The following is a 230,686-nucleotide window of genomic DNA, read 5'->3' on the forward strand; positions in this document are numbered from 1 at the left end:
TAACATTACTTTTCCTTCCTCCGAATATGAAAAAATGGCTAGTGGCGTATGTCCGCCTTCACCACGAAAAGAAGACGGCCGAACGGCTGACCGCAATGAACATAGAGAACTTCCTGCCTGTACAAGAAGAAATCCGCCAATGGACTTACCGGAAAAAGAAAATAAAACGGGTGGTTATCCCCATGATGATTTTTGTCCATGTAGATGCGGCGGAACGTTCGCAGGTGCTCACGTTGTCGGCCATCAGCCGGTATATGGTGCTGCATGGCGAACATACTCCGGCGGTGATTCCGGACGAACAGATGGAACGGTTCAAATTTATGCTGGATTATTCGGACGAGGCGGTGGAGATGTGTACCGAGCCATTGGCTCCGGGAGAATTGATACGGGTGGTCAAAGGTCCGCTAAAGGGTCTGGAAGGAGAACTGGTGGAAATGGATGGAAAAGCGAAAGTGGTGGTAAGACTGGATTTGCTGGGATGTGCGGGGGTTGATATGCCGGTGGGGTTTGTGGAGAAGATAAAATAAGGATGGCGGACGCTAGGAAATGTGGAGGAGAATTTGTAGCTTTGCGGTAAGAAAGGAGAATAAAGGCATGCGTTTGCAATCTAAAGAAATACAGACCATCATCCAAATAGCCAAAGATATTTATGGCGAAACAGTGCAGGTATATCTCTTCGGTTCCCGTCTGAATGACGAAAAGCGCGGAGGAGATATTGATTTATTAGTCCGCAGCACGGGAGAAAAGAAGGGGGTATTGGCACGCATCCGCATGACCGCACGCTTGAAACTGCATTTGGGCGACCAAAAGATTGACGTCATCGGTGACCATGAGGATTCACCGGTAGTGCAGGAAGCCTTGAAAAACGGAATACAACTGATATGACAGAAAAGAAAAAAGAGATAACAGAACGCCTGGAACGGGAATTTGATGTATGCGACAAGCATATCCTTCGTATAAATGAAGCTCTTGAAGGGTTAGGGGTCAATATTCCCATGTCTGCGGATTGTTATTCCAACCTGACAACAGAACAAGTCCGCTGCATAGACCAATTCATATTTCGCTTTTCCAAATTGCAGGATTCCATGGGAGCAAAAATATTCCGATATATATTGGAATATCTGGATGAAGACATCACCGCACTTCCTATGCGTGACATTCTGAACCGTCTGGAACGTTATCTTATTATTCCAAGTGCTGACGAATGGACTTATATACGTGAGTTGAGAAATGAGATCTCACACGATTATCCCTTGCTTGAAACAGATGTTGCCGCCATTTTGAATGAACTGTTTTCCAAAACAGATATTATATTTAGCATTTACAGTAAATTGAAAAGTGTCTTCAATAATAACAGACACGCTTAAACCGTGATACAGGCTATTCTTTTCTTCCCCGATATTTTTTTCGGAACACAAACTTCGAAACGAAATTATCGAGAAGAAACAAACGCTCAGGAAATTCATGCTGAATGCTGAATGAGATTTTCTCTGTTGTCTACCAATTTTATAAAGAAAGCAATCTTTTAATCCGTAATAGTGATAAGAGAATAAGACTCATATCCTATCTTTGGTCTGAAGTATAGAATTCTATAAGAAATGGTTAGTGTTAAACAAGATTCATTCGTTGGTAAACGGGAATTTTTCCATGCCGTAAAGAGAAATTTAATTGGAAGAAATTTTCTAAATTCATATTGTTGATTGTTAGTTTATTATTTATGGAAGGCAGTGATTTTTCTTGAGAAATGAAAGAAAAAGAAAAGTGTTTTAGATGAATATTTTTAAAGATTCTAAAATACAAAATAAATATTCTTGAACCACTAAGCGATATGTTCTTTCATATAATTCTTTTGAACATTATATAAATTACACAACGAACATTCAATAATTAGTATTATTTTTTATCCGTATAAAAATGAGCAAAAAATTTAAAATTGCAGTAGCAGGTACTGGTTATGTAGGGCTAAGTATTGCTACACTTTTGAGTCAGCACAATCAAGTAACTGCTGTAGATGTTATACCCGAAAAAGTAAATTCTATAAATCAGCGTAAGTCACCTATACAAGATAGCTACATATCAAAATATCTAGCTGAAAAAGAATTAAATTTAACAGCAACATTAGATGGAACCAAAGCCTATAGTGATGCAGACTTTGTCATAATTGCAGCCCCTACTAATTATGATCCTGTAAAAAATTACTTTGACACTAAGCACATTGAGGAAGTAATTACTCTTGTAAAAAGTGTAAATCCCAATGCAATCATGGTTATAAAAAGCACTATCCCTGTCGGCTATACGGAATATATTCGTAAAAAGATGAATACAGAAAATATTATCTTTTCACCTGAATTCCTACGAGAAAGCAAGGCCTTGTATGACAATCTTTATCCTAGCCGTATTATTGTAGGTCGTCCTGAAAATGATGAACGATTAGACAAAGCCGCTCACGATTTTGCAGCCCTTTTACAAGAAGGAGCAATAAAAGAAAATATAAAAACTCTATTCTTAGGTTTAACTGAAGCAGAAGCTGTGAAACTTTTTGCAAATACCTACCTAGCTCTACGTGTTTCCTATTTTAATGAACTAGATACATATGCAGAAATAAAGGGATTAAATACACAAGCAATCATAAACGGAGTCTGCCTTGATCCACGTATTGGGACCCATTATAACAACCCTAGTTTTGGATATGGAGGATATTGTCTTCCAAAAGATACGAAACAATTACTCGCTAATTATGCTAACGTTCCTGAAAATTTGATACAAGCTATTGTTGAAAGCAATCGAACCAGAAAAGATTTCATTGCCGACCGTATACTTGCCAAAGCAGGATACTACGACTATTATAATCATAGTGATTTCAATCCAACAGAAGAAAAACATTGCATCATCGGTGTATTCCGCCTTACGATGAAATCAAATAGCGACAATTTTCGGCATAGTAGCATCCAAGGTGTAATGAAGCGCATCAAAGCTAAGGGTGCGGAAATCATTATTTATGAGCCTTCCATTGAAGATGGAAGCACATTCTTCGGCAGCAAAATAATAAACGATTTATCTATTTTTAAGCAACAAAGTCATGCTATTATTGCTAACCGCTACGACTCTTGTTTGGATGACGTAAAAGAAAAAGTTTATACAAGAGATATATTTAGAAAAGACTAATACAACTATTCAAATTACAAAATTAACCTAGTATAGTTTTTCATTATAAATACTACATTGATTATCTGATTTCACATGGAAGAAATATGCGATAAAGATGTCTGTATGGGATGCTGGGCTTGCTGTAACATATGCTCCAAGAATGCAATATCCATGATTGAAGATAAATTCGGCTTTCTTCATCCACAAATTAATCACAATTTGTGTATTGATTGCGGTGCATGCAGAACAGTTTGTCCCAACAATACCCTTCCAATTTTCCATATAGAAATGTCCACTTATGCAGCTGTATCTAAAAACGATGATATATATAAAAAATCAACTTCAGGTGGAGTAGCAACAACCCTTTCTACATTTATTATAGAAAAAGGCGGAGTAGTTTATGGAGCAGCTTTCGACAATGCTTTTAATTTACTACATTCTCGCATTGATTCAGTTAAAGAACTGCATAAAATACAAGGCACGAAGTATGTACAGAGTTCTATAGGATATAGCTATAAACAAATTAAAAATGATTTAAAATCAAAGACTGTACTTTTTATCGGTACACCTTGCCAAGTTGCAGGACTATTAAATTATATACCTAATTCACTACATAAAAATTTATTTACTGTAAGTTTTATATGTGGAGGCGTTCCTTCAAATAAATTTCTAAAGCAAAATCTAAACTCCTATCTTAAAGATGCAAAAAACATCAAATTCAGAAACGGATGTGATTATGGATTTTGGATTGAATACACAAATAATAAAATAATACACTTACAACGATTCTATAATCAATATTTCCGTGCTTTTGATAATAAAATAAGCCTAAGGTCTTCATGTTACGGCTGCAAATTTTCCCGAAGAGAAAGAATCGGCGACATTACTATTGGGGATTTTTGGGGATTATCAAGTGGTAATTTATTGGATAGAGAAAAGAGTGGTTTAGGGGTTTCAATTATCCTTTGTTCCTCTGAAAAAGGTGTATCTCTAATAAAAAATAGTAGTTCCAATTTTATTATAGAGAAACACGATATTTCAGAAACATTCAAATTTAATCCAAGATTATTATCGCCTGTTATTAAAAACGATTACGTTAAAAAATTTCGACAATCATTTGAAAAAAACGAAGATTTCGACAAATCCGTAGGAAAAATTTTAAACATAAAATATAAAATATACGAAATTAAAGGATTCCTTAAAAAAAATAAAATATTGAGTTCTATAAATGACTCTATTAAAAGTGTTAGAAAATGAAATTGTCTAGATCATACTACGAATCATTACTTTATGACCTCCTTAAACCCTTTGTCAACTTATATGATGAAGCAGAGTCATCTATTATAATCCCTAATGAAATAGAAGTATCCTATGACACACGTACTATGAGATTAGAAAGTTTTTCTCGAAGCCTCTTAGGATGGTCTATGTTGCCTGGACATGAGGATATAAAAAGAGTCATTTTCACAATGATTAAAAACGGAATCAACTCTAAATGTAATAAATATTGGGGAGAAATTTATGATAATGACCAAAAAATAGTTGAAATATTTCCAATTCTTCTTTACTGCATTGAAAATAGAAATTTATTCGAATCCTTATTCGACGAACAAAGTCGTAACAATCTTCAAGAATGGTGTCTACAAATAAATAAAGTTCAAGTTCCGATAAATAATTGGCAATTTTTTATAGTATTAGTAAATACATTTCTCAGAATCCTAGGACTAAAATATTCAAAAAATTCAATAGAGCATGCCTTTGAGAATATAGAAAAAATGTACATCGGCGATGGATGGTATAGCGACGGAAATAGTTTGCAACGTGATTATTATATTCCTTTTGCTCTGCATTATTATTCACTACTTTATGCAAAATATTGTCCAGAAGACAAACGCTCAATTACTTTCATAAAAAGAAGCACAATTTTTTCTAAAAGTTTCATGCTATTTTTTTCAAATTCAGGCAATGCGATACCTTTTGGAAGAAGTTTGACATATAAATTTGCACAAGTAGCTTTTTGGTCTATATATAGCAACTTCATTGAAGATAAAGAAGTTCTGTCTGTAATTAAAGGGATAATTGAAAGAAATATAAAATGGTGGATGTCTCAAAAGATATTTGACTCAAATGGATTTCTAAATATAGGTTATTGTTATACCAACCAATTCATGTCTGAATTTTACAATGCAAAAGGCTCTTCCTATTGGTGTCTCAAATCATTCATATTTCTTCTAAATTCTTCTGATTATTTCTTTAAAATAGACTCTTCTAAACTAGAAAACAAGAATAACACCCGCCGTTACATTCCAGCTATTTTCTCAACGATTATGTTTCACCAGGGGCATTCATACATGTTTATGAATGGTCAAAAATGCAATAACGAATTTGGAAATACAGAAGCAAAATACGAAAAATTTCTATATACAACGCATTGTGCTCCATGTGTTTGCCGTTCAGTATCTGGTATTGAAAATTTAGCATGTGACAACAGCTTAATCATAAAAATAGGGCAATCTTTTATTATTCGTAAAAATTCTCATATATTAGAAAATAATGAACATGTTATGGTTTCAGAATGGAAGCCATTCAATGATGTTTCAATTATTACATATATTTTCCCTAATGTACCATATCACTATCGCATCCACGTTGTGAATACAAAAATATCATTTAAATTATATGATTTTGGAACAGCTGTTTGTAAAAACAACTCATTAATTAAATCAACAAAGGACAATAAAGCTTTTTGTTATAACACTAATCAAATTAGTGGAATATATACTTTATTTGATAATGGATTTTCTAGCATTTGCGATTGCTCTCCCAATGTAAATCTACAATACCCTAAAGTTGTCATTCCATATACTTGTACAAATTTTGAAAAAGGAAAGCATTATATTGTGAATTGTTGCTATAATGGTATAGCAGAAATTGAAAATACAACAAAAATACAAGTGAAAACTGATGGAATATTCTATGAAAATGTATTTTATCCTTTTAAAGAAACTTACTTTCCAAATAACTCTTTGTATTCCAAAGCAATACAAATTGCGAGGAAACTAAAAACTATTATTTCTTACTTTAAATAAACTATAAAAGTATTTTCATTTTACTCATTTTAACATTAGTACCTAAATCAAATTAAAAATATGGGAACAACAGATAGAAGTATAGCCCAAAATACTATCCTCCTCTACATAAGATTAATTGTTGTTATATTTGTCGCTTTCTTTACCCAAAGACTTGTTCTTAAAGCCTTAGGCGTTGAAGATTATGGTATATATAACGTTGTGGGCGGATTAATAGTTGTTATCGGCATCATCAATACTGGTATGATACAAGCATCACAACGTTTTTTTGCTTTTGAAATTGGTCGTGGAAAACAATCTGAACTTAAAAACATTTTTGGAGCAGCACTTACAATACATGCTCTTATTTCTATATTTGTATTACTATTTGCTGAAATTTTAGGAGTATGGTTTCTCAATTCTATTATGACAATCCCTCCAGATAGATTATTAGCAGCAAATTTTGTATTTCAAGCAACTATCTGCTCATTACTAATTACGGTATGGACTGTACCATTTGACGCTTTAATCATAGCAAAAGAAGATTTCAACATATATGCATATATAAGTATAGTCGAATATTTTCTCAAATTAGGTATTGCATATTTTATTTCAACATTCGAACTTTACGACAAGTTAATTATATATAGTTGGTTGCTTGTACTTGTTACAATACTATGTAAACTATGGAGCATCATTTACGGAAAAAGAAAGTATAAAGAATGCCTACTTAAATTTAACAAAGACAGAAACTACATAAAGAAAATGCTATCATTTGCAAGTTTTAGTTTCATTGGAAATATAGGTTTTGTCCTTCGAAACCAAGGAGTGAACTTAGTTCTAAATATATTTTTTGGTCCAGCAATAAACGCTGCTAGGGGGGTTGCATATCAGGTTTCCACTCAAGTTTCTTCTTTTGCAGGAAATTTCCAAATGGCAGCGACTCCTCAAATAACAAAAAACTATGCCAATGGTAATATTGGCAGGATGCAATCTCTTATATATAAATCCTCCAAATATTCTTTTTGTCTACTTTTTATTCTAGCTTTACCTGTAGCAGTTAATCCTCATCCACTTCTTGAGTTATGGTTAATACATCCACCAATATACTCAGATATTTTTTTGCAGTTATCTATTGTTGTTTCTTTAATAGACTGTATGGCAATTCCTTTAGGAAAAGGAATAGATGCAACAGGAAAAATTCGCATATTCCAAACAGGCATATGTCTTATTATGTGTTTAGATATTCCCTTGGCAATATTACTATTCTATTTAGGATTGCCATGTTATGATATTATGTTTGTATCAATTGGTACTTCTCTTATTGGAATTATTTTCAGACTAATATTACTCAGCAAATACATTCCTCAAGTTTCAATAATATCATATACAAAAAATGTTGTAATACCATGCATTTTAATAGTAGCAATCAATGTTATTTTGGCATATTATATAAAAAACTATTTTTCAAATACATTTTTTGCGTATGCACTATACTGCTTTATAGTTTGTTTGTTTTCCGCATTTTTTATTTTCATATTCTGTCTTGATAAGACAGAGAAATCCAAAATTATTAAAATAATACAAAACATCATATGCCGTATATTTTAGCGTATCTTTTAATTTTATTGGATATTTCTATCCTACCGTCTATTTTAGAACCATTTGTAGTTTGGAGCCTTGGGTATCTTATAATAATTAGCAACTTGTATAAAAAAGACCCTTTAGATCCTAGAATTTGGCTTTTTTTGGGAGTAGGAATTCTATTGATAAATGGTTTTTCTGGAATCCTTTATGTTCCGTCGAATATAAATGAACAAAGAATCATCATATATGTTATGCTTACTATTTTTTCCTTTCACTTAGGATTCGGAAAGTTAGAGAATGCTAATTATGCCATATTATTAAGACGAAGACTACGCAATGTGTTTAACTCTTATTCATCTTACAGTAACAAGATCCATGTACTTTTAGGATTATTAGGAATTATTGGTTCATTAATGATCTGCTTTGAAATGTTTGTTTTATTAGGAGTTTCTATGGATGATGGTGGAGAACGACGCAGGCAGTTTCAAGAATTATTTCCTCTTATGGTATTAACCCCCATAGGTACTATTTTATTAGGTGGAAGTTTCCCTAGCATATTTTCTGTTTTTTGTGGGGGCTCAAAAATAAATATTTTATTAGGACTAGTTAATATTTTAGCATTAGCCTTATCATCTATGGCTATCGCCGGCAAACAAGGCATATTATTTGTTACACTTATACTGGCATACATATATTTTTTCCACAAATGTTATCGTATAAAAATTAAGATACCCGTTTATGTCAAATATTGCATTTTTGCATTTATATACTTATTTGTTTTGTACATATCATTTTTGACTATCGGACGTCAAAATGTAACACATGAAGGACAATTATTAGAGAATGGAACTTTCTCAAAAGAATTCGCATATATGGCACAAAAGAATTTACCCTCCAGTATTCAAAATAATTTTGCTGAATTTTTTGGATACTACGGTAACCAATTTCCATATGTAGCAGAAAGATGGAGTATTGAGAATTTCGAAGAAAAATATGGATATTTCCGCCTACCTAGAGTTCTAGGAGCATTTACTTTTGTAGAACGACAAGTAATAAAAATATTTCCTTTTTATAATGTCATTTATCCAGATGACCGTGTAGCCACAATAAAAAACCAATCCAAAGGGTACTTTGGAAACGCCAATTGGGGAACTATTGCATTTCTCAATATTAAATATTTTGGAATTTTAGGTGGATTAATAGCATTCTTTTTTGTAGGAAAAATATCTAGAAAATTTTACAATCACTTTTTTAGAAGTCCTAATTATATCACATTTCAGTTAAACTACATCAATTGTGCTGGAATGTTTTATTTTACAATGTTCTATTTTACCCAAGAAACAGGTCCATTCTTTTACCTTGTAATACTTCTTATTTTTGAATTGTACTTTCAAAAGCAAAATATTTCATTTTATAAAAAGAATCCTCATGGAAAATATAGCTATCGTCACAGTCGCATATAATAGAGTAAAATCATTAAGTCGATTATTGAATTCATTATTATGCGCAGATATTGATAATGCACCTCTCATTATCAGTATTGATAAAAGCAATACTAATGAAGTTGAACGATATGCCAATGATTTTATTTGGCCATATGGTGAAAAAAAAGTTATTACTCACAAAGAAAATTTGGGACTACGTAAACATATACTTTCTATTGGACAATTATTAGATTATTATGATGCCGTTATCGTCTTAGAGGACGATATAATTGTTGCACCTGGTTTTTATAAATTTGCAGTTGCTGCTACCAAATTTTATTGTAATGATAATAATATTGCTGGAATATCTCTATATAACTATCCATTTAACTATCAAACTTTTGAACCTTTTGATGCTTTAAAATCAGAATATGATGTATATTTTATGCAAATAGCTATGTCATGGGGACAAGTTTGGATGAGAGATTCCTGGAGAAGATTTTATAATTGGTACGAACAAACTAAGCATAATAAACTAGCCTGTATAAATAATATATATTGCTTTAAAGAGTGGGGGGAAAAATCTTGGCTCAAATATCATATAGCCTATTGCATAGACCAAAATAAATACTTCGTATATCCATATTCTTCATATAGCACTAATTGTGCAGATAAAGGTACACATGTTACTACAAATTTATTTGTATTCCAATCTCCACTAAAATGGAGTAAGCAAGAAAATACATATCGTTTCCCTACTTTCCCTAACGGGATTAACTACGATTCATATAATGAAAACAGATGCCTATATGAAACTCTTCAAATATCAGAAGCCGATCTTATATTAGATCTTTCTGATAATTTGAAAAAATTCGAGAATAAACGCTACATATTAACTACAAAAAAAATGAATTATCAAATAGTTAAAAAATTTGCATTAGAACTTAGACCAATTGAGCTAAATGTAATTATGAATAATGAAGGTGAAGGAATCTATTTATATGATTCAAGTAATCCCATCAAAAATAATGAACACATATCAAAAATAGATTTACTTTCATATAAGTATAAGATTCATAGTTTACTTGCTATTTTAAACAAAATAGGAATTTACAGTCTGTTTTGTTTATTTATTCGAAGAATAATAAAACGAAAGTAAAAAATTAAACATGAACAATATTCGAATTGATTGGATAGATCTTACTAAAGGCATTGCCATTTTTTTAATGGTATGTGGGCATACAAGTATATTCCACTATCTATAAGCAATTGGATATGGTCTTTCCATATGCCTCTATTTTTTATCATATCAGGAATCTTATTTAATGCAACAAAATATCCCAACTTTAACTTGTTTATAAAGAAAAGAGGGAAAACTCTAATAATACCTTATATTATATTCTCACTTATCACTTTATTAACAATTCACGATCAAACATTAAAAGAATGGTTATATAAAGGTTGGATAAATGAATGTGCATTATGGTTTATCCCTGTATTATTTTTTGCAGAAATTTTTTCTTATTTCATTATTCGTTACATAAATTCAAACTGTTTAATATTATTAACAGCAATTACAATAGGAACAATTGGTTACATGTTATATTTTTTCAATATTCATTTTCCGTATAATATAGATGTATCCTTCTATGCTAGTTTTTTCTATTTAATTGGATATATATCTAAAAATAAAATAATTCACTATCCTCCTAAACATTCTTTAGCTATTTGTCTATTAATAGTAAATATTATTCTATCACAAATACTACCTCGAACAGATATGGCTTGGAATAATTGTGGTTGGTATGGATTGAATGCTATTAATGCTATAGGAGGAACATTTGCTATTATATTAATTACTAAAACTTACTTTGATAATATTTATGCCACACCTATAAAATTATTCTTCAAGTGGGCAGGACATAATACAATAATAATATTAGGACTATCACAGATAATAAGTACATATATAAAATCGGATTTTCATATTTTTCTGTTCCCGAAATTATGAATCCATTTTTAAGACACATGTTTTTATGGATTATACTTTATATATTATCAATCATAATACGAAAATATTTCCCAAGAATAATAGGACAAAAATAAAATATGACTCAAAAAAAACAAATAACAAAAAGAACATTCATTTGTAATATACTCCCTTCCGATTACATAATTAAATCAAAAGCATCACAAGCTGCCATTAATTTTTGTAATCGGCTAGTGGATGGAAAATGTTTTAATGATATTAGATCTATTACACCTATCAGCTATCAACTACCTCCCCAGATAACATACAAAAATATTACATTTTACATAAACAACGGCAAAAACAAAATAAATAAAATAGTCCGATATATTTTATTAAATGTAAAACTAGCTAGGGATACACATACTTCAGATGCTATATGGTTCTACAATTTGACATTTTCTTGCTTATTAGCATATACACTTCTTAAATTTATTTGGCGTAAAAAGATTTATATAATAATGGCAGATTATACTCCATCCTCCAATATATTCTCACTTCAATCCTTTATTGGCTGGTTATTAAGAAAATGTGATGGAATGATATCTTTATCAGCACGTTCATGTTTCAAACACATTAAAAATTTAAAAGTGAAAGCTGGAATAATTGATGAGAACATATTAAATATAAAATCAGAGAAAAAAGATATAAATGACATTATATTTCTTTTTTCTGGCACTTTATCCCCTGTAACAGGTTACGATATGGCATTAAAAGTTTTCTCAAAAATTCCCAATGCACAACTATATATATCAGGGAATGGAGAATTTCCTACTGAATATAAAAAATATACAAATTTACACTTCTTTGGAAATATGAAATACGAAGATTATCTTTGTTTACTTGATTCTGCAACGATTTGTTTGAACTTAAGAAATCCCAATCTTCCCGAAAATAATAATAATTTTCCATCCAAAGTTTTAGACTATTTTTCAAAAGGTAAGATTGTACTTTCCACAATATCGTATCCTGAGATAAAGGGTGCAAACTACATTTTATCTGAATACAATGAAGCAGCCATAACAAAATCTATTCAAGATATCATCAATATGGATATCAATGAACTATTAAAATATTCTGATAATATTTCCTTTTTACGCATGAACTTTACAGTGCAAGCTTGGAAAGAAACAATACATGCTGTAGATTCATTAAATATATAGTAAAATATACCGTTTATGAGAATTGTATTTTGGCAAAATTGTCTTAGCCCACATCAACTACCATATATTGTACATCTTATGGATGATAAACGTGTAGATGAAGTAGTAGTAGTTACAGAAGAAAGTATCAGTGATGAACGTAAAAAAATGGGTTGGGAACTGGGGTGTTATCCCCAAACAGAAAAATGCTCAATTATAATAAGCCCTAATAATGATAAAATTCGTGCTTTATTTAATATGAGAGAGGCAGATAGTTGGCATTTATTCTCAGGTATACATGGTTTTCCATTTATATTCCACTGCTTTAAAATTAGTTTGGTTTATAATATAAAACGCGGTATAGTAACAGAATGCCCATATACATATGCTTTTGGCAGTAATAATGGAAAGCCTTTATGGTTACATAGTATACGTTTCTTCTTACAAGACTATAAATATGCCAAGTATATAGATAAGGTTTTTGCCATGGGTAACCGAGCTACGAAATATTTCAAATCAGTATATAGCAAATGGAACGTATATCCTTTTATGTATTGTACACAACCCAAAGAAAAGAATAACCTTATTGCAAATCAAACAGCCACAACAAAATTTCTTTTTGTTGGTAGTTTATCTTATAGGAAATCTCCTAAAATAATTTCCAGCAGTCTTGTTTCCTGCATAAAAAATAATTCTAAATTTGACTGTCATGTGACTTATGTGGGTGATGGTAACAGACGAATAGATTTAGAAAACTATATAATTAAAAATAATTTAAAAAGCTATGTTACTTTAACTGGCTTTCAACCTCAAACAGAAATACCTACATGGATGTCCAAAAATGATATTCTAATATTACCAAGTATTCATGATGGTTGGGGGGCAGTGGTAAATGAAGCATTACAAACTGGTATGTATGTAATTTGCAGTAATACTTGTGGAGCCGCAGATTTACTAAAGGATGAACGAATTGGAAAAGTCTTTCATGTAAATAATGAACAACAACTTTCTGAAATAATGCAATGGTGTCATGATAATATTGACACAATTCGCCATGACAGATTTTTTCGACAACAATGGGCTGACAAACATATAAGTGGCCGAGTTCTAGCCAAGTATATGATAAACTGTTTGATTGAAAATAAATAATAAGTATTCACATTTGCAGAAAAATCCTCAAGATAAAAAATTAGCAGCTAAACGTATCTATCAGTAGCTGTTATAGCAAATATATCAACAGCTTGTCATACACTGATATCAACCTATTATATGAACAGGTTGTCAGCATTGAATTATTTAAAATAGTTCTTCTGTAAAGTTATAAACATTCGCAGGGATTATAAATTTCTGTTGTAAACAACAATAGAGACCAGTATTTCAATTCTATTCAAATTTGATATATCCAATAAAAAGTATTTTTTCTTTCCAATAAAATGATTATTTATAGTTACCAAGCTTCAAATAATTATACGGATTTAAAAGAAACATCAAAGCAATCATTAACAAAATTTACGCGACAAGAAAAGAAATAAAAAAATGATTTATCTAATAATTTTTACATAAGACAAACTCTATAAAGCGAAAAATGAAAAACAAACAGAATGAATACAAAAACAGAATAACAGACACAAATCATATAACGATGACACCATTCTTATCACAAAAAATCAAACTTTTATCATTGATAAGTATTATACTTGTGTTATATATCCACTCTGGATTCCATGATTACCCTAATGAAATACAGGGAATGCCATTTAATTTCAAGCTACAAGATTTCATTAGTGGAAAAATAGGACGGTGTGCAGTACCCTTATTTTATGCTATAAGTGGATATCTATTCTTCCTTAATTTAAATAACAAAAATATACTTTGGGCCAAAATAAAGAAAAGGATTATGACTTTAGTAGTTCCCTATATTATAGCTGCATTATTTTTTCCCTGTTTTTATATCATAGTAAGTTTAATTCCCAGTACAGCCCGTTTCTTTAATTCAGAAAGTATATCAACCATATTCAACCTACCTGTATGGAATATATTTCAATCTATATTTTATGATCCTTTGGCTTTCCACCTTTGGTTCTTACGAGATTTAATCATCATTGTAGCCTTATCACCTTTTTTATATTATATAAAAAATAGTAGCAAAAAAGGAGAAAAAATCCTACTTATCGCTATATTTTTACTTAACTTATGTAACATAAAATATATTCCTGTATATGCTATGTTTTGGTTTCTAGCTGGAGATATTTTCCTAATAAAACTAGAGAATATAAAAAATATAAGATATTATATTGCATTCCTCTTAATTTCTACCATAGAACTTATATACCCTAGCCCAAGATGGTCGTATTTCCAAATACCAATTATTGCACTCGGTGTAATCAGTATATGGAATATATACAACAGATTAGTAACCAATTCTTTTATATTGAAAAAACATAAATGGTTATATATTGCCTGCCAATTTACATTCTTCATTTATCTTTTCCATGAACCAACCTTAAATATCATTCGTAAATTATTAATTATAATATTGGGACATTCCTCAATAGGATTTGCTGTAAATTATCTAATATCCCCATGGATATTTACCTTGTTATTCATTATTATAGGATTTTATTTTAAAAAAAACCTACCTAAACTATACAGTATTTGTGTAGGGGGAAGATAAATAAAATATCATGAAAATACTACATTACATCCCCAGTATTGATCGCACATCGGGTGGTGTCGGTGCATACATGCAACTGCTAACAACCGAATTGGGAAAATTGGTGGAACTCCACGTTGTAACCCATCGCGAGGCAAATCCGTTGACTTTGGAAAACTGCACCGTTCACTATATACCGAAAAATAACAATCCTTTCTCAAACAAAGGAAAAACGGAATTTTTAACTCTGCTCAATGATATCAAGCCGGACGTGTTTCATGCGAACAGTTGTTGGTTACCATTATCAGCACGCACCACTATATGGGCTAAGAATATCGGATATACTGTAGTATATACTCCACATGGAATGCTTGAACCGTGGATTATGAAACGTCATTATTGGACAAAAAAATTTCCCGCATCACTGCTATTCCAAAAACGAGGAATACAAATAGCAAACGTCATACATGCTACGGCAGAAAGTGAAAAACATAATCTTACGCAGCTAGGATGGAACAATAATATAGAAGTAATTCCTAATTGTGTGGAAATAGATAAGATCACAATGAAGGAGTCATGGATACGGAATAAGAATATCTTATTTTTAAGTCGTGTCCATATCAAAAAGGGTATCAACTTCTTGATAGAAGCTACAGCGAATTTAAAAACGGAATTACAAGGATATACAATCAACATTGCAGGAGAAGGTGAAGAAAGCTATATCAATGAATTAAAGCAATTAGCCTCTAAATTAGGTGTTGAAAATTTAATTCATTTCATAGGAGGTGTATACGGTGATAAAAAGTGGGAACTTTTTAAAAAAGCCGATCTGTTTGTTCTACCTACACATAGTGAAAACTTTGGTATAGTGGTAGCTGAAGCACTTGCATGTGGTACACCTGTCATAACTACCCAAGGAACTCCATGGCAAGAGCTGGAAAGTTATCATTGCGGATGGTGGACAGAAATAGGAACCGAAGCTACGACTAAAGCTCTCAAAGAATTTCTGCAATGTACAGAAACACAACTGGAGCAAATGGGAAAAAATGGAAGAAAATTAATAGAAGAAAAATACTCATCACAAAAAGTTGCTCAAAATATGGTTGAACTATATAAAAAAGTTTGTCTATAAACATGGAACTCAACATAGCAGAAAATCGCAATCACCTAAACTACTCCAAATGGATCTACGTAAAACGTATACTGTGGACATTCGGAAAATTCTTTTTCCGTAATTCTCCCCGTATAGCTTTCGGATATAGAAATACGATACTACGCCTATTCGGAGCTAAAATAGGAAAACATGTCCATATCTACTCCTCCACCGTTATCTGGTTCCCGTGGAATCTGGAAATAGGCGATTGGAGTGCCATTGGAGAAGAAACCCTGATCTATAATTTAGGTAAAGTAACAATAGGAGAAAAAGCTACTGTCAGCCATCGGGTCCATGTATGTGCAGGCACACATGACTATACCGATCCGGCTCTTCCCCTACTGCGTCCCGAAATCCGTATCGGCAATCAGACATGGATTTGCGCTAATACATTCATCGGTCCTGATATAGAGATTGGGGAAGGTGCTGTGATAGGCGCAGGTACAGTAATGGTAAAAGACGCAGAGCCGTGGGGAGTTTATGCAGGAAATCCGGCTAAATATATAAAAAAAAGAATATTAAAGAAATGAATATAGTTAAAAATAATTACATGGGGGGGGGTAAAAACAAAGGTATTATTCTCTTAAAGTTCATTGCTGCCTTTTTAATAACTTATTCACACATGGGAATATTATTTCCTAAATACGGTAGCTTAGTTACCGGTGGGGCAATAGGTGACGGTTTATTCTTTTTCTGTTCCGGTTTTACTCTATTTATGGGAAGACAAGACGGTTTTCCGAATTGGTATAAAAGACGAATTAACAGAATTTATCCCACTATCATAATGTGGGCACTGGTATCGGCAGTAATTTTCAATTGGAATTGGCAAATCACAGACTTAATAACAACCCCTAAATATTGGTTTATACCATGTATTATGGCATATTATGTCATCTTCTATTTCATCCGTATTTATCTATTGAAGTATTTAAATCAAGTCTTTGGCATAGCTTTCCTGCTTGTGGCAATCAGTAGTTTCTGGGTATTAGATTTTAACCATTCGGTAATGTATGCTGCGGTTCCATTTATGAGAATATATTATTTTCTTTTTATGATGCTAGGCGCTATGGTAGCCATCAGAAAATACAAGGTTGTATCTCCTCTCAAGTCCGGAGGTTATGCCTTGGTAAGTCTTATTACATATTATGTACTTATGGGAATTTATAAAATAGATCCGTTCTTCTGTAAATTCCAGTTAATATCACTTATTCCGTTATTGAGTAGTATTTATTGGATATATAGATTTTGTGACACACCTCAGATTTATAAAATATTGGAATACAAATCAGGAGGAAAGTTTATTTATTTTATCTCAACTTTAACTTTGGAAATATATATGGTTCAATATGCCATCTTTACAGATAAACTCAATAACATATTTCCACTGAATATCATCATTATATATATCATCATATTTATTGCTGCATATCTGCTAAAATGCACAGCACATCTTTTTTCACAGGTATTCAGCAATGAGCCTTTCAATAACAAAAATATATATCAAGTATAACGAAAGCTATTATGAATAATTCCATAGCTGCCATCATTCTTACATACAACGAAGAGAAACATATATCCCGTTGTATCAACTCGCTTAAAAATATCTGTGAGGAAATATTCGTCATCGATTCTTTCAGCAAAGACAGAACTGTAGAAATTGCGAAAGAAGCAGGAGCGCAAGTTTACCAAAATCCTTGGAAAAACTATGCGACACAGTTCAACTGGGGGCTGAAGAATTGTCCCATTACAACAGAATGGATATGGCGCATTGACGCTGATGAGTTTTTGGAGGGTAACTTGGGACCTGCCATGAAAAAAGCATTGGCGGAATGTAACAATGAGGTAAATGGAGTATACGTCCGCAAGCGTATAGATTTTATGGGAAAGCCTCTGCTACACGGGGGATGGTATCCTTCTTACCACCTGAAAGTATGGCGAAGAGGACATGGGGAGTGTGAGAACCGATGGATGGATGAACATATCCGCATCTTCAGTGGAACAACAATCACAGTGGAAGAGGGGAATCAAGTGGACGCCAATTTGAATGACCTGACCTGGTGGACAGAAAAGCACAATGGATATGCTACACGGGAAATGGCGGATATGCTGATGATGGAATACGGACTGGACGACAGAGGCAAAGAAGTACAGGCCAAGTTTTGGGGTACAGAGGAACAGCGTAAACGGTGGCTGAAAGTGAAATATATAAAAGCACCGCTATTCTTACGGCCATTTATCAATTTCAATATACGCTACATTCTGAAAGGGGGATTTCTGGATGGAAAAGAGGGCTTTATATGGCACTTTTTACAAGGTTTCTGGTATCGTTTCCTGGTAGATGCCAAAATTTATGAAATAAAAAAACGCTTTGGATGGAATGACAAGAGAATCAAGGCATTCATAAAAGAAACGTATTTAGATAAATAACCACTTACATTATAAAAGCATCAACATTATGAAAGTTTCAATTATCACTTCCTGCTACAACCGGGAAGCCACTATTCGTGGAGCAATAGAAAGTGTGCTGGAACAGGATTATCCCGACATAGAATACATTGTGGTGGACGGAGCGTCGAAAGATAACTCGCTGGCTGTCATCAATGAATATAAAAATGGGATAGATACAATTATTTCCGAGCCGGATAAAGGTATGTATGAAGCGATCAACAAAGGAATACGTGCAGCAACAGGAGATATTATAGGCCTGATTCACTCCGATGATTTCCTGTTCTCATCTCACACCATCTCCGACATAGTGAAAACATTCGAGGAACAAGATGCGGATATGATATACGGCAACGGGGTCTTTGTAGATTATGACGACACCAACCAGATGATACGAAACTGGATAAGCGGACGGTACAGTAAAGAGAATGTGAAAAACGGATGGCTCCCACTCCACCCCACTGTCTATATAAAGAAGGAGTGTATGGATAAATGGGGGCTTTACGACGAAAGTTATAAGATAGCCGCCGACTCGGATTTGCTGGTGCGCTATCTGTACGAAGCCGACCTGAAAGTATATTACCTGAACAAATACATCGTGAAAATGAGAATGGGGGGGCTTTCTACCGATGCGGGAAAAAGCAAACTGAAATGGGCGGAGGACTTGAGAATGTATAAAAGTCACGGCATAAAACCCATCTCGGCACTGAAAGGCAAAATTCTTTCAAAGATTCCACAGTTCATTGAAGCCAGACTGCCGTGGAGTGAAATACCGGAAGCAGAGGAAGAGAGCCTGATACAACCTGACGCCGCAAATAAAAAAGAATAAGAATTATTTATACCGGTCCAAATGCAAGTATGCATGAAGACAGGTCATGGTATAAAACATTTTTTTAATAATAATACAAAATATGAGCAAAAAAGTAGCATTGATTTCAGGTATCACAGGACAGGACGGTTCGTTCCTGGCCGAGTTCCTGATAGAAAAAGGATACGAAGTACATGGTATCCTAAGACGTTCTTCTTCATTCAACACTGCACGTATAGAACATCTGTATCTGGACGAATGGGTACGGGATATGAAGCAGAACCGACTGGTGAACCTGCATTGGGGGGATATGACGGACAGTAGCTCACTGATACGTATCATACAGTCCGTACAACCTGACGAGATTTATAATCTGGCCGCACAAAGCCATGTAAAAGTAAGCTTCGACGTGCCCGAATACACAGCGGAAGCGGATGCGGTAGGTACGCTGCGCATGCTGGAGGCGGTACGTATATTGGGGCTGGAAAAGAAAACCAAGATTTATCAGGCATCTACTTCGGAACTTTTCGGACTGGTGCAGGAAGTTCCTCAGAAAGAGACTACTCCTTTCTATCCCCGTTCTCCATACGGAGTAGCCAAGCAATATGGTTTCTGGATAACCAAGAATTACCGCGAAAGCTATGGCATGTTTGCCGTAAACGGTATTTTGTTCAATCACGAAAGTGAACGCCGGGGCGAAACTTTTGTTACCCGGAAAATTACCCTGGCGGCGGCACGCATCGCACAAGGATTCCAAGATAAACTGTACTTGGGGAATCTGAACTCCCTGCGCGACTGGGGATATGCCAAAGACTATGTGGAATGTATGTGGCTGATTCTGCAACACGATACGCCCGAAGACTTTGTTATAGCCACCGGAGAATATCACACTGTACGCGAATTTGCCACCCTTGCTTTCAAGGAAGCGGGCATCGACTTGCGCTGGGAAGGTGAAGGTGTGAACGAGAAAGGTATTGACACAGCTACAGGCAAGGTGCTGGTAGAGGTGGATCCCAAATATTTCCGCCCGGCAGAGGTGGAACAATTACTGGGAGATCCTACCAAAGCCAAAACGTTACTGGGATGGAATCCCCGCAAGACTTCATTCGAGGAACTGGTGAAAATCATGGTGAAACACGATATGAAATTCGTGAAGAAACTTCATCTCAAAGCAAGCTGTTAAATCATTAGTCAAGAATTTCAATGGAGAAATCAGCCAAAATTTATATAGCAGGGCACCACGGACTCGTGGGCTCCGCTATTTGGCGTAACCTGCAAGAAAAGGGCTACACCAACCTGACCGGCAGAAGCCACAAGGAACTGGACTTGCTGGACGGAGTTGCCGTAAAGGACTTCTTTGACCAAGAAAGACCGGAATATGTAATCCTTGCCGCCGCCCACGTGGGAGGTATCATGGCAAACAGCACATACAGGGCGGACTTTATCTACAAGAACCTGCAAATACAACAGAACGTGATAGGGGAAAGCTTCCGTCACGGAGTGAAGAAATTATTGTTTCTGGGAAGTACCTGCATTTATCCCAGAGATGCACAGCAGCCGATGAAGGAGGATGCTCTCCTCACCTCCCCGCTGGAATATACGAATGAGCCATACGCCATCGCCAAAATAGCGGGGCTGAAAATGTGCGAGAGTTTCAACCTGCAATATGGTACCAACTATATCGCTGTAATGCCTACGAACCTGTATGGCCCCAATGATAATTTCGACCTGGAACGCAGCCATGTACTGCCTGCCATGATCAGGAAAATACATCTTGCCAAATGCCTGAACGAGGGTGACTGGGAGAACATACGCTATGATCTGGATATGCGCCCGGTGGAAGGTATAAACGGGGAGAGCAGAACAGAGGAGATACTGGCTGTCCTGAAAAACTACGGCATCAGCAAGGACGGGGTGGAACTGTGGGGAACAGGCACGCCGCTGCGCGAATTCTTATGGAGTGAGGAGATGGCGGATGCCAGTGTTTTCATCATGGAGCATGTGGACTTTAAAGATACTTACCGTCCCGGCACAAAAGAGATACGCAACTGCCACATCAACATCGGCACGGGAAAAGAAATATCCATCGCCGGCCTGGCTCATCTGATAGTAAAGGAAACGGGATATAAAGGCAGCATTACATTCAATCCGGAGAAACCGGACGGAACCATGCGCAAACTGACCGATGTGACCAAATTGCATGAACTGGGATGGCATCACAAAATAGACATAGAGGAAGGGGTGCACAAGATGTACCAATGGTATCTGGAATATAAAAAGAAATAAAAAGCATACGTGTTATGGAAACTCATATCGTTATCATGGCAGGCGGCATAGGAAGCCGCTTCTGGCCCATGAGTACGCCGGAATGTCCCAAACAGTTCATTGATGTGACGGGATGTGGCAAAAGCCTGATACAACTGACAGTGGAACGCTTTAAAGGGTTGTGCATTCCGGATAATATATGGATAGTGACTTCGGATAAGTATAAGGAGACGGTAAGGAAACAATTGCCATCCGTGCCGCCTCATCATATACTGACGGAGCCGGTTGCACGTAACACGGCACCCTGCATCACATACGCTTGCTGGAAAATCAAGAAACACCACCCGCACGCCAATATCGTAGTGACTCCTGCGGATGCATTGGTTATCAATACGGATGAATTCCGCCGGGTGATAGCCAAGGCACTGCTGATGACAGATCAAAGCAAGGCCATTGTAACCATAGGTATCAGACCTTGCCGCCCGGAAACGGGATACGGATATATAGCCGCGGGAGAAGAGGTGGATCAGGATATACGGAAAGTGGATGAATTCAAAGAGAAACCGGACTTGAAAACGGCACGGCACTATGTGGACGCCGGGAATTATTTCTGGAATGCAGGGATCTTTGTATGGAATGTAAAGACCATAGAAGAGGCTATACGCCGTTATGCACCGGGCATTGCCGAGGTGTTCGACAGGATTTATCCGGAGTTCTATACCGAAAGAGAGAAAGAAACCATAGAAGAGCTGTTCCCTGCTTGTGAAAGTATATCCATAGATTATGCCGTAATGGAAAAAGCGGAACGGATTTATGTATTGCCGGCAGAGTTCGGATGGTCTGATCTGGGTAGCTGGGGCTCATTACATTCCTTGCTGCCCAAAGATGAACGGAACAATGCCGTTGTAGGCGAGAATGTCCGATTGTATGAATGCAATAACTGCATTGTACACACACCGCATTTGAAACAGGCGGTAATACAAGGACTGGACGGGTATATCATAGCCGAGAAAGAGGGAACCCTGCTGATATGCAGACTGGCAGAGGAGCAGCGTATTAAAGAATTTTCGAAAGCATAAGGAATGATTATAGCAGTTGACTTTGACGGCACAATAGTGGAGCATAAATATCCCGAAATAGGCAGGGAACTACCCTTTGCCATAGAAACGCTGAAAAAACTACAACAGGAACGGCACCGCCTTATCCTGTGGAGTGTGCGGGAAGGTGAATTATTACAGGAGGCCGTGGATTTCTGCCGGGAGCGTGGACTGGAGTTTTATGCCGTAAACAGCAATTATGCGGAAGAAACCCTGGAAAGTAATCATTACTCCAGAAAACTGAAGGCGGATTTGTTTATTGATGACCGTAATCTGGGAGGACTGCCCGAATGGGGGATGATTTACAGAATGATCCATGACAAATGGGGATACGAAGATATTTATCAAAGTTCAGGTAATAAAGAAGAGACTAAAAAGCGAAGCTTTTGGAAGATACTTTTTTCCAAGATGTAAAATCTCCGCTTCCTAATGTAGTGATACAGGCGGAAGCCCATAAGAAAACTAATGTTAGATCAGAGGTAAGTACTGTTATCAGCGGATAACGGGAACTTACGAAACAGTGTTGGTGATACCCGCCTGGGAAGGTAGGTATCACCTTTTTTTTGATCTATTCCATTAGTATTTGAAGACTTGTTCTTCTCCGGGTTCTATGGTCATGGCTTTCATTCCTTTCCGGGTTGGAATGTTCAGCACTCCCTTTCCGCCGTCGGACTTGATACGGATCTCTTTCTTATCCATATAGATATGGATATTGCCGTATGGAGTGGGCACGGTTCCTTCCATCCATTTCAAGCCGCCCAGACAAGGGGTGACGGAGTATTCCTCGTAACCGGGTTTGGTGGGTTTTACTCCCAGATAGTATTTGCCCAGCAAATAGATGGGGCTGGCTCCCCATGCATGGCAGAGGCTTTTGCCGTATGGACGTCCGTACATGGCCAGATGCCGGGTACCTGTTTCTTCGGGATTGTATTTCTCCCAGAAACTGGTAGCTCCTTCTTTCAACATACCGCCCCAATAGGCTTTCATTTCTTTCATCACCGATTCTTGTTCGCCCAAGGCGCACAGTGCTTCCAGTTCATAGAAACGCATATAAGGAGTGGTGATTTTCAAAATACTGTCATTCTGCAATACGGAGTGTTTGATGGTCTGCTGTTTATCGGCATCCAGATAATTGAAGAAGACAGAGAACATATTGGCGTAGCGGGTAACGGACTCACTCTGCTTGCCCTGAACGCGGTTGTGTACCATCGCCTGTTTCTGCTCATTCCAGAAAGCGGGTTCCAGCTTGGAACGTAAAGCGGAAGCCAGTTTCTCATACTTGGTTTTGTCTGCCGTATTACCGGCCAGACCGGCACAAAGCGCCATGGTTTCCAAACTTTTGCAGAACAAGACTTGCTCAAAGGAGAGTTCGCCTTTCTTGTCCAGATAACCGTCTGCCCAGTCTACGAATACCCAGTCACCGGTCATACCTTCCACCATACCGTTGGCATTGGTGCGTCCCAATACATAGTCCATCATGCTTTGCATACGCGGATAGAGTTGGGTTACAAAGTCTTTGTCACCGGAGTACATATAGTAATCGTAAATACTGAGGAACCAATAGAAGGTGTAGTCCATAATGGTATTGCTGTGGCTGGTCACAGGGTCTTTTCCGCGAAGCAGCCAGATGGTACGCTTCACGGTTTCATTATCGAAGAACAGATAGTAGTTCATCAGGTAACTCTGGATGGCATCGCCACTCCATACCCAACGGTCGCGCTTGATGCCGTCGATAAAGAATTCACGGGTAGTAAGGTGCATGGTGTATGCTCCTACTTCCCAGATGCGGTTCAGCTCTTCGTCATTGCATTTGAATGAGCCCCGGTACTCTTCGGGCAGGTATTCGTATTGCATGGAAACGTCCTGTATCGTTACTCCCGGATCGCAAGTGACATAGACATAACGGAAGGCCTTGCTGTTGTCCAACGTGTATTCATCGTATAGTTTCCGTGTATTCCGGATGGCCAGATCGGTTATCTGCCCCGGCTCTGCCAGCAATTTGTCCAATGTTTCGCAATATTCCGTATCCAAGGCTTCTTCAGGACTTTCACCGTAATAGATATGGATCGTTCCTTTTCCCTTTACCTCTTTCAGAGTGATATAACCAAAGGTTTCTTTTCCGAAGTCGTACAATACCCCTTCTTTCCGGGGAGTGGAGGAAACTGCTTTCATCGGTTTTCTGGCCAATGAAAACTTGGAAGGCAGTTGGGTGGCTCCGTCAAAGTTCCAACACCCTGCATCCATATAAACGGTGGCAGAAGTATCACTGGCTTTTCCGCTTTCGTCTATCCATTCCTTGTCTTCGTAGGTTACTTTCCAGGTCTTATCCGTATTTACGGTTTTTCCTTTCACATAAATAGTGGGGGGAGTGGACTGATTCCACACTTTGATGTTCAGACTGTGTTTTCCTGCGGGGAGTTTCAAGGTGGAGGGCATACCGAATTGCAGTTTGCCGTCCAATTTCACATTGTATTTTCCTTCGGCGGCAATGAAGATTTCTTCCGGTTCCGCCAGGTCCAATTTCTTGCTGAATTCCACTACCACATAATGGCTGTCCGTTTTCCAGAAGGGAGGGAAAAAAGCACCGCGTTCCGTACGGCGGTTGTTCATCCGGTTGCCCAGCCATATCTCATAATCACCCGGATACCAGATCCAGGTCTGGGCGGAGGCGGCAGCACTCAATGCAAGTGCTCCGACTAAAGTGGCAAGTTTGTTTTTCATAATGGTATCACGTTTTATTTTTCCTTCAAATAGCTATATTCTTTGGGCAGTCCGGCATTTGCCTTGATGCTGTCGTTCACCATCGGACCATTGTTTTCCCATGTATTGCCCGGACCGTTGGCGTTCTTCAGGAACTTCTCTCCTTCCGTCCAGTTGTCCTTGACGGTGATAAATGAAGATCCTTCGTCGGTGTAAAGATAGAACCAATGATTGGGATCATGTGCATAACCGGGTGAAAAAATGTTAGAAACGCAATTTTCCGTAATCCAGCTATGGGGTTGTGAACCTAATGTATAAATACCGGCTACATCATACATGTGCTTGGCATAGTGATGAATCAGATTGGCGTGCACGCGGTTATTGCGCATACAGTTTACTGTACGTGTCCATCCCCATCCCAGACTGATGCCTGAATAGGATACATCACTGATTTCATTGTGCTCGATATTGATATCACTGACATAACCGGCGCAAATACCCAAGGTGCCCCAGTCTTCATTGGTCACATCGTTGATGTAGTTGTTGGAAATAGTCAGTCCGGTACAGACCTCACGACGGTCGGCAGGATCGTATGGAAGATGTGTTTCGTGAGCGGCAGGGCTGAAACTGCCCGCTACAATACCGTTCCCGGCAATATCACGGAACAGACAGCCGTTTATATGTCCTCCATCGGTGGCCCATTCATAATCAATGCCTGTAGAGCCCAAATGCCGGAAACGGCACTTCTCGAAATCAATATCCCAGGCAGCCTTGACTACGACTGCCGATGCCGGACGGCCCAACCAACCTTGATTATCCAGCTTATGATTGTTCTTACGAATCATGGAAGGACGGATTTTATATCCGTCTGTCATGTACATACCTGCCTGAAGAGGAACATGACCTTGCAAAGAGGGACGCATCCAGGTGGTATATTGGAAAGCAATATTGTCAAAACGGATGTGCTTTACCGGACGGTCTATCGTTCCTTCCACCCATACCAACGTTTCGATGCCGGGAACTACGGCTTTGCTTATCTTCTCTCCTTTCCGAGGATAATAATATATTTTACGGCTTTCAATGTCGTGATACCACTCGCCGGGTTCATCCAGCAATTCCATGGCATTGGTCAGATAGAAAGCCGAGTTGTGACCATCCTTGGTCACCATAGGACGCGGCCACGGGTGTTCGAACTGGATGCGGCTTTCAGGATGATGGAAACGCACGGCGGCACTGTCTCCCTGTATTTCGACCGACTTGATACGGAGATTTGCCACACACCACATTTCATGAAGGACCATTTCGGCATATCGGGCCTTCTGTATTTTCTTTACAGCAGCGGCAGGTACCCACAGTATTTCGTTTTGGGGGTCGTTGTTGATGATGCGGTACATCTTTTCAAAGTCTGCCACATCCCTTGCACGAACAGCCTTTTGCCCATTGATCCACAGTTGCCGGAAATCCAGCGGACGCCCGTTAAACATAGGGACATCGGCTACCCACAACTTTCCTTGCTTCTTCCAGTTCCTGATTTCCACCCCACCATTCAGAACGGCATTTCCATCCGAAGTGATGACGGTAGGTGACGCTTCCGTCCCGCTGTCCTCCGGACGGATAAAGACGGGTTCGTACAGATGATAGTCACCTGCCTCCAGATGGATGGTGATGCCACCTTTTACACTTTCATCATTAAGACGACGAAGTTCCCTTGCCTGACGCAATGCGGCTGTAAGGGTGGCTTTCGGAGAGTCTTTGGTACCCGGATTCCGGTCATTGCCTTCCGGAGATACGAACAAATCGGCTGCTGACAGTGTACAAGCTATCAGCAGCGCAGTAGTGGTTATGAATATTTTTTTCATTTGTAACTAATTAGGGGTAAGTGGTTAGTGATTAGTCCGTGCCAAAGGCATCCATACCGTCATTTCAGCCTTTCCGCGGTTTCCCCATGCATAATAAGGAATCAGACGGATATGGACCGGTTTGTCGGCCTTTCCTACCTCGCGGTACAAGGTATCTTTCCATGATACTTCATCGACCAGACGGGCAGTACCATCCAATGCGACAATCGGACTGCCTTCGATGGTTATTTTTTTCGGAGTCAACCGGATATCGGCAGGTATCAGCACATTGTCTATCTTATGCCCGCCTTCTATATCCATACTTTCCAGACAGTAGACCAACGGGCCACGTTTCACCACTACCTGGTTACGGATTTCTTCGGCCAACGGATTTGCTTCCAGCAATTTTACAGGCATATCCATCACCCATTCCACACAGTCCCCTTTCTTCCAGATGCGGTTTACCTCGGCGTATGTATTCGCTTTCCAGGTTCCTTGCACCGGTTCGCCATTTACCTTCAAAGTTGCCTTCTCGCACCAGTCAGGAACACGGAGGAACAAAGAAAACGCTTTCTTCTTTGACGGTTTCGGAGCTTCGGTAACAGTCAGCTTCACAGCACCCTCCCACGGATACTCCGTTTCTTGCACCAGCCCGATCTTTCCCGTTTCCTTCAAAGTTGTAGCCAGTGTATTCGCTCCATACAAATTGCAATATACCGCATTCGGAGTCACCGTATAAGCATAGTTCTGGGCTTGACAAACGGTGCGCAGCGTATTAGGCGGACAACAGAAACAGCTGATATACTCGGTACGTTCTTTAGGCCAGCGAAGTGTGTATGGCAAATCCGCACTGATGCGCAACGGGTTGGTATAGAAATATTTCTTTCCATCCAGACTGACACCACTCAACACACTGTTGTAAAGGGCGGTTTCCACAATATCCGCATATTTGGCATCGCCCGTCACTTCCAGCATACGCCAGTTGAAAAGCATATTGCCGATATTGGCACAGGTCTCGTTATGCGCCGTACTATTAGGCAACTGATAAGGACGGCCATAGCTTTGGTGTACTTTCTGAATGCTGTCCGGCTCATAGCAGGTTCCATCCGGCGAAGTGCCGTCATACAGCGCACCGCACGCTCCTGTAACATACATCTTGCGGGTCACAATGTCTTTCCAGATGCTGGTCAGGTTTTTCATCAGTTGGTCTTCTCCTGTTTCGGCATACACATCGGTCACACCGGCATACAGGTAATTGGAACGCACGGCATGTCCCATCGCATTGTATTGCTGACGGAACGGAATACGGTCCTGATTATCATCGGTGCCGTTTTCCACCATTCCACGGATATCAATCAGATTCTTGGAAAGTTCCAGATAACGGGGATTCCCTGTAGCACGGTACATTTCCACCACACCCATATAATGGGAGGGACAAATGGCATTTCTTGCCAGTTCCGCAGAAGCGGTTTCATAGAAATGACAGAGGAAGTCCGTCGCTTTTACGGCAGCATCGAATAAAGTAGTCTTTCCGGTGGCACGGCGATGAATGATACCTGCCATCATCAGATGCCCCAAATTGTAGGTTTCAAAATTCAGACGATTGGCAAATGCACCTTTCTCGTCCTCACCTCCTACTTTGGTGCCAATTACCGTCTGTTGCTGTTTGTCCGAATGAGTGTCAATCCCCTTATTCTTTTCCTCGATGATGACAGGGGTATGGATGTAACCGTCCGCACGCTGGGCTTTCACCACATGTTCAATGAAGTGATCCATCAGTTTATCCAATTCGGGATCTTTCGTGACGGCATACACGGAAGCCACCCCTTCCATCCATTTATACATATCACCGTCATGAAAGGGAGGTCCCCAATGTTCGCCCTCGCAAACACCGGCAGCTATTTCAAAGTTACGGAAGCCATGCGAAACATCGGGATTGTTCCATGTGTCCCACATACTTTGCAAGGAGGTATGGCTATATACATTGAAACGGTCGCCCCAAAAGCCATCTGTCCAATGCACGGCACCTAATTCCGTATTGGCCATCTTGGCAAAACGACTTTGGCTCATATCCGTCAGCCCGCCCGACTGGGCAAATGCTCCCGTAGTTACTCCGGAAGCCAGTAAAAGTAGTAGTCTAATGCTTTTCATAATAATCTGTCACTTATTCTTTTCTTTATAAAGGGAGGACGATAATAAGAAACGTTTGTACTCTATTTATAATTATTTCATATTCTGTATCTTTAGAAAGAGCTTTCATTGGCGGATAATGGGAGTCTGTTTTCAAAAAAACGGGTATCTGATTTTTATTTCAGACACCCGTTTTTTTCAAATTCTCCAATACTCTCTATCAAAGAATTCCTTTATCCACAATTGTATTATTTCAGTTTGCTCAAATCCAACTCTTTATAAGCCACACGCTGACGGCGCCAGGTATATACGGCATGCAGTTTGCCATCCTTGCCCTGAATGATGGACGGATAAGAATACTGGCTGATGGGGCTGTCTTCCAATGTCATTACATTCTTCCAGTGAATGCCATCATCCGAAACCGCCACACACAACGGTGTACGCGGCCCTTTCGGAGTACCCGGCAATGTGCTGAAATCATTATAAATCAATACATGGCGGCCATCTTTCATGGTTACGGCATCCGTGCCCGAATTATTATTGGGAACATCAAGCAAAGTGACTTTGCTCCATGTTTCACCGTTGTCACTGCTCCATGAAGTGGCAATCTGTGCGTTACGTGTACGGCAAAGTACCTGCAAACGCCCATCCTTATGACGCAAAATGCTGGGCTGGATAGCATAAATAGGCTTCTCGCCTTCTCCTTTTATGGCTTCACCGCCTTCCTGATCGTCTACATTGGCTGCATTTTCCTTACGCAAAGCTGTAGGCACACTCATTTCCGCCTCTACAGGACCTACCATCTTCCAAGTCTTTCCTTTATCATCCGAAATTTCAAAATGGATACGCCATCCTCCATCGCCTTCCGTACTGGAAGGACAAATGATACGGCCATCCACATACTCCGGCTTATTTTTAATAGGACCTAAGAAACCTTTGGGCAACGGTTCACGTTGGCTCCAAGTTTTTCCACCATCTTTAGAACGTACCAGCCAACCACTCCAATCGGCTACTTTCAATCCTATTTTATAGAACAGGATCAGATCTCCGCCGGGGATCTGGAAAAGCACAGGATTCCAACAAGCCTTGCGGCGTGCCCGGGACTTGTCCCCTTTAAACGTAGAAGCCACGGGGCCGGCATCCGCCGGAGTGGATTCTGCCGTAATGCCTGCCAAGACAGCCTGCGGATCATCCAGACTAAACACCCCGTCGGCAGCCAGATAAGGTGCACTCCATTCCGTCGCGCCCTTCGGCTTGCGACATACCCAGATACAACAATCCGGATTACGCTCTTTAGTGCCTCCAAAGAAAGAGGCTACCAGGTCTCCGTTCTTCAATTCCACAATAGTAGCGCCGTGGCATTCGGGAAAAGAAGCTTGTTCGTATAGGAACTGATCTTCCACGATACCTGCACGGTTTTTACCTGAAGAAGGGTCCATGCTAACCGAAAAATGATAGTTCCCCGAAGGAACACTCCATACGGTAGAGTTGCCTTCCCGACGTACAAAGGTAACGTCCTTGTCTTTTACCGCCTTCTCGTCCAACGTTGGAAGATAAACCAATGCAGTGGTATTACAGGGAACCGTGATATCCCATTCCAAATGCGTAAGGGTCTTCTTCCAGTTACTAATCATCTTGCCATATAAAGTGTTGTGCGAAGCCTTGACATGACTCAACTCCTGGATGGAAAAATCAGGTTTAAGGATGATTTGTTTGTAAGCGGGCTGTGCCGGATTAAATCCGGCTAAATCACGGAAATACCAAGTCAATAGATCACCCAATATCATCACATGGTTACAACTGTTCATCCAACGATTGGCGGTATCACCGTTCCACAGTTCCCAAATGGCAGTAGCTCCCTTTTCTATCATATAGCCATAACTGGGATAAGTCTTGTTGCTTGCCAACAGGAAAGCAACATCGCCACGCCCCATACGGGTAAGCTCACGCATCATCCAGTTCATACCTATCACCCCACTGCTGATATGACCTTTATTCCGGGTGATAATGCCTGTTATTACATTTTTCTCCACTTCTTCCCTATAGGCCTCAGGAACCATATCGAAAGCCAGCGGCAGGATATTGGCTGTCACCGTATTGTTACCATAGAATATGCTGTCGGGATAAAGAACATGCGGCGTTTGTACCGGAGAAGTTCCCTTCTTAACCGTAAGGAAACGGGCGTTGAAGCAGTCTTTGATTTTTGCTGCATCCTTCTCGAATCCTTTCGCCTCATCTTCCAAACCTTGCAAACGGGCGAACTTGGCCAGCATTTGCGACACCTTATAATAGTAGGCTGTAGCAATCAGTGCTCCATCCGTCTTGCGGGCAGGGTCCTGACTGTGAATCAGCTCCGGTGATTCGGGAGGCATACACCAGTCACCGTATTTATCGGCGTTAATCACTCCATCCTCTGTGGTGAACTCACTGCGTATATGGTGCATCCATTTCTTGATAGCGGCATAATTCTTACGAATAGGTTCGATGTTGCCGAACTGTTCATAAACCATATCACAGATTACCGGGAATGTGGACGACCATGTCATTTCCGATGTATAATAATTGTAATAAGCCGGACAAATATCAGGAATACAACCGTCTTCACGCTGCGCTTCACGGATATCATCCGCCCATTTGGCATAGGTGTTTCCATTGTTGAACATGAAACTTTCCCCCCACGTTCCCATAGCATGGTCGCCAAGCCAGGGCTGGCGCTCGTCACGCTGCGGACAATCCAAAGGCACTCCTTTATAATTACTGGAAATTCCCCACCAGGCATTCCGATAAACCCGGTTCATGATATCATTGGAACACTCGAAAGTACCGTTATCTTCCAAGTCATCATATACTACTTCAGCAACCAAATCTTCCGCTTTCAGATTTTTATAACCTGTCACTTCTACATATTGGAATCCATGATAAGAAAAACGAGAACTCCAGGAGGTGTTGTTTTCTTTACCGTTGCAGATATAATAATCCGTACTCTGGCTATGGCGGAGATTTTCCACATCCAGTTCCGTACCGTCGTTCTTTACCCGTTCGGCATAACGTATGCAAATCGTATCTCCCGCAGCGGCTTTCGCTATGTTAATACGCACCCATCCTGCCATATTCTGACCGAAATCAATCATATAACGGTCACCATATTGCTTGAAGACAGCCGGCTTCAGCGTTTTCATCACTTTCATGTTGGGAGCGGTATTGCCGCGGAGTGTACCGTACGGCAATGAAACACGTTGCGCCTTCAGCCATTTGGAATCATCATAACCGGGCTGTGTCCAGTTTCCCAATTCCATACGGGCATCGTAAATCTCACCATCGTATTCATTATTGCTACGTATAGGCCCTTGAGCCGTCAAACGCCATTTCTCATCACTGTTGATGCGCTGGATACTGCCGTCGGTATATTCTATAATCAGATTCAGACGCAACTTGGGGTAACCAAAAGTAGGAATCTTATAAGGTTTGTAATTTTGACGCATAGTGTAGAAACGTCCGTTGCCCAGGGTCACTCCGATGGCATTGTCGGCATTTCCTCCGGCAACCTGTTTGGTGACATCAAAAGAATTGTAAAGCACAGTACGACGATAATCACTTGGAGCCGGCGCCAATACCTGATCACCTATCCGCTGGCCGTTAATGAACAGTTCGTACATACCCAAACCGCACAAATGAAGGGTAGCATACTTTATCTCCTTGGCTTGCGTTTTAAATTCCGTGCGTAAATAACGAGAGCTCAAACGGCTGTGTGAATCTTCCCGGTCCCATGCAAACGCAGCGTCCCAACCTATCCATCGTCCTTTCCAATGAATCTCACCTAAAGGTCCCATCCCCCATCGGGCAGGCTCGCTCCATTCTGTCTCACCGCGATTGGTATAGCTTCTCACTTTCCAGTAAACACGCTGATTGCTTTTCAAACGCTTCCCTTGATAGGGAATCCATACGGACGCATCGGATTCCACTTTTCCGGAATCCCACAAATCTCCTTTATCCTGTGCTAAAAGTTCAGGAGAAGACGCAACCAAGATCCGGTAGGCGGTCTGCATCACATTTCTTTGAGAAGATTCCAACCGCCAGCTCATACGGGGAGCAGCAGTATCCAACCCCATGGGATCTACCATCTGCTCGGTACGCAGGCCGGTAACCGAAACATCCGCTGCCTTCAACCACAACGGAAGTGCCAGAAGAATGATTAATAATACTTGTTTTTTCATGATATGCATATTTCTTACTTATTCCATTTCTGTATGGCATCCGGCAAGGCTGTCCAAGCTTTCTGCACATAATCCTTCGCAGAATCCACAACAATCAGAACCTGGTCATTACCGCTCAGATAACCGCTATCATGCTGGAAAGAAGTGACTTTACTGTCAAACTCACCGATATATTCCAACTTACCGTCCTTCGCGCTATACCACCATGCATTCTTTTTCGCACCGCTGATTTTGCTCAAATCGATCTGCATAGGACGTCCTGAGTAATTGTAAACCAGCAAATAGTCATTTCCACGGGTAGCGATGGCACGGTCATAGCGTTCGCCGTTAGTTCCTGCAATGACACTCTGATCAGGCACACGTTCAAAGAAAGGAAAAGTCAGCATCAAGTTCTTCAGATATTTCATCTGATTGAAACCGGGGTCTTCCAAAGCATCCCACCATGCTTTCTTACGTCCGTCGGCACCGAAAGAGGCTCCATATCCGGGACGGATAAATTGCATGATATCATTATGACCGTATGAGTGCCCGAATGATCCGGCAAATACCGACCAATAGGCATAACGACGCACATCGTGCTGATTCCAACGGGTTTCATTGGGATCATGCAGCCCCTGTGGAATGTCTTCATAAATAGGTTCGTCATCAATCACCGGTTTCAACGGAGTCTTTGCCTGACTGGCTTCCACAAAACGCCAGTTATCCTCTTCCGTATTCTCTTCGATAGGATAGTCACCATCACCGTTACGCTGTCCGTAACGACGGTGTCCGCTTTGGAACATATTGAAATCCAGCCATTCGCGGTCATTAAACCAAGTAGCCGACGTGGTACGTCCACGCGGATGGAAAGTCATCAGATGACCTTTGTCTATGCTGCGGATACTGTTTGCCAAGGCATCCCATACCTCCGTCTTATTATCACCGCGGATATCCCCTCCTATCATCCAAATAATATTCGGCTCATCCTTGTAACGTTCTGCAAGAAACTTACCGTATGCCACGGCTTCTTTTTCATTCATCAGCCCTTGTTCCACGGGAGTTCCCCAAATACATACCATCCCTATATAGATGCCCCGTGAAGCGGCACTTTTAATAATATAGTCCATGTGGTCCCAATATCCATAAATCCCTTTGCGGTTGATATCTTTGAAATTAAAACCGTCTGTCATGGAATACTGGCCGTAAATATTCATGGAAGGCACACCGTTCAATACCTGCACCTGCACCATGTTATATCCAGCATCCTTGCACTTATTCAGATAGTAAGAAACCTCGTCACGATTCAAGCGTTGCGGCATCAGCCATCCGGTTTCACCCAACCAGAAGAAAGGTACTCCATTTTCATGCTTCAGGTAGCGTCCCTCCTCGGACACCACCAGTTTGCCGTTCTTCCAGGGAATATACGTTTTCGCTTTCTGCGCCGGCAACGAAGTAGAGCAACATAGCAATAAAGCCAATAAGGAAAGTAATGCGTGTCTGTTCATCATTGTATTTTCAAATTCGTTTATTAATTAATTGACAATCTCCAAACAAGAGCTTTTATCAAAACAACAAGGTGTTTAAAAAAGGTCCTGATGTTTACGGAAAAGATGAAGACCTTTTTGACAAATGTCCTCATCTTTTTCAGATTATTCCTACTGCTTCATTTTCTCATATTCAATAGCTGCCAAAATAAAGGAACCTACTGATTTCGGATCGTTCTCTATCACCGGCTCACCGATGTAATAAGCAAAACTTCCATCCCGGTTTCCTTTACCGCCTAATCCTGCAACAGCACAACAGTTGGTAATAGTGTATGAACCATCAGGCTCTTCTTTAATGAATTGTTTTATCAAACCGTTGAATCCACGCTCTGCGGCCGCTTTATACTCCACAGGAATATATCCTTTGTTTACAGCCTTACACAGAAAATATACAAAAAGCGATGAAGCGGAAGATTCCAGATAATTTCCTTTACGGTTATTCTGGTCAGTCACCTGCCACCATACCCCTGTTTCAAGCTCCTGGTATTTTACAATGTCTTCGGCCAACGTATTTATAATCGTCATAATGCTGTCGCGTCCTTCGAACTGCACCGGCATATAGTCCAATACATCCACCACGGCAGCGGCATACCAGCCTATACTGCGGCTCCAGAAGTTGGGTGAGCACCCGGTTTCCTTATTTGCCCAATTTTGTGTCTTGCTCTCATCCCAGCCATGATAGAACAAACCGGTTTTAGGATCATACGTTTTACGGGCAATCAGCTTTATTTGATTCACAATATCGGCATTGACCGTAGTATCCTTGAATACGTTACCATATTGAGCCAGATAAGGAGAAGCCATGAATATACCATCCAGCCACATCTGGTGCGGATATATCAGTTTGTGCCAGAAACCGCCTTCACTGGTACGGGGCTGTTCGGCCAGTTGTTTGCGAAGAGTATCCATCGCCACCTTATAACGCCCGTCTCCCGTCTTTTCATAAAAATCGAATAAAATCTTTCCGGCATTGATATTATCAATATTAAAAGAAAGATATTTCATGGTCTTTATCTTACCGTCGGTGTCTATCAGACTGTCTGCATATATTTTTGCATAATTATAATAGGCAGTGTCACCGGTATGTTTCCATTCCTCCAACATGGATTTCACCACCAGTCCGTGCGTATAGCCCCAACGAGGCTTTTTCGCTTTTTCTATCATCCAAGGCTCAGGGAAACGTTGCATTTCCGACTGAGCCATACGTTCGCTCCATTTGATTTCTTCGGTCTGTTTAGGAGTGGCAGTACATGCACACATTCCACCTGCCAGCAACAATGAGCAAATAATGTTTAATCCTGTTCTTTTCATATTTCTTCTTTTTACTATTTTTCATCCTTACAATCAATGCAAGAATCATCACTTACCTAAGAATATATACTCTTCACCTGCTTTGGTTTCCAGATCATAAAGATAAGTTTTTTTCAACTCAACTTTATTCAATTTCGCTTCTTTATTTATAATCGGCTGTAAGATTTCGGGTATGGCATACAATTTATTCGGATTCTCTCCTTTCGCCTTTCTCAGCCCTTTGCCTGCCAGCGGATTTAAAGAACGCAAACGACAGTTTCCCCCATTACGGGATTTCACCACCAACCGGCTCACTTTACCATTCTTCCAACTCAAATCCAATTCAAAACCTCCACGGGCTATAATCCCGTTCACGCTTCCCTCTTTCCATTGCGCCGGCAATGCGGGAAGTAAATAAATAAAACCATCGTGGCTCTGCATCAGCATTTCTACGATACCCGCCGTACAACCAAAATTACCGTCAATCTGAAAAGGTGGATGGGCATCAAACAAATTAGGATAAGTTCCTCCTTTTTTCTTCTCGTTACGTACGAGAGTCAACTGATCGGTTATCAGTTTATAAGCATGGTCACCATCCAACAGACGGGCCCACAAACATACCTTCCATCCCATACTCCATCCGGTAGACGGATCGCCACGATGAATCAGCGAAGTACGTGCCGCATCAAACAATTCGGGAGTACGGTAAGGAGAAATCTGATTACTGGGGAACAAACCATAAAGGTGTGACACATGACGGTGCACATCCTGCGGATTGTCCCAATCCATCATCCATTCCTGCAATTGCCCCCAACGTCCTATCTGCATGGGCGCCATTTCCTTTAAACGCTGTTCCAAACGGGTGGCAAATTCAGCATCCGTACCCAACAGACGGGCGGTCGTGATTATCTGATTCCACAAATCGAATATCAGCTGGTTATCCAAAGTACACCCGGCAGCCGTAGTCGCTTTCCCGTTACTGCCTGCATGAGTATTCTCCGGAGAATTGCTCGGACATACCACCAACCAGTTATGCAACGGTTCCTTCACCATGATTTCATCAAAAAACTTACCGGCTTCTTTCATGATAGGGTAAGCCGAGCGGAGAAATTCCATATCGCCTGTATAAAGATAACGTTCCCACAAATGACGGCACAGCCAGGCTCCACCCGTAGGCCATAATCCCGACGGAGCCTTGTCTATAGCTCCGGTAACACGCCATATATCCGTATTGTGATGCAATACCCAGCCATCCGCCCCATACATAATCTTGGCCGACTCACGCCCTGTTTCACTCACTTCACGGATCAGTTGTATCAAAGGCTCGTGCAATTCGCTGAGATTCGTCACTTCGGCCGGCCAATAGTTCATTTCAACATTGATATTACATGTATATTTACTATCCCAGGAAAGAAATAATTTATCATTCCAAATGCCTTGCAAATTAGCAGGCTGCCCACCCGGCTGTGAAGAACAAATCAACAGATAGCGGCCGAAACGGAAATAAGTGGCCACCAGAAAATCATCCTTCGTTTCCTTGAAATTCTGTACACGCATATCAGTGGTTACCCCTGCATATTTGTCTATGCCTAAATCCAAAGAGACACGGTCCATATATTGCTTGAAAAAATCGACGTGTGCCTTACGTGATGTCATATAATCTTTACTTACAGCCCGGCGCAGATAGTTCTTCGCACGCTCCACTTGGTTACCTGTTATATCCTTGTAATTAGTAAAGTTGGTAGCAATGGAAATATAAATCACAGCCTCGTCCGCCCCTTCTATACTCAAGACTCCGTCACGACAAGATCGGGTTCCTCCCTGAGTACGTGCAGTCATACGTCCCTGAAATTCAACCTTCCCTTTGAGTCCTTCATGCCAGGAAGATACGCCCGAAAGGGTAACCTCCTCCCCTTCCGTCGCAACCATCACATCCTGATGCGGAGTAGTAAGATTGGCGTTACAAGTAATCTTTCCGGGTTGGCTGGCAGTAAGACGCACCATAACTACCTGATCGGCAAACGACGTCAGTGTTTCACGCTGATAAGTCACCCCGTCCACCTTATAACGCACGATGGTACGAGCTGAATCCAGGCTCAGTTCCCTATAGTAATCGGAATAACGTGTATGCCCCGGAAAAGAAATATGCAGATCGCCAAACGATTGATAGGGCATACCGCTATTGGTCTTCGCCATTACTTTCTCGGTAGCCAACGTTTGTGCTTCAAGATATTTTCCCTCGAACACCAACCGGCGCACTTTGGGAATATATTCCAACGCATCGGGATTAGCATTATTATTGGGACGTCCTGCCCAAATAGTTTCTTCGTTCAACTGGATATGCTCCACACCGGGATTGCCGAATACCATCGCTCCCAACCGCCCGTTACCCAGCGGAAGCGCTTCAGTCCAAACCTGAGCGGGTTCGTCATACCACAGTTTATATTCCTGTGCGGCAGCCTGCAAGTAAGAACTTGCCCATAACAGCCCCCCCACTATCCATTTTATTTTCATATTGATCTCTAGCTTTTATTAAAGGGAGACGAAAAAAGAAGACGGATGTACTCTGTGGAAAGAAATAAAAAAGTAAATATCATGAAAAAACTTTCCCTGGCACCTCAACAAATCCGGCTTCTCTATTGTTATTAAAATAAAACCATCTTATAAAATTAGAATTATATGAAAATAGCAGAGATTAAAGGAAGAGAGATTTTGGATTCACGTGGTAACCCCACTGTGGAAGTGGATGTGATATTGGAATCAGGGATTATGGGCCGTGCCTCTGTCCCATCGGGTGCGTCAACCGGTGAACATGAGGCATTGGAGCTACGTGACGGTGACAAGACCCGTTACGGGGGCAAAGGCGTATTAAAAGCTGTAGAAAATATAAATACCCTTATCGCTCCGGCATTGAAAGGAATGGACTCTATGGACCAACGTGGCATTGACAAAGCCATGCTTGATCTGGATGGAACCCCAACTAAATCAAAACTGGGCGCAAATGCTATTTTGGGCGTATCCCTGGCTGTGGCAAAAGCTGCCGCCAACTATCTGGATATCCCTCTTTACAGATACATCGGCGGAACAAATACCTATGTCATGCCCGTCCCGATGATGAACATCATTAACGGAGGCTCGCATAGCGACGCTCCTATCGCTTTTCAAGAATTCATGATTCGTCCTGTCGGCGCAAAGACATTCCGTGAGGCCTTACGGATGGGCGCAGAAGTATTCCATGCTTTGAAAGAGGTGCTGAAAAAACGCGGACTAAGCACAGCCGTAGGAGATGAAGGCGGTTTTGCCCCTGCACTGGATGGCACTGAAGATGCTTTGAATTGTATCCTTGCCGCTATTGAAGCTGCCGGATATGAACCGTTTAAACATATCACCATCGGTCTGGATTGTGCTTCTTCCGAATTTTATCATGACGGCATCTATGACTATACCAAGTTTGAAGGCCCCAAAGGGGAAAAGCGCAGTGCCGCCGAACAGGTTGCCTATCTGGAAAAATTGAGTTGGGACTACCCCATTGATTCGATAGAGGATGGTATGGCAGAAAACGACTGGGAAGGATGGCGCATGCTGACCGAGCGTCTGGGCAACCGTTGCCAGCTGGTAGGTGATGACTTGTTCGTTACCAATGTGAAGTTCCTGGAAAAAGGAATCAGTGAAGGTTGTGCAAACTCTATCCTGGTAAAAGTAAACCAGATCGGTTCGCTGACTGAAACTCTGGATGCTATCGAAATGGCCCAACGTAACGGCTACACCACTGTGACCAGCCACCGCTCCGGTGAAACGGAAGATGCTACCATTGCAGATATCGCCGTAGCCACCAATAGCGGACAGATTAAAACCGGTTCACTGAGCCGTAGCGACCGTATGGCAAAATACAACCAGTTGCTCCGCATTGAAGAAGAATTGGGTAACCGTGCCGTATATGGATATAAAAAAATAGCACGCAATTTTAAAGCGTAAGCGGTTTATATCCCCAATTCCATAAATGAAGACTGCCTCAAGAGGGATCGTGATGATTCCGGCTTGAGGCATTACTTTTGCACTATTATTTAATCTCAACTGGGCTACAAGTTTTTTCCTCCCATTCCTCCACCGTCATGGTTTCCGATGAAAAACTGACACCAATAGCCGTGACTTTGCGCGTGTCTGTCTGATAAGGTGTAGCATATCCTTTGTCCTCTATCTGCTGCAAGGCTTCAGCAGCCGTACCATCCAGTTTAAACTCAAATATATATACATAATCCTTTGTCTCCAATACACAGTCCACTCTTCCTCTTGACTGAGTTTTCTCCACATGCAACTGGCAATATACCCCAAGCAAACGGAGAATCAGATAGAAAGTATATTGAAAATGTTTTTCTGTCGCTTCAACCGTCTTTATCGAGCCATGAGAATCATAAGGTATATCCGCAAGGAAAGAAGTTAAAGCTGAACAAAAAGCCGTAGTTTCCCCTTCCTCAAGTAAAATGACGGCATCTACAATCCAGTTGGAAACTTCAAACTCTTGGGGTTTGAAATAATTGGCTGCCACCATGGTCAGAAATCCCTTTTTCACCTCATTATTTGGAAAGTCCAACAGGTAACGGTTTCTCCGGGAGTCGTATTCCTTGATCGTCAGATAGCCGCTTTGATAAATCATAGGCAGCGGTTTTTCCACATCGGCCTTATAATCGACAAACATCGAAGGATCATAGTAACGCCCAGTCAATTCATCCATCTGCTCGTGGTTATGCCGCAGAAGTTTGATCAAATAAGTAGGAGTACCTGATGCAAACCAATAGTCGCGGATATCGTTCATATCAAAAGCATTGAGCAGGCTGAAAGGATTATAGACACCAAGCAAGCCGCTGCCAAAATGATAGCCATCGTATTGCATTTTGAGTACGTCTTTCATTTCCTCCACTGTATAATTGAACTTTTCAGCCAAATTTGCAATAGGTTCTGCAAAATAATGTTCCAATTCCACCTGAGTCACACCACACAATGCTTCATAATGATTATCCATACTTATATCTTTAGGCTGGTTGAACCCGCTGAACACACTGACTTGCGAAAATTTTGTCACTCCCGTAAGCAACACAAACCTCAAGTATTCATCAGCCCCTTTGAAGGTGGAATAGAAAGCTTTCAAGATTTCGCGGTTGGCATCTTCCAGAGGAGTATCCAATGCATCGAGAATAGGCTTGTCATATTCATCTACCAGCACCACGGCACGACGCCCCGTTTGCTGATAGGCTAGAGAAAGTATTTGTTCGAACCGCTTCCCCATAGGAACCTCACGGGGAGTTTCTCCGTAGATTTTCTCCCAGTTGGCAAGATAATATTCTATGGTAGCTTCCAAGTTTCCTTTTTCCGTAAAGTTAACACCGTTGAAATCTATCTTGAACACAGGATACTGATGCCAGTCTTTCTCCAACTTCGCTATCATCAAGCCGTCAAAAAGTTCCTTGCGCCCCTTGAAATAGGCATCCAACGTGCTTACCAACAAGCTCTTCCCAAAACGACGGGGACGGCTAAGAAAACAAGTTTTGGTCGTCGTTACCAAACGATAAACCAAATCGGTCTTATCCACATAGACCCAATTACCTTCTATTATTTGATCAAAACTCTGTATGCCAATGGGATATTTCATCATTCTCTTTTTCTTAAATGGATTGTTAATGCGAAGATAACGACTTCTCTTCGCATTAACAATAAAAGTGGGAAAACAAATTCATTTCAAGTGAATTTTAAAGACAAGTCCTCCTGAGAAATATTTTCCGTTATTCAGTTCCGCCGATTCTTACAAGGCAGGGACAGTGGGGACAGCAGGGACAGCCCCTTTTTTTCTCACACACGTGCGCGCGATATAATAAGGTGGAAAATGAGTTCCCCAATGACACCAACGAGGAAGAACAACTCACCGAAGGCTCCGAACCTTATTTCCCCCTGCCTGCCTTTCCACAGGATGACATATGGCCGGAGCTGCTAGAGAAAATCATCTCTTACAGTAAAAAAACCAAATAACACAACACACTGCTCCTGGGAGGCCCCCTGCATGCAGACCTTCGTATACGCACCGAGGTGAAAAAGGCGATGAAAACCTACCACCAGGAAAAGGCGGCCCAAACGGTTCACCAAGCAAGGGGTCCGATGAGTGTGGACGGTAGGGGGAACGTATCACAAGAGCTGACCCCGGCTTTATACGCGCGCACGTGTGTGTGAGAAAAAAAGGGGCTGTCCCCACTGTCCCCGTGTCCCCGTCGCCAGTTGCAACTAGTCTGCCTCCACTTGGAGAGCCATGATTCCCCCCGCAATCCGCCAAGGGGTCAAAAGGGGTCGGAAAGGGTCACGCCGCACGGACGTAAAGTTATCTTTGCAGTGTCAGAAGGAACCAGCCGCACCCCGGCACAAGATTACAAAAATCCTGGTACAAGATTCCGCGGATCTTGTACCAAGTTTCACCGGACGCCGCAGCAGTGTGCGCCTTGTTCCTTCCTGACACTTTTCTGATAATAACAACCCTTTAAAAACAAAAACGATGATCAATTATCACAACATTGTCTTCCCGTTCCTCCACCGTCATGGTTGCCGACAAGAGGCTGATTCCAACTTCCGTGACTTTGCGCGTACCAACCAAATAAAGAGTAGCATCCGTCAAAGTCGTTCTCTTCGCATTAACAATAAAAGTTGGAAAACAAATTCATTTCAAGTGAATTTTGTCATGAATGCCCATGTTGTCGGCTATCAAGTAGAGGTCGTGTCAAAACGTTGGCACAACCTCATATACTAACGTGAAATCATACAAGGCAAAATTAATTTCGCCAACGAGTTATATTATACAGCCCTTACAGCTGTCATTCCACAACACAAGAATATTTTTCTTTCAATCCCTCCAAACTCATCCCCGTAAAATAATCCTCTATAAACTCCCATCGCTGCTCATCACTTAACTTCGTATTGCCAAAGAACAGCCGGAACAACTCTATCTGTTCCTGGAATATTTTCTCATTATTCTCCAGCACATGGTTCTGATAGTCCCCCGAAGCAGCTTCCTTTTTCAATATCTCCGCATCACGGACACGTACTCCAACAGAAGGAACACCCCCCTCTACGGTAAAGTCCACCACATTGAGCATAGACAGCAAGTTGAGCAGCATATTGAGATCGGAGAACGGAGTGACATAGAACAACAGCCGGTCTCCTTTCTTTCCTGTGATACGCTGGGCACACAACTTCTGGTAACGGGAAAGCAACAAATCAAAACCACGGGTAACGGTAAACATCAGTTTGTCTTCATCTTTCTTCTTGGCACTGGTGATGTAACTCACACTTCTGCCCTCCTCTACCCTGGACTCCAGTAACGAAGTGATAAAACGCTTGGCAGAAGGAACATCCATATCATACGCCGCAAAAATACTACGCAAATCGTCCTCCTCGAACTTTCCTTTATTACCATACAGACTCACCGTCAACAAATCTTTCAAACTCTTCAAGAGACTTGCCAGCTTGGAGCAGATATCCGCCGCACTCTCTTTTAACAAGACATCATGCTTACCCACAGCCGCCGCACGAACTCCCTCAAAGAGATTTCCATTGTATAAATCGCGCTTAAACTCACGGTATCCCATCTCCGAGAAACAATTCTCCCACAAAGATTCAAAAGCCACCTTATAGACTCCTTCAACCCCTTTCACGGGAACCATGTACTGCTTGTATTTTTTACGGAAAGCGGCATCACCCGTCTTTTCCTGCACATAGCCATCGGAAAACAACGTCTGTGAATTGATTTCAACAGGAGAACCGCCATGCCGGAAACTCAAATCCTCTTCTATCCATAACAAAGCCGTTTTGACGACTTGCTCCAAATCCGATTCATATTCCAGCTTGTTCTTTTTACGAGGCAGCTTCACTGCAAATTCAAAATCGGATAAAGACATCTGCATTTCATCACTACAGCCTTTCATCAGATATATTTCCCAAACTTTCTTCAGAATCATCCCCAACTGTTCCTGGGAGATGGCACCCGCAGAATGCAGGCGTTTCATATAATAAAAGTCGCGCTCATTAAAATCCGTCACCGCCACACCCGTAATGTTCTTATCACGGGCAGCACGGCCAATCTCCTGAATATAATCGACAAAGGTGCTGGATGGAGCCACATGATACACACGGTCAATATCACTGATATCCACCCCCATACCGAAAGCTTTCGTAGCAACGATTATCTTTTTCTCACCCTCCTTAAAAGCTTGTATAATTTCGGCTTTTTGCTCTTTATCCTTTTTACCATAATAAGATGCCACCCAATGCCAGTTAGCCGGATACACCCAAGTCTTCAGTTTCATATCTATACCTCCGGCAAAAGGATAATAAATGATAGTCTTATGCCCGTCCAGAAAATCCTCCACCCGGGCGGCAACAGTACGTTGCTTGGCCTTATCGTAGGTTTCCCCCTCCTCTATGGTCATGGCGGTAATGTCAAAGCCGATATTTTCACGCTTCACCGTGCCCACATACAAGGCACACGGAGCAAGATGCAACGACCGGATGGTATCAAAAATCATATCGTTCCCGCCTTCGGGATTCCACACAGCAGTGGCCGTCAATGCAAAAACAGGGAATACATACCCCAACGCATTCTTTAAAGCTTCCAAATGACGCCCTAGAAACCAATAATCCACCCGGAACTCTTTACCCCAAGTGGTCACGGTATGAGCCTCGTCAACCACTACCAGTCCGATGCGGCGTTCACCTACAAAATAACTGATATCATACGCCAACAATAATTCAGGGGAAAGATAAAAAAGATCAACCTCCCCTTCACGGACACGACGATATACTTCGTTCTTTTGTTCAGGTGAAAGATCGGACGAAGCATACGCCACACGTTCATACCCTAGTTCCCGCAACGCCTCAACCTGGTCCACTATCAATGCTTTCAGCGGAGAAACCACAAGAGTAAGAAGCTTATATTCATTACCCAGATAAATGGCAGGGAGCTGAAACAACAATGATTTTCCGGCTCCGGTCGGAGCTGTCAGGAGCAAATTATGAGCAGACGAGTCACCCTTGATCCCTTTTTCGGCTTCCATGATGACCTCCTCAATTAATTGCCCTTGAGACAATTGCAATTTTTCCTTACCTTTGAACAAGTCATCATAAACTTCTAAATTACGGAAATCTTCATATCCGTACACTTCCTGCAAAAGGACCTTTACCGCTTCACGGCATTTAGACGGCAATACTCTTGCCACAATCTGTGACTCTATCATAAAAAAGAACTCTTAAATAACGGTTGTACCAACCTTAAAACTAATATCAGCGCAAATATAATAAAAAAAGCGAGAAGAATGAAGATTTCTTCGTCCTTCTCGCTTTTCCGAGCCTCTTGTCGGATTCGAACCAACGACCCCGAGATTACAAATCACGTGCTCTGGCCAACTGAGCTAAAGAGGCGGGGGTGGGTAAGCTTACTATATCGCGCCGCTACAACCAACTACCTTTGCTGCGATCAAGCCCTGGAGGATTCATCAGGAGCTGGCCGTATAGGACTTACCCATTTTTGTTTTGCGAGTGCAAAGGTAGACATTATTTTCAAAACTACAATACTTTCGAATACTTTTTTTTGATTTTAGCAGAAAAAATACATTTTTCACCCATAACTATAGGACGGATTCCCGTAAAAGAAGTACTTTTGTGCACTTATTAATAAAGAATGACGAATTATAAACCGACTTTGCAGGAATGCGCCATGCGCTATGGTACGGGCATGGGTCTTTTATGGGCCTTCAAATTCATGCTCTTCCCGTTAGGATTGAGAATACCTTTCCTACAATTACTTTTTATAGTCCTGACTATAGGAGTACCCTTTTTAGGATACATATTTGCCAAAAAGTTCAGAGAACGGCATTGTGACGGAAGCATCACTTTTTCACGTGCGTTTCTATTCACTACCTTTATGTATATGTTCGCCTCTCTATTTGTAGCGGTAGTGCATTACATCTACTTCCGCTATATAGATGGCGGATTCGTATTCGAGGCATACCGTTCCATCTTAAACCAGTTCAAAGAAACTGCCGGAGCCGAACTGACAACCTCACTGAACCAATTCGAAGAAGCGATAGATTTACTGTCGGGACTTACCCCGCTGGAAATGACATTTCAACTGATATCACAAAATATGTTTTACGGGATGCTAATGGCCATCCCTACGGCATTGATCGTGATGCGTAAAAAGAAAAATGAATAAAAGATGGATATATCTGTAGTTATTCCTTTGTATAACGAAGAAGAATCTTTGCCGGAACTATTCGCATGGATTCAACGTGTAATGGATGCCAACCACTTCAGCTATGAAGTAATTTTTGTCAATGACGGCAGCACCGACCACTCCTGGCAAGTGATAGAGAAACTACGCTCGGAGTCGGACAACGTAAAAGGTATCAAATTCCGCCGGAACTACGGCAAGTCCCCTGCCTTGTATTGTGGTTTTGAAAAGGCGCAAGGTGATGTGGTGATTACAATGGATGCCGACTTGCAGGACAGCCCGGACGAAATACCGGAATTATACAGAATGATTACAGAAGATGGCTACGACTTAGTATCGGGATACAAGCAAAAACGCTATGACCCGTTATCAAAAACCATTCCGACCAAACTATTCAACGCCACAGCACGTGCCGTTTCAGGCATCAAGAACCTGCACGACTTCAATTGCGGACTAAAAGCTTATCGTCGTGATGTCGTAAAGAACATCGAAGTATACGGTGAAATGCACCGCTATATCCCCTATCTGGCAAAGAATGCAGGTTTTCCTAAGATAGCCGAGAAGGTAGTACACCATCAGGCACGAAAATTCGGTAAAACAAAATTCGGCGGATTAAACCGTTTCTTCAATGGTTATCTAGACCTCATTACTCTGTGGTTTTTATCCAAATTCGGTATCAAGCCGATGCACTTCTTCGGGTTTATGGGATCATTGATGTTTATTCTTGGTTTCATTTCCGTCATTATCATCGGAGCGAACAAACTATATGCCTTGTCACATGGTTTACCTTATATATTAATTACTGATTCTCCTTACTTCTATCTGGCCCTAACTTTGATGATTTTGGGGACCCAACTGTTTCTGGCAGGATTCATAGGAGAATTGATAGCCCGGAATGCTCCTGAACGCAATAATTATAAAATAGAGAAAGAGTTTTAAAATGAAGAAACTACCAGCCATTATCTTATTGCTCCTGATTACCGTAAGCACCTTGATGCAAAGCTGTGGGGAAAGCGATTGTCCGCTTACCACCAATTCCTTTGCCCATTTCGACTTTCTGGATGCAGAGACACACCAAGCTGTAAAATTCAGTCCGGCTTTTGACGTCACTGGATTTATCACTACCGATGTGATTGTACGTGACACACTGGAAGATGGAACTATTAAGGAAACCGTAGTAAAAGACTCATTGATGAATGACACGATATTCAATAAAGCGGAAAGCAGTATGAGCCTGCCTTTGAGTTATACATCAAAAACTACCTACGTATTGCATTATACGGAAAAGATGCGTGACACTATCACACTCATTCACCAAAATATCCCCTACTTGCAGAATATAGAATGTGGCACCATGATGTTTTATAAAGTGGAAGACATTAAATACACCACCTATAACCTAAAATCTATCGAGATTGTAAATTCGGACATCAATAATGAAGAAAAAAAGAATTTCAACATATATTACGTTGTTAACGCTACTGAGTAGTATGCTGTTGTACAGCCCCACACTGGCGGCACAAGAAAAAAAAACAACCATAGAGGAAGAAAAGGTACCCTTCTATCAGGGAACTACTATCGGTGTAGATATATTTGGCCTGGGAAGCAAAATTTTTGGAGGTGACATTACAAGTACAGAAATCAGCGTGGAGGTCAATTTGAAAAACCGTTATGTCCCCGTAGCTGAAATTGGATATGGAACCACCGACACTACTGATGACGGTACCAATATACATTATAAAGCCTCAGCTCCTTATTTCCGCATAGGCATGAACTACAACTTCTTTTTCAAGAAGCCCTATCTGCCTGGTTTTCTATATGGAGGCATACGTTACGGATTCACCTCTTTTTCATACGATGTAGATGCTCCGACAATGAAGGATCCTACATGGGGATTTCCTGAAATTCCTTTCAGTTATGACGGAATTAAGACCACAGTAACCTGGGCAGAACTGCTGGCTGGAATAAAGGTAAATGTGTACAAGAATTTCTACATGGGATGGTCACTACGTTACCGTATACGCATGAACATAAAAAAGGCGGAACACACCGAACCTTGGTATATTCCCGGTTTTGGAAAAAACAACTCGACTAACTTAGGAGTAACATACAGTTTAATATACAAATTACCATTTTAACCAATGACAACTTTAGAAATATGGCTCCTTGCCATCAGTCTTGCTATGGACTGTTTCACAGTTTCCATAACAAGCGGAATTATCATGCGTCGCATTTGCTGGCGCACTTTTTTTATTATGGCATTCTTCTTCGGCCTTTTCCAGGCTGTCATGCCGCTTATCGGCTGGTTTGCCGCCAGCCGATTCAGTCACCTGATAGAGGATTATGACCATTGGATCGCTTTTGGGTTATTGGCCTTTTTGGGAGGGCGTATGATAAAAGAGAGCTTCAGCAATGAAGACAAACGCTGCTTCGACCCCACTAAATTAAAAGTGGTTGTTACGCTGGCTATAGCAACCAGCATTGATGCTTTGGCCATCGGTATATCATTTGCTTTTGTAGGAATAAACTCTTTCACTTCTATTCTTTCTCCTATTGTCATCATCGGCTTTACCTCTTTTGTTATCTCAACATTAGGAAGTCTGATAGGTGTATTTTGCGGCAAGCGTTTCAACCTGCGCATGGAATTATGGGGAGGTTTGGTTTTGATTATTATCGGCGTTAAAATTTTAATAGAACATTTATTTCTTTCTTAACTAAAATACAGGTATGAATAAAAAAAAATTAGCATGGCAATTGCCGTTTCTAGCAATTCTGATAATAGGAACAATTATTATTCTAAAAAAGCAAGCCCCTTTCCGTACGGATGAAGGCTTTGTATTCGGTACAGTATACAAAATCACCTACCAGTCCGAAGATAATCTGAAAGAAGAAATAGAAACTGAACTGAAGAAAGTGGACAACTCCCTCTCTCCTTTCAATCCGAATTCCGTAATCACCCGCGTAAACCACAATGAAAAGACGGAAGTTGACAGTTTTTTCGTACATGTATTCCATCTCTCAAAGAAAATATCCGATGAAACCCATGGAGCCTTTGATATCACCGTCGCACCTTTGGTAAATGCATGGGGATTCGGATTCAAAAAATCTACAGGAGTGGATTCACTGATAGTGGACAGCTTACGCCAAATGATAGGATATCAAAAAATAGATTTACAGAACAACCGGATAATGAAAAAAGACCCTCGTATAATGCTGGATTGCAGCGCTATAGCCAAGGGATTCGGAGTAGATGCAGTAGCAAGGCTATTGGAACGTAAAGGGATAAAAAACTATATGGTAGATATAGGCGGTGAAGTAGTGGTAAGAGGCAAAAATTCCAAAATGAACGCTTGGCGTATCGGCATAAACAAACCTGTAGATGACTCCTTGTCAGTAAACCAGGAGTTACAGACTGTGCTTGCCATTAGTGATGTAGGTATGGCAACATCAGGGAATTATCGTAATTTCTATTACAAAGGTGGAAAGAAATATGCACATACCATAGACCCACGCACCGGATATCCAGTACAACATAGTATCCTGTCATCCACTGTCATTGCAAAAGATTGCGCCAGTGCCGATGCATACGCCACTGCTTTCATGGTGATGGGACTGGACTCAGCCAAAGCATTTTGTGAAGCACATCCTGAACTGGATGCTTATTTTATTTGCTCAGGCGAAGGAGATAAATATGAAACTTATTTTACAGACGGAATGAAGAAATTCATCATCAACGAGAAATAGACACCAAAGGAGCGTATCAAAATATCAAACAGCTACCATTCAAATGGAATGATACCGGAACTCACCACAGATTAATATCCATTCAACACAAAGCAGTTGGTTTCCAATAAAATATCTATGGTGAGTTCCGACATTATTATCTGCAAAAAAACAGCATATTACTGAGCTTTCTGAAACTGCTCTATCAATAAAGTCAGATTAGCAGTAAATAAACGCGCTGATATTGCCAACAAAATGATTCCAAAAAACTTACGAATAACATAAATTCCACCTTTACCCAAGAAACGTTCGATGCGATCTGTCAACTTCAGCACCACATAAACCCAAACCATATTCAATATCAAGGCTACAACAATATTTACAGGAGCATACTCCGAACGTAGGGAAAGCAACGTAGTAAACGCTCCCGCACCAGCCAATAACGGAAAAACCAAGGGGACTAAAGTCGCTTCCTTGATAGGACCTTGATTCTTGAATATCTCAATATCCAGAATCATTTCCAAAGACATGAGAAAAATAACAAAAGCACCCGCCACGGCAAACGAAGCAATATCAACTTGAAATAACTTCAGCATCATATCCCCTGCATAAAAGAAACCTATCAATAAAGCAAAAGAAATGCCGGTAGCTTTATTAGCATTGACATTTCTCCCTTTCTGCTTAAGATTCAATATAATAGGAATAGATCCGATAATATCAATGACAGCAAAAAGCACAATAAACGCACTTAAAAATTCTTGAAAATCAAATGATCCAAACATAAACTCCTCCTTTTTTTGAATGCAAATATATTTATTTTTTATACAGCCCGCAAGTATTCTGCTTTTAAACATTAGGAGACGGTAAGAAACAATAAAAAAAATAAAAGTTCTTCCACCTATAAATAATAAATCTCGTTTTATCGTTACCTTTGTATGTTAAACTATAACTTAACGAACAACAGAACTTATGGAAATTACAATGTATGATACACTTTTACAACTCCCTCTCTTCCAGGGATTATGTAAAAATGACTTCACCAATATCATAGGCAAGGTAAAGCTACATTTTCGTAAATACAACGCCGATGATATCATTGTGGAACAAGGTGCACCTTGCACTCAATTAATCTTTCTCTTAAATGGGGAGATAATCTCCCAAACAACCGATAACCGACATTCATACGCCTTATTTGAAACTTTTGGAAGTCCTTTCGTTATAGAGCCCTATTCATTATTCGGCATGCAAACCAACTATACAGCGACTTACAAAGCACGTACAGATATTAACATAGTTACCATAGACAAGTTATTTGTATTGAATGAACTGAACAACTACGAAATCTTCCGCCTTAACTATCTAAATATTCTGAGTAATAGAGCACAAGTGGCATACGAAAAATTATGGAACAGCCACATAGGTAATACAGAAGAAAAAATACTGAATTTTTTAGTGCTGCGCTCCATGAAGCCCGAAGGAAAAAAAATCCTTAAAATCAAAATGGAGGATTTGGCGAGTTTGATTGATGAGACACGAATCAATGTGTCAAAAGTGCTGAATGATTTACAGGAACAGGGATTGGTACAACTCAGCAGAAAGGAAATCTCCATTCCGGCGTTGGAAAAACTGACTGAAAAGAATAAATAATCAGGTAAAAAACCATAAAAATGAAAAGCATAGGCATTTCTGCTTGTGCTTTTTTATTTTTAACCTAACTATTTAATATACTTTGTTAAATAAGTAAATAGAATGAGGATAGTGATGCTTTTTTTTAGCAAATTTGTAAGTCCAATAAAATAGTGCTATGACTGAAAATAAAAATCCATTTTTAAAACCCTATAACACCCCTCATGACACGGCTCCGTTCCATCTTATCAAGATAGAACATTATGAACCTGCCTTGTTGGAAGGAATGAAAGAACAAAATGAGGAAATTGATGCAATTGTCAATAATCCCGAAGCACCGACTTTCCAAAATACCATTGTTGCTTTGGAAAAATCAGGTGCGTTGCTAGACCGCGTAACTACTGTTTTCGGCAATTTGATGAGTGCCGAGACCAGTGACGAGATGCAGGAATTGGCAGAAAAAATGATGCCCGTACTGTCCGAACACAGCAACAACATCAGTCTGAATGAAAAACTTTTTGCTCGTATAAAAGCCGTATACGAACAAAAAGACCAGTTACAACTGAAAGGTGAAGACGCCCAACTGCTGCAAAAGACATACGATGGTTTTGTAAGAAGCGGTGCCAACCTGACCGGTGAGGCAAAAGAAAAGTTCCGCCAACTGAATACCGAATTAAGCATATTGACCTTACGTTTTTCTCAGAATCTGTTGAAAGAAACAAATAACTACGAATTGGCTTTGACGGAAAAACAATTGGAAGGATTACCCGAAAGTTCATTGGAAAGTTATGCTCAAACAGCAAAGGATAAGGGAAAAGAAGGCAGCATCATTACATTGGATGCTCCCAGTTTTGTTCCTTTCATGAAATATTGTGATGACCGTTCACTGCGCAGAGAAGTCTATATGGCTTATAATACCCAATGTACACACAATAACGAATACAACAATGTGGACATCATCAAGCAATTGGTAAACATTCGCATGGAACTGGCTCATTTACTAGGCTTCTCCACTTTTGCCGAGTATAAACTGAAAAAGCGCATGGCCGAAACGAGTGATGCCGTATACAAACTGCTCAACCAATTACTGGATGCCTATACCCCTGTCGCCCTAAAGGAAGTGGCAGAAGTTGAAGCATTGGCACGCGAAATGGAAGGCAATGATTTCCAGCTGATGCCATGGGATTGGGCCTATTATTCAGAAAAGCTGAAAAATAAGAAATTCAATCTGAATGAAGAAGAGCTGCGTCCTTATTTTGAGCTGAGCCAAGTAGAGAAAGGTGTATTCGGTCTGGCTACCCGTCTGTATGGCATCACATTTAAAGAAAATAAAGAAATTCCGGTCTATCATCCCGATGTAAAAGCTTATGAAGTATTCGACAAAGACGGAAGTTTCCTGGCTGTACTTTATACAGATTTCCACCCCCGTGCCGGAAAACGTTCGGGCGCATGGATGACCAGCTATAAGGAGCAGTGGATAGAAAACGGAGTCAACAGCCGTCCCCACGTATCCGTTACCATGAACTTCACCAAGCCATCGGCTGGGAAACCGGCATTGCTGACTTTCTCAGAAGTAAACACTTTTCTACACGAATTCGGACACGCCTTGCACGGAATGTTTGCCAATACCACCTATTCAACCATGAGTGGTACCAGCGTATATTGGGATTTTGTGGAGCTTCCATCACAAATTATGGAAAATTTCGCCACAGAAAAAGAATTTCTCAATACATTCGCCAGACATTATCAGACGGGAGAACCCATTCCTGCCGAACTGATCCAAAAAATTGTAGATGCATCCAATTTCAATGTGGCCTATGCCTGCCTGCGTCAAGTAAGTTTCGTCTTGCTGGATATGGCATGGTACACCCGCCGGGAAACATTTAACGGAGATGTCCGCGCTTATGAAAAAGAAGCATGGAAAAAAGCGCAAGTACTGCCCGGAGTGGAAGACACCTGCATGTCCGTACAGTTCTCACATATTATGGCGGGGGGATATTCTGCCGGATACTACAGTTATAAATGGGCGGAAGTACTGGATGCGGATGCCTTCTCCTTATTCAAGGAAAAAGGAATCTTCAACCAGGAAGTCGCTGCTTCTTTTCGGGAGAATATTCTCTCGAAAGGAGGAACGGAACATCCGATGACCCTTTACAAACGCTTCCGTGGACAAGAACCCAGTATCCATGCCTTGCTGAAAAGAAATGGAATCATCAACTAAAAAACCAAACAATATGAAACTAAAGTCTATTCTTTATATACTAATGCTACTCCCTTTCTTATGGAGTTGCAACAATGAAGACGATGTAGAGGAAATCTTTGCAAGCGGCACATGGCATGTAGTGGATTTCTATGGTAAAGCAAATTGGGACAAACGGAACGGAGAGCCCAAATACAATGCAATGGCACACAATCCGGATAAGACTATCGCAACCGAAGGAAGAAAAGCCTTGGATATCATTCATGGTTTCAACATCACTTTCAAAGCGGATGGTACTTTTACAGGAAGCATACAAAATGGAACCATTGAAGGCACATGGCAAGCGGACGGAAAAGACCGGACAGTAAACATAAACTTTACCAAGACTCCGCCTTCAACAAGCTATAACAACGAGTTCATAGAAGCATTGAATAATGCAATATTTTATCAAGGTGACAGCAATGTTTTATTGCTAGCTCCCGAAGGGAAAAAAACTTATATTCAATTTGCACATAATAAGCAAGACTGAAATAATGGAAACGAAAGAAGAGAAACAACTCAAACTCGACAAACGATACATCCGCATGGCTAGTATTTGGGCGGAAAATTCATACTGTGAACGCCGTCAAGTAGGAGCATTGATCGTAAAAGACAAGATGATCATCTCCGACGGATATAACGGAACTCCTGCAGGATTCGAAAATGTATGCGAAGATGACAACGGAGTCACCAAGCCTTACGTACTACACGCCGAAGCGAATGCTATCACCAAAATAGCACGAAGCAACAACAGCAGCGACGGAGCAACCATGTACGTCACCGCATCTCCTTGCATAGAATGTGCCAAACTCATCATCCAAGCAGGAATCAAACGTGTAGTTTACTCAGAAAAATACCGTTTGGAAGACGGGCTTGATTTATTGAAACGCGCAAATATTGAAGTAATCTATATCAATCCCAATGAATAATAGCAAATAAAGATATGAGCAAAAATCGAACATCCCGTTTTATGCCGGTAATCGTTGCAGTAAGCATCGTAACCGGAATATTGATTGGAACTTTTTACGCCAACCACTTTTCAGGAAACAAATTAGGTATCATTAATACTTCATCCAACAAACTGAATGCATTGTTGCGTATCATTGACGACCAATATGTAGATACAGTGAACATGGGTGAACTGGTGGAAGATGCTATGCCGCAAATTCTAGGTGAGCTGGACCCCCACTCTTCTTATATTCCGGCAAAAGACCTGGAAGCTGTAAATTCTGATTTAAAAGGAAGTTTCAGCGGAATCGGTATCCAGTTTACCATCCAGCAAGATACCATCCATGTAAACAATGTCATCCAAGGCGGACCATCAGAAAAAGTGGGTCTGATGGCAGGAGACCGCATCATAGAAGTGGATGACAGTGCCTTTGTAGGAAAAATTGTCACCAACTATGAATCCATGAAAAGACTGAAAGGTCCCAAAGGCAGTGAGGTAAAACTTGGCGTTTTTCGTCCGGGAGAAAAAGAAACTTTACATTTCACCATTGTTCGTGGTGACATACCGGTAAAGAGTGTAGATGCCGCCTATATGCTGAATGACAAATTCGGTTACATAAAAGTAAACAAATTCGGTGAAACGACTTATCCCGAATTATTGATTTCATTAGCCAAGCTAAATCAGGCAAACTGCGAAGGAGTGGTCATCGACTTACGCGGTAATACCGGTGGATATATGGGTGCAGCAATTCAGATGGTAAACGAATTCTTACCCAAAAACAGACTCATCGTTTATACACAGGGACGCAAGTCTCCACGCGAGAACTATACATCCAACGGAACCGGAAGCAGCCAGAAAATGCCCATTGTCGTATTGATGGACGAAGGTTCGGCTTCTGCCAGCGAAATTTTTGCCGGAGCTATCCAAGACAATGACCGGGGGACAATCATCGGGCGCCGCTCTTTCGGAAAAGGGCTGGTACAACAACCTATCGACTTCAGCGATGGTTCAGCCATCCGTCTGACAATTGCCCGTTACTATACTCCGTCAGGACGCTGCATACAGAAACCGTATGTAAAAGGTAATGACGCAAATTATGAAATGGATATCCTGACCCGTTACGAACACGGAGAATTTTTCTCACAAGACAGTATCAAGCAGGATCAAAGCCAAATCTTTGAAACTTCTTTAGGCCGTCCTGTATATGGAGGTGGAGGTATTATGCCCGATATCTTTGTACCACAGGATACTACCGGCATGACTTCCTATTATCGCATGGCTGTTAATCGCGGACTGACCATCCAGTTTGCTTTCCAGTATACGGACAACCACCGTGCCGAAATGCAAAAATATGAAACAGAGGAAAGCCTGCTGCAATATTTGAAGCATCAGAATATTTTGGAACAATTCGCCCGTTTCGCTGAGAACAAAGGGCTAAAACGTCGCAACATATTGATGTATAAATCACAGAAACTGTTTGAAACAAATTTATACGGAAACATCATTTATAACATGCTGGGCATGGAAGCTTATATAGAATACTTGAACAAGAGCGACAAGACTGTCCTCAAAGCATTGGAAGTATTGGATAAAGGTGAATCATTTCCCAAAGCTCCCGAACAACCCATAGAACCGAAAGTAAGCGATGAAGGAACTAAAAAAACAACTGCGCAAGCAGATAGCGCAAGAAAAGCGCCGTCACGGCATCACCGAATTAATAACGAAGTCCGCTGCTTTGCTTGAGAAACTGGAACAGCATCCCAAGTTTGCATCGGCCCGTACCGTTTTGCTCTATTATTCATTGGATGATGAAGTACAGACACATGACTTCGTTGAAAAATGGCACCGGCAGAAAACAGTTTTGCTGCCGGTAGTCAAAGGAGATGAGTTGGAACTTCGTATTTATACAGGCAGGCAAAACCTGAAAACCGGTGAGGCTTATCACATAGAGGAACCGACGGGAGAAGCATTTACAGCGTATGAGAAGATAGACCTCGCCATTATACCGGGTGTTTCTTTTGATGCCCGAGGCAACCGGTTGGGAAGAGGAAAAGGATATTATGACAAATTACTGCCTCTTCTTCATTCCTATAATATAGGTATATGTTATAACTTTCAAGTAAACGAAAAGCTGCCTGTCGAACCTTTCGACCGGAGAATGGATGAAGTCTGGACTGAGAATGGAATATTGAAATAGAATCTATCGTGATACGAACTGTTCCATAAGCTACTCTTACACATTACACTTCTTCAAGTGCGGACTTTACGAGAAAGATAAGAAAAATCCGTCAAAATCCGCACCTGACAAGAAGTATTGCAGGAAACTTCGGGGATACCAAAGAAACAGCAGAAGACCATCCTGTCAACGGAAAATAATATTGACTATCACTTGTGCGCCGACCTGCTTATTCAGATTTTTCACCAATAAATCACGCCCCATCATCAACTCTTGACGAAGCACGGATGAAGTGAGATGTACATAAAGAATTTGATTCTTAATATAAAGATTACTCGTATATTTAGTAATGGCAGGTCCCACCACATCTTTCCATGCCTGTATCAGACGATACTCGTTCAGTGGCGCCTCCAAAGCATTCTGCCGGAAGAATTTCCGAATCATTTCCCCTATTTGTTCCGCATCATTACGTTTCATTCAGCCATTTCCTTTCTTTCTGTCACTTCTCCATCTTCTACAGCAAAGACTTTGTATTCTCTTTCTATCTTCTTCAATATTTTATCCAAATGATCCCGATTGGTATCCGTAATGAAAATCTGCCCGAAACGATCTCCGGCTACCAGTTTTACAATCTGTTCCACACGAAAAGCATCCAGTTTATCAAAAATATCATCCAACAACAATAAAGGAGTAGTATTGCCGCCCGTTTTCTTCAAAAAGTCAAACTGAGCTAATTTCAAGGCGATAAGATAAGTTTTGTTTTGTCCTTGTGACCCCTCCCGCTTTATCGGAAAATCCCCCAACTGCATAATCAAGTCATCTTTATGAACTCCCTTCAACGAATATCCCATTACACGGTCGCGCCGACGGCTCTCCTTGATAATATCCAGCAATCCCCCACTCATAGCATGAGATTCATACGCCAGATTCACTTTCTCTTTATCTTGAGAGATATAAGAATAAAAAGACTGGAAAGTAGGTATAAACTCAGCAATAAACTCACTACGCTTCTTAAAGACGACCTCACCCGCAGATGCCATCATCTCCTCCCATACCAGCATTAATTCCTCATCGAATTCCTGTTCCGATTTCAACAAAGCATTACGCTGCGTCAATGCTTTATTATAACGTATCAGCGCATCCAAATATTCCTTATCATATTGCGATATCACCACATCCATAAAACGACGGCGCCCGTCACTACCTCCTGCAATCAGCTCCGCATCAGCAGGAGACACCATTACAAGGGGAATAAAGCCAATATGATCCGATAAACGGTTATATTCCTTTTTATTCCGCTTGAATTGCTTTTTCTGACGACGTTTCAATCCACAATATACCTCTTCCGGCTCACCTTGGTCTGTTTCATAGAAACCCTGAATTACAAAGAATTCTCCTTCATGACGGATATTTTGCGAATCAATAGGATTAGTGGCACTCTTACAAAAAGAAAGATAATAAACCGCATCCAGCAAATTTGTCTTCCCCATACCGTTTTGTCCGATAAAACAATTCATCTTCGGCGAGAATTCCAATTCCGCCTGCTCCAGGTTTTTATAATTCAATATCGAGATGCGTTTCAGTATCATAGAACTTCTATTTAATTGAGGATACAAAATTAGAGATAAAAACGGGAAAAACTAAAAAAATATGCCCGTAAATTTCATTAATACATAGAAATGAACTACTTTTGCTGACCGAAAAAGAATATCCGAAAAATAATAAAAAAGTAAATATAAAAATGGCAGAACAAAAACACACTCAGGACCCATTAGATATGGAAGAAGCACTGAGTACCTCAGAAGCATTCCTTATCAAGTACAAAGGAAGAATCCTTGGAACTATTGCAGCAGTAGTGATTATCATAGCTGGTTTCATGGGATATAAGCATTTTATTTCTGACCCCAATGAAGTAAAAGCATCAGAAGCTTTATTTAAAGGAGAACAATATTTCGGAGCTGATAACTTTGAAACCGCATTGAATGGTGACAGTATCGGTTACAAGGGTTTTCTGAAAGTAGCAGATGAATTCAGTGGAACCGCTGCTGGTAATTTGGCCAATGCTTATGCAGGTATCTGCTATGCACAGTTGGGTAAATATGAAGATGCAGTGAAATATCTGGATAAATTCAGTGCTAAAGACCAGCTGGTGAGCCCTGCCATTTTGGGAACTATCGGTAACTGTTATGCTGAAATGGGACAATTGGACAAAGCTGCAGGAACTTTGCTGAAAGCAGCGGATAAAGCAGACAGCCAGGCATTGAGTCCTATCTATTTGATCCAAGCTGGTCAATTGTTCGAAAAGTTGGGCAAGAATAGTGAAGCTGTTAAAGCATACACTTTGGTGAAAGAAAAATACTTCAATTCTTACCAGTCAATGGACATTGATAAGTACATCGAACGTGCATCCATCAAATAAGAAAAGAATATACCTTAATGATATAAAGAGGTTGTCTGCACCTGTGTACAGATAACCTCTTTCTTTTATTAAACCACTAAAACTAAAAAACAATGGCAACAGCGTATCATAACTTATCTGATTACGATTTCAATTCAGTTCCTAATGCAGAAAATATGCGTTTCGGTATCGTAGTATCCGAATGGAACAATAACATTACCGGCCCCCTATTGGAAGGAGCCATAAGTACCTTGAAGAAACATGGCGCAAAAGATAAAAATATTTTAGTACAAACAGTACCCGGCAGTTTTGAACTGACTTTCGGTTCTGCACAAATGATAAAAAGTGGAAAAGTAGATGCAGTGATTGCAATAGGCTGCGTAGTTCGTGGCGATACTCCGCACTTTGATTATGTATGTGCCGGTACCACTCAAGGTATTGCCCAACTGAATGCCGAAGGAGATATTCCTGTAATCTATGGTTTGATTACTACCAATACTATGCAACAAGCAGAAGACCGTGCCGGTGGGAGATTAGGAAATAAAGGGGATGAATGTGCAATAACTGCCATCAAAATGCTCGATTTTAAAGAGAAATTGCAAAAAACGCAGATTTTTTGAAAAAAAGTTCTTGTATAATTTGCATATTCAAAAAAAAGCCGTACCTTTGCATCGCAATTGAGAAACAAACCTACTCAATGAGAGAATTGAGATAGACTCTTAAAAGCGAATGGGCAAATACCAGAGTGGCCAAATGGGGCAGACTGTAAATCTGCTGTCTTTCGACTTCGGTGGTTCGAATCCATCTTTGCCCACAAAAAATTGCGGAAGTAGCTCAGTTGATAGAGCATTAGCCTTCCAAGCTGAGGGTCGCGGGTTTGAGCCCCGTCTTCCGCTCTATAGAAGAGATGATTTGATCATCTCTTCTTTTATTTTACACCGCCCCGTTTTTTTCATTACTCAACAATGTTCCAAACTTTTCAACTTCTAATTTGTTATATCAATAACAACATTCCAATAGAAAAGACATTAAGTTATGAAGACGATTATTGACAAAGCCAACACGAGAGGTTATTTTAATCATGGATGGCTAAAAACTTACCACACATTCAGCTTCGCAGATTATTATAATCCCAGACGTATACACTTCGGTGCTTTGCGCGTATTGAATGACGATACAGTGGCTCCCGGAGAAGGTTTCGGCATGCACCCGCATAAAAATATGGAAGTAGTATCCATTCCTTTACAAGGATATTTAAGACACGGAGATAATGTACAAAATGAAAGTACCATCACCCCCGGAGAAATTCAAGTAATGAGTACAGGAACAGGTATCTATCACAGTGAATACAATGCCAGTAAAACCGAAGATCTGAAATTCCTGCAAATCTGGGTGATCCCTAATGTAGAGGAAACCAAACCTGAGTACCATAATTATAATATCCGCCCGTTATTGAAACGTAACGAACTGGCAACTTTCATTTCTCCTTCCGGAAACACACCGGCACATCTGTTGCAGGATACCTGGTTTTCAATAGGTACATTTGATGCCGGACATAGTGTAATATACCGTATGCACAAACCTCGCACAGGCGTTTACATTTTTGTTATAGAAGGAGAGATTAATGTAGCAGGCGAAAACCTTTCACGCCGTGACGGTATCGGTATATGGGACATTGAAAGTGTCACTATCGAAGCCACTTCCGAAACACAGATACTGGCTATTGAAGTAGCTATGTAAACCATATTATTCATGGCGCAATCATCCAAACGGGAAATTTGCGCCACAAATACCTCTTTACTTCCTTATCTTAACCCCATTTTTCTACAAATTTTATACGCCACACGGTCTACAGAACAAAATTACACATCTAGCAGACCAACTCTTTCTTCAAACGAAAGTCCTAATACAAACAATTTTTGAAGGTATATACAATAATAAACAGATTATTCCCTCTCCCAATTATAAGACAGCCGGAGCTGTGTTCAAATATCCCTTATCTTTTAGTTTAGCAAAGATTCCGATATTGACAATCTGTACACATATTCTAATCTTTATAATAAAAACAGGGAACAAACGGTATTCCACCATCAAATACTTGAGATATCCTCTACTATAAAAATAAGAACTTCCTTCTGAATGGCCGAACGCAATCCACTTTCCATCCATACACTGGCTTTTTGTAATAAACTCAATTGACACGCAAGCACAATCAATAGAATAATAATTATACCTAACTCTATCTGTACTTTTCATTATAGTTTATTTTTTCAAAGTAAAGATAAACAAGAATCAATAATTTACGGAAGTAAAACAGAGAGAGTCTTTCAACGACACAAACCTCAGATTATCTTTTAATTATAGATAATCTGAGATTCGTGTTGAAACAAAAGCTTTTTCAGAGTGTTTCTTAGAGTTCTATTGTCAATTCTACCGGACAATGATCTGAGCCAAAGATATCCGTATAAATATGTGCACCTTTCAACCTATCTTTCAGTGAATCGGAAGTGAGAAAATAATCAATACGCCAACCTGAATTCTTTTCACGGGCTTTAAAACGATAAGACCACCATGAATAGATTCCTTCCTGCTCTGGATAAAAATAGCGGAACGTATCCGTAAAACCGGACTCAAGCAAAGTGGTAAACTTGGCACGTTCCTCATCAGTGAAACCTGCATTTTTACGGTTTGTCTTAGGATTCTTCAAGTCTATTTCCTTATGCGCCACGTTCAGGTCACCACACACAATGACAGGTTTCTTTTCTTCCAGTTTTTTCAGATAGGCACGGAAATCATCTTCCCATTTCATTCTATAATCCAACCGTCGCAATTCTTCCTGCGAATTGGGAGTATACACAGTAATCAAATAAAACGATTCCAATTCAAGAGTGATTACCCGTCCTTCGTGATCATGCTCTTCTATGCCTAAACCGTATGTCACAGATAACGGTTTGACTTTAGAAAAGATAGCTGTGCCTGAATACCCTTTCTTTTCAGCATAATTCCAATAGGAGTGATAACCTTCAAACTTGGCATCCAGTTGCCCTTCCTGCATCTTTGTTTCCTGCAGGCAGAAAAAGTCTGCTTCTAAACGATGGAAAACATCAACAAAACCTTTATCATAACAGGCTCGCAAGCCATTTACATTCCATGATATGAATTTCAACATGATTCTTTTATTATTTGTAGATTAAAAACATTCCAGAACAAAAGTAAGTACAAAAGCATACTTATCAAAGCAAAAAAACTTAAAACAAAAAAGCGTCCTATTTTCGTAAACGAAACAGGACGCTTATCCTTATTAATTAAGGAAAATGTTTTCTCTATAATTACTGTGCCGAATCACTGGGAGCAGGAGTTTCTGTTGCAGCGTCATTTGTTTGCGGAGCAGCGAAACCTGAAGGTGCATTCAGCGGATTAGTAGCTCCTTCTTTCACTGCCTCTTCCATGATTACAGAAGAATCTGTATGAGCGGCAGGAACAAAATAAGCAGTAAGCACACTACATGCCACCATAAAAGCAGCTAACCCCCATGTTAATTTCTCAATAAAATCTGTAGTCTTGCGAACACCCATTATTTGATTTGAAGAAGCAAAACTAGAAGCCAAGCCTCCACCTTTTGAGTTCTGAATCAGTACGACAAAGCACATCAAAAGAGCTGCAAGCACAATTAATCCAATAAGTAATAAATACATTTTCTTTATTTTGATTTAGTGTTAATAATCAATTTCTCCAAAAATCTTATTTGGTCTGCAAAGTAAGCGTTTTTTTTTGGATATTTCAAATTTAATTTTTTAATAATTTCAAGAGCCTTAGAATATCTTTGCTGTTTAACGTATATTTTAGCCAATGTTTCAGTGAAATAGCTTTCATCCTCCATATCCTCTTCATTATCTTCCGACTCCTCTTCTTCAGAAACTTTATTCTTCACCGGTGCCGCCTCTTTTATTCCTAATTGAGGTAACAAAGGTTCCTCTGCCGACTTTTCAATGAAGTTGTCTATCAAATTCTGTCCTTTCATCTGAGGTATATCATCAGACACATGTTCTTCCTCATGCAATAAAAAAGAAGTATAATCTGTTGTTACATCCATTGGTAATTCCATAACAACGGGCTCTTCAGGCAAAGAAGAGAGAAAAGTATCGATCAATGAAAGAGTACGATCCAAACCAGCCTCTTCCTTAGGTAGGTCTTGTTTTTCAAAGGAAGATACAGTAAAACGCTCCCCCTCTATCAGATAAAAAAGAATCTTGCGGTCAGCTACATACAATGCAGCCTTACGTAGTTCCTCACCAAATGTTATGTCATGCAATAAAAACAGATTCTTCAGATAAAGCAGTCTCACCGTCTGAAAATATGGATAACGCGCAAGCAGCGTCCGCAACTCGTACAAAGTATCCCGATTCAATCGTTCAGGATGCGTTATCCATTCATATAATTGTTGTTGTATCATGACGGAAAATCACTCACTACCAGTTTGCCACTGTAGCATTGAATATTTGCTCTACAATTTCTTTAATCATTTGGTTTACCAACTCATCCTGCACAGCACTTAACTGCTGATTGGAATTATATTCACGACTAGCCGAAAATTGCTGTCCGTTCATATTTTCCGTAGGATTGGAACTATTGACAAAATTCACTCTCACCGTCATACGCAATTCTACCATACTAGAATAGCCATCGGATCCAATTCCTTTATTAAATGCCTCATAATTCGTTATCTCACCAGACAATTGCAGGTCACCACTGCGCTTGACTTGCTTTAAACGAGTTTGTTGCATATAAATATCCTGTAATGCCGTATTGAACATATTCTCCATCGGTCCCCAAACAAAGCCAGCTGAACGGTTTGGGAAATTCTCAAACGAAATAGTCTTTACCTTTGTATAATCTATAGACGATCCGTTAAATTTATATGAAATAGAACAAGCAGTTACGATCCCCGCCAGTACCATCAACACACCAACTACTTTCAATTGTTTAATCCAAACCATATTCTTTTATTTTTCTATAAAGTGTTCGTTCTGAAATATTCAAATCTTTTGCTGCATTCTTACGCTTTCCATGATGACGGTCGAGCGCCTTACGTATCATTTCCTTCTCCACTTCGTCCAATGACAAAGTGGCTTCTTCTACAACCTCCTCCGTATCCTGAATATCATCTACTACAGGATGAGCCGGTTTGGCGGCAGAAATTATGGTAGGCGTAGCAGGCACCACTGTAGCAACTAAATTCCGTTGCGGTTCCTGATAATAAGAAACTGCCGTAGTAGCTGGTGCCGTCGGAACAGATTGCGCGCCACGTTCCGCCATCAGTGTATTGACTAACTTCTTCAAGTCAGTCACATCACGCCGCATATCAAACAACACCTGATACAAAATCTCACGCTCACTTTCAAAAGCCTTCCCTGTATTTGCTTTCACTCCAAACAAAGCAGGCAAACCAGAATTCACATGTTGTTCCGGTAAATAATTTCTCAAAATCTCTGCCGTTATATCCCGGTTAGTTTCAATAATAGATATCTGTTCAGTGATGTTTTTCAACTGGCGCACATTACCGGGCCACGAATAAGCCAGCAACAAAACTTTCGCATCTTCTGTCAACTGGATAGCCGGCATACGATATTTCTCAGCAAAATCTGATGCAAATTTACGGAAAAGTAAAGTTATATCATCTCCACGCTCACGCAAAGGAGGTATTTTAATAGGTACAGTGTTCAAACGATAATACAAATCCTCACGAAAACGACCTTCAGCAATGGCTTCCGTCAGATTCACATTGGTAGCGGCAACAATACGCACATCCGTTTTCTGCACTTTAGATGAACCTACCTTAATGAATTCACCACTTTCAAGTACACGTAACAGACGTGCCTGAGTAGCAAGAGGCAACTCTCCTACTTCATCCAGAAAAATGGTTCCACCATTGGCTTCGGCAAAATAGCCATTACGGTCACTGATAGCGCCCGTAAAAGCACCTTTTTCATGTCCGAAAAGCTCTGAATCTATAGTACCTTCAGGAATAGCCCCACAGTTCACCGCTATATACTGTCCATGTTTACGGCGACTGAACTGATGAATAATCTGTGGGAAATTTTCCTTTCCCACCCCACTTTCACCGGTGATCAACACTGACAAATCAGTGGGTGCCACCTGGATAGCCACGTCTATGGCACGGTTCAACCCTTCGGCATTACCAATAATACCAAATCTGAGCTTTACATTTTGTATTTCTGACCTAACCATATTCACTCTATTATATGACAAAATTACAAATTCTCAGGCAGACAACAAGAAATTATGGCAGAAAAATAAAAAATAAGACGTGGATTTCACGGATAGATACGGTCTTTAAAAGAAAAACCGTGAAAACCCGCGCAATCCACGCCCGAATAAAAAATCCTGTTATAAATTAGTCGATTTCTTGATCGGCCTCATAACCACCCATTTCACGAATGGCATTTTTCAAAATAGCATACTGCTGGAAGAGGTGATTGACAGGAATTTCGTTTTCAGTATAATCATGCATCGGACTCTTCAAGAAGAAACTCAAGAAACGTTGGATACCAAAACGTCCTGCACGTGCAGCCAGGTCACTCAACAATACAAGGTCCAAGCACAGAGGAGCAGCAAGAATTGAATCACGGCAAAGGAAATTAATCTTAATCTGCATTGGATACCCCATCCATCCGAAGATATCAATATTATCCCAACCTTCTTTATTATCATTACGAGGCGGATAGTAATTGATACGTACTTTATGATAGTAGTCTGTATACAAGTCCGGCTGATCTTCCGGAACAAGAATAGATTCCAGTGTAGATAATTTGCTGACCTCCTTCGTGTGGAAGTTAGCCGGCTCATCTAACACCAAACCATCACGATTACCTAAAATGTTTGTAGAGAACCAACCGTCCAAGCCTAAACAACGGGTTCCAATAATCGGTGCGAAACCTGATTTAACCAACGTTTGACCCGTCTTGAAATCCTTGCCGGCAATAGGCATTTTAGTCTTTTCAGCCAACTCCCACATAGCAGGAATATCAACAGTTGTATTAGGTGCTCCCATAATGAAAGGACATCCTTCCGACAGTGCAGCATAAGCATAGCACATAGACGGAGCGATATGAGCCTTATCATCATCTTTCATAGCCTGTTCCAATGCCGCCAATGTTCCGTGTATTTTTTCATCAACAGGAACATAAATCTCTGTAGAAGCAGCCCAAAGAACGACAATACGGTCACAATTGTTAGCCACTTTAAAATTGCGGATATCTTCACGCAACTGTTCCATCATATCCCAACGATTCTTGCAATCTTTCACATTATCACCATCCAGACGACTAGCATAGTTGTGGTCGAAAGCAGCTTTCATTGGAACTATTTTCTCCAATTCATCCTTTACAGGATTAATATCTTTCTCTTTTAAAACCTCAGCATTGACTGCTGATTCGTAAGCATTAGCCGGATAAACATCCCATGCACCAAACACAATGTCATTTAAGTTTGCCAATGGAACAATTTCACCATAATGCAAATACTTTTTATTCTCTCCACGGCCAACACGCATTTTATCATATTGAGTCATAGATCCGACAGGTTTTGCCAATCCCTTACGAGCCATCAGCACACCTGTCATAAAAGTTGAAGTAACAGCGCCCAATCCAACACAAAGAACGCCTAATTTACCGGTTGCCGGTTTCACATTCATTTTTTCCATTCTAATTTCTTTGTTAAAATTGCATCTCATAGCAGAGATTAAGATAATTTGTGCCAAAGTTACACCTTCTTTTGAAAACTTCCATGCTTTTTCTAGTTTTTTTTGTAGCTTTGCGACCGTTTAATATAAATAGGTATGAATGATATTTGTTGCATAGGTCACATTACATTAGATAAAATAGTAACACCCAGAAAAACGACTTATATGCCCGGCGGGACTTCTTATTATTTCTCACACGGAATCAGTCACTTAAAGGATACAAAGCATTATCAGCTGGTCACGGCACTAGCTCCAAGTGAATTTAAAGCTGTTGAAGATATTCGTGCTAAAGGCATCAAAGTTACTGTTATTCCTAGTCACCGGACAGTGTATTTTGAGAATACATACGGTGAGAATCAAGACAACCGCAGCCAGCGGGTATTGGCTAAAGCCGATCCCTTCACCGTAGAACAACTAGAGAACATAAATGCTCATATTTTTCATTTGGGAAGTCTTTTAGCAGATGATTTCTCTTTGGACGTTGTGAAATATCTTTCTACCAAAGGTATATTAGCTGTAGATGCACAAGGGTACTTACGTGAAGTCCGAGGGGAAAAAGTTTATCCGATAGATTGGACAGACAAAGTAGAAGCACTAAAATATATTGACATTCTAAAGGTAAATGAACATGAAATGGAAGTGCTTACCGGTCAGACAGACATAAAACAAGCTGCCCTACAACTTGCAGAATGGGGAGTAAAAGAGGTATTGATTACATTGGGAAGCTTAGGGTCTATAATTTATGCGGAAGGTACATTTCATAAAATCCCTGCCTATCCTCCTAAAGACATAGTAGATGCCACTGGCTGTGGAGATACTTATGCTACCGGATATTTATATATGCGTAATAAAGGGGCTTCCTATGAAGAAGCCGGTTGTTTTGCAGCAGCTATGTCGACACTGAAACTAGAGGCATCCGGTCCTTTCAGCAAAACCGAAGAGGATGTATGGAATATCATCCGAACCAGTTCTTTAAAAGCTGAAAAAATTTAAGAAGAAATGGACAATCCCGATAAAGCCTAACAACTGTATCGGGATTATTCATTTCAGTTTCTTTCCACGTCAGCATACCACGAATAGAATAACACAATACAAAAAGAAACAAATGGTATGATGAATGATAAGGACATGGTACTATTATCTGCCACATAACCCATCAGCACAGGACCAACAGCCCCTCCTACGGGAGACATCATAAGGAAGGAAGAAGCCCGTTTGGTCTTTCCACCCAATCCCTTCAAAGATATGGCAAAAATAGTGGGAAACATGATGGCTTCGAACACGTATACCAAAAACAAGGCTATTAATGAAATCTTTCCTAAATTACAAACGATAAGAAAAGTAGCCATTACCGTCCCCAAAGCACAGCATAGCAGAACTCTCTCCGCACGGATTCGCTGCATGATCCAACTACCGGCAAAACGTCCGCACATAAACAATCCAAGTCCACCGAAAGAAAGTACTACCGCCGCATCCCGAGCATTCATCCACCCGTCATCCACCACATAATTGATAAAAAAACTATTAATAGAAATCTCCGCTATCTCATAACTGAATAGTGCCACTATTCCGAATAAGAATAATTTATGCGACCATAAACTTCTCTTAACCGTTTCTCCGTCAGCCAAATCGTCAACATGAACAATCTCCGGAAGTTTGATACGGGAAAAAATAAATCCCACTGCCAGTACAACCACTCCCATCAACATATAAGGATACGAGATATTTGCTTCTCCCTTCCCCGAGAACAATAACAGTCCTCCTACTAAAGGACCACAAATACATCCTAGCCCATTAAAAGACTGGGCCAGGTTCAACCGACTGGCAGCTGTTTCCCTATCCCCCAGTTCTGTCATATAAGGATTTGCAGCTGTTTCCAAAAAGACCAAACCGCAAGCAATGACAAACAAAGAGAACAGGAAAAATTCAAATGACATCCAATACTCGCCGGGAATAAACATCAAGGACCCGATTCCATAAAGCAACAATCCGAAAACAACTCCCTTACGATATCCATATTTGGTTATAAACAATCCTGCCGGAATAGCCATTATGAAATAGCCTAGATAAAACATCACCTGTACCATTGCCGAATGAGTACGGGTAATATCCATCACCTCTTGAAAATGTTTGTTCAATACATCAAGAATAGCATGTGCGAATCCCCATAAAAAGAACAAAGAGGTTACTAAAACAAAAGGAACTAAATAGTCCCTTTTCACCAATGCGTGTCTTTGTATTTCCATATCCTATTACAATAATGCAAGCAATTGAGCCAAGTCCGTAATAATTACATCAGGAACAGATTCGTCTATAACTTCTCCTCCCCAACCTTCTCCTTTCAACCAGGCAACGCGACAACCTACAGCTTTGGCCGGAACAACATCTTTTGAGAAAGAATCTCCGACCACCAGCACATTCTCTGCCGCAAATCCCATAGCATCTACTCCAAGTCTATAGATAGCAGGATCCGGCTTACGAACACCCACTACAGAGGATTCAATTATCTCATCAAAGAAATCCAAAAGTCCGAAATCCTTTAAAATAGTCTGTATATTGCCATAAAAATTAGAAACCAACACCAACCTATACCTCTTAGCCAACTCCTTCACTACCGGGCGTGTAACCTGCAATATATCCAACACATAGCCATAACAGCTGTCTGCCACTTTCACTGCATAAGATTGCAGTTGCAACTCATCCATAGGCAACTTTCTCTGTTCCGCCAACCATTCCACCTGAAGTTTAGTCTTGATAGAAAGCACATCATGAAAATTATGCCAAGGCTGGACAAAAGGATATTTAGCCAACGCCCTTTCTCCAAAAACGTATGCCTCACGGAAACTTTCCTTATCCACCGGCACCTGATGTTCCATATACTTAGTCCACAACACTTCCGCCCAATGACAGCTGTTCGTATCTATCGTACCGCCATAATCAAATATAACTCCCTGAATATTTTTCAATGTATCCATTATCTTACTTATTAGCAGGTGTACCATTGCCGACTTTCATCAACAACACACCAATTACAATCCAAATCAATTCACGTACACGGGTTATCAATCCGGTATAAACCCCAAAAGCTCCCGGAATAGCCAATCCTCCTACCGCCAAAGCAAAGCCTCCTTCACGTGCGCCCAATTGCATAGGCGAGAAAAAGAACAAATTGGCAAACAAAGAAGTAAATGCCATGATTAAAATACAAGCTGGAAAACTGACATCCGTTGTCAGAATATTCAATATGAAATACACTTCCAGACATCCTATAATCCGAGCCATGAATTCCAGACTTAACGAGGCATAAAACGTAGATCTACGCTGTTTATGCAGTTCAGCTATCTGACTGTCCACACGTTCCAAAGCCTCGCGTTTATTTTCCGAAAAACGTTTAGCCCATTCTTTGACAAAAGGAATATGCTGAAGCAATTTTAAAGTACGGACAGCCATACCATTCTTGTAACCTTTCATAAAAAAATAAATGGCTAAAAGAGAAACCGCCCCCACAACAGCCAATATAGTTCCCATGGCAATATCTACCGGACGTAGAGCCAGATACAAAAAGATAGAAAAAAACCAAAAACAAAAATGCGAGAAAATATGCATCATCACATAAAGAATTACTGATGAAGTTGCCTTACTGGCCCCAACATAAGGAGTCAGCTCCATAATGCGGTAAGGCTCTCCTCCCATCAATCCCACCGGGGTGGCATAATTCAGTGCAAATCCGGAAACTGTCAGTTTATAAACTTTCCAAAATGGAATAGGTGTTCCCTTTTTTCCATCCCGGATGATAATATACCAAGAAAGGGTATTGAACAGATAAATAATAATCCATAACCCTACCACAGCCGGCAACCACATTCCCGCCCGGCGCAAATTAGCCAGTAGTTCATCATACTCCATATCAAAAGAACAAAGCATCACTACGATGGCTGCAATTCCAAACATCAGGAATATATTTCTATACTTACTTTTCACTTCGTTATGTATTTATGATACAATCGTGCGCAAATCGCCTCATGGCAATGACGCATATATACAAACAAAGAGGTCATCACAACAACCTCGAACACAAAATACAACCATGGTTCGCCAATCAACAAACTGATATATAGAGCAATGGCACGTGTATTAAAAGTCAAGATATTGGTATATTTTATCAAAGGTTTGCTAGCCGCACGAAATTCATCCCGTAATTCCTGTGGAATATTGTCTCCATACTTTTCCTTCACCAATGCATAAAACAGTTGGAAATTAGGAGTCATTCTTTCCTGCTGACGTGTATAATTACCATAGAAATACAAGAAAGCTTTCCACCAGAAGTTTCCCTTCCACGGCAGACTGTAGAAGATTTCACGCTGTTGTTTGAAATTATCCAATTCGCTTCCGCTTTTCCCTTTTAAAAAGTATAAATGAATATTACGATAATAATCCGCCAATGTACATTGTTTGCTATGACAAACAGTACCCGAAACAATAGCCAATATCCAAATAAAAATACCCCAATGCATGCCGTCACCAATATGAAACGGCATGGGTTGGTTCATCAGTCTGAGACAAATTGCCGCATAAATGGTAAAGAACCAAATATCACCGGCAAATCCATCCAACATACGCCCCCACTGGGTTTTCTGTCCTGTCAAACGCGCCAATTGTCCATCCGCACTGTCATAATGATTCGCCCACATCAACAAAAGTATACCCAAAAGAGTATGTTTCATATCAGGATAATAAAACATCACACCAGCACCTATACCTAAAATGATAGAAAAAATGGTTACCACATTAGGGTGTACCTTTAGTTTTTTAAAAAATAATGCCCATGCATAACCTATGGGACGGTTGAAATAAATATCCAGGAACTCCTCTGTGTCCATGGATTTGAAAGAAGCCTCTATTCCTTTCTTCTCACTTTCTGTACTCATGTCTTTTTTATTTCATTTGCTTTTTAGCCCGTTTATAAATGCACTCTGCAATTTTACCTCCCGCTTCCTCACGGCAACGGGCAAAGCTGGGCCAGTCGTTAAAATCGATTATTCGCAGTGTGCCATCAGCTGAAATCACACAATCACCTCCGTAAATGGGCACATTCAGCGCCTCGGCAGCTTTATCACTTTGTATTTTCAATTCCTCTACGCTAAAAGGAATTCCTTTAGCTATCCCATTTATTTTCTCCAGGCCAAACTTGCTGTGCGAACAAGGAGAGGGATAAAACCAATAAAAAAAATCGGTTCCATGCACTCCGTAGAATTTTACCAAGTCACCTTGCAAATGTTCGTTTATGACTGCAACAGGAATACCGCGTTTACGGAAATCAGCCAATATATTTTCTACCTCTTCCTTACAGGTGGCGTAGGCAACATCTTCTTTCACCATAGCGTGAGAGTCACCTCGTTTCACCCAACAAGGATAACAATTTTCCAAATACTCATCTGCCGTAGAAATTATAAAACTTTGCGGATGAGGAACCCCGTTCTTTATAAGTAATTCTGTCATTGGCTTACGCACACAATTATCTATACCGTAGGCAGAGTTTATCACCAATGCACCTTCATCCTCCAAAGACCTCAAACGAGCTATCGTTACCTTATCACGGGCCATATCAAAAATAATATCTCCCTTGACACCCTGTTCCACGAAATCTTTCTCCGCATAAACTTTCACCTCACAGCCCAACCGCCGCAATTCCTCCGTCACCTTATAAAATATGGCGGCATCATTGTCTACATGATTGGGGGAATATTCATTTCCACGGCTTACCCCTATTATTGAAATTACATCCATTCCTTCTGTTGTGTTTAAGTTACTCCTCTTTACCGGCTAGAAAATTTTCAGCTTTCACGATATCACCAGCATGATCTACATCCAAAATTTTTGTAAAAGGATAAGCCTTTAATTTCAAGCCGTCGGCTACCAACTGTCGTTGAAAGTTACGCATACGTGACATACCTTTCTCCATACACCCATGCAACGTCTTAACGGCTGCCGGGGTCAGACAATAAATGCCTCCAGATATATAACGGCATTCGGGAGTCGCCTCATCATGGAAACCTGTTATATCCAAAGCACTGTCCGTAGATATATAAAGCGGTTTTTCATCATCTATAAAATCCGTTACCGCCATATACCCATCTGTTTCCGATTGTTTGAACGTTTCAATAAAAGTCGAAAACTCTTCTTCACGGAATATAGTATCCACAGTAGTCAAGCAGAATTTATCATCCTGCAAATAAGGGCTCAGTTCATAAAAACTGTGCATGGAACTGGGGGTAGTTTTCACAACTACTTCCAATGGGATCTCTGCTTCTGCCTGTAGTTTTGCCAAATGCTCTTTTGTCAATGGACTTTCATTATTAATAATGACAACCACCTTATCAGCTCCGTTACGTACAAAAATCTGTATCAAGCGATCAATCATGGCAACTCCGTTCAGTTGCACCAAAGGTTTGGGCAAAGCAACCCCTTCTTGCGAAAGCCGGGAACCTTCACCCGCTGATATAATTGCAAATTTCATTTCTACTTTTTCTTGAAATTATATTTTAAACCGATCGTCCATTAATCTTCATCATCAATGGTGTCCAATTTCAATTTATCGCTATCATCCCGTTTTTCATAATATTGTTTACGCAGCGGATGTGCATGAATCTCTTTCTCGACAACACGGTTACGGAAAACATCCATAGCCACATAAATAGCCTGGCGAAAAGAATCTTCCAAGGCAACCCCTTGCCCGGCAATATCATACGCAGTACCATGTGCCGGAGAAGTACGTACAATGGGAAGTCCCGCAGTGTAATTCACTCCTTCATCCATTGCCAAAGCTTTGAAAGGAGCCAATCCCTGATCATGATACATAGCTAGAATTCCATCAAAATGAGTATAGTTGCCAGATCCCATAAAGCCATCGGCCGGATAAGGTCCGAAACACTGAATGCCTTTGGCAACCATTTCCTTCATTGCCGGAATTATAATATCACTCTCTTCCGTACCAATCAATCCCTCATCACCCGCATGAGGATTTAATGAAAACACAGCTATACGCGGACTGTCGATGCCAAAATCCTCTTTTAAAGAACGATGGAAAACAGCCAATTTTTCCATAATAAGTTCCTTGGTAATATCTTGTGCTATCTCGCGTACAGGAACATGACCAGTCACCAAAGCTACCCGGAAATCATTCTTCAGCAAAATCATTAACGCCTTCTGTCCTTCCCCCACACGCTCTTCAATATATTCCGTATGACCGGGGAAATGAAAACTCTCCGACTGAATGGTATGCTTATTGATAGGAGCAGTTACCAAAACATCAATCATTCCCTCCCGATAATCCTGCAAAGCTCTCTCCAACGCATCCAAAGCTGCTTTACCAGCCTCCGGTGTCGGTTTGGAGAGCTCCACCTTCAATTCGTCTTCCGTACAATTCACGATGCTCAGTTTATCCGGCTGAGCATCATCTGCAGAATTGACAATACTGAAATTTGTTTGAATATCCATTGCTTTACGATGATAAGCAGCCACTTTAGGCGATCCATAAATAATGGGTGTACAAAGTTCCAGCATGGTAGGATCCGAAAAAGTTTTGAGAATTACTTCATATCCTACTCCGTTGATATCCCCATGAGTAATACCAACTCGTATCTTGTAGTTATCTTCCATCTATATTATATATTATATGTCTCTTCTTACTTTACCCGGCTTGTTGTATCTATTTTTTCTTCCGGAATATTACCACTAATTACAATTTCGTCAATCAAGCTTTCATTGGGCAATCTCAATGTATAAAGTGAAGCTTCCATCTGACGCATCAGATTACGTTTCAATTTATCCGGTGAATAGATAAAGGCCTCAACCACAACGACACGGCCGTTAGCACGATCCACCCGTGCATGAGACACAAACGGACCTCCCATCATGTCACCTTCCATTTCCCATAATCCGCGGGCTTCTTGCGCATACTCTCCTTTTACAACAATATCTTCCACATCTACAAACATAGAGTCTGTTGCCATATACATTCCTTCGCGTTCACCCGGAATATTTGCTTTCATTACAGAATCACGTTTATGAATGAAATAATCTTTAGTAAAGGTATCCTTGTCCGTATAAGGATAAGAGTACATTACAAAATTCATATCCGCTGTAGCACGATTAGTAGAAGCCCACAAAAAATCTTTGCCTTCTTTATAGTTAGCCAGTTCTACCGGCACCCAGATATCACAATCAAAAATACTTCCTACCTTAGTGGAAATCACATCGCTATGTTTTTGTTTCAACAAAGTTATCTGACGATTCATCTCAGCTTTCACAAAGAAATCTATAATCACTTTACTGTTCTTTGCTACAAATTCCTCAAATTCGTCTTCATTAGGAGCCTGAATTGTCATAATCATCTGCGGAGACGCATAAACATCACGGGAAAACTTGAGTTTGGGCTGAGTATAAATATCTTGAATATCCACAATGATGATATTACGGAATATTTTCAGCACACGGTCAAAATGCTGAGGGTCCACATTTGATATACGAAACGAACGTTCCGCCTGGGGCAGTCCGGGCACATTGGTATCCAATACATCAAACAATGCACGTCCTGCAGGACGATCCCATACAGGTTTATTTACTACGACCAATACTTCGTAAGGCCTACCGCTGGACGTGGGGGTAAACAAGTTCTTTTGTCCCTTCTTACAAGAAGCCAGTACCAGAACCACCAGCACCAAACTTAAATAAAATGCTATTCGTTTCATAATTATATGGTATTATTGTTGTTATTTACTGTAATGTAACACCTTTCTCCTTCTGTTGTTTAGCCGTTGACAACATTCCACAAGCAGCAAAAATATCTTCTCCTCTTGAAGCACGGATCGTAGCAAATACGCCATGCTGCGTCAAGTAATCACGGAAGGCAACCATTGTTTCCATATCTACCCCTTCCAAATCCACATTAGGAATGGCATGAAACCGGATCAAATTGACACGACATTCAATGCCGCGCAAAAGTTTCACAATCTCTTTAGCGTAAATAAGTGAATCGTTCACCCCTTTGAATACGATATACTCAAAAGACAGACGCCGCTGTTTGCTAAAATCATAATTATGCAATATATCAATAATTTCCGTAATGGAAAAAGCTTTCTCGGCAGGCATTAAATCCCTTCGTTGCGAAGGAATCGGAGTATGCATACTGATAGCCAGATGACAATCACTTTCATTCAGAAAGCGCTCCAGTCCTTTCTTTAAACCCACAGAAGAAACAGTGATGCGTTTCGGGCTCCAACCGTAACCATATTCTGAAGTCAGAATCTCAAGCACTTTCAACACCTCATCCAGATTGTCGAAAGGCTCTCCCATACCCATGAAAACAAGATTAGTCAGCTTTTCCCTTTCAGGAATAGAATAGATCTGGTTTAATATTTGATGGGCACTCAGATTAGCTGTAAAACCTTGCTTCCCGGTCATACAGAACTTACAATTCATCTTGCATCCCACTTGCGAGGAAACGCAAAGAGTAGCCCGGTCCTCATCGGGTATATAAACCGCTTCAATAAAATTATGAGCCGGTGTACGGAAAAGATATTTCACCGTACCGTCTACCGAACGCATTTCTTCCACCGGAGCAGATGCTCCCACCTCATACCCTTCTTTCAATGCTTCGCGATGCTTTAATGACAAATTGGTCATTTCGTCTATCGTTTCCACCTTTTTATCATACAACCAAGACGTAATCTGCTTTGCGGCAAATTTAGGCATTCCCAGATTCCTCACAATCTGTTGAATCTCATCCAATGTCCTGCCAAGTAATGCTGTTTTCGGAGTTTCCATTTATATTTAAAAGACAATTAGCGTACAAAGGTAGAGAAAAAATAAGATATATTACCTATCTTTGCCGTGAGAAATACTTTTTAACAATGAGAAAAACAATTAATTGCTTTATTCCTTATAGGGAAAGCACAGCGGCAGAACAGACAATCCATGCTCTAAAAGAAAGTAGCATAGTCAACAAAATCTATCTGCTGAACATCGAACCCAACAAGACATTATCCACCCCCGAAGGATGCGAAATATTACCTGTTGATTCACTAACCAGTTCTAAGACAATGAAGATGATTGCTGAAAAAGCAGACACACCTTATATATTGCTCTACACCAAGACTTCTGCTTTGGAACTGGCTTACAAGGCACTGGAACGCATGACGGACTTCCTGCAGGACAGAGAATGCGGCATGGTCTATGCCGACCATCATGAATGGAAAAACGGAGAAAAGAAGAAACATCCCGTCAACGACTACCAACCCGGCAGTGTGCGTGATGATTTCGATTTCGGTCCGCTACTGATATTCAACAGAACGGAATTCATCCTCGCCAGCCTCCAAATGACAGAGGAAAGAGAGTATGCCGCCCTTTATGAACTGCGCCTGCTCCTTACCCTCCATTCTCATCTGGTACATATCAACGAATATCTTTATACGGAAACAGAAAGCGACAACCGCCTGTCCGGCGAAAAGCAGTTCGACTACGTAAATCCCCGTAACAGAGAGGTACAGATAGAAATGGAAGAAGCATTCACACGATACTTGAAATCTATCAATGCCCTCCTTGAACCCATATGTGTGGAAACGGATGTAAAGAAAGGAAATTTCGAATATGAAGCCTCCGTCATCATCCCCGTGCGCAATCGCGCCCGTACCATTGACGATGCCATCCGGTCGGCACTCGCACAAGAAACACGCTTTCCATTCAACATCATCGTCGTGGACAATCACTCGACAGACGGAACCACAGAAATCATCGGTCAATACAAGGACAACAAAGCGGTAATCCACCTTCAGCCCCAACGTACCGATCTGGGCATAGGGGGATGCTGGGACCTCGCAATCAACCACCCCCGGTGCGGACGCTTCGCCATACAGCTTGACAGCGATGACCTGTACAGCGACACCCATACCCTGCAAACCATCGTAGACACGTTCTACAAAGAGCAATGCGCCATGGTAATAGGAACTTACCGCATGACGGACTTCCGGCTGAACACCATCGCTCCGGGAGTGATAGACCATAGCGAGTGGACGAAAGAGAACGGACACAATAACGCATTGCGCATCAACGGTCTGGGGGCTCCGCGCGCATTCTTCACACCTATCCTGCGCGAAACAGGCGTGCCCAATGTCAGCTACGGAGAAGATTATGCCCTGGGACTCATTTTCTCGCGCCAATATAAGATAGGAAGAATCTATGATGTACTCTATCTGTGCCGCCGCTGGGAAGGGAACTCGGATGCCGCCCTGAGCATAGAGCAGACCAATGCCAACAATCACTACAAAGACAGCCTGCGCACCCGTGAACTGGGAATCCGCAAAAAATATACAGAAGAGCTGAAGAACCGGAATGAAATCAAGCGATTTATAGACAGCCAACTGGCGTGCTGGCCACTGGCACACCACAACCACGAGGCATTACAGACTGTACAGACCAAGGAACTGTCCATAAACGGCTACACGTTTGTGGTACAGTGCAATGCACAGCGTGCGGTTTCGACTACCGCCAAAGTGGATAAGGACAGCATCCAAGCACGCCCCTGTTTCCTGTGCAAGGAAAACCAGCCTAAGGAGCAGAAAGCACTGGAAACCATCACTGCAAACAGAATATGCGTTAACCCTTATCCCATATTGCCGGATCACCTCACTATCGCCCATAAAGATCACATCCCCCAACTCATGGATGAGAATATTTTCAGTTACGATGACGTCCGTGCATTCGTACAGAAATATCCGGACTACGCCCTATTCTATAATGGAGCACATTGCGGAGCCTCTGCACCGGACCATCTCCATCTTCAAGGAGTCAGAAAAACTGATGTTCCCATCATCCCGAACGTACAACAGCTGATAACCCACGCACAGACAATCGATATACGCAGCATGTATTTTCCCTACCTAGAAGAAGAGGAAGATTATCCACTAGAATGTAGCCGAATTTACCTCAACACCAAGGACTATCCCTGTCCTTTGGTAATCCTCTCAAGCAACACGCATTATGACGACTCCCTGTTATACAGTGCCCTCGCCGCTTTCCCACCGGATGAAGACGGACAAGAAGCGAAGTTCAACCTGCTGTTATGGAAGGAAGGCCATCTATACTATACGGTGGTTTTTCCCCGCAGCAAGCACCGTCCCGACTGCTACTTTGCAAAAGGCAGCGAACAGATGCTCATCAGTCCGGGAGCTTTGGACATGGCTGGCGTAATCGTCACCACCCGTCAGGAAGATTTCGACAAAATAACAGAAGAAAAAGTGGCATCCATCATAAAAGAAGTGGGAATAACAGTAGAAGAAGCCGAGAAGATACCCGGACGTTATTTTGACGAGAAAGCAAAAAGATAGAGAGAACACGAAGAGATGAAGGAATTACAGCAAGCCCAAAAACAAGACGAATAACAATGAAAGAACCCGAAATAAGCGTAGGAATAGTAAACGCACAAGAAATTCATTTTTCACTGAACGGCAATTTTTTCGCTAAAGGAGAAACAGTCTGTGGTGAACAACAAGTAGCCTTCAGCGAAGGAGGTATTCTGTGGAATGGTAATCTTTACCGCGAACTGACCTTCACTCCACAAGACGAACATGCCTCGTTTTCATTATATGACGTAACCATCGGAATTAATTTCCACTGGGAACGGCAAGAAACCCAAAGTTTTATGGGAACACTGAAACTAGTGGTGGACGAAGGCAAAATCACCGCTATCAATATTCTTCCCGCCGAAGACTATCTGATAAGCGTCATCTCCTCGGAGATGAACGCCACTTCCTCTTTGGAGTTTCTGAAAGCCCATGCCGTGGTATCACGCAGCTGGCTGTTTGCCCAAATAGAGAAACGCAAGGCCTTGAGTGACAAAAACGAAGGCTTTTTCTCCTTTATCAAAACCGATACCGAATACATCCGCTGGTACGACCGCGAAGATCATACCATATTCGATGTTTGCGCCGATGACCATTGCCAACGCTACCAAGGAATAACCAAAGCATCCAGTGCCGCCGTGACCGAAGCAGTAAGAGCCACCCGCGGACAATTGCTGATGTATGAACGCGGCATTTGCGATGCCCGTTTCTCCAAATGCTGCGGAGGAGCAAGCGAGGAATTCGGATACTGCTGGGAAGACAAGAATTATCCCTACTTGTCTACAATCCGTGATGCGGAAGAAGAAGAAAACCGCCCGTTACCCGATCTGACCAAAGAAGAAGAGGCAGAGCGTTGGATACGCACTTCTCCTGTTTCGTTCTGTGACACCCACGATAAAAAAGTCATTTCACAAATTCTGAACAACTACGATCAGGAAACTACAGATTTCTATCGTTGGAAAGTACGTTATTCCCAGGCAGAATTATCCGAACTGATCCGTCAAAATACAAAATCGGATTATGGGGACATCATCGACCTGATTCCTATCCAACGCGGCAAATCCGGACGTATCTGCAAACTGAAAATTGTAGGTTCGCTAAAAACATTGACTATCGGAAAGGAACTGGAAATACGCCGCACTCTATCTTCTTCCCACCTGTTCAGCTCAGCCTTTGTAATAGATAAGGGAGAACTGAAAAACGGCGTTCCCGAATGGTTTCTGCTGACCGGCGCCGGCTGGGGACATGGAGTAGGGCTCTGCCAAATCGGGGCTGCCGTAATGGGAGAACGGGGATATACCTACGATGAAATTCTATTGCATTACTATAAAGGTGCGGACATCCGCCGTTTTTATTAACAGGCCCCGCCCACATGGGCGGGGATTCCATTCGGACTCTTTAAAATGAAAGGAACCATGAAAAACAAGCATACCTCGCCATGGGCATGGATACCCACTCTATACTTTGCACAAGGGCTGCCCTATGTGGCAGTAATGACCATTTCGGTCATAATGTATAAAAGATTAGGCATCAGCAATACCGAGTTAGCTTTTTATACCGGCTGGCTCAACCTGCCTTGGGTTATCAAGCCTCTATGGAGCCCTTTCATTGATCTTATCAAGACGAAACGCTGGTGGATTATCACCATGCAACTTTTAATCGGCGCAGGACTGGCGGGCATAGCCTTCACCATCCCCACAGAGCATTTTTTCCAACTCACTTTGGCCGTTTTCTGGTTACTGGCATTCAGCTCCGCCACACACGACATTGCTGCCGACGGCTTTTACATGCTGGCACTGGACTCGCATCGGCAAGCCCTGTTTGTAGGAATCCGCAGTACCTTCTACCGTATTGCAACCATTGCGGGACAAGGATTACTTATCATGCTTGCAGGAAGACTGGAAATAATGACAGATAATATACCATACGCTTGGTCCCTCACCTTTTTTGTATTGGCCGGACTTTTCCTTGGAATATGGATTTATCATAAGTTTGTTCTTCCCTGTCCGGATTCAGATCATACTTCCAAAGAAGTTTCCGCTTCCAATCTGCTCAAAAAGTTCTTTGGTACTTTTGCCAGTTTCTTTCAAAAAAAGCAGGCAGGCATTGCCATTCTTTTCATGTTACTCTACCGTTTGCCCGAAGCTCAACTGGCAAAAATGTGCATTCCTTTCCTTATAGACCCCGTTGAAAAAGGTGGTTTGGGGCTGACAACCGAAGAAATAGGTTTCGTACAAGGTACTGTCGGCATCATCGGACTTACCCTAGGAGGTATTTTAGGAGGAATAGCCGTAGCCCGTAACGGTTTGAAACAATGGCTCTGGCCGATGGTATGGGCCATTTCCTTACCCGATTTAGTCTATGTTTATCTCAGCTATATCCAGCCTGATTCTTTATATCTCATCAATATTTGCATCTTTATAGAGCAATTCGGTTACGGATTCGGTTTCACAGCCTATATGCTCTACCTTATTTATTTTGCAGACGGAGAACATAAAACAGCACATTATGCCATTTGTACCGCATTTATGGCATTAGGCATGATGATTCCGGGAATGGCTGCCGGCTGGCTTCAGGAACAGATGGGATACAACCATTTCTTTATCTGGATTATGATATGCTGCGTTATCACCTTCGGAGTAACGGCTCTGCTAAAAATTGATCCGGAGTTCGGCAAGAAGAAAGGTTGATCCGACCTTTATTTCAGCCTGTCCTCGGAAAGACAGGCGGATTGTGGCTCTCTGGAAGGAATCAGGGAGGGTGTCGCAGATATGTACACGCTGGCCCGCACACAAAAAACATATGGTTCTTTTCAGAGTTCATTCTCAAACATAGCGGCACAGTTGGGAAGGGTCCGTTAGAAATTCTGAAATTATAGGCTCCGCACTTCAGCATTTGTTTTAATTCGTTTTTCCCTTCTCCTTTCATTTACCGTCAAAACACCCTGCCGGTGGGTGTTCCGGTGATGAAGGGACATCCCGTCATTGTCCTTTCATCCTCCTTTCCGCTTACGTTGAAACGGGAGTGAGGGGAAGCGGTTCCATTTTTAACCGCTTGATTGACTGTGTGTTTTAAATAAGATGAAAGGATGAATGGAGAAGGAAGGACATCGGCTTAGTGAGGGAGTAATGTACGCTGAAACATGCTGACCTTTTTTTAAAACATGCTGACCTTTTTTAAAAAGGTGCTGATGTTTTCTAAAAACATGAAGACATATTCAACAACATCAGTAACGTAAGCTTGCAACATACGTTGGCATCGGGCTACATGTACGCAAGCATAAGCCAACACGTACTTATGTACGTGTATCAAGTTCCGCAATATCTTGTTACAAGGTTTACCCAATCTTGCATCAAGTTCCATTGGATTTTGCGCCAAGATTCGCCATACTGTCCTCCCCCTTTTTGACACATTGTACAAAATATAAAGTCATAGAAGCTTTTAATTAAAAAATAAGATAAAGTCCTTTCAACAAAATAATTATTATATTTGTTTCATATCCAAACAATAACATAAAAGATACATATATGAAAAAGATTATTTTATTAGTATTCGTCACCTTGTTTTGCTGCGTAGGCTACTCACAAGCACAAACAACAAAAAAAATGACTCGTCAGGAAAAGAAAGAGGCGCAAAAAGCTATGGAACAAGCCTTGTTCGAAGAAGCCAGACAAGCTATAGAAAATAAAGCGTTCACACTGGAAGCTGACCGGGTTATATTTAAAAGAGGAAGAAATGCCTTTGTTTCTTCTAATACCAATTTTGTAATGGTAGACGGTGATAAATCATCCGTGCAGGTAGCATTCAACATTCCTGCCAGCGGTCCTAACGGATTAGGAGGTGTCACTGTAGACGGCAATGTTTCCGGTTACAAGATCAAAACCGACAAGAAAGGAAGCATATATCTGACAATGAGCGTAATGGGTGTAGGTATATCTGCTCAGGTAAGTATAACATTACCTTATGGAAGCAACAATGCCACCGTAGATATACGCCCCAACTTCAATTCCAACCGTCTGACTTTATCCGGTGAAATACTACCGCTTGACAAGTCAAATATATTTAAAGGAAGGTCTTTCTAATCACTTTATAGTTCATAGAAAATAAGCCCCGGAAATTTTGTTAAAGCAGATTTCCAGGGCTGTTCTTTTCTCATTCATTCCTCTTCACACCTTTAATTTCAGCTCCTCCAAAACACACTTCAGCAACCGGTTTTTCCGTTTCAGTAATAAATTACTACCTGTTTATGACAAAGCTTATTATATTTATACCGGATTTCAATAGGAAAACAACATAAAATAAAAAAGTAGGTATTATGAGAAAAGTTGTAATATTAACATTAGTAACCTTGTTTACCTGCGTAGAATACTCACAGGCACAAACAACAGAAAAGGAAATGACACGTCAGGAAAAAAAAGCGGCTCAGGAAGCTTTGGACAAAATGTTATTTCAGGAAGCCAAAGAGGCAATAGACAACCAAACCTTTGTACTGGAAGCGGACAGAGTTTACTTTAAATACGGAACCTCCGCTTTCGTTTCATCCAACACCAACTTTGTAGGACTGGACGGTGACAAGGCCGTGGTGCAAGTAGCATTCAATGTACCTTTCAGCGGTCCGAACGGACTAGGAGGTATTACCGTAGACGGTAATGCTTCGAACTATAAAGTAAAAACCGACAAAAAAGGTAATATTCATGTCAGTATGAACGTGATGGGAATCGGAATCTCAGCCCAAGTAAACATTGACATACCTTATGGAAGCAACAATGCGACTGTAGATATTCTTCCGAACTTTAATTCCAGCCACATGACTTTATCCGGTCAAATATTGCCATTAAAGAAAGCCAATGTGTTTAAAGGACGCTCACTATAAACTACTTAACTAAAATTATAGGAATATGAAGAAGCTACTATTTCCACTATTCATGCTTGCCATGATAGTTACTTCGTGCGAGAAAGATCCGGATATGAATAAACTGGATAGTGACTACAGCGTTTACACTGATTATGACAACAGTGTACATTTCAATGAGTTTTCCACCTATTACCTGCCAGATAGCATTCTGGTTCCGGACAACAGCCTGAAAGCCAATTATTGGAAAGATGAAAATGCCCAAAACATTATCAGTGCAGTGGCCCATGAAATGGAACAGAAAGGCTATGTACGGACGGAAGATAAAGAAAAAGCCAATGTAGGCATTCAGTTGTCATACGCCCAACAAAGAATACAAATGACCACAGGAGGATGGTATGGCGGCTGGTGGGATGCCGGATTCTGGGGGCCCTACTGGGGAGGAGGATGGTATTATCCTTATCCGGTAACTTACAGCTATGACACAGGAACCCTGATTATGGAGATGGTTGATTTAAGACAACCTGCCGATAAGTCCAACCAGAACAAACTACCTGTCATCTGGCATGCCTATGCGTCAGGACTGCTATACGGAAACTCCCATTTCAATATGCAGTTGACATTAAATGCCGTCAATCAGGCATTTGCACAATCTCCTTATCTGTCAAACAAACAATAAAACCGGAAAATCATGAAAACGAAAATATTAAAACACAGAGTTCCCAAACGTATCCTCATCGGAATGTTACTAGTTCTCTTTTGTTTCACAAGTAAAGCACAGACCTGGGAAAATGTACATTTTAACGTAGACTGGCAGATGAATGTGCCGTTGAACAGCAACTTTGCCGATAAATTCAGCGGGTGGGGAATGAACTTTGAAGGAAAATATGATCTGACGCCCTATTGGGCTATAGGAGCTTTCCTTAATTTTCATACCAATCACCGATATGTGGACCGCCGGACCATCCCCCTCACCCCAACGGCTTCATTGACAACAGACCAGCAACAATCAGCGTTCCAACTACCCTTCGGAATATCTGTATCCTACAAGTTACCGGATAACAGGTATGTAAAACCTTACTTCGGAGTCAAATCGGGTGCCATGTATTCCCAAAACTCCATTTACAACAATCTGGTACAATGGTATGAACGCCCGTGGGGATTCTATGTTTCACCCGAACTGGGAATGGATATTCATCCGGTGCCTTATCAACGTCTGGGATTTCATGTAGCCGTATATTATAGCTACGCAACCAATAAAACCGGTATCCTGACTTATTCTGAAGATGGAAGGAATAGCATGGGTGTACGTGTAGGAGTTTGTTTTTAATCCATACTAAGCGTTTGCTCATAAAAGAGGAGATTTGGAAAGTATTCTATTCTTTTCTGAATTTCCTCTTTTTTTCATATTTTTGTAAAATAACCCAAATCATTTTCAACAGCGGAATGGCTATGCAAAATAAATACAATCAATTCTTCAACTTTTTCCTGTTTTCAGGGCTGGCATGTTTCTCATACCTTTCGCTGGTACTATATACCGACCTTACGCCTCAACATCAGAAAATATTAATCTCCTCTCTGGGATTTATTTCTGTGGTGTTCATATTCAATCTGGTAGGCTTCAGTCTGATAGTCATCAACCGGTGGCTGAAAAAAAGCTCTCTATTCTTTATCAAGAAGAGAAACAAGCTGATTATCAACTGCATTTTGATTGCAGCTATTCTTTTCTTCATGAATTACGCTACTCTGACCATCTGTAAAGTATTGCTGGAACTGCCTTTCCCATTTGTACTGAGCAGTCCGGGTCTGCGCTTGATCATGATTATATGGTTGGTAGAAATTGTGATTGTGAGTTTAAGTATCACGAGCGCTTTTTACAGGCAGCTGGTTATTCTGCATGAAAAAACAACCAAGCTGGAAGAAAGTTCCATCAAAGCGCAATACACGGCTTTACAAAATCAATTAAATCCACATTTCCTGTTCAATAGTTTGAATACTTTAATATCCGAAATAGAATATAATCCGGAAAACGCAGTAGTTTTTACACAAAAGCTATCAGATGTTTACCGTTATATCCTAAAAAGTCAGGAACAAGGACTTGTCACTTTACGTGATGAACTGGAATTTCTGGATTCATATATCTATCTGCATCAAGTGCGTCTGGGAAAATGCATTCAACTGGAAAACAAAATGACCCCCACGTTATTGAACAAGAAAATCCCTTCATTAACCCTACAGTTACTTATCGAAAACGTGATAAAACATAACATCATCAATATGGAAAATCCAATGGTCATCCATTTGGATTATTCTGACAAAGATCAAACTCTTTCCGTAAGAAACAAGATCAAATTAAAAAAGGATGTTGCAAAATCAGGAATGGGACTGAAGAACTTATCTGCCCGCTATCTGCTGATTTGCAACTTGCATATCACAATTATTGACGATTCTGAATATTTCACCGTAAAAATACCTTTACTGAATGAATAAGATAAAAGCCGCTATTATAGAAGATGAAATTCCTGCAGGACGCCTGCTACATAAAATGTTGTCAGGATTAAGGCCAGACTGGGATATAGTTGTATTGCCCGGCAGCATAGAGGGATCTGTTAAATGGTTCCAGGAGCATCCACACCCGGATATAATCTTTCTGGATATCCAACTGACCGACGGCATTTCTTTCGCTTTCATAGAACAGGCCCAACCCGAAAGTATGATTATTTTTACCACCGCTTACGACGAATATGCCATACGTGCTTTTACTGTAAACAGCATAGACTATCTGCTGAAACCAATAAACAGGGAAAGATTGGCCGAAGCCATCGAAAAGTTTGAAAGATTAACTGCCAGATATGGCAATACCACCCTATCGAACCCATCCAATGAATTACTGAACCTACTGAAAAATATAAGTAATCCGGAAAAAAAATACCGTACCCGCTTCCTGATATCAGGAGACGAAAAGCTGTATACCTTGCAAGTAGAAGATATAGCTTATTTCTATTCTGAAAACAAAATTACCTTTGCCGTCACAAAAGAAGGGAAAGAGCATATCATAGATTTATCGCTCGACAAACTGTCCGAACAACTAAACCCCGATATTTTTTTCCGCACCAACCGGCAAACATTGGTCAGTGTACATGCCATACAGAAAATAGAAAACTATTTTTTAGGAAAAATAATAGTACAGGTAAAACCGCCATTTAAAGATAAAATTACTGTAAGCAGAGAAAAGATAGCTGCAATGAAGCTGTGGCTCAATTATTAAAAAAGTCTGTTTATATGAAAAAGCACTAACTTATAAGTAATAGGAACAGAGTTACTAAAATAATATAAGAGCCCGACAAATAAATACGGAAAACAATGGATATCGGATAAATTTATACTATTTTTGTAAGACTAACAATCATCTTATTATCCGATATGATAGTAATAGCAGACAGTGGTTCCACCAAAACAGACTGGTGTCTGGGTAACACCAAGACAAACAGCAGGACAGTTCGAACAGGAGGTATCAACCCCTTCCACCAATCAGTTGATGAAATAAAAGAAGTGATTGCCTCCACACTAATTCCCCAGTTGGGAGACACCACTGAATTTACAACTATTTATTTCTATGGTGCAGGATGTATTCCCGAAAAGACGAATATAGTGAAAACAGCTTTGGCGCAGAACTTCCCCAAAGCGAATATCCTTGTCGAAAGTGACTTGTTAGGTGCCGCCCACGCCCTATGTGGTAAAACGGCAGGAATTGCATGTATTTTAGGAACCGGATCCAACTCTTGCTTTTATGACGGGAAAAAAATAACAGCTAATATTTCTCCGTTAGGGTATATTTTAGGAGATGAAGGTAGCGGAGCCGTATTAGGGAAACGTCTGGTAGGTGATTTACTGAAACACCAACTTCCCGATGACCTTTGCCAAGATTTCCTTAAAGAATACGATTTGACCCCGGCGCTGATTTTAGATAAAGTATACCGACAGCCTTTAGCCAACCGCTTTCTGGCGGGTCTGACTCCTTTTCTTTTCGCCCACAAGCACAGACCAGAGATACGGAATCTATTAATTTCCTGCTTCACTGATTTCTTCACCCGTAATGTTATGCAATACGAATATCATGATATTCTTGTACATTTCACAGGTTCTATTGCATTTTTCTTTCAAGAAGAAGTAAAAGAAGCAGCTCTAAGACTGAATGTGTCCATCGGAAAAGTTTTAAAAAGTCCACTGGAAGGATTAAAGGATTATCATTTCGAAGTATGAATTTTATAAAAATAACCGAACAACCGTCCATACATGAGGATTTGGAACAAAAATCCGTCAGAGAGTTACTGGAAGGTATCAACGAAGAAGACCGGAAAGTAGCCTCAGCCGTTCATGCCTGCATACCACAAATTGAAAAACTAGTAAATGAAATAGTAGAACGTATGCATCAAGGAGGACGCATATTCTATTTGGGAGCCGGAACCAGTGGACGCCTAGGAGTATTGGACGCTTCTGAAATTCCACCCACTTTCGGTATGCCTGATACCTGTGTCATAGGTATTATAGCCGGTGGCGAACAGGCTTTGAGACGTCCCGTAGAAAATGCTGAAGATGATAGTCAAAAAGGCTGGATGGAACTGCAAGACCATCACATCACAAATAAAGACATTCTGATAGGCATAGCGGCATCGGGAACAACTCCTTATGTAATAGGAGCACTGCAAAAAGCAAGAGAACACGGAATATTAACAGCAAGCATCAGCAGCAATCCGGGCTCTCCCCTCTCGAGTGTGGCAGATATACCCATCGAAATGATAGTAGGTCCGGAATTTATCACAGGCAGTTCGCGCATGAAGAGCGGCACAGGGCAAAAAATGATACTGAATATGATAAGTACCACCGTCATGATAAAACTGGGCAGAGTAAAAGGAAACCGGATGGTAAACATGCAACTCAGCAATCGAAAACTAATAGACCGAGGAGTGCAAATGCTGATTGACGAATTACATATTAATAAAGCAGAAGCAAAACAATTACTGCAAGAACAGGGTTCTGTTAAAAAGGCATTGGACGCTTACAAAACAAATAATTGTATCACTAAAAACAACTGAAGTATGAAAAGTTGGAAACTGGAAGCCGTCATCCTTGCTATAGGCATGTTGGTGATGGGGTATTTTATCAAACAGGGATTGGATACTTTCTCTGGTAAAGACAGAGTAGTGAATGTGAAAGGTCTGGCAGAAATGGAGGTGCCGGCCAATAAAGTAACTTGGCCTTTGATGTATAAAGACCTGGGAAATGACCTCCCGACCTTATATAACAAGATAAATGCAACCAACCAAGCAATTGTCGGCTTTTTGAAACAGAAAGGAATCACTGAAAACGAAATCAGTATCAATGCACCGGAAATTATAGATATGCAAGCCGAACGTTATAATAATAATTCAGTTCCCTTCCGCTATAATGTGACCTCTGTCATCACGGTTACTTCAACTAAAGTAGATCTGGTGAGAAAGATGATCAGCGAACAAAGCGAACTCTTAAAGCAAGGTATCGCTATTACGGGTGGAGATTATCGTTACAATGTGCAATATGACTACACCGGTTTAAACGACATCAAGCCTCAAATGATAGAGGAAGCAACTAAAAACGCACGGGCGGCAGCCGTTAAATTCGCCAAGGACTCGGACAGCGAACTTGGTAAGATAAAAAGAGCCTATCAGGGACAATTCAGCATTGAGGATCGTGACGCCAACACTCCTTACATCAAACGCATCCGCGTTGTAACCACCATTGATTACTCTTTGGAAGATTAAATTCCCATTTGGCGGAGCATATCAAACAAAGCTTCTTTGTTCAGAGGCTTGGACAAATAACCGTTAAAGCCTCTGGACATTACTTTCCGCTTATCTTCATCGTATGCAAAAGCAGTCACTGCAACAATAGGTACTTTGGATGACAATTGACGAATTGCTTCCGTTGCCTGATAACCGTCCACCACAGGCATACCTATATCCATCAAAATAACAGCAGGACTATATTCCAAAAACTTAGAAATGGCTTCTTCACCATTTTCAGCTCGTATCAGATTGTATTTCTTCTCCAAATAAATCTTATACAACAAATAATTATCATCCATATCTTCCGCAATTAAAATCGTTTTATGTTCCAAACAACTCTCCGGCTCGGACAAATCTATAAATTGTTCTTTCTCTTCCGACTGTAATGGCAGAAAATCAAAAGGCTTTTCCGGGAGAACAAACCAAAAAGTAGAACCTTCACCATATTTTGAAGTAACACCAATCTCACCACCCATTTTTTTTATTATAGTCCGACTGATAGAAAGCCCCAATCCGGTACCTTGACGCTTGGCATCCAACTTTGTAAAACGTTCAAAGACCTGACTTACTTTATCTTCCGGAATACCGGTACCTGTATCGGACACATAGAAACAGATACCATTTTCACGTATCTCATATCCCATGGTTATACTGCCTTGCACAGTATATTTAAAAGCATTAGACAAGAAATTGGAAATAACCTGTGAAATACGGTTCTTCTCCGTATGAATGAAGCAGACAGGCAGCTTAGGTTCAAAAATGATACGTACAGGAACATCCGCCTCTTCCAAACGCAATCTGAAAATACCTTCCAACTCACGCATAATTTGATTAACATCCACATCGGTATAAATAAATTCCAAAGTACCCGCCTCAATCTTAGACATATCCAAAATATCATTTACCAACTGTAATAACATATTCGTGTTCCCCTTGATAATCTCTACATAAGAAATTCGATCTTGATCCGACGCGGTCCCCAATAATCCGGCAAATCCCACAATAGCATTCAAAGGAGTGCGAATCTCATGACTCATATTTGCCAGAAAAGCTGTTTTCTGTTCTCCTGCCAATTCCGCATTTCGCCTGGCCTCCTCCAATTCATCCAAAATCTTTTTCTGACGAGTCACATCACGAACTGTCAGCAGAACCTTATCATCCTGATCCAGCTGTAAATATGTTCCCGACACGCAAACAATACAATCGACATAATTATCCATCTTTTCAGACATATAAAGTCTCATCGGAGTTTCCAACGGAGAAAAGTGCCCTTTTTCCCGAAAGCACTTTTCAATGGAGTTACGGACAGGACATACTTTACAATTCTCATGAGAACCGCAGGCTCCGGCGTCCAATCCATTTTTACAACGAAGCAATTCCCCGACCCTACGCAGCACCTGTCCTTCAGAAGTATTATTCAAATTATAGTAATTGGTCTTTTCAACCAAAAAATTCCGATCAACCAAAATTATATATGCATCCACATTATACAATATGGTATCCGAAAATTCTTTCACGGAACACACCTCATTTTTCTTCTTAACGAACTCCTGTTCCAAACTTTTCCTCTTTCTTATCTCCCATCCCCATAAAAGACCTAAAAGTAGAACCAAACAAACTAAAATGAACGCTACCATATTTTAATAGGTTAAATTTCTACAAATGTACAAACATAAATTAAAAACAACGATTATATCCCATTTAAATTTTAATCAGCAAGAAATTTCAGTAAACTTGTTTGTGTTTCAGTATTTTGTTGTATCTTTGCGCCCGAAATTAGATAAACAATATAATGTCTAACGTAATTAACTGAGAATTTTAACAATTTTATTAATGGAAAATTTAAAAAACATCACTCCTGTTGAAGATTTCAACTGGGATGCTTATGAAAACGGCGAAGCTGTAACCAGCATGAGCCACGAAGATCTTGAAAAAGCTTATGACGGTACACTGAACAAAGTAAACGACCGCGAGGTTGTAGACGGTACTGTTATTGCAATGAACAAACGCGAAGTAGTTGTCAATATCGGCTACAAATCAGACGGTATCATTCCTTTAAATGAATTCCGTTACAATCCAGATTTGAAAATAGGTGATACTGTAGAAGTATACATTGAAAATCAGGAAGACAAAAAAGGACAGTTAATTCTGTCACACAAAAAAGCACGTGCTACTCGTTCTTGGGACCGCGTAAACGCTGCTCTTGAAAATGAAGAAATTATTAAGGGTTACATCAAGTGCCGCACTAAGGGTGGTATGATTGTGGACGTATTCGGTATCGAAGCATTCTTGCCGGGTTCTCAAATTGATGTGAAACCTATCCGCGACTACGATGTATTTGTAGGTAAGACAATGGAATTCAAAGTGGTTAAAATCAACCAGGAATTCAAAAACGTTGTTGTTTCTCACAAAGCTCTTATCGAAGCTGAACTTGAACAGCAGAAGAAAGAAATCATCGGTAAACTTGAAAAAGGACAAGTACTGGAAGGTACTGTTAAAAATATCACATCATACGGTGTATTCATCGACCTTGGCGGCGTAGACGGTTTGATTCACATCACTGACCTGTCTTGGGGCCGTGTAAGCGATCCGAAAGAAGTTGTAGAACTCGACCAGAAGTTGAACGTTGTTATCCTTGACTTCGATGACGAAAAGAAACGTATCGCTCTTGGTTTGAAACAACTGACTCCGCACCCATGGGATGCTTTGGATGCTAACCTGCAGGTAGGTGACAAGGTGAAAGGTAAAGTAGTCGTTATGGCTGACTACGGTGCATTCATCGAAATCGCTCCGGGCGTAGAAGGTTTGATCCACGTATCTGAAATGTCTTGGTCACAGCACTTGCGTTCTGCTCAGGACTTCATGAAGGTAGGTGACGAAGTAGAAGCTGTTATCCTGACACTTGACCGTGACGAACGTAAGATGTCTTTGGGTATCAAACAGCTGAAACAAGATCCATGGGAAACTATCGAAGAAAAGTATCCTGTAGGTTCCAAGCACACTGCAAAAGTTCGTAACTTCACTAACTTCGGTGTATTCGTAGAAATCGAAGAAGGTGTAGACGGATTGATCCACATCTCTGACCTGTCTTGGACTAAGAAAGTAAAACATCCTTCTGAATTCACTCAGATCGGTGCAGATATCGAAGTTCAAGTATTGGAAATCGACAAAGAAAACCGTCGCTTGAGCCTTGGTCACAAACAGTTGGAAGAAAATCCTTGGGATGTATTCGAAACTGTATTTACTGTAGGTTCTGTACACGAAGGTACTATCATCGAAATGTTGGATAAGGGTGCTGTTGTAGCTCTTCCTTATGGTGTAGAAGGTTTTGCAACTCCGAAACACTTGGTAAAAGAAGATGGCTCTCAAGCCCAATTGGATGAAAAACTGTCATTCAAAGTAATTGAATTCAACAAGGATGCCAAGAGAATCATCCTGTCTCACAGCCGCATTTTCGAAGATGCTGCCAAGGCAGAAGAAAGAGCTGAAAAGAAAGCAGCTTCTAATGCAAAGAAAACAACTAAGAGAGAAGAAGCTCCTGCTATCCAAAATCAGGCAGCCTCTACCACTTTAGGCGATATCGATGCTTTGGCTGCTTTGAAAGAACAGTTGGAAAACAAAAAGAAGTAATCAGTTTACTTTAAGATAAGCCAAAAGGATGCATTTTAATAAATGCATCCTTTTTTTATGCCATTATTTCTTAAAAAGGAAAATATTCTATGGGATATCCGTAATAAAACCGTATCTTTATAGAGTAATAAAATTTCGAGTTAGTATTTCATAACGACTTCTCCCCCGTTTTCTTATTACCTCACTATTAATTCCATACACTTCCCCGTAGCAGGCCGAACTGTATATTACTAATTTAAAAAGAATCAAATGGCGAAACCTATTTCATTTACCAAACGAGATCTAGAAAAGAAAAAACAAGAAAAGCGTTTAGCAAAACAGCAAAAAAAAGAAGAAAGAAAAAGTAACGGCACATCTTCCTTTGAAGATATGATTGCCTATGTAGACGAGAACGGTATGATAACCGATACTCCTCCCACTCCTAATAATAAACCACAAGAAGTGGATATGTCCACCATTGAAGTTTCAACTCCTCGTAGAACTGAAGAACCGATAGAACTAGTACATGAAGGAAGAATAGAACACTTCAATGTATCCAAAGGATATGGATTTGTAAAAGATTTGAAGAATGCAGAGAAATACTTCTTTCATATTAGTGGACTGATAGACAATATCATAGAAAATAACATCGTGACTTTTGAACTAGAAAAAGGGTCACGTGGCATGAATGCTGTGAAAATAAAACTTAAGAAATAGTTCAATCCTATAATGCCGTTTTTACGGCATTTTTTATTTTCCATTCAAAAAAGATAGTATCTTTGTAACGATGGAGAAATTTGAAGTACATATATTAGGATGCGGGTCAGCATTGCCGACCACACGGCATTTTGCGACATCACAAGTCGTAAATATCCGTGAAAAACTATTTATGATAGACTGCGGCGAAGGAGCACAGATGCAATTACGCAAATCAAAACTGAAATTCACCCGGCTAAACCATATATTCATTTCACATTTGCACGGTGATCATTGTTTCGGACTAATGGGACTGATATCAACTTTCGGTATGCTGGGAAGGACAGCCACACTCTATATTCACTGTCACGCAGAATTAGAACGTCTTCTTACTCCGCAACTCGACTTTTTTTGCAAAGGTATGAGTTACAAAGTCGTTTTCCAAACTTTTGATCCGGGCAAAGCTGAAATAATTTATGATGACCGTTCACTAACCATAGAAACAATTCCCTTACGTCATCGGATACCAACATGCGGATTCCTCTTTTCAGAGAAACAGACCCCCGCCCATATTCGTCGCGACATGATTGACTTTTATGAAATCCCCGTATACGAACTCAACCGGATAAAGAATGGCGCCGATTACACATTACCGGACGGAAAAATAGTACCAAACAACAAATTGACTATCCCTTCTGCCCTTCCCCGCCGATATGCCTATTGTTCAGATACTATTTATTTGCCACGTATCATAGAACAAATATACGGAGTGGACCTGTTATTTCATGAAGCCACCTTTGCACAAAGCGAACAAGCCCGTGCGAAAGAAACCTTTCACACAACTGCTTCGCAAGCTGGAGAAATCGCCCGTACCGCAAAAGTAAAACAACTTCTTATAGGACATTTTTCAGCCCGCTACGAAGATGAAAGCATATTGTTACAGGAAGCATCGGATATTTTTCCTAACACTCTACTTGCACGGGAAACATTAAAAATTTCAATAGAATCCATTAAACCATAACATAAACCGGATATCTAATTTAAAAATAGGAACATGAACACTTATAATGAGAAAGAAATAATAGCGTTATTACAGGACCCGGCACGACAAAAAGAAGCCTTCGAATGTATTGTCAACGAATACAGCGAACAGCTATATTGGCAGATACGCCGGATGGTACTTTCTCATGAAGATGCCAATGATCTGTTACAGAATACATTTATCAAAGCATGGACTAATCTAGAGTATTTTCGTGCCGAAGCCAAAATGTCGACCTGGCTTTACCGCATAGCTTTGAATGAATGCTTGACCTTTTTAAATAAACAACGTGCCACCAACCAATTATCCATAGACGACGCTGATGCAGATATGGTGAACAAACTGGAAAGTGATACATATTTTAATGGAGATGAAACTCAAATATTATTTCAAAAAGCATTACTGACGCTCCCTGAAAAGCAGCGTATAGTATTCAATTTAAAATACTTTCAAGAAATGAAATATGAAGACATGTCTGAAATATTAGGAACAAGTATAGGGGCACTGAAAGCCTCCTACCACCATGCAGTGAAAAAAATAGAGAACTTTTTAAAAGAATGCCTTTAAACCTTTTTAAAAGAAATGTATCTAACAAAGAAAGGAGAACCACTATGAAGGAAGAAGATGAACTATTAAAAAAATGCGGGACAAAAAATCCATTCATGGTACCCGAAGGTTATTTCGACAACTTCTCAAAAGAGTTGATGAATAAATTGCCGGAGAAGGAACAAACTTCTACTCCGCAAGAAACAATAACTACTTGGCAACGTATCAAGCCTTGGATATATATGGCAGCTATGTTTTGTGGATTGATGTTCAGCGTCAGAGTTATTGTAGGTCCCCCTAAACAAGACACTCCTATTTTTACAGCAGCGGAAACTGAACAATTCTCAGACGAATATATTGAAACGATTTTAGATCATTCCATGATGGATGATTATACGCTCTATCAATACTTGACAGATGCAAATTCAGATATGTATAATTAAATAATAACCACATGATACAAAGACTGGCAACCTTGCTTATCACTTTATATATAAGCATTTCGCTACAGGCGCAAGACAAAAAGAAACCTGGTTTCACCAAAGAAGAATTCAGAGCTAGACAAGAAGCATATCTCACGCAAAAAGCAGAAATAACGCAAGAAGAGGCCACTAAATTCTTCCCTATCTACTTCGAATTACAAGACCGTAAAAAAACAGTAAATGATAAAGCATGGGAGCAAGCACGCAAAGGCAAAAATCCTAAAACAACCGATGCCGAATACGAACAAATTATAGAAGGTATTGTCAAAGCAAGGATTGAAGCCGATAAATTGGATTTGGAATATCTACAGCGCTTTAAAAAAATCTTATCTCCCAAGAAAATATATAAGTTACAACGTGCAGAGATTAAATTCCACCGTGATATCTTAAAAATTATGCACCAATCTCAAAAAAAATAAAAGCAACAAGAGATATTTCCAACTTTTTCCCCAAATCTATCAATCAACTTAGATTTGGGGATTTTTGTATTTAAAAAGTTCAGCGGAACGACAAAATGATTAAGATGTTTCTTTTATAAAAACAAGTTAATTTTCTTGCTTGTTTAAGTTTTTATTACATTGATTAGAATATACTTTTATTTTTAAACATTTACCATCGAAAATATTTTGATTTATTAGATTTTATTCCTAGGTTTGTACAAACCATAAACTCACAAATCTATTACAAACATTATGAAAAAGACACTATTACTACTATTCGTATGCTTATTCGTAGGAATAAGCCATGCACAAGCACAGGTAACAGTGAAAGGAACCGTTATCTCAAGCGAAAACAACGAACCGGTAATCGGAGCTTCCGTATTGGTAAAAGGAACAACCAATGGAACAATCACCGACATCAATGGTCAGTTCACACTTACAAACATCTCACCTACCAACAAAACAATTATTGTTTCTTTCATTGGAATGGAAACCCAAGAAGTAACCATCAAGCCGGAAATGAAAATTGTTATGACTTCAACAACAGAAGTGATGGAAGAAGTTTTGGTAGTTGCTTATGGTACTGCAAAAAAATCAGCTTTTACAGGATCTGCAAAAATGATTCATACAGAACAAATAACTAAACGTCCGGTTACTAATGTCATAGAAAGTTTATCTGGACAAGTGGCAGGCCTACAAATGACAATGACAAATGGGCAGCCTGGAGAAACTCCAAGCATTCTGATACGTGGCATCAGTTCAATGAGCGCAAAAACAGATCCCCTCATCGTATTAGACGGTATGCCATACGAAGGAGGATGGAATAACATCAATCCAGCAGATGTAGAATCTATTTCTGTACTAAAAGATGCAGCATCCACAGCTCTTTATGGTGCTCGAGGTGCTAACGGTGTCATAATTATAACAACAAAATCAGCCAAAGCAGGCGATGCAAAAATCACAGTAGACGCTAAATGGAGTGCCAATACCCGTGGTGAAATAGAATATGACTACATAAAAGATCCAGGAGAATATTATCAAGCACACTATAAAGCATTATACAATTATTATTTAAATGCCCAAGGACAAACTCCTGACCAAGCATATGTCAGCGCAAATACTAATATGATAGGAACCAACAGTCAAACCGGTGGTTTATCCTACAACGTATATTCATATCCTGAAGGAGAATATCTGATTGGTAAAAACGGTCTTCTTAATCCTAATGCAAAATTAGGACGGATAGTAAACGGTTATTATCTCACTCCCGACAATTGGGTCGATGCTGTATATCATACAGCATTACGCCAAGAATACAACGTCAATATTTCAGGCGGAAGTGATAAAGCACAAATCTATGCTTCTTTTGGATATTTAGATGAAGACGGTATAGCAGAAGGGTCTGATTATAGCCGTATCACCGGTCGTTTGAAAACCACATATCAGGCTAAACCGTGGATGAGATTTGGCGCCAACATCAGTTATACACATTCAATACAGAATTCAGCCGCTGGCGGTTTTAGCCAAGCTTTCAATACAGCTCCCATATATCCACTTTACCTACGTGATACAAATGGTAAGATCATGCAGGATAAAAATGGTGACATGTACGATTTCGGAGTATCCAACCAAGGTCCTCTAAACCGTCCTATCAACCCGAACTCTAACGGAATAAAATTAAGTCAGCTCGATACATATAACACCTCTGCAAATACTTTGAATGGAGACGCATTTATAGATATTAATTTCCTGAAAGACTTCAAATTCACATTCAATGCAGGCACTTCGATACGTGACAGCCGGTACAAAAATGCTTTAAATCCTTTTTATGGAACAGCAAATTCTTTGAATGGAAGCATCAATGTCCAGCATTGGCGTCGAACAACCCTCAACCTACAACAAATATTAAATTATAATCATAGCTTCGGATTACATAACGTTTCATTGATGGCAGGTCATGAAAGCTTTAATAACGTTTATGAAGAATTATACGCAGCCAAAAACAGTATGTTCTCTTTTTTTCAGAATCAAGAATTAAACGGTGCCATCAGTGGTACCAACGATGAGTCATCCTATAAGAGTAAATACAATACTGAAGGATATTTATTCCGAGGTATGTACGACTATGACAGCAAATATTTTTTCCAACTTTCTTACCGGCGCGATGCCTCTTCCCGCTTTCACCCGGATAATCGCTGGGGTAATTTCTACTCTGTGGGAACTGCCTGGATTCTTACCAAAGAAAAATGGTTGGATGACATTAAATGGCTCGATTTATTAAAACTAAAGTTTTCTGTAGGTCAACAGGGTAATGACAGAATAGACGATTTCTTATATGTAGATACTTACAATATCAATAACAGCAATAATGAGTTATCATTAGGTTTTTCCAGAAAAGGAAATAAAAATATTACCTGGGAAACCAATACAAATATAAATTTAGGTATAGAATTCGAACTATTAAAAGGCAGATTAAGTGGTAGCATAGAATATTTCAATCGCAGAACTACTGATATGCTTAACCGTTTTTCTGTACCTTTATCATTAGGGTACTCAGGCTATTATGACAATATTGGTGACATGAATAACAAAGGTGTTGAAATTGATTTAAAATATATACCAGTCAAGACTAGAAACGTAACATGGAATATTGGCTTTAATGCAACACATTATAGAAATAAGATCAGCCGTCTTGCAGAAAGTAAAAAAACAGACATTATAGATGGACATGCCGGTTATGTAAACGGTCTGTATTATTACGGAGAAGGACTTCCAATGTATACTAACTATGTTCAAAAATATGCAGGTGTGTCCGAAGAAGGCAAACCACAATGGTATTATACAGATAAGCAAACCGGTGAGATGAAAACAACAACAACCTATTCTCAAGCTGATCTATACTTATGTGGTGACGCTGTTCCAGACCTATACGGTGGTATCAATACCTCTCTTTCATTTTATGGTTTTGATTTCTCTACACAAATAAACTACAGTATAGGAGGTCAGGCATACGACTATGGTTACCAAGCATTAATGTCACCTCCTACTTCAACTCATTTAGGATACAATGTTCACAAAGATATTTATAAAGCATGGAGCCCGGAGAATACTCAAAGTGATATTCCACAATGGCAATTCAATGACCTGTACAGTGTAAAAACATCCGACAGGTTTCTAACTAATGCATCTTCCATAAGTATTCAAAACATTCAATTAGGATATACTTTCAGCAAAAAAACACTTAGAAGTCTATATCTAACTAATCTGCGCATTTATGTGGCCTGTGACAATGTTTATTATTGGTCAAAAAGAAAAGGTTTCGATTCACGCGTAACATGGAACGGAAATAAAGATTCATCCGGAGAATATTCAGCCGTACGCGCATTCTCTGCCGGTCTAAGTTTACAATTCTAATCAACACATAAACAATCAAGAATATGAAAAAGAAATATATTACCAAACTAATGATTGCTGCATGTCTGTCATCAGCATTAAGCTTAAACAGTTGTATCGAAGAGGTATTTCCAGAAAGTAGCACAGCTACCATAGACCAAATAGGAAAATCTGACCAAGCTATCAGCGCAATGGTAAATTCAGTAGTCGCATTTATTAATGCATTTAGAAGTTACGGTCCACAATTTTATCATGATTTTGGATATAGTGGATATAATTTAATCAGAGAAAGTGCATGCGAAGACTTCTTCTGCCACGAACCCAAATTTGACTTTTTTGATACTTATGGAGTATGTAATGATTTGGGTGATGCCGATGTTGTCAATACCATTTGGTATTATAACTACAAGTTTCTGAATAATGTAAATAATGCACTGAGTGCTTTAGAAAAAGCAGATGATGCACCCGAAAACAAGTATTATAAAGGTATATGCCTATCTTATAGAGCCATGATATACATGGACTTAGTCCGAATGTATGAATATAAAAAAACAGGAGTAGAGAAATTAGATGCAGAAGCAGCCAGTAAAAATTTATATGGCATAACCGTACCTATTATTACCGCTGAAACCACAGAAGAAGAAGGGCGTAATAATCCACGTGCTCCCTTCTATGCCGTATACAAATTCATATTAGATGACCTAGCCTCAGCTGAGGAGCTTTTGAGTGATTATCAACGCCCAACCAAAAACTTGCCCTGTACCCCGGTTGTCCATGGTCTGATGGCACGTATGTGGCTGGAAATGGGATCTCGTTTCGAACTTTACCCTGAAGATCTCAACACCCTAAACAACAATACAGATTTAAACATTGCATCAAAAGAAACTTGTTTCACTAAAGCAGCCGAATACGCACGCAAAGTCATTAACGAAAGCGGAGCAATGCCTCTGACCGAAAAGGAATGGTTTGGTGGAGACAGCTATACTACCGGCTTCAACAGTGTACTAACCAATTCATGGGTATGGGGATCCATCATGACTACCGAGGATGTACATAGCTATTGGCTCAACTTTGCCGGAAGCATGTGTCCTGAACAAACTTTCGGTTACGGTAACCGAAAATGGCAAGGATACAAGCTTATCGGCAAAAAATTGTTCGATCAAATACCAAATGCAGACTGGCGAAAAACAACTTGGATTGCTCCTGAAGATGCACACAAAGCTCCCGGAACTAAATATAGAACTTTGTTGACCGATGATGATTTCGCTGATATGCCTCCATATACAGGTATCAAATTCCGACCTAAAAATGGAGAAATGAACGATTATACAATCGGAGCTGCCGTTGACTATCCGTTAATGCGTATAGAGGAAATGTATTTAATCGAAGCCGAAGCAATAGGAATGAGCCAAGGATTAGCAGCCGGTATTTCTAAATTAGAAGATTTCGTAAATACATTTCGTTATAATACTTCTGTGGGTAGCTATACATGTAAAGCAAATGATCTAAAAGAGTTTCAAAAGAAGGTTGTTGAACAGAAACGTATTGAATTCTGGGGTGAAGGGATCATCTTTTGGGATTACAAACGGTTAGAGTTACAAGTTGTTCGTGGTTATCCGGGTACTAATGCTCCTATCGGATATCGATTTAATTCAATAGAAGGCTACTGTGCGCCCTGGATGAATATCTTTATCAGTCTTTATGAAAATGTATTCAACAAAGGTGCTGTTTTAAATCCTGATCCTTCACAAGCCATCAAAGAATGGGTAGAATAAAATTCATATAAAACTTATTTCATAAAGAATGGGGAGCTGTCATAAAAAAGACAGCCCCTCATTCTTATAGAACACAATTTGATATCACCATACATTAAATTACCTAGAATAAATACAATACCCTTTATTGATTAAAACAGAAAAACAAGCAAGACAAAAATAGCACACATCATAAAAAACAATTCCAACCCTACTATTTTTCTTCCTTTTTAGCCTCATTCCATATAGCATCCATTTCTTCCAAAGTCATATTCTTCAAGTTCTTTCCCTGTTTGATGGTGTGTTCCTCTAAGTAATTGAAACGACGGATAAACTTCTGGTTAGTGAGTTCCAATGCATTATCCGGATTAATCTTGTAAAGGCGGGCCGCGTTTATAAGACTGAACATTACATCACCGAATTCCGCTTCCGCCTTCTCCTTATCCATGTTCTCCACCTCAGCTTCAAACTCGCCGATCTCCTCTTTTACTTTAGTCCAAACCTGCGAACGCTCCTCCCAATCAAATCCCACGTTGCGGGCCTTATCCTGAATGCGGTATGCCTTGATTAGCGAAGGTAAAGCAGAAGGTACTCCACTCAAAACCATTTTGTTACCATCCTTTTCCTTCATCTTCAACTGTTCCCAATTTTCAGTCACCTTCTCGGCAGTCTCGGCTTTCACTTCGCCAAAAACATGAGGATGACGGAAAATCAGCTTCTCACAAAGACAGTCACACACATCCTTGATATCAAAATCTCCTGTTTCACTACCTATCTTTGCATAAAAGGCCACATGCAACAACACATCACCCAACTCTTTACAGATATCCTTCTTGTCATCCTTCATCAAAGCATCACAAAGTTCGTAAGTTTCTTCAATCGTATTAGGACGCAGACTTTCATTCGTCTGTTTCCGATCCCAAGGACACTTCTCTCGCAACTCGTCTAAAATATCGAGGAAGCGGCCAAATGCTTCCATTTGTTCTTTTCTTGTATGCATAATCAGTTTATTAATATCATTTTGTAGTGCAAAAGTACATAATAATCCAACGACTTTTATTAATTTTGCACTCAATTATGCGATAATCAATTAAATAAATAAAATATAAAATGGAATTAGCAAGTAAGTACAATCCCGCTGACGTGGAAGGAAAATGGTATCAGTATTGGCTGGACAACAAACTCTTTAGTTCAAAACCCGACGGACGTGAACCTTACACAGTCGTCATTCCACCACCCAACGTAACCGGAGTACTCCATATGGGACACATGCTAAACAATACCATTCAGGATATATTAGTACGCCGTGCCCGCATGGAAGGCAAGAATGCCTGCTGGGTGCCGGGAACCGACCATGCTTCCATTGCCACAGAAGCCAAAGTGGTGAACAAACTGGCCGGACAAGGTATAAAGAAAACTGACCTTAGCCGTGACGAATTCCTGAAACATGCCTGGGCGTGGACAGAAGAACATGGAGGTATTATCCTGAAACAGCTGCGCAAACTAGGTGCATCCTGCGATTGGGACCGTACAGCATTCACCATGGACGAAGAACGTAGCGAAAGTGTCATCAAAGTATTCGTAGACCTTTACAACAAAGGTTTGATCTATCGCGGTGTACGCATGGTAAACTGGGACCCAAAAGCACTGACAGCTCTCAGTGATGAAGAAGTTATTTATAAGGAAGAACACAGCAAACTGTATTATCTCCGTTACAAAGTAGAAGGTGATGCTGAAGGACGCTATGCGGTAGTTGCTACCACTCGTCCCGAAACAATTATGGGAGATACTGCCATGTGTATCAATCCCAATGACCCGAAAAACCAATGGCTGAAAGGCAAAAAGGTAATTGTACCACTGGTAAACCGTATCATTCCGGTTATCGAAGACGACTACGTAGACATTGAATTTGGTACAGGATGTCTGAAAGTAACACCCGCCCATGATGTGAATGACTATATGCTTGGCGAAAAATATAACTTGCCCAGCATTGATATCTTCAATGATAACGGAACACTGAGCGAAGCTGCCGGACTGTATGTAGGTATGGACCGTTTTGATGTACGTAAACAGATTGAACAAGACTTGCAAGCTGCCGGATTGCTGGAAAAGGTAGAAGCTTATACTAATAAGGTAGGTTTCTCGGAACGTACCAATGTAGCCATCGAACCGAAACTGTCCATGCAGTGGTTCTTGAAGATGCAACATTTTGCAGACATGGCATTGCCTCCTGTAATGAATGATGAACTGAAATTCTATCCTGCCAAATACAAGAACACCTACAAAAACTGGCTGGAAAATATCAAAGACTGGTGTATCAGCCGCCAGCTTTGGTGGGGACATCGCATTCCGGCATACTTTCTGCCCGAAGGCGGTTATGTAGTAGCCGAAACAGCGGAAGAAGCTTTGAAGTTGGCACAAGAAAAAACCGGTAATACCAATCTGAAAATGGAAGATTTACGTCAAGACGATGACTGTCTGGACACTTGGTTCTCTTCATGGCTGTGGCCCATTTCTTTATTTAACGGTATCAATAATCCTAATAATGAAGAAATAAACTACTATTATCCTACTAGTGACTTGGTTACAGGACCGGATATCATTTTCTTCTGGGTGGCACGAATGATTATGGCAGGATATGAATATAAAGGTGATATGCCGTTCAAAAACGTTTATTTCACAGGCATCGTACGCGACAAACTGGGACGTAAGATGTCAAAGTCTTTGGGTAATTCACCCGACCCGTTGGAACTAATTGACAAGTATGGTGCCGATGGCGTGCGAATGGGTATGATGCTTGCCGCTCCCGCAGGAAACGATATTTTATTTGATGATGCGTTATGTGAACAAGGACGTAACTTCAATAACAAAATATGGAATGCATTCCGCTTGGTGAAAGGTTGGGAAGTTGCCGATATTGCACAGCCCGAATATGCAAGACTGGCCACTGAATGGTTTGAATCCATGTTGGCAAAAACAGCTGCAGAAGTAGCTGACTTATTCGGCAAATATCGTTTGAGCGAAGCACTGATGGCTGTATACAAATTATTCTGGGACGAATTCTCAAGCTGGTATCTGGAAATGATCAAGCCGACATACGGACAACCCATTGACAAAGCGACCTATGAAAAAACTTTAGGCTTCTTTGATAACTTGCTGAAGTTGCTGCATCCGTTCATGCCTTTCATTACCGAAGAGTTATGGCAACATATATATGACCGCAAAGAAGGGGAAAGCCTGATGGTCCAGCAATTGAACATTCCGACTGCTTGTAATGAGATTATCGTCAAAGAATTTGAAGTAGTGAAAGAAGTAATCGGTGGTATCCGTACTATTCGTTTACAGAAAAACATTGCACAGAAAGAAACTTTGGAGTTGCAAGTAGTAGGTGTAAATCCAGTAGCTACATTCAATCCTGTTATTACTAAATTGTGTAACCTCTCTTCTATCGAAGCCGTAGAGAATAAAGCTGACGGCTCCGGCTCATTTATGGTAGGTACCACTGAATATGCCATACCATTGGGCAATTTAATCAACACAGAAGAAGAACTGGCAAAACTGGAGGCTGATTTAAAATATCAGGAAGGCTTTTTGCAAAGTGTATTGAAAAAATTAAGCAATGAAAAATTTGTCAGCAAAGCACCAGCCAACGTTATTGATATGGAACGTAAGAAACAGGCTGATGCAGAAAGCAAAATAGCTTCTTTAAAAGAAAGTATTGCTGCTCTGAAAAAATAAAAAAATATACCGCTTTACAGAGATTGCAACATTCTATGTAAAGCGGTCATCACTTCTTTTTTAATAAAGAGATGTGTCAAAAGTAATTCTGCTATTGTCTTGCTGCAAAGCTCGGATAGTTTTGATAATTACTTCAAATTTTGACACATCTCTTTCTTTTTTCTAATTGTCTTTCATTATTCAACGGGTATGATCTTTCCTGTTTTTCTGAGAAATTTTCAATTCTACTATAAAAGCAACTACCAAGCCCAAACCACCAAAAAGCAAGACATTTGCACCATAAATCAATGAAGTTAACTCGCTCATGCGCCAATTACGCTCTGTGAAATAATCGGGAACCGTGGTTGCACAAATAATATAACCAGTCAACAAGCCTAGTCCCATACCCAGCAACAAACAGCCAAATTTCAAGGCCGAGAAAGAAATCGGGGAAGATGACATGAAAGGAGTTCCTACAGGAAGAGGCAGGCTAAGCCTGTTCCCCAACATGGAAGGATCTAACTTGTCTCCCAATTTTTCTATCATAGTAAGACGCTCTTTCTTACCAACAAAAAGTTCAAATAATTTGTAGATTCCTAATGTAATGATACCTACAACAATCCAACCGGTAATGTAACCCATAATTTATTCGTATTTAAGTTATTAATTTTGTTCCTTTGTATTCATTAGACGCTGCGTAGCCAAAGAGGTTACACTTTTGAGAAAGAAAAAAATATTTTCTCTTTTTATGTAACCTCTCTCCCAGCCCTGCGTCTAATAGACAAAATGGAAAACGACGAAACACATATTATTCATAGGATATTAAAAGGAGAAACTTCTCTCTACGAATACTTCTTGGATAAATACAGTCAGCAAGTATTTATCTTGATTATACGCATCGTGGAGAATCAGGAGGATGCGGAAGAGTTGACCCAGGATACGTTCTTGAAAGCCTTTGAACATCTTTCGTCGTTTAAAGCAGAGAGTAGTTTCTCTACATGGATATACCGCATTGCATATAACACCGCCATATCGGCAACCAGAAAAAGAAAACAAGAGTTAATTGTTATGGACAGTGCCATGTTAATGAATATATCCGACCAGCAAATAGACGATGCCCTGAATGATGAAAGCGGGGAACGGGTAGGAAAGCTCAATAAGGCCATCAAGAAACTGGATGCAGAAGAACGCGCCTTGATTTCCCTATTTTATAATGAAGAGAAAACTATCGGTGAAATCGCTCTTATCCTGGGACTGACGGAAAGCAATGCAAAAGTAAAATTGCATCGAATAAGAAAAAAATTATATATACTCATAACAGAAGCAGAATGAACGAGAAACAAAAAGATAAAGGATTAATGAAGGCTGTAAAAGAACAGCCCCAATTCCGGCTGACCTCCAATTTTACTTTCCGCACCATGCAGAAAGTAGAGGAAGCTATACTCTTACGTGAAAAGAAACAGGAGAGAAAGATGTTACTAGCTACTATTGCTGCTTCTCTATTCTTAATAATAAGCGGCAGCATCGGTCTGTATATTTATTTTGGAAAGCACATTAAGGAAACTATGTATCATGCATTTCTTGCTGGCAGTCATGTTTTAAAAATACAAATTCCTCTCATTTATCTGCTATTCATCATAACTATACCCTTATTCATGGTTTTTGACCGATGGATGAGAAAACAATATTTTAAACGCCACTCTTGAAAAAACATTTTCCTCACCTATGATATAAAAAAGCATCGGAAACTTTACTATCCCGATGCTCCTATTATTTTATCTATTTTTCAAGCAAGTCTTTTAAAAATGCATCCAATTCTTCATCCAAACCCTTTAAAAGTTCATCATTCAGCAATAAAGTGTCTTCATCATCTATCAATAAAAGTTCGGTTACAGTTTCCCTATCCTCATCAACCAAAACAAAAGAATAAGGCTTCATTATAGCTAACTTATCCAAAACTCCCGTATCTTTCAATGCGTTGATCTCCCCACGAAGTATACGCTCTACTATTGTATAAAAATCATCTTCACTATAATCCACCCACTCTTCAATTATGGTACGTGACAATTCTTCGTCATCATCATTAAAAATAACTAATTCACCACTGTCCTGCTTAGGCTGCAAATGGATATCGGTGACTACCGTTCTCTCTCCATCCGCTATATATTTATCAACCGCTTCCCGAAGCGAAGACGCAATAGAAGCATGTGACTGTGCACTGAGTTTCATACCAAAATCAATTTTATATATTATTTATATCCAAAAGTACAAAAAAAATCTTTCTCTCAACACTTATTCTCTAAAAATTATCATCAAAACGTTTCATTTGTATTCTCAATTGGGATAGCTTACTCTCTCTTTTCTCTAACTCCAATGAATAAAAGGCTATCAATTGTTCATCCCTGCTGCCTGATTTCACCAAATTCTTCGCTTTACCCAACCATTCCTTGGCCTGTTCTACATTATCCTTTATTTCATAATATAGTGCAATATTAAAAGCCGCTTTCATCTTTTGCTGGCCTTTTCTCTTCTCATAGGCTATCTTCCACTGACTATACGCTTCATCCCAATTGTTCTCACGAAGATATACACCGGCATCGCGCATTTCAATATTCCCGCCATCGTAATAAAAACGAGCCACCTCATCCCAATGTGGCAACAGATGTTCTACTGGAATAGAAGCGGCATATTCCGAAGCTTCTTTTACTATCTTCCGGTCAGAAAGAGCTGGTTCTATTTCCCAGGAAATGGTATCTTGCTTGGCAACTACAAACAAAGGTTTATCACGATTGGGAATATATACTCTAACAATCGGAGATATAATTCCATCTACAGCATCTATAGGCATAGGAAAATCCGGATAGAACAGTACGCCGGGCTTAGTCTGAATATGAATACGATCAAAAGACAATATCATATCCACTCCCAAGTCCTCGCTCAGTTTCCGTACTTCCTCTTTAGTCAGAATGACATTAACCCGTGGCACTTTATCCTGTGCCCGGAATACAGAATCACAGATAATGACCTGATCGAAATAATTCACATTGGCAATATTCTCTGCCAAAGCTTCGGATGCCACTTTACCATCGCCTTCCAACTCACTGCTCAGTATTTCATGATTATCTTTAGTTTTCAGTACAGGCATATTGTTTATCACAGCCACTTTTCTCACAGCATCCGGAAAACTGACATCGGCTGCCTGTAACTGGTCAAAAGATATGGTCTGCAAACTGCTGCAGGAAGCAAAAAGTGTCCCGGCAACTAGAATTATTAATGAGGCGGATCTTTTCATATTATCATTTTTTCTTAGGGAACAAAAATACGCTTATTTATGTAAGAAGTAAGTTAAAAGGAATAAAAAAAACGTCCGGGTAGTAAATTCTACCCGAACGTTTCTATAATAATCGTTATTTATCACGCATTTTGCCCGTGACAGTTCTTATATTTCTTACCGCTTCCGCAAGGACAAGGATCGTTACGACCCACTGTCTTTTCCGCACGAACCGGCTCACGCTTTACCTCGCGGGTGTCATGTTCGGCAGCAGCTTGCTGGTGAGGATCACTTAAATCCTGCTTTTCCTCTCTATACTGTTGACGAGGAGCCTGCGGTTCGGGAGCAGCTTCACGAACTTGTTCCGGTTCTTGAACCGGGATTTGTCCACGCATCAATACAGAAATGGTATTGTTATTGATCTTATTTACCATGTTGTCAAACAAATTGACAGATTCCAACTTAAAGATCAGCAGCGGATCTTTCTGCTCATAGCTAGCATTCTGTACAGAATGTTTCAGTTCATCCAGTTCACGCAGGTTTTCTTTCCATGCATCATCAATAGTATGAAGCAGAATCGCCTTCTCAAATGACTTCACAATCTCCTTGCCTTCTGTTTCATAAGCCGCCTTCAAGTTGACAGAGATATTATACAAGCGTTTGCCATCCGTAATAGGAATCATGATGTTTTCGTACATATGTCCTTGCATCTCATATACCTGTTTGATAACGGGATTGGCAATCTGGGCCATACGGTCTGTCTTGCGCTTGAAGTTGTTCATTGCCGCTTCAAAGGTTTTCTCAGCAAGATCTTCTTTTCTCATCTTGTTGTACTCCTCTTCTGTGAATGGTACTTCCATTGCCAATGTCTGCAATATTTCCATCTTCACATTATCAAAGTCGCCCAATTCTACAGCATAAGCGCAACGATCCCAAATCATATTCACGATATCCATACCGATACGCTCACCCATCAAGGCATGACGACGTTTGGTATAAACAGCCACACGCTGTTTGTTCATCACATCATCATATTCCAGCAAGCGTTTACGAATACCAAAGTTATTTTCTTCCACTTTCTTCTGAGCACGTTCAATGGAATTTGAAATCATCTTGTGCTCAATCATCTCACCTTCTTTGAAGCCAAGTTTATCCATTACACTGGCAATACGATCTGAAGAGAACAAACGCATCAAATCATCTTCCAATGATACAAAGAACACAGATGAACCCGGATCCCCTTGACGACCGGCACGACCACGCAACTGACGGTCCACGCGGCGACTTTCATGACGTTCCGTACCGATAATAGCCAAACCGCCCGCAGCTTTCACTTCCGGACTCAGCTTAATGTCGGTACCACGACCTGCCATGTTGGTAGCAATAGTCACGATACTCTTCTGACCTGCCTGTGCCACAATATCCGCCTCTCTTTGATGCAGTTTCGCATTCAACACATTATGCTCAATCTTGCGCATTGCAAGCATTTTGCTCAACATTTCAGAGATTTCCACCGAAGTGGTACCTACCAGAACAGGACGTCCTTCTTTTACCATTTCTTCAATCTCTTCGATGACAGCTTTATACTTCTCACGTTTTGTCTTATAAACGCGATCATTCATATCTTTACGGGCAATAGGACGATTCGTCGGAATAACAACGACATCCAATTTATAAATATCCCAAAGTTCTCCCGCTTCCGTTTCCGCTGTACCGGTCATACCCGACAATTTATGATACATACGGAAATAGTTCTGTAAAGTGATGGTAGCAAAGGTCTGGGTAGCAGCTTCCACCTTCACGCCTTCTTTGGCCTCAATAGCCTGATGCAAACCGTCAGAATAACGACGGCCTTCCATAATACGTCCTGTCTGTTCGTCAACAATCTTAACCTGTCCGTCGATTACAACATATTCGTCATCCTTTTCGAACATGGCATAAGCCTTCAGCAACTGGTTGATAGTGTGTACGCGTTCAGACTTGATAGCGTAATTTGTCATCAGTTCATCTTTCTTGGCCAGTTTTTCTTCTTCTGTCAAATCTGTCTCATTTTCCAAAGCAGACAATTGGGAAGTAATATCAGGCAAAACGAATAAAGTAGGATCTGCCGCATTTCCTGTAATCAGGTCGATACCTTTATCGGTCAAATCTACGCTGTTTTGCTTTTCATCAATTACGAAATACAATGGATCAGTGGCCTCAGGCATACGCTTGTTATTCTGTTCCATATAAATTTCCTCTGTCTTCAGCATACCTGCCTTAATACCTTGTTCACTTAGGAACTTGATTAACGGCTTATTTTTGGGCAGTGCCTTATGACTACGGAACAATGCCAAAAATCCCTCTTCCTGATCTTTCTTGTCATCCGATGCAATCAAGCGTTTGGCATCGGCCAAATATTGGGTAGCCAACTTTTTCTGAGCTTCAAACAGACGCTCTACCAAAGGACGGAGTTGCTCAAACAACTGATCCTCACCTTTAGGAACAGGACCAGAAATAATCAACGGAGTACGAGCATCGTCAATCAATACAGAGTCCACCTCATCGACAATAGCATAATTATGTTTACGCTGCACCAAGTCTTTTGGACTGACAGCCATATTGTCACGCAAGTAATCGAAACCGAATTCATTATTCGTACCGAAAGTGATATCGGCCATATAAGCTCTGCGGCGTGCATCAGAATTGGGCTGGTGTTTATCAATACAGTCCACACTCAATCCATGGAACTGATACAATGGCCCCATCCATTCCGAGTCACGTTTTGACAAGTAATCATTAACAGTAACTACATGTACGCCATTACCGGTCAGTGCATTCAAAAACACAGGCAAAGTGGCTACCAACGTCTTACCTTCACCAGTAGCCATTTCGGCAATCTTGCCTTTATGTAACACTACACCACCGAATAACTGCACATCGTAATGCACCATGCTCCATACCATGTCATTACCACCAGCAATCCAATGGTTCTGCCAAATCGCCTTATCGCCCTCAATACGCACAAAATCTTTTCCCTGAGCAGCCAGTTCACGGTCAAAATCGGTAGCGGTTACAACCAATTCCGGATTTTCAGAAAAACGGCGTGCAGTGTCTTTTACAATGGCAAAAGCCTGCGGAAGTACATCATCCAGTGCTTTTTCATATTTTTCCAGCACTTCTTTTTCCAGTTTGTCTATCTGCGCGAAGATGCCCTCACGATCTTCCAGTTCTGTAGTTTCGATAGTACCTTTCAATTCTTCTATCTTCTTTTGTTCCTCAGCAGCCGAATCAGAAATGTACTTCTTTAATTCTACTGTTTTTGCACGAAGCTCGTCATTGCTCAATTTGGCAATTTCCGGATAAACAGCCTTTATTTTATCAACCCATGGCTTGATTTCTTTCATGTCACGAGTGGCCTTATTTCCAAACAATTTGCCAATAAATTCATTAAATCCCATTGTATTTTTTGTTTTTATTATTTTCTAATTTGATTACTTTTGAAAGTGCAAAGTTACAATAAAATGCTGATTTATTTGCACTTCTCTCCTTAATATTATTTTCTGATGTCTGTCATTGGTGCCAGAACGGCTGCATTAGGAGCACGAATACGCATGTAATGGGCTACGGTGGGTGCTATATTGCCTATTTTTATAGGCGCATGGATTATTTCCGGTTTCATTCCGTTCCCAATGAAAATCAATGGAGCCGACGCATATGAATAGCGTTGCACCTGCGTATCAAGCGAATGTTCACGGAATACAGTCCAGCCTGGTAAGACTTCTATCCATAAATCTCCGGAACATATCGGGTTATAGTAATTCTTAATTTTATCAATGGTAGGAGTCCACGCTCCCAATTGCAAACGTTGTGAAGAATACACATCTTTCACTCCGCTGAACTGTACCAAGAATTCTGCCGCACGATTTAATATCTCGGATATATTCAGTTGTTTCTGCTCTATCAGCTTATGATTCAAGTATATTTGCTGCTCAAAATGCGCCTCCACCCATTGTCCTTCACCGTAAATAGCTGCCAAATAAAGGTTCAACAGAGCAGAACAACGTTCAATATGGAATTCTCCACCCGGTATTTTATATTGAGGAGAATCAACAGGATCAGCGTCAGCATATCCTGTAGAGGTTATAAAGAATAAAGTATTGTTCAAACCAACCTTCCGGTCTATCAATTCCAATAATTCAGCAATACTGTTGTCCAGACGTACATAGGTATCCTGCATTTCCATCGGGAGTTCTGCAGGAGCCTTATGATCATAATTCCCGGCATAATATGCCAGTGACAAAAAGTCCGGAACAGCATCCTTTCCAATGGAAGTATTACTAAAACAAGCATTAACCAAACGGTTTACCTCATCATTAGCATAAGGGCTTGTTTTCAATTTACGGTATTTATTTTTCCGCTCGTCATCGAAATTATGCTTGAACGTAACTTGTTTGTTCTCGCTAGTCAAATATTTATAGACAGTCACAGGCAAATAAGGCTCCCACGACATATTGCCGATACGGAAATCCAATCCTTCACGGTCATTATAAGTAGTCACCCATGCAGGAAATGTACCATAATATGTACTGCCACTCCATTTTCCTGTTTCATCATTCAACCAGAATGCACCTTTCGAAGCATGACCGGCAGCCAACACCGCCATTTCACGTGTAGGAGCGATAGAATAAACTTCAGCTATTCCTTGTGTGGCTATTACCAACTCATCTGTCAAAGTCGACACCTTCATTTTCTGCGGAGAAGTGGACTCTGAAGTGTAAATACCCATAAAATCAGCATCGTCCACACAATTAAGGACTCGCAGAGTACTGCGGTCCATCCAGTTATCCCCCACGATTCCGTTGGTATAAGGTGTAGTGCCAGAATAAATGGCCGCTACAGCTGATGACTTATCCACATTAATAAAGTCATATTCGGCATTCCGATAAATCCGTCCTTCTCTCCACAACCGCTTGAAACCACGTTCACCGTATAAAGCCGAAAAAGCCTCTATATAATCAGTCCGCAACTGGTCAATAGTCAATCCGACCACCAACCTGGGAACCGCAGGAATGTTCTGTGCCTGCAACCCTGTTAATGCGATAACAGTCAAAAGAGAAGTTAAGATGCGTCCTTTCATTTATTGTTTTGTCTGTAATATAATAAAACGTGGTTTGCAGAACATATCAACAAACACAGTGCCAAAGGTAATACCGTTACATTGAATTTTTGCTGTACAAACGGCATTATCATTATAAAAAGTGTTAAATACACTACATTTATTGTATGATAGAGGTCTTTTTTACCTTTTATAGCTCGACAAACCATGACCGGAAGGTAAAGTAAAGGGATAGGATTCAATAAAAGGATAAGCCAATTGGACCCTACCGTAGGATGAGTAGAAAAAAGGACCAGGAAAGTAATGACACACCCCGCTAACCCTTGTACACCAAAAAGAAGCAAATCCCAAATCCAGATTATTTTCCTGGTTTTAAACTGCAACCATCCTACAAAACAAGTAATTCCTATTAAAATAAAGACACACGCCAGGGGTGACAATGGAAAACCGTCACCAACATTCTCCGGTTCTGCATCCACCACCTTTTTTTCATGCAGAATCAAAGGACGCACGCTGTCACCTACTACTATAGTCGCTTTTTTTGCCGCTTCCAGCAAATAAAAAGGGGCGAACATCTGCTTACGCGCATCAATAGGCTTATCAGCTTCACTGCCCAAACACATATCAATGCCCAGCTCATCCCATTTGTGTCCTTTAGTATATTGATGGACAATATCCCGAAAAGAGAGCCCCTCCTTTCCTTCAGAATAAACAACCTTCCCTTCAATACACCTTTCTATTACATCACGCGCACGGGTAGTGCAATTATCATAGAAAAAGTTATAACGGTAAACCCTATTCTCCGGCAGATAATTCTCTTCCAGCAATCTTCTGAGTTCCTGTTTTTCCGAAATAGTCAAATTCAATGTCTGCTGATAAACCGAGGAACCACGCATAGCATAACTGCCTTCAAAATAAGGATAACGGGTTACGCCCAATTCATAATCAGTTTCTCCTTTGACAAAACGATAGATAAAATGGGGAGCATTAAAGCTGAACATACCATAATTAAACACCCAGTCCTCTCCACGTGCCTTATCCTCATAGCGCAATGCAGTATGCCCGAACAAAGCATATATTTCCGTACCGGGAGCACAAGTCATCAGACTTACCTTTATGTTATCTTCCTGACCTCTAACCGATTGACCCAAGAAAAAGAATAACAATATCAATGCTATAATTAATTTATTCATAAATTCCATTCTCTGTTTACCGATGCAAAAGTACACCTAAATATTAATTAATTCCTCACAAATACCATTTTTTATTGCTATTCCTATTTATTTTTTGCGTTACTTTGCAGCCGAAAAAGCAAAGTTGTGAATTTAATAATCGACATAGGAAACTCAGTAGCCAAATTGGCTATATTCGACAAAGGCGAGTTAGTTGAAGTATTTCGTGGCTCCAATCATTCTTTAGATTGCCTCCCGATGCTTTGCTCCCGATACCCGTTGAAACGAGGTATCATAGCTTCTGTCATAACACTAAGCAATACGATCCGGCACCAACTGGAAAGATTGCCTTTTAACATCATCGAATTAAGTCATGAAACCCCTGTTCCCGTCACTAATTTATATAAAACGCCTCAAACACTGGGCATGGACCGTTTAGCAGCTGTGGTCGCAGCAAACTGGCTGAAGCCTGGACACGATGTGCTGGTTATTGACGCAGGAACCTGTGTCACATACGATTTTATTGACGCTGACGGAGCCTATCATGGAGGCAATATTTCTCCAGGAATGCGTATGCGTTTCAAGGCATTGAACATATTCACCGACAAACTTCCCAAAGTAAGCGCTAAAGGAGAAGTTCCGATGTATGGACAATCTACAGAAACGGCTATCCGGGCAGGAGTCATTCGCGGAATGGAATTTGAAATGAGCGGCTATATCACCCATCTTCAAAAGAATTATCCGGAGCTTTTGGTTTTTTTAACGGGCGGAGATGAATTTTCTTTTGATACAAAATTAAAAAGTATCATCTTTGCAGATAGATTTTTAGTATTGAAAGGTTTAAACAGAATATTAAGCTATAATGATAAATTATAAAAGACTGATTAGTGCGTCAATATTACTCACAGTCACAGGGCTGGCCGTAGCCCAAACAAGCACAAATTCTCCCTATACACGCTACGGCTTTGGTCAGTTAGCTGATCAAAATTTTGGTAACAGTAAAGCAATGGGAGGAATAGCATACGGTTTGCGAAACGGCTACCAAATCAACGCATCTAATCCGGCATCTTATACAGCTATCGATTCATTGACATTCTTGTTCGATGCAGGAATGACTCTTCAAAATGCGAACTTCAAGGATGGTAATGTAAAAACCAATGCTAAAAACTCAAGTTTTGACTATTTGGCCATGCAATTCCGTCTATGGCAAAAAATGGGAATGACAGTTGGTTTTCTTCCATTTTCTACAGTAGGTTACAACATTTCCAAAACACATGATTTTGAGGATGTAGACAATAACGGAAAGTGGGCCGAATCTTATAATGGCGACGGAGGCTTTCACCAGGTTTTTGTAGGATTAGGTTATAAAGTATTTAATAATTTGTCTGTTGGTGCAAATTTTTCATATCTTTATGGAGACATTACCCATCAATCCATGACAGCTATTGGAGCGACAGATACACGTAGTATCAAATTAGACAAATTTTCCATCAGTGATTATAAACTGGATTTTGGTTTACAGTATACTTATAAGTTAAACAAGAAAAACACAATAAATGTAGGTGCCGTTTATACACTGGGACATACCTTGCACGGAGATGCATATAAATATCATCAGACAGGTACGGAAAGTAATGGTTCCATTTATGTACAGTCACAAACTGGCGATACTATTCCCAACCCGTTTAAAATGCCACATACATTTGGTGCAGGTCTTACTTATGTATATGACAACCGCCTGACGATTGGGGTTGACTATACTTTACAAAAATGGAATACAGCCGATCTGACTTGGAGCAAGTTCAACAAAGAAAGTGTGGAAATGAATAACCGCACAAAAATAGCTTTTGGTGCGGAATTCGTACCAAGTTATATCAGCCACAACTATCTGAAGCGTATCCGTTACCGTATGGGAGCTTATTATTCAACTCCTTATAATAAGGTAAGCTATACTGATCCGGACACAGGAGCGACCAGTTTTCAAGACGGTGCACGCGAATATGGCGTCAGTGTAGGTTTCGGACTTCCCATGTTCCAAAGTAAATCTATGCTGAACATTTCCGGACAATACATTAAAGTCAGTCCTAAATTTAAAGGATTAATGGAAGAGAACTATTTGAGAATCAATATCGGGCTCACTTTCAATGAACGTTGGTTCATGAAATGGAAAGTGGATTAATAAATGGAGAGAAGCAAATAAATAACAACAACTAAATTTATATACGATGAAAATGAAGATGGTAACAGCGCTGTTCGTTCTTTCCTTAGGTACAACAGCTTCTTTCGCTCAGACCGGAGCGTCAGACGGATCAAGATTCGGACATGGTGAAGACAGTATCCGATGCTTGAAAAATATCAGTATTTACACTGAGTATGTCAAAACTAACAATTTCAAGGACGCCTATACTCCTTGGATGAGCGTATTTACAGAAGCCCCCAAAGCTCAAGTAAGTACTTATACTAATGGTGCAAAAATTCTTCGTGCTTTAATAGCCGGTGAAAAAGATGCAGCTAAGCAAAAACAATACTTCAATGAACTGATGAAAGTTCACGACCAGCGTATCCAATATCTGGACGATTTGAACAAGTTGGTTAAAAGAGATGCTACAAAGGGTTCAATTATCGGAATGAAGGCACATGACTACTTCACAATGGGTGGACAGGACATGAATGAAGCATACAACATGTTCAAAGAAGCCATTGAACTTGAAAAAGAAAATTCCGACTATTTTGTATTACAAGAATTCATGGATGCTGCTGCCCGTAAAATGAAGAGTGATGAAGCATACAAAGAACAATTCATTCAGGATTACTTGTTTGCATCAGGAGTTGCTGATGGAGCTTTAAAAGCTGCCACAAAGGAAAATGACAAAAAATTATTGAAAGTGGCAAAAGACAATATCGATGCATTTTTCATTAACAGTGGTGTAGCGACTTGCGACAACCTACAAGCTATCTATGCTCCGAAAGTTGAACAAAACAAAACTAATTTGGATTATCTGAAGCAAGTTATTTCTGTAATGCAGATGCTAAACTGTACAGAACAGGAAGCTTACTTTGCTGCATCTGAAGCCGCACATGCCATCGAACCGACTGCCGAAACTGCTGTAGGTTGCGGATACATGTATTACAAGAAAGGTGATATGGACAAATGTATCGACTATTTTGATCAGGCTATCAACTTAGAACAAGACCCATTAAAGAAAGCCGACTATGCATACAAAACCGCTGCTATTTTATTCAGCAAAAAACAGTTGAGCAAGGCAAAACAATATGCGCTGAAGTCAATCTCATTGGATGGAAACAATGGTAAGCCTTACATTTTAATTGCTAATATGTATGCATCAAGCCCTAACTGGAGTGATGAAGCCGCATTGAACAAGTGTACTTATTTTGCTGTTATCGACAAATTACAGAAAGCAAAAAGTGTAGATCCTAGTGTTGCTGAAGAAGCAAATAAACTAATTGGTACTTATGCAGCCCATACTCCTAAAGACGCAGACTTGTTCTTCCTCAGCTTGAAGAAAGGTGACTCTGTTACAATCGGTGGATGGATTGGTGAAACAACAACTATCAGATAATTATGTCGTCTGAAAAAAAACAAGAATCACACTTTATATTTCTAAACATAACAGTTGCCATTTGGGCAACTGTTATGTTTGTTTTATTCCCAGCATGCTCAGGAGGCGAAAAAAATCTGGCGGAAGCCATTACAGAAAGAGATTCATTGCCTAGCATGAAAACATTGGGGGTTACTACCCTTATATCCGATTCCGGTATTACCCGCTACAAAATTATCACAGAAGAATGGGAAATTTATGATAAAAAGAACCCTCCTTATTGGGCTTTTGAAAAAGGAGTTTATCTGGAAAAGTTTGATTCCCTATTCCATATTGATGCCAGCATAAAAGCCGATACAGCCTATTACTACGAGAAAAAGAAACTTTGGGAATTGAGAAGCAATGTGCATATCCGCAGCCAAAGAGGCGACAAATTTGACACAGACCTGCTCTTTTGGGATGAAAAACAGGAAAGGGTCTATTCTGACAAATTTATCCGCATTGAACAAGAAGACAAAATCATTACCGGTTATGGATTTGAATCCAACCAGCAAATGACAGAATATCAAATTTATAATAACACAGGTATTTTCACTGTAGAAGATACAGCACCAGCAGACAGTACAAAAGCTGTTGCAAATAGCACCAGAACTGATTCGATACGCTAATTCACTCACTATTATGGGTATTATTATACAAATTCTTATCACAATGGCTTTTTCCGCTTTTTTCTCCGGCATGGAAATAGCCTTTGTTTCATCCAATAAATTACGTTTTGAAATGGATCGTAACAGCCAAAGCATAAATTCACGTATACTTTCCATCTTCTTTCATAATCCGAACAATTTTATCTCTACCATGTTGGTAGGGAACAACATCGCTTTGGTCATTTACGGTATATTGATGGCACAAGTCATTGAACAAAACTTGCTGGCAGGATTGATAGACAACCACTTTTTATTAGTACTGATCCAAACAATTATTTCCACATTAATCATCTTGGTCACAGGAGAGTTCCTGCCTAAAACCTTATTTAAGATTAATCCCAATTTCACTCTGAATATTTTTGCAGTTCCCACTTACATTTGCTATGTCTTGCTCTATCCCATCAGCAAGTTTGCTTCGGGAATATCCAATATATTACTTTACATTATAGGCATTAAAACAAATAAAGAAGCCAATGAAAAAGCTTTTACCAAAGTCGATCTAGATTACTTTATTCAAAGCAGTATACAAGATGTTCAAAATGAACAAGACATAGACACCGAAGTCAAGATATTCCAAAATGCACTAGATTTTTCGAATATCAGAATTAGGGATTGTATGGTACCCAGAACCGAAATTGTTGCCATAGAATATGGAACTCCCATAGAAGAACTAAAAGCCCGCTTCATTGAAAGCGGAATCAGTAAAATCATTGTCTATAAAGAAAACATTGACAATATTATAGGTTATATCCATTCTTCTGAAATGTTTCGTGAACAGACCGACTGGACTAAGAGTGTCCGCCAACTACCTATTGCTCCCGAAACGATGGGAGCGCATAAGCTGATGAAACTATTCATGCAGCAAAAGAAATCCTTAGCTGTAGTAGTCGATGAATTCGGAGGTACATCCGGCATCGTGGCGCTAGAAGATTTAGTGGAAGAAATTTTCGGTGAAATAGAAGATGAGCATGACACGACTTCTTACATAGCCAAATCTGTCGGTGACAATGAATACATCCTTTCCGGACGTCTGGAAATAGAAAAAGCCAATGAATTGTTCTCACTTGACCTACCGGAAAATGATGATTACCAAACTATCGGTGGACTCATCCTGCACCAATACCAAAGCTTCCCCAAAATACATGAAGAGATCACTTTCGATAAATTCCATTTCAAAATAATTAAAGTAACAGCAACCAAAATTGAATTAGTAAAGTTGAAAGTAACCGAATAATAGATTTTTTTCACAATAAAATAGCTTGTAAGCTGCATTTTTTGTATCTTCGTGCGCTAAATCTATGAAGTATAAAAAAACAATAAACAAAAATAGTAAAATTAAATGGCAACATTACAAACAATCAGAAGTAAAGGCCCTCTGTTGGTCGTTGTAATCGGACTTGCCCTCTTCGCATTCATTGCCGGAGACGCATGGAAGGTTCTCCAACCACATCAGGGTAAACAAGACGTAGGTGAAGTGAATGGAAAAACACTTACAGCACAAGAGTATCAAAAAATGGTAGACGAATACACAGAAGTCATTAAATTGACACAAGGTGTTTCTGCATTAAATGACGACCAACTGACTCAAGTGAAAGACCAAGTATGGCAATCTTACGTAAATAACCAATTAATCGCAGCAGAAGCTGCAAAATTGGGACTGACTGTCAGCAAAGCTGAAGTTCAAGCAATCATTGAGGAGGGTACTAACCCCTTATTAATGCAAACTCCGTTCCGCAATCCGCAAACCGGTGCTTTCGACAAAGATATGCTGAAAAAATTCCTGGTAGATTACGCTCACCTGGATGCAAGCAAAATGCCTGCACAATATGTAGAATACTATCAAAAAATGGGAGCTTTTTGGAATTTTATTGAAAAGACTTTGATCCAATCTACTTTAGCTGAAAAATATCAGAACCTGATTGCAAAATCATTGATCTCAAATCCGGTTGCAGCTGAAGATGCGTTTACATCACGCACTGAACAATCAGACGTTTTACTGGCTGCAATTCCTTATTCTTCTATCAGCGATTCAACTATCACGGTTTCAAACAGCGAAATCAAAGATCTGTATAACAAGAAAAAAAGTTCTTTCGAACAGCCGGTTGAAACTCGTAACATCAAATACATTGATGTATTGGTAACTCCATCTGAAGAAGATCGCAAAGAAGTATTAAATGAAGTAACCGAATATGCCAACCAGCTAGGTACCGCTGCCGACATGAACACATTCATCCGTTCCACCGGCTCTGTTGTTCCTTTTTCTGAAATTGCAATCAACAAGACTGTATATCCTAATGATGTAGTTGCTCGTTTGGACTCTGTAACTATCAACGAAGTATATGGTCCTTACTATAATCAGGCAGATGATTCATATAATGCTTTTAAAATTATTGCCAAGCAGACTGCTCCCGATTCAATCCAATATCGTCAAATTCAGGTATATGCTGAAGATGCTGCTAAAACCGCAACTTTAGCCGATAGTATTTTCAATGCACTGAAAGATGGAGCTGACTTTGCTGATATCGCAAAAAAATATGGTCAGACAGGTGAAGCAACCTGGTTGACTGCACGCAACTATGAAGGTGCTGCATTAGATGCTGACAATGCTAAATACATCAACACATTGATTAACTCTAATGTTAAAGAATTAAGCAATCTTCAGATCGGACAAGCTAACGTTATTCTTCAAGTGTTGGATAAAAAAGCCATGAAAGATAAATATAAAGTTGCAGTGATTAAACGTCCGGTTGAATTCAGCAAAGAAACATACAACAAGGCATACAATGATTTCAGCCAATTCGTAGCGCAGAACACTACAATGGATAAGATTGTTGCCAATGCAGAAGAAAGCGGATACCGCTTGTTAGAACGTGCTGATTTCCGTAGCGCAGAACACCGTGTGGGTGGTGTAAAAGGAACCCGTGAAGCGTTGAAATGGATTTTTGCAGCCAAAGAAGGTGAAGTGTCTCCATTGTATGAATGTGGTGAGAACGATCACCTGATGGTAGTTGCTCTTGAAAAGATTAATCCTGCCGGATATCGTAATATCAACTTGGTTGCCGACATGCTGAAAGCAGAAATCATCAAAGATAAAAAAGCTGAAAAACTGATAGCTGAAATGAAAGGTGCAAACAGCATTGACCAAGTGAAAAATATGGCAAATGCAGTTAGCGATTCTGTAAAACATATCACTTTCTCTGCTCCGGCATATGTTTCAGTAACTCGCGCCAGCGAACCAGCTTTAGGTGCTTATGCAAGCAAAGCTGAAGTAAACAAGTTAACTGGTCCTATCAAGGGTAATGCAGGTGTTTACATGATTCAGGTTTATAACAAAGAAAAAAGTGCAGAAGAATTTGATGCTAAAAACGAAGAAAACAACTTGTCTAATATGGCAGGACGTTATGCTAGCAGTTTCATCAATGACCTCTACAAAAAAGCTGAAGTGAAAGATGACCGTTATCTGTACTTCTAATCTGTAGTATATAATCCTATAAATATAAAAACAGGCTGTATCAAATGATTGGTACAGCCTGTTTTTATATTCTTCCTGTCGTTGGTGACAGGACGTTTTTTTAAAAGATCAAGAGCTTTTAAAAAAAGATAACCGCCTTTTTAAAAAAGAACAAGAGCTTTTTTAAAAACGTCTTGATCTTTTTTACCCCTGCCGAAAATTCCATCGTAAGCCTCATTTCGTAGAAACCCTTCTCATGCATACTTCTTACGATAGAAAAGCCTGAAAATGTCCTACTTTGCATCAAACACAAACAGCCTGTAAAAAATATGCATAACTGACAACAAGCATGTTATGTAAAAAAAACTTCAAAACATAGTGAGGGCATGAGAGTATAAGTGAGAGCAAGAATTTTTACCGTCAATACATAAGTAATTTATAATTAGCCTGTTATACACACAATGAGGGCATGAGGGCATATATGCTCGAAGTTCCTGTATCGAAAAACTGACAGGTCAGAGATACTTCCGAAAGTTGACCGAAGAACAAAATGATCCTTCAAGAACGGTAATCCTCCTTAATGTTACAGGTGGACTCCCAAAACTGTCAAAACATCGAAATCTCAAGTCCAAAGTAGCAATATGTATAAGCTACCAACTAAAAATAATGGGAATGGTGAATTGATTCACATAAAACTCCCGATACCATTTCTTTGAATTGAAATAATACCCCGTACTCCATTTTTCATTCACTAATTGAAGTACCCGCAATGCTTCGGCATCCATTAATGGATCAAGTCCTCTCACCAGCCGAAAATCTTTCATTGAACCATCTATATCCACATTGAAACTATAAATCACCCGTCCCTGCTTTCCCGTAGCTTTCATTTCGGGAGTTATTTTCAGATGAGAATTTATAAATTGCGTCAAAGCAACAGTACCACCGGGATAAGAAGAGTATCTATAAGGCTCCCAAGTGGTCTTTTCCAAATCTTCCTGTGCACATTCCCTATACAATAAATAATGTTCCAGATCCTCTTTCCAAAAACGCATAGTCAAAAAATAATCATATGGCACAGGTTTGCTGTTTTTCATGGCAGGAATCAGCCGGGGAAAATTAGAAAGAATACGTATAGCCTCTTTATCAAAAGCCGGATGAGTGCCTTTTATCACACGGATATTCATAATCTCCCCGTTTTCATTCACCGTAAAACGGCAAATAGCAACGGCTTTATCCACTTTATCATCAGGCCAACCCATATTTCCCATAACAAGACTACGAATATCATCTGGAAAGACAGGCATGGAATCGACAAATTGTCCCCTGCAAGATTCCAGAACTTGCTGCTGCCGCCAAATACGGTCACTGTAAATATCAGGATTAAAAGGAATATGAAAGACTACAGTACTATCTATATCTCTACCCGCTTTCTTTGCAGGCTGCCATTCACGCATCCCCTCAATCACATCTTCGGCCGCCTTGGCAAACAAAGGATGAGTGGCTTCAATATATTTACTACGGACAATACCCAAACTATCAATGCGGAGTGTACACACTGCTTCACCTGCAATATCCGCCTTTAATAAAGAATCCGGATATACAAGCTGCCACACAGCATAATCCGTAATACCTTTTACTGTGGGATAATATGGTGGAAGATTCATATTCTTTTGTGCATAAAAAGATAGAAAGGGAAATATGCACCCTATTAATAAAAGTGATAATCTATTATTCATGTCTAAGTCAAGTTTTCACAAAATTAGCGACTACACATGATATAAACAATACCACTAACATTAATATATATAAAAGAAAGCGGAGATGCCTCATCGCACCCCCGCTTTCTATACTAAATACTAACTATTAATTATTTTCAGGACGAAGTTTACGTACGGTTACAGCCGTCTGCCACATTTCGCTTTCACGCAATGCTTTCAATTCTTCTTCCAATTTTTCACGATAATCGGGTTTAGAGTTAGAATCGATAGAAATCTGAGCCTCGTTGCCAGTCTTCACACTGTGATATAACTTTTCAACTACAGGTTTGATAGCATCATGAAACGGAGTCATCCAATCCAATGCACCGCGCTGAGCAGTAGTAGAGCAGTTAGCATACATCCAGTCCATACCATTCTTAGCAAACAAAGGCATCAATGACTGGGTTAATTCTTCTACAGTTTCATTAAACGCTTCAGAAGGGCTATGTCCGTTTTCACGCAATACTTCATACTGAGCCAACAACAATCCTTGGATAGCCCCCATTAAAGAACCGCGTTCACCAGTCAAGTCAGAAGTTGCTTCACGCTGGAAAGTAGTTTCGAACAAATAGCCTGAACCGATACCAATACCCAATGCAATAGTACGTTCATAAGCCTTGCCGGTTACATCCTGATAGATAGCGTATGAAGAGTTCAAACCACGACCTTCCAAGAACATGGTACGCAGTGAAGTACCCGACCCTTTAGGAGCTACCATGATCACATCAATATCAGCAGGAGGAACTACCCCTGTACGGTCACTCCAAGTAATAGCAAAGCCATGAGAGAAATAAAGTGCCTTGCCTTGAGTCAAGCAAGGTTTGATAGTCGGCCATACAGACATAACAGCTGCATCAGATAACAGACACATTACGATAGTCGCTTTCTGACAAGCCTCTTCAATACCAAACAGAGTTTCACCCGGAACCCATCCGTCAGCAACTGCTTTTTCATATGTTTTTCCCGGACGCTGACCAACGATTACATTGAAACCATTGTCCCGGAGATTCAAAGACTGCCCCGGTCCCTGCACACCATACCCGATCACAGCGATTGTTTCATCTTTCAATACTTCACGTGCTTTTTCCAAAGGAAATTCATCGCGGATAACTACAGTTTCTGTAACGCCGCCAAAATTCAATTGTGCCATTTTAAATTATAAATTAAAAATTAAAAATTAGATTCTAAATAAATATCACCTTACTGCGAACGACAACATCTGTGCCATTCTTCTTCACCTCTATATCATATTCTTTCTCCCCCACTTCCTCGCGGTAGAAACTCAATATATCACCATAATAACTTTCAGCTACATAAGCCATCTCAAAACGTTTAATCCGTTTCTCCTTAAAAAATTCTATAGGAAACAGGTCGAGAATATGTTCTATATACTTAATACTGTTCACATGACCATTGATATCAATATCGCTATATCTGGTCTGGTATTCAGAAACCGGAGTTTTCTCTGTCACCTTAATACGACCGGGCTTGCTTATAGGACATTCCTTATCGCATACATAATCAGTGATACTACCTCCGTGAAGCGTAAGCAAGTCAGCTGGTTTGCGAGTTTCCATACTGATCATCGCCCATACGGAACGGGCGTATCCGACAGCTTTTCCTTCCTTATCCAAAATTGCAAAATTACGGTCTGTAAAAAGGCGATACACGTTCTCCACCCATGTCTGAATACTGAATCCCTCATATTGACAAGGCATATTCTCTAACTCTACAGCTAAACGGGAAAGTACCCATGTATAATGATTCTCATTGAGTGTAGCAATTCCAAATCCCCGGTCGGCAGCATGAAAGCCGGCACAATTCAGCAAATGGTTACCCAGCACACTCATAGTCAACTTTCCACTGAAATCACAGTGAAAGGGTTCTGCCACAAATCTGTATGTTCCTACTTTATTCTCACTCATCATTATTCCGTTTTTTGCTGGCGATACTTTTCCTCGCGTTGGGTCAGATATTCGTTCACACGCTCGAAACAGCTGGTAGTAATCGCCACACGTCCCGAACGTACAAACTGCAACACACATCCCAATCCGCGCAACTCCTCATAAAGAGCAGTAATTTCCTCACTCATTCCATTCTTTTCAACAATAGAGAAAACCGGATTTACTTCTACAATGCGGGCACTATAACGGCGGATAACTTTAGATGCCATAGGATTCTCCTGAAATTCAGGAGTAGAAACCTTGTACAAAGCAATCTCATGCTGATAAATCTCACTATCAGTAAAATAATGTGCCTGCAAAACATCTATTTTCTTCTCAATCTGCTTCACCACCTTTTCTATCACATCCTGAGTAGTCCAGACAGTAATAGTATATTTATGCACTCCCTTGATGGAAGACGCAGAAACATTAAGACTTTCGATATTGATTTGGCGACGAGTAAACACAGCCGTAATCTGATTCAGCAAACCGGCGATATTTTCTGAATGAACGATTAATGTATATAATGTCTTATCCATAATTATTAAATTAGCATTCCAGTAACATCTGATTCACCGAGCTTCCCGGAGGTGTCATCGGCAATACATTTCCCTCTTCTATCACACAAGCCTCCAACAGGAACGGCCCGTCATTAGCCAGCATTTCATGGATAGCATCCTGCAATTCCTCGCGCTTCATGACACGACGGGCAGGAATCTCGTATGCCTCGGCAATCTTCATGTAATCCGGATTCAACATCGGAGTAAATGAATAACGATGACCGAAAAACATAGCTTGCCACTGACGAACATTACCCAAATAGTTATTGTTCAACAAAATAATCTTTACCGGCGCTTTTTGCTCCATGATAGTTCCCAATTCTTGAATATTCATCTGCAAACCGCCATCACCCATAAATACGCATACAGTACGATCCGGGCAACCGAAAGTAGCGCCTATAGCAGCGGGAAGACCGAATCCCATTGTTCCCAATCCACCCGAAGTTACAATGCTACGGTTCTTACTGTATTTAAAATAACGAGCAGCCATCATTTGGTTCTGTCCCACATCTGTCACCAGTACGGCCTCATTATTCGAAGCCTCACTCACCGCACGCACCACTTCACCCATATTCAACGCCCCGTCAACAGGATGAATTTCTTTACTGATAACATGTTCATATTCCGTCTTTTCATATTCAGCAAAGCTATCAATCCATTCGGAGTGTTTATTCTCCCGGATAAGTTGCGTCAGCATAGCTAGCGTATGTTTACAATTACCTAATACGGGTACATCCACTTTTACATTCTTGTCTATTTCAGAATGGTCAATATCCAAATGAATCACCTTTGCCTGTTTAGCATATGTATCTAATTTTCCGGTTACACGGTCGTCAAAACGCATACCTACGGCAATCAACACATCACATTCATTAGTCTTGACATTGGGACCCAGATTTCCATGCATACCTAACATTCCTTTATTTAAAGGATGCGAAGTCGGTATAGCCGAAAGTCCCAGCAAAGTACAGCCACAAGGCATATCGGCTTTTTCTATGAATGCACGTAACTCATCTTGCGCGTTACCCAACTCTACCCCCTGCCCTACCAACACTAATGGCCTTTGGGCATTGTTTATCAATTCGGCAGCCTCCTGAAGAGATTCCTTATCAGGATTAGGTTCCGGATCATAACTACGGATAAAATCAAGCTTCATCGGTTCATAATCCACCATCTCCACTTGTGCATTCTTGGCAAAGTCCAGAACAACAGGACCGGGACGTCCGCTTTTGGCTATATAGAAAGCACGGGCTACAGCCCAAGCTACATCTTCCGCACGGCGAATTTGGTAACTCCATTTGGTAATAGGCTGAGTGATACCCACCAGATCTACTTCCTGAAAAGCATCCGTACCCAAAAAAGAAGCTCCTACCTGTCCGGCAATCACCACAATAGGCGTGCTGTCAATCATAGCATCGGCAATGCCGGTGATGGTATTTGTCGCACCGGGTCCGCTAGTCACCAAACAGACACCAACCTCCCCGGATACGCGGGCAAATCCCTGTGCTGCATGGGCAGCTCCCTGTTCATGACGGACCAATATATGGTTCAATGTATCTTTATGATGATATAAAGCATCAAAAGTAGGCATGATAGAACCTCCGGGATATCCGAAAAGAGTTTTTACTCCTTGATACTCCAAAGAACGCATCATCGCCTCTGCTCCTGTTATCTTTTCTTTTGCCATAATTGTTTAGTTGAGAATTGAGATTCAAAAAAATACGATGCCGGACAACTGGCCGATGACAACGAAACTGTTTTTTATTCTCAATTTTTAATTTCTAATTTAGTCAATGATTCTCACTCCTCCTTTATCTGCAGAACTTACCATACTAGCGTATGCCTTCAAGCTTTTAGGAACTTTACGGTCGCGGGTCACCGGTGCCATCGGTCGGGCGGCCAATTCTTCGTCGCTCAGTTTCACATTGATACTGCGGTTCGGAATATCGATTTCAATTATATCACCATCCACTATTTTTCCGATATTACCACCCGCTGCAGCTTCGGGAGAAATATGCCCGATGCTTAATCCCGAGGTTCCTCCACTAAAACGTCCGTCGGTAATCAGAGCACATTCTTTTCCTAAATGCTTGGATTTGATATAAGAAGTAGGATAAAGCATTTCCTGCATACCGGGACCACCTTTCGGACCTTCATGAGTGATAACAACAACATCTCCGCTGACTACCTTTCCTCCTAGAATACCTTCACAAGCAGCATCCTGCGAATCGAACACCTTGGCAGGTCCCGAGAATTTCCAAATACTTTCATCCACTCCGGCTGTTTTCACTACGCAACCATCCTGTGCAATGTTCCCTTTCAAAACAGCCAAACCTCCGTCCTTACTATAAGCATGTTGCAAATCACGGATACAACCATTGGCACGATCTGTATCCAGTTCTTTATAAACAGCATTCTGAGAACCCAGCTTTATATTGAATTTGTTTCCCGGAGCACTTGAATAGATACGTTTTGCTTCAGTATCCACTTCCTTCTTACATATATTATATTTTTCGACAGCTTCCGCCAATGTCAGACCGTCCACTCGCTTCACATCGGTTTTCAGCAAACCACCCTTAGATAATTCTCCCAATATATTAAGGATACCGCCGGCACGGTTCACATCCTGGATATGATATTTCTGTGTGTTCGGAGCTACTTTACACAAACAAGGCACATGGCGTGAAAGCATATCAATATCATCCATCTTGAAATCTACTTCCGCCTCGTGGGCGATAGCTAAAAGATGGAGCACAGTATTGGTGGAACCACCCATTGCAATATCCAATGTCATGGCATTCAGAAAAGCATCACGAGTAGCAATGCTGCGTGGCAACACGCTGTCATCTCCTTCCTCATAGTATTTATAAGCATTCTTCACTATCAGAGCAGCCGCATCTTTAAACAACTGAGTACGGTTGGCATGAGTTGCCAAAATAGTGCCATTACCCGGAAGTCCCAGACCAATAGCCTCATTAAGACAATTCATGGAATTAGCCGTAAACATACCTGAACAGCAGCCACAGCCGGGACACGCATTATCTTCTATTTGAGCCACATCCTCATCGCTGACCGATGCATCAGCAGATTTAATCATGGCGTCTATCAAATCAAGATGCTGGTTATTCCATTCTCCTGCCTCCATAGGACCACCCGATACAAAAACAGTCGGTATGTTCAGCCGCATGGCAGCCATCAGCATACCCGGAGTGATTTTGTCACAATTACTGATACACACCATTGCATCCGCCTTATGAGCATTCACCATATATTCCACGCTGTCGGCAATGATATCACGACTGGGCAGTGAATATAGCATACCATCGTGTCCCATAGCTATTCCGTCATCAATGGCAATTGTATTGAACTCTGCTGCAAAACATCCCAGTTTTTCGATCTCGGCTTTCACTTGCTGACCTATTTCATGCAGATGGGTATGTCCCGGAACAAACTGTGTAAACGAATTTACTATGGCTATAATGGGCTTGCCCATCATTTCTTTTTTCATGCCGTTAGCTACCCATAAAGCTCTCGCTCCTGCCATACGGCGACCCTGTGTGCTAAACGAACTGCGTAACTGATTCTTCATCTTATTCTAAATCTATAACGTCCTATACTTATTGAAAAAGCCTTCCTCACCATGTGAGAAAGGCTTTCAATTATTTCTTTATATGTACAACTACACATACACAACCTTTCTCACGCTCCCAGTGTGACCACCACGACGCGAATAATATGCAGGACTGCCAGGTTATTTAGAGTAGTAATATTCATATATCTGTTTTCTTTGTTTCTTTAACGACTGCAAAGGTAAAGCGTTTTTTGTAACAAACAAATAAAATGAAGATTTTTTTTCTTATAAATTATCATTCGTAACTAAATCGGGCTTTAAACAATCATTTTATCACAAATATACACTATATCTTCCGACGGATAAATAAAAAAGAGAATACAAACCAATGCACTCTCTTTTCTATTCATTTATTTCATTTTATAAATTTACTTATTCGCCACATCTTCCATATAGGAATCCAACCCTTTGTTTTTCAATGTGACATTCAACAACTGCACATACTTCTTGTACTGCTCATTTGTCAATGTACGTTTCATCAGTTTGAAGTTTCCATATACGGCTTCACGCAATTTTTTACCTTGTTTAGCTTCTTTTGCGTAGCTTGCGCTTTGCACTTTGTCAGCAAAATAATCAGAAATATTAGCAACCTCCTCCATCTGACGTGCATCCAGATTCAAATATTTGCTCAACTTTGCGACGTTAACATCTACCTTCCAATCTTTACCTTCTACTTTTTCTCCTGCAAAACTTGTAGCTGACATTCCTAATGCCACTACAACCAACAATACTAAACGTTTCATAATACCTAAAATTTTAATTTGTTAAACCTAAAAACAATTTACTTAGTACCTAGTACCCAAGAACTAAATAATACCTTTTAAAAACAATCTCGTTATCTCATTCTCTTTACGTTGCAAATATAACAACATGCTTTATAACATGTTGTCATATATCTGTTAATTAAAGCAAACATCTATCAAAACGAGCAGTTAATTGATTTATATCAAGGATTAAACGCCACCGAAAATGCATTTATAGTATCATAATAACAAATTTATGTAATATAAACGTAATAACAAAGGATTAAGGGGAATTAATTCGTATCTTTGCCAACGGAAAACTTACGTAAGTAGTTTATATTACATTATTATAATAAGAAAACATGGAAAATAAGTACATCACCGTAGCATACAAACTTTATGTAATGCAAGACGGCCAGAAAACATTGGTAGAAGAAGCAACTGTAGAACATCCTTTCCAGTTCATATCCGGCTTAGGAACCACACTGGAACGCTTTGAAACAGAAATAACAGCCTTGAAGAAGGGTGATAAATTTGAATTTGTCATTCCTACCGCAGAAGCCTACGGAGAATATATGCCCGAAGGTGTGCGCACTGTATCTAAAGATATGTTCACCATTGATGGTGTTTTTGATGAAGAACGTATCTTCCCGGGGGCTGTCATTCCCTTACAGGACAATGAAGGCCATCACTTCTACGCTACCGTAAGCGAAGTAACCAATGACACTGTTACTGTAGATTTAAACCATCCTCATGCAGGTAAAGATCTCACTTTTGAAGGTGAAGTAGTAGAATCCCGCACAGCCACTAATGAAGAAATTCAGGAAATGGTAAAAATGATGAGTGGAGAAGGATGCGGCTGTGGTTGTGGTGACTGCGGAGGTGGATGCGGTGATGGTTGTAGTGATGAAAACAACTGTGGATGCGGACATTGCCACTAATCCAATTTGAAAAATAATAAAACGAGAAAAGGGCGGATTTTTTGTTCCGCCCTTTTTGTTTCTCTCTATAGGATATCCGGATATTTCTTAATCTTTTCAGAATACTCCTATCGATAATATAAATTCTATCGCAAAATTATCGCTTTATTACTTTTCCACATTCTGTGTAATCGTTCCATTTCCAGGATTAGATACGGCTTCACGCGGAAAAGGCATAATCCATAAATGCGAATCAGACTTTAGAATATACTCTTTTCCTTCAATAGTACGTGGAAAAGTACGGGCATACTCCGGGTCCTTATTCAAACGTCTATAATCACAATATATAACCTGAGTCTGGATATATTCACTCTCTTTATCTCTTATTATTTTTTCCACTGCTTCTTTCGTTGTTGCAGCAGTCCAATCTTGATAAAACTCAGGAAGAATACGTGTTTTTCTCACCTTATTCACCAGTTCCATTGCTTCTCTAATATTAGCTTCTCCCCCTTTACGAGCCAAACATTCGGCCTTTATATAATACATTTCAGGTGAACGCATACCTCCTTTATTCATTTCCAAAGCATAGATACCCGCATAATAAGGAATACCGGAAGATGACACTCTGGATTTCCAATGGGTCAGCAGACGAGTATCCCCCTTTTCAAAACGAGCCGCCCGTTCAGGAGAAATAGCGTAGCTTGTGTTATTCAAACCAGTCCAGCCTGAAGTGGAAGATCCATAACAATAAATATAATTCTCTACATTATCTGTTTCAGGATTACCGGCTACCCCTGATGTATAATTCTTGGGATCATCATAGCGCTCCTTATCCGCCTCATAAAGATCTATCCAGTTAAAAAGCTGGTCATTTTGCTCCAATGCCAATGAAGCGTTCTTCAAAGCATTGTCATAATCCCCCATAGACAAATACACTCGAGCCAACATACCATATCCAAGTGCCCGATTAGGATGAAGAATCGACTCACTATGTACAGGCAGATCTTCAACCGCCTTATTCAAATCATCAAGCATAAACTCATAGATTGTTTGCAAAGTTACCTGCGGCGACGGAGCCTCCACAGAAGCCGAAGTTATCAAAGGAACTGACAGTTTATCCTTAGTAGCCTCATCATACTGGTCAGCATAAAAATTAGCCAAATAAAAATAATGCATGGCTCTAAGAACACGTCCCTGAGCTATTAACTGACGGCGCTGAACCTCCGTACATTCTGTCGCATCCGGTACATCCTCTACGATTAGATTCCACGCAAAAAGTCCCTCATAAGCATTAAAATAAGGGTTCTTATCATTGCCTGTCATTAAGTCTATTCGATTTACAGATTCATCTGCGTAATAATTGGCACGTGTTAACGACGGACTAGTTACGGCAGAAGGAAGTTTAAATATATCTCCTGCTAATACCGCAAGCTGATCGGGATCAAGAAAATGGTAGGAAAAATTATTTCGGATAAAAGCATTATAGTCTTCCCATGTCTTCGGAATCTTCTGCCCTTTCGGCACATCATCCAAATAATCATCACAAGCGGAAAGCATCATAGCCACCATAACAAAAAGCAGACTGCTTATCTTTATCATTTGTTTTTTCATATTATTCATCCTTTAAAAATTCAAATACAATCCCCATACATAATTCGGTTTCACTTTACCGCCTAAATCGTAATTCGCTTTACTATCAAAAGCAAATGTTGCTACATTCTCTACATTGAACTGAAGACGAGCGCCGGAAAGAGAAATTTTCTTGCACCAATGGGCCGGAACTCTGTACGCCAATGAAATATTACTCAAACGAATATTTGATGCATCATACACAAACAAATCCGAATAACGATATAATTCCGTACGGTGTGTATTAAAATTCTCCGTATCATTAGAGAAAAGCAGACGTGGTACGTCCGTTACATCCCCAGGCTGAGTCCAACGGTCCACTATACCCTTAGCAGTAGATGTAATACGTCCGTTCGACATATTAATGCTTGGAATATTGCTTGACCGCAACTTGTGACCTGCATCCAATATCAGCATTGCTGAAAATTCAAAACCTTTATAACGTAATACATTGGTTAACGAAGCATTATGTATAGGAACAGTCGTACCACAATAAACCAATGCATGATAATCACGTGCAGGACCTGAAGTGACATTATTTTCCGCATCATATACCTGTGGATCACCATTCTCATTCAATCCAGCCCACTTATACGCATAAATACCATATAATGGTTTTCCAACCATAGGATAACTGGTAGGCATACTTATACGGCTATCCCACAAACTTGGTTGCACACTGATGTGTTTTACTTTATTACGATTAAATGCATATAACAATGAAGCGTTCCAACTAAAGTCCTTCTGACGGATAATCTCTCCGCTCAAAGTGATTTCCACTCCCCGGTTTACCATTTTTCCATTATTCGTCATCAACGTTGTATAGCCAAACCCTTGTGTAGGACTACCATTTATAGCAGCAAGTAGATCAACACTATATTTATTATAATACTCTATTGTTCCCGACAGACGATGACGGAACAAAGCAAAATCTACACCTACATTCACAGTCGTTGTCTTTTCCCAACGGATATCCTTATTGGGAGGAGTATTCACAGACCCTGCCATACCATCCACAAGGCTGGAATCATAATAGGAAGCTATCAGATAGGGAGCTGTATTACGCCCAATATTACCACCAATACCGTATGAAGCGCGTAATTTCAACATGTCTACAAAATCCGCTTGAAAGAATTTCTCTTTATAGATATTCCAACTTCCCCCGACTGACCATAAAGGTTTATTCTGGTATTTCGAATTAGTTCCCCACAAGTTCGAACGATCCCAACGAATACTTCCAGAAAGTACATATTTATCATCATACGTATACGATGCATTCGAATAGAAGGAAACAAAACGATTAAGCAATTCACGAGACGAAGCAATACTATTCTGATCTAACTGAGCAGATCCTAACAAGCCCGAAAAATAAGCCAAATCTTTCATATTATAATTTTGCCATGTTTTAAGCTCCGGATCATATCCGTATACCGTATTTTCATCAAAATTAATCAATGAATGGCGCACTTCCTGTCCTAATATCCATACTAAATTATGCTTTTCATCAAATGTTTTATCAAGACTCAACTGTTGACGGAAGTTATAACTATGTTTGCTGTTCTTCAACGTATGAAACGAATCTCCATTCGGCAGATTATATACCAAAGAACTGCCATTCGGTGATTTGCTGGTAAAATCATTAATACGCTTACGCATAAAATTTGACTCTTTCTCACCCAATGATTCATAATCCGAATCACTTGTTTCATATTGGAACATCACATTGTAATTCAACCAAGAAGTCAAATCAAACTTCAACTTAGCATAAGCGCGGGTTTCAAAAGTTTTGGTTGTATTAAGAGCATAATTCAACTCATCCATCGGCACGAGATCTTCTGAATACAGCCCATATTGATCTACTAAATCACGACGTGACTTGTCACTTTGTGAAGGTGCCACAAAATAACTTCCATCTGCATTGACCAACGGATCATAAGGCATGACAGAAAAGCCCGGATCAAACAAATCATATGACTGGTTCTTCTCTTTGCCATATTTCAGATAAACGCCTGTATCAAAATGCAACCAATTGGTTAGCTGTAATGAATTAGTAATATTGATACCTAATTTCCAATCACTATGATTTATATCCTCATAATCATTATCCCAATAAGTAGTAGAGAAATTAAAAGAATTACGCTCTGTTGTTTTACCTACCCTCAAATTATACTGCTGGTAAAAAGGGTTACGCTTACCATATTTTTCTGCCTGATCATAATATTGATAACCGTAGGAAGCCAACTGATTCAGAATTTTATCTCCCTCAGCCATACTGATTTTCCCAGTGTACATATCTAACAAAGTATTAACTCCCAAACTAGGATATGGTCCGTTTTCACGCAAATCGGCAGCCTGCATCTCCGCAGCCTCAGGCGTACTCAATGCCATAGTCGCCCATTCACGTTCCATAGCAATAACATCAGCCGCATTAGTCCGATTTTTTTTATAATAAGAATAAGGGTGCACTGTAAAGGTAGAAGAAAAACTTACTTCCGCTTTACCTTCTTTAGCCTTTTTCGTAGTAATCACAATCACGCCATTAGCAGCTCGCGCACCGTAGATAGAAGCAGCAGCAGCATCTTTCAGCACTGTTACGCTTTCAATATCTTCCGGATTTAAATCAGGCATATTTTCAGTTGTCTGCCCTATTCTGTCTAATGTTGTATTTTCTACAGGAAATCCATCAATCACGACCATCGGATTCGCGACAGCATTCATGGTTGTGACACCACGAATCTGTCCATTCACATATCCAGCCACTTGTCCCTCAAGCATAGAAGACAAGTTATCCATACGTTTCAACTCTAACTTTTCAGTAGAAACTTTAGAAAACGCACCCGTAGAACGTTCTTTCGACAAAGTCTGATATCCAGTAACCAACACTTCATCCAACATTTCAGTGTCCGCATCCAACCGAATAAAAAGCTCTTTCTTTCCATCCACAACCGCCACTTCTTTTGATTTCATACCAATATATGAAACCACAAGTGTTTCCCCACTGTTTACCTTCAGATGGAAACGTCCATCCACATCTGTTACGGTACCATTCTGAGTTCCTTTTACCAATACAGTCGCTCCAATCAACGGTTCATCATTAGTATCTGTAACCACTCCCGAAATAGATTTTTTTTCATTCTGCCGTATTTCTGAAACGACAGTACTTTCCTCTGCCAACGCATAAGCTACCGGTCCACACAAACAAATACAAAAAAGAATTCTTGAAAAAAACAGATTTCCCCCTTTGCACCTTCTTGAGTTTACTGATTCTTCACTCATAAAATTAAAAAAATTTATCAATATAAAAGTCAGTTAAGTAATTCATCTAATTTAGCTATTGTTTTGGGATCAGAAGGACGACTCATATCCACCGATATAATTTTTCCTTCCTTATCTAAAAGAATAAAACGGGGAATCCCCTTTATCATGTAGTCATTCATAAATGTATCTCCATTTACAAAATGCAACTGAATACCCTTTAAACCAGCCCTCACTCTATTTTCCCATGCTTTTTTGTTATTATCACATGAGATACTAACAAAATAAATATCTTTTCCATGGTATTTTTCTTCTAACTTTTGCAAATGTGGAATTTCACGTTGGCAAGGACCACACCAAGTAGCCCAAATATCTATATATACATACTTTCCCTTAAAATCAGAAAGAGAAACTTTTTTACCAGACAAATCCGTACAGTTAAAATTTGGAGAAAGAGCTCCTACCGACAATTTGCGCCAACGATTGCACAATGTCTCAAAATTCTTCACCAATAGCGGTGATTTTACATACCGATCGAACACAGCACAATAAGCATCAGCAGAATCAAGTCCATATCTCTCTACATAAGCATATACATTCTTATTTATTAAGAACTCTGCAATACCAGGCTCCTTCACTTCCGATTCCACATATCGGACTACCGCATCCAAAGACTTTGATTCCGGGTATTGTTTTCTTGCCACTCTGCTTACCGCCTCAACCAAAAATGAACGGAATTCGTCATATCGCAACAAAGAAGCATCCATAACCATCAACTCCTGTAACTTACTCCAATATTCTAAAGAAGCTTCATAAGTAGAATCCTTAGCTATACGCATATGGAAATAAGGATAAGAAGGCAATGTAGCACAAGTAAAATATTTCAAACGTATTTTCTCCATTTCATTAATTTCCTCTGATAATCCGGCATGATCCAACTCTTGCAGATTTACATTCAAAATACTATCCATTTTCAAAAAGAACGCTTTTTCTCCTAATGCCATATCATCAATTTTTGCTGCTTTCAAACGTCCGTTATTCAAATAGATATTTACTTGTGAACCTGTGCCTGTAATGGCTACACGTTCTCCAAATTTTTTATTTTCAAAAGAAATTTGTATATCTGTATCAGGTGTAAGCAACAAAGTACGACTTATATAATGATAACCTAATGCCACATAAACAGGCTCCGTAACATCGACTACCAATTCTCCCTTTCCTGAAGCATCTATTGAAATAGGAAGTTCTCTCCCGTCAGGAAAATAAAGCATTGCTGAATGATCTTCTATTTTACCACTTATAGACAAAGAAATCTTTGCCGCATAACTATAAAAAGGGAATAACAAACAGACAAAAAGAAAGACTCTCATTTTTTTCTTAAACCACTCCATAAATATTTTTTTATATTAAACATTAAAAATTAAGTGCGAAATTAACAAATAATTTGCAAACCGCCTTAATTTATATTACATAAACTAATGTTTAAGTAGCATTTTAACATAAAAAAAGCGATGGAATTCATACAGAGTTCATCCACGTTCCAATACCCCATATATTCTCCACAAAGAAGTTAAAAGAATTATAGTCACCACCAATACACACCTGCTTAAAGCAAGCGGGCTTATATTGTAATTAGAAAAAAGGAACAGTATAATCCAACAAAGAAGTTAAAAATTAACGGAGAAAATGCCAAACCGTTTGCCCATTCCAAAGACTATCTGTATTTTTGGCAGAAATATTCTGATTAAATGAATGAGAATGTCCTTGCCAAATTGAAAGTACTAGCAGAATCTGCCAAATATGATGTTTCCTGCTCCAGTAGTGGGACTGTGCGCCGTAACCAATCAGGCACATTGGGAAACACCGTAGGCGGCTGGGGAATATGCCACAGCTTCGCTGAGGACGGTCGTTGCATATCCTTGCTGAAAATTATGCTGACCAATTATTGCATATATGACTGTGCCTATTGTATCAATAGAAGAAGCAATGACATTCCCCGTGCCACACTTTCGGTAAGCGAACTGGTAGACCTCACCATCGAATTCTACCGGCGCAACTATATAGAAGGGCTTTTCCTCAGCTCCGGCGTTGTACGCAATCCGGATTACACCATGGAAAGGTTGGTACGTGTTGCCAAAGACCTGCGGTTAGTACACAAATTCAACGGATATATTCACCTGAAAAGCATCCCCGGAGCCAGTCGCGAACTAGTTAATGAAGCCGGACTCTACGCTGACCGCCTCAGTGTAAACATAGAAATTCCCAAAGAAGAGAATCTGAAATTACTGGCTCCCGAAAAAGATCACAAAAGTGTGTACCAGCCCATGCGCTATATCCAGCAGGGAGTACTTACCAATAAGGAAGACCGGAAAAAATTCCGCCATGTTCCACGCTTCGTTCCTGCCGGACAAAGCACGCAGATGATTGTCGGTGCCACAACCGAATCAGACAAAGACATCCTTTATCTTTCTTCTTCACTCTACCAACACCCCACCATGAGGCGCGTTTACTACTCAGGATATATATCCGTAAATACATACGACAAACGGCTTCCGGCACTGAAACAGCCGCCATTGGTACGGGAGAACCGTTTGTATCAGGCCGACTGGCTGTTACGTTTCTATCAATTTAAAGTAGAAGAAATAGTAGATGACTCCTATCCCGACCTGGATTTGGAAATCGATCCCAAACTAGGTTGGGCATTACGGCATCCCGAACTATTTCCGATAGATATAAATCAGGCAGATTACGAAATGATTCTCAGAGTACCGGGCATCGGAATCAAATCGGCAAGACAAATCATCGCATCACGCCGCTTCTCCAAACTGGGATTCTATGAACTGAAAAAAATAGGTGTAGTGATGAAAAAAGCGCAATACTTCATAACCTGCAACGAACTCCCCACCCGAACTGTTAATGAACTGACCCCGACAGGAGTACGCAGACTGTTAGTACCCAAACCCAAAAAGAAAGTGGACGAACGCCAATTAATACTAAACTTCACTGATAACGAATGATTCTGTTTATCTATGACCATACGTTTGAAGGCTTGCTGACTTGCATTTTCGATGCCTACTTCCGCAAAACCTTTCCAGACTCGCTCTTGATGGAAGGCGAGCCGCTACCCTTATTTTATGATGGAGCCATACACATAGCCACTGATGAAGAGAAAGCCGGACGAGTGTGGCGCGGATTACAGAAAAAAATCTCCAAGCATGCCCTGTTATGCCTGACCTGCTGCTGGTTATCAGAATTACCAAAGGTGGACGAAATGCTTTTCCGCTATATCCGGAAGGCCATAAACTCTCCTCATTCCATCGAAACCAACTTTGCCGATCCTGATGTGCTGGAGCTTGCGAAAATCTATAAAAGAGTAGATGGAGAACGAGTACACCTCATGCAGTTCGTCCGTTTCCAAAAAGCTGCGGACGGAACTTTCTTTGCAGCCGTAGAGCCTCAATTCAACGCACTGCCACTGGCTGTGGATCATTTCAAAGACCGGTTTGCCGACCAGCGTTGGCTCATTTATGATGTGAAGCGACAATATGGATATTACTATAATCTGACGGAGATGGAAGAAGTAACATTTGAAGACCCCCGCCAAGCACATCTGGTCACAGGAATGCTAAATGAAACATTGATGGACAATGATGAGAAATTGTTTCAGAAACTTTGGAAAACATATTTCAAGTCCATTTGCATCAAAGAACGTTGGAATCTCAGAAAACACCGGCAAGATATGCCTGTCAGATATTGGAAATATCTGACGGAGAAACAATAAACAGTTCTTCCGGATATCCCACATCTACCAAAAACAAGGCATGTCCCGGAACAGAACTCCCGGCACTACAACGATCTTTATCCTCTATCACTTTCCTGAACTCATCCACAGTCATTTTACCACGTCCCACTTCTACCAACGTACCTACCACAGCCCTTACCATATTCCGTAAAAAACGGTCAGCTTTAATAGTAAATACCCATTCTGTCCCGCTCACCTGCGTCCATTCAGCATGCATAATCCGGCAATTATTCGTCTTCACATCAGTATGCAATTTACTGAAACTGGTAAAATCAGTATAATCAAACAATACACGGGCAGCCTCATTCATTTTCTCAAAATCCAATGAATTAAAAAGCCTCCAGGCATAGTGACGGTTAAACGGATCTTTCCGGGTAGTCACATAATACTTATAAGTACGATAAGTCGCGTCAAAACGGGCATGCGCATCATCCTTCACCCGCTTTACAGCGTAAACCGCTATATCGGGAGGAAGCAAGCGATTCAATTTCTCCGTTATCTGAACACAATCCAACTCCCGGTCATAATCAAAATGCGCGATCATGAGACGCGCATGCACACCGGCATCAGTACGTCCCGCTCCCACTACCTCTATTTCTTGACGGAGAAAAGTAGAAAGAGCACGCATTAATGTTTCCTGTACACTGTCACCATTGGGCTGAATCTGCCAACCGTGATAATTCGTTCCATCATAAGCCAAATATATGAAATACCGCATCGTAAAGCCTCCGACCAAGTGAAAATTCAATAAATCAGCGGGCTGTTATATGAAAACATCCCTGTTTCAACTCATATTTAATATAGCATTTGTCCGATTTCCGAAGATCACGGAGTACCTCGGCCAATACCAACTTCAGCGTATCCGGACTAACATCCTGCATAGGACGTCCATCCGGGTCTTCCACTTTACAAAACCGACGGTAACTGACATCGAAAGTTGTCCCAAAAGCATGAGCTGAATTGGCAGAAGCATTTCCATTGCGACGACGAAGACGTTTCACATCATCTGCCGTACGAAGTACAGAAGTAACAATGATTTGATTAGGATTCAATCCTTTGCAACTCAATGAATCCAAAAAATTGGCTCCTATTGTATCCAATAACGCACTAGCCTGCGGAATCAGAAAAGGAATGGAGTGAGTCAGCGAATCCATGGCATAACGCTCACAGGGTTTTATCTGAACCAATTTGCCACCCAGCCCCTCTGCTTCCGAACGAGAAACCAACGGACGAATTCCTATTTTCTTCGCCACACTGAGATGAGTATCATTCAAATCACCGAAACTACGTTTATAGCTAATTACACCTTTTATATTATGAGGCTCGTTCATCTTCATGGACATATCTTTTTCCTTGCAACCGGAAGAAACTGTCAAGGAAAACAACAGTGACAATAGCGTGCAACATGCACCTTTCATACAATTCATAATCTAACTATCTTTTCAAATTCCTCGCAAAGATAGATTAAAATCCTTTTTCTGAAAAAGCTTATGCAAATAAATTGCCCGGAAAATAAGAACAATGAAAACCTTTCATTAAATTTGCACCCTATAAACAAGTACATAAAGTACCTAAACTAGTTAAATGATAGAAAAACATATAGTTTTAGAGGATATTGATCCTGTGATATTTTATGGCGTAAACAACGTCAATATGAAAATGATACAAGCTTTGTATCCCAAATTAAAAATTGTGGCACGTGGAAATGTCATCAAAGTATTGGGAGACGAAGAGGAAATGTGTGCTTTTGAAGAGAATATATTGGCATTGGAAAAGCATTGCGCCCAGTATAACTCACTGAAAGAAGAAGTGATTTTAGACATAGTGAAAGGTCGTTCACCCCAAATAGAGAATACAGGGGATACTATTGTATTCAGTGTAACAGGAAAACCGATCGTTCCCCGTAGTGAGAACCAGTTGAAGCTGGTACAAGAATATGAAAAGAACGATATGCTGTTCGCTATCGGTCCCGCAGGTTCAGGAAAGACATACACTGCTATCGCCCTTGCTGTCCGTTCCCTGAAAAACAAAGAAATCAAAAAAATTATTTTGAGCCGTCCGGCTGTGGAGGCAGGAGAAAAACTCGGATTTTTACCCGGTGATATGAAAGATAAGATTGACCCTTATCTACAACCACTGTATGACGCATTACAAGATATGATTCCCGCCGCCAAGCTAAAAGAATATATGGAATTGAATGTGATTCAAATAGCCCCATTGGCATTTATGCGCGGACGCACCTTGAATGATGCTGTAGTGATATTGGACGAGGCTCAAAATACCACCACCCAGCAAATTAAGATGTTCCTCACCCGTATGGGGATGAACACCAAAATGATTGTAACAGGTGACATGACACAGATAGACTTACCATCTTCACAAACTTCGGGGTTGATACAGGCACTAAAAATTCTGAAAGGCGTGAAAGGAATCAGTTTCATCGAACTCAACAAGAAGGACATTGTACGGCACAAACTGGTTACCCGCATTGTGGAAGCATACGAGAAGTTTGAAGAAAAACAGAAAACCTTTCATTCATGTCATTCTGAACGAAGTGAAAAATCTGAAAACATAAAACGAATTTATTGATTTTAATTATAAATAAAGACATGAGTAAAGCATTAACAAGAACAGACTTTAACTTTCCGGGACAGAAAAGTGTGTACCACGGCAAAGTGCGTGATGTATACAACATCAATGACGAAAAGTTAGTAATGGTAGCTACCGACCGTATCTCCGCATTCGACGTAGTTCTGCCTGAAGGTATTCCCTACAAAGGACAAATGCTGAACCAGATTGCAGCCAAATTTCTAGATGCAACTACCGACATCTGCCCCAACTGGAAAATGGCGACTCCAGATCCTATGGTTACCGTAGGAGTTATGTGTCAAGGTTTTCCTGTGGAAATGATTGTCCGTGGTTACCTGTGCGGTAGCGCATGGCGTGCTTACAAAAACGGCGTTCGTGAAATCTGTGGTGTAAAACTTCCCGAAGGAATGAAAGAAAACCAGAAATTTCCCGAACCAATCATTACTCCAACCACTAAAGCCGAAATGGGCCTGCATGACGAAGACATCTCTAAGGAAGAAATTCTGAAACAAGGTCTGGCCACTCCCGAAGAATACGAAATATTGGAAAAGTATACATTGGCTCTGTTCAAACGCGGTACTGAAATCGCTGCAGAACGCGGACTGATCCTGGTAGATACCAAATACGAATTCGGTAAACACAACGGCACTATTTATCTGATGGATGAGATCCACACTCCGGATTCAAGCCGTTATTTCTACTTGGAAGGTTATGAAGAACTCTTTGCAAAAGGCGAACCTCAAAAACAACTTTCTAAAGAATTCGTACGCGAATGGTTGATGGAAAATGGTTTCCAAGGCAAAGAAGGACAACAAGTTCCCGAAATGACCCCGGAAATCGTTAATTCTATCAGCGAACGCTACATGGAACTGTTCGAACACATCACCGGCGAAAAATTTGTGAAAGCAGACACTGAAAATATCGCCGCACGTATAGAAAAGAACGTAACCGAATACTTGAAATAAATAAAAATGAAAAATTAAAGATTAAAAGACAGGTACAGGAATCTATCCTCCATCCTCTCCTTTTAATCTTTAATTTTCAATTTTAATTAAACATGAACTACCCACAAGAAAAAATCAAGCCCTACAACGCTGACGAAAAGAAAAGCGTCCAAGTAGAGAAAATGTTCGACAACATTGCCCCTGCTTACGACCAGTTGAATCATGCCCTTTCATGGAACATTGACAAAAGCTGGCGCCGCAAAGCCATTAACTGGCTGGAACCTTTTCACCCGCAACACATAATGGATGTAGCCACCGGAACGGGCGATTTTGCCATTCAAGCCTGTCAGACACTTCACCCCCAAGAGCTGATAGGTACCGATATATCCGAAGGCATGATGAATGTGGGACGTGAAAAAGTAAAAGCCGCCGGACTGGACAGCCGCATCTCTTTCGCTAAGGAAGACTGTACAGCACTCACCTTTCCCGACAAACGCTTTGACGCTATTACCGTAGCATTCGGTGTACGCAATTTCGAAGACCTTGACAAAGGACTCCGCGAAATGCACCGCGTACTGAAAGACAACGGAAAACTAGTCATTTTGGAACTCTCCGAACCCGACTGGTTCCCCATGAAACAGCTATATGCTGTCTATTCTAAAATAGTCATCCCCACTTTGGGCAAGCTACTCTCTAAAGACCGTAGTGCCTACACTTACCTGCCGCAGTCCATCAAAGCCTTTCCACAAGGCGAAATAATGACAGACATTATCCGTAAAGCCGGATTCAACCAGGTGAGTTTCAAGCGGTTGACACTAGGTATCTGTACGCTTTATTTAGCAACGAAATAATTTAAAGTATAGAGTTTTATGAAAAAATATGGTTTGATAGGTTATCCGTTAGGACACTCGTTCTCAAAGAACTTTTTCAATGAAAAGTTTCATTCGGAAAACATTGATGCCGAATATGTAAACTTCGAAATCCCATCCATCAAAGAACTGCCTTCTGTGCTATTGGCTAATCCTGATTTAGTAGGGCTCAATGTCACTATACCTTATAAAGAACAAGTCATCTCTTATTTGGACGAACTGGATAAAGATGCGGCAGCCATCGGAGCCGTCAATGTAATCAAAATTGTCCGCCAAAAAGGTAAGACCAGGCTGATAGGCTATAATTCCGATGTGATTGGCTTCACTCAATCTATCGAACCCTTGCTGGAACCCCAGCACAAAAAAGCTCTGATCCTAGGAACAGGAGGGGCCTCGAAAGCGATTGCTTACGGACTGAAAAAATTAGGTTTGGAATGCAAATTCGTATCACGGAACCTGCGTGAAGAAATGCTGACTTACGATCAGCTCACTCCCGAAATCATGGATGAGTATAAAGTAGTTGTCAACTGTACTCCTGTAGGTATGTATCCCCGTGCCGATGAATATCCCAATATTCCATACCAATATCTCACACCCAACCATTTGCTTTATGATTTGTTATATAATCCTGACACTACTCTTTTTATGAAAAAGGGGGCAGACAAAGGGGCAATTACCAAAAACGGTTTAGAAATGCTCTTATTACAAGCCTTTGGTGCATGGGATATATGGAACAAATAGTTAAGGTATGAAAAGAAAAAAAATGATTATTGGAACGAGTAGTATATTCGTTCTGCTTATTATAATCCTACTTGGAGGCAGTCAATATATGCTGAACTATTCCTTACGCCCTGAAAACAGAGGAAAGAATTTGGAAAGTTCCTGGCAATATATGTTTAAGACTTACCCCTATCTAAAACCGTGGATAGATAGTCTGAAACAGAACCAAGCACTGAAGGATACCTTTATCTATTCTCCCGACCACGTAAAACTGCATGCTTACTATGTGGCTTCCAGCCGCCCGACAGCCAAAACCGCAGTTATAGTACACGGGTATACAGACAATGCCATCCGCATGATGATGATAGGTTATCTATACAATAAAAAACTGGATTTCAACATCCTCCTACCAGATTTACGCGACACTGGCCTGAGCGGTGGAAATGCCATACAAATGGGATGGTTAGACCGCAAAGATGTAACACAATGGATGGAGGTTGCCAATCGAATTTACGGTGACAGCACCAGCATGGTAGTACATGGAATCTCGATGGGTGCAGCCACCACTATGATGGTTTCGGGCGAACTGCAGCCCGACTATGTGAAATGTTTTGTTGAGGACTGCGGATATACCAGCGTATGGGACCAATTTTCCAAAGAACTGAAAGAACAATTCGGCTTGCCTCAATTCCCGTTAATGTACACCGCCGACTGGTTATGCCAGCTGGAATATGGATGGGGGTTCAAAGAAGCATCCGCATTGAAACAGGTAGCCCGATGCCATCTGCCCATGTTCTTTATCCATGGTGATAAAGATGACTACGTACCCACATGGATGATGTACAAATTGTATGAGGCAAAACCTCAGCCCAAAGCATTATGGATAGTTCCGGAAGCAGACCATGCACATTCCTATCTGTTCAATACTGAAGAATATACCCAAAAAGTAAAAGCATTTGTAGACAAATACATCCAATGAGAAAATTGACATTTTTACTTACTTTTTTCATGCTTCTAGGCTCCGTCCAGCTTCAAGCCAAAGAATATGCCATAAAAGACATACCGATGGTACATTTGCAAAACCGTACCCGCTACGTCAGCAATCCCGACAGTATCCTTTCATCCACCGCTGTCACCACTATGGACAGCATCCTCTACGCTTTAGAGCAAAAAACAGGTATACAGACATTAGTGGTAGCGGTAACAGGCATAGAGGGAGGTGATTGTTTTGATTTTGCCCACCGGCTGGGACAGGAAACGGGCGTAGGACAAAAGGAACGTGACAATGGATTGGTCATCTTGCTTTCCACCGACGAACGGTGTGTGCAATTCGCTACCGGATATGGCCTTGAAGGGATATTGCCGGATGCCATCTGCAAACGGATTCAGAACCGCTATATGCTGCCCTATTTCAAGGACAATAACTGGAACGCCGGAATGGTAGCAGGAATACGGGCTGTAAACGGCTACCTGGACGGTTCCATGGAAAATATCGGCAATGACGAAAGCGAAGATGATCCCTTGGAATTCATTATCATCTTTTTTGTGATTTTTGGAGGATTTATTGGCATCGGATTGTATGCAAACTGGCGTAAAACACGCTGCCCCCATTGCAAAAAACACAAACTGCAACGTCTTTCCTCCAAAGTTATAGACCGAAGTAACGGAACAAAGACTGAAGAAGTAGTATATAAATGCAGAAATTGCGGACATATCCTCAGACGGAAAGAACGGTCGAGAGATGAAAATTACAAAGGCCCCCGAGGAGGAGGGCCGTTCATAGGCGGAATGGGAGGAGGATTTTTTGGTGGCCACGGTGGAAGTGGAGGCGGATTTAGCGGAGGAAGTTTCGGAGGTGGAAGCTTTGGAGGCGGAGGAGCCGGAAGCCGTTTTTAAGAACAAGAATATTCATAATTTTAATAGTATATACATATGAAAAAGTCAACGATTATTGTAATAGTAGTCATTGTATTAATTGCCATTTGGGGAATAACCTCTTATAATGGTATGGTAAAAATGGATGAATCTGTCAGCACAGCGTGGAGCAATGTAGAAAACCAGTACCAACGCCGTTCTGATTTAATACCCAACCTGGTAAATACAGTAAAGGGATACGCCTCACACGAAAAAGAAACTTTTCAAGCCGTAGTAGACGCCCGTAGCAAAGCCACTCAGATGCAGATCAGCGCCGATGACCTGACTCCCGAAAAAATGCAGGCCTATCAAAAGGCACAAGGCGAAGTAGGTAGTGCATTGAGCCGCCTGCTCGCTATCACCGAAGCTTATCCCGACTTGAAAGCCAATGAGAACTTCAAAGAGTTGCAAGCACAATTGGAAGGTACAGAAAACCGGATCAGTGTAGAACGCAAAAGATTCAATGACACAGCACGGGCATATAACACAGCCATCCGTACTTTCCCCCGTAACTTGCTTGCTGGCATGTTCGGATTTAACAAACGCCCATATTTTGAATCTGAGGAAGGAGCCGATAAAGCACCTAAGGTAGAATTCTAACTCGTAAAAGATACCTGTTTCCATCCTTAAGAAACAGTTTCCGGGTACGGATTGTATGAATTTTACAGTTTGGAATAAGAAAAACTGTAAAATTCATACAATCCGTACCCCATTTTTATCCATTCTGCTAATTTTTCAGCAACAATCAAGTATATTATCCCTAAAATCATTATCTTTACGGAAAGAAACTTTTAAAACTACAAGCAATATGTTCAATTCATTTGGTAATATTTTCCGGTTAACCAGTTTCGGTGAATCCCATGGACCGGGAGTAGGCGGCGTCATTGACGGCTTCCCTGCCGGTATTAAGATTGATATGGATTTCGTTCAGCAGGAACTGAACCGCCGCCGTCCCGGACAGTCATTACTTACCACCAGCCGCAAGGAGCCTGATACAGTGGAATTCCTTTCAGGTATATTCGAAGGCAAGTCCACCGGCTGCCCCATCGGATTTGTGGTATGGAACAAGAACCAACATTCAAACGACTACGAGAATATCAAGAATCTGTTCCGCCCTTCACACGCAGATTATACTTATATGCAAAAATACGGAATCCGTGACTACCGTGGCGGGGGACGTTCATCAGCACGAGAAACCATTTCACGTGTAGTAGCAGGAGCTTTAGCCAAATTGGCATTGAAACAACTAGGAATCAGTGTCACAGCTTATACCTCACAGGTAGGACCTGTCAAACTTGATAAAGATTACAAAAGCTATAACCTCGACTTGATAGAAACAAACGATGTGCGTTGTCCCGATCCGGAGAAAGCCAAGGAAATGGCAGAACTTATCTGGAAAATCAAAGGAGAAGGCGATACAATAGGCGGGGTAGTGAGTTGCGTCATCAAAGGATGCCCTATCGGACTAGGGCAACCCGTATTCGGTAAGTTACATGCCGCACTAGGAAATGCCATGTTAAGTATCAATGCCGTAAAAGGTTTCTCTTACGGACAAGGTTTTGACTCCATGGAGCTAAAAGGCAGTGAGCAGAATGATGTATTTTATAATAATAACGGAAGAGTAGAAACAAAAAGTAATTATTCCGGAGGAATACAAGGAGGCATCAGCAACGGGCAAGACATTTACTTCCGTGTGGCATTCAAGCCAGTTGCCACAATTCTGATGGAGCAACATACAGTAAATATCAACGGCACAGACACGACCATGAAAGCCAAAGGGCGTCATGATGCCTGCGTACTGCCGCGTGCCGTCCCCATTGTAGAAGCCATGGCTGCCATGACCATTTTGGATTATTATCTGATAGACAGAACTACACAACTATAAGAATCATTCAATTATGGAAATAAAACAATACATTAAAGAAAATGAAGCGCGCTTCATGGAGGAACTTTTCAGCCTCATCCGTATTCCCAGTATCAGTGCTTTACCCGAACATAAAGACGATATGCTGGCCTGTGCCTTACGTTGGAAAGAACTTTTGTTGGCAGCCGGAGCAGACGAAGCCATGGTAATGCCCTCACAAGGCAATCCATTGGTATTTGCACAAAAGCATGTAAGCAATGATGCTCCTACCCTATTGATTTATGCCCACTATGACGTAATGCCTGCCGAGCCGTTGGACCTGTGGAAAAGCCAGCCTTTTGAACCTGAAATTCGTGACGGACACATTTGGGCACGTGGAGCTGACGATGATAAAGGACAAGCCATGATCCAAGTAAAAGCATTCGAATACGTAGTAAAAAACGGACTGCTGAAACACAATGTGAAATTTATTTTCGAAGGTGAAGAAGAAATAGGTTCTCCCAGTCTGAATACCTTCATCAAAGAACATAAGGAATTGCTGAAAGCCGATGTAATTCTTGTTTCGGATACCAGTATGCTAGGCGCGGATCTTCCCTCTCTGACCACAGGTTTACGAGGACTGGCTTATTGGGAAATAGAAGTGACCGGTCCGAACCGTGACCTTCATTCCGGACACTTCGGCGGAGCGGTAGCCAATCCTATCAATACCCTGTGCAGTATGTTAGCCCAAGTCATTGGCGAAGACGGACACATCACTATCCCCCATTTCTATGACGATGTAGAGGAAGTACCGGCAGCCGAACGTGAGATGATTGCACAAATTCCTTTCGACGAAAAAAAATACATGGAAGCCATCGGTGTAAAAGCACTGAAAGGTGAAAAAGGATATTCTACTTTAGAACGTAACAGCTGCCGTCCCTCTTTTGACATTTGTGGCATCTGGGGCGGATATACAGGCGAAGGTTCAAAAACAGTACTTCCCTCAAAAGCATATGCCAAGGTATCGTGCCGACTGGTTCCACATCAAAACCACGCTGTAATTTCCCAATTGTTTGTGGACTATATCCAGTCTATCGCTCCGGAATATGTACAAGTAAAAGTAACCCCGATGCACGGAGGCGAAGGATATGTATGCCCCATCACCTTGCCCGCTTACCAGGCTGCCGAAAAAGGCTTTGCTAAGGCATTCGGAAAAAAACCACTTGCCGTACGCCGTGGAGGAAGTATTCCTATCATCAGCGATTTTGAACAAATCCTAGGTATAAAGACCGTTCTCATGGGATTCGGATTGGAAAGTGACGCCATCCATTCGCCCAATGAAAACTTCTCTCTGGATATATTCCGCAAAGGAATTGAAGCTGTGGTAGAATTCCATCTCAATTATTAATCAATAATAAAAATGAATGCGGCAACAATCTTTAAAACTCTGACAACTGTTACTCTTTCAATAACATTACTAATTACAGGAGGTTGTAACAATATGGAAGCAAAAAAAGAAGAAACAGGAAAGAACACGGCTATAGAAAATATCTTTGCCCGAAAGAGCGTCCGGACCTATACACCCCAACCGATAGAAAAAGAAAAAGTGGATTTATTAGTAAAAGCTGCCATGGCTGCACCGACAGCAGTAAACAAGCAGCCCTGGGCTTTCGTGGTAGTGGATGACCGTAAAGTATTGGATAAACTGGCCGCCGAACTGCCTTATGCCAAAATGACGGCACAGGCTCCGCTAGCCATCGTGGTTTGTGGTGATTTAAGCAAAGCCCTGAACGGAGAAACAGATAGGTACTGGATGCTGGACTGCTCTGCCGCATCCGAAAATCTGTTGCTGGCAGCAGAATCAATGGGGTTGGGAGCGGTATGGACTGCGGTCTATCCGGAGAACGACCGCATTGCAAAGGTTAGGTCAGTCTTGTCTTTACCAGACCATATCATTCCTTTCAATTTGATTCCGGTAGGTTATCCGCAACATCGGGAAGAAGCTAAAGACAAATTCAAGACCGAAAATATCCATTATAACAAATGGTGAACAAAGGTCTAGAAATATAAATTAAGTCGGCTGGTTTAATATAAATCAGCCGACAATCTCTTTCCATTCATCCATAATCAATTTTTCTCAATCTCTATTAGCCTTATCAAGTTTCTTTTTGGCTTTTTCTATCTTGCTTTTAGCTTTATCCAAGGTTTCCCCAACCTCATCGGCTTTATCCTCAATTTGATCTTTGGCATCATCCACCACATCTTCAACCGATTCTTTGGCTTTTTCTATACGCTCCTCGAATTTATCCTTTCCTTTCTTTTCGCCACAAGATGTAACAGCAAACACCGTCATGCACACTAACACTGTAAATAATTGTCTTTTCATACTTTTTCTATTTGATTATAAACTTGATTTTAAACTATGTTCAAATATAAGCATATAGCCTATTTCTTACAAATTCAACCTGTTCTTTGATACATATAAAATCTAAATCCGACAGGAAAAAAACTTATCCCATCAAAAAAAGCCACCATAGCAAGGTGGCTTTCAATATATTAATAAAACATTCAATTCTATACTACCTGTCAAACTACTTTGTAGCAGGAGCCGTTTTAGCAGGAGCCGTCTTTATATTAATAAGAATACTATTTTCAACCCCTTCCTTGGTTACATATATTATTCTATATGCCTTCACCCCTTCTTCTTTCAGAGAAAGAGAAGCACTTTTAAGAGTTGATTCGGGATATTTTTTGGCTATGGCATCTTTAACAGATTGAGGAACCTCTTTCAGGTCTATGTTTTTAAATCCGTCTTCAACGGCAACTGTATCATTCTTTACTTTCATGGTATCATCAGCCATGACAAAAGTTCCTACACCAAAAAGGAATACAAGTGATAAAAATATCTTTTTCATAATGGTTAAATTTAAATGTTTACCTACCGACAGATATCATAAAAGACAAGAAAAATATACATCATATTCAGTCATTTCCTCCCATTAGAATATCTTCGCCAAGTAAGAATACTAAACTAAGAAAATTATATTGAGAACTAAATTATCAAGAAAAGAAGTACATACCAAATATATAAACTAAAGTTTGTGGAAATAAACATTCTTTAATCCACACCAGCTTATGCTTCCACAGGCTTATTTATTCCGGCTTTCCTGATCATTAAGTAAATAGGCTTCTGTAGAGATAGTTGTACAAACGTTTGGCATAATGCAGCAAAATACGTACTTTTGCGACTCATTTATAAAATACAGTTTGAATGAAAGCATTAAAAGAACGCATTTTACGGGACGGAAAATGTTTCGAAGGAGGAATACTGAAAGTAGACAATTTCATCAATCACCAAATGGATCCTATCCTCATGAAATCCATTGCTGTAGAATTTGTACGCCGTTTCGCCTCTACCAATATCAATAAAGTTATGACCATCGAAGCCAGTGGTATAGCTCCCGCCATCATGGTAGGCTACTTACTGGAACTTCCAGTTGTCTTCGCCAAGAAAAAGAAACCCGTCACAATGGAAAATATGCTCACCACCAGTGTATATTCATTTACTAAAGACCGTTCTTATGATGTATGTGTCAGCAAAGATTTCCTGTCCAAAGGAGACCGTGTTCTTTTTATTGACGACTTTCTCGCCAACGGCAATGCAGCCAAGGGTATCATCGATTTGGTAGAAAAAGCCGGAGCCGAACTGTCCGGAATGGGATTCATCATCGAAAAAGCATTCCAACATGGCGGAGATTATTTGCGTAATGCAGGTATCCGCGTAGAATCATTGGCCATCATTGAAAGTCTGGACAATTGTGAAATCAAAATAAGATAACCCCATGCAGGAATCTCAAACCGCCCAATCCAATACCGGACTGATTTACGGATTGAACGACCGCCCCCCTGTACGAGAGGCCATTTTTGCTGCCATACAGCATTTACTTGCTATTTTTGTAGCCATCATCACTCCGCCTCTTATCATCGCTGGAGCATTAAAACTGGATTTGGAAACCACCAGTTTCCTAGTATCCATGTCTCTCTTTGCCTCAGGTATTTCTACCTTTATCCAATGCAGACGGATAGGAGGCATCGGCACCGGTCTCTTATGTATCCAAGGAACCAGTTTTTCATTTATCGGTCCCATCATCTCGGCAGGTATGCTGGGCGGACTTCCACTGATTTTCGGCACTTGCATCGTGGCATCATCTGTAGAGATGGTCATCAGCCGCATCTTAAAATATACCCGCAAAATAATCACCCCTCTGGTATCGGGCATTGTAGTCACTTTGATTGGAATGAGCCTGATAAAAGTAGGTATCACAGCTTGTGGCGGGGGTGTCTCTGCTCAAAGCAACGGCACTTTCGGAAGTTTTGAGAATCTAGGTCTAGCTCTGCTAGTACTTATCCTCATCATCCTTTTTAATAGAAGTTCCAACCGCTACCTACGCATGAGTTCCATCGTTATCGGTTTGATTATAGGATATTTAGTTGCCTGGGGTCTCGGTAGAATTGATTTCTCGGCAGTACAAAGTTTTGGTGGTTTCAATATTCCCCTCCCATTCAAATACGGACTGGATTTCGACTTCTCCGCATTCATAGCTTTGGGGTTAGTATTTTTGATAACAGCCATAGAAGCCTATGGAGACATTACTGCCAATTCACTGATATCAGGAGAACCTGTAGAAGGAAAAACATTCATCAAACGTGCTTCAGGAGGAATTTTGGCAGACGGATTCAATTCGATGCTGGCAGGTATTCTCAACTCTTTTCCAAACTCCGTTTTCGCGCAAAATAACGGTATGATACAACTGACAGGAGTAGCCAGCCGATATGTAGGCTATTACATTGCAGGTTTTCTTATTCTATTAGGATTATTTCCCAGTGTAGGATTAATTTTCTCCCTAATGCCCGAACCTGTATTGGGAGGCGCTACTTTACTGATGTTCGGAACAGTAGCTTCAGCAGGCATTCGCATTATCGCAGCACAGAAGATCAACAACCGGAAAGCAACATTAGTCATCGCACTTAGTTTCGCTTTAGGTTTAAGTGTAGAAATGGTTCCTGAAATACTATGTCAATTTCCGGAATCAATAAAGAATATTTTCTCATCCGGCATTACAACAGGCGGAGTGACTGCTATCATTTCAAATGCACTGATACGGATGAAAGAGTAAAAACAAGTAATTTTCTCATAATTTGGAACTAAAGCATTAACTTTCTTTGCAAATCAGCCAAGAAAGGGAGAATAATATATATCTTTGTTCCAAAATATGATTATGATTACAGAGGATTTACAGAACCTATATCAAACCTATCTCGGAGAAGTACCCGAAGAGATTGTAGAATTACCCTCATCCGGTTCCAACAGGCGTTATTTCCGGCTGACCGGAACCCAAAAACTGATTGGCGTATACGGCACTTCCAAAGAAGAAAACGAAGCCTTTCTTTATATGGCAGCACACTTCCGCAAGAAAGGTCTTCCTGTTCCAGAAGTATACATCTGTTCTGAAGACAAGAATTGTTATTTGCAAGAAGATTTAGGAGATATCCTGTTGTTCAACGCTATTGAAAAAGGGCGGGCGACCAGCGTCTTCTCCGAAGAGGAGAAAGAAATGCTGCGCAAGACCATCCGCCTACTGCCTTCTATCCAATTTGCCGGAGCAGACGGCTTTGATTTTTCACACTGTTATCCCCAAGCCGAATTCAACCAACGTTCTATCCTTTGGGACTTGAACTATTTTAAATACTGCTTTTTGAAAGCTACCGGCCTGGAGTTTCAAGAAGACAAGCTGGAAGATGACTTTCAAAAAATGAGTGATGTACTGCTACGCAGTTCTTCCGCCACTTTTATGTATCGGGATTTCCAAAGCAGAAACGTGATGATAAAGGATGGAGCACCCTGGTTCATTGATTTCCAGGGAGGACGTAAAGGACCGTTTTTCTATGACGTAGCCTCTTTCTTATGGCAGGCTAAAGCTAAATTTCCCGAAACCCTGCGCAACGAACTGTTGGAAGAATATATAGACGCCCTCTCCAAATACAAACCAGTAGACCGTGATTATTTCTTTAGCCAGTTGCGTCACTTCGTACTCTTCCGCACCTTGCAGGTATTGGGAGCCTACGGTTTCCGTGGCTATTTCGAAAAGAAGCCACATTTCATCCAAAGTGTACCATACGCCATCGAGAACCTGCGACAATTGCTTCATAATGAATACCCCGAATATTCCTACCTGTGTTCCGTACTAAAAGACCTGACCGAACTGAAACAATTTAAAGATGACTTAAAAAAACGGCAACTCACTGTGAAGGTTATGAGTTTTGCCTACAAAAAAGGAATACCCAACGACCCCACAGGCAACGGTGGCGGGTATGTTTTCGACTGCCGTGCCGTAAACAATCCCGGAAAATATGAACGTTACAAACCTTTCACCGGATTAGACGAGCCTGTTATTCGTTTTTTGGAAGAAGACGGGGAAATATTCCCATTTTTAAATGCTGCCTATTCTTTAGTGGATGCTTCAGTAAAAAGATACATGGAACGAGGTTTCAGCAATCTGTCTGTATGTTTCGGCTGTACAGGCGGACAACACCGTTCTGTTTATTCAGCGCAACACATGGCAGAACATATCAATAAAAAATTCGGTGTAAAAGTAGAACTCATACACCGTGAGCAGAATATAGAACAAACATTTGAAAGAACATTATGAAAGCAATGATTTTTGCCGCCGGACTAGGCAGCCGACTTAAACCTATAACAGACACCCGTCCCAAAGCTTTAGTAACGGTAGGTGGAAAAACCATGTTAGAGCACATCATCTTAAAGCTGAAAGCAGCAGGATTTGATGAAATAGTGATCAACGTACACCACTTTTCCAATCAGATTCTTGCTTTTCTGGAAGCTAACCAGAACTTTGGAGTCAACATACAAATCTCGGACGAAACAGACTGCCTGCTTGATACCGGCGGCGGTTTGGAAAAAGCATACCATTTATTATACCATCCTGAGAATATGTTTACCCAAAAAGGCGAAACCCCGTATGAACTGATATTCGAAAATCTGAACAAAGGGATGGATGAGGAAGAGATAATCGAAAAAACCTTAGGAGTTATGCGGAAAGAATGCTACTTGCTCCACAACGTAGATATCCTTTCCAATTGCGATTTTGAAAGTCTGATGTATTATCACCAGCACAGTCCTAACATCAATGCCACCCTTTTAGTCAGCCAGCGCAAGACCTCCCGTTACCTGTTGTTTAATGACGACAATCTGTTATGTGGCTGGGTCAATAAGGACACCATGGAAACCAAACCGGCAGGATTCCGGTATAGAGAAGGGGAATACCAGGAATACGCCTATAGCGGAATACAAGTGACCACCCCTAAAATTTTACATCTCCTTCCCAAAGGAAAATATTCCATTATCGATTTCTATCTCTCCATATGTCACAGGGTCGACATCCAGTGCTATGTAGAAGATGACTTGCAATTGCTTGATATCGGCAAACCCGAAAATCTGGAAAAAGCGGAAGAGTTTCTCAGTAAATTCTAAGCAGTCCTAAAAATATATCCATAACATAAAACAGTATCCCGCCTAAAATAACCCATTATTTCAGGCGGGATACTGTTTTGTTTTGCTAGCAAACAGCTTCTTATTCTTTCGAATAAAATGGGCAGATAAAAAAAGTCGTAATTTTATGAAGTGCCCCCCAAAAGTTTTGTGTTTAACTTTTTTAGGGGGCACTTCTTTATGACCAAAGGTTCAATTTATTTTTCTGAGCTTCTGCCAAAGATACCGTTTTTACCTGCTTGGCACTGTTTTTCAGACGAAGATCCTCATATTCTTTGTTCAGCCTTTCCACAAACTCAAAAGAAGATTCCGGATTCAGCAAACGGGCGGCTACCAAGGCATTCTGTGAAGCATCTTTCATGTGAATGACCGGACCTCCATAAACAGGTGCTATTTTCAAGGCAGTATGCAGCTTGGAAGTAGTGGCTCCTCCAATCATAATGGGAATGTCCAGCCCCGCACGCTTTAACTCTACAGCCACATGCGCCATTTCTTCCAATGATGGAGTAATCAGCCCGCTTAATCCTATTATATCCACCTTTTCCTCTATAGCCTTCCTGACTATCATTTCGGCAGGAACCATCACGCCAAGGTCTATAATTTCATAGTTATTACAAGCCATGACCACTGATACGATATTCTTCCCAATATCATGCACATCCCCTTTTACGGTAGCCATCAATACTTTTCCTGCACTGCGGACACCTTCCTGTTTGTCGGCCTCAATGAGCGGCTGCAAAATCGCTACCGCCTTTTTCATGGTACGGGCAGTCTTCACAACTTGCGGTAAAAACATTTTCCCTGCTCCAAACAATTCTCCGACTTTATTCATACCTTCCATTAGCGGACCCTCAATAATATCCACTGCTTTAGGATACAGTTTAACCGCTTCTGCCAAATCCTCTTCCAAATGATCGCCAATGCCTTTTATCAAGGCATACTGAAGCCGTTTCTCTACCATCGGTTCCTCACGCCACACATCCTGTTTCACCGCTTCTGTTCCGGTCGCCGTATTTTTCAACGCCTCAGCAGTCTCTATCAAACGTTCGGCAGCATCGGGCCTACGGTTTAAGACCACATCCTCTATCCGTTCCAGCACATCAGCAGGAATATCCGTATAGAGCACCGAAGCAGCAGGATTTACAATACCCATATCCATACCTTGACGGATAGCGTGATAAAGAAACACGGCATGCATCGCCTCACGGATATAGTTATTTCCACGGAAGGAGAACGACAGGTTGCTCACGCCACCACTGACGTGTGCACCGGGCAAATTCTTTTTGATCCATCCGGTAGCCTTGATAAAATCCACCGCATAATTATCATGTTCCTCAATACCCGTAGCCACAGCCAGTACATTAGGGTCGAAAATGATATCATGAGGATTAAAATCCACCTGTTCTGTCAATATTTTATAAGCACGGGCACAGACTTCAATCTTACGTTCAAAAGTATCTGCCTGTCCTTTTTCATCGAAAGCCATCACTACAACGGCAGCTCCCAGTTTTTTTATCAGACGGGCATGTTCTATAAATATCTCCTCCCCTTCCTTCAAAGAAATAGAATTGACAATGGACTTTCCTTGCAGGCATTTCAGTCCGGCCTCAATGACTTCCCACTTGGAAGAGTCAATCATAACAGGTACACGGGCTATGTCGGGTTCGGACATGACCAGATTCAAGAAAGTAGTCATCTCCTCCCGGGCATCCAGCAAACCGTCATCCATATTTACATCAATCACCAAAGCACCGTCTTCCACCTGCTTGCGAGCGATACTTAGCGCTTCCTCATATTTCTTTTCATTGATTAAACGGAGGAACTTACGGGATCCGGCCACATTGCACCGTTCGCCTACATTAATAAAATTCATTTCGGGAGTCTGCTCCAACAGCTCCAACCCGGAAAGCCACAGCCTCTCAGGAGTGGTGGCAGGGATATGAGGAGATACCCAGGCAGAACCGGAAACGATCAATTCCTGATATTTTGCAATATATTCCTCCGTTGTACCACAACAACCACCGATAATGTTTACTAATCCTTCATCGATATATTCCTTCACTTCTGAAGCCATTTCCTCCGGAGTCTGGTCATACTGTCCCAAACTGTTAGGAAGTCCGGCATTGGGATAGGCACTTATATAATAAGGTGCCCGTGCAGCCAGCCCTTCCAGAAAAGGTTTCAATTGTTTCGCTCCGAACGAGCAGTTCAGGCCGATAGAAAAAATAGGCGCATGCTGTACGGATGCCAGAAAAGCATCCAATGTTTGCCCCGAAAGAGTACGTCCTGCAATATCCGAAACAGTAACAGAAAGCATAAGAGGAACCTCACGCCCTACCTTCTTCATTGCCGTTTCCGCAGCATAAATGGCCGCTTTGGCATTCAGGGAATCGAAAATGGTTTCTATCAGAAGCGCATCCACTCCTCCTTCCAGCAAAGCTTCCATTTGTTCCTGATAGGCAGCGGCCAGTTCATCGTATGTCAAAGCACGCAAGGCCGGATTATTGACATCCGGACTCATGGAACAAGTTTTGTTGGTAGGACCTACCGAACCTGCTACAAATCTAGGTTTATGAGGGGTCTTCGCGGTATATTCGTCAGCCATTTCGCGAGCAAGTCCGGCAGCGGCCAGATTAATCTCACGGCACAAATCCTGCATATGATAATCTGCCATCGAAACCCGTTGGGCATTGAACGTATTTGTTTCAATAATATCAGCCCCTGCTTCCAGATATTTATGGTGGATATCCTTTATCACATCAGGGCGGGTAAGACAAAGCAAGTCATTATTGCCCTTCATCTGTCCGGGCATCTCAGCAAAACGCTCTCCCCGGAAATCCTGTTCAGACAAATTATACCTTTGTATCATAGTTCCCATTGCACCATCAAGAATGAGAACTCTCTCGTCAATTAGTTGTTTTAATGTAGCCATAAGTCTATTTTTGGGGTACGGATAACACGGATTTCACTTACCTTTTAAACATACGGTCCATTTCGCGACGGTCGTCCTTCTCTTTCAATGACTCGCGCTTATCATATTGTTTCTTACCTTTAGCCAATGCGACAACCAGCTTCGCCAGTCCTTTCTCATTAATAAACAGACGGACAGGAACAATCGTAAAACCGGGGTTCTTTCCGGCTTCTTCCAATTTCCGCAGTTCTTTCTTATTCAACAACAATTTACGTTCGCGACGGGCAGAATGGTTATTGTATGAGCCGTAAAAGTATTCGGCTATGTGCATATTCTTCACCCACAACTCGCCTTGCACAAAATAACAATAGGTATCTACCAGACTGGCTTTGCCCAAACGGATGGACTTTATCTCGGTTCCCGTGAGCACGATACCTGCCGTGTACGTATCGATAAATTCATAATCGAACGATGCACGCTTATTCTTTATATTAATAGGAGTCGGTTTCATTAATTTAAAATAACAGATAACTCATTAAACACAGCGGCAATCAATGCCGGACAAACAATTATAATAACTGAAGCAATCAAGGTGTATCGTGTCAGTTTCTCTTCATTTACCTTCATCAGGGTACGCGCCCCCTCGAACACCACGAATATAGTATAAAATTGCAATATCCAATGGAGAATGGAAATAGAGAACAACCCACTGACAATATCGAGCACAAAAGTCACTACCATAGAATAACCTACAAACTGCTGATTTAGTTCATACTGGTCTTCACGTCCTAACAGTTTCTTGCCCAACTGGTCTATGGCGTATGCCGCCAAAAAATATCCTCCGAACAAGGATACAAATATAGCACAACATCGTGTCATTGCTATCTGGAAAGCAGCGACCCCTGCCGTATTCCCAATGAATGTACCTATAAAAACGGACAATCCGCATAAACCTATCATGGGATAAACAAATGCTCCCAGCACTTTACGCCTATCCTCTTCCTTGCCAATTTCCTCCCATGCTTTTGCCGGAGATGAAATCAGCGATATTACTCGTTTAAATAAATCTTTGTAATTCAATGCCTAATCTATTTACCTCAGTTCAACTTCAATGAAATGCAAAGGTAATTAATTCACTGGAATAAACGAATAAAAAAACGCATACTTCTCTTGGGAGAATCAAAAAAATAAGCCTACTTTTATTATAGATTCAGACTTTCTTTATTTGATTCGAAGATTATTTCATCTCATAATAATACATTTAGAGAAATTCTTCTATACCTTAATCAAAAAGAAAGATAACTTCCGGAGAATATATGCTTATCTTTCGATATATTCAACCAGTGATATTCTAAATTCATTAGGTCAAAATAAAAATTTCGCATCCCAAAACTTTCCCATCGGCACAGCTGTTACAGAAATTATGCACGATGCGAAATTAAAATCAAAGTATTATGGATGACAAAGAAAAAAATGCAGAAGTGGCAAAAGCCATAAAATTACCAGACTTGGCATCTTACATGCAAGTAGTAATCAAACAGTTGGAAATAGACAAAAAATGGTCAGCAGTACATACATATACTTATACACTGAAATCCGTTACGGAGTTTTACGGAGGAAAAGGAACACCTGTGCCAATAGATGAAGCTTTCACATCTGGCAGGTTAAAAGAGTATGAGGAATGGATGAGACTGGAAGGAACAAGAAACAGAAAGACCGACAAGAAAAGGTCAGATAGAAAACATGGAGTACCGAAAGGACTGAGTTTGAATACTATATCAACCTATATGCGAACCCTGAAAGCTGTATATAACCGACTTGCCGATAAAAAAATACTGCCTTATAACCCGAAGCTATTCGATAATGTATACACAAAGGTAGAATCACAGACCAAACGAGCACTGGATACAAAACAAATGAATACACTACTGCACACCGATATAGAAAAATTGCCCAAAGAGATGCAATGTGCATTGGCATATTTCTTACTAATGTTTCTATTCCGGGGAATGCCATTCATTGACCTTGCCCATCTACGAAAACAAGATGTGAAAGGAAAATATATTGTATATAGCCGTCACAAAACAGGACGACAGATAACAGTGCGCATTCCTAAAGAAGCAATGAAACTGATAGAGAAGTTCAAGAATATGAATTATGATTCCATTTATCTATTTCCGATTCTAGACAAAAAAAACGCAGCAAAGGAACAGAGTCAGAAAAATGGAAAAATAAAAAAAGATAAAGAGCTATATATGAACTATCTCCGAGTACTGCGCAACTTCAACTTGAAGCTAGAAAAAATAGCGACATTGTTACTGCCTGATGTAAAGCTCAGTTCATACACGCCGAAACACAATGCTTTTGCTATCTAACTGAAAATTAAATAGTTCTCTTGTTATTTTTATTTAATAGGTAACTATTTAGAAACGAGCGAAATTCAGCGGCTTGTTTCATCTTGCATACATTCAAAGGACGTTTTTGTTATGCAAAAATAAGGTTTTCAAGTGAGAAGAACAAAATATCCTTAGGCTTTATCTCCTAAAAACTACCAATAATGGGGGGCTGGAAAACAATCCTCCTTTTGAAGATATTTCTCTTCTTTTATGTACATATCCGCGTATGCTTTGCGGAACAAATGTCTTTTTCTATTATTAATATTCATCATTTCCTTTTTTGCCAAACGCATCTTACTATCAGGTCTGTCCTTTTTTCTATAGTTGTGTCCCTGGCATAAGACTGTCCTGCCGGGTTACGGGTATGGAAGTGTTCCTCTTCCCCTTTGTCTGGCGGTTGCATCTCAAAGGTTCATCCCGGGCAAGGCAGCCGGTAACACAAGCAGGGCGGTCCGTCGGAGTCCACGTAATAATTTCACATTTTCTGTGTTTCTTTCTGTAAGGCTTCCTTCAGCGTCTGCTTGTCCAGTGTTTTCTGTTTCGACATGAGCAGCTGCAGGGCGCAACGGCGCACCACGTTGGTTATGGAAGGAAAGGTAAAAATAATAAAAGAATTGATTCGCTTCAATAAAAATCCAGTTTTTTTCATATCGGACATTATACCTTTGTTGTTTCGGGTATATTAAAAGGCGTGCCATAAGAAACTTTACAAAAGTATTAGGACACAAAATCAATCTTTTCTATGCAGATATATGCTGAACTGATTAACCCAAAGGTCGGAGAAGATACGGACAAAATTTTCGATAAGATTAGTTTCATATATCGCTTAGCTAATTAGAAATGTATTCTACATAGAGATACACTTGGCACAAAAAACATCGTAAGATATATAACTTGATGCAATCCTTTCCGCACAGCCATGCAAGCGTCGGAACAAACAGGCGGGATATTTGACGTAACTTGTGCACCGCTTATCAACCTGTGGGGATTTGGCTTTACAAAGTTTGACAGCATCACTCCGCAACTCGTAGACAGTATCCGCCACTTTGTAGGCTTCCGAAAAGTGCGTTTACAGGGCAACCGTGTGATGAAAGACGATCCCCGCATCCTGCTCAATTTCTCGGTGCTCGGCGGCGGTACTATCTGTAACATAATCGCGTGTTTGTTCGACCGCAAAGGCATATCGAACTATATGATAGACATCGGCGGCGAAATGATAGCGAAAGGAAAGAACCCGCAAGGGTGGAATTGGTGCATTGGCATTGTCAGACCGAAGGATGACAGTACCGGAACAAACTCCGAGCTTGAACAAATTGTGCAACTGTCGGAACGGCTGGGACTCGCAACTTCCGGCAACTACCGTAATTTCTATCTGAAAGATGGAAGGAAATACGCTCATGCCATCAATCCGATAACAGGATATCCGGTTCAAAAGGATATATTGAGTGCTACAATTATTGCCCATCAGTGCATGCTTGCTGATGCCTATGCAACGGCCTTTATGACGTTGGGGAGCCGCAAAGCCCGTCAGTTGTAGAAAGAGCATCCGGAAATTGACAATTTCATTATCTATACGGACAGTTGCGGAAACTACCGGACAGAGTACTCGCCGCGAATGAAAAGGTATCTGGCAGATTAATGTTTTCTATATTCCTGCGGAGTAGAGCCGGTGAACCGTTTAAAGAATTGGGTGAAGAACGCCGTATTTTCAAATCCCAGCGAATGGGCTATCTCCTTTACGAACATATACGCAATTACTTCGGCGTGAAAGTGACAAAGGGAGTCGCTTTCCAGTTTATGGTGAACAACCTGTTGAGCAAGGAGTGCGGCTATCGTTCGATAACATTCATGGTGAAATTGGATATTACTTTTTAACAGTAGAAGGATAATAACCAGGAGCCGTAATGGAGAGATTACTTTCGTTACGACTCCTTTCGCATGCCGTCTGCATGATTTTAACGTCTCAACTCTCTTATTCACAGTCGTTAGACCATGTGTAGCCATGTGTATCGCATTCCACATCATTGTAGAAAAAATGCCCATCAGACATTTGCATTATGCAATATGAATAATTCATAAGGGTCTGTTTTACAGCAATATGATAAATATCCATTTATTTGGCACGGTGATTGTCTATTCTTTAGCGTAAGACGATAAGATGTTTAACAATTTAATAATTAGCATTATGAAAAAGGTATTGTTTGCAGTAGCACTGGTAATGGGATTAGGTAGTTCAGTAGCATTCGCTAACAACATGGCATCAGATGTTGAAATCGTTGCAATGGTGAACGAGTTTAAACCGATTGATATAAAGGAACTCCCGCAGGCAGTTCAGGACGCCATCAAGAAAGACTATGCTGAATCCACCATTAAGGAAGCAGCCGTAGAAGTGGCAGAAGATGGCGTAAAGACTTATAAAGTAACTTTGGTTGATGCCGTCGGAACCGAAAGCGTTGTGTTTTTCAACGAAAAAGGTGAAATGCTGAAATAATTCTGAATGGTTATTTAGGATAACAGTTACATTTGCACATAAAATAAACAAGGCTGTCTCAAATAAACTTTGGGATGGCCTTTTTTGTGTCTGCAAAAAATCGGGTAAGCCCTAACTTCGCTCAGCCAGAACTTGCCCATCTCCCTAATTTTTTGTATCTTAGGGCATCAAGTAAGATATCCCAAAGATAATGTTTAAAAGTTACACATCCAACGATAATCTGCTTTTACCTCCATGTTTAGGCGATTTTATTCCCCGGAACGATCCGGTCCGGGTTGTTCACCGCATCATTGAACAGATAAACCTTGAAGCACTTTACCGTAAGTATTCCCCTAAAGGCTGTTCTGCGTACCACCCACGCATGATGCTTCAGATTCTTGTCTATGCATTTGCGTAATATCTATTCCAGCCGTCGCATAGAAGAGTTCTGTCGTAATGACATACGCTTCATGTGGCTTACCGGCAATGTAACTCCTGACCATAATACCATCAACCGTTTCCGCAGCAGCCGGCTAAAGGATGTGCTGAAGACGATATTTGCAACCATTGTAAAGTTTCTCGTGGCGGAAGGTTTTGTAAGTCTGGATGTGGCCTGTACTGACGGGACGAAGATGGAGGTGAACGCCAACCGTTATACGTTCGTCTGGGGGGCAAATCTATACATACCCGCATATCCAGAATCGCGGAACAGCTTGAGGAGATATGGCAATACGCCGAGTCCCTCACCAAGCAGGAACTGCGTGATTCCGCTCCGGTTGCCTATCAGGATATCACCCCGGAGAAAGTGGAAAAGGCACTCGGGCAGATAGATGATGCCCTGAATGGAGTGGATGCTGACAAGAAGATGAAAGCGAAGGTAAGACGTGTAAGGAAGTCATGGCCTGAACAGCTCAAGAAATATGAATCGCAGGGAAAGATACTTGACGGACGTAACAGCTACTCAAAGACAGACAATGATGCTACTTTCATGCGCATGAAAGATGACCATATGAAGAACAGACAACTCAAACCCGGATACAATCCCCAGTTCAGTACCAATAAACAGTTCATTCTGAACTATACCATCCATCAGTGTTGGGCGATACCTCCACCTATCCTCTGCATATGGATGATTTCCATTCCCTCTACGGCAGATACCCTGACGTGTCTGTCTGTGATGCCGGATACGGAAGTGAAGAGAACTATCTGTATGCTTTCAGACATGGCATTGAAACCTTTATAAAGTACAATTATTTTCATAACGAAGAAACCGACGGCATGTATTGTCCTACGGGACAGAGAATGGAAAGACTCTCCGATGCAAGGCGGGTAACAAACAACGGTTTTGTGCAGACCATATCAAGATACAAGGCACGTAACTATAAGGACTGCCCGTTAAGATGCCGGTGCTACAGAAGCCGCTCGGAAAGGATTGTACAGGTAAATCACCGTCTGAGGAAAATCAAGGAAAGAGAACGTGAAAAGCTACTCTCTGATGAAGGTCTGAAATATCGCAGTCAGCGACCACAGGATGTGGAAGCCGTATTTGGAAACCTCAAGAACAACAAGCACTTCAAGAGGTTCCATCTTCGTGGATTTAAGAAGGTTGAAATTGAGTTCGCCCTGCTAGCCATAGCATATAATCTTGCAAAAGTAGCCTCTTAGGAGGCTTATGGCAACGAAAAAGCAGTTTGAAAGGATGAAATCTTCAAAAGTAAGTTTGTAAACACCTCTTTTGAGACAGCCTCTCCTTTTTTAGTAAATTTGTATCTGTCTAATTTTTAAGCCCCTATATCCATACTCAATCTAACCAAACATCGCATGAAGTGGTACTGCTTCATCCAAATGCAACTGATAGGCACGTTCGTACATTATTTTGTGCTTGATTGTATCGTTATATCCATTGCAGCCATTATCTGTAGTCCATTTGTATCCATGACCCATTACAGACAGGCGTTGTTCAGTATGACTTATTTTTCCTCCCTGGTGTTTTTTATGGAGTATACATTGTGCATTTTGCGGCACCGGCCAAATATCCGGATAGAGGCATAAACCGTGCACGATGGAAATATATTTTTTCATTCTACGGTTTGTGGGCTCCGTGACCATTTTCCCTTATATGTTAACCTATATGTATTGGGATACGAATATTGTCCATGCCATTATCCTCCTTTACATTTTTATTATTGTCAAATAGATAAGATACTCACGGAAGAGTGGGTTATGGCCTATACTGCCTGCGGCATCATGGTCTGTTTTTCTGCTTGTACTATATAGAGCTTAATGTACAGCTTGAGGATTTCAAAAAAATTGTGACGGGCTTTGGCAGGCAGTAATTCTAAGACTTTTAATGAAGAAAAATTAAGCCACCCCTTAAAAAAGGAGATATTTCCTTTGAAAGAATTCATTTCTTTTATTACATTTGTATTAGTCTTTTAAAAATAGAAGATTTATAGTAAAGCGTTAAGGCATTATCCAAGTTCAGGAAATCCCCAATTTCGAAACAACAATTGGATAATACATTGGACGCTCCACGTACTATTTATATAGATTTTTGTTATATATAGGCGTGGGGCTTTGTGTATTATATGTTGTTGAGTATGGGGATACTTCTGAACGGTAATACCAAAGTTCCCACGCTTAACTTTATATAAACACAACTCCAGGGAACAGGGTTGGCTTATTATAAACATTATGAAAGCAACTTGTTTTAAAAGCGAGACAACTGTCTCCAACGACTTCCCCCCCCTTCGTTTGTTACTGTCTTTTGTGGAATATTCTATCCTTTCATTTCCATCCTGTCTCTTTCGGGACATACCGTTCATTATCATAATCATACAAATTACATGCCAAGACACTTTTCTGCCTTCTCCTTCTATGGTACTAGATAATAGTAACTCCCCCTGTCACACAGAGGAAGAACTTTGGTTGCAGGTACTTTCTCTATCAAGAGAGTTGCAGGACTGTAAAGCTAGTCTGCACCATAATACTTTGGACTGTATTTCCGATAAGATTGAAGGAATAGAAAGAGAACTGGATATCTTATTGGATATTCTGCAAGGAAGACAAGACAAAAAGACACCATAGCACTATTTTTGTGACAATTTGTCTATGCGGATAAGTATCCTATTATTTAAGCCTCGTTTAAGAATTCCGTTTTATGGGTTACCCACAATCGAATGGAATTTTTATATACAGGGAATAACACATAATATTAGTAATGGATTTTCAATATTCAGAGTGATAATGGATAAACGAATAGAAAACGCCATGAATGAGTTGATCAATACAGAAATATGGTCAACCGGTTTATACCTGTCATTGCAGGTCTATTTTGAAGATGAACGGCTTCCAATACTTAGCTCCTGGCTAAACTCCCAAGCACAGGACAATATGAACAAGGTTTATCAGATGATGAATCGGATATGCCATGATGGAGGATGTGTTGCAATCAATGAAATGAAACGGGATACACATGAATGGACAACGCCATTGAATGCCCTGAATGAATTGCTTGAACACGAGCAGTACATATCATGTCAGGTAAACACATTTCTCATATTATGCCGGAATGTGAACATGTCCTTCCATTCTTTCATCAGCGGGCTGTATGCAGACCGTATATATGTAAGTACGGTATTTATGGAATTATTACGTATCCTCGCCAAGGAAAACGAACGGAGACTACCTTATTTTTGACGGTATGGATTTAAGATTGATATTCTGCAAAATTTAATATTGCAGAATGCTATCTGGTATGTTTTTTGCGATATAATAATCGACAATAAAATATATGTCATCATGGATATATTTGTATATATAACATTGTGTTTCACTTCGCTATTCACCTTGATGGACCCGCTTGGAGTGATGCCGGTATTCCTGCAAATGACTGATGGAATGGATACGAAAGAACGCAGATGTATCGCCTTGAAAGCATGTACCATTGCATTTATCATATTAGTCCTTTTTACATTATCGGGCAGGTTCCTGTTTCATTTTTTCGGCATCTCAACAGACGGATTCCGGATTGTGGGAGGTATCATCATCTTTAAAATCGGATATGATATGTTGCAGGCACATTTCACCCATGTGAAACTGAATGAAACTGAACGAAAAGAATATTCCAAAGATATAACCATCACACCTCTTGCCATTCCGATGTTATGCGGTCCGGGAGCGATTTCCAGTGGAATAACATTGATGGAAGATGCTTCGGAATATACTTTCAAAATAGTATTGCTTGGCGTAATCGCTTTGGTCTGCATTCTTTCATTCTTTATTCTGTGCGCGTCCACCCAGCTTTTAAAAATCTTGGGAGAGACGGGAAACAATGTAATGATGAGACTGATGGGACTTATTCTGATGGTGATCGCCGTGGAATGTTTTATCAGCGGGATACGTCCGGTATTAATTGAAATTTTGAAACAAGCCCATGCTTGTTCTTAAAGAAGAGAGATAATTTGGATTTATTATTAACATTAAAAGTTTGATTCGTCATGACTGAAAAATTGCAAAATGCCCTGAATGAGCAAATCACAGCAGAATTATGGTCTGCCAACCTGTATTTATCGATGTCTTTTTATCTGGAAAGAGAGGGCTTTTCCGGAATGGCTCGCTGGATGCAGAAACAATCTGCAGAAGAGATCGGGCATGCATATGCCATTGCTGAGTACATGATTAAGCGTGAGGCAACCCCGAAAGTGGACAAGGTCGATGTGGTTCCACAAGGTTGGGGTAACCCTGTTGAAGTATTCGAACATGCTTTGGAGCATGAAAAACATGTTTCCAAACTGATTGATGAATTGGTACAGGTAGCATCCGAAGAGAAAGACAATGCCACTCAGAACTTCTTGTGGCAATTTGTTCGTGAGCAGGTAGAAGAAGAAGCGAATGTACTCAATATTGTTAGTCGGCTAAGGAAAGCCGGAGACAGTGCTATCCTTTTTATGGATGCAAAACTGGGTGAACGGGAGTCATAAACCAGAATAATCAATAAAAATAAATAAGATGAAAATAGTAGATTTATTGGGAGGACAGGCTGAGTACTACCTGAACCATACATGTAAGACGATAGACAAACAACTTATCCATATTCCGGGACCGGATATGATAGATAAGGTATGGATGAATTCCGACAGGAATATACGCACCTTGGAGAGCCTACAAGCCCTGTACGGGCACGGGCGTTTGGCCAATACCGGGTATGTCTCCATCCTGCCGGTGGATCAGGGGATAGAACATTCTGCAGGAGCGTCTTTCGCCCCCAATCCGCTTTATTTCGATCCCGAAAACATCATAAAGCTGGCCATTGAAGGAGGATGCAACGCCGTGGCATCCACATTCGGAGTTCTGGGAGCTGTGGCACGTAAGTACGCCCATAAGATTCCTTTCATCGTGAAGTTGAACCATAACGAGCTGTTGACTTATCCGAACAGCTACGACCAGGTAATGTTCGGTACGGTAAAAGAGGCATGGAACATGGGTGCTGTAGCTGTCGGCGCTACCATTTATTTCGGTTCGGAACAAAGCCGCCGCCAGATAGTAGAAGTGTCACAGGCTTTTGAATATGCCCACGAACTGGGAATGGCTACTATTTTATGGTGCTATTTGAGAAACAGCAGCTTCAAAAAGGATGAAACCGACTATCATGCCGCTGCCGATTTAACAGGACAAGCCAACCATATCGGGGTTACCATCAAAGCCGATATCGTGAAGCAGAAGCTCCCATCCAATAACGGCGGTTTCAAGGCTATCGGATTCGGAAAGACAAACGAGCGTATGTATTCGGAACTGACCACTGACCATCCGATAGACCTTTGTCGTTATCAGGTGGCGAATGGCTATATGGGACGTGTCGGATTGATCAACTCGGGCGGGGAATCCCATGGGGAATCCGACCTGCATGATGCCGTCGTAACGGCAGTAGTAAACAAGCGTGCAGGTGGTATGGGGCTGATCAGCGGTCGTAAGGCTTTCCAGAAACCGATGAAAGACGGAGTTCAACTTCTGAACACCATTCAGGACGTATATCTGGATTCTTCAATAACCATTGCATAAAGGAGAAGTATCCATGAAAAGAATAGTGTTATTACGTCATGGCGAAAGCCTATGGAACAAAGAAAACCGTTTTACCGGATGGACGGACGTGGATTTAAGCGAGAAAGGAGTCGAAGAAGCCTGCAAGGCAGGCGATGCATTACGGGAGGCCGGATTTTCTTTTGAGGCAGCTTACACTTCTTACTTGAAACGTGCCGTAAAAACGTTGAACTGTGTCCTGGACCGGCTGGATGAAGACTGGATTCCGGTTGAAAAGACCTGGCGGCTGAACGAGAAGCATTACGGCATGCTTCAAGGACTGAATAAGAGTGAGACGACGGTCCAATATGGTGAAGAACAAGTACACATCTGGCGAAGAAGCTATGACGTGGCTCCCGCTCCGGTAGGCAAAGATGATCCCCGTAATCCGGGCATGGATATCCGCTATGCCGGTGTGCCAGATAGGGAACTTCCCCGTACGGAATCCCTGAAAGATGCTATTGGGCGTGTCATGCCTTACTGGGAATGCATCATCTTTCCCGCATTGATGTATAAGGACAGCCTGCTGGTAGTCGCCCATGGCAACAGCCTGCGCGGAATCATCAAGCATCTCAAAGGGATTTCCGATACGGATATTTCCAACCTGAACCTGCCTACGGCGGTTCCTTATGTCTTTGAATTTGACGACAGACTGGTTCTTGTCAAGGACTACTACCTTGGAAACCCGGAAGAGATACGGAAACGGACAAAGGCTGTAGCCGAACAAGGTATGATCAGACGATAAAAGTCAGTCAATCAGACTGGATTGTATTGTCTTTTTGAATATTTTATTTATTAACAATTAAAAAAGGAGGTAAAAATGGTACCTGTAAAAACAAACTCAAACTGGTTGCCGAGTATTTTTAACGATTTCTTCGAGAATGAGTGGCTGGCAAAAACGGGAGTTACGGCTCCTGCCATCAATGTCATTGAGAATGACAAGGACTACAAGGTTGAAATGGCGGCTCCCGGAATGACAAAGGATGATTTCAAGGTGAATGTTGACGAGAACAACAACCTGACAATCTGCATGGAAAAGAAAGAAGAGAAGAAGGAGGAGAAGAAAGACAAGAAGTATCTCCGCCGCGAATTCTCATATTCCAAGTTCCAGCAGACCATCCTGCTGCCTGAAAATGTGGAGAAGGATAAGATCTCCGCAAAAGTCGAACACGGGATTCTGTCCATTGAAATCCCGAAAATGAAGGAGGAAGAAAAACAAAAAACTTTCAAGGCTATCGAGGTTAAATAATTCCAGATCTGGAATGTCGTAAGGTCGGACAGGCTTTTCTTGTTCGGAAAAGCCGTCCGACCTTTAACAGACACTTCCGGAACAGGGAACCGGCACAACCGATGAAGGAATTCAATTTTGAAAAAGAACTACTTGGCGTACAGGACGAACTGTTCCGTTTTGCGTACAAACTGACAGCTAACAGGGAGAAGGCGGAAGACCTGTTGCAGGATACCCTGCTCAAGGCAATGCTTCACAAAGAAAGTTACAACAAGAACACGAATTTCAAAGGGTGGCTGTTTATCATCATGCGCAACACGTTTATCAACGGTTACCGGGCGGAGGTCGGTCATACCCGCCTGTACATATCCTCCGATCCTGCATATTATTCGCGGATCATGGACGAGTCCCGTACAGAGGAGGTGGACAAGAACTATGACCTGGAAAAGATACGTAATGCCATCAAAAGTGTACCGGAGTCACATTTCATACCTTTTGAGATGTACCTGTCAGGATTCAAATACCGTGAGATAGCGGAAAGAACCGGCGTGAGTTTGGGAACTATAAAGAGCCGTATTTTTCACTGCCGGAAAAAACTGAAAGCTATATTGGCAGAATGAAACAAAACAAGAACTGAGATAGATGAAAAAAGATGAATATATAGGAATTCTGACTTCCGGAGGGGACGCTTCCGGAATGAACGCGGCCATCCGTGCCGTGACCCGCGCCGCTATTTTTAACGGATTTAAAGTGAAAGGAATTTATAGAGGTTACGAGGGGCTGATTGCCGGTGAAGTGAAAGAACTCACTACGGAAGACGTAAGCAGCATTATCCAGAGGGGAGGTACCATACTGAAAACAGCCCGCTCCGAGACTTTCATCACTCCCGAAGGACGCAAGAAAGCTTATGAGATCATACAGAAAGAGAACATCAATGCATTGATAATTATCGGTGGAGACGGTTCCCTGACGGGAGCCCGGATCTTTGCGGAGGAGTATGATGTGACGTGCATAGGATTGCCCGGCACCATTGACAATGATCTGTACGGCACCGATTTTACCATAGGATATGATACGGCCCTGAACACCATCGTGGAGTGTGTGGACAAAATCCGGGATACGGCCACCTCGCACGACCGCATTTTCTTTGTCGAGGTGATGGGGCGTGATGCGGGCTTCCTGGCACAAAACAGCGCAATAGCTTCCGGTGCTGAAGCGGCCATCATTCCGGAAGACCGGACGGACGTGGACCAGTTGGAAACATTCATCGGACGTGGATTCAGAAAGACGAAAAACAGCAGCATCGTAATTGTGACCGAAAGTCCTGAAAACAAGAATGGAGGTGCCATGTATTACGCCGACCGGGTAAAGAAGGAATATCCCGGATATGATGTCAGGGTTTCTATCCTGGGCCATCTGCAACGGGGTGGCGCTCCGAGTGCCAATGACCGCATACTGGCAAGCCGGCTGGGTGAAGCCGCAATCCAGGCCTTAATGGAAGGCCAGCGAAATGTTATGATAGGCATACGGAACAACGAGATTGTTTATGTTCCTTTTGTCCAGGCAATCAAAAAGGACAAGCCTATTGACAAAAGCCTGATCCGGGTCCTTAACGAATTATCGATCTAAAATAACCGTTAATATGTCAGAAGTTGCTCCTTTAATATCGGATCTTGCCATAATTCTGATTATTGCCGGTATTGTAACCGTCATTTTCAAGTGGCTGAAGCAACCGGTCATATTGGGCTACATTGTAGCCGGTATTATGGCGGGTCCTTCCGTTTCCCTGGTCCCGACTGTTTCCGATCCTGCCAATATCAAAATATGGGCGGACATCGGTGTCATTTTTCTGCTGTTCGCGATGGGACTGGACTTTTCGTTCAAGAAATTGATAAATGTGGGCATTACGGCTATCGTTGCCACTGTCACTATTGTATGTGGCATGATGTTCATAGGCTATACAGCGGGGAATGCAATGGGGTTCTCCCACATGAGCAGTATTTTTCTGGGTGGAATGTTGTCCATGTCGTCCACGGCCATCGTATTCAAGGCCTTCAATGACATGGGACTTCTCCAACAGAAATTCACCGGCATTGTCTTGGGGATTCTTGTCATCGAAGATCTGGTGGCGGTAGTGATGATGGTTATTCTTTCCACGTTGGCGGTAGGCAAACATTTTGAAGGGAAGGAGATGCTGGAAAGTATATTGAAGCTGGCCGCTTTCCTGATTTTCTGGTCGGCATTGGGTATCTATCTGATACCTACCCTGCTGAAGAAGATACGCCGTTTCACCAGCAACGAGATTTTATTGATAACCTCTCTGGGACTTTGCCTGGGAATGGTGATGATTGCGACAAAAGCGGGATTTTCTGCCGCATTGGGAGCCTTTGTCATGGGGTCCCTGCTGGCAGAGACCGTTGAAGCGGAAAAAATCGCACATATCGTACAGCCGGTAAAAGACCTGTTCGCTTCCATATTTTTCGTGTCGGTGGGAATGATGATCGATCCTGCCATGATGTGGGAATATGCCGTCCCTATTCTTATCCTGACATTGCTGGTACTGTCCGGTCAGGTCCTGTTCGGGAGCTTTGGTGTCCTGCTTTCCGGCCAGCCGTTGAAAATTGCCATACAGTCCGGCTTTTCACTGACACAGGTCGGTGAGTTCGCATTCATCATCGCATCTTTAGGCGTCAGTCTGAATGTCACGGACAAGTATCTCTATCCGGTTATAGTGGCCGTATCTGTCATAACGACTTTTCTTACCCCCTATATGATACGGCTTTCGGAACCGGCATACCGGTTTATAGACATCCACATGCCTGGATTCCTGAAAGATTATCTCGTACACTATACGTCCGGGGCAATGACTGTAAAACACCAGGGCACTTGGCATAAACTGATCCGGTCTATGCTGGTGTCTGTCACACTCTATCTGGTCGTATGCGTTTTTTTCATCACTTTATATTTTTCCTATGTGCATCCTTTGATTAGGAAAAGTCTGCCGGGAATGGAAGGGAACTTGTTGGGCTTCATCATCATCTTTCTTGTCATATCCCCGTTTCTATGGGCCATCATCATGAAAAAGAACAATTCAGCCGAGTTCCGTAAACTCTGGACGGACAACAAGTTCAACAGAGGGCCTTTGGTATCAATCGTACTTGTCAAAATACTGATTTGCACGATTATCATGATGAGTATCATTACCCATCTTTTCAATGTTGCCTTGGGAGCCGGGCTGGTAGTTTCTTCCCTTATCATTGCCGTCATTTATTTCTCCAAGCGGATCAAGAAACGGTCGCTGACTATAGAGAGACAATTTATGGCAAACTTTCAAGGGACGGATGGGAATGGACTTTCTACAGAAAGTGATACAGGCTCCACCCTTGGCAGCAATATCCCGTTCAAGGAATTACATTTGGCGGATTTCACAGTATCCCCTGATTCCATATATGTGGGCAGAACATTAAAAGAAAGCAGCCTGCGCACCTTGTTTCAGATAAATGTGATTTCAATCACCCGTGGAGAAAAACGCCTGGATATACCACAAGGGGAAGAGCATCTCTATCCATATGACAAGGTTACGGTCGTAGGTACGGACCGGCAGTTGGAAAGCTTCCGGACATCCATGGAGCAAAAGAAGGTAGAAAGGAACGGGAACGGAACATCCTCGCAGGATGAGATGGAAATAGGGCAATTTCCTGTCGAAGGAGGTTCACCATTGATCGGAAAGACGATCCGGGAGGCAGACATATCGGATAGCATCATTATCGGAATAGAGAGAAGTACCGTGAATATTATGAATCCAGACCCTGATACAATTTTCAAGGAGAATGATACGGTATGGATTGTCGGTAAACGAAAAATAATAAAAGGATTGAATAAAGATTAGAACTTATTTAATTTAATATAAAATGTCATGGAATATTCAAGTTATAATGTAAATACCCCTCAATGGAGGGAGATTACAGTAGGTTCACATCTTCCTGCAGAACTGCGGAAGCTTGCAGAAATCGCACATAATCTCTGGTGGACATGGAATGATGACGTAAAGAAACTGTATTGTGATTTGGACCCGGGACTTTGGAAAGAGGTGGAACAGAATCCGGTATTGTTTCTGGAGCGGATAAATTATGAAAAGCTGGTAGCGCTGGCACATGATGAGAACTTTGTCTATAAAATGGATGCCGTCTATTCCGCCTTCAAAAAATACATCGATGTGGAACCGGACCACCAGCGCCCGTCAATAGCTTATTTCAGCATGGAATACGGCTTGGATGAAGTTCTTAAGATATATTCCGGTGGTTTGGGAATGTTGGCGGGGGATTACCTGAAAGAGGCGTCGGACAGCAATGTGGACCTTTGTGCCATAGGACTTTTGTACCGTTACGGTTATTTTGACCAGTCGCTTTCCATGGACGGCCAGCAGACAGTCAATTATAAAGCGCAGAATTTCGGGCAGCTCCCGATTGAAAAGGTAATGCAACCGGATGGGAAACAACTGGTAATCCACGTCCCCTATGCCGACAGTTTTGTGGTACATGCCAATGTTTGGAAAGCCAGTGTGGGGCGTATCCCCCTTTATCTGCTGGATACGGACAATGAACTCAACAGCGAGTTTGACCGCCCTATCACTCACCATCTGTATGGAGGTGACTGGGAGAATCGGCTAAAACAGGAAATTCTGCTTGGCATAGGCGGGATGATGACGCTGAAAGCTTTGGGTATAACGAAGGATGTATATCACTGTAATGAGGGGCATGCCGCATTGATCAATATCCAGCGGCTTTGTGATTACATAAATGGCGGCTTGAATTTTGGGCAGGCCATGGAGCTGGTACGTGCTTCCTCACTTTATACCGTACATACTCCCGTACCCGCTGGTCATGATTATTTTGACGAAGGGCTTTTCAATAAATATATGAAGGGATATCCTGGCAAGTTGGGTATAACCTGGGATAACCTGATGGATCTCGGGCGTCACAATCCGGGAGACAAGGAGGAACGTTTCTGCATGTCTGTCTTCGCCTGCAAGACCTGCCAGGAGGTAAACGGCGTCAGCAAGTTACATAAATCGGTATCCCAGCAAATGTTTGCGCCGATCTGGAAGGGATACTTCCCGGAAGAGAACCATGTGGGTTATGTAACCAACGGGGTACATCTGCCTACCTGGTGTGCGGCAGAATGGAAAAAGCTTTTCAAGGACAATTTTGATGAGAACTTTTTCTGTGACCAGTCCAATCAGAAAATCTGGGAGGCTGTCTATGGCATCCCAGATGAAGAGATATGGAATACCCGGTTAAAACAGAAAGCAAAATTGCTGGACTATATCAAAAGCAAATGCAGCAAGGACTGGCTCAGGAGTCAGGTTGATCCGGCATTGAGCGTTTCCATTTTTGAGAGATTCAATCCCGATGCCCTTCTAATAGGTTTCGGACGCCGTTTTGCTACATATAAGAGGGCTCATCTTCTGTTCACGGATATAGACCGACTTGCTAGGATCGTGAATAATCCGAAATATCCGGTACAGTTCATCTTTGCAGGCAAAGCCCATCCCAATGACGGTGCCGGGCAGGGACTGATCAAGCAAATCGTGGAAATATCCCGGCGCCCGGAATTTTTAGGTAAAATCATATTCTTGGAGAATTACGACATGGACCTGGCGCGCCATCTTATCTCGGGTGTGGATATCTGGATGAATACCCCTACGCGGTTGGCAGAAGCTTCGGGTACGTCGGGCGAGAAGGCATTGATGAACGGTGTGCTTAATTTCTCCGTGCTGGACGGTTGGTGGTATGAAGGATACCGCAAGGATGCCGGATGGGCACTGACCGATAAAAGTACTTATCAGAATGAACAGTACCAAAACCAGCTGGATGCCGAAGCCATCTATTATTTGTTGGAGCATGACATCCTGCCACTATATTACGAGCATGGGGGGAAGAACTATTCGGAAAACTGGGTCAAGTATATCAAGAACTCAATCGCACAAATCGCTCCCCATTTTACCATGAAAAGACAGTTGGACGACTACTATGACAGGTTCTATAACAAGCTGTCAGAGCATTTCCATATTCTGGCAGCCGACAACTTTGCGAAGGCGAAAATGATGGCTGACTGGAAAGCAAACGTCCGGAGCAGATGGGATGCCATAGAAATCAAATCCATAGAGGCTGGGAATGGGCTGAATGCCACGGTTGAAGCCGGAAAGGAATATGAGGTGACGGTTGTCGTTGATGAGAAAGGCCTGGATGACGCAATCGGAATAGAATCGGTCATTATCAGGCATGAAGGCGGTCAGGATCACATATATGAGGTAATTCCCCTTTCGTCAGTTTCCAAGAATGGGAATTTATATACCTTTAAGGCGACATCCGGCATTTTCAACGCCGGAAGCTTCAAGCAGGCCTTCCGTATGTATCCCAAGAATGCTTTGTTACCTCACCGGCAAGATTTCTGTTATGTACGATGGTTTTAATGAACAGTAAAAGGATATGCAAAAACAACGTATGAGCGGGCAAAATCAAAAAACAGATAAACGGATAGCATGGCCGATCATCATCATGAACTTCACGGGAGTGTATGACTACGAGGCGTTTGCCCGGAACAATAAGTTTATATGGCTGGACTGTCGTCATCTTTATGGTACAGAGGGCTACTGTGACAGGGATGGTACTTTGGCTTTGAAGCGGATGATTGCTGATTATCCGGCGGAGGGAGTCCATTTCATCGATTCAGGCAATTATCATTATTTGACTAAATTCTGGACAGACAAACTCGAAACTCCGTTTTCGCTGATTGTGTTCGACCACCATCCCGATATGCAGCCACCGTTGTTTGACAACATACTTTCTTGCGGAAGTTGGGTAAAGGATATATTGGACCATAACAACAACTGCAAGAAAGTAATTATCGTAGGTGCTTCAGACAAACTGATACAGGCTGTGCCGAAAGGATATGAAAGACAAGTCCGGTTTTACAGTGAAACTACGCTCATGCACGAAGAGGGTTGGCAGGACTTTTCTTCCGGACATATCAACGGGCCGGTTTACATTTCCATAGACAAGGATGTCTTGAATCCGGCTTCGGCAGCAACAAACTGGGATCAAGGTTCTCTCAGCTTATGGGAATTGGAGAAACTGCTGGCTGTTATTCTTCAGAAAGAACAGGTAGTGGGCATTGACATCTGTGGGGAATGCTCCACAACACTCAATCTTTTTGAAGAAAAACGGGAAACCATCATGGATAGCCGGGCAAACAAAGAATTGCTCAGACTTATCCGGTCATCCTCCGGCCTTCAATAGAATTAGTTTTTTCTTGTTATTATAATTTATCATATAAAAATAATTTAGCTTTATGAAAACAATTGTTCGAAGAATTGGGCTTGTTGCACACGATGCAATGAAAAAAGACATGATAGAGTGGGTTCTCTGGAACTCGGAACGTCTGATAGGACATAAATTCTATTGTACGGGTACAACCGGTACACTAATTAAAAAAGCCCTTGAAGAAAAACATCCTGAAATCAAATGGGATATCACAATCCTGAAATCTGGTCCTTTAGGAGGTGACCAGCAAATTGGTTCGCGGATCGTAGAAGGAGAAATAGACTATCTGTTCTTTTTTACAGATCCGATGACACTACAGCCGCACGATACGGATGTGAAAGCATTGACCAGACTGGCTGGAGTTGAAAATATTGTTTTCTGCTGTAACCGTTCGACTGCGGACCACATTATTACGAGTCCTTTATTCACTGACCCAACTTACGAACGTATTCATCCGGATTATACCAATTACACGCAGCGTTTTGAAAACAAGGGAATCATATCTGAAGCAGTGGAGCAAGTGAAAAAGCGGAGGAATAAAAGTGAGAATAACATTTCCAAATGAACTGTAATAAGTAGTAGCATATTTATAAGGCTATCTAAGAAACAAGTTGTTTACATCTTTCAGAACTGGTATCTACTGAATGGTAATCTGCTTCCACCAACCAGAAGGGTTGGTGGAAAGAAACCACTTATAAAATATTTCGCTTCCTTTATGCATCCCAGTCGAAAAAGGACAAGGGCATTGCGGGTGTACATCACTCCTTTCACCTTCTTGTTTAGTCCTTCCAGCAAAGTCTTGCTACCAGTTTTTTCTGGAACTACCTTGTGAAAAATTATGCGAAAATCGCCTTTCTGTGCCCGGATTCATCCGCAGGATCCCATGCCAAAGGGACATGGAACATGCCGGTAGCTTATCCCCCACGACTCCGGAGCATCAGGGGGTAGGGACGGTTTGGCGGCAGGTTGCCGTTAAACCGTACGATTTTCGTTTAACGAAAACACAACTTGCTGTCCGCAGGGGCGGACCATGTTTCTCCAATAATTATTGTGTATCAGACCATTGTGTGGCTATTTTCCTGTGGTTTGTGGGGCTTTTCCATCAGATATTTGCCGGCTGTTCTCCCCATTAAAGGATAGATATATCTCCATGACCATGTGACTTACGCCCATAATTCGGGGATAAGGAGGCGAATATACGGAAAATCTGCCCTTTACATGCCCTATTGTCCATTAATGGATTGCTACTTCTACACTTCTGCAAATGGAGAATAACAGGTAACCGTATACGCCTTATTGTTTTTTCATCGTCTCCATTAATGGATTGATACTTCTACACATCTGTAAATGGAGAATAACAGGTAGCCGTATACGCCTTATTGTTTTTCTTCATCGTCTCCATTAATGGATTGCTACTTCTACACATCCGCAAATGGAGAATGACAGGTAGTCGTGTGTGACTTATGTTTTTTCTTTATAATCTCCATTAATGGATTGATATTTATACACTTCTGCAAATGGAGATTTTGAGATATCTATATCCGGAAGGATGCGTGCTCCCTTCGCTCCCGGCTATCCCTATTTTGATATCCGGCTATATCGCAATTCTGTGATAGCATTATCCGGATAGCGTATCATACGGCTATATACAAATATGGCTACACTATAATTCATGGTTGTGATGGAGATGGCTTTTCCCATCCGGTAACAGACCATGATGCCACGAGGAAAAAAGCGACAGCCGCAGAGAAAAAACGGATGGCAGGAACCATTATGGAATCTGGTAAATAGAAAATCCGGTACATGCGAATTCAGGCGATCATCCCGGATGGTAACCTGTCAAAGAGGCTTTTGAGACATTTGAAATACCGATAATAAAAAAAACGAGATCAGGTATTTTGGCGGATGGCGGCAGGATTGCCGCCTCCGGCCCTTCCGAGTTTGTACGCGTCCTGCGTGAGGGCAGCTGGTTTGACAGCGGGTGCACCGACGGGGAGTACATGGTGAATTTCTCCGGGCGGTACAGGGAACTGCACGGGGTGACGGTGAGGACCGACACGCCGGAGCATTTCATGGACGACCTGAAAAAGTACGGTTACATCAAGGGCTGAACAGTCCGTTCCTTTATTATTACACTCCCTGCCGGTTTGGGGTCGCTTCACTTCCGGTGGGGATTTTTCTTTTTTCATCGCCGTGACGCACCCGTCCTTCAGGTTTTCCAAAGGGGGTCGTGAAAACCGACCGGCTACGGAGTATTTTTCCCGCGCCATATGACAAAAACCGACTATCCATGACTATTCCTGCCAGTGTACCGGTCGCGCTTGCCTCTCATGGTTTCTTCCCTTATATTCGCACTGACATTTAAACAAGTTGAAATTATGGAAATATGCTACATCGAGGCCGGTGTCCTTGAGAGGATGCTGGCACGCGCCGAGAACCTGTCCGCACATGTGGACAGATTGTATGAGAGAAACCGCCGTAAGGAACCCGGAGAGTGACTGGACGGCCAGGATGTCTGCCTGCGCCTTGACATCTCGCCGCGTACCCTGCAGACCCTCCGCGATACCGGACGGCTGGCGTTCACCCGCCTCCAGCGCAAGTTCTATTACAAGCCCGAAGACGTGGAGAGGCTGATAACCTACGTCGGCATCAGACGCAAGGAGAAGGCTGTGAGAGAGGGAAGAAAGAACGGAAACCTTTAAAGAGCGGAAGAGATGGAAGGCATTATCGACAAGGAGAACGAACGTGCCCGCAGGTTCTTTGCCCTGCTGGACAACATGGAGAAAAAAGTGGAACGTCTTGCCCGTGACAACCGTCCTCCCTTCAACGGGGAACGGTGCCTGACCGACAGGGAGCTTTCCGGGACGTTGAAGATCAGCCGCAGGTGCCTGCAGGATTACAGGGACCAAGGACGGATTCCCTATATCCAGCTTGGCGGGAAGATCCTGTACAGGCAATCGGACATCGAGAAGCTGCTGGAGGAGAACTATCACGCTGCATTGGTATAATATCGTATTCAAGTTTAAGGATTGCCGCCGGAATTGCATTTACGATTCCGACGGCAATTTTTATTTAGCCTGCGGCTTCCTTGCCGGCCGCAGGCTTTCTTCTTTCCATCAGCCGGTCCATGTCCGAGGATATCTTCCGGTCGGTGACCTGGGCGTAGACCTGCGTGCTGTCGATATTCGTATGGCCCATCATCCTGGCGATGCTCTCTATCGGAATGCCCGCGGTCAGTGTCAGGGTCCCGAACGAATGCCGGGCCATGTGGTAGGACAGGTTCTCTTTCATGCCTAATGCCACACCCATTCCATGTACCTCGTACCAGAGGACATCGCGGACCGGCAGCGGGAATACCGGCCTGTCGTCATCCGTGGTGTTGTAAAGATCCAGTATCTGTCCGGCTATGGGATGCAGCGGGATGAACGCCTCCACGTCCGTTTTGGCGCGGCGGATGCGGATATACCTTCTTCCTTCCGAGGTCGTTCCGATGTGACGGGGATGGAGAGCCCTCGTATCCGCGTAGGCCAGACCGGTCAGCGAGGAGAAGATGAACGTCCTGCGCGCCAGCTCCATCATCGGGTCGGGCAGCGGGGTTTCCATCATCCGCTTCAGTTCACTGCGGCTGATATGCCTTAGTTTAGGCGCTTCTTTCCTCTCGTATGCCACGTCCTCTATCGGGTTGGCACGCAATACTTCCCGGTCCACGGCGATGTAGATGAGCCGGTTGAGCCAGCACAGGCAGTGGTTCACGTGTCCGTTCCTGTGTCCCAGCTCTTTCTTGAGAAAGACCTTGAACGATTCGGCGAACTCTTCGGTGATGTCCGAAAAGGCGATGTCCTTCATCCCGCGGGATTCGATGAACTGCCTGAGGTTAAGCTGCGTGGTCTTCGACTGGCGGTAGGTGGAGGTGGAATTGATCTCCTTGGAGCGGACCCTGAGCCGTTCGCGTTCCACCTCTCCGGCCTGCAGGAGGTATTCCGGCACGGAATTGGCACCGGATACGGTGGTCTTGAGCAGCTCTGCCGTGACCACTCCCTGGTTCCTCAGCAGGTTCCCGTACGCCTCTTCCAGCCGGCCTCGGAAGGCGGTAAGGCGGTTGTTCTCCCTGGCTGTTTTGATTTCACACTTCTTGCTGTCCCAGTCTCCGGGTTTGCAATAGATGCCTGTCGTGACAGCCGATTTCTTTCCGTCGATGCTGATCCGGCAGAGGACGGCGGTCGTGCCGTCCGATTTTACCTTGTTACGGTTGATGTAGAATAAAAGCTTAAATGTACTGCGCATGATAATGATTGTTTAATTGTTTAAGGATTAAAGAATAAGTTTCAAATCGCGGGTTGCCTCGACGAACCTGTCCATGTCCTCGAACAGTCGCTTCGGAGTTACACGGGCATATATCTGGGTGGTCTTTATGTTGGAGTGTCCCAGCATTTTGCTGATGGTCTCGATCGGCACTCCCTCCTCGAGCGTGACCAATGAGGCGAAAGAATGCCTTCCCATGTGGTAGACAAGGTCCTGGCTCAGCCCCGCCATCAGGCGCAGGGATTTCATGTTGGCCCTGAGCGTATGGTAGTCCTGCGGCGGGAAGAGGGTGATGCGGGTATCGTCACGATACTTCCCGATCAACGCGAGTGCTTCCGGCAGCAACTTGACGCGTCCGAGGTAGTCGGTCTTCTTCCGCCGGTATTTCAGCCAGAGGCTGCCCTCGTCATCCTGGAAGAGGTTCTCCCGGGTGATGCTTACCGCATCGGCATAGGCGGTGCCGGTGTAACAGGCGAAGAGGAAGAGGTCCCGGGTGATGACATGTGACCTGCGTTTTTCCGGTATCTCCAGATCGCGTAGCTTCTCGAAATTCTCCCGGCTGAGTGCTTTCGGTGTTGTCTCCTTCTGCTTGGGCAGCTTGAAGTGGCAGAAATGGTATTTCTCCGAGTGCCCCTCCTTGTAGGCGATGCGGCAGATCTTTTTCAGGATGGACAGGTAATGGCGCACCGTCTCCATTGCCAGTTTCTTCTTTTCCAGGCAGAAATCCTGATAGTCACGGATGAACTGCTCGTTGAGCTGTCCGAAGGCGAGGTCCGAGACCTTGAATTCCGTTTTGATGAATTCGGCAAGGGTGCGCCGGGTGTACACGTAGGTCGACATTGTCGTCGGTGCACGGTCCACGCCGACACGGGCCTTCATCTCCTCATTGTGCCGGTCGAGAAGTTTGAGCAGGGTCATCTGCATGCCCGCGTTACCCTGGAACATGTCCCTGACCGCGGCGGCATCGAAATCCTTTTTCCTTTCCATGAGGGAATTGAAGGCCGAGTGTACGGCAAGCAGCAGCCTCTCTATTTTTTCATTGGTCTCCACCGCTTCCCGGCTCTTGCCATTCAATCGGCTCTCACGCGCGTTCCATAGCCCGGGGGTACAGGAGAGCTTGCAGCTGAACTGCGCCATCGTGCGGTTGAGGGTGATCCGTCCCATGATCGGGGCCTTGCCGGTCTTGTCCGGCTCGCTCTTTTTCAGGTAGAGCAGCACCTTGAATTTTTCCACTTTCATAACGCTCTTTTTTAGGTTGTAAAAATACTCCTTTGAAAAGCGTCCTTTGGCATGCAAAACATTGATAAACAGTGAATACAAATCTGCTTTGTTCCTATCGGTAAAAATTCGGTTACCTGCCGTTGTTTTCGAAACAGGCGGCTAACAGTCTGGTAACTGAAACGTCGCAATATTTTGTTTTCTTTTGCAGGTCTGTCTGTTCTGCAAATCTTGCAAAATGCTTAATTATAAACGTTTTACGTTTAATTATCGTCATTCTGTTTTTTATTGCATTTCTAAATATTACTTATCCGGCGCGCCATACATGGGCGACATTAGCATTTCATGCAGGAGTAAATATCGGTATTATCTGCAAGGCATTGGGACACTCTTCCATTAAGGTGACAGAAACTTACTTGAAACCATTTGAAAACGAAAAGGTAGATATAGCCAATGACGAACTGATAATCTCGGTAGTAGCACATAATGGAGAAAAGGAAGTGGCATGAGGAATATCATATGACAGCCATTCAAATAAAAGAAGAATTACTTACCAAGTAATGGATGATTACTTTCACAAAGTAGGGAATATTTCCTCATAAATCCAAAGAAAAAGCTTATAAATCTGTATTAATCCACTATATTTTATTCAATTATAGAAAAACACATAAGCACAAGCACAATATTGCATCTGTCAGTACTTTAACTAATTTACAAAATTACACGACACCTCTTTCCATTTTTGACATCTCAAAAACGGAATCATATTTCTTACATCTTTTTCTATCCGACGAAATGTTTTTTCTTATTAAATACAGAATAAGGAAACGCTTTTCCTCACCCTGTGAGAAAAATATAAGCTATTACTTGGTAAGTAATGACTTAACAAAGTAAGTTTATCATGTTATCCGTATATACACGTGCACAAATAGCCATCGCCGTACTGCATGACCTTTCTTCTAGCAAAGTTCTGCAACCGGTCAAATTCCTCCTTCAAAACGAAGAATGGAAAGATTTACTTAATAAGCTGGAAAAAGTACAACTCATCCGCCTTTTACCAAACAAAGAAACAAGAATCCTTTTCTCATATGAATTTAGTCGCCCATTATTGCAAATATCCCTATTGAACGTACTTCAAGCCATAAATATAGCCACTTATCGTTATACATCCGTTTCGAGGAATTACCATACACTGGTATGGCTACTCAAACACAAGGCAAAGAAAGGAGGTGCAAAATGAGAATATCCCCGACATTATATATCCTTTACCTTTTTGTTTTCTTGTTAGTTGCCTGTAACCGACGCGAACTGACTTATTCGCCCGAAGCAACAATAACAATCAGTGCCGATTGGAGTCAGTCAGGACTGAATGAAAAAGAGCAGGATTATGGTGCTACCGCCATATTCTACCCTACCGATGGCAGCACTCCTTTTGTAGCACTGATGGGTGACCGTACATACAAGACCCTATGCTTGAAAGAAGGATGTTACAATGTCGTCCTTTTCAACCGTTCATTCGATGATTTTGGTAACCTCTGTTTCAGAGGAGAAGAAAACTACCAGACGCTAGAAGCCTATGTAAAGAAGATGGAAATAAGGAACGAATCATCCTCTGAAAGAATTATTATGGAAAGTCCTGACGAACTTGCCGCTGATTATATCGAAGGCTTTGAAGTGACTTCTGATATGCCGGAAAACTATTCATCAGCCATCACCCAACAAAGTAACCGAAATTCCACCAGGAACGAAAATAGTTGTCACTTACGCTTCACCCCCAAAAAACTGACTCAAAAAATAACGGTTAAAATCCGTATCAAAGGAATGAACAACATACGAAAAGCTACCTGCACATTAGACGGCATTGCAGAATCCATATTTCTCGTTTCGAGACAAAATTCGGAAAAGACAGTAACACAAGTGCTACGCTTAAGCAATCCCATTTATGATTCCGGCTCGGTAACAGAAGGAACGCTGAGCACTACTATTAGTGTGTTCGGCTTCGATGTAGAGATTCCACACAACCTACATCTGAAAGCAAAGTTAGTAGACGGGAAGACCATATTTGAAGAAAGTTTTAACGATTTGGCAATAAGACGGTTGGATGAAGAAGACGGAACTATGAGCGTTTTTATTGACATGGCATGTGAAAAGACCGTGCCGAATGTAAAAACAGAAGGTAGCTCAGGATTTGACGCTGATGTAGATAAATGGAACGATGAAGTGAACAGCGATATAGATATATGACAGATATGGGTAGTTATAATATTAATTTTAAAAAAAGTAGAAAATGGAAGTGAAAAGTTTATTGATGGTGATGGCAACACTGACTATAGCTGGTTGCTCACAGAATGAAATGACAGAAATGAATCCGGATACGAACCGGACAATCGGGTTGGACGTATATACGGAAGTACAGACCAGAGGAACGGAAACTACAACGTCCACATTGAAAGCAAATGCCGGTTTCGGTATTTTTGCCTATCAGACAAGCAGTGCGGGATGGAATAGTGAAAAAGGAAACACAACACCTAATTTCATGTACAATGAACATGCTACATGGACTTCTGATAGTTGGGGATATACTAATTTACGTTTTTGGCCAATAGATGATAAGAAAATAACATTCTTTGCTTATGCGCCTTATGAATCCAAACCGGAAGTTGGAACAGACCAAAAAATAACCTTATCAGGACAGAATGCCAAAGGCGCTCCGACAATCACCTTTGAGGTAAAGACTTCTAATAACTGGAAAGATATGATAGATTTGGTAACAGACTGCCATACTGCCATACAAGACCAAACTAATGAAAGTAATAAGGGGACGGTTCAGTTCAAGTTTAGTCACGTACTTACCCAAATAGCCAATATCAAGGTGAAGCCAGATGTGAACTTAGGTACTGATACCAAAATTTTTGTAACGGGATTAAAGTTAGATCCAGGAAGTACAACACTTTACAACAAGGCTGTTTATAAATTCGATAACGACACTTGGGAAGCCATATCTCCTGACGCATCTTATTTTTCAACAGAACAAGACCTGAGTGATTTTTTAAATAAAACAACCACCGACCAATGGGGATATAATAAAAGTTCTATCAATGTAAGTGATGACCAGAATGCAACCGCGTTATTCTCAGATACAGAAGCTCTTTACTTTATTCCGGTAAATAACAAAAACGGTACCACCAACGCAGGTGACTTAAAACTGAAAATCAATTATGACATCGTAACCAAAGTGACCGACACAAGTAATCTGACAAGTACCATAACAAACAAAGAAGTTTCACTACCGAAAAATACGTTCAAGAAAGGAACGAAACATACCTACGTATTGACTATCAAGATGAATGCCATTAAGATTACGGTGGAGGATAATATGGAAGGTTGGACTGATGATAGCGACTCTGATATTAATGTAGAGAAATAATTTCCTTTTGCAGCCAAAACATGATACATACTGGCTATGGAAAGAAAACAGACCGGACAGGGTTGAATGTTTCTTCCCTGTCACTACGGTTAAAAAAGCACGGACGTACAATAAAATAGAAAAAGAAGCATGAATCGAAAAACAGAAAGCATAAGGGTGAAACAATTGTATGGCATTTTCCTTGCTGCAACTTTGTTATTGGGAGCTTGTACCCAGGAAGAAGGTACGAACGAATTTCCCCAAGAAAATATCCCTATCAGCTTTTCAGGAAACGTTCCGGTAATGAGATCTGTTAAAGAGTATACCACAACAAGTGATCTTGAAACTATCGGTGTGTTTGCCTACTTCACACACGGAAATTTCAATGAAGATGCCGCAACACCGAATTTCATGTATAACCAGCTTGTTGGTAAACAAACAGACGGCACATGGTCTTATAGTCCGGTCAAGTTCTGGCCGGATAATTCAACAACAGATAAAATCAGTTTCTTTGCTTATGCTCCTTATATAAATGAAACAGCAAGTAGCAACTTTTTCGTTCAAGACAAAGAGAGTTCAAATGGATTTCCGATGTTGAGTTATACCGTTCCCACAGCCGAAAACAAACAGATAGATTTTCTCGCTGCAACTCCGGTAATGAATCAAAACAATGGCAATGTAAGTTTTAAACTGCGCCATACACTAACCAAGATCAATGTTTATGTAAAAAGTAATGATGATACGGAGGGAAAGTCCGTAACCTTTTTCTCCATTACGGGAATAAAAAGCGGAATACTGACCTATCATACTCCTACGACTGATAGCGACAAAGGCTGGCTGTGGGCATTTCCATCACCTGACAAGAAAGAAACTTTTACCGCTGACATAACCAATTTCCCTGTACCGAATACTATTGCGGAAGAAAAGAAATTGTTAGCTACTTTTTTCCTGCTTCCTGCCGGAAAAGGAAGTCAGTTCAGCATCACTTATCAATATGCGGCAAAAGACGGAAATAATAATGCCATTACTCAAGCTATCCGCATAGAAAATCAATCTTTACCTTCTACTGACACTTGGAATCCGGGAGCTTCTGTAAGTTATACCATCGGTATCTCAAGAAAAACTATTTCCGTGATGTCAGAAAATGATATCGCATCATGGGAAGGAGGCACGGATTCTGAAACGGTAAATGGAACAGAAGAGAAACAAATAACGAATTAATGGGACAAATAAAAATCAGCCTTGTACTAAGGTGCTAATTTTAAACAAGATAATAACAAAGAAAAATGAAATCTTTCACCGGCATAATCTTTTGGAGCATCCTCTTGATTTGTAGTGCATGCACCGACGAAAATGAAACAAATAATGGAAAAAGAACGGACTGCTACAATGGAACTCCTCTCACTGTTCGAGCAACAGCAACCGGGTTTGAAAACGTTCCCGGTTCCGAAAAGCCTTCCACACGTGCTTCTGTGACAGATGAACATCTTAAAACAGAATTTGTAGACGGTGATTCTATTGGTATATTCTCCATAAAAGATGGCACAATAGTAGATGACATTAACAATATCCCATTGGTTTATAACCTGTCAAATGATAGTTGGAGTCCGGTTGAAAACAGCAAGACACTCTATTGGTATGATGGAGCGAGTTACATCGCATACTATCCATATAGGAAGAATATCACACTAGATGTTTCAAAGGATACAGATGAAGCTATTGCTTCGTTGACCAGGAATGAGAAACTGCAACCTTCGAAAGACCAATCCACAAAAGAAAAGCATACTGTGAGCGACCTGCTGATTGCTACCGGCGTACCTACTACCGGCAATTCTTCCGGAATAATCCTGAACCTGCAGTTTAAACACCAATTTACATTGCTTGTGCTGCAACCACAAGCATACATAGGTTGTTTTGCACCCGAAAATGCAGGTTTTGTTTACCACAAAGAATCAAGAATTTTAGGAACAGACTCAGCAGCTATCAATGTGAACTTGAATGGCATTACTCCATATCAGATCGATTCTGTAAAATTCTGCGCCATTGTCCCATCACAAAAAAATGCCAGAATTACCGGAAGCTATGTAACCGCCGACGGCAGAAATAATACGAATACAAAGATAAACTATTCGGGCAGTTCCATCACTTTTGCTTCTGGGAAATGCTATACTCTGAAAGTAATCAGCCCTGTACCCGGCAAAGGAAGCACAGAAAGAAAACTTTATCCCGGAGATTTTGTCTTTCAGAATGAAACCGAAAAACGAATAGAGATACATCCCGGAGACGGCATGCTGGAAGAAAACGGGAAAATATATGATTATCAGAATGCTATTGGAATGGTCATTACTTGCGATTCTAAAAAAATGACAGATGTAAAATGCAATGAAAACGGTTGGAATCATGCTTATGTAATGGGGTTTGAAAATTTAGGGACCGGTCGTTGGGGGGGAATGGAACGAATCGAAGAAGGGATTACTCCAATGACAAAAGATGATGAAATTGAGAAGAATATGAACGGTTATTCTGAAACAGAACAAATGTTGAAGAATTATACTGCTAATGTACAGGGTAGTTACAGTGCTTTTGAATCAATAAGAAAATATAGAGACAGTAACAAAATTCCTGATGGACTTAATCGCAGTCCATGGTTCGTACCGAGTATCGGACAATGGTTTGATATGCTGGTGAATATTTGTGGAAAATCTCCAAGAGATTTTCGAAATGAAACCAGTAACGGCCTAAACGACACAGGATGGGGACAAGAAACACTGGATAAATTGACTATACAGTTATCTAAAGTAGGTAATTCGTTACCGCAGTTTAGTGATACCTACAGACTTGGCTTCAGTTGCAGTTCCCAATATGATAAAGACAGATGCTGGATGTTACTTTGGCACATTGATGATCCTGAATATCCTAATTGGGATAGAGTCTGTTTGCAAGGATATGATAAAAAAGCTTATTGGAATGTACGTCCGTTTTTTGCTTTTTAATTATTTATCGTCTTGAAACAGTCTTGTTTCGGAGCAGTAGAAACTTAGTGGAGATTTTTTTCATGCGGTTGTTTGTGATACCCTGTATAAACACTCGTCATTTTTTAGGGATGGTTTGTATGACAGACCAAAATAAGTCTGCCAAAGGGAATTACACCCATTGCGGGAGATGATCAGAGGACGTTTCTTTCATGTTCCTGCAAAGTTTTTGATACATATGCGTAACTTTATAATCAGATTCATCCTTAAAAGATCTTATCCATATCTCTAAACCTTTCCTGCCCTATGGTTAAGGGTTTTCTTCCTGTTTGTTTTATCTCCGCAAGCCTTTGGAGTTAACTCCATAGCCTTGGGAGATAACTCCAAAGCTTATGGAAACAACTCCAAAGGCTATGGAGATAGAATACATCCGTATAAAAAGGCTTAATCAGGGAAGAGAAAAGGCTTATGCAACAGGAACGAATGTGATATGTTGTTATTACGGCAGCAGAAAGATCGAACCGTTTAAAAATTCATGTCAACTCTTTTCACACGCAGGAGGTATATACTGAATCTAAAGAAAGATATGAACAGGAAAATAAGAAGTAGGCCCCGTTAAATTTCTTCCCCCCTTTATCTTATAAATTGAACCACATAGTTCCATTAAATAAAAATCCCCTTCAACCGTAACTGAAGGGGATTTCACTATATAATAAAGTATTATTAATAGCTTCCTCGCATATTCGAAGCACTACATTTCACTGTAGAAACAAGTTCTTTGTCATTTTCTCCCTTTGCAGTCACCTTAACTACAATAGTATCACTCTTAGGTACTACTTTATTGAAAGTTTCGTAAAATTTCATATCATTAAAAGGCATATGGAAACTAATCAAAGCACCTCCTGTCTGATAAGCATCATCAGCCCCTTTGGTCTGTCGAAGTCTTGTCACCAATGTATCCTCCTTGGCTTCTACAGCATATAAATGGAAATCATTCATGTTCAGCTGTTCTTTAGTTTTAAAGGTAAAAGGTACGTTGACATATCCATTTATAGCCCATATCTTATTATTAGAATCCTCCAATGACACTAGTGCATACTCATTTTTCAATGTATCAGCCTGAACATTAAAATCTTTATAATTCAAAATAGCTATTAGGCCAACTTCACTTACCTTATAAGACTTTTTCCCCTCTGTAATCGCTTCTCCTTCCATCAGTTTGATCCCTACCTGCACACGCTTGTAATAACTGCCATCAGATGCCTTAAGACCGGCCAATACACTTGAAGCCACTGGAGTATAAGTATATCCCCATGCATCTCCTTTCAGGACAGGTCCACCAAAAATACTACCATCTTCCACAGTAACGATCTCATAAAGATCATAATTGGGGCCGCTATCACCATCATTCAAACAAGAACTAAAAGTAAACACCGATACTAACCCAGCAAATATTGCTGCCAATTTCATTTTTTTCATTTTCTTCTTTATAATTATTAGGGTTTGCAAAATTAAATAAAAGAATCGGTTTCCAAGAAAGAAACTTAATTCTTTTTATTGTTTTAATGATTAAATGAAAAATTGGCTTAAATACTGCGTCGCCACTTGTCTTTTAACATTATTTTTTATTCATGTTTCATCCTCTGATAAGACTTGCTTTATCTTTTGTTTTAACTATTTTTTTCACCGAAATTCACTTGTAGCCTATCCGCCATTAACCCATTAATAAAAATTAATACATAAAAGAACAAGCAGTTGGGCTATAGTACCACTTTATTTCCTATCTTTGAAACAAAACAACTTAATAACAATAAAACCTAAGATATTACATGATACCTATACATTATTTTTGCCGATAAGATCAATTTCCATTCCTACCGATTCGGTAAAATGAACTATTTATGAACGCTGTATTCTTCAACGAATACATCCAAACAAGCCCTAGATTTATGACCGATTTCACCCCGTGGACACTCTTTGTCGATACAGGCATCATCTCAGTACTGCTACTGCTCGGCAAACTCATGAGAGTAAAAATAAGATTCATCCAAAGGCTGTTCATCCCCCCCAGCCTGTTGGCCGGGTTTATAGGACTGTCCTTGGGACCTCACGGTTTCGGCATCATACCTCTTTCCACCCAAACAGGAACTTATGCCGGCATATTGATAGCCTTCATTTTCGGCGCTCTCCCCCTCATCTCACAAAAGGCAGCCAAAAGAGATGCAGACAATATAGGCAGCATGTGGGCATATTCACAGGCAGGAATGTTGTTGCAATGGGCTTTTGGAGGACTGTTGGGATTGCTTGTCCTGAACCGGATATGGCCCTTGAACCCTGCCTTCGGCATCACTATGCCAAGCGGCTATTGCGGCGGGCACGGTACAGCAGCAGCCATCGGACAGGCTTTCAGCCAGTTCGGATATGACGAAATTCTAACTTTGGCCATGACTGCCGCCACCTTCGGTATCGTAGCGGCAGTCATTATCGGACTGATCATCATAAAATGGGGGACAAAGAAAGGGCACACCTCCTTCCTCGCCAATTACGATGACCTTCCTCACGAATTACAGACAGGCCTGTTGCCCGGCGACAAACGGGAAAGCATGGGTGAAAGTTCTTGCTCTTCCATCTCCATTGACCCGCTGACCTTCAATCTTATCATCGTAGCAGTGATAGCATTAGGCGGATACTGCATCAGCAAAACAGTATCCCACTTTATGCCGGGGTTTGAACTGCCGGTATTCAGTTGTGCATTTGTGGTAGGTATATTCATCAAAAAGATATTCGACAAAACAAGAACCAGTGATTATGTCTGCCCGCAAACCATAGGCCACATCAGCGGAGCCTTTACCGATTTTCTGGTAGCTTTTGGAATTGCTTCCATTAAAATATCTGTTGTAATAGAGTACATCATACCCTTATTAATTCTGTTAGTTTCAGGATTAATCGCAACCCTGATTTATGTTCTGGTCATGGCCCGCAAACTAATGAAAGAATGTTGGTTCGAGAAAGCTATCTTCACATGGGGATGGTTTACAGGAACTATGGCTATGGGCATCGCATTGCTCCGCGTTGCAGACCCCAAAATGCGCAGCCGATGCCTGGATAACTATGCACTGGCTTACTTGTTCATCGCCCCGGTAGAGATTTCTCTGATAACTTTCGCTCCGGTAGCTTTCTTGAACGGTTACGGGCTGGTGTTTACGGGAATCTGCCTGGCGGCAGGACTTGCCGTACTGGCAACCGCTTATATCAAAGGTTGGTTTATCAGGAAACAATAAATGGAATGACACCGGAATAACAAGACAAAAAAAGTAAGTTAACTTGCTTGACCAAGCAACATAGGTTCGTCAGACAACGAACGTATCTTACTTAACTATTGAAGCCAACTTACTTTTTTTATATCAAAACGCATGAGCTTATACCCGACAAAGTACGCAAAAGTCCTTGTCATACAATCTCCGCAAACTCCTCAATATGATTGTCCACATATTCTGCAATCCGGGCAGTTACCGACTCTTCCATATCCATGAACTGCTCTTCCAACTCATCAAAGGCCTCGTATTGCTCATACATTGCCATAAATTCCTCATCATCCCTGTCCTTTTCCAAATCAGCACGGTTCTCATCATATATTTTCTTCGCGCTATAAATCAATTTGGCAAATTCTTTCGCTCCAAACTGCCGCATTGCTTTTGCAAAAGGATTATCAAAGATATAAGGTCCAAAACCATTCTGTATCAATTGTACAAAACCACCTTCATTTATTTCTTCACGCAAGAAATGATACCCCAACAATGAATGCTGGTAACCATTGAGCAAAGGCATTGTTTCCGCATTGACAACACCTCCTGTCACCTCCAGGTATTTATCTATAAACACCTTCAAGAAACCATCCATGCCCTCTTCCGCACCTCGGCGCAAAGCTTCGTCCGTAATTGCTATTTTATTTGCTTCCATTCCTATCATTATAATATAGGTACAAAGATAGAAATTTCATCGGAAAGAAAAAACATTTTGGCAACTCTAGTTTGCAAAATGCTGTCCTGCAATAAATTTATTTTATTTAAAGATAAAAAGTGACGGGCAACAAGTTGCAGAAAAGAATAAAACGACTAACTTTGTAGGCGAAAAGAATAACCAATCTTTTCACGTGGTTACGAATATTTATTTTATTACCAAAAAACGTAAAGAATATGACTTATTCACACGAAGTAGAACACATGTGTGTTGTGAAGAAAGGTCCCAATCACGGACCGGCTCCTATTCCTGAAGAAGGAAAGTGGGTAAAATCAAAAGAAATTAAAGACATCTCTGGTTTGACACACGGTATTGGCTGGTGTGCTCCTCAGCAGGGTGCTTGTAAACTAACCCTTAACGTAAAAGAAGGTATCATCCAGGAAGCATTGGTAGAAACTATCGGTTGCTCAGGTATGACTCACTCGGCTGCCATGGCTGCTGAAATCCTTCCGGGAAAGACTGTATTGGAAGCATTGAACACCGACTTGGTTTGTGACGCTATCAACACAGCAATGCGCGAACTATTCCTTCAAATCGTTTACGGACGTACTCAGTCAGCTTTCTCGGAAGGCGGTCTGATTATCGGTGCCGGTCTGGAAGACTTGGGTAAAGGTCTTCGCAGCCAGGTAGGTACTTTGTATGGTACTTTGGCTAAAGGTCCCCGTTACCTTGAAATGGCTGAAGGTTACATCAAGAACGTATTCCTGGATAAGAACGATGAAATCTGCGGTTACGAATTCGTTCACATGGGTAAGTTCATGGACGAAATCAAGAAGGGTACTGATGCTAACGAAGCGTTGAAGAAAGTTACAGGTACTTACGGACGTGTAACTGAAGAACAGGGAGCTGTTAAGAAAATTGATCCACGTCACGAATAATTATAAGGAGGAAAGAATATGATTAGAGAAGTAAAATTCGAAAGCCAAGACCGTCGTATCAAACAGATCATTGCTGCTTTGAACGAAAACGGCATCAAAGACATCGAAGAAGCTAACGCAATCTGCGAAGCTGCCGGACTTGATCCTTATAAAACTTGTGAAGAAACTCAGCCTATCTGTTTCGAAAATGCCAAGTGGGCTTACGTAGTAGGTTCTGCCATTGCATTGAAGAAAGGTTGCAAAAACGCTGCCGAAGCTGCCGAAGCTATCGGTATCGGTCTGCAGGCATTCTGTATTCCGGGTTCTGTAGCCGACGACCGTAAAGTAGGTATCGGTCACGGTAACCTGGCTGCTATGTTGCTGCGCGAAGAAACTAAATGTTTCGCATTCCTGGCAGGTCACGAATCATTCGCTGCTGCCGAAGGTGCTATCAAAATCGCCGCAAAAGCAGACAAAGTACGTAAAGAACCTCTGCGTTGTATCTTGAACGGTTTGGGCAAAGACGCTGCACAGATCATCTCTCGTATCAACGGATTTACATACGTTCAGACTGAATTCGATTATTTCACAGGTGAACTGAAAGTAGTTCGTGAAATCGCTTATTCTGACGGTCCTCGTGCAAAAGTAAAATGCTACGGAGCCGATGATGTTCGCGAAGGTGTAGCTATCATGTGGAAAGAAGGTGTAGACGTATCTATCACCGGTAACTCTACTAACCCGACTCGTTTCCAACATCCGGTTGCAGGTACTTACAAGAAAGAACGTGTTCTTGCAGGTAAGCCTTATTTCTCAGTTGCATCAGGTGGTGGTACAGGTCGTACTCTTCACCCGGACAACATGGCTGCCGGTCCTGCTTCTTACGGTATGACGGACACTATGGGTCGTATGCACTCAGACGCTCAGTTCGCTGGTTCTTCATCAGTTCCTGCTCACGTAGAAATGATGGGATTCCTAGGTATCGGTAACAACCCGATGGTAGGTTGTACGGTAGCTTGCGCAGTTGACGTTGCTACTGCTTTGAGCAAGTAATATAATACATTGCTAATATATAAATCCCTGTAACCATTGCAGTTATAGGGATTTTTATTTCCAGTAATTTCATTCGTTTAACTGATGACCCACCCCCTCCTATTTTTCAATATCAATCAAAAGTATTGCAAATAATTGTCTAAAATTACGGAATGAAATTGGTTCTTTAAATCATAAATCGGTTATACAATTAAGAGTTGGTTTAGGATAAAAGGAGGTCAAAACGAAGATTATTTATATGCAATCTGGCATTTTTGAAAATTTAAAAACAAGCAAAATTCAACAACCTGTTTTATCCTGCATATACTCAAAGAACGATTATCATAATATAAAATTGACGAGCAAGAAAAACTAGATCAAATCCCTGTATCTTAAATATTATCAAAAAAAGGAAGGCTGTTTTCACGCCCTCCTGTCTGTCCGCACAATTATATAATCCCGTATTTGCAGTATCTCACAGAAGGTAGAGTTAGCTGATGCCTAACATGATAGCCCCTTTACCTAGTTGTTTTCGGTCTGTTCGAACTAATATACATTTTAATATCAGACTTCCCCTGCCAAATTCACATCAAAAACGAGGTTTTACAAATTTGTCATCTGGAGATGTAAAAGACAACCCCGGAACAGAACGGCGGATATCTTTATAGGCATGTTCTTTAATCAGTGAATAATCTGTAGCATCCAAAGCATAGTAATAATCATCTTTATCTGTCGATAACTTTACAGTCCAGTCAAACATATTTCCAAAGATGGTCAACTCATCTTTTGCCGGATCGAAACCGGGGAGAGCTGATTTCACCAAACTTCCATCACTATTGATAATATAAAAATGATGCTTGCTATCTACCATATACCCCAAAGTCCGACGGCTACGGAATTCAGTAATAAACACATATTCCGGCAAGACTCCTTCAGGCAACTGAATAGCTTTCACATACGGACGTCCTTTGGTGCACTTCAGATGGAACAATTTGTGGTTGGCATCTAAAACCAGATATCCCTCATCATAGTCTTTACGAGTAGTTGGATTGCCCGAAGCATAGCATGCAGGAAAAGCAAACCCTTTCTGAACCAGCATATCCGTAAACAATTTGCTTTTCGCCTCATCGATACAATTCGTTTCCATACGAATAAATTCTATACCTTTATCGGTAAAACGGAATGCATCTTCGGGCATTTTCAAATCCACCCGTTTGGACATGGACTCCATCAGAAAATAGAGTCCTGTCTGGGGAGCATTGATGGCTGACGGCACACTCTTGAAAGTAAAGTTTGTCAATTGAATATCTTTCGGACTAACTGCCTTACCACAAATGGTATCAGGGAAACGTTCGTCCGCCGTAAGCTGGCGCACATAGAGAGAAGGCAACAAACTGTCTACCTGCTGTTGTGTATATGTATTGCCTTTCGTATCATAGCGGTGAAGTTGCTTATTCTCATCTAGTTGTGTAATAACAAAATCACCAAGTACGGAACTATACATAGTAAAAGGAGTTTTGACAGGCTTCAGTGTGAGAAAAGCATAACACCAAGGCAACTGCCATACAAGCAGGACAGCTACGGTAATATAAAAAAATATTTTGCTGAATCGAATCATGTTTGTTTGATTTTTTAATAATAAACATTCAATTAGTCTTGCTTACCGGCCTTGAACCGTACCACAGAAATCCACGAAAGAGAAGCGGCAAGCAACGTATAAAGTGTCAGACAGGGCAAGAAACTATTATATGCCTCCGCTCCCGGAGCCAGAAAGTAGACACGGAAAATCAATGCCGCAATAATCAGATTCAAAACCCTGCGCTTCCATGTGGGTTCCAGGCAAATCCATGAAACAAGCAGATAACCGGCAAATCCGGCAAAAAACCATGGAGCCGCAGATAATAAAACACGCTGCACCAACTCACTTGTAAAATGTTGTGGCAGATAAACTCCCATCATAATAAAACTCATAGCAAAACAGGTCACCAGTGCAAGTACGCCATAGGCCAACATTGACATGATCATTTTCTTCTGTGAATAAGGCAAATGCAAAGTAAGCTTCAAACACTTACGTTGCATCTCGGGGAAAAACTGTACGGCAGCAAGCAAGATACCGATAAGTAAAGGGACAAATTGCAACAAATCAATAAATATAGCATCCTTCTGGACCATCACTACCCATAAATGATCGATTCCCTGTATGGCAATGGTACGGCCAATACGAAGCATGGAATATCCTGTGATCCCTATCATAAAAAGAGTTGCCAGCAACCAATACCAACGCGTTTTTATCCACTCTTTATAAAATATGGCTTGTATCATATTTCTTCTATTTAGTTTACATATTAATACTTTCCGGTAAGACCGATAAAGGCATCTTCCAGACTTACATTTTCGTGCTGCAAACCAGTAAAGGGAACTTGACTTTCCTTCAACAGTTTCTCCACATCCACGGGAGGCAAAAAGGAGTACGTTTCCAAGGTTTGACGAATGACAGCCGGATGATAGCAAGTTGCCGGCAACTGAGGCTGATAACCCTCGGGCACAGTACAAGTATATCTTCTCAGCTCTTTCATCAACGTTTCAATAGGCTGTTGAATAAGGATAGAGCCATAATCCATAATAATACAATCATCAATCAACCGCTCCATATCCTGAATAATATGGGAAGTCAGGAAAACAGTCTTGTTCTCGGAACGGGCATAATCACGTAAATAATCCACAAAAAGACGGCGATAGCCCGGATCAAGTCCTAAAGAGAAATCATCCAGAATCAACAACTCCGGATTTTGTGCCAGGATCAGTCCCAATGCCACTTGCGAACGCTGTCCGTTCGACATTCTTGAGATACGTTGCCCCGGAGCTACCTTCAATTTATTCATCAAGTCATAATAAGCCTCCTTTTTCCATTGTCCCGGATAAAAAGAAGCATAAAACTTTTCTATTTGTGTGATATTCATAAACTGATATTGAACATGACCTTCCAGCAATAAACCGATATTCCTGCGTAAAGCAGGATTCATGGTCTGAATGTTCTCACCAAAGATGCGACATTCGCCTGAACGCGGCTGAAGATAACCGCTCAATATATTAATGGTTGTCGTTTTCCCTGTACCATTTTTACCCAACAACCCCAAGATACGCCCTTGAGGAACTTCAAAACTCAAGTTCTCATAAATCTTGCGTTGACCGTAATAATGGGTCAGGTTCTTACATTCTATAATTGCACTCATGCTTTATAAATCATTTTTCGTTTGCTATTAGAAACACGCCAGGAAAAGAATAGGAATCAAGATACCGGCCACCAACTCGATTCCTCCTCTGCCCCACAATCCTTTAGGACCTTTTATCATCACTATACCGCTGACAGTGATAATAATCAGACAGACAGCAAAAGCATCGGCAAACCAAGTCCACCACTTACCCGGATTGAAATGGAGTTGTACCATGGAAGAGATCAGCGGACGGCGCTTCACCCCCTCGTAGACAGCATCTTTTGTCCGGGTGTTAATCACCAGACTTGAGCCTCCTTTCAGAAAAACCTTAATCAGATCCGGTTCCGGGTAATAATATTTAGTAAAATTTCCGGCTTCGCCCAGCGGTTCCAACAAAGTCAAAATCATCTTCTCATTAACTTTGCTCTTGTCCGACAGATCCTCTGTTATTTTATATTCCGTTCGTGTAACTGTATAATGGGGATTTATGCTATCCCTATGGTTCATCACGATACCCGAAATAGCATAAATCAAAATCATTCCCGCAAAGAAGAAAGACAGATCACGATGGATGATCCGGCTCCACTTGCGGAATGCAGTACCTTTATTCTGCGATTTCATAAGAACTGGCTTCCATATAGTAGAATGACAGATAATCTTTTCCGGTAGCAGCTTTTCTTTCTGCTATCTTTGCGCGAAAGTCCGCAATACGGGCTTCAGGGGTGCTGGCTGTTTCACCGCGTGCTTTTTTTTCCGAATCACACCCGGCAGCAGTTTCTCCATGAGATTTTTCAGTCTGTGCTTTCAGTTTAGCCTCCCAGTTTTGCAAGTAAGCTTCATCTACCCGCTGTTCCTTTAACGTTCCGGTCACTGTGACAATAGCGTTGATGCATTTGGTATCAAACGAGCCCAAAGGTCCGGCTTCCACACGAATCGTTTTGGTATCATCACTACCCATCAGGAATATTTTTGTAGCTCCGTGCTTGCAGGTATGTGTGCAGATTCCTTCGATAGTCACCTCCTTGTTGGCCAGTGAATCGGCATGCACCAGCAGATTATCGATGCTCAATGCCGCCGGAGCCGCCTGCTCCGTTTTTTCAGACTGGCTCTGTTTGTTACTGTTTCCACAAGAAGTAGTAGTTACTAAAGCTGCCATTAAGGTTGCAGCGACCATAAACTTAATTTTCATATGCTAACTGTTTTTATTTTTTAAAAAAAGATGCCCAATGAACAAACGGCATACTGGGCCGTTCCGCATTTTTTATAATATGCCGCCTGCCATTGAACAGACAAAGACAGGTTATATTGTTTCATGATGGGATAATCCCCTTGCAGACGAATCCCCACCATACTATAACTATCAGATAAATAGTCAATATTTGCCAATAAAGTCTGGGCGGACGACTTCGCGGTATTCAATCCCGGTAAAGAATATTCAGCCGATAAATTGGCATAATATCCACCGTTAGCTTCTGCGGTCAATCGTAGCAGCCTCTTCTGATACAGCAAACGGGCACGCAAAGAACTCTCCAAAACAGACAAGTGAACAAACCGGGATACGGCGTTGTAATCCGTTTCCAACCGATGGTAGATTATGTTTGGGACAATTGCTCCTCCCCATACACCTTTATCGGTCAAAAGCTTCTCCCACAAACCACTTACGGCAATCCGACTATTCGTGACCTTCATTCCCGGAGATGTACTAATTAATGCTCCATAGGAGCTTCCGCCCGCCTCTCCGTAAATATTCTCCATTCCTTTACGAACTATATAGCCTGCATCCAGTTTCACAGCAAGGTGTTCTGCCTGCTGAAGTTCCCGCATCCAGGTCACGTTTCCTTTCAAATCAGTCGTATTCAATTCCAGCAAAGTGAGATTATTGGCATTGCTCAATTTCTTGTCCATTGACATACGGTCAATTGAAACTGTGGCCGATATCCCCTTTTCCGTATCAACTGGCAGAATGCCTATGCTTCCTCCCCACCGGATGCCTTGATGCTTCGTCCCGGTCTGGTTTCCGGCGAAACGCACATAATCCATGCCCAATCCCAACATATGGTATACCGAAGTAGAGCCTTTATCTGCAAGGAATGAAATCTCACTTTTCTGCTGATAAAGCCGGAAATCTGCGGAAACTCCCAAACGATATGTCCCCAGACGATATCCTGCTCCCAAAGCAAAAGAGAGATCGGAAGCTGTATTACGTGGACGCGGATCTTTATCCCGATAATTATGAGACGCTCTGTAACCACCGGTGATTCCCCATGTCCAGGAACCTGACTCACTGGCGTAACCTCCATTGAAATAATAAGTTTCTCCCTTCAGGAAACCACCAATGGAATCACCAGTCACGTAAGGAGCGATCAATTTCCAGTCTATATTTTCATTCCATAACACATTCTCCTGCTTCTCACTCCTGTATCCTGCTGAACCGAATACACGATCACGTTCCGAAAGAATAACGAAGGAATTGACATCTACCCCGATACGGGTATCCTTATCACCTTCCTGTTTCAAAGATGCTTTTCCTTTATCATGATAAGCTCCATTTACGTCCAGCCTTGTCCATGTATACGGAGTATAGTAATAATAAAGTGCCGGATTCTGCCATATCTCGCCACGAAATCCAGTCGCAAATGAAGCGGTACGGATTACCTTATCGGACAGGGAGAGTGTGTCGGTAGTCTGCCCGAAGGCTTCCTGCCGACTCTCCACAAATAAAGCAATCAGCAACATAATGATAATTCGGATTAGCATCATGAATAATAAAGATTTATATATCAATAAGACGGATTCAATTATTTGTTAAACAGGCTCGGAGTAGCCGCAGGTGTGAAATCAACGGTAGAGTTATTTGTATCCTGCAATACTTCCCGATCACCATCCTTGTAGGCGGCTTTACGCATTACGCACTTTCCGATGTTTTCTGCAACGGTATTGTTCATACCGATATAAGTATGCCCCATATCCAGCCCGGTAGAGGTTACATTCCACTGCCATTCATTGGAAGCACCTACATTTACAGCATCAATCACCCATTCATTGGGGAACTTATATTTGCTTTGCGGTTTACTGACTGTTCCATTTTGCATAATATACGTATAGTTGTATGCATAGTCTGAAATATACTTTTCTTTAGTCATACTTTTGGGTAATCTGCCAATAGCATAAGCGCGATTTCCCTGTTTATTCAACACCCAGATAGTTTTGGAATAACAATAATAAACATCTAGATTGGGAACAGCCGGATTATCCACATCTTGCTTTGATTCAATATACCACTCAAAATTGGCTTTACTTAAATCTATAGAATTCGGATTAGCCTCTTTATGATTGATCGCATTGTCACAAAGGATAAAGGATTCTCCCGGTTGTACCGGATAATCTGTTCCACTGCCCGGTACTGCTACAACAGAGCCTACCGCAATAGCTTCATCCATGATATCCGGATCTACCGATTGATATTTCTGAGTAGTTTGGAATTGTGATTCCATAAATATCAATCCATCCGCATACAAAACTTTATCCGAGTTATTATAGATACGTATATACTGGTCGCCATTATATTGCTTACCTGCTTCATTATAGGTTCCGGGAATAAATATCTCGGCAATCACAAAATCAGGATCACCTGTATTGAGTACATGAACCTTCAGTTCCAGCTTGTACGACCCTCCAGATACGGCCACATTCTGTTGTACTCCCTGTACATCGACTTCCACCGGAGTTCCATTCTGTGAGTAAGTTCCCTTACCAATGAAAGTTACATTATACAACCCGTCCGCCAGTTCAATACTCTGAGCCGGATAGGTAATGTCTGTCTTGACAGATGTATTTACATTTTCAAAAGTATAGGTTCCACCGGTCAGTTGCAGCCCCTCGATAGTTGTATCTACAGTAGTGGTAATACCTACAGTGGATATGCTCACTTTGTCATCATCACTACATGCGGTAAATCCCAGCATTGTCACAAAAAGGACTAACATTGTCAATTGATTCTTTTTCATCTTCATCTCTATTTTATTGTTCATTTACTAAAAGGTTAAGTTCATTTCCATACCGAAATAAGGCGATTCGGACGTTCTCCGTTGCAGTACGCCCCGTAACGTATAATCAGGATAAATACCCAAAAGCCGGTTTACATAAAAAGCCAGATTCAGATACTTACCGATCCGTTTACTCGCCTTCAAATTGATATCCATATAAAAAGGCACGGTAGTACGCTCAAAATAAGTGGCTGAATATTTCTCCACCAGATGCTGTAACTGAATATTGTTTTTATCCTCTTCGCGAAACGGATGCGTTTCACCGGATTGATCTATATAGCTTACTGGCACGCCATTATTCCACAAGTTCCGTCTGTTGGTATACCAAGTGCATTGTGCCGACGTAGAGAAAGTAAGTCCCAAACGCTGTATATAGGTATCAAACATAAAGTTCGTATTGAATGCCTGGCTTTCTGTTCCGTTGTCCCCATTGTACAATCCCACATATTTCAGCTGTTTATTGTCCAACAATATAGAAGAGGCCTTATATTGAGGAGAATCCGAATTATAAATTGTCTTTATCCAGGCTCCATACATAGTGACGCGAGTCTTGAGCGATTCTATTCGTTTGGAAGCGAACTGAAACTCCACTCCTTCTTTACACACCTTCATTACATTACCTTGTGTGGAATACACATCCAGATTATATTCATTTGTATAAGTCAACTGAGAAAGTTCTGGAGGAGCCGTCAATGCTGATCCGTCGATACTAGCAGGATCATATAGTTTATATGCCAATGACCTATAATAAGTGATATCATCAAAAGCATTATTCATCCGTTCGCGGAAATAAGTTATCGACAGGCGGTTTCCCTTATAGCTGACGTCGGCCCGCACTTCCCATTTCATGTTACGTGCTGGTTCCAATTGATAGTTTGTATTATCCCATTTATATGTCATCATATTGATACGGCGATAATCCGGATTGGTATGGTAATAATTCAACTGAATCAAATCTACATACTTAAAATCCGGATATAGCTGTGCGGTGGTCGGCATACGGCTGATCCAGCCCAAACCTCCCGAAAAGGAAACATCCCATCCGTTTGATACCGGTAAACTCCATTGCAAGTCCAGACGAAGATCGGGATATATCTTGCCCTGCATCTTATATTTAGTGTCCAGCCCCAATAAAGACTGCAAACGGATACCAGCCGTAAAAGCCAATTTATGTCTATTTACAGGAAGATTCAACACCTCCTCGGCATAGAAGGCGAAAGGTTGCAGCTCCGGTATATCCTTAAAACGGCGAGGCCGTGTACTCAAACTTTCACTGATGGGCCGTGTCACATCGAATACCTGGCCTTCTCCCAAATTCTTCTGATAATTCCATTCCATCCCCATATTCATCGCATTCTGTAATACCCCCAACGGGAAAGCCAACCGCGTACGGGCGGAAGCCGTAACATATAAAGGTTTACCATCAATATCCATCTGTGCCACATAATTATAAGGTAGATAGATGCCATCAAACTCTCCGGTTTCTGTCTGAGTAGCAATAGCTGCCGGACGATTCAGAGAAACGGACTTTATTTCACGCATCTTCTCCCACTGCTGACTGACAGAAGTAGCCACACCAACCTCACGAATCCATAAATGGGCCGGAAACTTCATGCTCCATTTCCCCGCTATCTTCAGGCTGTTAAAGTCCGATTTATAAGAATCTTCCTTTACTGTCGCATCTTTATCCCTCTTCGCATCATCAAACGAGCCGGTATAATCGGAACTGATATTCCAATGAATATTACGTTCATTCCATAACCATTTGCCATCCAAGCGGGCGGAAGCAGTAAGGCGAGTGTAATTTTTCACACTGTTACGCGGATCTATTTTGGACTCCAAATAGTTTAAATCAGCATTCAACACATAACGCCCGTTCCCATCCAGCCGAATTCCCTTGCCTACAGAAAACAGTTTACTGGTTTTATCAGCCTTAAAACGCGCAGACAAGGGGCTCTCATTCATTTTACGCTGAATGATTACCGCACCGTTTGCCACATTACCATAAGCCACGGAAGGAATGCCACGAATGATTTCCACCTTCTCAATATTATCGGTTGAGATGGTACGCATATCTATCCCTTTTGACATTGTGCTCGTTGCATTCACTGCGGAAGTACTGTTTGGCATATATTGCAGATTCGCATCCGTATTCTGGGAGATACCATCAATATAAAATCCAACTCCCAATGAAGAGATATCCTCCGTCTTACCTGTTTCACGTATCCGGATCAGATTGGCCTGCCCCATCTGAGGATCAGCCGACTTTCCTCCAGGTACTAATTCCATCAAGTCACTGAAACTGCTGGGCTGAAGATGTTTCATGGCTGTACGGTCAACGATAGAAGCGCTGGTAGCGCGTTTTGATTCAGAAGCGGTCACCACTACCTCGTTCAGCGCCATGACCGAAGGTTTTAAATAAAAGATTGCTGAAATATCCCCAATAACCTTCACTTCTTTTTCTGTAGAATCATATCCTAAATAGGATACAATAACCCGATAAGTTCCAGGATGGATATGTAGAAGTTCAAAATGTCCATTCGCATCTGTTATTCCCCCATAAACAATCTGCTTATCCACAAACAATTGAACTGTAGCGTAATCCAACGCTTTATGAGTCTGCTCATCCAGTACAGTTCCCCGAAATACAAATGTCTGCCCCCATAAAAGAGACACATTGCTACAAATTATAAATAAAAAAATATATGCAATCTTACAAATCATTTCATTCTCTATTGGTTTGCAAAATTACAATTCATAAAAGCTCGGCACAATCCCCATTTCTAGGTATATACTAAATTATACATAGATCGGAGATACCTACATGACGGTATACAATTTACAAATAAAATCACTTTCACCTAAACTTTATATTCACATTTTTTTTCAATGATAAGATAAATACATCTACTTTTTACCTATTTCAATGGGGAAAATGCCACGCCATATAAATACAGTTCATTATCAACATATTACCCCATAAGCAATGGTATGAAAGCATAATGGCATACAACTTTATATTACAAATCCATTGGCAGAATATTTATATCCGGCAGTCAAGGCACATCAGGTTTATTAAGTAATATCTATCCTTCAAATATTAAATTAGCAAATGAAGAAAAGCAACTGCAAAAAACACTATATTTGTGAAAATGAATTCAAATTAAACAGTTAGATTATGGGTACTTTAGGTTGCATCAATGACATGATGAGAAGAGATAAAGAAAATCGTGAACTACGAAAGGCAGGAAAGGAACGCTTGAATGAAACTAGAAACCGACTGATTGATTTGAACAAAAAAGGGCACTCCTCCCATCTATCCCTTGAGCAATTAGAAGAGATCAGAATAAAAACGCAAGAAAAAGAAGAAGCGGAAACCCACCAGCTCTTCAAAATAAAATTAATCATGTTAGGCATTGTTCTAATAGCAGGAGTTCTGATATGGATAGGAATTACTTTTCTTTAAAATTCCACTCTCTATTTTTCTTTCTTATTCCTTGAAAAAACCAATAAGAATTCTTATATTTGTGATACCAACTTGGAATAACCTTAAAAACAGATAGATATGAAAAGAATATTATTACTACTGGTTTTATGTTTAAACATAAGTATGGTGCTTGGACAAGAGTATAAAAATTGGGAAAAATATGATATAGAGGGATTCTATATTATTGCCAAATCAAAAGCAGAAGCCAAGATTAGCAAAAATGTATTGAGGGAGGGAGCAGATTATTATATCCTCACCGAAATGGATGACCAAGTATTCCCATCTGGTGTCAGCAAAAAAATAACTCCCAAACTCTATAAATTAAAAGATACTGAAATATACATATTTTTCAGCTTTCCTCCTTTCCTATTTGATGCCGATAATGGAATGATAGAGATTAAAGACAATAAAGGAACTTTTTTCAAAAAGCCAACACAATAAACATCAAGATACTCCATCACCAATATCTTCATCAACCACATTCATTATCCCTAAAGATGAAGAGGGAAAAGTATGCTATAAACATACACCATCCACAAAAGAAATAATATAAATTAAAATACCATGCCTAAAATTACAAACTGGCGGTTATAGCCTCAGCCAAATCTTCATAACTTGCCAACGGGTTATCCGTGAAAACACTACGGATAACCAACTCTTTATCTATGACATAAACACGAGGTATTCCCGATTTAGCAAACTGATAGTATACCGTGCGGTTTTCTTGGGCCGAATAGGGCAAGGTCAAATGATTTTCGTCCCAATAACGGACAATCTCTGCCGAGCTCTCTTCCCTGCTAATACAAACCATCCGGATTCTTCGACCGTAATCCGTATATATTTTTTGCAGCACAGGAAGTTCTTTCCGGCAGTCCGGACACCCCGTATGAAAAAACACAATCAAAGAAACCTCTCCTTTCAGAGTTTCGGAAGTTATTATTTGTCCATCATCCATTACCACAGAGAAAACAGGAATGCTCTCTCCTGTTTGTAAATCAACAGTACCTTCCTCCACATCATCATCAATACACGCCGTACACATTACACAGGTCCAAAGCAGAAAACAGACCGTTTTTATCCAATTCTTCATTTCCATTTTCATTTCCATTTTCATTTCCATTCCCATTTCCATTCCCATTTTTCTTCTTTACAAAGATAACATGATTTTCATGAAATTACTACTTTTGCAGCATGAAACAAGAATTAAAAGAAAACCAAGGACTACCTGCCTCCTTACTTTGGACGCTAGCAATTATTGCGGGAATCTCCGTTGCCAATTTATATTATAACCAACCTTTATTAAACCGCATCAGCCGTGATCTCCAAACATCCGAGTTCACCGCCAACCTGATAGCAATGATTACCCAAATAGGTTATGCCATCGGATTGCTGTTCATTATTCCTTTGGGAGATTTATTTAAAAGGAAAACCATTATTCTAATCAATTTCACAGTCCTGGTCGTTTCATTACTAACCATCGCACTGACTCCCTATATCCATCTCATTTTATTTGCCTCTCTACTGACCGGCATTTGTTCGGTGATGCCACAAATCTTTATCCCCATAGCTGCCCAATTTTCCACTCCCGAAACCAAGGGAAAAAATGTAGGTATGATTGTATCGGGATTGCTGACAGGTATCCTGGCCTCGCGCGTAGTAAGCGGAATTATCGGTGAATATTTAGGATGGCGGTTCATTTTCTTTGTGGCAGCCGGGATGATGGTGATATGTGTCATCATCATCATGCGTGTACTACCCGACATGCCGTGTAATTTCAAAGGCAGATACAGTGATCTGATGAAATCCTTGTTTTCATTGGTTATGGAATACCCCCAGTTGCGTATTTCTTCCTTACGTGCCGGAATTGCTTTCGGCTCATTTCTTGCTCTATGGACTTCATTGGCATTTAAGATGGAACAAGCCCCTTTTTTTGCGGGAAACAACATTGTAGGGTTATTGGGATTATGCGGCATAGCAGGAGCTCTCACCGCCTCGTATATAGGAAACTATGTACAGGTTTTGGGAGTCAAACGACTGAATTACATCGGTTGTGGTTTGATATTTGCAGCGTGGTTCTCGCTTTATTCCGGTCAGAACTCCTATGTGGGAATCATCATCGGAATTTTTATCATAGATATAGGCATGCAATGCATCCAATTGAGTAATCAGACTACGATTTTCTCTCTTAACCCGAAGGCGGCCAACCGTATCAACACCATTTTTATGACGACCTATTTTATTGGCGGTTCCATAGGTACACTTCTTGCCGGAATATTTTGGCACTGGTTTGGATGGCAGGGAGTAGTAGGAACAGGTATCACACTGGCAACCTGTTCCTTTATGATAAATATCTTTTCAAAAAAATAAATCAGGAATCCATATCGCTTAGATGCAATTCCAGCGCCTTGACCGAAATATAAATCTCGCGCACAGAAATCCCCAAAGAAATAATGAGCAGCACAAGCGCCAGTCCAAAAATATATACGGATATAAGGTAGAACTGTATATACATTAAAAACATACTGACCACACAAAGCAACAAACTTCCGATACCTGTCACCTGCATGGCACGTGTCAGATAAAGACGCTTGCGGAGATTAGCAATCTGTGCTGCTGTCACAGCCGAATGATTCTCACGATATTGGTCCTTCAACGTACGCACTAATTGAGCGTATGAAAGAAAACGATTAGTATATGCCAACATAATCAGCGATATGGCAGAAAATAATAAAGCAGGAGTTGTTAAATCTATTTCCATTTTTATAGGTATTTCAAAGTTAGAATATTGCAAAGATAAAGTAAATATCCCGATATTCTCCTTCCTTTTTACAATGAAAGGAATATCTTTGCAATAAAAATAATTCAAATAAACTAATATGCAAACCATAAAATTATACATAAAAGATTGGTTGGCTATCCATCCTTACATCCAACAACAGGCTACAGACAGATATTTTGTCGATCTGGCTAACCGATTATACTCCACTTGTACGATAAGAGAGATTCCCGAATCCATAAAAAAGAAATTATGTCTTTACACCGCTGCCTATTTTGAAGATGTCATTTCAGGTTTAGGTCTATGGCAAGCATTCATCAAAAAACATCTGGAACTATATGATACGTCACTTCCTTTCTATACCATCCGGCCGGATTATATAAAAGATGAGATCAATGAAGAAGATATCCGCTTCATCATTTGGAACACTTTAGAGAAGGCTCCATATAAACATCCGTATATCAATCCGATGGACAGGAATATCGAAGAAACCTCGCATTCATTTTTCCGGATATTGGATGAAGAGTATGAAACGGCTCCCGCCAATGACACGTTACAGGATTTCTTTATGGACTTCAAAGGAAAAGAGAACGCAAACCATAAACTACGCTGGCTGTTCGGACATACTTATCTCACAGAACCATCTGTACAAGAATATATTGCACAGGTTACAGAAACCGACAAATTCATCATTCCATGTGGCCCCCTTGCCCTGTTTCTTCATGAATGGATTGACCTGCTGACCAACGGAGAAACCGAATGTTGGGAAGAGATAGAAGGACTATACCCTGCCATTCCCGAAATATCGGATGAAATGAAGGAAAGGAACCACCATACCTATCAATTGTTCACGCAAGGCACAAACGGTGCCCGTATCGTATATCTGGAAGGATATAAGGAACTACACCGTTTCCTTACCCAAGTATTACAATGGCCGGACGATTCCAATCACACTTTGCCCCAAATGAAGGAACATAAGGATTTCATCATGATGGTGAATTCCGAAAAAGGTATTCTACTGGCGAAAGATATATGCAAATACATCAGTGACCCTCTTAACCCGATGTATGATGCCGCAACGGCTGCCCAAGAGGCATTCAGCCTGCTTACTATCCCGACCAAATGCCCACCGGACCTGATGGAATATGTAATAAACAACCACTATATCCCCGATGCACAATTCCCCGAATTTGGTGAAAGGGAACTGGTTCAAAAGAATGCGGACTTTATAGCCCGCCACTCCTTATTATATTACTACAGGGGAGATTAGACTCTCCCCACCGCTACTTCGTTCACCAAAAATCTACTTTCAGCAAAGTCTTTCACATTTTGCAGAGTAGTATGAGCAATATTCGTCATTGCTTCTTTGGTAAAGAATGCCTGATGAGAAGTCACAATCACATTGTTGAAAGACAAAAGACGGGCTAAAGTGTCATCATCAATAATCTTGTCGGACTTATCTTCATAAAAATAAGGCTCTTCTTCCTCGTATACATCCAGACCGGCATATCCTACCTTTTTAGTCTTCAGTCCCTCTATCAAGGCATTGGTGTGAATCAACTGCCCACGCCCCGTATTGATAATCATCACTCCGTCTTTCATTTTACTGATGGAATAATCATTAATCAGATACTTTGTCTGTTCTGTCAAAGGACAATGCAGGGAGATGATATCCGAACTATGATAAAGTTCATCCAAAGTACAATAAACCACCTGATGTTCACGGGCAAAATTGTAATCGGGATAAAGATCATATGCAAGAACATTCATACCGAATCCACGTAATATCTGAATTAAAATCTTGGCAATCTTACCCGTACCGATAATTCCGGCAGTCTTGCCATGCATATCAAATCCCATAAGCCCGTGCAGGGAGAAGTTCCCGTCACGTGTCCGCATTGTGGCACGGGGAATCTTGCGGTTGAGTGATAACATCAACGCCACTGTAAATTCGGCAACGGCATAAGGTGAATAAGCCGGTACCCGTACCACTTTCATCTTACCTGCCGTTGCCGCTAAATCCACATTATTATAACCTGCGCATCTTAAAGCCAGCAGTTTAACACCATTATCCGCCATTGCCCGGATAACTTCGGCATCAGCCGTATCGTTTACGAAGATACAAACCACATCCACTCCTTTGGTCAACACCACGTTATTCATATTCAAATGGCCTTTGTAATACCTGATATCAAAGCCAAACTTCTCATTAGCCTCCGTAAACGAGCGTTCGTCGTAGGGTTTCGTGTCGTAAAAAGCTATTTTATAAGCCATAATTGTTTTTCCATTTATAGTTCATATAAATAACAAAAACACGGCCCCTACTGTTCACATACTGACTTATAGTTTTTTCAGTTCCGTGTACAGGCGCTGTACAGGAAGCCCCATCACATTGAAGTAACTACCTGAAATACCACGGACACCAATGAAACCTATCCACTCTTGTATACCATAAGAACCAGCCTTATCCATCGGCTTGTAAACCCGGATATAATAATCGATCTCCTCATCGGACAATTCTGCAAACGTTACTTCTGTCACAGCTGAAAAACTTCGCTGAGCCCCGGCGGTAGTCAGACAAACTCCGGTTATCACCTGATGGGTCTTGCCGGAAAGCTTCCACAACATTTGCCGTGCATCATCCTCGTTATGAGGCTTGCCCATGACTACACCATCCAACCATACAATGGTATCGGCAGTAATAATCAATTCGTCCGGATGCATGGTATTCCGGTAAGCAGCCGCCTTCTCGCAAGCTATATACAAAGGGATTTCCTCTGCTTTCAATGTATCCGGATAGGTTTCCTCTATGCCGGGTAGTGTTTTTACTTCATATTTTATACCTAAGCCGGATAACAATTCTTTGCGGCGCGGAGAATTGGAAGCAAGGATTATTTTATATTTTTCTAAATTTTCCAACATAACTTTTCTTTATTTCATTACCACCCGAAGGCCTTTTCATGAGCCATCCATTTTCCTTGAGCCTTCAAGACCTGTTCCACCACGTCACGGCCACATCCATATCCCCCGTTACGATGAGAAATATAAACAGCTGTTTCCTTTATCTCAGGTGCCGCATCAGCAGGACAACAAGGCAGCCCACACAAACGCATCACTTCATAATCGGGAATATCATCGCCCATATAGAGTATCTCCTCATCCTGCAATCCATATTTTTCCTTCAAATGGGCATACTCCCGGGTCTTCACCGCAGCAGCCAGATAGACATCTTTGATACCTAGCCCCTCATAACGCTTACGCACCGCCTCGGTATTTCCACCGGTAATGATGGCAACATGCAGCCCGCATTTCACAGCCAACTGCAATGCATACCCATCCTTGATATTAACCGTACGCATGGGTTCACCATTGGGGTGCAAATAAATAGTTTCCGCACTCAATACCCCATCTACATCAAATACCAATGCCTTTATTTTCTTTAAATCATAGTTTATCATACCACTTATGAGTTCTTTCCCTCTTTATTTGCCTGAATGACAGACAAAGGGAGATTATGAATACTTTTACTTATCTTTTCGTACAATTCCTGCAAAGACTCCTCGTCCGCCAACATCTCCAAATGTTTGCTTATTACGTTTTCATCGTAGCGTACAGCCGGACCTGTCTGCGCCTGTGTGGGAGAAAGTTCATGTACTTTGCCGGCAGTTTCGTCTATCAGCGGAAGCATCACTTCAAAAGGAATCCCCTGCTTTTCCAGTATATGTGAACTTAATGCATACATATGGTTTGCAAAATTACAAGCAAAGACTGCCGCCAGATGCAAATACCTACGTTGCCCGGAAGTCACTTCATACACTTTAGGACTGAGACGAACTGCCACCATACGCAGCAATTCCACTTCTGCCGGAGCAGATGCTTCTATAAAAAAAGGTACAGTATTGAAATCCACTTCACGCTGCTTGCTAAAAGTCTGCATAGGATAAAGTACCCCATAGCGTTTTACCAATCCCTTCCATAAATCCATAGACATACTACCCGCCGTATGTACAAACAAGGCCTGCTCCCTTCCTTTCACCAATACAGGAGCCAATTGTCGCAAAACTGCATCTTTCAGCGCTACAATATACAAATCGGCATCCCGACGTATCTCGTCCGGCACAATTGTGTAGTCTACTGAAAGTCTGGCAGCCAATGCAGAAGCAGATTCCTCTGTACGGCTGTATACCTGCAAGATAAGACACCCCGCCTTTTGTAAAGCAATTCCCAGATGGGTTGCCACATTGCCGGCTCCTATCAGAACTATTTTCATCATCGGGTCGAAACTAAATATAAAATAACTCCCACCAGCAACAAAGCCGCCGGCAACAAATAAGCAGACATCTGTCCCAACAAAGCTATCACCAAACCGATATTCAATATCAGCCATATACCCGCCAATACAATTCCTACTGACTTATCGGCCTTGAACCAAAGGAAAATAACAGCTGCATACAGTAACAGATTGTCTTTCTGCATAACCCATGGCAACCCGTGTGAAGCAAATCCTATAAACTTATCGATCAGATAAAGCATCCCCATCACAATGAGAAACACCGCAGAAGCTTTATACGTATCCTTATGATTGACAGCAGCCACGTTTACTTGCCTCCATATTTATTAATGTGAATTTTCTCCCATTGTAAATGCTCCTCATTAAAAGGCTTGCGTTCCATACTCTTATGTCCTACCGCTATAATGGAAACCACCTGCAACTGCAACGGAATATCAAGCAACGTATGCACGTATTCACCCGAGGGCATCCCGGTAGCGGTAAAACGTTCACGCACCTGTATCCAACAACTTCCCAACCCCAAATCTTCTGCCTGCAACTGGATCATTATGGAAGCAATTGACGCATCTTCAATCCAGACATCACTAGCCAACGGATCAGCCATCACAACTACAGCCATAGCAGCATCCGCTAGGAAAGCCGCCCCCATCTCCTTACAATGGGAAAGTTTTTCCAACATATCCTTATCATCTACCACAATAAACTGCCAGCAATTGCTACGTTTAGAAGACGGAGCCATCAAAGCAGCCTTCAACAAAGCAACTACCTCTTCCTGTGTCAACTCTTGATCCGTGAACTTACGCATGCTGCGTCTGTTCTTTATTAAGTCACTAAATTGTTCCATAATATACCCTGTTAATTTATTTTTCTGCACAAATATACAACTAGAATGTGGATTGATAAACAAAAAACAATAAATTTGCAATTAGAGATGCCTGTCAGATTAAGTACATATCGCAAAGGAAATGCCATTCCCCCTCTGCCGGGAACAAACATTTTCCATTCTACCGAGCTGTTTCATGTCTTTGAAATGACCCGGGGATACGAACCTTTGCTTATCGTTGCCTATATAGGAAACCGTCCTGTAGGCAAACTGCTGGCAGTCATCCGGAAAAGTGTGCGCCTGTTTCCCCCCGCAATCATCAAACGATGCGAAATTTATGGCACAGGCGAGTATTTTGATGAAGAACAGAATAAGGAAGACCTGTTCGGGGAAATATTGGAACATCTCACCAACGAAGTATTATGCAAATCGTTCCTCATCGAGTTCCGCAACTTGGAAAATCCGCTATTCGGATACAAAGCCTTCAGAAGGAACAACTATTTCGCCATTAATTGGCTAAGAGTACGTAATTCACTGCACAGTAAAACTCCTTACGAACGGCTGAGCATGTCTCGCAGAAGACAAATAAACAAAGCTCTGAGAAATGGTGCCATCATGGAAATAGCCGACAATGAGAAAGATATACAAGATTTCTCACGAATGTTGAAAAAAGCCTATTCCTCACAGATAAGAAAACATTTCCCGGACATCGGCTTTTTCCGGTTATTAGCATGGCAGAACCCGGAAAAAGAATTAGCCAAAGTGTTTCTTGTGAAATATAAAGGCAAAATCATCGGTGGTTCTATCTGTCTTTTCTCAAAAGAAAGTGCCTACCTGTGGTTCTCAGGAAGTATGCGGAAAACCTATGCTTTTCTTTACCCCGGTATTCTGTCCGTATGGGCACCTATTACCTATGCTTACGAAAAAGGATATGCACATTTGGAATTCATGGATGCAGGATTACCGTTCAAAAAGCACGGTTACAGGGACTTTGTACTCCGCTTTGGCGGCAAGCAGAGCAGTACACGCCGCTGGTTCCGCTTCAGTTGGAAGTGGCTGAACAAACTCTTGTGCAAATTCTATATTTAACTCATTTTTGTCTTTTTGTCTAAAGTGTTGTGAAGCATCTTGCAAATAAGAAATAAAATTGAAGAAATATTTCTTTATTTAACTCGAAATTACTTTCTTTGTGCAGTTTTATCTGAAAACTTGAGTATAAAACCAAACTATTAAAATTATAAGATCATGAAAATCTCACACATTGAACACCTGGGCATTGCCGTAAAGAGCATTGAAGAGGCCCTGCCGTATTATGAAAACGTATTAGGTCTGAAATGCTACAATATCGAAACAGTAGAGGATCAGAAAGTTAAAACCGCTTTTCTGAAAGTAGGTGATGTTAAAATAGAACTGCTGGAACCTACAAGCCCCGAAAGCACTATCGCAAAGTTCATTGAAAAAAATAATGGCAACGGTGGTATGCATCATTTGGCTTTTGCAGTGGAAGATGGTGTGGCAAATGCGTTAGCCGAAGCTGAAACCACCGGCATCCGTCTCATTGACAAAGCTCCGCGTAAAGGTGCTGAAGGTTTGCAAATTGCTTTTTTACATCCCAAATCAACTTTGGGCGTCCTGACCGAGCTTTGCGAAAAACCATAAAACACGAGATCTGACTATTCACGATTGAAGTCAGTATATTTAGTCTGGTTCAAGCGTAAATAGAATTATTTTTTAATCGTAAATTGTAAAATCATAAGTAAAATGAGCAATCAACTTGAAAAAATAAAAGAGCTTATCGAACGCCGGGCTACAGCACGCATGGGTGGAGGTGATAAAGCAATTGCAAAACAGCATGATAAAGGAAAATATACAGCCCGCGAACGCATAGCCATGCTGCTGGATGAGGGCAGTTTCGAAGAAATGGATATGTTTGTGGAACACAGATGCACCAATTTCGGCATGGAGAAAAAACATTATCCGGGCGACGGTGTAGTAACAGGTTGTGGTACCATAGAAGGACGTTTAGTTTACATCTTTGCACAGGATTTCACTGTTTCTGCCGGTTCTCTTTCAGAAACAATGTCTCTGAAAATATGCAAAGTAATGGATCAAGCTATGAAAATGGGTGCTCCCTGTATCGGTATCAACGACTCGGGTGGCGCACGTATTCAAGAAGGTATCAATGCATTGGCCGGTTATGCTGAAATTTTCCAACGCAATATTCTTGCTTCAGGTGTTATTCCGCAGATCTCAGGTATTTTCGGTCCTTGTGCAGGCGGAGCTGTTTACTCTCCTGCGCTGACAGACTTCACCTTGATGATGGAAGGCACATCATATATGTTCCTTACCGGACCGAAAGTGGTAAAGACTGTTACAGGTGAAGATGTAAGCCAGGAAAACTTAGGTGGTGCAAGCGTTCATTCAACCAAATCCGGTGTTACTCATTTTACTGCCAAGACGGAAGAAGAAGGGTTAGCCATGATCCGCAAATTGTTAAGCTATATTCCTCAGAACAATCTGGAAGAAGCTCCCTATGTAGACTGTACCGATCCTATCGACCGTCTGGAAGACTCTTTGAACGAAATTATCCCCGACAGCCCCAACAAACCATACGATATGTATGAGGTGATCAGCGCCATCGTAGATAATGGTGAGTTTTTGGAAGTCCAACCTCACTACGCTAAAAATATCATCATTGGTTTCGCACGTTTCAACGGCCAGTCTGTAGGTATTGTTGCCAACCAACCCAAATACCTAGCGGGTGTGCTTGACAGCAATGCGTCACGCAAAGGTGCTCGTTTTGTACGTTTCTGCGACGCTTTCAATATACCTCTTGTTTCATTGGTAGATGTTCCGGGATTCCTTCCGGGTACAGGACAAGAATACAACGGTGTAATCCTCCACGGTGCCAAGTTGCTGTATGCTTACGGCGAAGCGACTGTACCCAAAGTGACAATTACCCTGCGTAAATCATACGGCGGATCTCACATTGTAATGAGCTGTAAACAACTTCGCGGTGATATGAATTATGCATGGCCTACTGCCGAAATCGCCGTTATGGGTGGTGCAGGTGCAGTAGAAGTATTATACGCACGCGAAGCCAAAGAACAGGAAAATCCTGCCGCATTCCTAGCCGAAAAAGAAGCTGAATACACCAAGCTGTTCGCCAATCCTTACAATGCTGCCAAATATGGCTACATTGATGATGTGATTGAACCGCGTAATACCCGTTTCCGCATCATCCGTGCATTGCAACAGTTGCAGACTAAGAAATTAACCAATCCGGCTAAGAAGCATGGTAATATTCCTCTTTAATTAAAAATTAAAAATTGAGAATTGAACATGAAGAAATTAAATATAGGAATATTCCTTTCTTTGCTGCTGATGGTGGGGTTATGTTCTTGTGGAGAACAGAAATCGAACACCAAGCTGGTACTGAATGAAGTGCTGATTGAAAATGAAAGCAATTTCCAGGATGACTACGGAGTACACAGCGCATGGATTGAAATATTCAACAGATCATTTGGTAGCGCAGACCTTGCCGGTTGTTTACTGAAGGTGAGCAGCCAGCCTGGAGATACTGCTACTTATTTTATCCCTAAAGGTGATGTATTGACTTTGGTCAAACCTCGCCAGCACGCTTTATTCTGGGCAGACGGCGAACCCAACCGCGGTACTTTCCACACTAATTTCACACTGAATGCCGCAACCGACAATTGGATTGGATTGTATGATTCAGGCAAAAAATTATTGGATCAGATTATTGTTCCGGCAGGCACATTGCAAGCAAACCAATCATACGCACGTGTCAGCGACGCAGCAAATGAATGGGAGGTGAAAGGTTCCAGCGCAGACAAATATGTGACTCCGAGCACCAATAACAAGACTATCAACAGTCATGCAAAGATGGAAAAATTCGAAGAACACGACGGTAGTGGTATCGGTATGGCCATCTCTGCTATGAGCGTTGTATTCTGCGGTCTTCTTTTACTTTTCATTCTCTTCAAATGTGTAGGTAAGATTTCTGTAAACCTGAGCAAGCGCAATGCCATGAAGGTAAAAGGTATTACCGACAAGCAAGAAGCCAAAGAAAAGAAATTGGGTGAAGCTCCGGGCGAAGTATTCGCCGCTATCGCCATGGCCATGCATGAAATGCAAAGCGATGTACATGACGTGGAAGAAACCGTTCTTACCATTACCCGTGTAAAACGTAGTTATTCACCGTGGAGTTCCAAGATTTATACCTTGCGTGAAACTCCCCACAAAAAGTAAGTCACCAATAAAAAGATAAAATGATGAAAGAATATAAATATAAGATCAACGGTAACGTATACAAAGTTGCCATTGGAGATATAGAAGACAATATCGCTCATGTTGAAGTGAACGGTACTCCTTACAAAGTGGAAATGGAAAAAGCTCCGAAAGCTGTAGTGAAACCGGTAGTTCGTCCTGTATCAACCAGCCCTGCTCCGGCACCAGCTACAGTAGTAAAGCCTGCTGCAACTTCTACAGGTAAATCGGGCGTTAAATCTCCGTTGCCGGGGGTAATCCTTGATATCAAGGTAAATGTGGGTGATACCGTAAAAAAGGGGCAAACCATCATTATCCTTGAAGCTATGAAGATGGAAAATAACATCAATGCAGACAAAGACGGCAAGATCACCGCAATCAATGTAAGTAAAGGAGAATCCGTTCTCGAAGGTACTGACCTTGTAATTATTGAATAATATGGGAGAATTTATCAACTTTTTAGGGAATAACCTAGCTGACTTTTGGACATATACGGGTTTTGCCAATGCTACTGTTGGTCATATCGTAATGATCCTGATAGGTTTATTCTTCATATACCTTGCCGTGGCCAAGGAATTTGAGCCGATGTTGCTCATTCCTATCGGTTTCGGTATCTTGATCGGTAATATTCCTTTCAACATGGAAGCCGGACTGAAAGTCGGCATCTATGAGGAAGGTTCTGTTCTTAATATTTTATATCAAGGAGTTACCTCCGGATGGTATCCACCACTTATCTTTTTAGGTATCGGTGCAATGACGGATTTCTCGGCATTGATTTCAAATCCTAAACTGATGTTGATTGGTGCTGCCGCACAGTTTGGTATTTTCGGTGCATACATGATTGCATTGGCAATGGGCTTTGATCCGATGCAGGCTGGTGCTATCGGCATCATCGGTGGTGCGGACGGTCCGACAGCAATCTTCCTTTCATCCAAACTGGCGCCTAACCTGATGGGAGCTATTGCGGTATCTGCCTATTCATACATGGCATTGGTACCGGTTATCCAGCCGCCTATCATGCGTCTGCTCACTACCAAGCACGAACGTTTGATCCGTATGAAACCACCACGCGTCGTTTCTCATACAGAAAAAGTAATGTTCCCTATCATTGGTTTGTTGCTTACTTGTTTTCTGGTTCCGTCGGGTCTGCCTCTATTGGGTATGCTTTTCTTTGGTAACTTATTGAAAGAAAGCGGTGTAACCCGTCGCTTGGCAGAAACTGCCCGCGGTCCGCTGATTGATACCATTACCATCTTATTAGGATTGACAGTAGGTGCTTCCACGCAAGCTTCAGAATTCCTTACCATTGATTCGATTTTGATTTTCGCGCTGGGTGCATTGTCATTCATCATTGCTACCGCTTCGGGAGTTATCTTCGTAAAGATATTCAACTTGGTATTAGGTAAGGATAACAAAATCAATCCGCTTATCGGCAATGCCGGTGTATCTGCTGTTCCTGACTCGGCACGTATCTCTCAGGTTATCGGTCTGGAATATGATCCTACCAACTACTTGCTGATGCATGCCATGGGTCCCAACGTAGCCGGTGTAATCGGTTCTGCCGTAGCTGCCGGTATTTTACTTGGGTTCTTGATGTAATTCATTGAACAACAATAAATAAAATCCTCTTCAACTAATATGTGGAAGAGGATTTTTTATTGATATAGATTAAGAAATGAATGATTTATTATGATTTTTGAACGATTAGTTATATAAGATATGCTGAAAAACATATAAATTTGCCGCCGTAAAACCAAACTAAATTAAACGAAGATGGAAAAGAAAACAGTTAAGTACCATATTCCCCAACACGGAATATATATGTACGCACGTACTAATTCTGGGAAAACTGAACTCATTGTCCTAAACAGCACCGATGCCGAACAAGTGGTGGCAAATGACCACTACCGCATAATGACAAATGATTCAAAAAGCGGTAAAGAACTTATCAGTGGCAAAAAAATTGACCTTACCAAAAATATGACAGTCGGTGCACGTCAATCATTGATTATTGAATTATAATTGTTTTTTTAAGGTAAGAAGGTAAAATGAGAAAGTAAGAATAAAGGCGGCTTTTATTAAAGGGCCGCCTTTATTTATATCTCTGTCCACCTCTTTTATTTACGTGAAACAATTGTCCCTGTAGCTTGATTAGTAGGCATAACCAACATTTCTGCAATCTGCATATATTCCGGTACGGAAGCTGCAAAATAAACCGTTTCCGCAATATCATCTCCCGTCAATGGACGAATGCCTTTATATACATTATCCGCCTTTTCCTTATCTCCCCGGAAACGAACAACTGAAAAATTTGTTTCCACCAGCCCCGGTTTGATATTAGTCACTCTCAATGGAGTATCAACTAAATCTATACGCAGTCCATCCGATAAAGCTTTCACAGCAGCCTTTGTAGCACAATACACACTACCTCCCGGATAAGCAGCATCTCCGGCAATAGAACCAATATTAATAATATGTCCTCGTTTACGTTCCACCATTCCCGGTACGATCAGGCGTGTCATTGCCAGCAAAGCCTTAATATTAGTATCTATGACAATATCCCACTCATCCAGACTGCCTTCCTGTTCTTTATCCGTACCGATAACCAACCCAGCATTATTCACCAATATATCAATGGATTGCCATTCCTTGGGCAATGATTCCAAAGCAGACGTTGCCGCTTTACGGTCGCGCACGTCAAAAGGAAGCAAATATATTTTCGCACCATATTGCTTTTCTAATTCTTCTTTCAATGCACTCAGTTTATTTACGTTACGGGCATTTAAAATCAAACTTGCTCCCTGTGAAGCAAACTTGCGAGCGCATCCGGCACCGATACCGCTGGAAGCTCCTGTGATAAAAACAATCTTATCCATTTTATTATTTCGATTTATTAAAGAACTTACTGAAAAATAGTATTTGATAGTCTATGGCATTATTCCAATACCTGCCTGTATGCCCACCCGGACGGATGATAAAGTCATGATTTATTTTCTTCTTCAACAGTTTTTCGTGTACAGCCTTATTCACTTCCAGAAAAAAATCATCACAACCGCAATCTATTATAACAGCCAAATCACCATTCTTTATCTTATCCAACTGATTAATTACCGTATGTTCGTCCCATCTCTGCTTGTTGCTCGCTTCTTCACCTAATTGCTTCTTCATCTCCCAATTATTGGGAAACGGACGGATATCTAAACCTCCACTCATACTACCTCCTCCTCCAAAGACATCTTTATGACGGATGGATAACCATAAACTTCCATGACCACCCATACTTAACCCGGTGACAGCACGTCCCCCTCTCTCCGCTTTCGTAGTAAAATTCTTATCAATATAGTTCACCAATTCTTTTGACACGAATGTTTCATAACGGTACTCCTTGTTCAAAGGGCTGTCCCAATACCAACTGTTCTTCCCGTCCGGACAAACAAAAATGATTCCTTCCTTATCAGCTATCCGAGGTAATTCCGGTTTTATCCCGAGCCATGTTCCCGCATTGCCCCCATATCCGTGAAGCAGATAAAGTACGGGACATTTTTCACCTGCCATGGCTTTATCCGGACAGATGGTAATTACCTGAACCTCTTTATTCATTGCATCGCTATGTACCGACAAAGTATCCACCTTAGCTGCCTGCATTCCTACAGACAAACAGCAGCTTCCTATCAAAAAAGCCCAATATCGTTTTTTCATGTATATAAAAAATTACCCGATGTAAAGGTACAATATAATTTGCAATTTAGTTGCATCTTCTTTCCGCTATCTTTGTTGTCATAAATAAAAAGAAACAATGAAAAAAATAAAATTAGAATCAGTTTTCAATGAATTCACTTTAATGGGAATAGCTGTATCAGGAGCATTCTATCTAGGAGAATACTGGGAAGGTATTGCCGTTATTCTGTTCTATCTCATAGGTGAATGGTTCCAACACAAAGCTGTACACAAAGCACGCAGCGACATCAAAGCATTATTGGATGTACGTCCCGAAACAGCCACTGTAATATATAACAACACATATAAAATAACAGTACCGGAAAAAGTACAGCCAGGAGAAACCATTGAAGTAAAAGTTGGAGAAAAAGTACCTCTAGACGGATTTTTACTGGAAGATTCCGCTTCATTTAATACGACCGCCCTAACCGGAGAAAGTGTTCCCCGGACTCTATATAAACAAGAAGAAGTTTTAGCAGGAATGATCGCTTCAGATAAAGTGGTACGGATCAAAGTAAACAAACCGTATGATCAAAGTACGTTAGCACGTATCCTCACTTTAGTACAAGATGCAGCAGAAAGAAAAGCCCCTGCCGAATTATTTATCCGCCGTTTTGCACGAATTTATACACCGATAGTGACAGGACTGGCAATACTAGTTGTCATACTCCCCTATTTATACTCTCTGATAAAACCTGAATTCATTTTTGTTTTTGATGATTGGTTCTATCGGGCTTTAGTATTCCTAGTCATATCATGTCCTTGCGCATTAGTGGTCAGCATTCCATTAGGATACTTTGGAGGTATTGGTGCCGCATCTCACAAAGGGATTCTTTTCAAAGGGGGTAATTATCTAGATGCCATAACCCAAATAAACACCGTAGTATTCGATAAAACCGGAACACTCACCCAAGGTGTATTCAGTGTCCAGGCAATATCGGCAGCCGAAGGTGTTTCGCAAAAAGAACTGCTTCAACTTATCGCCTCTATAGAGAGTTTCAGCAATCATCCTATCGCAAAAGCCATTGTCAAATATGCAGAAGAACAAAATATATCCCTTAACTCGTCACTGAAAATAACCGAATTTGCCGGATATGGAATAAAAGCCGTAACAAACGGTAAAGAAGTATATGTAGGAAATGCACGGTTATTATCAAAATACGGCATCTCTTTTCCCTATGAAATCAGCGACATGACAGAAACAATCGTGTTATGTGCAATGGAAAACAAATATTTGGGATATCTTTCATTGGCGGATACACCAAAACCAGATGCTGTACAAGCCATCCGCGAACTGAAAGACTTAAATATTAATAATATTCAAATATTATCGGGAGACAAACAGACAATTGTTTCTAATTTAGCCGAAAAGATAGGTGTCACACAGGCTTTCGGCGATTTGCTACCCGAAGGTAAGGTAGCACATTTAGAACAATTAAAAGCAAATTCTGAAAATCGTGTAGCTTTTGTAGGAGACGGTATCAATGATACTCCCGTACTGGCACTCAGCGATGTTGGGATTGCCATGGGTGGCCTAGGATGTGACGCTGCTATAGAAACTGCGGATGTAGTGATACAAACAGACCAACCCAGTAAAGTGGCGGAAGCTATAAAAATAGGGAAACAGACCCATCGCATCGTATGGCAAAATATATCAATGGCATTCGGAGTGAAATTGTTAGTATTGCTATTGGGAGCCGGCGGAATGGCCACTATGTGGGAAGCCATATTTGCAGATGTAGGCGTAGCTTTACTCGCCATTTTTAATGCAATGAGAATACAGAAATGGAAAGAATAAAATGATTTGACCTATGAATGAAACAATCTATTTAAAAAAACTGGAACAGCGGGAAATCAAACCGACAGCCATACGTCTGCTTATTCTAAAAACCATGATGCAGCACAAAGAAGCATTTTCACTGTTGGATTTGGAAAACGAATTGGATACGGTAGACAAATCAACCATCTACCGCACCATAACCCTTTTTTTAGCCCATCATCTGATTCATGGCATTGATGACGGTACAGGATCGTTAAAATATGCAGTTTGCAGCAATGATTGCAATTGTGAGGTAGACGACCTCCACACTCACTTCTACTGTGAGAACTGTCACCGCACGTTTTGTATGAAAAGTATCCACGTGCCCATCGTGACACTACCTCCCGGATTCACCGTACAAAGTATCAATTATGTCCTGAAAGGTCTATGTTCGGAATGCTCTCATCAGCATATATAACTATTGCCAGAAAAGGAAATCAACCCCAAAGCCCAGTTGATATAATCCAATGCAGGCATCCGAATTTACTGATCGGATGCCATTCATCTAATTGTCTGTTATTCAAAGCTGTAATATTTTCTTATATAGTATCCGCCCTTTTAATGAACATCAATCAAGAAATACAGTATTTTTATTTGGGAGCAAGAAACTTCTTAGTCAGCCATTTTCTCACAGGCTCATCATACAGTTTCAGACACAGGCAAGCCAAAATGACACTCAAAACAAAAACACCCACAGCTACATACCAAGTTTCTCCCAATGTATAAAGTTTATTCTCAATCAACCATGCGTAGAACAAATACATCAACGGATAATGTACTACATAAACCGGATAGGATATATCTCCCAAGAACTTGCATATCTTTGTAGACTGCTTATCCGTAGTAGTACCCGACGCCCCCAGCCACACAAGAAAAGGAAAAACCACAATTACACAAAAAGCTTCATAAATACCATTCATGCAAATCGGCTCCAATCCTTCCAGATAAGGAACCGAGAACAGCGCAATCAGTATAATAGTACATATCCAAAACGCCCCATTCACCTTCATAGGCTTGAAGTTACGCGACATCAACATACCCAATGAAAATGGGAAAAGCATACGCAAAGTTCCACCTAAAAAATTCACTCCGTCGAGTGTCCATCCCACTCCCATATTCCCATAACCAGACACATTGAAAACAGCGAATGACGCTAATGCCATACCCAGCATCACAACCAGCACAGCCAATGCTTTATTAGATAACCGACGAATGAACAACGCATAAAGAATATTACCTATATATTCAAAAAACAGGGACCAGCAAGGTCCGTTCAACGGAAACATCTCACCATTACCACGAACTTCATATCCCACACCCGGCATGGCAGGAATAAAGAATATTGTACAAAGTAAAGACAACATAATCATGGAAATAGCGACATGCGTTCCATCCCATTGCACACAACCCTGAATACAGAACGTAATAGCTCCCAAAACAGCACCCATAATTACCATCGGATGAAGACGGATCAAACGGCGTTTGAAAAAGTCTTTCATAGTGAAATTCTTCCCCCAACGGTCATCATACGCATAACCGATAACAAACCCCGAAAGAATAAAAAAGAAATCCACAGCAAGATACCCGTGGTTGAGAGTTTCGATATTGCCGGCACTAGCAAAAGCAAAACCTTCAAATACATGATACCATATTACCATAAGAGCAGCAACTCCTCTCAATCCATCAAGAAGATCATAATGAGGCTTTGTATCAGTAAATGCTGCAGAAGAGATTTTTTCCATAATAAATTAATAGATTTAATAATTGATTCTTTTTAACTGTTACTAATAATGCTGCAAAGTTACACAACTTAAAGGCTTTTAAATTTGTCCTATGACAAAAAATCAGCAATACATAAATTATTTCTTAGCTCGGAGACGACTAAGTGTGGGAAGTGTTATACCCAAATAAGATGCAATATACCTTAACTTCACCCGTTGGCATATCTGAGGAAACTGTTGTTTAAACTCCTCATATCTTTCCTTTGCTGGCAAAGTCAGCCGTTCTTTGTGAGAACGATGCAAACGCCTGTACTCATTTTGATGAATAATCCTCCCCCAATTAGCCAATTCAATATTAGTCTGAAACAGTCTGGTTAAATCAGCTAATGATATTTTGTAAACAACTACATCTTCAAGCGTTTCCACAAATTCCTCGCTCGGCTTATTATAGTACAACTCGTCCATACTGAAAACAATACCTCCTTCCCATGAAAAGGAGGTTGTTATTTCTTCTCCATTTACAAGCCAGAAAGAACGTGTCATTCCTTTTTCTATGAAATAAGCTGATTTACAAAATGTATTCTCCTTTATTAACTGATATTTCTTAGGGAAACGACATAAAATCATACATTTTTTCAGTTCTTGTATCGTATCTTCAGAAACCGGACACAAAGAGAGCATATTATCTATAATGTTTGTCATAAAACCGTAGTCCATTTAAAATACATATAAACACACCCGATATAAACACGGGATATACCTTTTTTTTCTTTTCAGCCAAAAGTACAAATATATATTGGAAAACGACATCATTTTTCCAAATAATCGGAGTTTCCAAGACCACTCCATACAAGAATGTCCATATACCTCTTTTATTTATTACTTTTTGTTCAAATTACAAAGATAAAGCATTAAAATGCCAACCAGACTTTTAAAACATCCCATCGCTTAATGCACCACTCTAAAAGAATTTCAATAGCCTCCAAATCACTTTTCATATAATCTATCAGAAATTTCATACCAAGAAAACCCCAAAGAAATACCAAAGAATTGAACATTTTTTATGAAAAACAGCCCTTGACAGATTAGCGGATGCAGGCTATTTTTGCATTTTAACAATTATAACCCTTAAAACAAAAAACATTTACTTTGCAGTATGAAGTATTTATTATCGGAAGAATAAATTCTTAATTAATAATCTGCTACTGCTTTAACCAACAAGTCCAATCACATGAAAAAAATTATAACATTACTTTTAATATTGTTGTTTGCCACAAAAAGCACTTTCTCCCAATCGCCAAACAATATAGAGAAGTTCGTCGTAGTCAGTGTAAATGATAAAGATAGTATTTTAAACAAAATAAAAATGTCTGCTCCCCAATTCTACAACATCGGAAAAGGTAAACGTATAGAGGTAAAAGTATGCAATGAAGACAGCATACAAATAAGAAGAGTACGCTGTCTTTTATATTATTCCAACTCCGGCAAGAAAGAATGTATAGGAAAAATATGGATTTCTCCTCTTATTGGCTACGAAACCTGCTATTTTTGCATGAACGTGGATATCCCCCTAACAAAAGATGAATGGCATAAACTAACTTTCCGAATAAAGAGAGGAAAAAATTATAAGGATTACAAATTCTTGAAACAGCAAGTACAAGAATAAAACATTTGATAATAAGAGAGAGATTGACAAGAATAAGAACAAGTAAGAATTGTTTTTATTTTAAGTTTCAGCCTTAAAATAAATCTAGATTTATTTCACACCATTCTGATTATTTGTATATTTGTCTCTTGATAATAAAATTATGCAATTTATTAATTTACAAAAACGATGAGCTATATCCAAAACAATCTACAAGCTGGTGAAGAAATTAAATACAAAGCAGATATTCACTGGTATATATTTGCATATCCGGTAATACTACTATTATTAAGCG

Annotated in this window: 211 protein-coding genes, 3 tRNA genes and 2 pseudogenes (1 of these 216 running past the window's edge); 134 read left to right on the top strand and 82 right to left on the bottom strand. The window is 41.0% G+C overall.

Annotated elements, in window-relative coordinates:
* Window positions 1–26 precede the first annotated feature (26 nt).
* The 22 genes from RE317_RS02035 (at window position 27) to RE317_RS02140 (ending at window position 23,232) form a co-directional block, all read left to right on the top strand.
* On the top strand, window positions 27–527 hold the full coding sequence (locus tag RE317_RS02035; RefSeq protein ID WP_110506271.1) for a UpxY family transcription antiterminator: 501 nt from the start codon (window positions 27–29) through the stop codon (window positions 525–527).
* 67 nt (window positions 528–594) lie between these two features.
* Window positions 595–885 (top strand): nucleotidyltransferase domain-containing protein, encoded by a 291-nt coding sequence (locus tag RE317_RS02040; protein ID WP_005843728.1) that lies wholly within the window; start codon window positions 595–597, stop codon window positions 883–885.
* The gene (locus RE317_RS02045) at window positions 882–1,367 is read left to right on the top strand and encodes a hypothetical protein (protein ID WP_005843726.1); all 486 of its coding nucleotides are present in this window, start codon (window positions 882–884) and stop codon (window positions 1,365–1,367) included. Before RE317_RS02040 ends, RE317_RS02045 begins: the two co-directional genes overlap by 4 nt.
* A 547-nt stretch (window positions 1,368–1,914) precedes the next feature.
* Entirely contained in the window at window positions 1,915–3,165 is a 1,251-nt protein-coding gene (locus RE317_RS02050) for a nucleotide sugar dehydrogenase (RefSeq protein ID WP_005843715.1), read from the top strand.
* A gap of 105 nt (window positions 3,166–3,270) precedes the next feature.
* A complete protein-coding gene (locus RE317_RS02055; protein WP_117720444.1) occupies window positions 3,271–4,404 on the top strand; it encodes a Coenzyme F420 hydrogenase/dehydrogenase, beta subunit C-terminal domain in 1,134 nt (377 codons plus the stop codon).
* Entirely contained in the window at window positions 4,401–6,236 is a 1,836-nt protein-coding gene (locus RE317_RS02060) for a DUF2264 domain-containing protein (RefSeq protein ID WP_005843710.1), read from the top strand. The genes RE317_RS02055 and RE317_RS02060 overlap by 4 nt, the downstream gene beginning before the upstream one ends.
* 60 nt (window positions 6,237–6,296) lie before the next feature.
* Window positions 6,297–7,826 (top strand): lipopolysaccharide biosynthesis protein, encoded by a 1,530-nt coding sequence (locus RE317_RS02065; RefSeq protein ID WP_005843708.1) that lies wholly within the window; start codon window positions 6,297–6,299, stop codon window positions 7,824–7,826.
* A complete protein-coding gene (locus tag RE317_RS02070) occupies window positions 7,811–9,265 on the top strand; it encodes an O-antigen polymerase (RefSeq protein ID WP_008782126.1) in 1,455 nt (484 codons plus the stop codon). The genes RE317_RS02065 and RE317_RS02070 overlap by 16 nt, the downstream gene beginning before the upstream one ends.
* Window positions 9,231–10,385 carry a glycosyltransferase gene (locus RE317_RS02075; protein WP_005843705.1) on the top strand — a complete coding sequence of 385 codons (1,155 nt, stop codon included), beginning with the start codon at window positions 9,231–9,233 and terminating at the stop codon, window positions 10,383–10,385. Before RE317_RS02070 ends, RE317_RS02075 begins: the two co-directional genes overlap by 35 nt.
* A gap of 72 nt (window positions 10,386–10,457) precedes the next feature.
* Window positions 10,458–11,237 (top strand): acyltransferase family protein, encoded by a 780-nt coding sequence (locus RE317_RS02080; protein WP_117889356.1) that lies wholly within the window; start codon window positions 10,458–10,460, stop codon window positions 11,235–11,237.
* A gap of 98 nt (window positions 11,238–11,335) precedes the next feature.
* Entirely contained in the window at window positions 11,336–12,418 is a 1,083-nt protein-coding gene (locus RE317_RS02085) for a glycosyltransferase (RefSeq protein WP_117720441.1), read from the top strand.
* 15 nt (window positions 12,419–12,433) lie between these two features.
* Window positions 12,434–13,546, top strand: a complete 1,113-nt coding sequence (locus tag RE317_RS02090) for a glycosyltransferase (RefSeq protein ID WP_117889358.1) — start codon at window positions 12,434–12,436, stop codon at window positions 13,544–13,546.
* Between the two features lie 436 nt (window positions 13,547–13,982).
* Window positions 13,983–15,071, top strand: coding sequence for an acyltransferase (locus RE317_RS02095; protein ID WP_057250548.1), 1,089 nt, complete (start codon window positions 13,983–13,985; stop codon window positions 15,069–15,071).
* A gap of 10 nt (window positions 15,072–15,081) precedes the next feature.
* Window positions 15,082–16,182: a glycosyltransferase gene (locus RE317_RS02100; RefSeq protein ID WP_117873899.1), complete on the top strand. Its 1,101-nt coding sequence runs from the start codon at window positions 15,082–15,084 to the stop codon at window positions 16,180–16,182.
* A gap of 2 nt (window positions 16,183–16,184) precedes the next feature.
* Complete coding sequence (locus tag RE317_RS02105; protein ID WP_011965674.1) at window positions 16,185–16,733, top strand: putative colanic acid biosynthesis acetyltransferase; 549 nt, start codon at window positions 16,185–16,187, stop codon at window positions 16,731–16,733.
* A complete protein-coding gene (locus tag RE317_RS02110; protein ID WP_227212492.1) occupies window positions 16,730–17,713 on the top strand; it encodes an acyltransferase in 984 nt (327 codons plus the stop codon). The genes RE317_RS02105 and RE317_RS02110 overlap by 4 nt, the downstream gene beginning before the upstream one ends.
* An 11-nt stretch (window positions 17,714–17,724) precedes the next feature.
* Window positions 17,725–18,630: a glycosyltransferase family 2 protein gene (locus RE317_RS02115; RefSeq protein WP_005844785.1), complete on the top strand. Its 906-nt coding sequence runs from the start codon at window positions 17,725–17,727 to the stop codon at window positions 18,628–18,630.
* 28 nt (window positions 18,631–18,658) lie between these two features.
* Window positions 18,659–19,477: a glycosyltransferase family 2 protein gene (locus tag RE317_RS02120; protein ID WP_117873897.1), complete on the top strand. Its 819-nt coding sequence runs from the start codon at window positions 18,659–18,661 to the stop codon at window positions 19,475–19,477.
* An 82-nt stretch (window positions 19,478–19,559) separates the two neighbouring features.
* Window positions 19,560–20,639, top strand: a complete 1,080-nt coding sequence (gmd, locus tag RE317_RS02125) for a GDP-mannose 4,6-dehydratase (RefSeq protein WP_005844781.1) — start codon at window positions 19,560–19,562, stop codon at window positions 20,637–20,639.
* Window positions 20,640–20,659: 20 nt separating this feature from the next.
* Window positions 20,660–21,742, top strand: coding sequence for a GDP-L-fucose synthase (locus RE317_RS02130; protein WP_005844779.1), 1,083 nt, complete (start codon window positions 20,660–20,662; stop codon window positions 21,740–21,742).
* A 14-nt stretch (window positions 21,743–21,756) separates the two neighbouring features.
* Window positions 21,757–22,800: a mannose-1-phosphate guanylyltransferase gene (locus tag RE317_RS02135; RefSeq protein WP_117852042.1), complete on the top strand. Its 1,044-nt coding sequence runs from the start codon at window positions 21,757–21,759 to the stop codon at window positions 22,798–22,800.
* 3 nt (window positions 22,801–22,803) lie between these two features.
* The gene (locus RE317_RS02140; RefSeq protein WP_008670007.1) at window positions 22,804–23,232 is read left to right on the top strand and encodes a BT0820 family HAD-type phosphatase; all 429 of its coding nucleotides are present in this window, start codon (window positions 22,804–22,806) and stop codon (window positions 23,230–23,232) included.
* Window positions 23,233–23,394: 162 nt separating this feature from the next.
* Here the strand turns inward: RE317_RS02140 and RE317_RS02145 are convergent, their stop codons facing one another.
* The 7 genes from RE317_RS02145 to RE317_RS02175 form a co-directional block, all read right to left on the bottom strand.
* Complete coding sequence (locus tag RE317_RS02145; protein ID WP_016270210.1) at window positions 23,395–25,539, bottom strand: alpha-L-rhamnosidase C-terminal domain-containing protein; 2,145 nt, start codon at window positions 25,537–25,539, stop codon at window positions 23,395–23,397.
* Window positions 25,540–25,553: 14 nt separating this feature from the next.
* Window positions 25,554–27,377 (bottom strand): right-handed parallel beta-helix repeat-containing protein, encoded by a 1,824-nt coding sequence (locus RE317_RS02150; protein ID WP_117889360.1) that lies wholly within the window; start codon window positions 27,375–27,377, stop codon window positions 25,554–25,556.
* A 24-nt stretch (window positions 27,378–27,401) separates the two neighbouring features.
* The gene (locus tag RE317_RS02155) at window positions 27,402–29,507 is read right to left on the bottom strand and encodes a glycoside hydrolase family 127 protein (protein ID WP_005844768.1); all 2,106 of its coding nucleotides are present in this window, start codon (window positions 29,505–29,507) and stop codon (window positions 27,402–27,404) included.
* A 227-nt stretch (window positions 29,508–29,734) separates the two neighbouring features.
* Window positions 29,735–33,700 carry a family 78 glycoside hydrolase catalytic domain gene (locus RE317_RS02160; protein ID WP_016270208.1) on the bottom strand — a complete coding sequence of 1,322 codons (3,966 nt, stop codon included), beginning with the start codon at window positions 33,698–33,700 and terminating at the stop codon, window positions 29,735–29,737.
* Between the two features lie 14 nt (window positions 33,701–33,714).
* Window positions 33,715–35,184 (bottom strand): glycoside hydrolase family 140 protein, encoded by a 1,470-nt coding sequence (locus RE317_RS02165; protein ID WP_005848147.1) that lies wholly within the window; start codon window positions 35,182–35,184, stop codon window positions 33,715–33,717.
* A 150-nt stretch (window positions 35,185–35,334) separates the two neighbouring features.
* Window positions 35,335–36,534, bottom strand: a complete 1,200-nt coding sequence (locus tag RE317_RS02170) for a glycoside hydrolase family 105 protein (protein ID WP_117695999.1) — start codon at window positions 36,532–36,534, stop codon at window positions 35,335–35,337.
* Between the two features lie 48 nt (window positions 36,535–36,582).
* Window positions 36,583–39,027: a glycoside hydrolase family 95 protein gene (locus RE317_RS02175; protein WP_303266136.1), complete on the bottom strand. Its 2,445-nt coding sequence runs from the start codon at window positions 39,025–39,027 to the stop codon at window positions 36,583–36,585.
* Between the two features lie 165 nt (window positions 39,028–39,192).
* Between RE317_RS02175 and eno the strand changes: the two genes are divergently transcribed.
* Window positions 39,193–40,488: a phosphopyruvate hydratase gene (gene eno, locus RE317_RS02180; protein ID WP_005844757.1), complete on the top strand. Its 1,296-nt coding sequence runs from the start codon at window positions 39,193–39,195 to the stop codon at window positions 40,486–40,488.
* 85 nt (window positions 40,489–40,573) lie between these two features.
* Here eno and RE317_RS02185 read toward each other — a convergent pair whose 3' ends face one another.
* Window positions 40,574–42,160 (bottom strand): ATP-binding protein, encoded by a 1,587-nt coding sequence (locus RE317_RS02185; protein ID WP_008669994.1) that lies wholly within the window; start codon window positions 42,158–42,160, stop codon window positions 40,574–40,576.
* 888 nt (window positions 42,161–43,048) lie between these two features.
* On the opposite strand from RE317_RS02185, the gene RE317_RS02190 reads away from it, so the two are divergent.
* Entirely contained in the window at window positions 43,049–43,300 is a 252-nt protein-coding gene (locus tag RE317_RS02190) for a hypothetical protein (RefSeq protein WP_237473384.1), read from the top strand.
* 64 nt (window positions 43,301–43,364) lie between these two features.
* Here RE317_RS02190 and RE317_RS02195 read toward each other — a convergent pair whose 3' ends face one another.
* Both RE317_RS02195 and RE317_RS02200 read right to left on the bottom strand, forming a co-directional pair.
* Window positions 43,365–45,782: a helicase-related protein gene (locus tag RE317_RS02195; protein WP_005848154.1), complete on the bottom strand. Its 2,418-nt coding sequence runs from the start codon at window positions 45,780–45,782 to the stop codon at window positions 43,365–43,367.
* A gap of 110 nt (window positions 45,783–45,892) precedes the next feature.
* A tRNA-Thr gene (locus RE317_RS02200) sits at window positions 45,893–45,966 on the bottom strand.
* Window positions 45,967–46,225: 259 nt separating this feature from the next.
* Here RE317_RS02200 and RE317_RS02205 point away from each other — a divergent pair.
* Genes RE317_RS02205 through RE317_RS02230 form a run of 6 tightly spaced genes read left to right on the top strand, consistent with a single transcriptional unit; the run spans window position 46,226 to window position 50,521 of the window.
* Window positions 46,226–46,759: a DUF4199 domain-containing protein gene (locus RE317_RS02205; protein ID WP_005844749.1), complete on the top strand. Its 534-nt coding sequence runs from the start codon at window positions 46,226–46,228 to the stop codon at window positions 46,757–46,759.
* 3 nt (window positions 46,760–46,762) lie between these two features.
* Window positions 46,763–47,716 (top strand): glycosyltransferase family 2 protein, encoded by a 954-nt coding sequence (locus RE317_RS02210; RefSeq protein WP_005844746.1) that lies wholly within the window; start codon window positions 46,763–46,765, stop codon window positions 47,714–47,716.
* Between the two features lies 1 nt (window position 47,717).
* Window positions 47,718–48,266 (top strand): DUF6452 family protein, encoded by a 549-nt coding sequence (locus tag RE317_RS02215; protein WP_005844744.1) that lies wholly within the window; start codon window positions 47,718–47,720, stop codon window positions 48,264–48,266.
* Entirely contained in the window at window positions 48,214–48,915 is a 702-nt protein-coding gene (locus RE317_RS02220; protein WP_008669988.1) for a DUF6048 family protein, read from the top strand. The genes RE317_RS02215 and RE317_RS02220 overlap by 53 nt, the downstream gene beginning before the upstream one ends.
* Before the next feature lie 3 nt (window positions 48,916–48,918).
* Entirely contained in the window at window positions 48,919–49,491 is a 573-nt protein-coding gene (locus tag RE317_RS02225; RefSeq protein WP_005844730.1) for a manganese efflux pump MntP family protein, read from the top strand.
* Window positions 49,492–49,504: 13 nt separating this feature from the next.
* The gene (locus RE317_RS02230; RefSeq protein ID WP_008669987.1) at window positions 49,505–50,521 is read left to right on the top strand and encodes an FAD:protein FMN transferase; all 1,017 of its coding nucleotides are present in this window, start codon (window positions 49,505–49,507) and stop codon (window positions 50,519–50,521) included.
* A 158-nt stretch (window positions 50,522–50,679) separates the two neighbouring features.
* Here the strand turns inward: RE317_RS02230 and RE317_RS02235 are convergent, their stop codons facing one another.
* The gene (locus tag RE317_RS02235) at window positions 50,680–51,282 is read right to left on the bottom strand and encodes a MarC family protein (RefSeq protein ID WP_005844726.1); all 603 of its coding nucleotides are present in this window, start codon (window positions 51,280–51,282) and stop codon (window positions 50,680–50,682) included.
* 187 nt (window positions 51,283–51,469) lie between these two features.
* On the opposite strand from RE317_RS02235, the gene RE317_RS02240 reads away from it, so the two are divergent.
* The 6 genes from RE317_RS02240 to RE317_RS02265 all read left to right on the top strand — a co-directional run bounded on the left by RE317_RS02240 (window position 51,470) and on the right by RE317_RS02265 (window position 57,511).
* A complete protein-coding gene (locus RE317_RS02240; RefSeq protein WP_005844724.1) occupies window positions 51,470–52,147 on the top strand; it encodes a Crp/Fnr family transcriptional regulator in 678 nt (225 codons plus the stop codon).
* A gap of 157 nt (window positions 52,148–52,304) precedes the next feature.
* Window positions 52,305–54,347, top strand: coding sequence for a M3 family metallopeptidase (locus RE317_RS02245; RefSeq protein ID WP_117709518.1), 2,043 nt, complete (start codon window positions 52,305–52,307; stop codon window positions 54,345–54,347).
* A 13-nt stretch (window positions 54,348–54,360) separates the two neighbouring features.
* Window positions 54,361–54,855, top strand: a complete 495-nt coding sequence (locus RE317_RS02250; RefSeq protein WP_005844720.1) for a DUF4847 family protein — start codon at window positions 54,361–54,363, stop codon at window positions 54,853–54,855.
* Window positions 54,856–54,859: 4 nt separating this feature from the next.
* On the top strand, window positions 54,860–55,294 hold the full coding sequence (locus tag RE317_RS02255; RefSeq protein WP_005844718.1) for a dCMP deaminase family protein: 435 nt from the start codon (window positions 54,860–54,862) through the stop codon (window positions 55,292–55,294).
* Between the two features lie 14 nt (window positions 55,295–55,308).
* A complete protein-coding gene (locus tag RE317_RS02260) occupies window positions 55,309–57,057 on the top strand; it encodes a S41 family peptidase (protein WP_005848162.1) in 1,749 nt (582 codons plus the stop codon).
* On the top strand, window positions 57,032–57,511 hold the full coding sequence (locus tag RE317_RS02265) for a 5-formyltetrahydrofolate cyclo-ligase (protein ID WP_032947321.1): 480 nt from the start codon (window positions 57,032–57,034) through the stop codon (window positions 57,509–57,511). The genes RE317_RS02260 and RE317_RS02265 overlap by 26 nt, the downstream gene beginning before the upstream one ends.
* Window positions 57,512–57,676: 165 nt before the next feature.
* Here RE317_RS02265 and RE317_RS02270 read toward each other — a convergent pair whose 3' ends face one another.
* Window positions 57,677–57,967: a DUF721 domain-containing protein gene (locus RE317_RS02270; RefSeq protein ID WP_005847373.1), complete on the bottom strand. Its 291-nt coding sequence runs from the start codon at window positions 57,965–57,967 to the stop codon at window positions 57,677–57,679.
* On the bottom strand, window positions 57,964–59,079 hold the full coding sequence (recF, locus tag RE317_RS02275; protein ID WP_005847371.1) for a DNA replication/repair protein RecF: 1,116 nt from the start codon (window positions 59,077–59,079) through the stop codon (window positions 57,964–57,966). The genes RE317_RS02270 and recF overlap by 4 nt, the downstream gene beginning before the upstream one ends.
* 152 nt (window positions 59,080–59,231) lie before the next feature.
* On the opposite strand from recF, the gene RE317_RS02280 reads away from it, so the two are divergent.
* The 5 genes from RE317_RS02280 to RE317_RS02300 all read left to right on the top strand — a co-directional run bounded on the left by RE317_RS02280 (window position 59,232) and on the right by RE317_RS02300 (window position 61,628).
* Window positions 59,232–59,909 (top strand): tetratricopeptide repeat protein, encoded by a 678-nt coding sequence (locus RE317_RS02280; RefSeq protein WP_005848164.1) that lies wholly within the window; start codon window positions 59,232–59,234, stop codon window positions 59,907–59,909.
* 92 nt (window positions 59,910–60,001) lie between these two features.
* Window positions 60,002–60,508, top strand: coding sequence for a 6,7-dimethyl-8-ribityllumazine synthase (gene ribH / locus RE317_RS02285; RefSeq protein WP_005848165.1), 507 nt, complete (start codon window positions 60,002–60,004; stop codon window positions 60,506–60,508).
* A gap of 111 nt (window positions 60,509–60,619) precedes the next feature.
* Window positions 60,620–60,702, top strand: a tRNA-Tyr gene (locus RE317_RS02290).
* A 9-nt stretch (window positions 60,703–60,711) separates the two neighbouring features.
* Window positions 60,712–60,784 (top strand) — tRNA-Gly (locus RE317_RS02295).
* Between the two features lie 139 nt (window positions 60,785–60,923).
* Entirely contained in the window at window positions 60,924–61,628 is a 705-nt protein-coding gene (locus RE317_RS02300; RefSeq protein WP_005848166.1) for a pirin family protein, read from the top strand.
* 222 nt (window positions 61,629–61,850) lie between these two features.
* Here RE317_RS02300 and RE317_RS02305 read toward each other — a convergent pair whose 3' ends face one another.
* The 7 genes from RE317_RS02305 to RE317_RS02335 all read right to left on the bottom strand — a co-directional run bounded on the left by RE317_RS02305 (window position 61,851) and on the right by RE317_RS02335 (window position 67,611).
* Entirely contained in the window at window positions 61,851–62,057 is a 207-nt protein-coding gene (locus RE317_RS02305) for a hypothetical protein (protein WP_234945071.1), read from the bottom strand.
* Window positions 62,058–62,298: 241 nt separating this feature from the next.
* Complete coding sequence (locus tag RE317_RS02310; RefSeq protein WP_005847361.1) at window positions 62,299–63,057, bottom strand: exodeoxyribonuclease III; 759 nt, start codon at window positions 63,055–63,057, stop codon at window positions 62,299–62,301.
* Window positions 63,058–63,217: 160 nt separating this feature from the next.
* Window positions 63,218–63,583 (bottom strand): preprotein translocase subunit SecG, encoded by a 366-nt coding sequence (gene secG / locus RE317_RS02315; protein WP_005847359.1) that lies wholly within the window; start codon window positions 63,581–63,583, stop codon window positions 63,218–63,220.
* Between the two features lie 5 nt (window positions 63,584–63,588).
* The gene (locus RE317_RS02320) at window positions 63,589–64,341 is read right to left on the bottom strand and encodes a hypothetical protein (protein ID WP_005848169.1); all 753 of its coding nucleotides are present in this window, start codon (window positions 64,339–64,341) and stop codon (window positions 63,589–63,591) included.
* 16 nt (window positions 64,342–64,357) lie between these two features.
* On the bottom strand, window positions 64,358–64,885 hold the full coding sequence (locus tag RE317_RS02325) for an LptE family protein (protein ID WP_005847355.1): 528 nt from the start codon (window positions 64,883–64,885) through the stop codon (window positions 64,358–64,360).
* The gene (locus tag RE317_RS02330) at window positions 64,872–66,137 is read right to left on the bottom strand and encodes a sigma-54-dependent Fis family transcriptional regulator (protein WP_005847353.1); all 1,266 of its coding nucleotides are present in this window, start codon (window positions 66,135–66,137) and stop codon (window positions 64,872–64,874) included. The genes RE317_RS02325 and RE317_RS02330 overlap by 14 nt, the downstream gene beginning before the upstream one ends.
* A 166-nt stretch (window positions 66,138–66,303) precedes the next feature.
* Window positions 66,304–67,611 carry an inositol-3-phosphate synthase gene (locus RE317_RS02335; protein ID WP_005847351.1) on the bottom strand — a complete coding sequence of 436 codons (1,308 nt, stop codon included), beginning with the start codon at window positions 67,609–67,611 and terminating at the stop codon, window positions 66,304–66,306.
* A gap of 135 nt (window positions 67,612–67,746) precedes the next feature.
* On the opposite strand from RE317_RS02335, the gene RE317_RS02340 reads away from it, so the two are divergent.
* A complete protein-coding gene (locus RE317_RS02340; protein ID WP_005848170.1) occupies window positions 67,747–68,643 on the top strand; it encodes a PfkB family carbohydrate kinase in 897 nt (298 codons plus the stop codon).
* A gap of 53 nt (window positions 68,644–68,696) precedes the next feature.
* On the opposite strand, the gene RE317_RS02345 is transcribed toward RE317_RS02340, so the two are convergent.
* From RE317_RS02345 to rlmN, 9 genes are read right to left on the bottom strand one after another with little or no spacing between them, the layout of a single operon-like run.
* Window positions 68,697–69,896, bottom strand: coding sequence for a sugar MFS transporter (locus tag RE317_RS02345; RefSeq protein ID WP_005847347.1), 1,200 nt, complete (start codon window positions 69,894–69,896; stop codon window positions 68,697–68,699).
* Between the two features lie 6 nt (window positions 69,897–69,902).
* Window positions 69,903–70,625, bottom strand: coding sequence for an HAD family hydrolase (locus tag RE317_RS02350; protein WP_005848172.1), 723 nt, complete (start codon window positions 70,623–70,625; stop codon window positions 69,903–69,905).
* A 4-nt stretch (window positions 70,626–70,629) separates the two neighbouring features.
* A complete protein-coding gene (locus tag RE317_RS02355; protein ID WP_008782111.1) occupies window positions 70,630–71,631 on the bottom strand; it encodes a lysylphosphatidylglycerol synthase transmembrane domain-containing protein in 1,002 nt (333 codons plus the stop codon).
* Entirely contained in the window at window positions 71,628–72,578 is a 951-nt protein-coding gene (locus RE317_RS02360) for a CDP-alcohol phosphatidyltransferase family protein (RefSeq protein WP_117873610.1), read from the bottom strand. Before RE317_RS02360 ends, RE317_RS02355 begins: the two co-directional genes overlap by 4 nt.
* Before the next feature lie 7 nt (window positions 72,579–72,585).
* Window positions 72,586–73,437, bottom strand: coding sequence for a hypothetical protein (locus RE317_RS02365; RefSeq protein ID WP_005847337.1), 852 nt, complete (start codon window positions 73,435–73,437; stop codon window positions 72,586–72,588).
* 19 nt (window positions 73,438–73,456) lie between these two features.
* Entirely contained in the window at window positions 73,457–74,167 is a 711-nt protein-coding gene (locus RE317_RS02370) for a sugar phosphate nucleotidyltransferase (protein WP_005847335.1), read from the bottom strand.
* 41 nt (window positions 74,168–74,208) lie between these two features.
* Window positions 74,209–75,309 carry a 4-hydroxythreonine-4-phosphate dehydrogenase PdxA gene (pdxA, locus tag RE317_RS02375; RefSeq protein WP_005848175.1) on the bottom strand — a complete coding sequence of 367 codons (1,101 nt, stop codon included), beginning with the start codon at window positions 75,307–75,309 and terminating at the stop codon, window positions 74,209–74,211.
* A 26-nt stretch (window positions 75,310–75,335) separates the two neighbouring features.
* Window positions 75,336–76,400 carry a DUF4837 family protein gene (locus RE317_RS02380; RefSeq protein WP_005847331.1) on the bottom strand — a complete coding sequence of 355 codons (1,065 nt, stop codon included), beginning with the start codon at window positions 76,398–76,400 and terminating at the stop codon, window positions 75,336–75,338.
* A gap of 25 nt (window positions 76,401–76,425) precedes the next feature.
* Window positions 76,426–77,475 (bottom strand): 23S rRNA (adenine(2503)-C(2))-methyltransferase RlmN, encoded by a 1,050-nt coding sequence (rlmN, locus tag RE317_RS02385; RefSeq protein ID WP_005847329.1) that lies wholly within the window; start codon window positions 77,473–77,475, stop codon window positions 76,426–76,428.
* 86 nt (window positions 77,476–77,561) lie between these two features.
* Here rlmN and RE317_RS02390 point away from each other — a divergent pair, with 86 nt between their 5' ends.
* The 12 genes from RE317_RS02390 (at window position 77,562) to RE317_RS02450 (ending at window position 90,701) form a co-directional block, all read left to right on the top strand.
* Window positions 77,562–80,033 carry a DUF4922 domain-containing protein gene (locus RE317_RS02390; RefSeq protein WP_008669973.1) on the top strand — a complete coding sequence of 824 codons (2,472 nt, stop codon included), beginning with the start codon at window positions 77,562–77,564 and terminating at the stop codon, window positions 80,031–80,033.
* Window positions 80,034–80,089: 56 nt separating this feature from the next.
* Complete coding sequence (locus tag RE317_RS02395; protein ID WP_005847325.1) at window positions 80,090–81,406, top strand: SpoIID/LytB domain-containing protein; 1,317 nt, start codon at window positions 80,090–80,092, stop codon at window positions 81,404–81,406.
* Window positions 81,407–81,463: 57 nt separating this feature from the next.
* Window positions 81,464–82,738, top strand: a complete 1,275-nt coding sequence (locus tag RE317_RS02400; RefSeq protein WP_008669970.1) for an MFS transporter — start codon at window positions 81,464–81,466, stop codon at window positions 82,736–82,738.
* Between the two features lie 837 nt (window positions 82,739–83,575).
* The gene (locus tag RE317_RS02410; protein ID WP_005847321.1) at window positions 83,576–84,130 is read left to right on the top strand and encodes a DUF4251 domain-containing protein; all 555 of its coding nucleotides are present in this window, start codon (window positions 83,576–83,578) and stop codon (window positions 84,128–84,130) included.
* Window positions 84,131–84,363: 233 nt separating this feature from the next.
* Window positions 84,364–84,921, top strand: a complete 558-nt coding sequence (locus RE317_RS02415) for a DUF4251 domain-containing protein (RefSeq protein ID WP_005847317.1) — start codon at window positions 84,364–84,366, stop codon at window positions 84,919–84,921.
* 25 nt (window positions 84,922–84,946) lie between these two features.
* The gene (locus RE317_RS02420; protein ID WP_005847315.1) at window positions 84,947–85,579 is read left to right on the top strand and encodes a DUF4136 domain-containing protein; all 633 of its coding nucleotides are present in this window, start codon (window positions 84,947–84,949) and stop codon (window positions 85,577–85,579) included.
* A gap of 12 nt (window positions 85,580–85,591) precedes the next feature.
* Window positions 85,592–86,230, top strand: a complete 639-nt coding sequence (locus RE317_RS02425) for an outer membrane beta-barrel protein (RefSeq protein ID WP_008669966.1) — start codon at window positions 85,592–85,594, stop codon at window positions 86,228–86,230.
* A 116-nt stretch (window positions 86,231–86,346) separates the two neighbouring features.
* Window positions 86,347–87,390 (top strand): sensor histidine kinase, encoded by a 1,044-nt coding sequence (locus RE317_RS02430; RefSeq protein ID WP_005847311.1) that lies wholly within the window; start codon window positions 86,347–86,349, stop codon window positions 87,388–87,390.
* The gene (locus tag RE317_RS02435; protein WP_008669963.1) at window positions 87,383–88,168 is read left to right on the top strand and encodes a LytTR family DNA-binding domain-containing protein; all 786 of its coding nucleotides are present in this window, start codon (window positions 87,383–87,385) and stop codon (window positions 88,166–88,168) included. The genes RE317_RS02430 and RE317_RS02435 overlap by 8 nt, the downstream gene beginning before the upstream one ends.
* 155 nt (window positions 88,169–88,323) lie before the next feature.
* A complete protein-coding gene (locus tag RE317_RS02440) occupies window positions 88,324–89,163 on the top strand; it encodes an ATPase (RefSeq protein WP_005848185.1) in 840 nt (279 codons plus the stop codon).
* The gene (gene murQ, locus RE317_RS02445; protein WP_008669960.1) at window positions 89,160–89,996 is read left to right on the top strand and encodes an N-acetylmuramic acid 6-phosphate etherase; all 837 of its coding nucleotides are present in this window, start codon (window positions 89,160–89,162) and stop codon (window positions 89,994–89,996) included. The genes RE317_RS02440 and murQ overlap by 4 nt, the downstream gene beginning before the upstream one ends.
* A gap of 3 nt (window positions 89,997–89,999) precedes the next feature.
* Window positions 90,000–90,701: an SIMPL domain-containing protein gene (locus tag RE317_RS02450; RefSeq protein ID WP_005847301.1), complete on the top strand. Its 702-nt coding sequence runs from the start codon at window positions 90,000–90,002 to the stop codon at window positions 90,699–90,701.
* On the opposite strand, the gene RE317_RS02455 is transcribed toward RE317_RS02450, so the two are convergent.
* The gene (locus RE317_RS02455) at window positions 90,698–92,362 is read right to left on the bottom strand and encodes an ATP-binding protein (RefSeq protein ID WP_008669956.1); all 1,665 of its coding nucleotides are present in this window, start codon (window positions 92,360–92,362) and stop codon (window positions 90,698–90,700) included. The two genes, RE317_RS02450 and RE317_RS02455, sit on opposite strands and share 4 nt — an antisense overlap.
* A 196-nt stretch (window positions 92,363–92,558) precedes the next feature.
* Between RE317_RS02455 and rpsA the strand changes: the two genes are divergently transcribed.
* From rpsA to RE317_RS02495, 8 genes are all read left to right on the top strand, one after another.
* Complete coding sequence (rpsA, locus tag RE317_RS02460; protein ID WP_005847297.1) at window positions 92,559–94,355, top strand: 30S ribosomal protein S1; 1,797 nt, start codon at window positions 92,559–92,561, stop codon at window positions 94,353–94,355.
* 249 nt (window positions 94,356–94,604) lie between these two features.
* On the top strand, window positions 94,605–95,051 hold the full coding sequence (locus RE317_RS02465; protein WP_005847295.1) for a cold-shock protein: 447 nt from the start codon (window positions 94,605–94,607) through the stop codon (window positions 95,049–95,051).
* A gap of 70 nt (window positions 95,052–95,121) precedes the next feature.
* Entirely contained in the window at window positions 95,122–96,051 is a 930-nt protein-coding gene (locus RE317_RS02470; protein WP_007837771.1) for a ribonuclease Z, read from the top strand.
* 33 nt (window positions 96,052–96,084) lie between these two features.
* Window positions 96,085–96,636 (top strand): RNA polymerase sigma factor, encoded by a 552-nt coding sequence (locus RE317_RS02475; RefSeq protein WP_005847291.1) that lies wholly within the window; start codon window positions 96,085–96,087, stop codon window positions 96,634–96,636.
* A gap of 44 nt (window positions 96,637–96,680) precedes the next feature.
* On the top strand, window positions 96,681–97,058 hold the full coding sequence (locus RE317_RS02480; protein WP_008669954.1) for a hypothetical protein: 378 nt from the start codon (window positions 96,681–96,683) through the stop codon (window positions 97,056–97,058).
* Between the two features lie 11 nt (window positions 97,059–97,069).
* Window positions 97,070–97,516 carry a hypothetical protein gene (locus RE317_RS02485; RefSeq protein ID WP_005847287.1) on the top strand — a complete coding sequence of 149 codons (447 nt, stop codon included), beginning with the start codon at window positions 97,070–97,072 and terminating at the stop codon, window positions 97,514–97,516.
* Between the two features lie 273 nt (window positions 97,517–97,789).
* Entirely contained in the window at window positions 97,790–100,951 is a 3,162-nt protein-coding gene (locus RE317_RS02490) for a TonB-dependent receptor (protein ID WP_008669952.1), read from the top strand.
* Window positions 100,952–100,974: 23 nt separating this feature from the next.
* Complete coding sequence (locus RE317_RS02495; RefSeq protein WP_005847282.1) at window positions 100,975–102,705, top strand: RagB/SusD family nutrient uptake outer membrane protein; 1,731 nt, start codon at window positions 100,975–100,977, stop codon at window positions 102,703–102,705.
* A 193-nt stretch (window positions 102,706–102,898) separates the two neighbouring features.
* Here RE317_RS02495 and mazG read toward each other — a convergent pair whose 3' ends face one another.
* The gene (mazG, locus tag RE317_RS02500) at window positions 102,899–103,684 is read right to left on the bottom strand and encodes a nucleoside triphosphate pyrophosphohydrolase (RefSeq protein WP_005848197.1); all 786 of its coding nucleotides are present in this window, start codon (window positions 103,682–103,684) and stop codon (window positions 102,899–102,901) included.
* Window positions 103,685–103,794: 110 nt separating this feature from the next.
* Between mazG and RE317_RS02505 the strand changes: the two genes are divergently transcribed.
* Window positions 103,795–106,422, top strand: a complete 2,628-nt coding sequence (locus RE317_RS02505; protein ID WP_008669948.1) for a valine--tRNA ligase — start codon at window positions 103,795–103,797, stop codon at window positions 106,420–106,422.
* A gap of 180 nt (window positions 106,423–106,602) precedes the next feature.
* Here the strand turns inward: RE317_RS02505 and RE317_RS02510 are convergent, their stop codons facing one another.
* Window positions 106,603–107,043, bottom strand: a complete 441-nt coding sequence (locus RE317_RS02510) for a DUF6249 domain-containing protein (protein ID WP_005847274.1) — start codon at window positions 107,041–107,043, stop codon at window positions 106,603–106,605.
* A gap of 144 nt (window positions 107,044–107,187) precedes the next feature.
* On the opposite strand from RE317_RS02510, the gene RE317_RS02515 reads away from it, so the two are divergent.
* Both RE317_RS02515 and RE317_RS02520 read left to right on the top strand, forming a co-directional pair.
* On the top strand, window positions 107,188–107,733 hold the full coding sequence (locus RE317_RS02515) for an RNA polymerase sigma factor (protein WP_005847272.1): 546 nt from the start codon (window positions 107,188–107,190) through the stop codon (window positions 107,731–107,733).
* Window positions 107,730–108,107, top strand: coding sequence for a hypothetical protein (locus tag RE317_RS02520; RefSeq protein ID WP_005848201.1), 378 nt, complete (start codon window positions 107,730–107,732; stop codon window positions 108,105–108,107). Before RE317_RS02515 ends, RE317_RS02520 begins: the two co-directional genes overlap by 4 nt.
* Window positions 108,108–108,180: 73 nt before the next feature.
* Here the strand turns inward: RE317_RS02520 and RE317_RS02525 are convergent, their stop codons facing one another.
* The 5 genes from RE317_RS02525 to RE317_RS02545 form a co-directional block, all read right to left on the bottom strand.
* A complete protein-coding gene (locus RE317_RS02525) occupies window positions 108,181–108,630 on the bottom strand; it encodes a hypothetical protein (protein WP_005847268.1) in 450 nt (149 codons plus the stop codon).
* Between the two features lie 70 nt (window positions 108,631–108,700).
* The gene (locus RE317_RS02530; protein WP_005847266.1) at window positions 108,701–109,693 is read right to left on the bottom strand and encodes a DUF6340 family protein; all 993 of its coding nucleotides are present in this window, start codon (window positions 109,691–109,693) and stop codon (window positions 108,701–108,703) included.
* 122 nt (window positions 109,694–109,815) lie between these two features.
* Window positions 109,816–113,112 (bottom strand): preprotein translocase subunit SecA, encoded by a 3,297-nt coding sequence (secA, locus tag RE317_RS02535; RefSeq protein WP_016270178.1) that lies wholly within the window; start codon window positions 113,110–113,112, stop codon window positions 109,816–109,818.
* A 95-nt stretch (window positions 113,113–113,207) separates the two neighbouring features.
* Window positions 113,208–114,791, bottom strand: a complete 1,584-nt coding sequence (locus RE317_RS02540; RefSeq protein ID WP_011965647.1) for an alkaline phosphatase family protein — start codon at window positions 114,789–114,791, stop codon at window positions 113,208–113,210.
* The gene (locus tag RE317_RS02545) at window positions 114,788–115,963 is read right to left on the bottom strand and encodes a DUF4105 domain-containing protein (protein WP_117694554.1); all 1,176 of its coding nucleotides are present in this window, start codon (window positions 115,961–115,963) and stop codon (window positions 114,788–114,790) included. Before RE317_RS02545 ends, RE317_RS02540 begins: the two co-directional genes overlap by 4 nt.
* 126 nt (window positions 115,964–116,089) lie before the next feature.
* Here RE317_RS02545 and RE317_RS02550 point away from each other — a divergent pair, with 126 nt between their 5' ends.
* The 6 genes from RE317_RS02550 (at window position 116,090) to RE317_RS02575 (ending at window position 123,681) form a co-directional block, all read left to right on the top strand.
* Complete coding sequence (locus RE317_RS02550; RefSeq protein WP_005847258.1) at window positions 116,090–116,818, top strand: type III pantothenate kinase; 729 nt, start codon at window positions 116,090–116,092, stop codon at window positions 116,816–116,818.
* On the top strand, window positions 116,805–118,121 hold the full coding sequence (locus RE317_RS02555) for a membrane protein (RefSeq protein WP_008669946.1): 1,317 nt from the start codon (window positions 116,805–116,807) through the stop codon (window positions 118,119–118,121). The genes RE317_RS02550 and RE317_RS02555 overlap by 14 nt, the downstream gene beginning before the upstream one ends.
* 46 nt (window positions 118,122–118,167) lie before the next feature.
* A complete protein-coding gene (locus RE317_RS02560) occupies window positions 118,168–119,523 on the top strand; it encodes a hypothetical protein (protein WP_005848206.1) in 1,356 nt (451 codons plus the stop codon).
* Window positions 119,524–119,525: 2 nt separating this feature from the next.
* Window positions 119,526–120,170: an LPS export ABC transporter periplasmic protein LptC gene (gene lptC, locus RE317_RS02565; RefSeq protein ID WP_005848207.1), complete on the top strand. Its 645-nt coding sequence runs from the start codon at window positions 119,526–119,528 to the stop codon at window positions 120,168–120,170.
* A 13-nt stretch (window positions 120,171–120,183) separates the two neighbouring features.
* Window positions 120,184–121,443, top strand: coding sequence for a hemolysin family protein (locus RE317_RS02570; protein ID WP_005848208.1), 1,260 nt, complete (start codon window positions 120,184–120,186; stop codon window positions 121,441–121,443).
* Between the two features lie 105 nt (window positions 121,444–121,548).
* Window positions 121,549–123,681: a peptidylprolyl isomerase gene (locus RE317_RS02575; RefSeq protein WP_005847247.1), complete on the top strand. Its 2,133-nt coding sequence runs from the start codon at window positions 121,549–121,551 to the stop codon at window positions 123,679–123,681.
* Between the two features lie 629 nt (window positions 123,682–124,310).
* On the opposite strand, the gene RE317_RS02580 is transcribed toward RE317_RS02575, so the two are convergent.
* The 7 genes from RE317_RS02580 to RE317_RS02610 form a co-directional block, all read right to left on the bottom strand.
* Window positions 124,311–125,396: an energy transducer TonB gene (locus tag RE317_RS02580; RefSeq protein ID WP_008669942.1), complete on the bottom strand. Its 1,086-nt coding sequence runs from the start codon at window positions 125,394–125,396 to the stop codon at window positions 124,311–124,313.
* A gap of 127 nt (window positions 125,397–125,523) precedes the next feature.
* Window positions 125,524–126,567, bottom strand: coding sequence for a ketol-acid reductoisomerase (gene ilvC / locus RE317_RS02585; RefSeq protein ID WP_005847241.1), 1,044 nt, complete (start codon window positions 126,565–126,567; stop codon window positions 125,524–125,526).
* A gap of 34 nt (window positions 126,568–126,601) precedes the next feature.
* Window positions 126,602–127,345 carry an acyl-[acyl-carrier-protein] thioesterase gene (locus RE317_RS02590; protein ID WP_005847239.1) on the bottom strand — a complete coding sequence of 248 codons (744 nt, stop codon included), beginning with the start codon at window positions 127,343–127,345 and terminating at the stop codon, window positions 126,602–126,604.
* A complete protein-coding gene (ilvN, locus tag RE317_RS02595; RefSeq protein WP_005847237.1) occupies window positions 127,345–127,899 on the bottom strand; it encodes an acetolactate synthase small subunit in 555 nt (184 codons plus the stop codon). The genes RE317_RS02590 and ilvN overlap by 1 nt, the downstream gene beginning before the upstream one ends.
* A 10-nt stretch (window positions 127,900–127,909) precedes the next feature.
* Window positions 127,910–129,607, bottom strand: coding sequence for a biosynthetic-type acetolactate synthase large subunit (ilvB, locus tag RE317_RS02600; RefSeq protein WP_005847235.1), 1,698 nt, complete (start codon window positions 129,605–129,607; stop codon window positions 127,910–127,912).
* Window positions 129,608–129,706: 99 nt separating this feature from the next.
* Entirely contained in the window at window positions 129,707–131,509 is a 1,803-nt protein-coding gene (ilvD, locus tag RE317_RS02605; RefSeq protein ID WP_005847233.1) for a dihydroxy-acid dehydratase, read from the bottom strand.
* A gap of 410 nt (window positions 131,510–131,919) precedes the next feature.
* Window positions 131,920–132,294 (bottom strand): hypothetical protein, encoded by a 375-nt coding sequence (locus tag RE317_RS02610; RefSeq protein WP_005848211.1) that lies wholly within the window; start codon window positions 132,292–132,294, stop codon window positions 131,920–131,922.
* Window positions 132,295–132,656: 362 nt separating this feature from the next.
* Between RE317_RS02610 and RE317_RS02615 the strand changes: the two genes are divergently transcribed.
* Window positions 132,657–133,235, top strand: coding sequence for a peptidylprolyl isomerase (locus tag RE317_RS02615; RefSeq protein ID WP_005847229.1), 579 nt, complete (start codon window positions 132,657–132,659; stop codon window positions 133,233–133,235).
* A gap of 147 nt (window positions 133,236–133,382) precedes the next feature.
* On the opposite strand, the gene RE317_RS02620 is transcribed toward RE317_RS02615, so the two are convergent.
* From RE317_RS02620 to RE317_RS02630, 3 genes are all read right to left on the bottom strand, one after another.
* On the bottom strand, window positions 133,383–134,825 hold the full coding sequence (locus RE317_RS02620; RefSeq protein ID WP_005848212.1) for a RagB/SusD family nutrient uptake outer membrane protein: 1,443 nt from the start codon (window positions 134,823–134,825) through the stop codon (window positions 133,383–133,385).
* Between the two features lie 12 nt (window positions 134,826–134,837).
* Window positions 134,838–138,041 carry a SusC/RagA family TonB-linked outer membrane protein gene (locus RE317_RS02625; RefSeq protein WP_224205139.1) on the bottom strand — a complete coding sequence of 1,068 codons (3,204 nt, stop codon included), beginning with the start codon at window positions 138,039–138,041 and terminating at the stop codon, window positions 134,838–134,840.
* A 107-nt stretch (window positions 138,042–138,148) separates the two neighbouring features.
* Window positions 138,149–139,489 carry a TlpA disulfide reductase family protein gene (locus RE317_RS02630; protein WP_008669932.1) on the bottom strand — a complete coding sequence of 447 codons (1,341 nt, stop codon included), beginning with the start codon at window positions 139,487–139,489 and terminating at the stop codon, window positions 138,149–138,151.
* Window positions 139,490–139,846: 357 nt separating this feature from the next.
* Here RE317_RS02630 and RE317_RS02635 point away from each other — a divergent pair, with 357 nt between their 5' ends.
* Together RE317_RS02635 and RE317_RS02640 are read left to right on the top strand one after the other, a co-directional pair.
* Window positions 139,847–141,115 (top strand): putative DNA modification/repair radical SAM protein, encoded by a 1,269-nt coding sequence (locus RE317_RS02635; RefSeq protein WP_005847221.1) that lies wholly within the window; start codon window positions 139,847–139,849, stop codon window positions 141,113–141,115.
* Window positions 141,112–141,879: a TIGR03915 family putative DNA repair protein gene (locus RE317_RS02640; RefSeq protein ID WP_005847219.1), complete on the top strand. Its 768-nt coding sequence runs from the start codon at window positions 141,112–141,114 to the stop codon at window positions 141,877–141,879. Before RE317_RS02635 ends, RE317_RS02640 begins: the two co-directional genes overlap by 4 nt.
* On the opposite strand, the gene truA is transcribed toward RE317_RS02640, so the two are convergent.
* Complete coding sequence (gene truA, locus RE317_RS02645; RefSeq protein ID WP_005847217.1) at window positions 141,845–142,618, bottom strand: tRNA pseudouridine(38-40) synthase TruA; 774 nt, start codon at window positions 142,616–142,618, stop codon at window positions 141,845–141,847. The genes RE317_RS02640 and truA overlap by 35 nt on opposite strands.
* Before the next feature lie 34 nt (window positions 142,619–142,652).
* Window positions 142,653–143,327 (bottom strand): DUF5715 family protein, encoded by a 675-nt coding sequence (locus tag RE317_RS02650; RefSeq protein ID WP_117616189.1) that lies wholly within the window; start codon window positions 143,325–143,327, stop codon window positions 142,653–142,655.
* A gap of 157 nt (window positions 143,328–143,484) precedes the next feature.
* Here RE317_RS02650 and RE317_RS02655 point away from each other — a divergent pair, with 157 nt between their 5' ends.
* The 10 genes from RE317_RS02655 (at window position 143,485) to RE317_RS02700 (ending at window position 152,829) form a co-directional block, all read left to right on the top strand.
* Complete coding sequence (locus RE317_RS02655; protein WP_016270171.1) at window positions 143,485–144,489, top strand: PhoH family protein; 1,005 nt, start codon at window positions 143,485–143,487, stop codon at window positions 144,487–144,489.
* A 20-nt stretch (window positions 144,490–144,509) separates the two neighbouring features.
* Complete coding sequence (locus tag RE317_RS02660; RefSeq protein ID WP_117616188.1) at window positions 144,510–145,454, top strand: phosphoribosylaminoimidazolesuccinocarboxamide synthase; 945 nt, start codon at window positions 144,510–144,512, stop codon at window positions 145,452–145,454.
* A gap of 92 nt (window positions 145,455–145,546) precedes the next feature.
* Window positions 145,547–146,284: a bifunctional demethylmenaquinone methyltransferase/2-methoxy-6-polyprenyl-1,4-benzoquinol methylase UbiE gene (ubiE, locus tag RE317_RS02665; protein ID WP_005847210.1), complete on the top strand. Its 738-nt coding sequence runs from the start codon at window positions 145,547–145,549 to the stop codon at window positions 146,282–146,284.
* Between the two features lie 18 nt (window positions 146,285–146,302).
* The gene (locus RE317_RS02670; protein ID WP_005847207.1) at window positions 146,303–147,043 is read left to right on the top strand and encodes a shikimate dehydrogenase; all 741 of its coding nucleotides are present in this window, start codon (window positions 146,303–146,305) and stop codon (window positions 147,041–147,043) included.
* A 7-nt stretch (window positions 147,044–147,050) separates the two neighbouring features.
* Window positions 147,051–148,001, top strand: coding sequence for an alpha/beta hydrolase (locus RE317_RS02675; protein WP_117616187.1), 951 nt, complete (start codon window positions 147,051–147,053; stop codon window positions 147,999–148,001).
* Window positions 147,998–148,918, top strand: a complete 921-nt coding sequence (locus tag RE317_RS02680) for a YgcG family protein (RefSeq protein ID WP_117616186.1) — start codon at window positions 147,998–148,000, stop codon at window positions 148,916–148,918. Before RE317_RS02675 ends, RE317_RS02680 begins: the two co-directional genes overlap by 4 nt.
* A gap of 36 nt (window positions 148,919–148,954) precedes the next feature.
* The gene (locus RE317_RS02685; RefSeq protein WP_117616185.1) at window positions 148,955–149,536 is read left to right on the top strand and encodes a LemA family protein; all 582 of its coding nucleotides are present in this window, start codon (window positions 148,955–148,957) and stop codon (window positions 149,534–149,536) included.
* A 208-nt stretch (window positions 149,537–149,744) separates the two neighbouring features.
* The gene (aroC, locus tag RE317_RS02690; RefSeq protein ID WP_005847197.1) at window positions 149,745–150,821 is read left to right on the top strand and encodes a chorismate synthase; all 1,077 of its coding nucleotides are present in this window, start codon (window positions 149,745–149,747) and stop codon (window positions 150,819–150,821) included.
* Between the two features lie 13 nt (window positions 150,822–150,834).
* Entirely contained in the window at window positions 150,835–152,187 is a 1,353-nt protein-coding gene (locus RE317_RS02695; protein WP_008669924.1) for a dipeptidase, read from the top strand.
* Between the two features lie 12 nt (window positions 152,188–152,199).
* The gene (locus tag RE317_RS02700) at window positions 152,200–152,829 is read left to right on the top strand and encodes a nitroreductase family protein (RefSeq protein ID WP_005847193.1); all 630 of its coding nucleotides are present in this window, start codon (window positions 152,200–152,202) and stop codon (window positions 152,827–152,829) included.
* Between the two features lie 87 nt (window positions 152,830–152,916).
* On the opposite strand, the gene RE317_RS02705 is transcribed toward RE317_RS02700, so the two are convergent.
* Window positions 152,917–153,165: a hypothetical protein gene (locus RE317_RS02705; RefSeq protein ID WP_016270168.1), complete on the bottom strand. Its 249-nt coding sequence runs from the start codon at window positions 153,163–153,165 to the stop codon at window positions 152,917–152,919.
* A 205-nt stretch (window positions 153,166–153,370) separates the two neighbouring features.
* On the bottom strand, window positions 153,371–153,694 hold the full coding sequence (locus RE317_RS02710; RefSeq protein WP_005848233.1) for a hypothetical protein: 324 nt from the start codon (window positions 153,692–153,694) through the stop codon (window positions 153,371–153,373).
* A 356-nt stretch (window positions 153,695–154,050) separates the two neighbouring features.
* On the opposite strand from RE317_RS02710, the gene xpt reads away from it, so the two are divergent.
* The 4 genes from xpt (at window position 154,051) to RE317_RS02730 (ending at window position 158,331) form a co-directional block, all read left to right on the top strand.
* Entirely contained in the window at window positions 154,051–154,617 is a 567-nt protein-coding gene (xpt, locus tag RE317_RS02715) for a xanthine phosphoribosyltransferase (protein WP_005847479.1), read from the top strand.
* 4 nt (window positions 154,618–154,621) lie between these two features.
* A complete protein-coding gene (locus RE317_RS02720; protein ID WP_016270166.1) occupies window positions 154,622–155,956 on the top strand; it encodes a nucleobase:cation symporter-2 family protein in 1,335 nt (444 codons plus the stop codon).
* 102 nt (window positions 155,957–156,058) lie between these two features.
* Window positions 156,059–157,489: a phosphotransferase gene (locus tag RE317_RS02725; RefSeq protein ID WP_016270165.1), complete on the top strand. Its 1,431-nt coding sequence runs from the start codon at window positions 156,059–156,061 to the stop codon at window positions 157,487–157,489.
* The gene (locus tag RE317_RS02730; protein WP_005847471.1) at window positions 157,486–158,331 is read left to right on the top strand and encodes a sugar phosphate nucleotidyltransferase; all 846 of its coding nucleotides are present in this window, start codon (window positions 157,486–157,488) and stop codon (window positions 158,329–158,331) included. Before RE317_RS02725 ends, RE317_RS02730 begins: the two co-directional genes overlap by 4 nt.
* A 196-nt stretch (window positions 158,332–158,527) precedes the next feature.
* On the opposite strand, the gene metH is transcribed toward RE317_RS02730, so the two are convergent.
* From metH to RE317_RS02745, 3 genes are read right to left on the bottom strand one after another with little or no spacing between them, the layout of a single operon-like run.
* A complete protein-coding gene (metH, locus tag RE317_RS02735; protein WP_117889362.1) occupies window positions 158,528–161,281 on the bottom strand; it encodes a methionine synthase in 2,754 nt (917 codons plus the stop codon).
* Window positions 161,282–161,318: 37 nt separating this feature from the next.
* Entirely contained in the window at window positions 161,319–161,771 is a 453-nt protein-coding gene (gene smpB / locus RE317_RS02740) for an SsrA-binding protein (RefSeq protein WP_005847465.1), read from the bottom strand.
* Window positions 161,771–162,340, bottom strand: coding sequence for a Yip1 family protein (locus tag RE317_RS02745; protein WP_005847462.1), 570 nt, complete (start codon window positions 162,338–162,340; stop codon window positions 161,771–161,773). The genes smpB and RE317_RS02745 overlap by 1 nt, the downstream gene beginning before the upstream one ends.
* A 374-nt stretch (window positions 162,341–162,714) precedes the next feature.
* On the opposite strand from RE317_RS02745, the gene RE317_RS02750 reads away from it, so the two are divergent.
* Entirely contained in the window at window positions 162,715–163,635 is a 921-nt protein-coding gene (locus tag RE317_RS02750) for a phage integrase SAM-like domain-containing protein (protein ID WP_008669917.1), read from the top strand.
* 496 nt (window positions 163,636–164,131) lie between these two features.
* Here the strand turns inward: RE317_RS02750 and RE317_RS02755 are convergent, their stop codons facing one another.
* Window positions 164,132–164,305, bottom strand: coding sequence for a hypothetical protein (locus RE317_RS02755; RefSeq protein ID WP_005859435.1), 174 nt, complete (start codon window positions 164,303–164,305; stop codon window positions 164,132–164,134).
* Between RE317_RS02755 and RE317_RS02760 the strand changes: the two are divergent.
* Window positions 164,303–164,494, top strand: a pseudogene (locus RE317_RS02760) (site-specific integrase); the annotation flags it as partial. The gene RE317_RS02755 and the pseudogene RE317_RS02760 sit on opposite strands and share 3 nt — an antisense overlap.
* 81 nt (window positions 164,495–164,575) lie before the next feature.
* Window positions 164,576–165,193 (top strand): FAD:protein FMN transferase, encoded by a 618-nt coding sequence (locus RE317_RS02765; RefSeq protein ID WP_005825771.1) that lies wholly within the window; start codon window positions 164,576–164,578, stop codon window positions 165,191–165,193.
* A gap of 98 nt (window positions 165,194–165,291) precedes the next feature.
* Here the strand turns inward: RE317_RS02765 and RE317_RS02770 are convergent, their stop codons facing one another.
* On the bottom strand, window positions 165,292–165,402 hold the full coding sequence (locus RE317_RS02770) for a helix-turn-helix domain-containing protein (protein WP_229031962.1): 111 nt from the start codon (window positions 165,400–165,402) through the stop codon (window positions 165,292–165,294).
* Between the two features lie 439 nt (window positions 165,403–165,841).
* Here RE317_RS02770 and RE317_RS02775 point away from each other — a divergent pair, with 439 nt between their 5' ends.
* Window positions 165,842–166,147 (top strand): hypothetical protein, encoded by a 306-nt coding sequence (locus RE317_RS02775; protein ID WP_005859437.1) that lies wholly within the window; start codon window positions 165,842–165,844, stop codon window positions 166,145–166,147.
* Between the two features lie 190 nt (window positions 166,148–166,337).
* Window positions 166,338–167,791: pseudogene (locus RE317_RS02780) on the top strand (IS1182 family transposase).
* 141 nt (window positions 167,792–167,932) lie between these two features.
* On the opposite strand, the gene RE317_RS02785 reads toward RE317_RS02780, so the two are convergent.
* Window positions 167,933–168,208 carry a hypothetical protein gene (locus tag RE317_RS02785; protein WP_151881457.1) on the bottom strand — a complete coding sequence of 92 codons (276 nt, stop codon included), beginning with the start codon at window positions 168,206–168,208 and terminating at the stop codon, window positions 167,933–167,935.
* 795 nt (window positions 168,209–169,003) lie between these two features.
* On the opposite strand from RE317_RS02785, the gene RE317_RS02790 reads away from it, so the two are divergent.
* The 14 genes from RE317_RS02790 to RE317_RS02855 all read left to right on the top strand — a co-directional run bounded on the left by RE317_RS02790 (window position 169,004) and on the right by RE317_RS02855 (window position 182,868).
* Window positions 169,004–169,213: a hypothetical protein gene (locus RE317_RS02790; protein ID WP_005654431.1), complete on the top strand. Its 210-nt coding sequence runs from the start codon at window positions 169,004–169,006 to the stop codon at window positions 169,211–169,213.
* A gap of 159 nt (window positions 169,214–169,372) precedes the next feature.
* Entirely contained in the window at window positions 169,373–169,825 is a 453-nt protein-coding gene (locus tag RE317_RS02795) for a ferritin-like domain-containing protein (protein ID WP_008777875.1), read from the top strand.
* A gap of 102 nt (window positions 169,826–169,927) precedes the next feature.
* A complete protein-coding gene (locus RE317_RS02800) occupies window positions 169,928–170,575 on the top strand; it encodes a MarC family protein (RefSeq protein WP_005851956.1) in 648 nt (215 codons plus the stop codon).
* Window positions 170,576–170,625: 50 nt separating this feature from the next.
* Complete coding sequence (locus tag RE317_RS02805) at window positions 170,626–171,108, top strand: ferritin (RefSeq protein ID WP_005859444.1); 483 nt, start codon at window positions 170,626–170,628, stop codon at window positions 171,106–171,108.
* Window positions 171,109–171,136: 28 nt separating this feature from the next.
* Entirely contained in the window at window positions 171,137–172,186 is a 1,050-nt protein-coding gene (locus RE317_RS02810; protein ID WP_005825795.1) for a class I fructose-bisphosphate aldolase, read from the top strand.
* Between the two features lie 13 nt (window positions 172,187–172,199).
* The gene (gpmA, locus tag RE317_RS02815; protein ID WP_005825796.1) at window positions 172,200–172,949 is read left to right on the top strand and encodes a 2,3-diphosphoglycerate-dependent phosphoglycerate mutase; all 750 of its coding nucleotides are present in this window, start codon (window positions 172,200–172,202) and stop codon (window positions 172,947–172,949) included.
* A gap of 75 nt (window positions 172,950–173,024) precedes the next feature.
* Window positions 173,025–173,453, top strand: coding sequence for an Hsp20/alpha crystallin family protein (locus RE317_RS02820; protein ID WP_005825798.1), 429 nt, complete (start codon window positions 173,025–173,027; stop codon window positions 173,451–173,453).
* A 101-nt stretch (window positions 173,454–173,554) separates the two neighbouring features.
* Window positions 173,555–174,052 carry an RNA polymerase sigma factor gene (locus RE317_RS02825; RefSeq protein WP_005825799.1) on the top strand — a complete coding sequence of 166 codons (498 nt, stop codon included), beginning with the start codon at window positions 173,555–173,557 and terminating at the stop codon, window positions 174,050–174,052.
* 22 nt (window positions 174,053–174,074) lie between these two features.
* On the top strand, window positions 174,075–175,061 hold the full coding sequence (gene pfkA, locus RE317_RS02830; RefSeq protein WP_005825800.1) for a 6-phosphofructokinase: 987 nt from the start codon (window positions 174,075–174,077) through the stop codon (window positions 175,059–175,061).
* A gap of 13 nt (window positions 175,062–175,074) precedes the next feature.
* Window positions 175,075–177,321, top strand: coding sequence for a cation:proton antiporter (locus tag RE317_RS02835; protein ID WP_005825801.1), 2,247 nt, complete (start codon window positions 175,075–175,077; stop codon window positions 177,319–177,321).
* Window positions 177,322–177,348: 27 nt separating this feature from the next.
* Window positions 177,349–179,907, top strand: a complete 2,559-nt coding sequence (gene glgP / locus RE317_RS02840; protein WP_005654457.1) for an alpha-glucan family phosphorylase — start codon at window positions 177,349–177,351, stop codon at window positions 179,905–179,907.
* A 16-nt stretch (window positions 179,908–179,923) separates the two neighbouring features.
* Window positions 179,924–180,733: an arginase family protein gene (locus tag RE317_RS02845; RefSeq protein ID WP_005825802.1), complete on the top strand. Its 810-nt coding sequence runs from the start codon at window positions 179,924–179,926 to the stop codon at window positions 180,731–180,733.
* A 52-nt stretch (window positions 180,734–180,785) separates the two neighbouring features.
* Entirely contained in the window at window positions 180,786–181,322 is a 537-nt protein-coding gene (locus RE317_RS02850; protein ID WP_005654459.1) for a methylglyoxal synthase, read from the top strand.
* 1,333 nt (window positions 181,323–182,655) lie between these two features.
* Window positions 182,656–182,868 (top strand): hypothetical protein, encoded by a 213-nt coding sequence (locus RE317_RS02855; RefSeq protein ID WP_005825814.1) that lies wholly within the window; start codon window positions 182,656–182,658, stop codon window positions 182,866–182,868.
* A gap of 19 nt (window positions 182,869–182,887) precedes the next feature.
* On the opposite strand, the gene RE317_RS02860 is transcribed toward RE317_RS02855, so the two are convergent.
* Window positions 182,888–183,049, bottom strand: coding sequence for a hypothetical protein (locus RE317_RS02860; RefSeq protein WP_165854373.1), 162 nt, complete (start codon window positions 183,047–183,049; stop codon window positions 182,888–182,890).
* 206 nt (window positions 183,050–183,255) lie between these two features.
* Between RE317_RS02860 and RE317_RS02865 the strand changes: the two genes are divergently transcribed.
* Together RE317_RS02865 and RE317_RS02870 are read left to right on the top strand one after the other, a co-directional pair.
* On the top strand, window positions 183,256–183,459 hold the full coding sequence (locus tag RE317_RS02865; protein WP_080598104.1) for a helix-turn-helix domain-containing protein: 204 nt from the start codon (window positions 183,256–183,258) through the stop codon (window positions 183,457–183,459).
* 12 nt (window positions 183,460–183,471) lie between these two features.
* Window positions 183,472–183,765, top strand: a complete 294-nt coding sequence (locus RE317_RS02870; protein WP_303266133.1) for a helix-turn-helix domain-containing protein — start codon at window positions 183,472–183,474, stop codon at window positions 183,763–183,765.
* A gap of 64 nt (window positions 183,766–183,829) precedes the next feature.
* Here the strand turns inward: RE317_RS02870 and RE317_RS02875 are convergent, their stop codons facing one another.
* Window positions 183,830–185,041: a site-specific integrase gene (locus RE317_RS02875; protein WP_008782100.1), complete on the bottom strand. Its 1,212-nt coding sequence runs from the start codon at window positions 185,039–185,041 to the stop codon at window positions 183,830–183,832.
* A gap of 27 nt (window positions 185,042–185,068) precedes the next feature.
* Window positions 185,069–186,298: a site-specific integrase gene (locus RE317_RS02880; protein ID WP_008670537.1), complete on the bottom strand. Its 1,230-nt coding sequence runs from the start codon at window positions 186,296–186,298 to the stop codon at window positions 185,069–185,071.
* 122 nt (window positions 186,299–186,420) lie between these two features.
* On the opposite strand from RE317_RS02880, the gene RE317_RS02885 reads away from it, so the two are divergent.
* From RE317_RS02885 to RE317_RS02915, 7 genes are all read left to right on the top strand, one after another.
* Window positions 186,421–186,786: a tyrosine-type recombinase/integrase gene (locus RE317_RS02885; RefSeq protein WP_008782098.1), complete on the top strand. Its 366-nt coding sequence runs from the start codon at window positions 186,421–186,423 to the stop codon at window positions 186,784–186,786.
* Window positions 186,787–187,178: 392 nt separating this feature from the next.
* Window positions 187,179–187,517, top strand: a complete 339-nt coding sequence (locus RE317_RS02890) for a hypothetical protein (RefSeq protein ID WP_008670536.1) — start codon at window positions 187,179–187,181, stop codon at window positions 187,515–187,517.
* Window positions 187,514–188,521: a DUF5119 domain-containing protein gene (locus RE317_RS02895; protein WP_008670534.1), complete on the top strand. Its 1,008-nt coding sequence runs from the start codon at window positions 187,514–187,516 to the stop codon at window positions 188,519–188,521. Before RE317_RS02890 ends, RE317_RS02895 begins: the two co-directional genes overlap by 4 nt.
* Before the next feature lie 43 nt (window positions 188,522–188,564).
* The gene (locus RE317_RS02900; RefSeq protein ID WP_005847458.1) at window positions 188,565–189,704 is read left to right on the top strand and encodes a fimbrillin family protein; all 1,140 of its coding nucleotides are present in this window, start codon (window positions 188,565–188,567) and stop codon (window positions 189,702–189,704) included.
* Window positions 189,705–189,833: 129 nt separating this feature from the next.
* Complete coding sequence (locus RE317_RS02905) at window positions 189,834–190,904, top strand: fimbrillin family protein (protein ID WP_008670533.1); 1,071 nt, start codon at window positions 189,834–189,836, stop codon at window positions 190,902–190,904.
* Window positions 190,905–190,969: 65 nt separating this feature from the next.
* Window positions 190,970–192,676, top strand: a complete 1,707-nt coding sequence (locus tag RE317_RS02910) for a fimbrillin family protein (protein ID WP_008670530.1) — start codon at window positions 190,970–190,972, stop codon at window positions 192,674–192,676.
* A gap of 349 nt (window positions 192,677–193,025) precedes the next feature.
* Complete coding sequence (locus tag RE317_RS02915) at window positions 193,026–193,103, top strand: hypothetical protein (RefSeq protein ID WP_229035905.1); 78 nt, start codon at window positions 193,026–193,028, stop codon at window positions 193,101–193,103.
* A gap of 275 nt (window positions 193,104–193,378) precedes the next feature.
* On the opposite strand, the gene RE317_RS02920 is transcribed toward RE317_RS02915, so the two are convergent.
* Window positions 193,379–194,134: a hypothetical protein gene (locus RE317_RS02920; protein ID WP_008670528.1), complete on the bottom strand. Its 756-nt coding sequence runs from the start codon at window positions 194,132–194,134 to the stop codon at window positions 193,379–193,381.
* Between the two features lie 422 nt (window positions 194,135–194,556).
* On the opposite strand from RE317_RS02920, the gene RE317_RS02925 reads away from it, so the two are divergent.
* Window positions 194,557–195,936, top strand: a complete 1,380-nt coding sequence (locus tag RE317_RS02925) for a sodium/glutamate symporter (RefSeq protein WP_008670526.1) — start codon at window positions 194,557–194,559, stop codon at window positions 195,934–195,936.
* Window positions 195,937–196,105: 169 nt separating this feature from the next.
* Here RE317_RS02925 and RE317_RS02930 read toward each other — a convergent pair whose 3' ends face one another.
* Window positions 196,106–196,615, bottom strand: a complete 510-nt coding sequence (locus RE317_RS02930; protein WP_005847451.1) for a DMP19 family protein — start codon at window positions 196,613–196,615, stop codon at window positions 196,106–196,108.
* Window positions 196,616–196,851: 236 nt separating this feature from the next.
* Between RE317_RS02930 and RE317_RS02935 the strand changes: the two genes are divergently transcribed.
* Together RE317_RS02935 and RE317_RS02940 are read left to right on the top strand one after the other, a co-directional pair.
* On the top strand, window positions 196,852–197,553 hold the full coding sequence (locus RE317_RS02935; protein ID WP_005847450.1) for an iron-sulfur cluster assembly scaffold protein: 702 nt from the start codon (window positions 196,852–196,854) through the stop codon (window positions 197,551–197,553).
* Window positions 197,554–197,571: 18 nt separating this feature from the next.
* Window positions 197,572–198,582 carry a GGGtGRT protein gene (locus RE317_RS02940; protein WP_005847449.1) on the top strand — a complete coding sequence of 337 codons (1,011 nt, stop codon included), beginning with the start codon at window positions 197,572–197,574 and terminating at the stop codon, window positions 198,580–198,582.
* A gap of 568 nt (window positions 198,583–199,150) precedes the next feature.
* On the opposite strand, the gene RE317_RS02945 is transcribed toward RE317_RS02940, so the two are convergent.
* Genes RE317_RS02945 through RE317_RS02980 form a run of 8 tightly spaced genes read right to left on the bottom strand, consistent with a single transcriptional unit; the run spans window position 199,151 to window position 208,546 of the window.
* The gene (locus tag RE317_RS02945; protein WP_005847448.1) at window positions 199,151–200,179 is read right to left on the bottom strand and encodes a DUF4857 domain-containing protein; all 1,029 of its coding nucleotides are present in this window, start codon (window positions 200,177–200,179) and stop codon (window positions 199,151–199,153) included.
* Between the two features lie 32 nt (window positions 200,180–200,211).
* A complete protein-coding gene (locus RE317_RS02950; RefSeq protein WP_008670523.1) occupies window positions 200,212–200,883 on the bottom strand; it encodes a hypothetical protein in 672 nt (223 codons plus the stop codon).
* 23 nt (window positions 200,884–200,906) lie between these two features.
* Window positions 200,907–201,794 (bottom strand): ABC transporter ATP-binding protein, encoded by an 888-nt coding sequence (locus RE317_RS02955; protein ID WP_005847446.1) that lies wholly within the window; start codon window positions 201,792–201,794, stop codon window positions 200,907–200,909.
* Window positions 201,795–201,821: 27 nt separating this feature from the next.
* Complete coding sequence (locus RE317_RS02960) at window positions 201,822–202,397, bottom strand: PepSY-associated TM helix domain-containing protein (protein WP_005847445.1); 576 nt, start codon at window positions 202,395–202,397, stop codon at window positions 201,822–201,824.
* Entirely contained in the window at window positions 202,381–202,965 is a 585-nt protein-coding gene (locus RE317_RS02965; protein WP_005847444.1) for a hypothetical protein, read from the bottom strand. Before RE317_RS02965 ends, RE317_RS02960 begins: the two co-directional genes overlap by 17 nt.
* A 20-nt stretch (window positions 202,966–202,985) precedes the next feature.
* Complete coding sequence (locus RE317_RS02970) at window positions 202,986–204,536, bottom strand: DUF6850 family outer membrane beta-barrel protein (RefSeq protein ID WP_008670521.1); 1,551 nt, start codon at window positions 204,534–204,536, stop codon at window positions 202,986–202,988.
* A 38-nt stretch (window positions 204,537–204,574) separates the two neighbouring features.
* Window positions 204,575–205,789 carry a DUF4876 domain-containing protein gene (locus RE317_RS02975; protein WP_032939627.1) on the bottom strand — a complete coding sequence of 405 codons (1,215 nt, stop codon included), beginning with the start codon at window positions 205,787–205,789 and terminating at the stop codon, window positions 204,575–204,577.
* 21 nt (window positions 205,790–205,810) lie between these two features.
* A complete protein-coding gene (locus RE317_RS02980; protein ID WP_008782093.1) occupies window positions 205,811–208,546 on the bottom strand; it encodes a carboxypeptidase-like regulatory domain-containing protein in 2,736 nt (911 codons plus the stop codon).
* A 454-nt stretch (window positions 208,547–209,000) separates the two neighbouring features.
* On the opposite strand from RE317_RS02980, the gene RE317_RS02985 reads away from it, so the two are divergent.
* Window positions 209,001–209,288 (top strand): hypothetical protein, encoded by a 288-nt coding sequence (locus tag RE317_RS02985; RefSeq protein WP_008670518.1) that lies wholly within the window; start codon window positions 209,001–209,003, stop codon window positions 209,286–209,288.
* 99 nt (window positions 209,289–209,387) lie between these two features.
* Window positions 209,388–209,750 carry a hypothetical protein gene (locus tag RE317_RS02990; protein WP_005848268.1) on the top strand — a complete coding sequence of 121 codons (363 nt, stop codon included), beginning with the start codon at window positions 209,388–209,390 and terminating at the stop codon, window positions 209,748–209,750.
* 133 nt (window positions 209,751–209,883) lie between these two features.
* Here the strand turns inward: RE317_RS02990 and RE317_RS02995 are convergent, their stop codons facing one another.
* Window positions 209,884–210,399 (bottom strand): TlpA disulfide reductase family protein, encoded by a 516-nt coding sequence (locus RE317_RS02995; protein ID WP_032939199.1) that lies wholly within the window; start codon window positions 210,397–210,399, stop codon window positions 209,884–209,886.
* 101 nt (window positions 210,400–210,500) lie between these two features.
* Between RE317_RS02995 and RE317_RS03000 the strand changes: the two genes are divergently transcribed.
* Window positions 210,501–211,676, top strand: a complete 1,176-nt coding sequence (locus tag RE317_RS03000) for an MFS transporter (protein WP_008670514.1) — start codon at window positions 210,501–210,503, stop codon at window positions 211,674–211,676.
* Between the two features lies 1 nt (window position 211,677).
* Here RE317_RS03000 and RE317_RS03005 read toward each other — a convergent pair whose 3' ends face one another.
* Window positions 211,678–212,067 (bottom strand): DUF2721 domain-containing protein, encoded by a 390-nt coding sequence (locus tag RE317_RS03005; RefSeq protein WP_005848274.1) that lies wholly within the window; start codon window positions 212,065–212,067, stop codon window positions 211,678–211,680.
* A gap of 118 nt (window positions 212,068–212,185) precedes the next feature.
* Here RE317_RS03005 and RE317_RS03010 point away from each other — a divergent pair, with 118 nt between their 5' ends.
* The gene (locus RE317_RS03010; RefSeq protein ID WP_008670511.1) at window positions 212,186–213,355 is read left to right on the top strand and encodes a DUF3843 family protein; all 1,170 of its coding nucleotides are present in this window, start codon (window positions 212,186–212,188) and stop codon (window positions 213,353–213,355) included.
* Here the strand turns inward: RE317_RS03010 and RE317_RS03015 are convergent.
* The 6 genes from RE317_RS03015 to RE317_RS03040 all read right to left on the bottom strand — a co-directional run bounded on the left by RE317_RS03015 (window position 213,352) and on the right by RE317_RS03040 (window position 217,220).
* Window positions 213,352–214,359: a 2-hydroxyacid dehydrogenase gene (locus RE317_RS03015; protein ID WP_008670509.1), complete on the bottom strand. Its 1,008-nt coding sequence runs from the start codon at window positions 214,357–214,359 to the stop codon at window positions 213,352–213,354. The genes RE317_RS03010 and RE317_RS03015 overlap by 4 nt on opposite strands.
* 66 nt (window positions 214,360–214,425) lie before the next feature.
* Window positions 214,426–215,007: a Maf-like protein gene (locus RE317_RS03020; protein ID WP_008670508.1), complete on the bottom strand. Its 582-nt coding sequence runs from the start codon at window positions 215,005–215,007 to the stop codon at window positions 214,426–214,428.
* A 17-nt stretch (window positions 215,008–215,024) separates the two neighbouring features.
* Window positions 215,025–215,543: an HAD family hydrolase gene (locus RE317_RS03025; protein ID WP_005847432.1), complete on the bottom strand. Its 519-nt coding sequence runs from the start codon at window positions 215,541–215,543 to the stop codon at window positions 215,025–215,027.
* 5 nt (window positions 215,544–215,548) lie between these two features.
* Window positions 215,549–216,355: a Rossmann-like and DUF2520 domain-containing protein gene (locus RE317_RS03030; protein ID WP_008670504.1), complete on the bottom strand. Its 807-nt coding sequence runs from the start codon at window positions 216,353–216,355 to the stop codon at window positions 215,549–215,551.
* Window positions 216,355–216,681 (bottom strand): hypothetical protein, encoded by a 327-nt coding sequence (locus RE317_RS03035; RefSeq protein ID WP_005848281.1) that lies wholly within the window; start codon window positions 216,679–216,681, stop codon window positions 216,355–216,357. The genes RE317_RS03030 and RE317_RS03035 overlap by 1 nt, the downstream gene beginning before the upstream one ends.
* 2 nt (window positions 216,682–216,683) lie before the next feature.
* On the bottom strand, window positions 216,684–217,220 hold the full coding sequence (locus RE317_RS03040; protein ID WP_008670502.1) for a nitroreductase family protein: 537 nt from the start codon (window positions 217,218–217,220) through the stop codon (window positions 216,684–216,686).
* Window positions 217,221–217,265: 45 nt separating this feature from the next.
* Here RE317_RS03040 and RE317_RS03045 point away from each other — a divergent pair, with 45 nt between their 5' ends.
* From RE317_RS03045 to RE317_RS03075, 7 genes are all read left to right on the top strand, one after another.
* Complete coding sequence (locus RE317_RS03045) at window positions 217,266–218,288, top strand: GNAT family N-acetyltransferase (RefSeq protein ID WP_008782090.1); 1,023 nt, start codon at window positions 217,266–217,268, stop codon at window positions 218,286–218,288.
* 156 nt (window positions 218,289–218,444) lie between these two features.
* On the top strand, window positions 218,445–218,858 hold the full coding sequence (mce, locus tag RE317_RS03050) for a methylmalonyl-CoA epimerase (RefSeq protein WP_005847427.1): 414 nt from the start codon (window positions 218,445–218,447) through the stop codon (window positions 218,856–218,858).
* A gap of 102 nt (window positions 218,859–218,960) precedes the next feature.
* A complete protein-coding gene (locus RE317_RS03055) occupies window positions 218,961–220,514 on the top strand; it encodes an acyl-CoA carboxylase subunit beta (protein WP_005847426.1) in 1,554 nt (517 codons plus the stop codon).
* Window positions 220,515–220,541: 27 nt separating this feature from the next.
* Window positions 220,542–221,471 (top strand): OadG family transporter subunit, encoded by a 930-nt coding sequence (locus RE317_RS03060; protein ID WP_005847425.1) that lies wholly within the window; start codon window positions 220,542–220,544, stop codon window positions 221,469–221,471.
* Between the two features lie 23 nt (window positions 221,472–221,494).
* A complete protein-coding gene (locus tag RE317_RS03065; RefSeq protein ID WP_005848289.1) occupies window positions 221,495–221,926 on the top strand; it encodes a biotin/lipoyl-containing protein in 432 nt (143 codons plus the stop codon).
* A 1-nt stretch (window position 221,927) separates the two neighbouring features.
* Window positions 221,928–223,088 (top strand): sodium ion-translocating decarboxylase subunit beta, encoded by a 1,161-nt coding sequence (locus RE317_RS03070; RefSeq protein ID WP_005848291.1) that lies wholly within the window; start codon window positions 221,928–221,930, stop codon window positions 223,086–223,088.
* 174 nt (window positions 223,089–223,262) lie between these two features.
* Window positions 223,263–223,511: a cyclomaltodextrinase C-terminal domain-containing protein gene (locus tag RE317_RS03075; RefSeq protein WP_005848293.1), complete on the top strand. Its 249-nt coding sequence runs from the start codon at window positions 223,263–223,265 to the stop codon at window positions 223,509–223,511.
* Between the two features lie 95 nt (window positions 223,512–223,606).
* On the opposite strand, the gene RE317_RS03080 is transcribed toward RE317_RS03075, so the two are convergent.
* A complete protein-coding gene (locus tag RE317_RS03080; protein ID WP_005848295.1) occupies window positions 223,607–224,365 on the bottom strand; it encodes an SDR family oxidoreductase in 759 nt (252 codons plus the stop codon).
* 4 nt (window positions 224,366–224,369) lie between these two features.
* Window positions 224,370–225,188: an alpha/beta hydrolase family protein gene (locus tag RE317_RS03085; protein ID WP_008670500.1), complete on the bottom strand. Its 819-nt coding sequence runs from the start codon at window positions 225,186–225,188 to the stop codon at window positions 224,370–224,372.
* Between the two features lie 97 nt (window positions 225,189–225,285).
* Between RE317_RS03085 and RE317_RS03090 the strand changes: the two genes are divergently transcribed.
* Both RE317_RS03090 and RE317_RS03095 read left to right on the top strand, forming a co-directional pair.
* Window positions 225,286–227,004, top strand: coding sequence for a heavy metal translocating P-type ATPase (locus RE317_RS03090; RefSeq protein WP_008670499.1), 1,719 nt, complete (start codon window positions 225,286–225,288; stop codon window positions 227,002–227,004).
* A 13-nt stretch (window positions 227,005–227,017) separates the two neighbouring features.
* The gene (locus tag RE317_RS03095) at window positions 227,018–227,443 is read left to right on the top strand and encodes a Fur family transcriptional regulator (protein WP_005847410.1); all 426 of its coding nucleotides are present in this window, start codon (window positions 227,018–227,020) and stop codon (window positions 227,441–227,443) included.
* Window positions 227,444–227,615: 172 nt separating this feature from the next.
* Here RE317_RS03095 and RE317_RS03100 read toward each other — a convergent pair whose 3' ends face one another.
* Window positions 227,616–228,767 carry an acyltransferase gene (locus RE317_RS03100; RefSeq protein ID WP_008670498.1) on the bottom strand — a complete coding sequence of 384 codons (1,152 nt, stop codon included), beginning with the start codon at window positions 228,765–228,767 and terminating at the stop codon, window positions 227,616–227,618.
* Between the two features lie 117 nt (window positions 228,768–228,884).
* Window positions 228,885–229,448 carry a Crp/Fnr family transcriptional regulator gene (locus RE317_RS03105; RefSeq protein ID WP_005848304.1) on the bottom strand — a complete coding sequence of 188 codons (564 nt, stop codon included), beginning with the start codon at window positions 229,446–229,448 and terminating at the stop codon, window positions 228,885–228,887.
* Window positions 229,449–229,977: 529 nt separating this feature from the next.
* Between RE317_RS03105 and RE317_RS03110 the strand changes: the two genes are divergently transcribed.
* A complete protein-coding gene (locus RE317_RS03110; protein ID WP_005847403.1) occupies window positions 229,978–230,412 on the top strand; it encodes a hypothetical protein in 435 nt (144 codons plus the stop codon).
* Between the two features lie 168 nt (window positions 230,413–230,580).
* A protein-coding gene (locus RE317_RS03115) for a PH domain-containing protein (RefSeq protein ID WP_005847401.1) crosses the window boundary here: on the top strand, window positions 230,581–230,686 show its beginning. It continues 338 nt past the right edge of the window; 106 of the gene's 444 nt are visible here — the first part of the coding sequence; its start codon is at window positions 230,581–230,583; the stop codon falls past the right edge of the window.

This window comes from Phocaeicola sp. GP0067, from assembly GCF_031119655.1.
In the GTDB taxonomy this organism is placed as follows: Bacteria; Bacteroidota; Bacteroidia; order Bacteroidales; family Bacteroidaceae; genus Phocaeicola; species Phocaeicola vulgatus.

Excerpts from the sequence above, each read along its gene's own strand:
- RE317_RS02920 (WP_008670528.1), bottom strand. The coding sequence starts at position 194,134 with ATGAAAAAAATGAAATTGGCAGCAATATTTGCTGGGTTAGTATCGGTG.
- secG (WP_005847359.1), bottom strand. The coding sequence starts at position 63,583 with ATGTATTTATTACTTATTGGATTAATTGTGCTTGCAGCTCTTTTGATG.
- RE317_RS02870 (WP_303266133.1), top strand. The coding sequence starts at position 183,472 with ATGGAAGGCATTATCGACAAGGAGAACGAACGTGCCCGCAGGTTCTTT.
- ilvC (WP_005847241.1), bottom strand. The coding sequence starts at position 126,567 with ATGGCACAATTGAATTTTGGCGGCGTTACAGAAACTGTAGTTATCCGC.
- RE317_RS02185 (WP_008669994.1), bottom strand. The coding sequence starts at position 42,160 with ATGAAATATCCCATTGGCATACAGAGTTTTGATCAAATAATAGAAGGT.
- RE317_RS02985 (WP_008670518.1), top strand. The coding sequence starts at position 209,001 with ATGGGTACTTTAGGTTGCATCAATGACATGATGAGAAGAGATAAAGAA.
- RE317_RS02435 (WP_008669963.1), top strand. The coding sequence starts at position 87,383 with ATGAATAAGATAAAAGCCGCTATTATAGAAGATGAAATTCCTGCAGGA.
- RE317_RS02820 (WP_005825798.1), top strand. The coding sequence starts at position 173,025 with ATGGTACCTGTAAAAACAAACTCAAACTGGTTGCCGAGTATTTTTAAC.
- RE317_RS03040 (WP_008670502.1), bottom strand. The coding sequence starts at position 217,220 with ATGGAACAATTTAGTGACTTAATAAAGAACAGACGCAGCATGCGTAAG.
- RE317_RS02100 (WP_117873899.1), top strand. The coding sequence starts at position 15,082 with ATGAAAATACTACATTACATCCCCAGTATTGATCGCACATCGGGTGGT.
- RE317_RS02960 (WP_005847445.1), bottom strand. The coding sequence starts at position 202,397 with ATGAAATCGCAGAATAAAGGTACTGCATTCCGCAAGTGGAGCCGGATC.
- glgP (WP_005654457.1), top strand. The coding sequence starts at position 177,349 with ATGGAATATTCAAGTTATAATGTAAATACCCCTCAATGGAGGGAGATT.
- RE317_RS02970 (WP_008670521.1), bottom strand. The coding sequence starts at position 204,536 with ATGATGCTAATCCGAATTATCATTATGTTGCTGATTGCTTTATTTGTG.
- RE317_RS03020 (WP_008670508.1), bottom strand. The coding sequence starts at position 215,007 with ATGTTGGAAAATTTAGAAAAATATAAAATAATCCTTGCTTCCAATTCT.
- RE317_RS02990 (WP_005848268.1), top strand. The coding sequence starts at position 209,388 with ATGAAAAGAATATTATTACTACTGGTTTTATGTTTAAACATAAGTATG.
- RE317_RS02060 (WP_005843710.1), top strand. The coding sequence starts at position 4,401 with ATGAAATTGTCTAGATCATACTACGAATCATTACTTTATGACCTCCTT.
- ubiE (WP_005847210.1), top strand. The coding sequence starts at position 145,547 with ATGAACTACCCACAAGAAAAAATCAAGCCCTACAACGCTGACGAAAAG.
- pdxA (WP_005848175.1), bottom strand. The coding sequence starts at position 75,309 with ATGGAAGATAACTACAAGATACGAGTTGGTATTACTCATGGGGATATC.
- recF (WP_005847371.1), bottom strand. The coding sequence starts at position 59,079 with ATGATACTGAAACGCATCTCGATATTGAATTATAAAAACCTGGAGCAG.
- RE317_RS02900 (WP_005847458.1), top strand. The coding sequence starts at position 188,565 with ATGGAAGTGAAAAGTTTATTGATGGTGATGGCAACACTGACTATAGCT.
- RE317_RS02845 (WP_005825802.1), top strand. The coding sequence starts at position 179,924 with ATGCAAAAACAACGTATGAGCGGGCAAAATCAAAAAACAGATAAACGG.
- RE317_RS03005 (WP_005848274.1), bottom strand. The coding sequence starts at position 212,067 with ATGGAAATAGATTTAACAACTCCTGCTTTATTATTTTCTGCCATATCG.
- eno (WP_005844757.1), top strand. The coding sequence starts at position 39,193 with ATGAAAATAGCAGAGATTAAAGGAAGAGAGATTTTGGATTCACGTGGT.
- RE317_RS02790 (WP_005654431.1), top strand. The coding sequence starts at position 169,004 with ATGGTACTAGATAATAGTAACTCCCCCTGTCACACAGAGGAAGAACTT.
- RE317_RS02800 (WP_005851956.1), top strand. The coding sequence starts at position 169,928 with ATGGATATATTTGTATATATAACATTGTGTTTCACTTCGCTATTCACC.
- pfkA (WP_005825800.1), top strand. The coding sequence starts at position 174,075 with ATGAAAAAAGATGAATATATAGGAATTCTGACTTCCGGAGGGGACGCT.
- RE317_RS02935 (WP_005847450.1), top strand. The coding sequence starts at position 196,852 with ATGACTTATTCACACGAAGTAGAACACATGTGTGTTGTGAAGAAAGGT.
- RE317_RS02720 (WP_016270166.1), top strand. The coding sequence starts at position 154,622 with ATGCAGGAATCTCAAACCGCCCAATCCAATACCGGACTGATTTACGGA.
- RE317_RS02730 (WP_005847471.1), top strand. The coding sequence starts at position 157,486 with ATGAAAGCAATGATTTTTGCCGCCGGACTAGGCAGCCGACTTAAACCT.
- RE317_RS02895 (WP_008670534.1), top strand. The coding sequence starts at position 187,514 with ATGAGAATATCCCCGACATTATATATCCTTTACCTTTTTGTTTTCTTG.
- RE317_RS02515 (WP_005847272.1), top strand. The coding sequence starts at position 107,188 with ATGGAAAACGACGAAACACATATTATTCATAGGATATTAAAAGGAGAA.
- RE317_RS02525 (WP_005847268.1), bottom strand. The coding sequence starts at position 108,630 with ATGAAACTCAGTGCACAGTCACATGCTTCTATTGCGTCTTCGCTTCGG.
- RE317_RS02155 (WP_005844768.1), bottom strand. The coding sequence starts at position 29,507 with ATGAAAAGCATTAGACTACTACTTTTACTGGCTTCCGGAGTAACTACG.
- RE317_RS03100 (WP_008670498.1), bottom strand. The coding sequence starts at position 228,767 with ATGGAAAAAATCTCTTCTGCAGCATTTACTGATACAAAGCCTCATTAT.
- RE317_RS02825 (WP_005825799.1), top strand. The coding sequence starts at position 173,555 with ATGAAGGAATTCAATTTTGAAAAAGAACTACTTGGCGTACAGGACGAA.
- RE317_RS02930 (WP_005847451.1), bottom strand. The coding sequence starts at position 196,615 with ATGGAAGCAAATAAAATAGCAATTACGGACGAAGCTTTGCGCCGAGGT.
- RE317_RS02655 (WP_016270171.1), top strand. The coding sequence starts at position 143,485 with ATGATAGAAAAACATATAGTTTTAGAGGATATTGATCCTGTGATATTT.
- RE317_RS02350 (WP_005848172.1), bottom strand. The coding sequence starts at position 70,625 with ATGGATACATTGAAAAATATTCAGGGAGTTATATTTGATTATGGCGGT.
- RE317_RS02150 (WP_117889360.1), bottom strand. The coding sequence starts at position 27,377 with ATGAAAAAAATATTCATAACCACTACTGCGCTGCTGATAGCTTGTACA.
- RE317_RS02750 (WP_008669917.1), top strand. The coding sequence starts at position 162,715 with ATGGATGACAAAGAAAAAAATGCAGAAGTGGCAAAAGCCATAAAATTA.
- RE317_RS02980 (WP_008782093.1), bottom strand. The coding sequence starts at position 208,546 with ATGATTTGTAAGATTGCATATATTTTTTTATTTATAATTTGTAGCAAT.
- RE317_RS02220 (WP_008669988.1), top strand. The coding sequence starts at position 48,214 with ATGAAGAAAAAAAGAATTTCAACATATATTACGTTGTTAACGCTACTG.
- RE317_RS02270 (WP_005847373.1), bottom strand. The coding sequence starts at position 57,967 with ATGAAACGTAATGATGCGGAACAAATAGGGGAAATGATTCGGAAATTC.
- RE317_RS02145 (WP_016270210.1), bottom strand. The coding sequence starts at position 25,539 with ATGAAAAACAAACTTGCCACTTTAGTCGGAGCACTTGCATTGAGTGCT.
- RE317_RS02235 (WP_005844726.1), bottom strand. The coding sequence starts at position 51,282 with ATGTTTGGATCATTTGATTTTCAAGAATTTTTAAGTGCGTTTATTGTG.
- RE317_RS02105 (WP_011965674.1), top strand. The coding sequence starts at position 16,185 with ATGGAACTCAACATAGCAGAAAATCGCAATCACCTAAACTACTCCAAA.
- RE317_RS02075 (WP_005843705.1), top strand. The coding sequence starts at position 9,231 with ATGGAAAATATAGCTATCGTCACAGTCGCATATAATAGAGTAAAATCA.
- RE317_RS02510 (WP_005847274.1), bottom strand. The coding sequence starts at position 107,043 with ATGGGTTACATTACCGGTTGGATTGTTGTAGGTATCATTACATTAGGA.
- RE317_RS02950 (WP_008670523.1), bottom strand. The coding sequence starts at position 200,883 with ATGATACAAGCCATATTTTATAAAGAGTGGATAAAAACGCGTTGGTAT.
- gpmA (WP_005825796.1), top strand. The coding sequence starts at position 172,200 with ATGAAAAGAATAGTGTTATTACGTCATGGCGAAAGCCTATGGAACAAA.
- RE317_RS02545 (WP_117694554.1), bottom strand. The coding sequence starts at position 115,963 with ATGAATAAATTAATTATAGCATTGATATTGTTATTCTTTTTCTTGGGT.
- RE317_RS02370 (WP_005847335.1), bottom strand. The coding sequence starts at position 74,167 with ATGAAATTTGCAATTATATCAGCGGGTGAAGGTTCCCGGCTTTCGCAA.
- RE317_RS02390 (WP_008669973.1), top strand. The coding sequence starts at position 77,562 with ATGAGAAAAACAATTAATTGCTTTATTCCTTATAGGGAAAGCACAGCG.
- RE317_RS02140 (WP_008670007.1), top strand. The coding sequence starts at position 22,804 with ATGATTATAGCAGTTGACTTTGACGGCACAATAGTGGAGCATAAATAT.
- RE317_RS02910 (WP_008670530.1), top strand. The coding sequence starts at position 190,970 with ATGAAATCTTTCACCGGCATAATCTTTTGGAGCATCCTCTTGATTTGT.
- metH (WP_117889362.1), bottom strand. The coding sequence starts at position 161,281 with ATGGCTACATTAAAACAACTAATTGACGAGAGAGTTCTCATTCTTGAT.
- RE317_RS02490 (WP_008669952.1), top strand. The coding sequence starts at position 97,790 with ATGAAAAAGACACTATTACTACTATTCGTATGCTTATTCGTAGGAATA.
- RE317_RS02520 (WP_005848201.1), top strand. The coding sequence starts at position 107,730 with ATGAACGAGAAACAAAAAGATAAAGGATTAATGAAGGCTGTAAAAGAA.
- RE317_RS02805 (WP_005859444.1), top strand. The coding sequence starts at position 170,626 with ATGACTGAAAAATTGCAAAATGCCCTGAATGAGCAAATCACAGCAGAA.
- mazG (WP_005848197.1), bottom strand. The coding sequence starts at position 103,684 with ATGCATACAAGAAAAGAACAAATGGAAGCATTTGGCCGCTTCCTCGAT.
- RE317_RS02210 (WP_005844746.1), top strand. The coding sequence starts at position 46,763 with ATGGATATATCTGTAGTTATTCCTTTGTATAACGAAGAAGAATCTTTG.
- RE317_RS02465 (WP_005847295.1), top strand. The coding sequence starts at position 94,605 with ATGGCGAAACCTATTTCATTTACCAAACGAGATCTAGAAAAGAAAAAA.
- RE317_RS02955 (WP_005847446.1), bottom strand. The coding sequence starts at position 201,794 with ATGAGTGCAATTATAGAATGTAAGAACCTGACCCATTATTACGGTCAA.
- RE317_RS02615 (WP_005847229.1), top strand. The coding sequence starts at position 132,657 with ATGGAAAATAAGTACATCACCGTAGCATACAAACTTTATGTAATGCAA.
- RE317_RS03070 (WP_005848291.1), top strand. The coding sequence starts at position 221,928 with ATGGGAGAATTTATCAACTTTTTAGGGAATAACCTAGCTGACTTTTGG.
- RE317_RS02575 (WP_005847247.1), top strand. The coding sequence starts at position 121,549 with ATGGCAACATTACAAACAATCAGAAGTAAAGGCCCTCTGTTGGTCGTT.
- RE317_RS02110 (WP_227212492.1), top strand. The coding sequence starts at position 16,730 with ATGAATATAGTTAAAAATAATTACATGGGGGGGGGTAAAAACAAAGGT.
- RE317_RS02055 (WP_117720444.1), top strand. The coding sequence starts at position 3,271 with ATGGGATGCTGGGCTTGCTGTAACATATGCTCCAAGAATGCAATATCC.
- RE317_RS02310 (WP_005847361.1), bottom strand. The coding sequence starts at position 63,057 with ATGTTGAAATTCATATCATGGAATGTAAATGGCTTGCGAGCCTGTTAT.
- RE317_RS02700 (WP_005847193.1), top strand. The coding sequence starts at position 152,200 with ATGAATGCGGCAACAATCTTTAAAACTCTGACAACTGTTACTCTTTCA.
- RE317_RS02345 (WP_005847347.1), bottom strand. The coding sequence starts at position 69,896 with ATGGAAATACAAAGACACGCATTGGTGAAAAGGGACTATTTAGTTCCT.
- smpB (WP_005847465.1), bottom strand. The coding sequence starts at position 161,771 with ATGAAACCGACTCCTATTAATATAAAGAATAAGCGTGCATCGTTCGAT.
- RE317_RS02175 (WP_303266136.1), bottom strand. The coding sequence starts at position 39,027 with ATGAAAATAAAATGGATAGTGGGGGGGCTGTTATGGGCAAGTTCTTAC.
- RE317_RS02725 (WP_016270165.1), top strand. The coding sequence starts at position 156,059 with ATGATTACAGAGGATTTACAGAACCTATATCAAACCTATCTCGGAGAA.
- RE317_RS02245 (WP_117709518.1), top strand. The coding sequence starts at position 52,305 with ATGACTGAAAATAAAAATCCATTTTTAAAACCCTATAACACCCCTCAT.
- RE317_RS02455 (WP_008669956.1), bottom strand. The coding sequence starts at position 92,362 with ATGGTAGCGTTCATTTTAGTTTGTTTGGTTCTACTTTTAGGTCTTTTA.
- RE317_RS02580 (WP_008669942.1), bottom strand. The coding sequence starts at position 125,396 with ATGAATAATAGATTATCACTTTTATTAATAGGGTGCATATTTCCCTTT.
- RE317_RS02995 (WP_032939199.1), bottom strand. The coding sequence starts at position 210,399 with ATGAAGAATTGGATAAAAACGGTCTGTTTTCTGCTTTGGACCTGTGTA.
- RE317_RS02475 (WP_005847291.1), top strand. The coding sequence starts at position 96,085 with ATGAACACTTATAATGAGAAAGAAATAATAGCGTTATTACAGGACCCG.
- RE317_RS02540 (WP_011965647.1), bottom strand. The coding sequence starts at position 114,791 with ATGAAAGGACGCATCTTAACTTCTCTTTTGACTGTTATCGCATTAACA.
- RE317_RS02940 (WP_005847449.1), top strand. The coding sequence starts at position 197,572 with ATGATTAGAGAAGTAAAATTCGAAAGCCAAGACCGTCGTATCAAACAG.
- RE317_RS02215 (WP_005844744.1), top strand. The coding sequence starts at position 47,718 with ATGAAGAAACTACCAGCCATTATCTTATTGCTCCTGATTACCGTAAGC.
- RE317_RS02635 (WP_005847221.1), top strand. The coding sequence starts at position 139,847 with ATGAATGAGAATGTCCTTGCCAAATTGAAAGTACTAGCAGAATCTGCC.
- RE317_RS02850 (WP_005654459.1), top strand. The coding sequence starts at position 180,786 with ATGAAAACAATTGTTCGAAGAATTGGGCTTGTTGCACACGATGCAATG.
- RE317_RS03045 (WP_008782090.1), top strand. The coding sequence starts at position 217,266 with ATGTGGATTGATAAACAAAAAACAATAAATTTGCAATTAGAGATGCCT.
- ilvD (WP_005847233.1), bottom strand. The coding sequence starts at position 131,509 with ATGAAGAATCAGTTACGCAGTTCGTTTAGCACACAGGGTCGCCGTATG.
- RE317_RS02620 (WP_005848212.1), bottom strand. The coding sequence starts at position 134,825 with ATGAAAAAACAAATGATAAAGATAAGCAGTCTGCTTTTTGTTATGGTG.
- RE317_RS02925 (WP_008670526.1), top strand. The coding sequence starts at position 194,557 with ATGAACGCTGTATTCTTCAACGAATACATCCAAACAAGCCCTAGATTT.
- RE317_RS02360 (WP_117873610.1), bottom strand. The coding sequence starts at position 72,578 with ATGAGTACAGAAAGTGAGAAGAAAGGAATAGAGGCTTCTTTCAAATCC.
- RE317_RS02170 (WP_117695999.1), bottom strand. The coding sequence starts at position 36,534 with ATGAAAAGAACAGGATTAAACATTATTTGCTCATTGTTGCTGGCAGGT.
- RE317_RS02975 (WP_032939627.1), bottom strand. The coding sequence starts at position 205,789 with ATGAAGATGAAAAAGAATCAATTGACAATGTTAGTCCTTTTTGTGACA.
- gmd (WP_005844781.1), top strand. The coding sequence starts at position 19,560 with ATGAGCAAAAAAGTAGCATTGATTTCAGGTATCACAGGACAGGACGGT.
- RE317_RS03030 (WP_008670504.1), bottom strand. The coding sequence starts at position 216,355 with ATGAAAATAGTTCTGATAGGAGCCGGCAATGTGGCAACCCATCTGGGA.
- RE317_RS02225 (WP_005844730.1), top strand. The coding sequence starts at position 48,919 with ATGACAACTTTAGAAATATGGCTCCTTGCCATCAGTCTTGCTATGGAC.
- RE317_RS02590 (WP_005847239.1), bottom strand. The coding sequence starts at position 127,345 with ATGATGAGTGAGAATAAAGTAGGAACATACAGATTTGTGGCAGAACCC.
- aroC (WP_005847197.1), top strand. The coding sequence starts at position 149,745 with ATGTTCAATTCATTTGGTAATATTTTCCGGTTAACCAGTTTCGGTGAA.
- RE317_RS02470 (WP_007837771.1), top strand. The coding sequence starts at position 95,122 with ATGGAGAAATTTGAAGTACATATATTAGGATGCGGGTCAGCATTGCCG.
- RE317_RS02860 (WP_165854373.1), bottom strand. The coding sequence starts at position 183,049 with ATGGATAGTCGGTTTTTGTCATATGGCGCGGGAAAAATACTCCGTAGC.
- RE317_RS02340 (WP_005848170.1), top strand. The coding sequence starts at position 67,747 with ATGAATGATATTTGTTGCATAGGTCACATTACATTAGATAAAATAGTA.
- RE317_RS03055 (WP_005847426.1), top strand. The coding sequence starts at position 218,961 with ATGAGCAATCAACTTGAAAAAATAAAAGAGCTTATCGAACGCCGGGCT.
- murQ (WP_008669960.1), top strand. The coding sequence starts at position 89,160 with ATGAATTTTATAAAAATAACCGAACAACCGTCCATACATGAGGATTTG.
- RE317_RS02380 (WP_005847331.1), bottom strand. The coding sequence starts at position 76,400 with ATGAAACGAATAGCATTTTATTTAAGTTTGGTGCTGGTGGTTCTGGTA.
- RE317_RS02810 (WP_005825795.1), top strand. The coding sequence starts at position 171,137 with ATGAAAATAGTAGATTTATTGGGAGGACAGGCTGAGTACTACCTGAAC.
- RE317_RS02195 (WP_005848154.1), bottom strand. The coding sequence starts at position 45,782 with ATGATAGAGTCACAGATTGTGGCAAGAGTATTGCCGTCTAAATGCCGT.
- RE317_RS03095 (WP_005847410.1), top strand. The coding sequence starts at position 227,018 with ATGAATGAAACAATCTATTTAAAAAAACTGGAACAGCGGGAAATCAAA.
- RE317_RS02320 (WP_005848169.1), bottom strand. The coding sequence starts at position 64,341 with ATGATACAACAACAATTATATGAATGGATAACGCATCCTGAACGATTG.
- RE317_RS02875 (WP_008782100.1), bottom strand. The coding sequence starts at position 185,041 with ATGCGCAGTACATTTAAGCTTTTATTCTACATCAACCGTAACAAGGTA.
- RE317_RS02560 (WP_005848206.1), top strand. The coding sequence starts at position 118,168 with ATGAAAATGAAGATGGTAACAGCGCTGTTCGTTCTTTCCTTAGGTACA.
- RE317_RS02165 (WP_005848147.1), bottom strand. The coding sequence starts at position 35,184 with ATGAACAGACACGCATTACTTTCCTTATTGGCTTTATTGCTATGTTGC.
- RE317_RS02685 (WP_117616185.1), top strand. The coding sequence starts at position 148,955 with ATGAAAAAGTCAACGATTATTGTAATAGTAGTCATTGTATTAATTGCC.
- RE317_RS03015 (WP_008670509.1), bottom strand. The coding sequence starts at position 214,359 with ATGGCTTATAAAATAGCTTTTTACGACACGAAACCCTACGACGAACGC.
- RE317_RS02250 (WP_005844720.1), top strand. The coding sequence starts at position 54,361 with ATGAAACTAAAGTCTATTCTTTATATACTAATGCTACTCCCTTTCTTA.
- rlmN (WP_005847329.1), bottom strand. The coding sequence starts at position 77,475 with ATGGAAACTCCGAAAACAGCATTACTTGGCAGGACATTGGATGAGATT.
- RE317_RS02230 (WP_008669987.1), top strand. The coding sequence starts at position 49,505 with ATGAATAAAAAAAAATTAGCATGGCAATTGCCGTTTCTAGCAATTCTG.
- RE317_RS02440 (WP_005848185.1), top strand. The coding sequence starts at position 88,324 with ATGATAGTAATAGCAGACAGTGGTTCCACCAAAACAGACTGGTGTCTG.
- RE317_RS02035 (WP_110506271.1), top strand. The coding sequence starts at position 27 with ATGAAAAAATGGCTAGTGGCGTATGTCCGCCTTCACCACGAAAAGAAG.
- RE317_RS03060 (WP_005847425.1), top strand. The coding sequence starts at position 220,542 with ATGAAGAAATTAAATATAGGAATATTCCTTTCTTTGCTGCTGATGGTG.
- RE317_RS03065 (WP_005848289.1), top strand. The coding sequence starts at position 221,495 with ATGAAAGAATATAAATATAAGATCAACGGTAACGTATACAAAGTTGCC.
- RE317_RS03010 (WP_008670511.1), top strand. The coding sequence starts at position 212,186 with ATGCAAACCATAAAATTATACATAAAAGATTGGTTGGCTATCCATCCT.
- mce (WP_005847427.1), top strand. The coding sequence starts at position 218,445 with ATGAAAATCTCACACATTGAACACCTGGGCATTGCCGTAAAGAGCATT.
- RE317_RS03080 (WP_005848295.1), bottom strand. The coding sequence starts at position 224,365 with ATGGATAAGATTGTTTTTATCACAGGAGCTTCCAGCGGTATCGGTGCC.
- RE317_RS02070 (WP_008782126.1), top strand. The coding sequence starts at position 7,811 with ATGCCGTATATTTTAGCGTATCTTTTAATTTTATTGGATATTTCTATC.
- RE317_RS02485 (WP_005847287.1), top strand. The coding sequence starts at position 97,070 with ATGATACAAAGACTGGCAACCTTGCTTATCACTTTATATATAAGCATT.
- RE317_RS02240 (WP_005844724.1), top strand. The coding sequence starts at position 51,470 with ATGGAAATTACAATGTATGATACACTTTTACAACTCCCTCTCTTCCAG.
- lptC (WP_005848207.1), top strand. The coding sequence starts at position 119,526 with ATGTCGTCTGAAAAAAAACAAGAATCACACTTTATATTTCTAAACATA.
- RE317_RS02965 (WP_005847444.1), bottom strand. The coding sequence starts at position 202,965 with ATGAAAATTAAGTTTATGGTCGCTGCAACCTTAATGGCAGCTTTAGTA.
- RE317_RS02680 (WP_117616186.1), top strand. The coding sequence starts at position 147,998 with ATGAGAAAATTGACATTTTTACTTACTTTTTTCATGCTTCTAGGCTCC.
- rpsA (WP_005847297.1), top strand. The coding sequence starts at position 92,559 with ATGGAAAATTTAAAAAACATCACTCCTGTTGAAGATTTCAACTGGGAT.
- RE317_RS02480 (WP_008669954.1), top strand. The coding sequence starts at position 96,681 with ATGAAGGAAGAAGATGAACTATTAAAAAAATGCGGGACAAAAAATCCA.
- RE317_RS02770 (WP_229031962.1), bottom strand. The coding sequence starts at position 165,402 with ATGTTCGTAAAGGAGATAGCCCATTCGCTGGGATTTGAAAATACGGCG.
- RE317_RS02085 (WP_117720441.1), top strand. The coding sequence starts at position 11,336 with ATGACTCAAAAAAAACAAATAACAAAAAGAACATTCATTTGTAATATA.
- RE317_RS02280 (WP_005848164.1), top strand. The coding sequence starts at position 59,232 with ATGGCAGAACAAAAACACACTCAGGACCCATTAGATATGGAAGAAGCA.
- RE317_RS02205 (WP_005844749.1), top strand. The coding sequence starts at position 46,226 with ATGACGAATTATAAACCGACTTTGCAGGAATGCGCCATGCGCTATGGT.
- RE317_RS02065 (WP_005843708.1), top strand. The coding sequence starts at position 6,297 with ATGGGAACAACAGATAGAAGTATAGCCCAAAATACTATCCTCCTCTAC.
- RE317_RS02120 (WP_117873897.1), top strand. The coding sequence starts at position 18,659 with ATGAAAGTTTCAATTATCACTTCCTGCTACAACCGGGAAGCCACTATT.
- RE317_RS02040 (WP_005843728.1), top strand. The coding sequence starts at position 595 with ATGCGTTTGCAATCTAAAGAAATACAGACCATCATCCAAATAGCCAAA.
- RE317_RS02695 (WP_008669924.1), top strand. The coding sequence starts at position 150,835 with ATGGAAATAAAACAATACATTAAAGAAAATGAAGCGCGCTTCATGGAG.
- RE317_RS02710 (WP_005848233.1), bottom strand. The coding sequence starts at position 153,694 with ATGAAAAAGATATTTTTATCACTTGTATTCCTTTTTGGTGTAGGAACT.
- ilvB (WP_005847235.1), bottom strand. The coding sequence starts at position 129,607 with ATGGCAAAAGAAAAGATAACAGGAGCAGAGGCGATGATGCGTTCTTTG.
- RE317_RS02050 (WP_005843715.1), top strand. The coding sequence starts at position 1,915 with ATGAGCAAAAAATTTAAAATTGCAGTAGCAGGTACTGGTTATGTAGGG.
- RE317_RS02890 (WP_008670536.1), top strand. The coding sequence starts at position 187,179 with ATGTTATCCGTATATACACGTGCACAAATAGCCATCGCCGTACTGCAT.
- RE317_RS02325 (WP_005847355.1), bottom strand. The coding sequence starts at position 64,885 with ATGGTTTGGATTAAACAATTGAAAGTAGTTGGTGTGTTGATGGTACTG.
- RE317_RS02255 (WP_005844718.1), top strand. The coding sequence starts at position 54,860 with ATGGAAACGAAAGAAGAGAAACAACTCAAACTCGACAAACGATACATC.
- RE317_RS02415 (WP_005847317.1), top strand. The coding sequence starts at position 84,364 with ATGAGAAAAGTTGTAATATTAACATTAGTAACCTTGTTTACCTGCGTA.
- RE317_RS02880 (WP_008670537.1), bottom strand. The coding sequence starts at position 186,298 with ATGAAAGTGGAAAAATTCAAGGTGCTGCTCTACCTGAAAAAGAGCGAG.
- RE317_RS02365 (WP_005847337.1), bottom strand. The coding sequence starts at position 73,437 with ATGGATGTAATTTCAATAATAGGGGTAAGCCGTGGAAATGAATATTCC.
- RE317_RS02705 (WP_016270168.1), bottom strand. The coding sequence starts at position 153,165 with ATGAAAAGACAATTATTTACAGTGTTAGTGTGCATGACGGTGTTTGCT.
- RE317_RS02675 (WP_117616187.1), top strand. The coding sequence starts at position 147,051 with ATGAAAAGAAAAAAAATGATTATTGGAACGAGTAGTATATTCGTTCTG.
- RE317_RS02335 (WP_005847351.1), bottom strand. The coding sequence starts at position 67,611 with ATGGAAAAAATGAATGTGAAACCGGCAACCGGTAAATTAGGCGTTCTT.
- RE317_RS03090 (WP_008670499.1), top strand. The coding sequence starts at position 225,286 with ATGAAAAAAATAAAATTAGAATCAGTTTTCAATGAATTCACTTTAATG.
- RE317_RS03085 (WP_008670500.1), bottom strand. The coding sequence starts at position 225,188 with ATGAAAAAACGATATTGGGCTTTTTTGATAGGAAGCTGCTGTTTGTCT.
- secA (WP_016270178.1), bottom strand. The coding sequence starts at position 113,112 with ATGGGATTTAATGAATTTATTGGCAAATTGTTTGGAAATAAGGCCACT.
- RE317_RS02095 (WP_057250548.1), top strand. The coding sequence starts at position 13,983 with ATGAAAAACAAACAGAATGAATACAAAAACAGAATAACAGACACAAAT.
- RE317_RS03075 (WP_005848293.1), top strand. The coding sequence starts at position 223,263 with ATGGAAAAGAAAACAGTTAAGTACCATATTCCCCAACACGGAATATAT.
- RE317_RS02945 (WP_005847448.1), bottom strand. The coding sequence starts at position 200,179 with ATGATTCGATTCAGCAAAATATTTTTTTATATTACCGTAGCTGTCCTG.
- RE317_RS02160 (WP_016270208.1), bottom strand. The coding sequence starts at position 33,700 with ATGAAAAAACAAGTATTATTAATCATTCTTCTGGCACTTCCGTTGTGG.
- RE317_RS02660 (WP_117616188.1), top strand. The coding sequence starts at position 144,510 with ATGAGTAAAGCATTAACAAGAACAGACTTTAACTTTCCGGGACAGAAA.
- RE317_RS02570 (WP_005848208.1), top strand. The coding sequence starts at position 120,184 with ATGGGTATTATTATACAAATTCTTATCACAATGGCTTTTTCCGCTTTT.
- RE317_RS02495 (WP_005847282.1), top strand. The coding sequence starts at position 100,975 with ATGAAAAAGAAATATATTACCAAACTAATGATTGCTGCATGTCTGTCA.
- RE317_RS02610 (WP_005848211.1), bottom strand. The coding sequence starts at position 132,294 with ATGAAACGTTTAGTATTGTTGGTTGTAGTGGCATTAGGAATGTCAGCT.
- RE317_RS02505 (WP_008669948.1), top strand. The coding sequence starts at position 103,795 with ATGGAATTAGCAAGTAAGTACAATCCCGCTGACGTGGAAGGAAAATGG.
- RE317_RS02650 (WP_117616189.1), bottom strand. The coding sequence starts at position 143,327 with ATGAATTGTATGAAAGGTGCATGTTGCACGCTATTGTCACTGTTGTTT.
- RE317_RS02425 (WP_008669966.1), top strand. The coding sequence starts at position 85,592 with ATGAAAACGAAAATATTAAAACACAGAGTTCCCAAACGTATCCTCATC.
- RE317_RS02130 (WP_005844779.1), top strand. The coding sequence starts at position 20,660 with ATGGAGAAATCAGCCAAAATTTATATAGCAGGGCACCACGGACTCGTG.
- RE317_RS02795 (WP_008777875.1), top strand. The coding sequence starts at position 169,373 with ATGGATAAACGAATAGAAAACGCCATGAATGAGTTGATCAATACAGAA.
- RE317_RS02420 (WP_005847315.1), top strand. The coding sequence starts at position 84,947 with ATGAAGAAGCTACTATTTCCACTATTCATGCTTGCCATGATAGTTACT.
- RE317_RS02115 (WP_005844785.1), top strand. The coding sequence starts at position 17,725 with ATGAATAATTCCATAGCTGCCATCATTCTTACATACAACGAAGAGAAA.
- RE317_RS03105 (WP_005848304.1), bottom strand. The coding sequence starts at position 229,448 with ATGACAAACATTATAGATAATATGCTCTCTTTGTGTCCGGTTTCTGAA.
- RE317_RS02530 (WP_005847266.1), bottom strand. The coding sequence starts at position 109,693 with ATGAAAAGATCCGCCTCATTAATAATTCTAGTTGCCGGGACACTTTTT.
- RE317_RS02045 (WP_005843726.1), top strand. The coding sequence starts at position 882 with ATGACAGAAAAGAAAAAAGAGATAACAGAACGCCTGGAACGGGAATTT.
- RE317_RS02330 (WP_005847353.1), bottom strand. The coding sequence starts at position 66,137 with ATGGTTAGGTCAGAAATACAAAATGTAAAGCTCAGATTTGGTATTATT.
- RE317_RS02410 (WP_005847321.1), top strand. The coding sequence starts at position 83,576 with ATGAAAAAGATTATTTTATTAGTATTCGTCACCTTGTTTTGCTGCGTA.
- RE317_RS02305 (WP_234945071.1), bottom strand. The coding sequence starts at position 62,057 with ATGGATGGAAAGTGGATTGCGTTCGGCCATTCAGAAGGAAGTTCTTAT.
- RE317_RS02300 (WP_005848166.1), top strand. The coding sequence starts at position 60,924 with ATGAAGACGATTATTGACAAAGCCAACACGAGAGGTTATTTTAATCAT.
- RE317_RS03025 (WP_005847432.1), bottom strand. The coding sequence starts at position 215,543 with ATGATAAACTATGATTTAAAGAAAATAAAGGCATTGGTATTTGATGTA.
- ilvN (WP_005847237.1), bottom strand. The coding sequence starts at position 127,899 with ATGGATAAGACATTATATACATTAATCGTTCATTCAGAAAATATCGCC.
- xpt (WP_005847479.1), top strand. The coding sequence starts at position 154,051 with ATGAAAGCATTAAAAGAACGCATTTTACGGGACGGAAAATGTTTCGAA.
- RE317_RS02450 (WP_005847301.1), top strand. The coding sequence starts at position 90,000 with ATGAAAAGTTGGAAACTGGAAGCCGTCATCCTTGCTATAGGCATGTTG.
- RE317_RS02430 (WP_005847311.1), top strand. The coding sequence starts at position 86,347 with ATGGCTATGCAAAATAAATACAATCAATTCTTCAACTTTTTCCTGTTT.
- RE317_RS02090 (WP_117889358.1), top strand. The coding sequence starts at position 12,434 with ATGAGAATTGTATTTTGGCAAAATTGTCTTAGCCCACATCAACTACCA.
- RE317_RS02640 (WP_005847219.1), top strand. The coding sequence starts at position 141,112 with ATGATTCTGTTTATCTATGACCATACGTTTGAAGGCTTGCTGACTTGC.
- RE317_RS02835 (WP_005825801.1), top strand. The coding sequence starts at position 175,075 with ATGTCAGAAGTTGCTCCTTTAATATCGGATCTTGCCATAATTCTGATT.
- RE317_RS02630 (WP_008669932.1), bottom strand. The coding sequence starts at position 139,489 with ATGGAGTGGTTTAAGAAAAAAATGAGAGTCTTTCTTTTTGTCTGTTTG.
- truA (WP_005847217.1), bottom strand. The coding sequence starts at position 142,618 with ATGCGGTATTTCATATATTTGGCTTATGATGGAACGAATTATCACGGT.
- RE317_RS02395 (WP_005847325.1), top strand. The coding sequence starts at position 80,090 with ATGAAAGAACCCGAAATAAGCGTAGGAATAGTAAACGCACAAGAAATT.
- RE317_RS02135 (WP_117852042.1), top strand. The coding sequence starts at position 21,757 with ATGGAAACTCATATCGTTATCATGGCAGGCGGCATAGGAAGCCGCTTC.
- RE317_RS02190 (WP_237473384.1), top strand. The coding sequence starts at position 43,049 with ATGATCAATTATCACAACATTGTCTTCCCGTTCCTCCACCGTCATGGT.
- RE317_RS02775 (WP_005859437.1), top strand. The coding sequence starts at position 165,842 with ATGAAAAAGGTATTGTTTGCAGTAGCACTGGTAATGGGATTAGGTAGT.
- RE317_RS02670 (WP_005847207.1), top strand. The coding sequence starts at position 146,303 with ATGAAAAAATATGGTTTGATAGGTTATCCGTTAGGACACTCGTTCTCA.
- RE317_RS02400 (WP_008669970.1), top strand. The coding sequence starts at position 81,464 with ATGAAAAACAAGCATACCTCGCCATGGGCATGGATACCCACTCTATAC.
- RE317_RS02765 (WP_005825771.1), top strand. The coding sequence starts at position 164,576 with ATGCAAGCGTCGGAACAAACAGGCGGGATATTTGACGTAACTTGTGCA.
- RE317_RS02555 (WP_008669946.1), top strand. The coding sequence starts at position 116,805 with ATGATAAATTATAAAAGACTGATTAGTGCGTCAATATTACTCACAGTC.
- RE317_RS02260 (WP_005848162.1), top strand. The coding sequence starts at position 55,309 with ATGAGCAAAAATCGAACATCCCGTTTTATGCCGGTAATCGTTGCAGTA.
- ribH (WP_005848165.1), top strand. The coding sequence starts at position 60,002 with ATGGCAACAGCGTATCATAACTTATCTGATTACGATTTCAATTCAGTT.
- RE317_RS02905 (WP_008670533.1), top strand. The coding sequence starts at position 189,834 with ATGAATCGAAAAACAGAAAGCATAAGGGTGAAACAATTGTATGGCATT.
- RE317_RS03000 (WP_008670514.1), top strand. The coding sequence starts at position 210,501 with ATGAAACAAGAATTAAAAGAAAACCAAGGACTACCTGCCTCCTTACTT.
- RE317_RS02080 (WP_117889356.1), top strand. The coding sequence starts at position 10,458 with ATGTGGGCATACAAGTATATTCCACTATCTATAAGCAATTGGATATGG.
- RE317_RS02785 (WP_151881457.1), bottom strand. The coding sequence starts at position 168,208 with ATGAAAAAATATATTTCCATCGTGCACGGTTTATGCCTCTATCCGGAT.
- RE317_RS02755 (WP_005859435.1), bottom strand. The coding sequence starts at position 164,305 with ATGAAAAAAACTGGATTTTTATTGAAGCGAATCAATTCTTTTATTATT.
- RE317_RS03110 (WP_005847403.1), top strand. The coding sequence starts at position 229,978 with ATGAAAAAAATTATAACATTACTTTTAATATTGTTGTTTGCCACAAAA.